227 protein-coding genes and 1 riboswitch are annotated in these 225,619 nt (G+C 58.3%); of the genes, 133 read left to right on the forward strand and 94 right to left on the reverse strand.

Going from position 1 to position 225,619, the window contains the following annotated elements:
- Nucleotides 1-60: 60 nt before the first annotated feature.
- Nucleotides 61-903, forward strand: a complete 843-nt coding sequence (locus Q0955_RS09145) for a GNAT family N-acetyltransferase (protein WP_299423399.1) — start codon at nt 61-63, stop codon at nt 901-903.
- 15 nt (nt 904-918) lie between these two features.
- On the opposite strand, the gene Q0955_RS09150 is transcribed toward Q0955_RS09145, so the two are convergent.
- Nucleotides 919-1,476: a TetR/AcrR family transcriptional regulator gene (locus Q0955_RS09150; protein WP_299423401.1), complete on the reverse strand. Its 558-nt coding sequence runs from the start codon at nt 1,474-1,476 to the stop codon at nt 919-921.
- A 126-nt stretch (nt 1,477-1,602) separates the two neighbouring features.
- Here Q0955_RS09150 and Q0955_RS09155 point away from each other — a divergent pair, with 126 nt between their 5' ends.
- The 13 genes from Q0955_RS09155 to Q0955_RS09215 all read left to right on the forward strand — a co-directional run bounded on the left by Q0955_RS09155 (nt 1,603) and on the right by Q0955_RS09215 (nt 12,815).
- Nucleotides 1,603-2,073: a YHS domain-containing (seleno)protein gene (locus Q0955_RS09155; protein ID WP_299423404.1), complete on the forward strand. Its 471-nt coding sequence runs from the start codon at nt 1,603-1,605 to the stop codon at nt 2,071-2,073.
- Between the two features lie 110 nt (nt 2,074-2,183).
- A riboswitch (TPP riboswitch) is annotated at nt 2,184-2,291 on the forward strand.
- Between the two features lie 49 nt (nt 2,292-2,340).
- Nucleotides 2,341-3,144 (forward strand): bifunctional hydroxymethylpyrimidine kinase/phosphomethylpyrimidine kinase, encoded by an 804-nt coding sequence (gene thiD, locus Q0955_RS09160; RefSeq protein WP_299423406.1) that lies wholly within the window; start codon nt 2,341-2,343, stop codon nt 3,142-3,144.
- Nucleotides 3,141-4,118: an FAD-dependent oxidoreductase gene (locus Q0955_RS09165; protein WP_299423409.1), complete on the forward strand. Its 978-nt coding sequence runs from the start codon at nt 3,141-3,143 to the stop codon at nt 4,116-4,118. The genes thiD and Q0955_RS09165 overlap by 4 nt, the downstream gene beginning before the upstream one ends.
- Nucleotides 4,102-4,296: a sulfur carrier protein ThiS gene (gene thiS / locus Q0955_RS09170; RefSeq protein ID WP_299423412.1), complete on the forward strand. Its 195-nt coding sequence runs from the start codon at nt 4,102-4,104 to the stop codon at nt 4,294-4,296. Before Q0955_RS09165 ends, thiS begins: the two co-directional genes overlap by 17 nt.
- A 3-nt stretch (nt 4,297-4,299) precedes the next feature.
- Nucleotides 4,300-5,073, forward strand: coding sequence for a thiazole synthase (locus tag Q0955_RS09175; RefSeq protein ID WP_299423414.1), 774 nt, complete (start codon nt 4,300-4,302; stop codon nt 5,071-5,073).
- Nucleotides 5,070-5,666, forward strand: a complete 597-nt coding sequence (locus Q0955_RS09180; protein ID WP_299423417.1) for a thiamine phosphate synthase — start codon at nt 5,070-5,072, stop codon at nt 5,664-5,666. The genes Q0955_RS09175 and Q0955_RS09180 overlap by 4 nt, the downstream gene beginning before the upstream one ends.
- The gene (locus tag Q0955_RS09185) at nt 5,663-6,628 is read left to right on the forward strand and encodes a HesA/MoeB/ThiF family protein (RefSeq protein WP_299423419.1); all 966 of its coding nucleotides are present in this window, start codon (nt 5,663-5,665) and stop codon (nt 6,626-6,628) included. The genes Q0955_RS09180 and Q0955_RS09185 overlap by 4 nt, the downstream gene beginning before the upstream one ends.
- A 16-nt stretch (nt 6,629-6,644) precedes the next feature.
- Nucleotides 6,645-7,592 (forward strand): ABC transporter substrate-binding protein, encoded by a 948-nt coding sequence (locus Q0955_RS09190; RefSeq protein WP_299423422.1) that lies wholly within the window; start codon nt 6,645-6,647, stop codon nt 7,590-7,592.
- A 35-nt stretch (nt 7,593-7,627) separates the two neighbouring features.
- Entirely contained in the window at nt 7,628-8,272 is a 645-nt protein-coding gene (gene tenA / locus Q0955_RS09195; protein ID WP_299424353.1) for a thiaminase II, read from the forward strand.
- Entirely contained in the window at nt 8,269-8,997 is a 729-nt protein-coding gene (locus Q0955_RS09200; RefSeq protein WP_299423425.1) for an ABC transporter ATP-binding protein, read from the forward strand. The genes tenA and Q0955_RS09200 overlap by 4 nt, the downstream gene beginning before the upstream one ends.
- Nucleotides 8,994-9,728, forward strand: a complete 735-nt coding sequence (locus tag Q0955_RS09205) for an ABC transporter permease (RefSeq protein WP_299423427.1) — start codon at nt 8,994-8,996, stop codon at nt 9,726-9,728. The genes Q0955_RS09200 and Q0955_RS09205 overlap by 4 nt, the downstream gene beginning before the upstream one ends.
- 178 nt (nt 9,729-9,906) lie before the next feature.
- Nucleotides 9,907-11,742 carry an ATP-binding protein gene (locus Q0955_RS09210; RefSeq protein ID WP_299423430.1) on the forward strand — a complete coding sequence of 612 codons (1,836 nt, stop codon included), beginning with the start codon at nt 9,907-9,909 and terminating at the stop codon, nt 11,740-11,742.
- Nucleotides 11,733-12,815, forward strand: a complete 1,083-nt coding sequence (locus Q0955_RS09215) for an extracellular solute-binding protein (protein ID WP_299423432.1) — start codon at nt 11,733-11,735, stop codon at nt 12,813-12,815. The genes Q0955_RS09210 and Q0955_RS09215 overlap by 10 nt, the downstream gene beginning before the upstream one ends.
- A 24-nt stretch (nt 12,816-12,839) precedes the next feature.
- Here the strand turns inward: Q0955_RS09215 and Q0955_RS09220 are convergent, their stop codons facing one another.
- The 7 genes from Q0955_RS09220 to Q0955_RS09250 all read right to left on the reverse strand — a co-directional run bounded on the left by Q0955_RS09220 (nt 12,840) and on the right by Q0955_RS09250 (nt 20,658).
- Nucleotides 12,840-13,628 (reverse strand): CpsD/CapB family tyrosine-protein kinase, encoded by a 789-nt coding sequence (locus tag Q0955_RS09220; protein ID WP_299423433.1) that lies wholly within the window; start codon nt 13,626-13,628, stop codon nt 12,840-12,842.
- A gap of 91 nt (nt 13,629-13,719) precedes the next feature.
- Complete coding sequence (locus Q0955_RS09225) at nt 13,720-14,247, reverse strand: hypothetical protein (RefSeq protein ID WP_299423436.1); 528 nt, start codon at nt 14,245-14,247, stop codon at nt 13,720-13,722.
- Between the two features lies 1 nt (nt 14,248).
- Nucleotides 14,249-16,369 carry an NAD-dependent epimerase/dehydratase family protein gene (locus Q0955_RS09230; protein ID WP_299423439.1) on the reverse strand — a complete coding sequence of 707 codons (2,121 nt, stop codon included), beginning with the start codon at nt 16,367-16,369 and terminating at the stop codon, nt 14,249-14,251.
- Nucleotides 16,366-17,334 carry a glycosyltransferase family A protein gene (locus Q0955_RS09235; RefSeq protein ID WP_299423441.1) on the reverse strand — a complete coding sequence of 323 codons (969 nt, stop codon included), beginning with the start codon at nt 17,332-17,334 and terminating at the stop codon, nt 16,366-16,368. The genes Q0955_RS09230 and Q0955_RS09235 overlap by 4 nt, the downstream gene beginning before the upstream one ends.
- The gene (locus Q0955_RS09240; RefSeq protein WP_299423443.1) at nt 17,331-18,554 is read right to left on the reverse strand and encodes a glycosyltransferase family 4 protein; all 1,224 of its coding nucleotides are present in this window, start codon (nt 18,552-18,554) and stop codon (nt 17,331-17,333) included. The genes Q0955_RS09235 and Q0955_RS09240 overlap by 4 nt, the downstream gene beginning before the upstream one ends.
- On the reverse strand, nt 18,551-19,528 hold the full coding sequence (locus tag Q0955_RS09245; RefSeq protein ID WP_299423445.1) for an NAD(P)-dependent oxidoreductase: 978 nt from the start codon (nt 19,526-19,528) through the stop codon (nt 18,551-18,553). The genes Q0955_RS09240 and Q0955_RS09245 overlap by 4 nt, the downstream gene beginning before the upstream one ends.
- The gene (locus tag Q0955_RS09250; RefSeq protein ID WP_299423448.1) at nt 19,525-20,658 is read right to left on the reverse strand and encodes a Gfo/Idh/MocA family oxidoreductase; all 1,134 of its coding nucleotides are present in this window, start codon (nt 20,656-20,658) and stop codon (nt 19,525-19,527) included. The genes Q0955_RS09245 and Q0955_RS09250 overlap by 4 nt, the downstream gene beginning before the upstream one ends.
- Before the next feature lie 190 nt (nt 20,659-20,848).
- Here Q0955_RS09250 and Q0955_RS09255 point away from each other — a divergent pair, with 190 nt between their 5' ends.
- Complete coding sequence (locus Q0955_RS09255) at nt 20,849-21,598, forward strand: WecB/TagA/CpsF family glycosyltransferase (RefSeq protein WP_299423450.1); 750 nt, start codon at nt 20,849-20,851, stop codon at nt 21,596-21,598.
- 166 nt (nt 21,599-21,764) lie between these two features.
- On the opposite strand, the gene Q0955_RS09260 is transcribed toward Q0955_RS09255, so the two are convergent.
- The 3 genes from Q0955_RS09260 to Q0955_RS09270 are packed head-to-tail and all read right to left on the reverse strand — an operon-like array spanning nt 21,765 to nt 26,123.
- The gene (locus Q0955_RS09260; protein ID WP_299423453.1) at nt 21,765-22,517 is read right to left on the reverse strand and encodes an SDR family oxidoreductase; all 753 of its coding nucleotides are present in this window, start codon (nt 22,515-22,517) and stop codon (nt 21,765-21,767) included.
- The gene (locus tag Q0955_RS09265) at nt 22,510-24,075 is read right to left on the reverse strand and encodes a GMC family oxidoreductase (protein ID WP_299423455.1); all 1,566 of its coding nucleotides are present in this window, start codon (nt 24,073-24,075) and stop codon (nt 22,510-22,512) included. Before Q0955_RS09265 ends, Q0955_RS09260 begins: the two co-directional genes overlap by 8 nt.
- The gene (locus Q0955_RS09270; RefSeq protein ID WP_299423457.1) at nt 24,072-26,123 is read right to left on the reverse strand and encodes an acyltransferase family protein; all 2,052 of its coding nucleotides are present in this window, start codon (nt 26,121-26,123) and stop codon (nt 24,072-24,074) included. The genes Q0955_RS09265 and Q0955_RS09270 overlap by 4 nt, the downstream gene beginning before the upstream one ends.
- A 168-nt stretch (nt 26,124-26,291) precedes the next feature.
- On the opposite strand from Q0955_RS09270, the gene Q0955_RS09275 reads away from it, so the two are divergent.
- Nucleotides 26,292-26,801, forward strand: coding sequence for a serine acetyltransferase (locus Q0955_RS09275; protein ID WP_299423458.1), 510 nt, complete (start codon nt 26,292-26,294; stop codon nt 26,799-26,801).
- A 1-nt stretch (nt 26,802) separates the two neighbouring features.
- Here the strand turns inward: Q0955_RS09275 and Q0955_RS09280 are convergent, their stop codons facing one another.
- The 10 genes from Q0955_RS09280 to Q0955_RS09325 all read right to left on the reverse strand — a co-directional run bounded on the left by Q0955_RS09280 (nt 26,803) and on the right by Q0955_RS09325 (nt 49,114).
- Complete coding sequence (locus Q0955_RS09280) at nt 26,803-28,386, reverse strand: hypothetical protein (protein ID WP_299423460.1); 1,584 nt, start codon at nt 28,384-28,386, stop codon at nt 26,803-26,805.
- A 62-nt stretch (nt 28,387-28,448) separates the two neighbouring features.
- Nucleotides 28,449-29,114, reverse strand: coding sequence for a sugar transferase (locus tag Q0955_RS09285; RefSeq protein WP_299423462.1), 666 nt, complete (start codon nt 29,112-29,114; stop codon nt 28,449-28,451).
- 483 nt (nt 29,115-29,597) lie between these two features.
- The gene (locus tag Q0955_RS09290; protein ID WP_299423465.1) at nt 29,598-30,869 is read right to left on the reverse strand and encodes a Wzz/FepE/Etk N-terminal domain-containing protein; all 1,272 of its coding nucleotides are present in this window, start codon (nt 30,867-30,869) and stop codon (nt 29,598-29,600) included.
- Nucleotides 30,870-30,942: 73 nt separating this feature from the next.
- Nucleotides 30,943-31,677 (reverse strand): 4'-phosphopantetheinyl transferase superfamily protein, encoded by a 735-nt coding sequence (locus Q0955_RS09295; protein ID WP_299423467.1) that lies wholly within the window; start codon nt 31,675-31,677, stop codon nt 30,943-30,945.
- On the reverse strand, nt 31,674-36,335 hold the full coding sequence (locus tag Q0955_RS09300; RefSeq protein ID WP_299423469.1) for a MupA/Atu3671 family FMN-dependent luciferase-like monooxygenase: 4,662 nt from the start codon (nt 36,333-36,335) through the stop codon (nt 31,674-31,676). The genes Q0955_RS09295 and Q0955_RS09300 overlap by 4 nt, the downstream gene beginning before the upstream one ends.
- Nucleotides 36,332-37,342, reverse strand: coding sequence for a glycosyltransferase family 2 protein (locus Q0955_RS09305; protein WP_299423472.1), 1,011 nt, complete (start codon nt 37,340-37,342; stop codon nt 36,332-36,334). Before Q0955_RS09305 ends, Q0955_RS09300 begins: the two co-directional genes overlap by 4 nt.
- Complete coding sequence (locus Q0955_RS09310; RefSeq protein WP_299423474.1) at nt 37,339-43,764, reverse strand: type I polyketide synthase; 6,426 nt, start codon at nt 43,762-43,764, stop codon at nt 37,339-37,341. The genes Q0955_RS09305 and Q0955_RS09310 overlap by 4 nt, the downstream gene beginning before the upstream one ends.
- A 107-nt stretch (nt 43,765-43,871) precedes the next feature.
- Nucleotides 43,872-45,239 (reverse strand): oligosaccharide flippase family protein, encoded by a 1,368-nt coding sequence (locus Q0955_RS09315; protein WP_299423477.1) that lies wholly within the window; start codon nt 45,237-45,239, stop codon nt 43,872-43,874.
- Nucleotides 45,236-46,060, reverse strand: coding sequence for a glycosyltransferase (locus tag Q0955_RS09320; protein WP_366140671.1), 825 nt, complete (start codon nt 46,058-46,060; stop codon nt 45,236-45,238). Before Q0955_RS09320 ends, Q0955_RS09315 begins: the two co-directional genes overlap by 4 nt.
- A gap of 93 nt (nt 46,061-46,153) precedes the next feature.
- Nucleotides 46,154-49,114, reverse strand: coding sequence for a calcium-binding protein (locus Q0955_RS09325; protein WP_299423480.1), 2,961 nt, complete (start codon nt 49,112-49,114; stop codon nt 46,154-46,156).
- Nucleotides 49,115-49,369: 255 nt separating this feature from the next.
- Here Q0955_RS09325 and Q0955_RS09330 point away from each other — a divergent pair, with 255 nt between their 5' ends.
- On the forward strand, nt 49,370-50,545 hold the full coding sequence (locus Q0955_RS09330) for a serine hydrolase domain-containing protein (RefSeq protein ID WP_299424357.1): 1,176 nt from the start codon (nt 49,370-49,372) through the stop codon (nt 50,543-50,545).
- An 85-nt stretch (nt 50,546-50,630) separates the two neighbouring features.
- Here Q0955_RS09330 and Q0955_RS09335 read toward each other — a convergent pair whose 3' ends face one another.
- From Q0955_RS09335 to Q0955_RS09345, 3 genes are read right to left on the reverse strand one after another with little or no spacing between them, the layout of a single operon-like run.
- Complete coding sequence (locus Q0955_RS09335) at nt 50,631-51,431, reverse strand: metal ABC transporter permease (protein ID WP_299424358.1); 801 nt, start codon at nt 51,429-51,431, stop codon at nt 50,631-50,633.
- Nucleotide 51,432: 1 nt separating this feature from the next.
- Entirely contained in the window at nt 51,433-52,191 is a 759-nt protein-coding gene (locus tag Q0955_RS09340) for a metal ABC transporter ATP-binding protein (RefSeq protein WP_299423482.1), read from the reverse strand.
- Nucleotides 52,188-52,670 (reverse strand): transcriptional repressor, encoded by a 483-nt coding sequence (locus tag Q0955_RS09345; RefSeq protein WP_299423485.1) that lies wholly within the window; start codon nt 52,668-52,670, stop codon nt 52,188-52,190. Before Q0955_RS09345 ends, Q0955_RS09340 begins: the two co-directional genes overlap by 4 nt.
- 89 nt (nt 52,671-52,759) lie before the next feature.
- On the opposite strand from Q0955_RS09345, the gene Q0955_RS09350 reads away from it, so the two are divergent.
- On the forward strand, nt 52,760-53,854 hold the full coding sequence (locus Q0955_RS09350) for a zinc ABC transporter substrate-binding protein (RefSeq protein ID WP_299423487.1): 1,095 nt from the start codon (nt 52,760-52,762) through the stop codon (nt 53,852-53,854).
- A gap of 4 nt (nt 53,855-53,858) precedes the next feature.
- Here Q0955_RS09350 and Q0955_RS09355 read toward each other — a convergent pair whose 3' ends face one another.
- The gene (locus Q0955_RS09355; protein ID WP_299423490.1) at nt 53,859-55,520 is read right to left on the reverse strand and encodes an ABC transporter substrate-binding protein; all 1,662 of its coding nucleotides are present in this window, start codon (nt 55,518-55,520) and stop codon (nt 53,859-53,861) included.
- Between the two features lie 222 nt (nt 55,521-55,742).
- On the opposite strand from Q0955_RS09355, the gene Q0955_RS09360 reads away from it, so the two are divergent.
- From Q0955_RS09360 to Q0955_RS09375, 4 genes are all read left to right on the forward strand, one after another.
- Entirely contained in the window at nt 55,743-56,771 is a 1,029-nt protein-coding gene (locus tag Q0955_RS09360) for a glycosyltransferase family 2 protein (protein ID WP_299423492.1), read from the forward strand.
- A gap of 41 nt (nt 56,772-56,812) precedes the next feature.
- Complete coding sequence (locus tag Q0955_RS09365) at nt 56,813-59,077, forward strand: glycosyltransferase family 2 protein (protein WP_299423495.1); 2,265 nt, start codon at nt 56,813-56,815, stop codon at nt 59,075-59,077.
- An 85-nt stretch (nt 59,078-59,162) separates the two neighbouring features.
- Nucleotides 59,163-60,170 carry a hypothetical protein gene (locus tag Q0955_RS09370; protein WP_299423498.1) on the forward strand — a complete coding sequence of 336 codons (1,008 nt, stop codon included), beginning with the start codon at nt 59,163-59,165 and terminating at the stop codon, nt 60,168-60,170.
- A 2-nt stretch (nt 60,171-60,172) separates the two neighbouring features.
- On the forward strand, nt 60,173-61,090 hold the full coding sequence (locus Q0955_RS09375; protein ID WP_299423500.1) for a phosphoadenosine phosphosulfate reductase: 918 nt from the start codon (nt 60,173-60,175) through the stop codon (nt 61,088-61,090).
- 6 nt (nt 61,091-61,096) lie between these two features.
- Here Q0955_RS09375 and Q0955_RS09380 read toward each other — a convergent pair whose 3' ends face one another.
- The 4 genes from Q0955_RS09380 to Q0955_RS09395 all read right to left on the reverse strand — a co-directional run bounded on the left by Q0955_RS09380 (nt 61,097) and on the right by Q0955_RS09395 (nt 64,848).
- Nucleotides 61,097-62,092, reverse strand: coding sequence for a LacI family DNA-binding transcriptional regulator (locus Q0955_RS09380; protein ID WP_299423503.1), 996 nt, complete (start codon nt 62,090-62,092; stop codon nt 61,097-61,099).
- Nucleotides 62,093-62,213: 121 nt separating this feature from the next.
- On the reverse strand, nt 62,214-63,767 hold the full coding sequence (locus Q0955_RS09385; protein ID WP_299423506.1) for a DUF427 domain-containing protein: 1,554 nt from the start codon (nt 63,765-63,767) through the stop codon (nt 62,214-62,216).
- Nucleotides 63,768-63,881: 114 nt separating this feature from the next.
- The gene (locus Q0955_RS09390) at nt 63,882-64,586 is read right to left on the reverse strand and encodes a hypothetical protein (RefSeq protein ID WP_299423509.1); all 705 of its coding nucleotides are present in this window, start codon (nt 64,584-64,586) and stop codon (nt 63,882-63,884) included.
- Complete coding sequence (locus Q0955_RS09395) at nt 64,558-64,848, reverse strand: hypothetical protein (RefSeq protein ID WP_299423512.1); 291 nt, start codon at nt 64,846-64,848, stop codon at nt 64,558-64,560. Before Q0955_RS09395 ends, Q0955_RS09390 begins: the two co-directional genes overlap by 29 nt.
- 180 nt (nt 64,849-65,028) lie before the next feature.
- Here Q0955_RS09395 and Q0955_RS09400 point away from each other — a divergent pair, with 180 nt between their 5' ends.
- From Q0955_RS09400 to Q0955_RS09415, 4 genes are all read left to right on the forward strand, one after another.
- On the forward strand, nt 65,029-65,487 hold the full coding sequence (locus Q0955_RS09400; RefSeq protein WP_299423515.1) for a hypothetical protein: 459 nt from the start codon (nt 65,029-65,031) through the stop codon (nt 65,485-65,487).
- Between the two features lie 121 nt (nt 65,488-65,608).
- On the forward strand, nt 65,609-66,244 hold the full coding sequence (locus Q0955_RS09405; protein WP_299423518.1) for a ribonuclease HII: 636 nt from the start codon (nt 65,609-65,611) through the stop codon (nt 66,242-66,244).
- A 100-nt stretch (nt 66,245-66,344) separates the two neighbouring features.
- Nucleotides 66,345-67,460, forward strand: a complete 1,116-nt coding sequence (locus Q0955_RS09410) for a site-specific DNA-methyltransferase (RefSeq protein WP_164644329.1) — start codon at nt 66,345-66,347, stop codon at nt 67,458-67,460.
- Between the two features lie 271 nt (nt 67,461-67,731).
- Nucleotides 67,732-69,126, forward strand: coding sequence for an adenylate/guanylate cyclase domain-containing protein (locus Q0955_RS09415; protein WP_299423523.1), 1,395 nt, complete (start codon nt 67,732-67,734; stop codon nt 69,124-69,126).
- A 3-nt stretch (nt 69,127-69,129) separates the two neighbouring features.
- Here the strand turns inward: Q0955_RS09415 and Q0955_RS09420 are convergent, their stop codons facing one another.
- Both Q0955_RS09420 and mutY read right to left on the reverse strand, forming a co-directional pair.
- Nucleotides 69,130-70,263 carry an alkane 1-monooxygenase gene (locus Q0955_RS09420; protein WP_299423525.1) on the reverse strand — a complete coding sequence of 378 codons (1,134 nt, stop codon included), beginning with the start codon at nt 70,261-70,263 and terminating at the stop codon, nt 69,130-69,132.
- A gap of 63 nt (nt 70,264-70,326) precedes the next feature.
- Nucleotides 70,327-71,379, reverse strand: a complete 1,053-nt coding sequence (mutY, locus tag Q0955_RS09425; protein WP_299423528.1) for an A/G-specific adenine glycosylase — start codon at nt 71,377-71,379, stop codon at nt 70,327-70,329.
- Nucleotides 71,380-71,465: 86 nt separating this feature from the next.
- Here mutY and Q0955_RS09430 point away from each other — a divergent pair, with 86 nt between their 5' ends.
- Entirely contained in the window at nt 71,466-71,984 is a 519-nt protein-coding gene (locus tag Q0955_RS09430; protein WP_299423530.1) for a DUF721 domain-containing protein, read from the forward strand.
- Nucleotides 71,981-72,667, forward strand: a complete 687-nt coding sequence (locus tag Q0955_RS09435; protein WP_299423533.1) for a DsbA family protein — start codon at nt 71,981-71,983, stop codon at nt 72,665-72,667. Before Q0955_RS09430 ends, Q0955_RS09435 begins: the two co-directional genes overlap by 4 nt.
- A gap of 21 nt (nt 72,668-72,688) precedes the next feature.
- On the opposite strand, the gene lpxK is transcribed toward Q0955_RS09435, so the two are convergent.
- From lpxK to Q0955_RS09450, 3 genes are read right to left on the reverse strand one after another with little or no spacing between them, the layout of a single operon-like run.
- Nucleotides 72,689-73,693, reverse strand: a complete 1,005-nt coding sequence (gene lpxK, locus Q0955_RS09440) for a tetraacyldisaccharide 4'-kinase (protein ID WP_299423535.1) — start codon at nt 73,691-73,693, stop codon at nt 72,689-72,691.
- Nucleotides 73,690-74,907, reverse strand: coding sequence for a glycosyltransferase N-terminal domain-containing protein (locus Q0955_RS09445; RefSeq protein ID WP_299423538.1), 1,218 nt, complete (start codon nt 74,905-74,907; stop codon nt 73,690-73,692). Before Q0955_RS09445 ends, lpxK begins: the two co-directional genes overlap by 4 nt.
- A 9-nt stretch (nt 74,908-74,916) precedes the next feature.
- A complete protein-coding gene (locus Q0955_RS09450; protein ID WP_299423540.1) occupies nt 74,917-75,159 on the reverse strand; it encodes a DUF4170 domain-containing protein in 243 nt (80 codons plus the stop codon).
- 163 nt (nt 75,160-75,322) lie between these two features.
- On the opposite strand from Q0955_RS09450, the gene Q0955_RS09455 reads away from it, so the two are divergent.
- A complete protein-coding gene (locus Q0955_RS09455; protein WP_299423543.1) occupies nt 75,323-76,063 on the forward strand; it encodes a glutamine amidotransferase in 741 nt (246 codons plus the stop codon).
- Here the strand turns inward: Q0955_RS09455 and Q0955_RS09460 are convergent.
- The 15 genes from Q0955_RS09460 to Q0955_RS09530 all read right to left on the reverse strand — a co-directional run bounded on the left by Q0955_RS09460 (nt 76,048) and on the right by Q0955_RS09530 (nt 90,094).
- On the reverse strand, nt 76,048-76,839 hold the full coding sequence (locus Q0955_RS09460) for a 3'(2'),5'-bisphosphate nucleotidase CysQ (protein WP_299423545.1): 792 nt from the start codon (nt 76,837-76,839) through the stop codon (nt 76,048-76,050). The genes Q0955_RS09455 and Q0955_RS09460 overlap by 16 nt on opposite strands.
- Complete coding sequence (locus Q0955_RS09465) at nt 76,826-78,172, reverse strand: TldD/PmbA family protein (RefSeq protein WP_299423547.1); 1,347 nt, start codon at nt 78,170-78,172, stop codon at nt 76,826-76,828. The genes Q0955_RS09460 and Q0955_RS09465 overlap by 14 nt, the downstream gene beginning before the upstream one ends.
- Nucleotides 78,173-78,240: 68 nt before the next feature.
- Nucleotides 78,241-79,002 (reverse strand): TIGR02186 family protein, encoded by a 762-nt coding sequence (locus tag Q0955_RS09470; protein WP_299423550.1) that lies wholly within the window; start codon nt 79,000-79,002, stop codon nt 78,241-78,243.
- A gap of 2 nt (nt 79,003-79,004) precedes the next feature.
- Nucleotides 79,005-79,922 carry a sulfite exporter TauE/SafE family protein gene (locus Q0955_RS09475; protein ID WP_299423552.1) on the reverse strand — a complete coding sequence of 306 codons (918 nt, stop codon included), beginning with the start codon at nt 79,920-79,922 and terminating at the stop codon, nt 79,005-79,007.
- A gap of 184 nt (nt 79,923-80,106) precedes the next feature.
- Nucleotides 80,107-81,117 carry an ABC transporter permease gene (locus Q0955_RS09480; RefSeq protein ID WP_299423555.1) on the reverse strand — a complete coding sequence of 337 codons (1,011 nt, stop codon included), beginning with the start codon at nt 81,115-81,117 and terminating at the stop codon, nt 80,107-80,109.
- Nucleotides 81,117-82,211 carry an ABC transporter permease gene (locus Q0955_RS09485; RefSeq protein ID WP_299423557.1) on the reverse strand — a complete coding sequence of 365 codons (1,095 nt, stop codon included), beginning with the start codon at nt 82,209-82,211 and terminating at the stop codon, nt 81,117-81,119. The genes Q0955_RS09480 and Q0955_RS09485 overlap by 1 nt, the downstream gene beginning before the upstream one ends.
- Entirely contained in the window at nt 82,204-83,790 is a 1,587-nt protein-coding gene (locus Q0955_RS09490) for an ABC transporter ATP-binding protein (RefSeq protein WP_299423560.1), read from the reverse strand. Before Q0955_RS09490 ends, Q0955_RS09485 begins: the two co-directional genes overlap by 8 nt.
- On the reverse strand, nt 83,787-84,143 hold the full coding sequence (locus Q0955_RS09495) for a molecular chaperone GroEL (RefSeq protein ID WP_299423563.1): 357 nt from the start codon (nt 84,141-84,143) through the stop codon (nt 83,787-83,789). Before Q0955_RS09495 ends, Q0955_RS09490 begins: the two co-directional genes overlap by 4 nt.
- Before the next feature lie 78 nt (nt 84,144-84,221).
- A complete protein-coding gene (locus Q0955_RS09500; RefSeq protein WP_299423566.1) occupies nt 84,222-85,211 on the reverse strand; it encodes a BMP family ABC transporter substrate-binding protein in 990 nt (329 codons plus the stop codon).
- A gap of 170 nt (nt 85,212-85,381) precedes the next feature.
- Nucleotides 85,382-85,795, reverse strand: a complete 414-nt coding sequence (locus Q0955_RS09505; protein WP_299423568.1) for a GNAT family N-acetyltransferase — start codon at nt 85,793-85,795, stop codon at nt 85,382-85,384.
- Nucleotides 85,792-86,382: a tRNA (adenosine(37)-N6)-threonylcarbamoyltransferase complex dimerization subunit type 1 TsaB gene (gene tsaB / locus Q0955_RS09510; RefSeq protein ID WP_299423571.1), complete on the reverse strand. Its 591-nt coding sequence runs from the start codon at nt 86,380-86,382 to the stop codon at nt 85,792-85,794. The genes Q0955_RS09505 and tsaB overlap by 4 nt, the downstream gene beginning before the upstream one ends.
- 9 nt (nt 86,383-86,391) lie before the next feature.
- Nucleotides 86,392-86,955, reverse strand: coding sequence for a NifU family protein (locus Q0955_RS09515; RefSeq protein ID WP_164644348.1), 564 nt, complete (start codon nt 86,953-86,955; stop codon nt 86,392-86,394).
- A 94-nt stretch (nt 86,956-87,049) separates the two neighbouring features.
- On the reverse strand, nt 87,050-87,505 hold the full coding sequence (locus Q0955_RS09520; RefSeq protein ID WP_299423575.1) for a universal stress protein: 456 nt from the start codon (nt 87,503-87,505) through the stop codon (nt 87,050-87,052).
- Nucleotides 87,506-87,571: 66 nt separating this feature from the next.
- Entirely contained in the window at nt 87,572-88,435 is an 864-nt protein-coding gene (locus tag Q0955_RS09525; RefSeq protein WP_299423578.1) for a branched-chain amino acid aminotransferase, read from the reverse strand.
- Between the two features lie 153 nt (nt 88,436-88,588).
- Complete coding sequence (locus Q0955_RS09530; RefSeq protein WP_299423580.1) at nt 88,589-90,094, reverse strand: DUF2125 domain-containing protein; 1,506 nt, start codon at nt 90,092-90,094, stop codon at nt 88,589-88,591.
- Nucleotides 90,095-90,316: 222 nt separating this feature from the next.
- Between Q0955_RS09530 and Q0955_RS09535 the strand changes: the two genes are divergently transcribed.
- Entirely contained in the window at nt 90,317-90,928 is a 612-nt protein-coding gene (locus Q0955_RS09535; RefSeq protein ID WP_299423582.1) for an enoyl-CoA hydratase/isomerase family protein, read from the forward strand.
- 154 nt (nt 90,929-91,082) lie between these two features.
- Nucleotides 91,083-92,765 (forward strand): D-lactate dehydrogenase, encoded by a 1,683-nt coding sequence (gene dld / locus Q0955_RS09540; protein WP_299423585.1) that lies wholly within the window; start codon nt 91,083-91,085, stop codon nt 92,763-92,765.
- A gap of 3 nt (nt 92,766-92,768) precedes the next feature.
- Here dld and Q0955_RS09545 read toward each other — a convergent pair whose 3' ends face one another.
- Nucleotides 92,769-93,086: an HNH endonuclease gene (locus Q0955_RS09545; RefSeq protein ID WP_299423587.1), complete on the reverse strand. Its 318-nt coding sequence runs from the start codon at nt 93,084-93,086 to the stop codon at nt 92,769-92,771.
- An 86-nt stretch (nt 93,087-93,172) separates the two neighbouring features.
- Here Q0955_RS09545 and Q0955_RS09550 point away from each other — a divergent pair, with 86 nt between their 5' ends.
- Together Q0955_RS09550 and Q0955_RS09555 are read left to right on the forward strand one after the other, a co-directional pair.
- Nucleotides 93,173-94,486 carry a mechanosensitive ion channel domain-containing protein gene (locus tag Q0955_RS09550; RefSeq protein ID WP_299423590.1) on the forward strand — a complete coding sequence of 438 codons (1,314 nt, stop codon included), beginning with the start codon at nt 93,173-93,175 and terminating at the stop codon, nt 94,484-94,486.
- Nucleotides 94,483-95,640, forward strand: a complete 1,158-nt coding sequence (locus Q0955_RS09555; protein ID WP_299423593.1) for a TIGR03862 family flavoprotein — start codon at nt 94,483-94,485, stop codon at nt 95,638-95,640. The genes Q0955_RS09550 and Q0955_RS09555 overlap by 4 nt, the downstream gene beginning before the upstream one ends.
- Nucleotides 95,641-95,700: 60 nt before the next feature.
- Here the strand turns inward: Q0955_RS09555 and Q0955_RS09560 are convergent, their stop codons facing one another.
- From Q0955_RS09560 to leuS, 4 genes are all read right to left on the reverse strand, one after another.
- Nucleotides 95,701-96,291 (reverse strand): glutathione S-transferase family protein, encoded by a 591-nt coding sequence (locus Q0955_RS09560; protein ID WP_299423596.1) that lies wholly within the window; start codon nt 96,289-96,291, stop codon nt 95,701-95,703.
- Between the two features lie 87 nt (nt 96,292-96,378).
- A complete protein-coding gene (gene holA / locus Q0955_RS09565; RefSeq protein ID WP_299423599.1) occupies nt 96,379-97,410 on the reverse strand; it encodes a DNA polymerase III subunit delta in 1,032 nt (343 codons plus the stop codon).
- Nucleotides 97,407-97,913 carry an LPS assembly lipoprotein LptE gene (gene lptE, locus Q0955_RS09570; RefSeq protein ID WP_299423601.1) on the reverse strand — a complete coding sequence of 169 codons (507 nt, stop codon included), beginning with the start codon at nt 97,911-97,913 and terminating at the stop codon, nt 97,407-97,409. Before lptE ends, holA begins: the two co-directional genes overlap by 4 nt.
- A complete protein-coding gene (leuS, locus tag Q0955_RS09575) occupies nt 97,900-100,476 on the reverse strand; it encodes a leucine--tRNA ligase (protein ID WP_299423604.1) in 2,577 nt (858 codons plus the stop codon). Before leuS ends, lptE begins: the two co-directional genes overlap by 14 nt.
- 188 nt (nt 100,477-100,664) lie before the next feature.
- On the opposite strand from leuS, the gene Q0955_RS09580 reads away from it, so the two are divergent.
- The gene (locus Q0955_RS09580) at nt 100,665-101,927 is read left to right on the forward strand and encodes a glycosyltransferase family 4 protein (RefSeq protein ID WP_299423606.1); all 1,263 of its coding nucleotides are present in this window, start codon (nt 100,665-100,667) and stop codon (nt 101,925-101,927) included.
- Nucleotides 101,928-101,983: 56 nt separating this feature from the next.
- Here Q0955_RS09580 and Q0955_RS09585 read toward each other — a convergent pair whose 3' ends face one another.
- Entirely contained in the window at nt 101,984-102,460 is a 477-nt protein-coding gene (locus Q0955_RS09585; RefSeq protein ID WP_299423608.1) for a DUF3576 domain-containing protein, read from the reverse strand.
- Nucleotides 102,461-102,771: 311 nt separating this feature from the next.
- Between Q0955_RS09585 and Q0955_RS09590 the strand changes: the two genes are divergently transcribed.
- Both Q0955_RS09590 and Q0955_RS09595 read left to right on the forward strand, forming a co-directional pair.
- On the forward strand, nt 102,772-103,692 hold the full coding sequence (locus Q0955_RS09590; RefSeq protein ID WP_299423611.1) for a porin: 921 nt from the start codon (nt 102,772-102,774) through the stop codon (nt 103,690-103,692).
- 107 nt (nt 103,693-103,799) lie between these two features.
- Nucleotides 103,800-104,450 carry a YggS family pyridoxal phosphate-dependent enzyme gene (locus Q0955_RS09595; protein ID WP_299423614.1) on the forward strand — a complete coding sequence of 217 codons (651 nt, stop codon included), beginning with the start codon at nt 103,800-103,802 and terminating at the stop codon, nt 104,448-104,450.
- Between the two features lie 62 nt (nt 104,451-104,512).
- Here the strand turns inward: Q0955_RS09595 and Q0955_RS09600 are convergent, their stop codons facing one another.
- Complete coding sequence (locus Q0955_RS09600) at nt 104,513-105,007, reverse strand: L,D-transpeptidase family protein (RefSeq protein WP_299423616.1); 495 nt, start codon at nt 105,005-105,007, stop codon at nt 104,513-104,515.
- Nucleotides 105,004-106,095, reverse strand: coding sequence for a GTP cyclohydrolase II (ribA, locus tag Q0955_RS09605; RefSeq protein WP_299423619.1), 1,092 nt, complete (start codon nt 106,093-106,095; stop codon nt 105,004-105,006). The genes Q0955_RS09600 and ribA overlap by 4 nt, the downstream gene beginning before the upstream one ends.
- Before the next feature lie 163 nt (nt 106,096-106,258).
- Between ribA and Q0955_RS09610 the strand changes: the two genes are divergently transcribed.
- Nucleotides 106,259-106,945: a response regulator transcription factor gene (locus Q0955_RS09610; RefSeq protein ID WP_299423623.1), complete on the forward strand. Its 687-nt coding sequence runs from the start codon at nt 106,259-106,261 to the stop codon at nt 106,943-106,945.
- 288 nt (nt 106,946-107,233) lie between these two features.
- The gene (locus Q0955_RS09615) at nt 107,234-108,022 is read left to right on the forward strand and encodes an exodeoxyribonuclease III (protein WP_299423625.1); all 789 of its coding nucleotides are present in this window, start codon (nt 107,234-107,236) and stop codon (nt 108,020-108,022) included.
- A 6-nt stretch (nt 108,023-108,028) separates the two neighbouring features.
- On the opposite strand, the gene Q0955_RS09620 is transcribed toward Q0955_RS09615, so the two are convergent.
- Nucleotides 108,029-108,547 carry a DUF6653 family protein gene (locus Q0955_RS09620; protein ID WP_299423628.1) on the reverse strand — a complete coding sequence of 173 codons (519 nt, stop codon included), beginning with the start codon at nt 108,545-108,547 and terminating at the stop codon, nt 108,029-108,031.
- Nucleotides 108,548-108,622: 75 nt separating this feature from the next.
- Between Q0955_RS09620 and Q0955_RS09625 the strand changes: the two genes are divergently transcribed.
- From Q0955_RS09625 to Q0955_RS09635, 3 genes are read left to right on the forward strand one after another with little or no spacing between them, the layout of a single operon-like run.
- On the forward strand, nt 108,623-109,549 hold the full coding sequence (locus Q0955_RS09625; RefSeq protein WP_299423631.1) for a co-chaperone YbbN: 927 nt from the start codon (nt 108,623-108,625) through the stop codon (nt 109,547-109,549).
- 40 nt (nt 109,550-109,589) lie between these two features.
- Nucleotides 109,590-110,234, forward strand: a complete 645-nt coding sequence (locus tag Q0955_RS09630; RefSeq protein ID WP_299423634.1) for an LON peptidase substrate-binding domain-containing protein — start codon at nt 109,590-109,592, stop codon at nt 110,232-110,234.
- Complete coding sequence (locus Q0955_RS09635) at nt 110,231-110,425, forward strand: Trm112 family protein (RefSeq protein ID WP_299423638.1); 195 nt, start codon at nt 110,231-110,233, stop codon at nt 110,423-110,425. Before Q0955_RS09630 ends, Q0955_RS09635 begins: the two co-directional genes overlap by 4 nt.
- Before the next feature lie 80 nt (nt 110,426-110,505).
- Here the strand turns inward: Q0955_RS09635 and Q0955_RS09640 are convergent, their stop codons facing one another.
- Entirely contained in the window at nt 110,506-111,720 is a 1,215-nt protein-coding gene (locus tag Q0955_RS09640; protein WP_299423641.1) for an FAD-dependent monooxygenase, read from the reverse strand.
- 84 nt (nt 111,721-111,804) lie between these two features.
- Here Q0955_RS09640 and Q0955_RS09645 point away from each other — a divergent pair, with 84 nt between their 5' ends.
- The 4 genes from Q0955_RS09645 (at nt 111,805) to Q0955_RS09660 (ending at nt 115,795) form a co-directional block, all read left to right on the forward strand.
- Nucleotides 111,805-113,139, forward strand: coding sequence for an amidase family protein (locus tag Q0955_RS09645; RefSeq protein ID WP_299423644.1), 1,335 nt, complete (start codon nt 111,805-111,807; stop codon nt 113,137-113,139).
- An 89-nt stretch (nt 113,140-113,228) separates the two neighbouring features.
- Nucleotides 113,229-114,344 (forward strand): class I SAM-dependent RNA methyltransferase, encoded by a 1,116-nt coding sequence (locus Q0955_RS09650; protein ID WP_299424360.1) that lies wholly within the window; start codon nt 113,229-113,231, stop codon nt 114,342-114,344.
- A 15-nt stretch (nt 114,345-114,359) separates the two neighbouring features.
- Nucleotides 114,360-115,085 carry a class I SAM-dependent methyltransferase gene (locus Q0955_RS09655; RefSeq protein ID WP_299423646.1) on the forward strand — a complete coding sequence of 242 codons (726 nt, stop codon included), beginning with the start codon at nt 114,360-114,362 and terminating at the stop codon, nt 115,083-115,085.
- Nucleotides 115,082-115,795: a phosphotransferase gene (locus tag Q0955_RS09660; protein ID WP_299423649.1), complete on the forward strand. Its 714-nt coding sequence runs from the start codon at nt 115,082-115,084 to the stop codon at nt 115,793-115,795. Before Q0955_RS09655 ends, Q0955_RS09660 begins: the two co-directional genes overlap by 4 nt.
- A 91-nt stretch (nt 115,796-115,886) precedes the next feature.
- Here the strand turns inward: Q0955_RS09660 and Q0955_RS09665 are convergent, their stop codons facing one another.
- Nucleotides 115,887-118,808 carry an error-prone DNA polymerase gene (locus Q0955_RS09665; RefSeq protein ID WP_299424361.1) on the reverse strand — a complete coding sequence of 974 codons (2,922 nt, stop codon included), beginning with the start codon at nt 118,806-118,808 and terminating at the stop codon, nt 115,887-115,889.
- Between the two features lie 144 nt (nt 118,809-118,952).
- Here Q0955_RS09665 and Q0955_RS09670 point away from each other — a divergent pair, with 144 nt between their 5' ends.
- From Q0955_RS09670 to rarD, 6 genes are all read left to right on the forward strand, one after another.
- Entirely contained in the window at nt 118,953-119,525 is a 573-nt protein-coding gene (locus tag Q0955_RS09670) for an XRE family transcriptional regulator (RefSeq protein ID WP_299424363.1), read from the forward strand.
- 10 nt (nt 119,526-119,535) lie between these two features.
- A complete protein-coding gene (locus tag Q0955_RS09675; RefSeq protein ID WP_299423652.1) occupies nt 119,536-119,907 on the forward strand; it encodes a GFA family protein in 372 nt (123 codons plus the stop codon).
- A 2-nt stretch (nt 119,908-119,909) separates the two neighbouring features.
- Nucleotides 119,910-120,533, forward strand: coding sequence for a LysE family translocator (locus Q0955_RS09680; protein WP_299423655.1), 624 nt, complete (start codon nt 119,910-119,912; stop codon nt 120,531-120,533).
- A gap of 11 nt (nt 120,534-120,544) precedes the next feature.
- Nucleotides 120,545-122,995, forward strand: a complete 2,451-nt coding sequence (locus tag Q0955_RS09685; protein ID WP_299423657.1) for an FAD-dependent oxidoreductase — start codon at nt 120,545-120,547, stop codon at nt 122,993-122,995.
- Nucleotides 122,996-123,102: 107 nt separating this feature from the next.
- Nucleotides 123,103-125,553 (forward strand): FAD-dependent oxidoreductase, encoded by a 2,451-nt coding sequence (locus Q0955_RS09690; RefSeq protein WP_299423660.1) that lies wholly within the window; start codon nt 123,103-123,105, stop codon nt 125,551-125,553.
- A gap of 127 nt (nt 125,554-125,680) precedes the next feature.
- Complete coding sequence (gene rarD, locus Q0955_RS09695; RefSeq protein WP_299423663.1) at nt 125,681-126,589, forward strand: EamA family transporter RarD; 909 nt, start codon at nt 125,681-125,683, stop codon at nt 126,587-126,589.
- On the opposite strand, the gene Q0955_RS09700 is transcribed toward rarD, so the two are convergent.
- Together Q0955_RS09700 and Q0955_RS09705 are read right to left on the reverse strand one after the other, a co-directional pair.
- A complete protein-coding gene (locus tag Q0955_RS09700) occupies nt 126,590-127,306 on the reverse strand; it encodes an SGNH/GDSL hydrolase family protein (protein ID WP_299423666.1) in 717 nt (238 codons plus the stop codon).
- A 6-nt stretch (nt 127,307-127,312) separates the two neighbouring features.
- Nucleotides 127,313-127,723: a nuclear transport factor 2 family protein gene (locus Q0955_RS09705; RefSeq protein WP_299423668.1), complete on the reverse strand. Its 411-nt coding sequence runs from the start codon at nt 127,721-127,723 to the stop codon at nt 127,313-127,315.
- Nucleotides 127,724-127,832: 109 nt separating this feature from the next.
- On the opposite strand from Q0955_RS09705, the gene Q0955_RS09710 reads away from it, so the two are divergent.
- A complete protein-coding gene (locus Q0955_RS09710) occupies nt 127,833-128,486 on the forward strand; it encodes an RluA family pseudouridine synthase (RefSeq protein ID WP_299423671.1) in 654 nt (217 codons plus the stop codon).
- Here Q0955_RS09710 and Q0955_RS09715 read toward each other — a convergent pair.
- The 3 genes from Q0955_RS09715 to sseA form a co-directional block, all read right to left on the reverse strand.
- Nucleotides 128,483-128,941: a GAF domain-containing protein gene (locus Q0955_RS09715; protein WP_299423674.1), complete on the reverse strand. Its 459-nt coding sequence runs from the start codon at nt 128,939-128,941 to the stop codon at nt 128,483-128,485. The two genes, Q0955_RS09710 and Q0955_RS09715, sit on opposite strands and share 4 nt — an antisense overlap.
- A gap of 63 nt (nt 128,942-129,004) precedes the next feature.
- A complete protein-coding gene (locus Q0955_RS09720) occupies nt 129,005-130,189 on the reverse strand; it encodes an amino acid aminotransferase (RefSeq protein ID WP_299423677.1) in 1,185 nt (394 codons plus the stop codon).
- Nucleotides 130,189-131,040 (reverse strand): 3-mercaptopyruvate sulfurtransferase, encoded by an 852-nt coding sequence (sseA, locus tag Q0955_RS09725; RefSeq protein WP_299423680.1) that lies wholly within the window; start codon nt 131,038-131,040, stop codon nt 130,189-130,191. The genes Q0955_RS09720 and sseA overlap by 1 nt, the downstream gene beginning before the upstream one ends.
- A 165-nt stretch (nt 131,041-131,205) precedes the next feature.
- Between sseA and Q0955_RS09730 the strand changes: the two genes are divergently transcribed.
- Complete coding sequence (locus tag Q0955_RS09730) at nt 131,206-131,919, forward strand: hypothetical protein (protein WP_299423682.1); 714 nt, start codon at nt 131,206-131,208, stop codon at nt 131,917-131,919.
- On the opposite strand, the gene smpB is transcribed toward Q0955_RS09730, so the two are convergent.
- Nucleotides 131,916-132,395: an SsrA-binding protein SmpB gene (gene smpB / locus Q0955_RS09735; RefSeq protein WP_299423685.1), complete on the reverse strand. Its 480-nt coding sequence runs from the start codon at nt 132,393-132,395 to the stop codon at nt 131,916-131,918. The genes Q0955_RS09730 and smpB overlap by 4 nt on opposite strands.
- Before the next feature lie 173 nt (nt 132,396-132,568).
- On the opposite strand from smpB, the gene Q0955_RS09740 reads away from it, so the two are divergent.
- From Q0955_RS09740 to Q0955_RS09750, 3 genes are all read left to right on the forward strand, one after another.
- Entirely contained in the window at nt 132,569-133,750 is a 1,182-nt protein-coding gene (locus Q0955_RS09740; protein WP_299423687.1) for an aminotransferase class I/II-fold pyridoxal phosphate-dependent enzyme, read from the forward strand.
- A gap of 18 nt (nt 133,751-133,768) precedes the next feature.
- Nucleotides 133,769-136,687 carry a DNA translocase FtsK gene (locus tag Q0955_RS09745; RefSeq protein WP_299423690.1) on the forward strand — a complete coding sequence of 973 codons (2,919 nt, stop codon included), beginning with the start codon at nt 133,769-133,771 and terminating at the stop codon, nt 136,685-136,687.
- 72 nt (nt 136,688-136,759) lie between these two features.
- Nucleotides 136,760-137,365 (forward strand): outer membrane lipoprotein carrier protein LolA, encoded by a 606-nt coding sequence (locus tag Q0955_RS09750; RefSeq protein WP_299423693.1) that lies wholly within the window; start codon nt 136,760-136,762, stop codon nt 137,363-137,365.
- A 9-nt stretch (nt 137,366-137,374) separates the two neighbouring features.
- On the opposite strand, the gene Q0955_RS09755 is transcribed toward Q0955_RS09750, so the two are convergent.
- The gene (locus Q0955_RS09755) at nt 137,375-137,599 is read right to left on the reverse strand and encodes a DUF465 domain-containing protein (protein WP_299423696.1); all 225 of its coding nucleotides are present in this window, start codon (nt 137,597-137,599) and stop codon (nt 137,375-137,377) included.
- A gap of 207 nt (nt 137,600-137,806) precedes the next feature.
- Between Q0955_RS09755 and Q0955_RS09760 the strand changes: the two genes are divergently transcribed.
- Nucleotides 137,807-138,217, forward strand: a complete 411-nt coding sequence (locus Q0955_RS09760) for an Hsp20 family protein (RefSeq protein ID WP_299423699.1) — start codon at nt 137,807-137,809, stop codon at nt 138,215-138,217.
- A 4-nt stretch (nt 138,218-138,221) separates the two neighbouring features.
- Nucleotides 138,222-138,449, forward strand: a complete 228-nt coding sequence (locus Q0955_RS09765) for a DUF1150 family protein (protein WP_299423701.1) — start codon at nt 138,222-138,224, stop codon at nt 138,447-138,449.
- A gap of 49 nt (nt 138,450-138,498) precedes the next feature.
- On the opposite strand, the gene Q0955_RS09770 is transcribed toward Q0955_RS09765, so the two are convergent.
- The 3 genes from Q0955_RS09770 to Q0955_RS09780 form a co-directional block, all read right to left on the reverse strand.
- Nucleotides 138,499-138,849: a hypothetical protein gene (locus Q0955_RS09770; protein ID WP_299423704.1), complete on the reverse strand. Its 351-nt coding sequence runs from the start codon at nt 138,847-138,849 to the stop codon at nt 138,499-138,501.
- Nucleotides 138,850-138,954: 105 nt separating this feature from the next.
- Nucleotides 138,955-140,292 (reverse strand): ammonium transporter, encoded by a 1,338-nt coding sequence (locus Q0955_RS09775; RefSeq protein WP_299423706.1) that lies wholly within the window; start codon nt 140,290-140,292, stop codon nt 138,955-138,957.
- Nucleotides 140,293-140,317: 25 nt separating this feature from the next.
- Nucleotides 140,318-140,656: a P-II family nitrogen regulator gene (locus tag Q0955_RS09780; protein ID WP_164644704.1), complete on the reverse strand. Its 339-nt coding sequence runs from the start codon at nt 140,654-140,656 to the stop codon at nt 140,318-140,320.
- A 259-nt stretch (nt 140,657-140,915) separates the two neighbouring features.
- On the opposite strand from Q0955_RS09780, the gene Q0955_RS09785 reads away from it, so the two are divergent.
- Nucleotides 140,916-143,093, forward strand: a complete 2,178-nt coding sequence (locus tag Q0955_RS09785) for a transglycosylase domain-containing protein (RefSeq protein WP_299423709.1) — start codon at nt 140,916-140,918, stop codon at nt 143,091-143,093.
- Between the two features lie 32 nt (nt 143,094-143,125).
- Here Q0955_RS09785 and Q0955_RS09790 read toward each other — a convergent pair whose 3' ends face one another.
- Nucleotides 143,126-143,734, reverse strand: coding sequence for a phospholipid-binding protein MlaC (locus Q0955_RS09790; RefSeq protein ID WP_299423712.1), 609 nt, complete (start codon nt 143,732-143,734; stop codon nt 143,126-143,128).
- Complete coding sequence (locus Q0955_RS09795) at nt 143,721-144,470, reverse strand: VacJ family lipoprotein (RefSeq protein WP_299423714.1); 750 nt, start codon at nt 144,468-144,470, stop codon at nt 143,721-143,723. The genes Q0955_RS09790 and Q0955_RS09795 overlap by 14 nt, the downstream gene beginning before the upstream one ends.
- A gap of 212 nt (nt 144,471-144,682) precedes the next feature.
- Here Q0955_RS09795 and Q0955_RS09800 point away from each other — a divergent pair, with 212 nt between their 5' ends.
- The 6 genes from Q0955_RS09800 to Q0955_RS09825 all read left to right on the forward strand — a co-directional run bounded on the left by Q0955_RS09800 (nt 144,683) and on the right by Q0955_RS09825 (nt 150,575).
- Entirely contained in the window at nt 144,683-146,416 is a 1,734-nt protein-coding gene (locus Q0955_RS09800) for a type I secretion system permease/ATPase (protein WP_299423717.1), read from the forward strand.
- Nucleotides 146,413-147,717, forward strand: coding sequence for an HlyD family type I secretion periplasmic adaptor subunit (locus Q0955_RS09805; RefSeq protein WP_299423720.1), 1,305 nt, complete (start codon nt 146,413-146,415; stop codon nt 147,715-147,717). The genes Q0955_RS09800 and Q0955_RS09805 overlap by 4 nt, the downstream gene beginning before the upstream one ends.
- A gap of 74 nt (nt 147,718-147,791) precedes the next feature.
- Complete coding sequence (locus Q0955_RS09810) at nt 147,792-148,253, forward strand: RidA family protein (protein ID WP_294225356.1); 462 nt, start codon at nt 147,792-147,794, stop codon at nt 148,251-148,253.
- Nucleotide 148,254: 1 nt separating this feature from the next.
- Entirely contained in the window at nt 148,255-149,013 is a 759-nt protein-coding gene (locus Q0955_RS09815; RefSeq protein WP_299423724.1) for a glycerophosphodiester phosphodiesterase family protein, read from the forward strand.
- A 75-nt stretch (nt 149,014-149,088) separates the two neighbouring features.
- Nucleotides 149,089-150,276: a GNAT family N-acetyltransferase gene (locus Q0955_RS09820; protein WP_299423727.1), complete on the forward strand. Its 1,188-nt coding sequence runs from the start codon at nt 149,089-149,091 to the stop codon at nt 150,274-150,276.
- Nucleotides 150,273-150,575: a 4a-hydroxytetrahydrobiopterin dehydratase gene (locus Q0955_RS09825; RefSeq protein WP_299423728.1), complete on the forward strand. Its 303-nt coding sequence runs from the start codon at nt 150,273-150,275 to the stop codon at nt 150,573-150,575. Before Q0955_RS09820 ends, Q0955_RS09825 begins: the two co-directional genes overlap by 4 nt.
- 38 nt (nt 150,576-150,613) lie before the next feature.
- On the opposite strand, the gene Q0955_RS09830 is transcribed toward Q0955_RS09825, so the two are convergent.
- Entirely contained in the window at nt 150,614-151,102 is a 489-nt protein-coding gene (locus tag Q0955_RS09830; RefSeq protein ID WP_299423731.1) for a peroxiredoxin, read from the reverse strand.
- A gap of 82 nt (nt 151,103-151,184) precedes the next feature.
- Here Q0955_RS09830 and Q0955_RS09835 point away from each other — a divergent pair, with 82 nt between their 5' ends.
- From Q0955_RS09835 to Q0955_RS09875, 9 genes are all read left to right on the forward strand, one after another.
- The gene (locus Q0955_RS09835) at nt 151,185-152,393 is read left to right on the forward strand and encodes an FAD-dependent oxidoreductase (protein ID WP_299423734.1); all 1,209 of its coding nucleotides are present in this window, start codon (nt 151,185-151,187) and stop codon (nt 152,391-152,393) included.
- A gap of 9 nt (nt 152,394-152,402) precedes the next feature.
- Nucleotides 152,403-152,975 carry a 16S rRNA (guanine(966)-N(2))-methyltransferase RsmD gene (gene rsmD, locus Q0955_RS09840; RefSeq protein ID WP_299423737.1) on the forward strand — a complete coding sequence of 191 codons (573 nt, stop codon included), beginning with the start codon at nt 152,403-152,405 and terminating at the stop codon, nt 152,973-152,975.
- 100 nt (nt 152,976-153,075) lie between these two features.
- The gene (locus tag Q0955_RS09845; protein ID WP_299423740.1) at nt 153,076-154,281 is read left to right on the forward strand and encodes a Hint domain-containing protein; all 1,206 of its coding nucleotides are present in this window, start codon (nt 153,076-153,078) and stop codon (nt 154,279-154,281) included.
- A gap of 127 nt (nt 154,282-154,408) precedes the next feature.
- On the forward strand, nt 154,409-155,644 hold the full coding sequence (locus Q0955_RS09850) for an ROK family transcriptional regulator (RefSeq protein ID WP_299423743.1): 1,236 nt from the start codon (nt 154,409-154,411) through the stop codon (nt 155,642-155,644).
- A complete protein-coding gene (locus Q0955_RS09855) occupies nt 155,641-156,900 on the forward strand; it encodes a M20/M25/M40 family metallo-hydrolase (RefSeq protein WP_299423746.1) in 1,260 nt (419 codons plus the stop codon). The genes Q0955_RS09850 and Q0955_RS09855 overlap by 4 nt, the downstream gene beginning before the upstream one ends.
- 24 nt (nt 156,901-156,924) lie before the next feature.
- Complete coding sequence (locus Q0955_RS09860; RefSeq protein WP_299423749.1) at nt 156,925-157,965, forward strand: substrate-binding domain-containing protein; 1,041 nt, start codon at nt 156,925-156,927, stop codon at nt 157,963-157,965.
- Nucleotides 157,966-158,169: 204 nt separating this feature from the next.
- Entirely contained in the window at nt 158,170-159,123 is a 954-nt protein-coding gene (locus tag Q0955_RS09865) for an ABC transporter permease (RefSeq protein ID WP_299423751.1), read from the forward strand.
- A gap of 13 nt (nt 159,124-159,136) precedes the next feature.
- Nucleotides 159,137-160,348, forward strand: a complete 1,212-nt coding sequence (locus Q0955_RS09870) for an alanine racemase (RefSeq protein WP_299423754.1) — start codon at nt 159,137-159,139, stop codon at nt 160,346-160,348.
- On the forward strand, nt 160,345-161,082 hold the full coding sequence (locus Q0955_RS09875) for an ATP-binding cassette domain-containing protein (RefSeq protein ID WP_299423757.1): 738 nt from the start codon (nt 160,345-160,347) through the stop codon (nt 161,080-161,082). Before Q0955_RS09870 ends, Q0955_RS09875 begins: the two co-directional genes overlap by 4 nt.
- 98 nt (nt 161,083-161,180) lie before the next feature.
- Here Q0955_RS09875 and map read toward each other — a convergent pair whose 3' ends face one another.
- Both map and sfsA read right to left on the reverse strand, forming a co-directional pair.
- The gene (gene map, locus Q0955_RS09880) at nt 161,181-162,047 is read right to left on the reverse strand and encodes a type I methionyl aminopeptidase (protein WP_299423759.1); all 867 of its coding nucleotides are present in this window, start codon (nt 162,045-162,047) and stop codon (nt 161,181-161,183) included.
- A gap of 83 nt (nt 162,048-162,130) precedes the next feature.
- Nucleotides 162,131-162,844, reverse strand: coding sequence for a DNA/RNA nuclease SfsA (gene sfsA / locus Q0955_RS09885; RefSeq protein WP_299423762.1), 714 nt, complete (start codon nt 162,842-162,844; stop codon nt 162,131-162,133).
- A 47-nt stretch (nt 162,845-162,891) separates the two neighbouring features.
- Here sfsA and Q0955_RS09890 point away from each other — a divergent pair, with 47 nt between their 5' ends.
- The 5 genes from Q0955_RS09890 to Q0955_RS09910 all read left to right on the forward strand — a co-directional run bounded on the left by Q0955_RS09890 (nt 162,892) and on the right by Q0955_RS09910 (nt 166,208).
- The gene (locus tag Q0955_RS09890) at nt 162,892-163,611 is read left to right on the forward strand and encodes a molybdopterin-binding protein (protein WP_299423763.1); all 720 of its coding nucleotides are present in this window, start codon (nt 162,892-162,894) and stop codon (nt 163,609-163,611) included.
- Nucleotides 163,608-164,339 carry a GNAT family N-acetyltransferase gene (locus tag Q0955_RS09895; protein ID WP_299423766.1) on the forward strand — a complete coding sequence of 244 codons (732 nt, stop codon included), beginning with the start codon at nt 163,608-163,610 and terminating at the stop codon, nt 164,337-164,339. Before Q0955_RS09890 ends, Q0955_RS09895 begins: the two co-directional genes overlap by 4 nt.
- Nucleotides 164,340-164,350: 11 nt before the next feature.
- Nucleotides 164,351-164,923, forward strand: coding sequence for a peroxidase-related enzyme (locus Q0955_RS09900; protein ID WP_299423767.1), 573 nt, complete (start codon nt 164,351-164,353; stop codon nt 164,921-164,923).
- Nucleotides 164,920-165,912: an OmpA family protein gene (locus tag Q0955_RS09905; protein WP_299423770.1), complete on the forward strand. Its 993-nt coding sequence runs from the start codon at nt 164,920-164,922 to the stop codon at nt 165,910-165,912. Before Q0955_RS09900 ends, Q0955_RS09905 begins: the two co-directional genes overlap by 4 nt.
- Before the next feature lie 68 nt (nt 165,913-165,980).
- Entirely contained in the window at nt 165,981-166,208 is a 228-nt protein-coding gene (locus Q0955_RS09910; RefSeq protein ID WP_164644418.1) for a WGR domain-containing protein, read from the forward strand.
- 14 nt (nt 166,209-166,222) lie between these two features.
- On the opposite strand, the gene Q0955_RS09915 is transcribed toward Q0955_RS09910, so the two are convergent.
- Nucleotides 166,223-166,912, reverse strand: a complete 690-nt coding sequence (locus Q0955_RS09915; RefSeq protein WP_299423773.1) for an aspartate/glutamate racemase family protein — start codon at nt 166,910-166,912, stop codon at nt 166,223-166,225.
- 223 nt (nt 166,913-167,135) lie between these two features.
- Nucleotides 167,136-167,312 (reverse strand): zinc-finger domain-containing protein, encoded by a 177-nt coding sequence (locus tag Q0955_RS09920; RefSeq protein WP_299423775.1) that lies wholly within the window; start codon nt 167,310-167,312, stop codon nt 167,136-167,138.
- Nucleotides 167,313-167,442: 130 nt separating this feature from the next.
- Here Q0955_RS09920 and Q0955_RS09925 point away from each other — a divergent pair, with 130 nt between their 5' ends.
- A complete protein-coding gene (locus Q0955_RS09925) occupies nt 167,443-168,375 on the forward strand; it encodes an ABC transporter ATP-binding protein (RefSeq protein WP_299423778.1) in 933 nt (310 codons plus the stop codon).
- Between the two features lie 35 nt (nt 168,376-168,410).
- Here Q0955_RS09925 and dnaE read toward each other — a convergent pair whose 3' ends face one another.
- Nucleotides 168,411-171,929, reverse strand: a complete 3,519-nt coding sequence (dnaE, locus tag Q0955_RS09930; protein WP_299423780.1) for a DNA polymerase III subunit alpha — start codon at nt 171,927-171,929, stop codon at nt 168,411-168,413.
- 136 nt (nt 171,930-172,065) lie between these two features.
- Complete coding sequence (locus tag Q0955_RS09935) at nt 172,066-172,260, reverse strand: SlyX family protein (protein WP_299423783.1); 195 nt, start codon at nt 172,258-172,260, stop codon at nt 172,066-172,068.
- 98 nt (nt 172,261-172,358) lie between these two features.
- On the opposite strand from Q0955_RS09935, the gene Q0955_RS09940 reads away from it, so the two are divergent.
- Both Q0955_RS09940 and Q0955_RS09945 read left to right on the forward strand, forming a co-directional pair.
- Nucleotides 172,359-173,162, forward strand: a complete 804-nt coding sequence (locus Q0955_RS09940; RefSeq protein WP_299423785.1) for a crotonase/enoyl-CoA hydratase family protein — start codon at nt 172,359-172,361, stop codon at nt 173,160-173,162.
- Nucleotides 173,163-173,401: 239 nt separating this feature from the next.
- Complete coding sequence (locus Q0955_RS09945; RefSeq protein WP_299423788.1) at nt 173,402-175,429, forward strand: NADPH-dependent 2,4-dienoyl-CoA reductase; 2,028 nt, start codon at nt 173,402-173,404, stop codon at nt 175,427-175,429.
- Nucleotides 175,430-175,555: 126 nt separating this feature from the next.
- Here Q0955_RS09945 and Q0955_RS09950 read toward each other — a convergent pair whose 3' ends face one another.
- Entirely contained in the window at nt 175,556-176,461 is a 906-nt protein-coding gene (locus Q0955_RS09950) for a LysR family transcriptional regulator (protein WP_299423790.1), read from the reverse strand.
- Nucleotides 176,462-176,613: 152 nt separating this feature from the next.
- Nucleotides 176,614-177,390: an IclR family transcriptional regulator gene (locus Q0955_RS09955; RefSeq protein WP_299423792.1), complete on the reverse strand. Its 777-nt coding sequence runs from the start codon at nt 177,388-177,390 to the stop codon at nt 176,614-176,616.
- A gap of 125 nt (nt 177,391-177,515) precedes the next feature.
- Between Q0955_RS09955 and hisD the strand changes: the two genes are divergently transcribed.
- Nucleotides 177,516-178,820, forward strand: coding sequence for a histidinol dehydrogenase (gene hisD, locus Q0955_RS09960; RefSeq protein ID WP_299423794.1), 1,305 nt, complete (start codon nt 177,516-177,518; stop codon nt 178,818-178,820).
- Between the two features lie 17 nt (nt 178,821-178,837).
- Here hisD and cls read toward each other — a convergent pair whose 3' ends face one another.
- Complete coding sequence (cls, locus tag Q0955_RS09965; protein ID WP_299423796.1) at nt 178,838-180,244, reverse strand: cardiolipin synthase; 1,407 nt, start codon at nt 180,242-180,244, stop codon at nt 178,838-178,840.
- A 320-nt stretch (nt 180,245-180,564) separates the two neighbouring features.
- On the opposite strand from cls, the gene rpsJ reads away from it, so the two are divergent.
- From rpsJ to rplP, 11 genes are all read left to right on the forward strand, one after another.
- On the forward strand, nt 180,565-180,873 hold the full coding sequence (gene rpsJ, locus Q0955_RS09970; RefSeq protein WP_044028221.1) for a 30S ribosomal protein S10: 309 nt from the start codon (nt 180,565-180,567) through the stop codon (nt 180,871-180,873).
- 12 nt (nt 180,874-180,885) lie between these two features.
- On the forward strand, nt 180,886-181,611 hold the full coding sequence (gene rplC / locus Q0955_RS09975; RefSeq protein WP_299423798.1) for a 50S ribosomal protein L3: 726 nt from the start codon (nt 180,886-180,888) through the stop codon (nt 181,609-181,611).
- Nucleotides 181,608-182,225 carry a 50S ribosomal protein L4 gene (rplD, locus tag Q0955_RS09980; RefSeq protein WP_299423801.1) on the forward strand — a complete coding sequence of 206 codons (618 nt, stop codon included), beginning with the start codon at nt 181,608-181,610 and terminating at the stop codon, nt 182,223-182,225. The genes rplC and rplD overlap by 4 nt, the downstream gene beginning before the upstream one ends.
- Nucleotides 182,222-182,518 (forward strand): 50S ribosomal protein L23, encoded by a 297-nt coding sequence (locus tag Q0955_RS09985; RefSeq protein WP_164644437.1) that lies wholly within the window; start codon nt 182,222-182,224, stop codon nt 182,516-182,518. Before rplD ends, Q0955_RS09985 begins: the two co-directional genes overlap by 4 nt.
- Before the next feature lie 128 nt (nt 182,519-182,646).
- Nucleotides 182,647-183,321 carry a sulfotransferase gene (locus tag Q0955_RS09990; protein WP_299423803.1) on the forward strand — a complete coding sequence of 225 codons (675 nt, stop codon included), beginning with the start codon at nt 182,647-182,649 and terminating at the stop codon, nt 183,319-183,321.
- Between the two features lie 164 nt (nt 183,322-183,485).
- Complete coding sequence (locus Q0955_RS09995) at nt 183,486-183,872, forward strand: nuclear transport factor 2 family protein (protein WP_299423806.1); 387 nt, start codon at nt 183,486-183,488, stop codon at nt 183,870-183,872.
- Between the two features lie 352 nt (nt 183,873-184,224).
- Nucleotides 184,225-185,067: a 50S ribosomal protein L2 gene (gene rplB, locus Q0955_RS10000; protein ID WP_299423809.1), complete on the forward strand. Its 843-nt coding sequence runs from the start codon at nt 184,225-184,227 to the stop codon at nt 185,065-185,067.
- 3 nt (nt 185,068-185,070) lie between these two features.
- A complete protein-coding gene (rpsS, locus tag Q0955_RS10005) occupies nt 185,071-185,349 on the forward strand; it encodes a 30S ribosomal protein S19 (protein WP_058238275.1) in 279 nt (92 codons plus the stop codon).
- A gap of 3 nt (nt 185,350-185,352) precedes the next feature.
- Entirely contained in the window at nt 185,353-185,733 is a 381-nt protein-coding gene (gene rplV / locus Q0955_RS10010) for a 50S ribosomal protein L22 (protein WP_164644442.1), read from the forward strand.
- A complete protein-coding gene (gene rpsC, locus Q0955_RS10015) occupies nt 185,733-186,440 on the forward strand; it encodes a 30S ribosomal protein S3 (RefSeq protein WP_283425766.1) in 708 nt (235 codons plus the stop codon). The genes rplV and rpsC overlap by 1 nt, the downstream gene beginning before the upstream one ends.
- 13 nt (nt 186,441-186,453) lie before the next feature.
- Nucleotides 186,454-186,867, forward strand: a complete 414-nt coding sequence (rplP, locus tag Q0955_RS10020; RefSeq protein ID WP_164644444.1) for a 50S ribosomal protein L16 — start codon at nt 186,454-186,456, stop codon at nt 186,865-186,867.
- Nucleotides 186,868-187,099: 232 nt separating this feature from the next.
- On the opposite strand, the gene Q0955_RS10025 is transcribed toward rplP, so the two are convergent.
- Entirely contained in the window at nt 187,100-189,265 is a 2,166-nt protein-coding gene (locus Q0955_RS10025) for a HAMP domain-containing methyl-accepting chemotaxis protein (protein ID WP_299423818.1), read from the reverse strand.
- 202 nt (nt 189,266-189,467) lie between these two features.
- Between Q0955_RS10025 and Q0955_RS10030 the strand changes: the two genes are divergently transcribed.
- From Q0955_RS10030 to Q0955_RS10045, 4 genes are all read left to right on the forward strand, one after another.
- Nucleotides 189,468-190,088, forward strand: coding sequence for a 2OG-Fe(II) oxygenase family protein (locus Q0955_RS10030; RefSeq protein ID WP_299423820.1), 621 nt, complete (start codon nt 189,468-189,470; stop codon nt 190,086-190,088).
- A gap of 297 nt (nt 190,089-190,385) precedes the next feature.
- A complete protein-coding gene (locus Q0955_RS10035; RefSeq protein WP_299423823.1) occupies nt 190,386-190,631 on the forward strand; it encodes a hypothetical protein in 246 nt (81 codons plus the stop codon).
- A gap of 269 nt (nt 190,632-190,900) precedes the next feature.
- Complete coding sequence (locus Q0955_RS10040; RefSeq protein ID WP_299423827.1) at nt 190,901-191,146, forward strand: hypothetical protein; 246 nt, start codon at nt 190,901-190,903, stop codon at nt 191,144-191,146.
- Between the two features lie 97 nt (nt 191,147-191,243).
- Nucleotides 191,244-192,242 carry an AraC family transcriptional regulator gene (locus Q0955_RS10045; protein ID WP_299423829.1) on the forward strand — a complete coding sequence of 333 codons (999 nt, stop codon included), beginning with the start codon at nt 191,244-191,246 and terminating at the stop codon, nt 192,240-192,242.
- Between the two features lie 5 nt (nt 192,243-192,247).
- Here the strand turns inward: Q0955_RS10045 and Q0955_RS10050 are convergent, their stop codons facing one another.
- Nucleotides 192,248-192,874, reverse strand: a complete 627-nt coding sequence (locus tag Q0955_RS10050) for a LysE family translocator (RefSeq protein WP_299423831.1) — start codon at nt 192,872-192,874, stop codon at nt 192,248-192,250.
- Between the two features lie 113 nt (nt 192,875-192,987).
- Nucleotides 192,988-193,605 (reverse strand): hypothetical protein, encoded by a 618-nt coding sequence (locus tag Q0955_RS10055; protein ID WP_299423834.1) that lies wholly within the window; start codon nt 193,603-193,605, stop codon nt 192,988-192,990.
- A 242-nt stretch (nt 193,606-193,847) separates the two neighbouring features.
- Between Q0955_RS10055 and rpmC the strand changes: the two genes are divergently transcribed.
- From rpmC to Q0955_RS10125, 14 genes are all read left to right on the forward strand, one after another.
- Nucleotides 193,848-194,048 (forward strand): 50S ribosomal protein L29, encoded by a 201-nt coding sequence (gene rpmC, locus Q0955_RS10060; RefSeq protein ID WP_299423837.1) that lies wholly within the window; start codon nt 193,848-193,850, stop codon nt 194,046-194,048.
- 14 nt (nt 194,049-194,062) lie between these two features.
- Nucleotides 194,063-194,293: a 30S ribosomal protein S17 gene (rpsQ, locus tag Q0955_RS10065; RefSeq protein ID WP_299423839.1), complete on the forward strand. Its 231-nt coding sequence runs from the start codon at nt 194,063-194,065 to the stop codon at nt 194,291-194,293.
- A 98-nt stretch (nt 194,294-194,391) separates the two neighbouring features.
- Complete coding sequence (gene rplN / locus Q0955_RS10070; RefSeq protein WP_294116156.1) at nt 194,392-194,760, forward strand: 50S ribosomal protein L14; 369 nt, start codon at nt 194,392-194,394, stop codon at nt 194,758-194,760.
- A 1-nt stretch (nt 194,761) separates the two neighbouring features.
- Nucleotides 194,762-195,073 (forward strand): 50S ribosomal protein L24, encoded by a 312-nt coding sequence (gene rplX, locus Q0955_RS10075; protein ID WP_283425774.1) that lies wholly within the window; start codon nt 194,762-194,764, stop codon nt 195,071-195,073.
- Nucleotides 195,066-195,626, forward strand: a complete 561-nt coding sequence (rplE, locus tag Q0955_RS10080) for a 50S ribosomal protein L5 (protein ID WP_299423842.1) — start codon at nt 195,066-195,068, stop codon at nt 195,624-195,626. Before rplX ends, rplE begins: the two co-directional genes overlap by 8 nt.
- An 18-nt stretch (nt 195,627-195,644) precedes the next feature.
- Nucleotides 195,645-195,950: a 30S ribosomal protein S14 gene (gene rpsN, locus Q0955_RS10085; RefSeq protein WP_093325866.1), complete on the forward strand. Its 306-nt coding sequence runs from the start codon at nt 195,645-195,647 to the stop codon at nt 195,948-195,950.
- Between the two features lie 12 nt (nt 195,951-195,962).
- The gene (gene rpsH, locus Q0955_RS10090; RefSeq protein ID WP_299423851.1) at nt 195,963-196,352 is read left to right on the forward strand and encodes a 30S ribosomal protein S8; all 390 of its coding nucleotides are present in this window, start codon (nt 195,963-195,965) and stop codon (nt 196,350-196,352) included.
- 10 nt (nt 196,353-196,362) lie between these two features.
- A complete protein-coding gene (rplF, locus tag Q0955_RS10095; protein WP_299423853.1) occupies nt 196,363-196,896 on the forward strand; it encodes a 50S ribosomal protein L6 in 534 nt (177 codons plus the stop codon).
- 11 nt (nt 196,897-196,907) lie between these two features.
- Nucleotides 196,908-197,270 (forward strand): 50S ribosomal protein L18, encoded by a 363-nt coding sequence (gene rplR / locus Q0955_RS10100; protein WP_299423856.1) that lies wholly within the window; start codon nt 196,908-196,910, stop codon nt 197,268-197,270.
- Between the two features lie 115 nt (nt 197,271-197,385).
- On the forward strand, nt 197,386-197,949 hold the full coding sequence (gene rpsE, locus Q0955_RS10105) for a 30S ribosomal protein S5 (RefSeq protein WP_093325872.1): 564 nt from the start codon (nt 197,386-197,388) through the stop codon (nt 197,947-197,949).
- 13 nt (nt 197,950-197,962) lie between these two features.
- On the forward strand, nt 197,963-198,151 hold the full coding sequence (gene rpmD, locus Q0955_RS10110) for a 50S ribosomal protein L30 (protein ID WP_209064855.1): 189 nt from the start codon (nt 197,963-197,965) through the stop codon (nt 198,149-198,151).
- Nucleotides 198,152-198,480: 329 nt separating this feature from the next.
- Nucleotides 198,481-198,696, forward strand: a complete 216-nt coding sequence (locus Q0955_RS10115) for a DUF1127 domain-containing protein (RefSeq protein WP_299423865.1) — start codon at nt 198,481-198,483, stop codon at nt 198,694-198,696.
- 234 nt (nt 198,697-198,930) lie between these two features.
- The gene (locus Q0955_RS10120; protein ID WP_299423868.1) at nt 198,931-199,146 is read left to right on the forward strand and encodes a DUF1127 domain-containing protein; all 216 of its coding nucleotides are present in this window, start codon (nt 198,931-198,933) and stop codon (nt 199,144-199,146) included.
- 211 nt (nt 199,147-199,357) lie between these two features.
- Nucleotides 199,358-199,570 carry a DUF1127 domain-containing protein gene (locus Q0955_RS10125; protein WP_299423871.1) on the forward strand — a complete coding sequence of 71 codons (213 nt, stop codon included), beginning with the start codon at nt 199,358-199,360 and terminating at the stop codon, nt 199,568-199,570.
- A gap of 58 nt (nt 199,571-199,628) precedes the next feature.
- On the opposite strand, the gene Q0955_RS10130 is transcribed toward Q0955_RS10125, so the two are convergent.
- The gene (locus Q0955_RS10130) at nt 199,629-200,102 is read right to left on the reverse strand and encodes an SRPBCC family protein (protein WP_299423873.1); all 474 of its coding nucleotides are present in this window, start codon (nt 200,100-200,102) and stop codon (nt 199,629-199,631) included.
- Nucleotides 200,103-200,200: 98 nt separating this feature from the next.
- Between Q0955_RS10130 and Q0955_RS10135 the strand changes: the two genes are divergently transcribed.
- The 5 genes from Q0955_RS10135 to Q0955_RS10155 all read left to right on the forward strand — a co-directional run bounded on the left by Q0955_RS10135 (nt 200,201) and on the right by Q0955_RS10155 (nt 204,834).
- Complete coding sequence (locus Q0955_RS10135) at nt 200,201-200,896, forward strand: YafY family protein (protein WP_299423876.1); 696 nt, start codon at nt 200,201-200,203, stop codon at nt 200,894-200,896.
- Between the two features lie 139 nt (nt 200,897-201,035).
- A complete protein-coding gene (locus tag Q0955_RS10140; RefSeq protein WP_299423877.1) occupies nt 201,036-202,160 on the forward strand; it encodes an amidohydrolase in 1,125 nt (374 codons plus the stop codon).
- A gap of 155 nt (nt 202,161-202,315) precedes the next feature.
- Nucleotides 202,316-202,789: a 50S ribosomal protein L15 gene (rplO, locus tag Q0955_RS10145; protein WP_299423879.1), complete on the forward strand. Its 474-nt coding sequence runs from the start codon at nt 202,316-202,318 to the stop codon at nt 202,787-202,789.
- A gap of 108 nt (nt 202,790-202,897) precedes the next feature.
- Nucleotides 202,898-204,262, forward strand: a complete 1,365-nt coding sequence (gene secY / locus Q0955_RS10150) for a preprotein translocase subunit SecY (RefSeq protein ID WP_164644469.1) — start codon at nt 202,898-202,900, stop codon at nt 204,260-204,262.
- The gene (locus Q0955_RS10155) at nt 204,259-204,834 is read left to right on the forward strand and encodes an adenylate kinase (RefSeq protein ID WP_299423885.1); all 576 of its coding nucleotides are present in this window, start codon (nt 204,259-204,261) and stop codon (nt 204,832-204,834) included. The genes secY and Q0955_RS10155 overlap by 4 nt, the downstream gene beginning before the upstream one ends.
- 60 nt (nt 204,835-204,894) lie before the next feature.
- Here Q0955_RS10155 and Q0955_RS10160 read toward each other — a convergent pair whose 3' ends face one another.
- A complete protein-coding gene (locus Q0955_RS10160) occupies nt 204,895-205,569 on the reverse strand; it encodes an outer membrane beta-barrel protein (protein WP_299423887.1) in 675 nt (224 codons plus the stop codon).
- 445 nt (nt 205,570-206,014) lie between these two features.
- Here Q0955_RS10160 and rpsM point away from each other — a divergent pair, with 445 nt between their 5' ends.
- The 16 genes from rpsM to Q0955_RS10240 all read left to right on the forward strand — a co-directional run bounded on the left by rpsM (nt 206,015) and on the right by Q0955_RS10240 (nt 221,181).
- The gene (rpsM, locus tag Q0955_RS10165) at nt 206,015-206,383 is read left to right on the forward strand and encodes a 30S ribosomal protein S13 (protein WP_164644472.1); all 369 of its coding nucleotides are present in this window, start codon (nt 206,015-206,017) and stop codon (nt 206,381-206,383) included.
- Between the two features lie 14 nt (nt 206,384-206,397).
- The gene (gene rpsK, locus Q0955_RS10170; protein ID WP_299423892.1) at nt 206,398-206,787 is read left to right on the forward strand and encodes a 30S ribosomal protein S11; all 390 of its coding nucleotides are present in this window, start codon (nt 206,398-206,400) and stop codon (nt 206,785-206,787) included.
- Nucleotides 206,788-206,901: 114 nt separating this feature from the next.
- The gene (locus tag Q0955_RS10175; protein ID WP_283425793.1) at nt 206,902-207,918 is read left to right on the forward strand and encodes a DNA-directed RNA polymerase subunit alpha; all 1,017 of its coding nucleotides are present in this window, start codon (nt 206,902-206,904) and stop codon (nt 207,916-207,918) included.
- 146 nt (nt 207,919-208,064) lie between these two features.
- On the forward strand, nt 208,065-208,484 hold the full coding sequence (rplQ, locus tag Q0955_RS10180; RefSeq protein ID WP_299423894.1) for a 50S ribosomal protein L17: 420 nt from the start codon (nt 208,065-208,067) through the stop codon (nt 208,482-208,484).
- 147 nt (nt 208,485-208,631) lie between these two features.
- Nucleotides 208,632-209,387, forward strand: a complete 756-nt coding sequence (locus tag Q0955_RS10185) for an alpha/beta hydrolase (protein ID WP_299423897.1) — start codon at nt 208,632-208,634, stop codon at nt 209,385-209,387.
- A gap of 47 nt (nt 209,388-209,434) precedes the next feature.
- On the forward strand, nt 209,435-210,607 hold the full coding sequence (locus Q0955_RS10190) for an FAD-dependent oxidoreductase (protein WP_299423898.1): 1,173 nt from the start codon (nt 209,435-209,437) through the stop codon (nt 210,605-210,607).
- Between the two features lie 73 nt (nt 210,608-210,680).
- A complete protein-coding gene (locus Q0955_RS10195; RefSeq protein ID WP_299423900.1) occupies nt 210,681-212,063 on the forward strand; it encodes a trypsin-like peptidase domain-containing protein in 1,383 nt (460 codons plus the stop codon).
- Nucleotides 212,064-212,080: 17 nt separating this feature from the next.
- Nucleotides 212,081-213,406, forward strand: a complete 1,326-nt coding sequence (locus Q0955_RS10200) for a replication-associated recombination protein A (RefSeq protein ID WP_299423902.1) — start codon at nt 212,081-212,083, stop codon at nt 213,404-213,406.
- Between the two features lie 103 nt (nt 213,407-213,509).
- Nucleotides 213,510-213,899 carry a CrcB family protein gene (locus Q0955_RS10205; RefSeq protein WP_299423905.1) on the forward strand — a complete coding sequence of 130 codons (390 nt, stop codon included), beginning with the start codon at nt 213,510-213,512 and terminating at the stop codon, nt 213,897-213,899.
- Complete coding sequence (locus Q0955_RS10210; protein ID WP_299423907.1) at nt 213,896-214,951, forward strand: RluA family pseudouridine synthase; 1,056 nt, start codon at nt 213,896-213,898, stop codon at nt 214,949-214,951. The genes Q0955_RS10205 and Q0955_RS10210 overlap by 4 nt, the downstream gene beginning before the upstream one ends.
- An 82-nt stretch (nt 214,952-215,033) precedes the next feature.
- Entirely contained in the window at nt 215,034-215,711 is a 678-nt protein-coding gene (locus Q0955_RS10215; RefSeq protein ID WP_299423910.1) for an HAD-IA family hydrolase, read from the forward strand.
- Nucleotides 215,708-216,418 carry an ATP12 family protein gene (locus Q0955_RS10220; RefSeq protein WP_299423912.1) on the forward strand — a complete coding sequence of 237 codons (711 nt, stop codon included), beginning with the start codon at nt 215,708-215,710 and terminating at the stop codon, nt 216,416-216,418. Before Q0955_RS10215 ends, Q0955_RS10220 begins: the two co-directional genes overlap by 4 nt.
- 200 nt (nt 216,419-216,618) lie before the next feature.
- Complete coding sequence (locus Q0955_RS10225) at nt 216,619-217,635, forward strand: amino acid ABC transporter substrate-binding protein (RefSeq protein ID WP_299423915.1); 1,017 nt, start codon at nt 216,619-216,621, stop codon at nt 217,633-217,635.
- Between the two features lie 122 nt (nt 217,636-217,757).
- Nucleotides 217,758-219,026, forward strand: a complete 1,269-nt coding sequence (locus Q0955_RS10230) for an ABC transporter permease subunit (protein WP_299423917.1) — start codon at nt 217,758-217,760, stop codon at nt 219,024-219,026.
- 1 nt (nt 219,027) lies between these two features.
- On the forward strand, nt 219,028-220,374 hold the full coding sequence (locus Q0955_RS10235) for an amino acid ABC transporter permease (protein ID WP_299423920.1): 1,347 nt from the start codon (nt 219,028-219,030) through the stop codon (nt 220,372-220,374).
- 15 nt (nt 220,375-220,389) lie between these two features.
- Nucleotides 220,390-221,181 (forward strand): amino acid ABC transporter ATP-binding protein, encoded by a 792-nt coding sequence (locus tag Q0955_RS10240; protein ID WP_299423922.1) that lies wholly within the window; start codon nt 220,390-220,392, stop codon nt 221,179-221,181.
- 51 nt (nt 221,182-221,232) lie between these two features.
- On the opposite strand, the gene Q0955_RS10245 is transcribed toward Q0955_RS10240, so the two are convergent.
- The 7 genes from Q0955_RS10245 to Q0955_RS10275 all read right to left on the reverse strand — a co-directional run bounded on the left by Q0955_RS10245 (nt 221,233) and on the right by Q0955_RS10275 (nt 225,562).
- Entirely contained in the window at nt 221,233-221,682 is a 450-nt protein-coding gene (locus Q0955_RS10245; RefSeq protein ID WP_299423925.1) for a DUF411 domain-containing protein, read from the reverse strand.
- Between the two features lie 75 nt (nt 221,683-221,757).
- Nucleotides 221,758-222,264, reverse strand: a complete 507-nt coding sequence (locus tag Q0955_RS10250; RefSeq protein ID WP_299423928.1) for a histidine phosphatase family protein — start codon at nt 222,262-222,264, stop codon at nt 221,758-221,760.
- On the reverse strand, nt 222,261-222,887 hold the full coding sequence (locus Q0955_RS10255; RefSeq protein ID WP_299423930.1) for a ferredoxin: 627 nt from the start codon (nt 222,885-222,887) through the stop codon (nt 222,261-222,263). Before Q0955_RS10255 ends, Q0955_RS10250 begins: the two co-directional genes overlap by 4 nt.
- Complete coding sequence (locus tag Q0955_RS10260; RefSeq protein WP_299423933.1) at nt 222,884-223,678, reverse strand: sterol desaturase family protein; 795 nt, start codon at nt 223,676-223,678, stop codon at nt 222,884-222,886. The genes Q0955_RS10255 and Q0955_RS10260 overlap by 4 nt, the downstream gene beginning before the upstream one ends.
- A 61-nt stretch (nt 223,679-223,739) precedes the next feature.
- Entirely contained in the window at nt 223,740-224,603 is an 864-nt protein-coding gene (gene argB, locus Q0955_RS10265; protein ID WP_299423935.1) for an acetylglutamate kinase, read from the reverse strand.
- A 179-nt stretch (nt 224,604-224,782) separates the two neighbouring features.
- Complete coding sequence (locus Q0955_RS10270) at nt 224,783-225,103, reverse strand: antibiotic biosynthesis monooxygenase (protein ID WP_299423938.1); 321 nt, start codon at nt 225,101-225,103, stop codon at nt 224,783-224,785.
- A 138-nt stretch (nt 225,104-225,241) separates the two neighbouring features.
- Nucleotides 225,242-225,562 carry an antibiotic biosynthesis monooxygenase family protein gene (locus tag Q0955_RS10275; protein ID WP_299423940.1) on the reverse strand — a complete coding sequence of 107 codons (321 nt, stop codon included), beginning with the start codon at nt 225,560-225,562 and terminating at the stop codon, nt 225,242-225,244.
- Nucleotides 225,563-225,619: the final 57 nt, after the last annotated feature.

Consider the following 225,619-nt stretch of genomic DNA (forward strand, 5'->3'; position numbering starts at 1 on the left):
ATCGATTCCCCAAAGGGGAGAATGTCGGTCGAGCGGAACAGGCTTGAGAGCGAAAACACAATGACACAATCAAACATTGTCGCGGCGACAGAGATTCCTCGTGAACACCTGCGGGAGGCCATGAACGTGGCCTTTTCGGATTACGCTGTGCCCATGCAATTGACGCAAGACGCTTTCGATAGGCTGTTGGCGCAGCGGGGGTTTGTTCCGGAGGTTTCGCGGGTTGCGATAGTCAATGGTGAGGTCGCCGCCTTTTGGCTGGTTGGGAGACGCGGTGACGCAGGCTACCTGATCTCCAGTGGTACATGCCCTGCGCACCGCGGCAAGGGTCTCTCCACGGAGATTGGGCTGGCGGTTTTGGCGTGTTTGCGTGGCGATGGGGCGACGTCGCTTCAGATGGAAGTGCTTGAAAACAACGTTGTTGCCCAAAGCCTGTACAAACGGTTGGGCCTGACACAGCACCGCCAATTGGGGTGTTGCCACATCATGCCGCCAAAGGATGTCCCGCCAAGCGTCTACAGCATTGTCACGCGTCCGTGGTCGGAAACAGCGGCCTTTGCGGAAAGCGCGCAGGATTGGGCACCATCCTGGCAGCACAGTTCGGAGTCGCTTGCGGCTTTAGGGGAGGACGTGATGTGCCTGTGTGCCGAGAAGGGTCAGCAGGTTATTGGCTGTGTGGCAGTGATCACGTCCACGCTCACAGTGGCGCAAATTGCGGTGGACCCGCGCTTTCGCAGGCAGGGCGTCGCCCGTGCCTTGCTGGCGGCGTGTGGTGAAGCGTTGGAGGCGGAGGAGCTGCGGCTGATCAATTTTGATGCGGGTGACGCAGGTTTTTCCAGCTTTGTGAGCACGTTGGACACGCGGCCAAGGGTTGGCCAGTATGAGTTACACATGCTGCTTTGAGACAACGGTTTGTTGTCAGCCTTCCCCCAACAATCGCCTGATCCGGCCTTCCCAGTCGTCCTGTGCGCGGCCGGATTTTCCCATGGCCTGAAAGCCAAAATAGAGGTGCAGGATCATCTCGGCCAGATCGGTGCGGTGGGCGGGGGATAGCCCGACATCGCGCACTTCCAGCACGCCGAGAATCCCCTGTTTCAGGCGGTCGGCCATCTCTTGCGTCTTTTGCGCAACCTTGGGGTTGTCCGGTGCCACCTCGACCATGGCGTTGCAGATAAAACAGCCGTGATCGGCGGCGTCTGAAAGTGTGAACATCGGCATCAGGCAGGTGGTGGCGTCAGGCGCGTCACAGGCTTTGAGCGCGGCCAGATTGGCGCTCACCACTTCTTCGTCATAGCGTTCCAGCGCGTGGTAGTAGACTGCGCCTTTGTCGCCAAACGCCTTATAAAAGCTGCCTCGGGTGAGTTTCATTGCGCACAAAAGATCCGGCAGGTTGGTGGCTTTGTAGCCCTGACGCCAGAACACACGCATCGCGCCGTCCAGCGCCTTGGCAATGTCAAATTCTCGGGGTCTGGCCAAGGGTTTCCAACCTCACGCTCGTGTCACGCTCAGTTGATTTGTACCATTTGGTTCCGAATTGTAAATAGAGGGTAGTTAGGAACTGATTGGTTTCTAATTTATCGAGTTAACAAAGGAACCTCCCCTATGACCCATTTTAAATCCCTGATCACCGGTGCCGCGCTGTCCGTGGCTGTTGCAACTTCGGCAATTGCGGCCGGCGTTGAATTGAACGCATCCTCCACCGGCCTGGCGCTGCAAGGCTATGACCCGGTGGCCTATTTCACAGAAGGTGCCCCAACAAAGGGCAGTTGGAAAATCACCTCTTCTTACAATGACGCGACCTATCGTTTTGCCACTGAAGAGCACAAAGCCGCGTTTGAAGCGGACCCGGAAGCCTACCTGCCTGAGTATGGCGGATACTGTGCCTTTGGCGCGGCGATGGGCTTCAAATTTGACGGTGATCCAAACCACTGGAAAATCGTCGACGGCGAGCTGTTCCTGAACATTTCCCAGGACGTGCAAGAGCGTTGGGTTGCGGACATTCCGGGCTTCATTGAGAAGGCCGATGCCAACTGGACTAACATCGCAGACAAAGACCCGGCCAGCCTGCAATAAGGCACCCTGCCACCACTCCGATGGCCGTTGGCCCTCACCGAGCGATCGGTGGGGGCTTTTTGCGTCTGGCGGGTGGTGATTGACGTGGCGGATGGCTTTGTCTAAGAGGCAATTAACCGTTGGGGTGTTCTGCATTGCAGGGCTGAGAATCGCTTAGGCGTAAACCCATCGAACCTGATCCGGGCAATACCGGCGGAGGGAACGGTGTCAAAGTAGATGACGTTTTTGCCGCGCGGAATCCCGTTTTGAAACTGGGAGACGTCATTTATGGCCGATATCGCTTTGACAATTGCAGGCTCCGACAGCGGCGGCGGTGCGGGTATTCAGGCAGATTTGAAGGCGTTTAGTGCTCTGGGCACCTTTGGCACCAGTGTGATCACGGCGGTGACGGCGCAGAACACACAGGCGGTGACAGCGGTGCATCCGATCCCGTTGGACGTGGTGCGCGCACAGATTGATGCGGTGCTGTCTGACATGGACGTGGGCGCGATTAAGATCGGCATGTTGGCGACACCGGAGATCATTCACACGGTCGCGGAAGCGATTAAAGACTTCACCGGTCCGGTGGTGCTCGACACGGTGATGGTGGCGAAATCCGGCGACAGCCTGTTGGCGGAAGAGGCTGTGATGACGTTGCGCGATGTGCTGGTGCCACGGGCCACGGTGATCACGCCAAACCTGCCGGAGGCGGCGGCGCTTTTGAAGGAAGAGTTCGCTTGCTGTGAAGAGCAGGTTGTGGCGCAGGGGCAGGCGTTGTGTGCGGTGGGCGCGCAAGCGGTGCTGATGAAGGGTGGTCACGCGGATGGCGACATCTGCCACGACTACCTGATGACCTATGAGGGCACGCAGCTGGAGCTGACCGCGCTGCGCAAGCAGACCAAGAACACCCATGGCACCGGTTGTACGTTGTCGTCCTCGATTGCTGCTGGTTTGGCAAAAGGTCTGGTGCTGCCAATCGCCGTCAAGGAGGCGCATGAGTACCTGCAAGGCGCGATTGCCGCCGCGGATGATTTGAACGTGGGGCATGGGCATGGTCCATTGCACCACTTCCACCGGGTTTGGAAAGCGTGACGCTCTATTCCGTCATAGGCGCTGGCGTGGCTGGTTTGGCCGTGGCCACGGAGCTTGCGGAGCGTGGGGCCGAGGTGCAGGTGTTTGATCCTGCCGGCCCACCCGGCCCACACGGCTGTAGCTGGTGGGCGGGCGGCATGTTGGCCCCGTGGTGTGAGTATGAGAACGCCGAGGAACCTGTGCTGCGCTTTGGGCAGGAGGCGATTGGCTGGTGGTCCAAACGGACCCGCGTGACCAAGGCGGGCACATTGGTTGTCGCCAACAAACGTGACCTGCCAGACATGCGCCGGTTTGCACGGCGCACCGAAGGCTTTGCCGAGGTTGGGCGCGAGAAAGTGGCCGCGTTAGAGCCTGATTTGCATGGCTTTGGGCAGGGGCTGTTCTTTGAAGACGAAGCCCATCTTGATCCGCGCAAAGCCTTGCAGGATTTGTATCGCGGGTTGGTCGACAAGGGCGTGACATTTCATAAGAAGATCGCGCCGAGCGGCTTGGAGAATGCAATTGATTGTCGGGGCCTGTCGGCGCGGGAATATCTGTATGATCTGCGCGGCGTGAAAGGCGAGATGCTGATCATTCGCGCGCCGGATGTCGAGATCACCCGCCCTGTGCGCCTGCTACATCCACGCATTCCGCTGTACATCGTGCCGCGCGGCGACGGGGTTTACATGCTGGGCGCGACCTCGATTGAGAGCGAAGACAGCAGCCGGATTACCGCGCGCTCGATGCTGGAGCTCTTGAGCGCGGCCTATGCGCTCAATCCGGCCTTTGGCGAGGCGGAAGTGCTGGAAATCGGCGTCGATCTGCGCCCCGCGTTTCCCGACAACCTGCCGCGCATTCGCCGGTTAGGACGTACGATCTACGCCAATGGTTTGTACCGCCATGGCTATTTGCTGGCCCCTGCGCTGGCCAAAGGCGTCGCGGATTTGGCGCTTCACAACATTCATTCGGAGATGGTCGATGAAGATCGTGCTTAACGGAGAGGCCCGCGACGTGGCGGCCACGGACTTGGCTGGGCTATTGACTGAGTGTGGGTTTTCGGGGCGGGTGGCGACCTCGCTCAACGAAGAGTTTGTGCCCGCCGGATTGCGCGCCGCGCAGACATTAACGGATGGCGACCGCGTTGAAGTGGTTGCGCCGATGCAGGGGGGCTGAGCGATGGGCAAGTCGTTTTATGGTGTCGAGCTGCCAAACCCGCTGATGCTCGGCACGGCGCAATATCCCAGCCCGGCGATTTTGGAAGAGGCGTTTCGGGCGTCCGGCGCAGGCGTGGCGACTGTGTCACTGCGCCGCGAGGGCGCTGGCGGCGCGGGGCAGACCTTCTGGCAGATGATCGCTGACCTTGATGTGCTGGTGCTGCCCAACACGGCGGGCTGTCACACGGTGAAAGAGGCGGTGACCACGGCGCATATGGCCCGCGAAGTGTTTGACACCAAGTGGATCAAGCTGGAGCTGATCGGCCACACCGACAGCTTGCAGCCGGATGTGTTTCAACTGGTTGAGGCCGCGCGCATCCTGTCTGAGGACGGTTTTGAGGTGTTTCCCTACACCACCGAAGACTTGATCGTGGGCGAGCGACTACTGGAAGCGGGTTGTGAGGTGTTGATGCCTTGGGGCGCGCCAATTGGCTCTGGTCGTGGGTTGAACAACACCTATGCGTTGCGGGCGATGCGCGCCGAATTCCCCGATGTGCCTTTGGTGGTGGACGCGGGCATTGGCCTGCCAAGCCATGCGGCGGCGGCGATGGAATTGGGTTTTGATGCGGTTTTGCTGAACACAGCGGTGGCGAAAGCCGGTGATCCGGTGGCCATGGCCAAGGGGATGATGGCCGCCGTGGAAGCAGGTCAGATGGGTTTTGAGGCCGATCCAATTGAGGCGCGCGACATGGCGGAAGCCTCCACCCCTGTCATTGGAAAGGCGTTCCTGTCATGAGCCTGCACAAGTTCTACCCGATCTTTGATGATGTGAGTTGGCTCAAGCACTTGTTGCCGCTTGGCATAAAGCTGGTGCAGTTGCGCATCAAAGACGCCTCTGAAGATCACGTCCGCGCACAGATTGCGGAAGGTCAGGCCTTGTGTCGCGAACACGGCTGTACGCTGGTCATCAATGATTATTGGCAGGCGGCGATTGATCTGGGCTGCGACTGGATTCACCTCGGTCAGGAAGATTTGGACGACGCCGATCTTAAAGCGATCCGCGCTGCGGGGCTGAAACTGGGCGTGTCGACCCATGATGACGACGAGCTGGAGCGCGTGCTGGCGATACAGCCGGACTATGTCGCGCTGGGGCCGGTCTATCCGACCATTCTGAAAAAGATGAAATGGCACCAACAGGGCCTGCCTCGTGTGACCGAGTGGAAAGCGCGTGTGGGTGAGGTGCCTTTGGTGGGCATCGGCGGCATGTCGGTGGAGCGCGCGCCGGGCGTGTTTGAGGCCGGGGCAGATATTGTCTCTGCGGTCACTGACATCACCCTGAACGACGATCCGGAAGATCGCGTGCGCCAGTGGTTGGAGGTCTGCAAGTGAGCCGCTACGCGCGCCAGATGATCCTGCCGGAAGTGGGTGCGCAGGGCCAAGCGGCCCTGACAGCTGCCCATGTGCTGGTCATTGGCGCGGGTGGGCTGGCGGCAAGTGCGCTGCCTTTACTGGCGGGCGCGGGTGTTGGACGCATCACGATTGTTGATGGGGACACTGTGGAGCTGTCCAACTTGCATCGTCAGACGATGTTTACGGAAGATGACCAAGGCAAGCCGAAGGCCGAGGTGGCGGCAGCACGATGCAGGGCGATCAACGGCGAGATTGGTGTCAAAGCCGTGGTTGCAAGGCTGACTCCCGCCAATGCGCCTGCGCTGCTGGAGGGTGTCACATTGGTGATGGACTGCGCCGACAGCTACGCGGTGAGCTACACGCTGAGCGATTTGTGTCTCGCGCAAAACATCCCGCTTATCACCGGCTCTGCCTTGGCATTGTCGGGCTATGCAGCCGGTGTTTGCGGCGGTGCGCCTTCTTTGAGAGCGTTGTTCCCGGAGGCCCCCGAAAGCGGCGCAAGCTGTGCAACTGCTGGCGTGATGGGGCCAGTGGTGGCCTTGATCGGCGCGATGCAGGCGCAGATGGCGCTGGCGACCTTGATGGGGCACCAACCCAGCCCATTGGGACAGATGGTGCAGTTTGATGCCAAAACCATGCGCAGTGCGCCGTTTCGTTTTGATGCTGCGCCGGAGCCGGAGACGGCCTTTGGATTTGTGTCGTCGGAGATGCTCAGCGAGGCCGACACGATTGTCGAGCTGCGCGGCCAAGAGGAAGCGCCAGAGCCCGCCCATCGAGACGCGCTCCGCATCCTGCCGGATCAGTTGAAAGATCATTTGCCAATCGCCGAGGGGCGGCTGGCCTTGTGCTGTGCCACGGGACTGCGGTCCTGGCGTGCGGCGGAAACCACCCAAGAGATTTGGCCCGGCGAGATTGTTCTTGTCGCGGCCTCCGCTTCTTAGAACGAGAGGAAACGTGATGAAGCACCTACTCGCAGCTGTGGCCCTGATGGCCGCAACCCCAGCCATGGCGGCTGATAAGATGACCCTTCTGCTGGATTGGTTCATCAACCCCGACCACGGGCCGATCATCGTGGCCGCGGAAAACGGCTATTTTGAAGAAGTTGGCCTGGACGTGGAAATTGTGGCTCCGGCTGACCCCTCCATGCCGCCGCGCCTTGTGGCCGCTGGTCAGGCTGATCTGGCGGTCTCTTACCAGCCGCAGCTGCACCTGCAAATCCACGAAGGTCTACCGCTGAAGCGTGTTGGCACGCTGGTCGCGACCCCGCTGAACTGCCTGCTGGTGCTGGAAGATGGCCCCATCAAATCTCCGGCGGACCTGAAAGGCAAGAAGGTTGGCTTCTCCGTGGCTGGCGTGGAAGAGGCTGTGCTGGGCGCGGTTCTGGGCAAATATGGTGTGACCACCGATGACATTGAGCTGGTCAATGTGAACTTCTCCCTGTCGCCATCTCTGATGTCCGGTCAAGTGGACGCGGTGATCGGGGCCTACCGGAACTTTGAGCTGAACCAGATGGACATCGAAGGTCACCCAGGCACGTGCTTCTACATCGAGGAAGAAGGCGTGCCGTCTTATGACGAGTTGATCTATGTGGCCAATCCAGAGACCATGGATGCCGACAAAATTGCGCGTTTCATGGCGGCGACTGAGAAAGCCACCCAGTACATTGTGAACAACCCGGTCAAAAGCTGGGAAATCTTCTCCGGCACCTCCGTGGAGCTGCAGGACGAATTGAACAAACGGGCATGGGTTGACACGCTGCCACGCTTTGCGCTGCGCCCAGCGGGCTATGATGCCGGTCGTTATGTGCGCTTTGAGCAGTTCCTGAAGGACAGCGGCATGATCCCGTCGATCAACCCGGTTGAGGCGATCACCATTGACGTCACCGCCCCGGCGATGAGCCAATAATGAGCGCGCAAAACTACGGTCGTGCCTTTGCGCTGATGCGTGAGGCGGCAGGCGAGGCATGGGGGGAGTATACCCGCCATGCCTTCGTCGAAGGGCTGCGCGATGGTTCGCTGTCACGGGAGGCGTTTCTGCACTACCTGCGGCAGGATTATGTGTTCCTGATCCACTTCTCCCGCGCCTGGGCGCTGGCGGTGGTGAAATCGGAAACTCACGCCGAAATGCTGGGAGCGGTTGCGACTGTGAACGCGCTGGTGGCTGAGGAAATGCAGCTGCATGTGGGCATCTGTGAGGCGGCAGGTATTCCGCAGGAGGAGCTGTTTGCGACGCCTGAGCGCGCGGAAAACTTGGCCTATACGCGCTATGTGCTGGAGGCGGGCTATTCTGGTGATCTGCTTGATTTGCTCGCCGCCTTGGCGCCTTGCGTGATGGGGTATGGCGAGATTGGCGCACGGTTGGGGGGTGAGAAAACCTCCGACACCTATGCTGATTGGATCAACACCTATGCCGGCGAAGGCTATCAAGACGACTGTGCCGCTGTGGGACAATTGCTCGACAGCGCGTTGGAGCGGCGTTTGGGCAAGGACTTTGAAAACAGCCCGCGCTTTGCGGCGCTGTGTGACAAGTTCCGTACAGCGACCGAGCTGGAAGTGAACTTCTGGCAGATGGGTCTGACCCCATGACACAAGCGCCCGGCATCACGTTAAAGGGACAGGCCTCGATTGAGGGGCGGCAGCTGTTTGCGCCGCTCACACTGTCCTTGGATGCCGGGCGCTGGACCTGCCTGCTAGGGGGCTCCGGCGTCGGCAAAACCACGGTTCTGCGGTTGATGGCGGATTTGCCAACGGGTGCGGATTTTGACGGAGAGATCCTGGCCACCGACAAGACGCCAGTGGCAGAGCGCATTGCCTATATGGCGCAGGATGACCTGTTGTTGCCTTGGGCGACGGTGGAGAAAAACATTGCGCTGGGCGCGCGTCTTCGCGGGCAAAAAATGGATGCGGTGCGCGTGGAGCGCTTGTTGGACCGTTGCGGCCTGCACGCCCATCGCGGCAAGAAGCCCAGTGAGCTGTCCGGCGGGCAACGTCAGCGGGTGGCGCTGGCGCGCACGCTGATGGAAGACAAGCCTATCATTTTGCTGGATGAGCCGTTTTCGGCTCTGGACGAGAAAACCCGGGCCGCGATGCAGGATCTGGCTGCGGACCTGCTCACCAACCGCACGGTTTTGGTGGTGACCCACGATCCGGGAGAGGCGGCACGGCTGGGCCATGCGATCTATGTGATGACAGCCGCTGGGCTCACCTCGGTTGCGCCGCCTGCGTCATCTGTGCCTCGGCCGGTTGATGCACCGGACACCATAACATGCCGCTCCGATCTATTGCGCTTGCTGATGGAGACGACGACATGAAGCTGTGGCCTCCGATTGCTGCGACCGTGTTTGCGCTGTGCGTATGGCAAGCCGTTGTCACCTTGACCGGGGTGCAGAAGTTCATCCTGCCCAGCCCGACGCTGGTGGCGGAGACGTGGTGGCTCAATCGCTGGCTTATTGCCGAGCACACCCTAATTACATTGAATGAAATTCTGATCGGGCTGGTCATTGGAATTTCGCTGGGTGTTGTCACCGCGTTGACGCTGGCCTCGTCCAAAACGGCACGCACGTTGCTGGCACCGATGTTGGTGTTCACGCAGGCCCTGCCGGTGTTTGCCTTGGCGCCTATTTTGACGCTGTGGCTGGGCTATGGGATTTGGTCCAAAGCGGCCATGGCGGTTCTCATCACCTATTTCCCGGTCACGTCAGCTTTCTTTGACGGGTTGATGCGCACACCATCGGGCTATCTTGATCTTGCCAAAACCATGCAGGCCAGCCCGCGGCGTGTTTTGTGGTATATTCGTGTGCCGGCGGCCTTGCCCAATCTGGGGGCGGGCGTGCGCTTGGCCGCGGTCTATGCCCCAATCGGCGCGGTGATTGGGGAGTGGGTCGGCTCCTCCAAAGGTCTTGGATATTTGATGCTTCTGGCCAATGGTCGGGCCAAGACCGACTTGATGTTTGCGGCCATGCTGACGTTGGGGGTGCTGTCGGTGCTGCTCTACGTTTTGATGGCCAAACTCACCCGACGATTGGGTGATCGGGAGACCTGAACGGGTCTAAGGTTTGCGTCACGCCCAAAGCGATTTGGCGCTATTTTGCAATAATGCCTATCAAATTTGGTCAATCTCGACAGAAATGCTCCGGAACCTGCGGTTCTTAAGACTACTTTAACCACCAGATGGCACAGATTTCAGGTGGATTTTTTTGAGTTTGTAGACTGACCGCTGAATGTCGAAATTACGTATTACACGACAATATCTCCGGTGGCGGAGCGGCATCGCGCTAAGCATTGTGCTTGCGGCAGCGATTACGGCGATGTGGGTGGCTTTTATTGGCCGCGACACGGTGGCAACGCGCAATCAGAATACCGCCTCTATGGACACGCTGCTGTTGTCGCTGTCGGAAATGTCGATGGCGTTTCAGGAATTGCGCATGTCGCCGGCGTCCCAACGCGGCAAAAATTCCAAAGCGCATGTGCGCCGCGCGTCGCACGCGGCGGTGGAAGCCGCGCAGCGCATCTCTTTGGAACGTACGTTGAAAACTTTCTCACCGGAGGGGCAGAGCATTCTGCGGCGGGATGCAATGAACCCGCTTCTGGAGCTGGAAGATGTTCTGTTTTTGGCAGAAGTGGCGGTGGACCCGCGCCAAAACATGACGGATGTGGCCCGTGCTGCCGGAATGGCAGGCGATTTGGCCATGCGGCTGTTGCCGATCTTTAACCGCATCAAACAGGCCGAGCTGGCCGCCGCACAAGAGGCGGCGGACACGCAGGTGACCTACGGGATTTTTGCTCTGGTGATCACCTTGCTGGGCGTTGGGCTTGCAGCGCGGTTTGTGCATCTGCCAATGGAACGCTACGTGATCCGGGCGCAGAATGAGATTGAGCGCAATCAGCGTAAGGCTGAGGCGGCGTCGGAAGCCAAATCCATGTTCCTGGCCACCATGAGCCACGAAATTCGCACGCCGCTGAATGGCGTTCTAGGGCTAGCAGATGTGTTGAAAGAAACACAACTGGGCACAGACCAGAAACGCATGGTCACAATGATCCAAAGCAGCGGTCAGGCGTTGTTGCAATTGATCAATGATGTGTTGGATCTTGCCAAGATTGAAGCCGGTAAAATCGACCTCAAGTATGAAGGCTTTGATGTTCAGGCGCTGTGTCAGGAAACCGCAGAGCTGTTTTCCGGTCAGGCGGCGCAAAAGGGTGTGACGCTTACCGTGCACACCGCGCCCTCGGAAGCCGGGTGGTTTGTGCACAGCGCGCCACAGGCGCTGCGGCAGGTGTTGGCCAATCTTGTTGGCAATGCGGTGAAGTTTACGGAGCAAGGGGCGATTGAGCTGCATCTGGAAGATGTTGCGCCATCGCACGGTGAAGAGCGGCGTTTGCGGATTGCCGTGACCGATGATGGCATTGGCATTGAGCCTGGTGCCCTGGAACGCATTTTTGGGCAATTCGAACAGGCGGATTCCAGCAACACCACCCAATTTGGTGGCACGGGTTTGGGGCTGTCGATTGTGCGGCGCATGAGCGAGGCGCTTGGCGGGCACGTGCGCGTGGAGAGTAGCTTGGGCGAAGGCTCGGAGTTTATTCTGGAACTGCCGGTGGGCATCGCCCAGCGGGACGTGGTTGCAACACCCCAGCGGGAGGTCGTGCATTTTGGCAAGCGCGTGTTGGTGGCGGATGACAATCGGGTCAACCAGGTAGTGGCGCGCAAGATTCTCGAAAATCTCGGCTGTGAGGTCAGCTTTGCTGGCAACGGCCTTGAAGCGGTGGATCGGGCGGCCAATTGGAATCCGGACCTGATTTTGATGGATGTGCGCATGCCAATGATGGACGGCTTACAAGCCACCCGCGCCATCCGGGCGGACACGCGCCACGCGGCAGCATCGGTGCCTATTGTGGGGTTGTCTGCCAACGCGCTCGCGGAACATCGTGAAGAGGCGGCGGAGGCCGGCATGTCGGGCTATGTGGAAAAGCCGGTGACACGGCTTGCCCTCAAGACAGAGCTTTTGCGGCACTGGCCTGCGACGGCACAGCAACAGGAGAATGGCACATGGGCTTAACGCGGATTGCACGTGTGGCTGCGGCGGTTTTGGGGCTGGCGGCATCGCCGCTGAAAGCCGGTGAGGACGCCGTTTGGTTTTATGCGTGGAACAACACCATTCCGCAGGCCGTGGTGCAGAGTTTTGGCGAGCGTCACGGCATCAATGTTGTGGTCGATACGTTTATGGTGGCTGACGAAGTGGAAGCCCGATTGGCTGCGGGCGGGACTGGGTATGACTTGGCCGTCGTGCCGGTTGAGATCATGCCGCGATTGGTGAGCATCGATGCGCTGCAGCCTTTTGATGTTCAGGAGCGCGCAAAGCTGAACGGCGGCCATCCACAGTTGATGGAGAAACTGTCCGAGGCGGTGCCGATGGCAGAGCAATATGCGGTGCCGTTTCTATGGGGCACCACTGGCTTGATGGTGGACATCGATGATGTGTTGGAGCGGGTACCAGAGAGCGCGTTACACACATGGGATCTGGTGTTCGATCCCAAATATGCGTCACAGCTTGCGGACTGCGGCATCACCATTGCCGACGCCGTGCAGGAAGTGGTTGCGATTGCCTTGAACTATTTGGGGCGCAATCCAAACTCGATGGCGGAGGAGGATCTGGACGCGGCGTTTGCGTTGTTGTCGGGGATCATGCCGTATGTGAATACGGTTGATGGCAGTCAGCAGGAACAGATTTTACAGAATGAAGCCTGTGTGGCGCTGACCTGGAGCAGCGATGCATTGGCGCCGCAGTCGCAACTGGGGCGGAATGAAGTGCGCTATTTTGTGCCCGAGGAAGGCACCGTTTTGTGGGCGGATGTGATGGTGTTTCCTAGCGACACCGGCCATCCGGAGCACAGCTACAAGCTGCTTCATTACATGAACGAACCGGAGGTGCTGGCCAAGGTTTCACAATTTTCGCTGGCTTTGACCGATATCCCGGTGTCACACGCCGCGTTGCAAGACATTGATCGTGAAATTTTGGAGCAGGTGGCGCCCAAAGACCGGCGCGACAAATTGTTTATGCTCACACCGCGCACCGGATCAGAGAAACGCCTTCTGGACCGGCGCTGGCGCCGGATGCAGTTGGGATTGTGAACTGAGAAATTGCGTTTGGGCGGGTCAGTAAGAGACCGGCCCATCCGCTTTGTTGAGCATCACGCCCAGGATCGGTTTCACCTCTGACAGGATTTGTTCGACCTTGGTGATGTCCTCGGCGGTGGAAATGCCGCCGCCTGCGACGACAAGCACGGCGTCGACATTGGGCAGGAAACCCAGCACGTCGTCAAACTCCAGCGCCGGTGGCATGTCAAACAGCATCAGGTCGGGGCAGAGTGCCTCTTCCAGCTCCTCGAGCACCTCGGCCGCGATGTCGTTTTGGAACAGTTCCGCCGAATTCTCGCTGGCGCTGTCGTTTAAGGCCACGGCGAGGTTGGGCTGCACCCGTTGCAGAAAATTCTCCGGCGCGATCACGCCGCTCAGGTAATCCGCCATGCTGTCTTTTGCGGAGAGCCCCAGAGTCTCAGCCAGACTTGGGGAGCGCAAATCCATGTCGAGCAACACGGTGCGCACGGAGTCAAGCCGCGAAAACGCCATGGCCAAATTGGTGGTGACAAAGCTGCTACCACAGCCTCGGGTCGGCGCGGTCACGGCGACGCGGCTCCAGCCATGTTCGTTGAGCGCCTGCAATAGCCGGGTGCGCAGCATGTCAAAGGCCGCATGGGCCGGATGGCTGCGGGTTGCGCTGACAATGAAGTTTTTCTCCAGATCCGCATCCTTGAGCGCGGCCACGGTCAACCCTTCCCAGAACACATCCGGGTCATGCACCATAGGCAGCCGCGCCTCTTCATGAGATGCGTCGGGTGCCTCCTCTTCGGGGAGGTCGGTCTCGTGGGTCTGATCTGTACTCATGGCGCGTGAATCCGCTCTGTTTGAGGCAAAACTATCAGGGCAATGCGGACAAAAGAAAGGCACCATTGCGGAGATAGGGGGACGTGTGGAGTTAGGCTGCGGTCCAGTGAGCGATGGTGGCGGCGATTTCAGCGGCCACTTGTGCGCGCGCTGGGTGGTCTGCATCGGCGTAGAAGGTGTGGGCGGCGCTGGGCAACAGGGTGGCGGCGCTGGGCACGGTTGTCAGCCAGTCCTTGGAAGGGCATCCGGGGTCGCCGTCACCAAAATAGACCTGCGTCGGGATCGACAGAGCGGTCTCGTCCCGCAGCCGCGTGGAAGAGACGCAGATCAATCCGGACAGCGGCATGCCTGCGTGCACGGCCTTCCACAGAGCTGTACCGCCGGCGCTGTAACCGAGGCCAATGAGAGGTCGCTGGTCAGCCATCATGTCGCAAAGTTTGCGCACGGCCCGCGCCATGCCATCTTCTTGGAACAGATGATGATGCAGTGCCTCGCCGCTGAGGGTCGGTTGACCACAAAGCGCGGCCAAGGACAGGCGTTCGACGCCCGACAAACCTGCGCTCAGACACAGCTCTTCATCGGGCGCCCCGTGGATGTCAGTGACAACGAGTAGCCGCACCTCAGAAGCCAAGCAGGTTGGCCTCATCAATGGCTTTGGTCAGGAACACATCACGCCGCCGCTCCGGCTCCCAGCCAAGCACCTTTTTGGGCAGACTGTTGTCAAACGGCGAGAAATGCGCGCGGCTTTTCCAATCGGCCAAGGACGGGTTGGACAGCCCACCGCGCCGCAGCACCTGTTTCTTCAGGACATATTTCACCGAGGCAGAGGCGTAAAACGCGGCTAGGTTGCCGGGTTTCACTTTGATCCGCGCACCCAACCGCGCGTGGATCGCGTCAAAATAGTCGGTGGCGGAGAACATCGGTTCTCCCACCAGATTGAAGCTCTGCCCCAAAGCGTCGTCATTTTCCGCCATCAGGATCAGCCCTTCGGCGATGTCCTCATTGAGCACAAACGGCAGGATATGCTTGCCCTTGCCCCAGATGCGCACCGCGCCCGCGCCATGCCAGCGGCCAATGCCCCAGTGCTGCAATGGCCCGCCTTTGCCCAGCACTATGCCGGGGCGGGCAATCACCAGCGGCAGGCCGTGTTTGCGATGCATCTCAAGCAGCCGCGCCTCACATTCCGCTTTGGATCGCGCGTAGATATTGCGGTCGCTCATGTCATCGCCAAAGCCCAGACTTTCGCGGATGGTCACGTTTGGATCGGACATGTCGTAGCTGGCGATGGTGCCGGTGTAGATAAACCGTTTCACTCCTGCCGCCTTCGCCGCTTGAGCGATGGTTTCGGTGACGGCAACGTCGTTTTTCAGCGCCGCCTCCCAGGTGGCGTCCATGGATTTGCCGAGGTGATAGACTATCTCGATGCCGTCCATGGCCTCGGCCAGCTGATCCGGGTCGCGCAGGTTGGCGCCAAACAGCTCGACATGATCGGCGATGTCATCAAACGGCCCGGAGGTGCCGCGCGACAGCACACGTACATCGCGGCCTTTGGCGACCCAGGCGCGGGTCAGGTCACGGCCAATAAAGCCGGTGCCGCCGATCACCAGAACAGACGGCTTCGGCTTGGCGCGGCTTGCCGGTTTCGGTTTCTTCGCAGGCTTCGGCATGAGCGCGATGGCATCGTCAATCGCGTGCATCACCAGCGTGGCGTTATCACCGTGGAAACGTGCATCCAAGTCACGACCCGAGCGGATCGCGCTGTAAAACGCCGCTGTGAGTCCGGCAAAAGACAGTCCGTAGGGCGATTTGCGGTTCAGAGACACCAACTGCCGCGCGCCATTCACCAGACCTTCGCGCAGATGCTGGCCTGCCAGGCCCATCTGGCGCAGGAACGGGTTGGCGACGATGTCCGCGGCGTTTTCCGCGTCCACGGTCAGCACGTCGTGGGCGTAGTCGTACCGCGCGGTGGCGGTAGAGCCATGCAGGATCACGGAGCGGTCGTCCATGGTCTCTACCAGCGACAGGTTCAGCGTGATCGACACATCCCCAGCCGAGGCCAGAATACGCCAGCCTTGCGGACGCGTGGTGTCGCCTGGGATCTCGACCGGTTTGGACAGGCTGAGATGCTCAATGGTTAGCGGGCCAAACAGGTCTACCGCAAAGGCAAACAAATGCGGGCCCAGCTCCAGCAGCATGTTTTTGGGTTCGCGCAGGAGCCACAAGCCATATGGCCCGGAACGCAGCGGCATCATCGGGAAGTTCCAGTTGATCTCCGCGCTGGCGACGCGGCCAATCTCGCCCGCCTCAAGCCGGGTTTTGAGGCGCTGATAGCCCGGCGTGCCCATGAAATTGTGCCCGGCGGCAAAAACACGGCCTGCGTCAGAAGCGATCTGCTGGATTTCGGCGGTCTCCGCACCGGAGAGCGCCACCGGTTTTTCCACCAACACGTGATGCCCCGCGGTCAGGCAGGTTTCGGCCAGCGTCCGGTGGGTGCCCGGCGGTGTGACGATGTGGATGGCGTCGGCCACTTTGGCGGAGAGCAGCTTGTCCAGATCAGTATAGGCCGCGATGCCATAGGTCTGCGCCAGCGCATCGGCGGCGGCGCGGGATTGGTCACAGACCGCGACCAGCTCCACCCCCGGCGTGGCCAGAATGGCGGCGGCGTGCCAGTCGGCGATGTAACCTGCCCCCAAAAGGGCGGCGCGGATCGGGCGGTCGTCAGAAAACGTGTTCATGCTCATTTATACTCGATGATGCGCATGGCGCGGCCACGGATGCGGCGCCAATGAAACAGGATCATGCCCATCACATTGGGCAGTTTGGACAAGGTCAGAAGGCGGGCGTGACGCCAGGCTTCCCAATAGGGCAGCCCTTCGCGGACAAGGCCGTTTTTGGTGCGGATGTAGTTGGCGACATAGACTGCAAGCACCAGCAGGAACAACAACGCGCTGTCCACCAGGCCCCAGAGTGCCAGCAAGGGCAGGAGCAAGCCATAGATCACGCCGCGCAGCTGTTCTTTGCGGAAATACGGCGGGTGCATCCAGCCCACTTGGGCAAAGCCATGGCCGGTGCGCACGGCGCGCTGCCACCATTGCCCGAAGCGCAGCATGGCGGCGTCATGGCGTGTCATTTCCTGCGGCAGGCGGCGTAGTTTCCAGCCTTCCTTGGCAAGCCGGACGCAGAATTCGTCGTCTTCGGCAGCAATCACCATGGCGTTAAAGCCACCAGCTTCGACGAAGGCTTTGGAGCGCACCATCATATCGCCGCCACAGGCAACAATCTCACCCGCCGGCCGGTGCCATTCAAAATCACACAGCGCGTTGTAGACACTGCGTTCAGGATAGAGCTCCGCCCGCCAGCCGGTGATCAGGCCAAGGCTGTCATCTTCGCGCAAGGCCTTTTCTCCGGCCGCGATCCAACCGTCGACCACAATGCAATCGCCATCCACAAACTGCACAAACTCTGGCAGGTCGCCGGTTTGCGCCAGCGCGTCAAATCCTGCTTGCCGGGCACGGGCGGCGGTGAAGGGCAGGCCATTGTCCAGCTCGACCACCAGTGCACCTACTTTACGGGCCTCCGCCACGGAGTTGTCCCAACTGCCACTGTCGACATAGACCATCTCCACGCCCTGCGCCTGTAGCGAAGCGACGCAGGCGATCAGACGTTTGCCTTCGTTGCGGCCAATGATGATGGCGGTGGTGCTCATGTTTGCCCCCCGTCCAGCAGAGCCCCCAGACGTGCGGCTTCTTTGTTGATGTCAAAGGCCTTTTCCACCATGGCGCGGCCTGCGATGCCCATCGCCGTGGCGCGCGCGGGGTTGGCGAGGATTTTGCCGATGGCGTCTGCCAGCGCATGTGGGTTGCCGGGTGGCACCAACAGGCCAGAGGCGCCATCGGTCACCAATTCTGGAATGCCCGCGATGTGGGTGGTTACAACCGGGCGTCGCGCCGCCATGGCTTCCATCAGCACCACAGGCACGCCTTCGGCAAAGCTCGGCAGGACAAAGAGATCAGAGGCAGCCAGCGCCTCGGCCACTTCGGATTGCGATTTGTAACCGACAAAAGACACGTTGTCTGACAGCCCCGCCGCTTCGGTCTGATGTTCCAGCGCCTTACGGCCCGGCCCATCGCCAATCACGGTGAGGTGGATTTTGGGAAACTCGGCTTTCAACGGCTCCAAGGCGCGCAGCAGGATTGGCAGACCTTTGACCGGCGCGAGGCGTCCGACAAACAGCAGATTGGTCTCCACCGGATCTTCGCCTGCGTCATAACGCGCCGGTTCCACGCCACAGTGGATGATGTGCAACTTGGCCCAGTGTTTTGGGTCAGAAAACGCCATCGCCTGAGAGCGGCAGAAGTGGCTGATACAGGCGACAAATTTGGCCCGTTTGATTTTCTCGTCCAGCCGCCAGTGATCCGGCGCAAAGAAGATGTCCGGCCCGTGCAGGGTGAAGCTGTAGGGAATGCCTGATAGTTCGCTCATCAGCATGGCCACTGTGCAGGAGGACTTGGCGATGTGGTTGTGCAGATGCCGTACGCCCTTTTTGCGCAGATGCGCGGCCAATACCGCGGCTTCGGCAAAGTAGAACAGCTGAAAGATCAGATTGCGGAACCCGGGTGGCGCGGTTTTCACGGCCAGCGCCAGCGCTTTGAAAAAACGCGCAGGGTTGCGCAGTAGTGCGCCAAAGACCGCGCTCAACAGGGTCACCGGGGATTTTGCGGCAGCAAGAATATAGAAGGTGGCTTTGGCCTCGGCCTTCTGCTCGTCTCCCACCAAATGTTCCACACCGGTGCGGCGCACCGAGCAGGTTTCCACCGGTTGGCCTTGCGCGCGCAACGCCGCAACCTCGCGCTGGATAAAGGTATCGGTGGCGCGGGGGTATTCGCCGGTCAAATAGGCGATGGGGGGCTTTTCTGTGTCGCTCACGACGGCGGGGCCTGCTGCTCTTGCTGTTCAATCGCCGCCTGCATCGCAGCCGCAAAGGGCAGCATTGTGACAGGGCCAAGGCGATTGTGCATCATGGTGTTGGAAAAGGTGACGGGACGGTGGCGGGCTTCCAAAACTGCGCGGCGCAGAAGGCCGGGCATGGTGGGCTTGTCTGGTGTTATGAACGCCGCCATGCGCCAGAGCCAAAGTGGGGTTGGCAACACCTGCTTGGGCCAGCCACAGGCGCGAAAAGCGGTCAGGAAATCCGTACGGTTGGGGCGGTCATCATCCAGTATGTTGAGGGTCCCCACACCGGTGTGTTCATGGGCCGCTTTGATCAATGCTTGCGCAGCCAGTTCGACATGGCACGAAGGTACTTCGCCGCCGCCGTCAATTTTTAGAAGCGTGCTGCCAACCGCTGGGCCAATATGGGCATTAAACAGGTGATCCGGTCCCCAAACCGCCCCAAGCCGCAGGATTGACAGCGCGTAGCCATAGAGCGCCGCGCCATCCTTAAACAGGGTCTCTTGCGTGAGCTTGGCCTGTGCGTAGGTGTCTCGCCCGTTGGTGTTCACCGGTGTGGTCTCGTCCACCGTGCCGCCTTTGGGCACGCCAGTCACGTCATAGACCGACAGCGATCCCGCCAGCACCACATGCGGCACCTGTGCGGCAATCACCGCGTCGATCACCGCCACAGAGGCGGCCACGGTGTCGCGCTCCTGATCGCCGGAAAGCGTGGCGGCGCAGTGGATCAGGGTTCGGATGCCTTCCAAAGCTTGCGCCAACCCGTCGCCGGAACCGGTCAGGTCCATGACGATGATTTCAACGGTTTTGTCTGCTTGCCATGCGGCGGGCACCTTCGCCATATCGCGCACAAACAGACGCAGCGCGGTGCCCTCGGCGCGGGCACGCTCTACGCAGTGGCGCCCGATAAAGCCCGTGGCTCCGGTTATGGCCAGCGTGGGCGCGCTCATATGGCCCAAGGCATCGGCGCCATTGGCTCACAGCGTGTGGTCATGTCCTGCGCACAGCCATCGGCCCCGGCGTTTTGAATGGCGAGCGTGACCTCGTTGAGGTGCAGCGCAAAATCCGGTGACAGCCGGCATGGGCGCACTTCGGCCAAGGCGTCGAGCATTTCGGCAGGACCAAGCGCAAAGTTCATCGCCGCCGCGCCCCAACGCTCCACCTTTGGGTGCGTGTCACCTTTGATTTTTTGGCGTGTGCCAATCGGATGTTCGAGCAGTCGTCGGCGCAGGGTAAAGCGCCGGTGGAATTTGACCGGTGCGTCATTGTCCCAAGCCTGTTTCACCTGCAGAACACCTTTGTCGCCAAATACACGGATCTTGTGATCGTGGCTCGCCACAATCGAGCAAGTCAGCCGTACGGTGATGCCGTTTTCAAAAAACAGCGTGGCGGTGGAGAAATCCGGGGTGCCCATTGCCTCTTTGCCCGGCAGGCATTCGGCAGAGGCGGCGACCACGCGGCGTACGGTGCCAAACATGCCAATCAGCCATGTCAGGTAATAGCCCGCATGTTCCAGCGTGCAGCCGACGGCAAACTCGTCCTCGGCAGGCCAAGGCGCGCCACTTTCGCTTTTCCAATCGGCATAGGGCGCTTGCGGGATAAAGCCGTCATCCAGCTCCGCGTAGATCAGGCGCACAGGGCCAGCGACATCGTCGCGAATGGCTTTGCCCAGTGTCTGCGCCGCCTCACCCAGCACCGAGCAGGGCGCGGAGGACAGCAGCAGGTCTTTCTGTGCGGCCAGCTCATGCAGGGCAATGGCGTCTGCCATGTCTGTGGCCAAGGGCTTTTCGGAATAGACGTGATGCCCCGCGTCCAGACAGGCGCGGGAGACCTCGTAGTGCGCACCGGGATTTGTCAGGTTCAACACCAGAGAGCCTTGCGGCAGGTTGCCCAGTAACCGCTCCAAACTGTCCGCGATGTGCAGGTTCCAATGCTCGGCAAAGGCTTTTAAGCGGTTGGGATCATGGTCAAACACCTGTGTCACTGCAATGTCGGGGTGGGCCGCAAAGGACCGCATATAGAGATCAGCGACAAAGCCGCAACCAATGATCGACACACTGCGGGTTTGGGCAGCTGACATGGCGGGAATCCTTTTGAACCATTACCAAGTGACTATAGGTATTTTGGTGTGAAATACCACCAAGGCGGGCGGCTCAGTCAGGGGAATTGTGGCGCTTTTGAACCACTTGAGGGAAATTGCAGCGCAATTTCTGACGCCGGGGGAGGGAGTTGGTAAGGTATTGTGCAAATGAGCCAGAAGGACCGCCTGCGTGCAGTTTTCCACCATTAAAGGACCGGTTACGGTCAATGTTGCCGATCACGCCGCACTGGAGCGTGCAGTGCGGGCGCGGTTTGTCGCTCATGAGGGCTTTGCCTTGGCGACCATCAATCTCGATCATTTGGTGAAGCTGGCCAAAGATGAGGCTTTTGCTGCAGCTTATCTGGCGCAGGATTTTGTGGTGGCGGATGGCAATCCCATTGTGTGGTTGTCTCGCAAAGCCGAGAAGCCGGTGGATCTGCTACCGGGCGCGGATTTGGTGCTGCCCTTGGCGCAGTGGGCGGTTGAAGAAGGTACACCGGTGGCGTTGATTGGCAGCACGGAGGAGGCTTTGGCAGCTGCGGCAGAGGCTTTGAAGGTAAAAGCACCGGGGTTGGCGGTGGCGGCTTGTATTGCACCGCCCATGGGGTTTGATCCGGAAAGTGCGGCAGCCGAGGCTGTGTTGAAACAAGCGGCCGAAGCTGGCGCGCGGATGGCGTTTCTGGCGCTGGGCGCGCCGAAGCAAGAGCGGCTGGCCGCGCGCGGGCGGCAGGTTGTTCCGCAGATGGGCTTTGCCAGCATTGGCGCAGGGTTGGATTTCCTCGCAGGCACGCAAAACCGCGCTCCGGCTTGGGTGCGCAAATTGGCGCTGGAATGGCTCTGGCGCGCGCTGAGCAATCCGGCGCGACTGGCAGGGCGCTATCTGCGCTGTATCGGGATTCTGCCGCGCCTGATGAAAGAGGTACGCGCGCAGCGGGACTAAGTTGGGCAGCGCCCGTCCGCGGGTGGGCGCGCTTTCATCATTGAGCACGTTCCAAAAGGTCCCCTTGCCCCGACAGTTCTTAGGTTTTGGGACGGTGCAGAAGCGCCCGCCCATGGGGGCGGTCGGGCGCTGCCCGGCGGCGTGCAGAAGCACGCCACTTTTCGGGCTAAATCGGGATCACCCGAGGCTTGCGGCGCTTCAACCGCACCGCGTCTTTCAAGCGACCCTTTAGACCGCGCGGCGGCAAAATTTCCCGGTCCATCTCAAACACCGCGCCATTCAGCGACGGATCCTCCCAAAGCGCCAGCCCTGCGCCCCATTTGGCCGCGACAGCCGGATCAAGCCCTTCGGCCAAACCCATCTCTGTGTTGAGCATACCGGGCATCCATGTGCTGATCACAATCTTGGGCAAACGATCTCCCAGATCGGCCACCAAAGCGCGGGAGAAAGTGGTCACCGCGCCTTTGGACACGGAATAGGCCGCGCTGCAGGGCAGGGGATGCATATCCGCAAAGCTCGACACATTGAGGATACGGCCGCGCCCCGCCTCGGTCATGTCCTTGAGCGCTTCGGAGGTGCAAGCCACCGAGCCGCCAAGGTTGATGGCGACGGTCTGCATGAAGCTTTCCGGCGTCTCATCCAAAAAGTCATGGTGCGGATAGACACCGGCGTTGTTGATCAGGATCGAGACCGGCGCGATGGTTCGGATGGTCTCAAAAGCAGCACGCACCTGATTGGGATCAGAGACATCTGCCACCACGGGGGTGAACCTGTCACCCGCCATGGCCGCTGTCTCTTGCAGCGCGTCTTCACGGCGTCCCAAGCCCGCGACTTGAAGGCCCCGTCCGCAGAGTTCCATAACCAAGGCCCGCCCCAATCCGGAGCCCGCGCCGGTGACGACGGCCAGTTGCTTAGCCATTTTGGGCCTCCTTCAGGTTTGCCGCGACAACTTTACCAACCCTCAAGGCATTGGCGGCGATGGTCAGCGACGGGTTCACCCCCATGGAGGTGGGCATAAAGCTCGCATCCGCCACCCAGAGGTTTTCCGTGCCGTGCAATTTGCAATTCCGATCCAGCACCGAGATTTTTGGATCGTCGCCAAACCGCAACGTGCCGCAGGGGTGGCCGAAGTTGAGTTCCGGACCCGTGCCAGTAAAGGCCATTTTGATGCCTTTGAGGCGTTGTTTCAGTGCCTTGCGAAAGGCCTTGCGACGAGACAGCAGCTCCGGTGTCATGTCATAGCTGATCGCCAATCGGCGCGGATCAGCGGGATCGTAGTGCACACGGTTCTCGGCATACGGCAGGTCTTCCAATATGCCGACAAAGATCTTGGCGCTGCCAAACAGCTTCACCGCCACGGCCGCAGGCAGGCGGGTGAACTGGCGCAGCCAGCGCAGATTGCGCAGTGGCGAGCGGTCAAACGTCACATTGAGGTAATGCACAATCTCGCCATAGCGCGCCTCGACACCCAAGGCCTGCACCATGCCAAAGCGCTGCCCATCCTGATGATAGAGGTCGCGAAAAGCGAGAGATTTGGATGCCCCCGCGCTGTGTTTGCCTTTGGGCGGCCACAGGGCAAACATCTCGTTTAGGTGGAACATGAGGTTGCGGCCGATGAGGTCATTTCCATTGCCAAGATTGCTGGAGGCCATCAGTAGGCGCGGAGAATGCAGCGCTCCGGCGGCCAGCACATAGCTGCGCGCGGTGAGCGTGGCGGCTACGCCTTTGCGCGCCACTTTGATACCCGTTACCGTGCCGTCCTTGAACAGAATTTCCTGCACTTCGCACAAGTCCAACAAGGCCGCGTTGCCAGTCTCCAAAGCAGGCTCCACGCCCGCCGAGCGCCCATCCATTTTGCAATCGTTGGGACATTTGCGACCCAAATACTGCTCAAACCCATCGTCTTCACGCACCGCCATATGGCCCTGATATGGGGTGAGACCAATTTCGTTCATGGCAGACATCAAGCCTTGATCTGCCGCGCTCATTACCGTTGGCGGGAAGAGATTTCCGTCCGGTTGTAACGGATCAGGCGTGCCGCGCACGTGATAGAGCGTTTCGGCGCAGTCAAAGTAGGGTGCCATCTCGTCATAGCTGACGGGCCATCCGCCGGTGGGATGTGGTCGAGCCTCGCTGTGGTCCAGATCATGTGGGGCGGGACGCTCCAAGGTGGCGGCGTAAAACACCGAGCTGCCGCCCACACCCGCCCCCAATGGCGCGTTGAAGGTGGTGGTCACCCCGTTCACTGTCGCTTCCAGAGGTTCGGGCCAATAGCCCCGCACCAGCCGCGCTTCGCGGTCCCAGATGTTGGGGTTGAGTTCCTGCTCTTCCGCCCGCACACCGGTTGGCCCACGTTCAACAAACAACACCGACAGGTCTTGTTCCGCCAAATAGCGTCCAATGGTGCCGCCGCCCATGCCAGTGCCAATGACTATCACGTCCCAAGAGGTGCTACTGGCGTCGGCAAGTTTGGTCATTGCGTGGCCCGGGCCATGACCGGGTAAAACACCGAGCGCATCCGCCGGGCCGCCGCGTTGGTCACGTGGTTGTTGTCGAAATACTGGCCCACGCCGCCCTGTACCGCGTCACACAGGAATTGGTCACAGAACCAACCCCAGCTGTCCAGGATGGTTGCACCACTTTTGGCCAGTGCCGCCGCCGCGCCGCGTTCGCGGGTTTGGGCATCGGTCACGGTGATCTGACCGATCCGCCGGGCCAGTTGCTCCGATAGGCGGCCATGCACCAGCGCGCGGGCGACTCTGGGGGCGTGGTAATTCTGAATTTCCGGCGGTTGGCGCAGGATGTAGACCTGTCGGTCCAGATCGCCGATGTCCGCAACCGTGGCGGCCAAAGCCGTCCCCAAAAGCGCGTCCTGTGTCATGTTGCCATAAACGTCGCTGCGCAGGCCGATGGTGTTGTGCGCGTCACTGCCGCTGCCTTTGCCGGAGGCATAGTAGGACCAGCGCCCGATCAGGATGACATCCTGTAGGTGGCGCATGTCGTGCAGCGCTTGGCGGATTTGTGCATTGGCCTCCGCACAGGCGGCATCCTGCGCCGGGGTGGCCGCGCTTTCACGTTTCTCCAGATCAAAGGCCGGGGCACAGCCCGCACGCCAGATCACTAGGGCGCTGCGGTCGGCCTCACGTGCGGCCTGCTTCAGACCTTCGTAATAGGCGCGTACATGGCTGTCGCCCCAGATGATCAGGCTGGGTGAGCTTTCCTTTGGGCCAATGGGGCAAATCTCGATGCCCTCAAACGGTCCTTCGTCGGGCACGTAACAATCTGAGAAGTCCTGCAAGAAGTCGCCCGTGGCAGCAATGTGCACCTGCGCCTGTGGGCCAAATCGTTGTGGCATGCCGTTCGCTTTGAACACCATAAACGACAGGCCCAAAACGCTGACCGAGGCCAGAGCAGCGGTGAACAACAAACCCCAGGTTGGCAGGGTCTTGGCTTTGCGCACCGGCTGCTCCACCAGCCGCCAGGACAACACGGCAAGCACAAAGGAAATGGCAATCCACAACGCCACTTCGCCCGGGCCGCGGTATTGGCCTTGCAGGTATTTGGTGAAGGTGAAGACCGGCCAATGCCAGAGGTAGAGCGAATAGGAGATCAACCCAATCAGCACGGGAATGCGCATCGACAGGCCTCGGTTGACCCAGTTGTCATCCTGTCCATTGCCAATCAACAGCACGGTGCCGAGCACTGGGAAGATCACCTGCCAACCGGGGAACCCTTCGCCCGGTACCACCAGCACAACCGAGGCCAGCACAAGGCCAAGGCCGCCCCAGCTAAAGGCCTGATGTTTGCGCCAAAGTTCAGGACGCTCGATGGTCAATACGGCCAATCCCACACCTGCCAAAAGCTCCCAGGCGCGGAAGGGGAACAGGAAGAAGGCCGCCGGATGAGATAGCGGTGTGGTCGCCAGATTACTGACAAAAGATAGGCCAAACACCGCGCCCAAAGCCCAGAGCATCACGGTTTTGCTGCGGGCAAACAGCAGGAACAGCAGCGGCAGGAAGATGTAGAACTGCTCCTCCACCGACAGAGACCAGGTGTGCAGCATGATCTTGTCTTCAGCCGCCCCATCAAAATAGCCGGATTGCCGGAAGAACAGCACGTTGGAGAGATAGACCGTGGCGGCAATCACGCCTTTGGCGGTTTCGCGAAAGTCATTGGGCAACAGGATCAGCGCGCCAATGATGAGCACCACAAAGGCCATGACAAAATAGGCAGGCGCCAGGCGTTTGATGCGGCGGATGTAGAATTGGCCCAAGGCGAGCCGTCCGGTTTCCTGTTGTTCGCGCCAGAGAATGCCGCCAATCAGAAAGCCGGAGATCACAAAAAAGATGTCGACGCCAATGAAGCCGCCGCCAAATCCCGGCACGCCAAAGTGGTAAAACACCACCGCCAGCACGGCGATGGCGCGCAGCCCGTCGATCTCTGCGCGGTGGCCTTTGGCGGCATTCAAATCAGCGGCAAGTTTGGGCGCGGAGGTTTCTACCTCAGGCGACTCTGGGGTGCTCATGCGCGGGCGCATCCTTGGGTTGCTTTGTGCTTTTGTCCAAAAAACATAACTCCCCCCTTGGCTGCAAGCGCCACAGCACAGCAGAGTTAAGTTGCTTTAACACAGAGGTTTTGCGACAACGCTTTGAAAGCGCCCGCTTTTGCGGGTTTTGGCGCGGAGGCAAACACTGTGCAGACTGACCAAAATGTGTCCGCCACAGAGCCGGATTGGTCGCGGGAGGTGCCGCGTGGCTTCTGGGACCCTGGTCCAAAATTGTTGCGCGCGCTGCGCCGGTATCAGGCGGCCAAGGCGCGGGGCGGGCTGTTTGGCAAGTTGGCTTGCAAGCGCTGGGTGCTGTCACATCGGTTTTGGTCTGTGGTGACGCAATCAGAACTGCACTTGAACATGCGGATCGACGGCGGTTTGCGCCTGCCGCATCCCACGGGCATCATTGTGCATCCCAATGCCACCATAGGCCCCAACTGTCAGTTGATGCATCAGGTGACACTATCCGGCGCAGTGGTTCTGGAAGGCCACGTCGACATCGGCGCAGGGGCCAAGGTGATTGGTCCGCTGACCATCGGCGCGGATGCCGAAGTGGGGGCAAATGCGGTGGTCACAAATGATGTGCCGGCCGGCGCTGTGGTCGGCGGTGTGCCCGCGAAGGTTTTGAAAATGAAGCCGGGGTACGGCGGTTAGGTCACAGGATGGTGCGGCGTTTGGGCGGTTTAGGTTGCTGGCTGACCACGGCCTGCGGTTCCTCTTCGCCTTCTTCTCCGCGGCTCATCGGACTGCGCCGCAAGGCAGTTTCGGTCCCTTTCCGCAACTGCGCCAGCCGTTCTGCATGACCAAATAATGTACCTGCAATGAGCCAGGTGGTTGGGGTGAGCGTGGCATTGGGCAGCATGTCGATCATGTTGAACCCCAGCATCAGGGCCAGGGGGCCAAGATAGGGGGACAGCCCGCGATCTTCGCGAGGGCCAGCCTGTTTGCGATCGATGAGGGAAAAGGACGTCTCGTGCTGGAAGCTGTCACGGTCAGCAACCCTGATCCGGCCCAATTCGCGGTGCACAAGGAAAATCGGCAGCGCCATCAGCCCAAATTGTGCGACATACCCGGCCCAGCCCCAGACGCCGAGCACAATGATCCAGTAGCCATCGGTGACCGAGGTGATCAGCCCCGTGGTTGGGTCATGTAAGTGGTTGCGCCCCCAAATGCCCCAGCCGAAAAGCGGTTTCCGCATGGCGCGCTCTAGCAGGATATCCTCATTTTCGATGCGGAAGCTCAGCGAGTGCGCCCGCTCGGCACTGACCTTTTCGGCTTGTGCGATGATGGCGTCACTTGGCACCAACCCGGTGGTCTTGAGCACGGGGTAGGCCAGCATCATCAACGCCAGCAGGGCGGCCACTTTTACCTGCGCGCGGGTGGTGAGGAAGACTATCAGCAGCCCCGCTGCCCCGGCGTAGACCAATGTTGCCAGTGTTTTGCAAAGCACCAGCACAGCGGTGAGATAGAAGGCGGCAATCAAATATTTGGCGCGGGTGCGGCTGGTGTCCGCTTTCCACAACGTCAGCGCGGCCAACAGCGCCGTGAGCACAAAATAGGCCAGCCAGATGCCGTGATATAGAAACACCATCGGGCGGTAGCCATTGCCGCGAATGGTCTGGCTGAACAGGTGTTGGTAATAGCCGTAAACCCAATTGTTGAGCTGTGGGCTAAGCCGCACTTCGATCAGGATCGGCAGGGAATAGGCCAATCCGGCTATCGCCAAGGCCAGCAGCAGGTCGCGCTGATCTTCGCGGGTGCGCAGCAGGGCGCGGGCCATCAGGAAGCCAATGATGCCAATGAATTGGTTGATCGGCTGGGCAATGGCGTCCTGAAAATAGAGGCCGCGCACGTAGTTTTCTGTAAAAATCAGCGGCTCGCCATTGGTGAAGACAGTGAGCACCGGGCTGAAGATCATGATCCCCAAAAGCCAGCGGGCCAATATGCTGTCCGGAAGCAGCTTCGGCCGCTGCGGCAGCACAAAGAACACCACAATCAGGATCGCCAGATTGGGCAGGCTACTTTTGTCGAGCGCGGGCATCAGCGGGAAGTCGAACTCTGCAGGTGGCGGAGGCAGCAGCAGGTAGGCCCCCAGCAAGGACCAGATCAACGCCCGACCCGGTGACAGGCTGACAAATAGCCGCCAAATGACCACCGGCCAAAGCATCAGCATCAACGTGGCGAGCAGGTTGGGCATTGGCGTCAGGTCTTCCTTTGTCAGCGGCGTGGTCCGGGCCACACAAACGCAAAACGCGCGCCATGACTATAGCGCGCGTGTCTCAAACTGTCAGGGTGTGGCGTTCACACGCCGGTGCCCGCCATGACGACAGCAACCGTACGCCAGACAACCGAGACATCAGTGCGCAGGCTCAGAGCGCGGTCATAGTGGCTGTCGTGAATGGCACGCTCAGCAAAGGAACACTCGTTGCGCTCGGAAATCTGCCAGAAACCGGTGATGCCTGGGCGCATACGGTAATAGGCGGTGCCTGGGTACAGCGCGGTTTGTTCCGGCATCATCGGGCGCGGGCCAACCACGGACATGTCCCCAATCAGTACGTTCAGGAACTGAGGCAACTCGTCCAGCGAGGTCTTGCGGATGATGCGGCCAATCGGCGTGATGCGCGGATCGTGTGCCAGCTTCTGCTTTTCGTCCCATTCCAGGCGAGCGGCCGGATTGGCGCGCAGATAGGCTTCCAGCTTGCGGTCCGCATTGGGCACCATGGAGCGCAGTTTGAGCATGCTGAAACGCTTGCCGTTTTTGCCCACACGCTCCTGACGGTAGAACGGCGACGCGCCATCAAATGAAATAAACAGGGCCAACAACAGAACCACCAGCGTCACCGGAACGGCGATGGTCAGGACAAACAGGATGTCAAACGCACGTTTGAAAACGCTGCGGTACACGCTGTAGCGTGCCGGCGCGACCTCAAAGGCCTGTTCAAAATCTTCCCGCGAAAAAATCGCCATCGGTGTCATCCCCGTAACCCAACCAGAAGGGCATCAATTAAGACCGCAACATCCCATCGCCAGACCAGTCATGGCCCGAACGTGTGTTTCACGTACCTAGTTTGAAAAAGCACCCCGGCAGCAGGGGCTGATCACATAGGTCCTTGTGACGTCGTTGTTTTTGATGCTCCTCATCAGAAGCGCCCACCCAGGACCTACATTAGTCACAAATTTACAGAAATCCACCTCAACTTTTGGGTGGTTTGGATTAAGTGATTGAAAAATATTGATTTTACACATTCTGCTTTTGATATTTTTTTCAAGTATGGTTAAAATTTGCGGCAAGCTTGCCATTGTGTGGGGCTCAACTGGAAACGGTGGATGCTCTCAATTTTTGATTGTTTCTCGAATCGAAAAATTGACGCGAGGTCAGGGTGCAATTTGGGGGAGACGATTCGGCGAAATGCCGCTCGCAGGGGTTGAATTGCGACACAATTGTGGCCGCTACTTGCCCAATTTCAGAATCATTGCCGCCAATCCACTAGACACCGCTAACAGGCCAAACACTTTGGCTAAGCGCCGCAGCTTGCGTTTTCGACGCTGACGCGGGGTCTCCAAAACCGGAATGGCCGCCACCGCCCGCAGGCGCAGCTGGCGCTCCAATTGACCGCGAGTCCAAATCACCGGGCTGCGCATTTCCAACACAAACACCAAGCTTAACGCGACCATGACAGACAGCACACCACCCATAGCGAGGATACGTTTGCGCGATGGCGCAATGGGCCAATCCGGCGGCAGCGCCTTTTCCAGCACGGTGAAGCTGTCGGAGTGTTGGCTGGCCTCCAGCATCTGTTGCATCTCAGCTTCGGCTTTGCCCGCGGTGATCGCTTGATACTGTTCCTCGAGCTTGGTCAGCTGCCGCTCCAGACGGTTGTATTGCTGTTCGATGCGCGGCGTGTCTTTGAGCGCGGTTTCGATCTCTGCGATCTCAATCTGATAGAGTTCGCTCTCTTCTTGCAGGCGGCGCAGGCGCTGGGCGCGCACAGAATTGCCGCTGCTGGAGATGCCGACGTTCTCCAAAAGCTGACGCTGTACTTCCAACTCGATCTGTTGCAAGTCGGTCAGGCGTGTGCGCAGTGCCTCGACACCTCCGGGCAACAGCACCGCGTTTTCCTGTTTATAGTCCGCAATTTGTTGTTCGAGATTTGTGATTGCGGCGCCAATGCGGCGTTCTTCACTGTCAAAGAACGATAAGGTCTCTGTCACTTGCTCAGTGCGGCGCTCTTGTTCTTGCTCCAGCACGTTGGTCACCAGCTCGTTGGCGACATTTGCCGCCAGAACCGGATCGGTCATCCGTACGGAGACTAATAAAGCAGAGGGGCTGATGTCCTGCCGCCAGCGGAAATCCGGATTGGTGATATGCATCACCCGTGCTGCCTTACGCAGCAGCTCGACCTTCTGCAATTCGCTCAAGGGCGCGTCATTGTAGAGGCCAAACTTGTCGATGATGGTCAGCAGGTTGTCGCGCGCCATCACACGCTGCTCCACAATCTGTAGTTTTTGCAGCATGTCAGCGTTTAACGCACCAGGCGAGGTTGCGCCGGTTTTGATCGAGGGTTGTTCGATCTGAATGGTGGCATAGGTCTCATATTCGCGCGGCAGGCCCAGCACGTAGGCCAGCGAGATCAACCCGCCGACGACAATGATGCTGGCCCACAGGAAAAATCTCCTGCGCAGCATGCTCAGCACCTCGCCAAATGATTGGAACTTGTCCATGCCCGTCCTCAAATTCGGTGTGGCGCGACTCGGATTCGCGCTCTTGAAGACAATTTATGACAATCGAATGTGGTTATCCCGTGGCGCAAACCGGAAAATCTGCGTTCTCCATGCCCGCCTGTGCGCCCAGCGTGACCATCGCCAGCACATGCCCGCCCCCGGAGCCACATTGCCCAGACAGCACCGTGCCTTCCGGCACTTCGCCAACGGTGTGCATAAACCGTGCGGTGAAACCTGTGCCGCGCACGTTGAGCGTGACCTGAATGGCGTCAAAGCCAAACAGCGTTTGGGTCAGGGGATATTGCGCCTTGTAAACGGCCTCTTTGGCGCAGAACAGACGACGCGCCATCAATGCGCGGCGCGTGGCAGGCACCTCCATCAACCAGGCGCGTTCCTGTGGCAGGCAGATCTCTGCGGTCAGGTCGTCATGTAACGGCGCATCGGGTTCTACATCGACACCCAGCGCGCGGAAATGGCCAGCGGCACCAACGATGGCGACACAGCTGGTGGCATCATGGCTGATGGAACCGGTCAGGCCGTTGGGCCACTGCGGCGCGCGGTCAGGGCGTGTGGGCACCGCCTGTTCCGGCATGCCCAAGGCCGTCATCGCTAGCCGCGCGGCTTGACGGCCGGCGGCAAACTCGCGCCGCCGTTTAGGCACGGCTCGAGCGATGGCCGGAGCTTCCTGCGGCCAGACAACGGCGACGCCCCTGGAAGGGTCGGTCACGGCAATGGCGGTTTGTGGCGGGGCAATACGCTCCGCCAGAGATTTGAGGGCCACAAGATGCTGGTTGGGTGACAGGGTCACGTGCGAGTCCTCCGGCGCGCGCGCATGGCACGGCGTTTGCTCATGGTTTCAGACCGGCTTTGGGCCTGTTCTGCGACCTCTTCGCTGTCCTTAGCCGCAGGCGCATCCGCCGGTTTTGCTGTGCCGGTCAATTCCTGCACGCGGCCTGCCAGCGCATTCAGCGTTGGGAAGCGGAACACATCGGTGATCGACAGTTTTGCGGCCCCCGCACGCGCCCTGATTTCTCGGTGGGCCTGTACGGCGAGCAGGCTGTGGCCTCCGAGATCAAAGAAGTTGTCGGTGGCCACCACTTCGCGCACGCCGAGCACCTCGGCCCAGACATCCGCCACCAGTTTGGCAATGTCCCCGCCTGCCTCAACTGGCGCGGCGACAGCAGAGGTGTCCACCTTCGGCGTGGTGATCTTGCGGGTTTCTTCTGGACGCGGCAGCGCCTTGCGATCGACCTTTTTGTTAGGGGTCAGCGGGAAGTCCTTGAGCGTCACATAGTGCTGCGGCCGCATAAACGCGGGCAGGTGCTCGCGCAGCTGTGTCCGGACGTCAGCTTCCGCAGGCACATCGCCGCGCAGATAGGCCACCAACCGCACGTCGCCTTCGGTGTCTTCGCGCGCCATGACCACCGCCTGCGCCACGCCGGACACTTCTTCCAGCCGGGTTTCAATTTCGCCCAGCTCAATGCGATAGCCGCGCAGTTTCACCTGATGATCAACACGCCCCAGGAAGTCGAGCTTGCCGTCCGCACGCCAACGCACAAGGTCGCCGGTGCGATAAAGGCGCCCTTCACCAAACGGATTGGCGATGTACCGCTCTGAAGTGAGTTCCTCGCGCCGCCAATAGCCACGGGTCACCCCCGCGCCGCCAATCAGCAATTCACCGGCCACGCCCACCGGCACCGGCGCACCTGCGTCGTCCACAACGTAGACCTGCGTGTTGGCAATGGGATCACCGATGTTGGCCACGCCCTCGGACGCATCCGCCATCGACGTGGTTGACCAGATGGTGGTTTCGGTTGGCCCATACATGTTCTGAACCTTGGCTGCGCTCGCCGCGTTCAAATCTGCCACCAGACTGCCAGACAGCGCCTCGCCGCCGACCATCATCTGCTGCACGCCAGACAGCGCAAACCGCGCCTCTTCGTTGTCCGCCAGCAAGCGCGCCATCGACGGGGTGCACTGCAGGTGGCTCACCTCATGGCGGATCATCTGCGCCGCAATCGACACATCGTCAGGGTCCAACTCGCCGCCTTCGTTGGCACGTTTCAGCACTTCGGCCAGCGGCTTGAGCCCTTCCAACACGGTGGTACTGTCGATGCCATAATCGATCAGACAGGCAATCTCGGTCACGCCAATGCGCTTGACCTGCTCGACGCGATCCAAGGCATCTTCCACCGTGCCAAATAGCCCGCTGTCCTCAAAATAACGCAGGAAGGCAAAGTCGAGGATTTCCTCCAACTCGTCTTCGCTCAGAATACCAAGGTCCAGCTCAAAAGCGTTGTTCACACCTTCGGGTTTCTTGAACGCCGGGAAGGCCCAGGCGTAGCTTTTGATCAGACCCGCCGCCGCGCGCAGGTAGTCTTTCATTGGTTCGCGTGCAATCTCGCGCGCCTTTTCCCGGTCTTCGGCCAGGAAGCTGTGCAGCATCAACGTAACAGTGAAATCATCCGGATTGTGCCCCGCCTCGCGCAGCGCATCGTGGTAGAGCGCGATCTTGGCGCCCACTTCTTCCACGCTTTGCCCCAGCAGGTGGGTCAGCACGTTACAGCCATTGCGCCCCGCGTCCTTCCACGTCTCCGGGTTGCCCGCCGTGGTCACCCATAGGGGCAACTCCTTGGACACTGGCCGCGGTTGCGTCATCACCGGGTGCATCGAACCGTCTTTTTTCGGGAACTCCACTTCCTCACCACGCCAAAGTTTGCGCAGGTCGTCCATCTGCTCAAACATCACATCGCGGTTGCGCGGCGGGGTGTTTTCCGGCCGCAATACAAAATCATCCGGCTGCCACCCGCTGGCAATCGCAAGACCCGCACGCCCGTTAGTGAGGTTGTCGATCACCGCCCATTCTTCCGCGATGCGCGCGGTATGATGCAGCGGCGAAACGCAAGATCCAGCGCGCACGCCGATCTGTTTGGTGACGGCTGCGACCGCCGCGCCGGTCACCGACGGGTTGGGGTAGGGGCCGCCAAAGGCGTGGAAATGCCGCTCCGGCGTCCAGACCGCGCAGAACCCATGGGCATCTGCAAACTTCGCGCCTTCCAGCAGCAACTCGTATTTCTTGGAGCCCTGACCATCGTCATTGCCCCAGTAATAGATCGAGAAATCCATGCCGCCCGCTGTGGCCGGCAAACGACCTCCGGAAATCTGTGTTGTGGTTTCGTCGCCAGACAGCACCAGCTTAAAGCCGCGCGAGAGGGTCCAGAACAGTTCCAGCACCGAAATGTCAAACGACAGCGAGGTGACCGCCATCCAACTGTCGCCCGACTCGTAGGGCACCCGCGCATCCATCCCGGCAAAGAAGTTGGCGACATTGCCATGTTCAACCATCACACCTTTGGGCGTACCGGTGGAGCCGGAGGTGTAGATCAGATAGGCGAGGTCATCGCCGGACACGATGGCCTCTGGGTTGTCCGCTGACGCCGCCGAGAGTCGCGCGTCCGTGTCCATCTCCAGCACCTGCGCGCTGTGGTCTGGCAACTCGCGGGTCAGCGCGGCTTGCGTCACAATCACATTTGCGCCGCTGTCGCTGATGTAGTGTGCCAGACGGTCAGCGGGGTAGGCCGGGTCCATCGGCACATAAGCCCCTCCGGCTTTCAGGATCGCCAGCGCCGCGACCACCAGATCTGGCGAGCGGCGCAAACACAGCCCCACAAGCGCGCCACGGGTCACCCCCATGTCGCGCAAAACGTGCGCGGCGCGGTTGGCGCGGGCGTTCAGATCGGCATAGCTGAGCACCTCATGCTCAAACACCAGCGCGGGGGCACCCGGCGTCTTGGCGACCTGCGCCTCAAACTGTGCCGCCATGGTGAAGTCCGGATCAAACTGCGCCTCGGTGGCGTTCCATCCGGTCAACACCTCGGCGCGTTCCGCTTCGGGCAGCACGTCCAGATCACTCACATTGGCCGCCGTGCCAATCTGCCCACAAATCAGTTCCAGCCGCGCCACCAAACGTGCGGCGTGTTCTGGGGAAACCCGGGCCGCATCAAAATGCAGCACTGCGCCAGCTGCACCAATCGCAACGGTCATCGCCGCGCCCTCGATGGGACCCGCCAAGCCGCCGGTTGTCACCGCCAAGTCTGGCATCGTCGTCGCGGACTGCGCCGGATCGCGCGCAATTAGGTCGCTGGCAAAGCCGCCTTTGGCATCGGCCTGAGCTACGCGCTCGGCCATTGCCGTATTGGCCTCGGCCACGGTGTCATGAAGCAGTTCCGCCCCCACGCGCAGTGGCACCCATGGGGAAATCAGCCCCGCGGCTTGCGGATGCTCCGCGCCGCGATAGGCCACGTCACAGACCTCCGGAAGGCCTGACCGCAGCGCCCAAATGGCGACCGCGGTCAGGATACTCTTGGAGGGAGTCTCAGAAATCTCAAGCGGCAGCTGCCCCATATCGGCCAGATCACCTGCGCCGCGCACAAGCGGCAAGGTGGCGGGCACAAATTCGGCCAGGCGCGCGCGCCAGAAGGGCTCGGCTTTGGCAATCGGGGTCATGGTGGCGGTCAGCGCATCGCTGGCGGCTTTGTCCAACAGTGGCAGGCGCTCGCCTGCGCGGATCATGTGGTTCGCGGTCTCTGTCTGACCGGTGACATCCGTCAATCCGCCCAACACAACAGCGCCCCGGCCACAGGCCACGGTTACATTGTCTTCGCTGACGGCCAACACCGCGCCCGGCTCGCCACGGCCTGCGCTTTCGGCGACTTCGGCAGATGTCACCAGCAGCACCCGTCCGGCGGCGACCATCTTCGGCGCCCACAGCGGGTTGAAGTAATCGCCATGATCCAGCGCACGGACCAGCGCCACAACGTCCTGTGCATCGCGGCGGAAATCAATCCGCCCGGCGGCCTCTGGCCGTTTGGCGCGGCCAAAATAGCTGCGCTGGCTCAGGTCTTGCGACCGCACATTGGCGAGGTCTTCGCCCAAGGCGCGCATCACATCCGGGAAGCTTTCAATGGCGGCGGCGTAACATTTGGTATTCAGTGTCAGCGCGGTGTCGGCCTGCCCAATGTCAAACATGCGCTGGGCGACAATCTCGCCAGTGTCCGCGCCCACTTCCATCTTGTGCCAGGTGATGCCGTGGCGCGGCTCCTGCGCCATGCGCGCCCAGACTGGCGCGTTCAAACCGGCATAGCGCGGCAGCGGCCCATCATGGAAGTTCACCGCACCTTTGGCGGGCAGCTTCAGCACGGTGTCTGACAACATGTCCAAATTGGCAACACTCAAGAGCCAATCAAACCGCTCCCCCAGCAGTTCACCAGCAATATCGCTGTCGGATGAAATCACCCGCAAACCAGCCTCAGAGGCCCAGTCACGGATTTCCGGCGCGCGCGTGACCACAGCGGTCAGCGTGTTGCCAGTGTCGAGCCACAACGTGGCACATTGGATCAGCAGGCTTTCGTTGCCAATCATCACGGCTGACATCGGCGCGGCGTTGGTGAAACTATCAAGGCTCATGAGGAGGCCTCCTTGCGAACAGACAAAGTGGGGATTTTGGACGGTTCGCGCTGCGTCCGAGTGAAGAGAGATTTTATGTAGTGGGTGATCAGGTCCCGCAGGAAATGATCTGGGTCCCGTTTGGGTTTGCCGCCGATCACACGGCGCAGTTTCCACAGGCAGGCACCCACAACATGTGCCAAAGTGGCGGCAAAGGCGTAAGCCCCGCCATGGTTTTTGCGGAAATAATGCAGGCGGCTGTCAAACCAGTATTGCGGCATGCGCTGCCAGGTTTTCATGCCGGTAGACACGGACCCGATATGGGTCACCGAGCTGGAGCGCACATAATCCGTATGCCATCCCGCGCGTTGGGCACGCAGGCAGAGGTCGGTTTCCTCAAAGTAGAGAAAGAAGGTCTCGTCAAACAGGCCAATCTCTTCCAGAACCTCGCGCCGCATCAACATGGACGCGCCCGCCAGCCAATCCACCCGCGTGGTTTCCGCTGGGATGGGCAAAGGCACGATATGTGAGTGCAACGCACGGCTGATCACGCCGATACGTGCCGCGCCTTCGAGTTCACTGCCAATGGAATGGAAGCGAAACGCGGTCAGGTGCGATTCGTTATCTTCGCCGTGAATATAGCTGCCCGCGAAGCCGCAGGTGGGCATCTGCGCCATATGATCCAGCAACGCGGTGATGCTGCCCGCGTCGGGGAATGCATCAGAGTTCAGAATGTAGACAAAATCAAATTCCCGCTGGGCCAGCCCATGGCGGATGCCAAAGTTGTTGCCCGCCCCAAAGCCGCCATTGCGGCCCGACTGCACCACCTCCACGCGGCTTTCAGCCCACTCTGCTGTGGCAACGCTTGTGGCCATAGCCTCAAACGAGCCATCGCCGCTGTCATTGTCGACAATCACGATCTGGCCGTCGATGCCCGCCATCTCCCGCGCCGCCGCCTTGGCCGCCTTTAGCGTCATCTCCGGCGTGCGCCAGTTCAGGATCACGGTCAAAAGGGATGGGCCACTCATTCTGCCGCCCTCCGCGCCGCGCGTTTGGGCAAGTCTTTCTCCGCCGCCGCAATCACCTTTTTCATACGGGTTGCCAGCACCCGCACGTTGGGTTCCAGCACCATGCTGTCATGATCGCCCGGCACCTCAAACACCTGCACATCGGGCACCCATTGGCTCCAATCGTTGTCGTGGAACACGTAGGCGCGATCCGCGTCCACCAGGCGCCCGTCACCCATGTCCCATTTGCCGACCAATGGCGGGCGGAACAGCACCAGATTGCCGCCCCAAGCATGCATCGGATACTGTGCCACAGCCCTTAGGAAAGCCGCTTCGATCTCGGCATCATGGAATTGCTGCCCCTGTGCCTCGGCTTCGGATTCCTCACTCGGGCGGCGCTTCTCGATCTCCCAGGCAATCCGGTTTTTGGCCCAGATCAGCGGATAGGCCGCGCCTTTGGATTTGAGCTCTTGCATCTGGATGCGCATCCGGTCCTGACGGGACAACGGACGGCGCACCGGCAGGGGCGTGTCGAGCATCGCCACAAGTGCGACCTCTTCGCCCTGCACTTCTAACTGACGCGCAACCTCATAGGCAGTGATGCCACCGCCAGAGAAACCGCCCAGCAGGTACGGGCCTTCCGGCTGCACCTGTTTCATCTCCGCAATATAATCCGTGGCCGCCTCGACCAGATCATCATGCGGCGCTGCATCGCCAAACAACCCGCGCGCTTGCAGGCCATAGAATGGCCGGTCCGCGCCGATCAGATGTGCCAGATGGCGCAGGTTCAGCACATTGCCAAACATGCCCGCCACCAGGAAGAACGGCGTGCGATGCCCGCCTTCGCCCTGATGCATCGGCACCAGATGCGTGAAGCGGCTTTGTGGGCGCGCTTCCGCTTCCGCAGGAGCGTCCCCAGTCGCATCGTCCCCCAGCGCTGTGTCCTCCACCCGCTCCGCAATCATCGCGGCGCAGGTTTCAATGGTGGGCGCCTCAAACAGCACCGAAATCGGGAACTCAATCGCCCAAGCCTTTTTGACCATGGCAAACAGGCGCACTGCGATCAGGCTGTGCCCGCCGAGGTCAAAGAAACTGTCGCGGATGCCCACCTGCTCCACGCCCAGCAAGTCTTGCCAGAACCCCGCCAATGTGCGCTGAATATCCGTTTCCGGCGCGACATAATCGGTTTCCAACTCAGGCCGCTCAAAGCTCTGACTTGGCCCGCTGTCCTCATCCGTCCCCGCCTCGGCCTGTGCAATCAACGCTGCCAGATCAAGCGAGGAGATCACCACCTGCGACCGGTCCCCGCGCAGCGCGGCTTCAAACAGATCGGCCCCCATCTCCGGCGGAATGCCTTGAGACAGGTTGTGCGCCAGTCGCTCTTCGGCGGCAGAAAGCGGTGCTTGCGCCTGGGCGTCTTCATCAAAGGTCACTTCCGCTTTGTTCAACGGTTGCGCCTTGGCAAAGCCCGCAGCGGTTTCCACTTGCCGCAGCGACAGGCCTTTGACCTCAATGCTCACCGCGCCATTACCGTCGGACAGCACCACGTCAAACCGGGCGGAGCCAGCATCGCTGTCGCCTTCCACTAAAGTCACGTGGCTCATCACCTCGGCAGGCAGCGCCCCGTGGCGCAGCAGCCGGTCATAGCCCACTGGCACCCACAAATGCCCCTGCGCATAGCCGGGGATCAGATCCATGGCCCAGCCGGTGGCGATGTCCAAAAGACCCGGGTGCAGCTGCAGCCCGTCGCCGTCAAATTGCGCATCGAGGCTCAGGCGCGCGAGGCCCTGTTGCGCCCCAAGCGCCGTTTCGCGCAGCACTTTCCAGCGCGGGCCAAAGCGCATGTGCGCTTCCTGTGGGGCGCTCAACGCGGCACCAAAGCCGTTTTGCTGCACCGGACAGTCCGCCTTGAGCACATCCAAATCCAGCGCTGCCGGGGCACCGGACCGCACCGGGGCCAGCCGCGCCTCGGCGTGGGTTTGCCAGCCGGGGCGGCCGTCAAAACTCACCGCTGTTTGCACTTCAAACCGATACCCCTCATCCGAGCGGATCAGGCGCAGGCGCATCTCTGTACCGCTGTCATTCACCCGCATCGGGCGCAGGAACAGCAGGTCATGTAGCGCAAAGGGCGCGGTCTCGCCCTGTGCTTTCAAGGCCTCATAGGCCAGTGAAATATACCCGGTGCCAGGCATGACCGCATCGCCATCCTGCGTGCGGTGTTCGTCCAAAATCCAGTCTTTGGCGGAGAGGATTGCGCTAAAAATCCGATTGCCCTGTGCGTCAAACCCGGCGCCTTGTAGCAGCGGGTTGTCGATCGCTTCGGTCGGCACATCGACCACATGGCCCTGTCGTGCCGCAACCGCTTCAGCAGCCATGCCGACTTCGGACCAAAGTCCCCAGTTGATCGCCCGCACGCGGGTTTTGTCGTTTTGACGCGATTGGGCGTAGGCGTTCAGATAAGCGTTGGCGGCGACATAGTCGATCTGCCCCGCAGGCGCGGTGGCGGTTGACGACGAGGCAAACAGCACCAGCCAATCCAGGCTGCCATCCGGGAAAATCTGTTCCAACACCTGCGTACCGTGCAGCTTGGGCGCGAGCACGTCGTCGATGCCCGCCGAGGTTTTGGCGAGCAGTGGACCGTCGTCGATCACACCAGCGGCATGGATCACGCCGTTGATCGGGCCAAAGGCCGCACGTGCGGCCTCAATGGCCTCTGACATTTCATCGACATTGCAAACATCCGCCGCCAGCGGCAGCACTCTGCCACCCAGGCTTTCCAACCGCTCCACCGCGCGGATGCGCTGCGCCACGCGATCATGCGGTGCATGGCCGCGTAGGTAATCGGCCCAGCTTTCCCGCGCTGGGAGGCCGTCCCGTGCCAAAAGCACAACATTGGCTTGGGCGTCTTTGATCATGCGCTCCGCCAGCGTCAGACCAATCCCGCCAAAGCCCCCGGTGATCAGATAGGTGCCGCCGTCTTTGAAAACCGGCATCTCCGCGCCGTCCATCGCCACTTTGCGATAGCTTCGCTCAAACCGTTTCTCACCGCGCCAGGCCGCGATCTGTCCCCGTGGGGTGGCCAGAATGTCTTCGAGCAGTTTGCCAACCAACCCGTCGCGCTCTTTCTTCGCGGGTGGCTCTACATCCAGCAGCGCACAAGTCACGCCGGGCAACTCGCGGCCCATCACTTGCACTGCACCCAGCACTGTGGATTTCTCCGGATAGGGGAGCGCCTCTTTGCGCACTTGCACTGCGCCGGAACTCACCGCGGTGAAGTGCAACGGTGTGGGCAGGTTTTCATCACTCACCGCTTGGGCGAGGAAAAACAGGCTCATCAGACCCTGTTCCTGATTGCGGTGGAAAAAGCTCGATCCCGGACGGTGGCTTTCGTCCTCGGTCAGCAGCCACATATGCACAATGCGGTCCGGCACACGGCCCTTGCTCATCAAGCTGTGGATTAGCGCGTCATAGCCATCACGCCCGCGCTCCGGCGCGAGTGCGTAGCTGTCCGGCCCGGTCTCGGCAAAGGCGTCGCCGGTGGTCACAGTCACCACATCCTGACCCGCGTCGCGCAACCGTTTGGCCAGCGCCGCGCCGGTGCCGCCTTGGTCTGCAAAGATCAGCCAGCTGTGCTTTTCGGCGTCGCTCAACTCGTTGTCGACGTCGATCTCGCACTCCGCCAGCCGTGGTGTCCAAACCGGCGCAAAGCTCCAATCGGCCGTCTCCTCGAGCCGCATCAACAGCTCGTCTTTGGCCTCGTTCTGACCCTGGCCCGGCTCAATGAAATAGCGGCTGCGTTGGAAGGCATAAGACGGCAGCACCACCTTTTGGCGCGGCACATCCCCCCAGTATTGGTCAAAGTCCACATCGACACCGCAGGCCCAAAGCTGGCCCAAAACGGTGAGAAAATAGGCATCATCGCCAATATCATCTTCGGGATGGCGTAGCGAAGACAGCACTTTGTCCGCCTTCACCTGCCCATGCATTTTCACCAGCGAAGACAGCGCCTTGCCCGGGCCAACCTCCAGATACACCCGCCCATTTTCCTGCGCGAGGGTGGTGATGTCATCGGCAAAGAACACGGTGTTGCGCAGGTGGCCCACCCAATAATCGGGATCGTTCGCTTCGCTGTCCAGCAACGTGGCGCCCGTGCGGTTCGAAATGATCGGCAGGCTCGGCGCGTTCAAGGGGATCGAGCGCAGATAGTCGCCAAACCGGCTCAAAATCGGCTCCAACATACGCGAATGGGCCGCAATATTGATCGGCACCCGTTGGGTCTCAATCTCCTGATCTGCCAACGTAGCTGCCAAAGCATCCAGCGCCGCATCCGGCCCGGATACCACGGTCAACGCAGGGGCATTAACCGAGGCGATATCGATCTCGTCTCTCAGGTGGGTTTCCACCTCCGCCAATGGCAGCGGGATAGACAACATCCCGCCCGCAGGCACCGTGTCAAACAGCTGCCCGCGCAGTTGCACCAGCCCCAGACAATCCTCAAACGACATCACACCTGCTAGGCAGGCAGCGGTGTTTTCGCCCATGGAATGGCCCACCAGCGCGGCGGGTGTCACACCCCAGCTCATCCAAAGCTGCGCCAGCGCGTATTCTACCATCATGATCAGCGGCAATTGCAGGCTTGGCTGTTTCAGCCGCTCTTCCGCTTCGTCAACTGCATCCCCTTCGGCCAGCCACAGCGCGCGCAGTTCCTCGCCGCCTTTGCCCGCCAGATGGGTAAAGCCGCGCTCCATCCACTCTTCAAACACCGGCTCGGTCTCAAACAGATCGCGCCCCATGCCAACATACTGCGCCCCGCCGCCGGGGAACATGAACACAACTTCGGGCGTCGACGCCTCGGCTGTATGGGTAAACACCCGTCGCAGGTTGCCGCTTTCCAGATAGTCCGCCGCTTGCTCGTGGCTCTCCGCCACAACTACACGCCGTTTCTCAAATGCCCGCCGCCCGTTCAAAAGCGTATGCGCCACATCGGCCAGCGGTTGCTCCGGATTGGCCCGCAGGTGCGCCGCGAGATTGGCCGCATTGGCGTCCAGCGCCTTGGTTGAGCGGCCCGACACCGCAATCAGCTGAAATGGCCAGTCGCTCTCCAAACTCTCCGCCCGCGCAGGGGCTTCTTCGACCACCACATGCGCATTGGTACCGCCTACACCGAGGCTGTTCACCCCAGCCCGACGGGGGCCTTTGTGGCTCTCCCAAACCCGCAGGCTGGCGTTCACCGCAAACGGGCTGCTCTCAAAATCAATCGCCGGATTGGGCTTCTCAAATCCAAGACTCGGCGGCATCTTTTTGTGGTGCAGCGCCAAAGACGTTTTGATCAGGCTCGCCGCGCCCGCAGCGGTATCCAAATGGCCAATGTTGGTTTTCACCGAGCCAATGCGACAGAAGCTGGTCTCTTCGGTGGTCTCCCGGAACGCTTCGGTCAGCGCGGCCACCTCAATTGGATCGCCCAGATAGGTCCCGGTGCCGTGGCACTCGATGTAATCCACCGTGTCTGCGGGCACATCGGCAATCGCCAAAGCATCGGCCACTGCGGCCGCCTGTCCGCCCACGGAGGGCGCCAGATAGCCCGCTTTGTCAGAGCCATCATTGTTGACCGCAGAGCCTTTGATGACGGCCCAGATGTGATCGCCCTCGGCAATCGCATCCTCCAGCCGCCGCAGTACAACCACGCCTGCGCCGGAGCCAAACACCGTGCCCTGTGCGCGGTGGTCAAAGGCGTGGCACTCGCCGTCTGGTGACAGGATTTCGCCGTCCTCAAACACATAGCCGCGTCCATGCGGCAACTCGAGGGTCACGCCGCCTGCCAGCGCCATGTCACATTCGCCGTTCAGGATCGACTGCGCCGCATAATGCACCGCCACCAGTGAAGTCGAGCACGCTGTCTGCAACCCAAGACTTGGGCCGTTCAGGTCCAAAATATGGCTCAACCGCGTGGTCATGAAGTCTTTGTCATTGCCGGTATGGCGCAACAAGAACATGCCGGTGCTGTCCACCAGATCGCGGTTCGAGCAGATGTTGAAATAGAAATAGCTGCCCATACCGCAGCCGCCAAACACCCCAATTGGCCCGCCGAAGTTTTCCGGCATATGGCCCGCGTTTTCGAGCGCTTCCCAGCTCACCTCCAGAAACTGGCGGTGTTGCGGGTCCATGATAGCGGCTTCTTTTGGTGATAGCCCAAAAAACTCCGCATCAAAATCGGCAAAGCCGTCAACCGTGGCAGCGGCAGGCACATAGTTGCGATGCGCCATCTTCGCCCGACTTTCACCGTTGGCCAAAAGCTCGTCTTCGGAGAGTTTGCGGATCGAACGGATGCCGTTGCGCAGGTTGTGCCAATACTGATCAATCCCACCCGCGCCGGGCAGGTGGGCCGCCATGCCCACAATTGCAATATCCGTCTCTGCGACCGGTTGGTCCGTCGGGCTTGTCACCACATCCACCTGCTATTCCATTACGCCTTCGTCGGTCCCCTTCTGATAGGGGGACTCTTACACTTGCCTTAAAGATAGAATCCCATCGGACCAGTAGGAAGGTGAAATCAGGGCAAATTGAGGGCAGAAAGCTTAACAATCGCGCTCTGATGTAGCCAAAAGGCGAGGCCACCTATGCCAATGCCCATGGCCCAAAACACCGCATCATGGCGCGCGTCCCAGGCGCCATGTTTTCGCGCCAAAAGAACCACTGCCGGATAGGCCAGCATCATTGCTAATCCCTGTCCAAGCAGCGCCCCGGTGAGGCCATATTGGCTCGCTCCGATCATCAGGCCAGCCATCATCAGGGCAGCCCGTGTTGCGGCCAGCAGGAAGAACCCGCGGCTGTCCCCGGCGGCCAAGGCGGCCTGATCGTAGGTTAGGGTAATCACCTGCGGGATTTGCATCACCGCCAGTAGCACCACCACCCCCCCGGCCAGCGCATAGCGCGGATCATAGAGCGCGGCGATCAGCCAGACGCCGATCAGGGCAAACAGCGTCAATAGCCCCAACAACCCGCCGCTTAAAAGCATGCGCATCTTGTGCAATTTGGCGCGGTTTTCGGGGCTCTCACTGGGGGGCTTTTCGCGGTAGATCGGGATCATAATTCGCCGCATCAGCATCCCCCCCAGCAGCAGGGGGAAGGACGCCAGGAAGTAGCCGATGTTGTAGACCCCAAGAGCGCCAAGGCTGAGGTGTTTGCCCAGCACAATTTTGTCGCCTTGGGACAGCAGGAAGCCGGCGGCGGTAGAGAGGAAAATCCACTTGCCAAAGTGGATCAATTCTCCGGCGGCGGGCTTGTCCCAGCGCGGTTTGTTGATCGCGCCTGGTAGGAAAATATAATAGAAAATCAATTGCATGACCGTGGTGGTCACCGCATTGGCGACCAAGGCCCAAACCGATCCCGTGGCCCAGGCAATGGCCACACCGACCACCAATCCAATCACCTGTGCTGACAGGTCGATCATTGTGATCCGCCCCAGCGCAAGGTGCCGGTTGGCACTGTCCTTTTTGGTGGGGAACAGCCCCATGATCAGCAGGGTCAGGCCGACCACCGGCAGGATTTCGGCCAGCTCCGGCGCGTCATAAAACGCGGCCGCTGGCATCGCCAAGGCCCAGGTCAGGATCAGCAGGAACACCCCGCGCAACACCTGGATGGTCCAGGCGGTGTCTAGGAAGGCGCGGTCTTCGCCGCGTTTGCTTTGCAGGATCGACTGGGTCACGCCCATGTCCGACAGGTTGGACAGCCCCTGCAAGAAGACCCAAACAAGGCTCATCAGGCCAAAAGCTTCCGGGAACAACAGTCGGGTGAGGATCAAGTTGGAGGCCAGTCGCAGCGCTTGGGACCCGCCATATCCAAGGATGGTCCAACCGCCACTGCGAATGGCGCGGGCGGCAAGAGAATTGCCCTGCGTGAGGCTTTTGAGACGGCTCATCTTCCGCGTTCCCAGGAACTAGATTTTTGCGGAGAAAGCTTCACCACAATCGAGACCGCCGCATAGACTGCGAACCCCAACGGATCGCGCAACATTATGGTTAGTTTTGTGCCCAGGCTGAGCGTGAATTTGTCGTCGTTTTTGAGCAGGTCCGGAAACCGTGCCTTAATTTCGTCAACACCGGCGTTCTGCCGCCGCCGCACTTTGACCAGCGCGGCGAATCCCTCGACCAATGGCCAATCATAGCCCGCTGCGGTGCCGATGCGCTCCTCTGGCGTGAAGTTCAGGCGCACAAAAGTATCGTCTGAAATGATGCCGGGGAAGTCTTTCCAGCGCGCGCGACCGGCGGCGTTCACCGCAAACAATCCTGCGCCGGGAACACCATGGGTGATGAAGGGCACTTTGCTGTAGGTGCGCGCATAGGCCCGCGTGGCCCAGGTCTTTGCGCGCGAGAGCCGCAACGTGCCGCTGGCATATCGGGGCGCATCTGTGTTCAGCGCCTCAGTGATCTGTCCCATCAACGCAGGGTCCACGAGAACATCGGCATCCAGATAAGCGAGGGTACCATAGCTGGCGGCCGCGTCGGCGGCGTTGAGCGCGCCCATTTTGCCCAAGGCGGGCAGGTCCAGAACTGTGAGGGTCCAGCCTTTGTTCTCAGCTTGCGTGCGGAAGCCCTCGGCAATCTGCACCGTGTCGTCATCACAGCCATTGGCCGCCACCACAATCTGCGCCACTTCAAGCCCGTCAGAGGCCAAAACAGCTTCCAAACAAGGGCCGATATGGGCGGCCTCATTGTTGGCCGGAATGAGAATACTCAGCACGGAAATGGCTCGCCTCTGACGTCACGTTTGGAGCAACCTATCAGATCCGCGCAGGTCGGGGCAGGGGGATTTCCCTTTCACATCAACCCTGTGTCACAAAAGCCCGCTCAGTGGCAGCACCAGCGCAGGGGCGTCTTCAAAGGCCACAGCCTCCACCTCGGTCAGTAGATAGCTGCGACCGTCCGCCACGGCCCGCACCTGCGCCCCCTCACGGCTGAATTCATACTCGCTCTGTGTCCCCGGCAAAATCGCCCGATCCGTACCTGGCCCGCCGTGCAGCAGATCGCCCGGTCCCCGCGCCACCAGCACATCATTGCCGCCCATGCCCAATAGTACATCGCGCTTGCCTGTACCCTCCAGCCGGTTGGCCGCGCCATCACCAAGGTAGATCCCGCCGTGTAGGAAGGTGTTCTCAGCGCGGTCTTCGCTCCAATGCGGGCCGGTCAGGTTGTAGTCCATCAGCACATCATGGCGGGGCGTCTTGTCGCCCAGATACCGCAGATGCCCCCAGCTGCCCCATTTGCTTGGCTTGCCGACATCGGTAAACGCATTGAAGCTCTGCCCGCCCAGACCGCGCCAGGTGGCCAGAAGCTCTTCATACATCGTCGCCACCTCAGCGCTGGTGCTGAACTCGGTGAAAAATGCCGTCAGCGCGTCGTCATTGGCCTCAATCCCCACGCCCACCGCATGGTTGCCACCTTCATACATCACCAGTTTCAGACCGTTCTTGCGCGCCACATCGCGGTGATACGGCAGCAGCTTCCCGGTCAGTTCTTTCAACTCACCCTTGCGCAACCAGTCCGCCGCCTGCGCCGCGACGCCATCATGCGCGTGCTCCTCCACATAGGCCGTCAGTGCCGCCCGCTTCAGCCCCTCAGCAGACCCCGCCGCTTCCGCCTGTTTGCGGGCCGTATCAAGCCAACCGCGTAGTTCCTGTGAACCTTCATCCTCTAGCCCCAAAGTCACGCCAAAATAGCCGGTCACCCCGTAGGCCTCAAATAAGCTTACCGGTGCCGGGTTGCCCTCCGCCTGCCACAGCGGCGCTTGCAACAACCCCTTTTCAAAACCGGGCCAGCCGGTGTGTGTGGAAATCACCCGCGTCAGCCGCCCCTCGGCCGTGTCGCCGTAAACCTCGCCCCAAATGCGCGCCATCTCCGCCGCCCGCATTCCGGCAAACTGCATCTGCACGTCTTGGCCCTTGCCCCAGCGTGCCTCACCTTCGCGCAAGGCCCATTGCGCCTGCTCAAAGCCCCAGTTCCACATCTCGTTGGAATATTCGACATGGGCGTTGAGCGTACCATCCAGATGGTCGTGCACATAGCTGGCAAAAGCGGTCAGATAGCCCTCATCCGCCAGATGCGGTATGGTGAACCACGGGTCCGCGGCAATCTCATTGGCGAGCCGCACCATCAGCTCCACCGGCACCCCGCGCCAGCCATAGGTGAAGTCACTCTCCAAAGGCCGCCCGTCCCAGCTGGACTGGGTGGAGCCATTGGTCTTCATCCAATCCATAAACCGCACCATACGCAGGTCGTCGACCACGTTGAGCCAGGCCGGGTTGAACACCGCCCCGGCCTCCGCGAGCATTATGTAGGGCTGCGCCATCACCTGAATGTCGCGCACATAATCGCCGGTCATATCCGGGTCCGGCCGGCGGATCTTGATGCCCACCGGACCTTCGCCCGGCGTGAAGTCAAACCAGATTTCACCCGGTGCTTTGGAGGTCACCCGCGCCCGCCCGGTGAGTTCAATCTCCCCCGCGCCTTGCCACGTCACACGATACCGCCCGGAGTAGCCATTGGCCTCCTCCGGCAGGTCCGTCAGGATCAGCGCCTCAATCGACTCTATGTCCTCCGGCACGCCCCAAACCCAGCCTTCCTCGTCCAGCAAGCCGCGCGCATCCAGCTCTTCAAAGCTCACGCCGCCCCATTGGCCAGGCAAATGCCCCACCCACGGCCGCGCGGTTTTCATCACGTTGATAAACGGCTGCTGCGTGGACCAATCGCTGATCCCGCTCAACCCCATGGCCAGTGCCGGATCGGCCAGCCCAAGTCCCGCTAGCTGCGGCGCATCTCCGTCAGGCGTGCGAAAGGGCACATTGGACGGCACCTCCCGGGCCGCCGCTTGTTTCATTGGCTTCAACACCAGCCGGTGAATTTCATCGCGCACCGCTTCCCAATAGGTGCGCACATCCGCATGGATGCTCTCCGGAATATCCAGGTCCAAAGGCAACTCTGCCTTATAGAGGCTCACATAAGTGATTGCGGCAGCCAGGAAATAGGTCGTTGGCGTGCCATGTGGCGCGTCGTCGGTGTAAAACACCTCCGCGTTCAATCCATCCAACACGCCCCCCTCAATCAGCTCCGCCAAGGTGCTCGCCACCGGGATCAGGTCAATCTCCGCATCTGGCCGGGCCTCGCGCAGCGCGTCGACATAGTCCTCAAACCACTCATGGTAATCGCCGCTGTTGAAACGCTGATACTTGCGCATTTGCCGCGCGCTGGGCGGGAAGTTTTTAACCTGACCGCCCATATCGGCCCAGCCTTCATAGATCGCAATCCGCACCGGCCCCACGGCATTCTGCATATTGTCGATCACGTCAAGCGTGGCCGAGAGAGGCGAGGCATTGTCTGGGTTGTCACCATGAAAGGCTTTGTCGGCGTCTTGATACTGAATGAAGTTCGCTGGGGTGATCACAACGCTGTCCCAGTCCACATCGGCAAAGTTGCGATAATCCCGCGTCCAGCCACGGGTCACATCGTTGAACCGCCATCCGGCGCTGGGCGTCTCGCTCTTGGCAAAATCGCGCAGAAAGCCCCATTGCCCGTCCAGTTTTAGCTCCGTGCCAGTCGCCATTGCCATTTGGGTTAACCAATGTGGCACAGTGGTTTCATCGGTGCCGGTCAGGTGATGCACGAGACTGTTGCCGAACACATAAACCGTCTGTGGGGCAGGGGGCTCTGTGGTTTGGGCGGTTAGGGTCTGTGCAGTTACCAAAAGGGATAGCGTGGTTAAAGCTGCCCCTAGTTTCTGTTGTAAGGTCTTTGTGAACACGCGCCGCGTCCTCCTTGCCTGTGGTTGTGCCCAATATGGGCGATTCCCAAGACTGTTCAAAGAGCGTAGGTGACGAAGCTGCCCCTAGGGTTAAGGCTTTCAAAAACTACGTAGTCTTACCACCTTGTCCGCAGGTGCGCCCAAAAGGCACTCTAGGTTGTAGTTTGGGCAGTTTCGGAGGCATCCATGATCGGCACAGCTCTACCGCAGGATCGGGGGTTTGACACCAACCGCTTGGCGCAGCTGTCGGGCTGGATGGATCAACTTGTCGTTGACCGGAAATATACCGGCTGCGGGGCTTTGATCGCACGCGACGGCGACGTGGTGTTTGACCACGCCACTGGTTTGCGCAGCATCGCCTCCGGTGCGCCGTTTGAGCGGGACACCGTGGCGCGGATCTACTCGATGACCAAACCGGTCACCACGGTTGCGCTGATGATGTTGGTGGAACGTGGCCTTGTTCATCTGGATGCGCCGGTGTCCAATTTCATTCCGGCGTTCAAAAACTGTCACGCGCTGGTGCCCGGTGCCTCGACGATGGATCAGGTGGAACCCTGCGCCACGCCCACTTTGCATCAGTTGGCGACCCACACCAGCGGTCTGAGCTACCCGTTTAATCCCGGACTTCTGGCGGCGGAAATGGACAAGCACGACCTGATGTTTAAAGCCAACCAAGGCGCGCTGGCCGATATGGCGGATCAGGTGGCTACCCTGCCTTTGGCGTTTCAACCCGGCACGCGCTGGGAGTATTCCGTCAGCATCGACATTCTGGGCCGTGTGATCGAAGTCATCACCGGGCAGAGTCTCGCCGAGTTTCTGGAAAACGAAATTCTCGATCCGCTGGGCATGTCGGAAACTGGGTTCTCGGTCATTCCTGGCACCGAGGATCGGTTTGCTGATCTCTATACCCCGCTGGAAGGCGACGCGATGGCGCTCAATCAGGCGAAGATTGGCGCGGATACTTTGCGCCTCGTGGACACAACCGACGGTTCGCCTTTCCTGAATGCCTCTATGCACTCCGGTGGTGGCGGTCTTGTTGGCACGATGGACGATTACCTGCGCTTTGCCGAAATGCTGCGCCGGGGCGGCGCGCTGGGCGATATGCGGCTGTTGTCGCCGCGCACTGTGCGCTTCATGACCTCCAATCACCTTCCCGGCGACATTGCCTCCATGGGGCCGATGAGCTTTGCCGAGCAGCCGATGGATGGCATGGGCTTTGGTCTCGGCGGCGCGGTCGTGCTCGACCCGGCCCGCGCCCGATGCGCCGGTAGTGTTGGGGACTTCAGCTGGGGCGGCATGGCCTCCACGTTCTTCTGGATCGATCCGGTGGAAAAACTGTCGGTGGTCTTCTTCACACAGCTCTCCCCGTCGAGCTCTTACCCAACCCGGCCACAACTCAAAGCTTTGGTGCACGCCGCGTTGACGGAGTAAACGTTAACGGGGGAAGGGCGCAAAATTGCGCACCTCCGCAAAACAGCCGCAATACAGACGCAATACCGACGTGGATTTTGGCAGGTTAACGGGCGCTTTTCAGAACCACCCGCGCCACCAGATTGAGCGCCAGAAACAGCAGCGCCGCCGCGCAGACAATCGACGGTCCGGCAGGGGTGTCCATCTGATAAGACAGGCCCAATCCACCCACCGCTGCCAGCGCCCCAATGCCCGCCGCGCCAAAGGCCATGGCCTCCGGTGACCGCGCCACCGCGCGGGCTGCGGCCGCTGGAATAATCAGCATGGCCACAATCAACAATGCGCCGACAACCTTGATCGCGACAGCCACCACAATGGCCAGTCCAAGGGTCATAAGTTGTTGTTCTCGCTTGGGATTGATCCCGCTGGCATAGGCCAGTCCACGGTTCACGGTGGAGGTCAAAAGCGCCTGCCAGCGCCAGATCATTAGCCCGATCACAATTGCTGCGCCGATCCAGATCACCACCAGATCACTTTTGCTGACCGCCAGAATATCGCCAAACAGATAGGAATTCAGGTCCAACCGTACGCCTTGCAAAAACGACACCGCCACAAGGCCAAAGGCCAAGGCCGAGTGGGCCAAAACGCCCAGGATGGTATCCACGCCATAGCCACGCTCAGACAGGTTGGACACGGTCACAGCCATCGCCAATGCCACGCCCAATGCACCCAGGAAAATTGACACCCCAAACCCCAAAGACAACGCCACCCCAAGGATCGCGGCATGCGCCGTGGCGTCGCCAAAATAGGCCATGCGGCGCCACACGACAAAGCAGCCCAAAGGGGCTGCCGCCAAGGCCACGCCCACGCCGGCAAACAGCGCGCGGATCAGGAAGTCGTCAAACATATCAATGGGATCCGTGGTCGTGGCCGCAATCATGTGTGTCGTCATGATCGTGGTGATGGTGGTGGTCATGTTCGTGGCGATAGAGCGCCAGTGCGCCATGGGTGCCGGTGCCAAACAGCGCGCGATATTCCGGCGCTGAGGCGACAATCTCCGGCGTGCCGTGACAGCACACATGACCGTTGAGGCAGACCACACGGTCTGACGCACTCATCACAACATGCAATTCGTGGCTGACCATCAGCACAGCCGCACCGGTGTCCCTGCGCACTTGTTCGATTTGGGTGTAGAGGTCGGCAGAGCCGGGTTGGTCCAAGCCGGTGGTCGGCTCGTCCAGAATGAGCAGGTCTGGCTTGTCCATCAACGCCCGCGCCAACAGCACACGCTGAAACTGCCCACCGGACAGACCGGCCATAGGGCGATTCTGTAGCCCATCCGCGCCAACTTGCTGCAATGCTTCTTGGATATGGGACGCGCTGCGCCGTTTGGGCAAAGACAAAAAGCGCGCTGCCGTGAGCGGCATGGTGGCATCAATCGCCAGTTTCTGAGGCACATAGCCAATGCGCATACCGGCCGCTTTTAGGATTGTGCCGCTGTCCGGTGCCATCGCGCCAATGATACAGCGCAGCAGTGTGGATTTTCCGCTGCCATTGGGGCCAACAATGGTGACAATCTCACCCTTGTCGATAGTCAGCGCAACATTGGTCAAAGCCTGATGCGTGCCGTGCTTCACCGATAGGCCGTTGATGGTGACCAGCCTCATGCGGTGTTCTCCGTGTTCTGGCATGTTGGGCACATGCCCTCTGCCTCGACGATTGTGGTCTCGATCTTAAACCCAATTTTGTCCGCCACTTCGCCCAGCGTGGATTGCAAAGGCGCGGCGGTTTCCGCCACGGTTTCACATCCCCGGCAAATCAAGAAAACAGGCGTGTGAGAATCTCCAGGGTGGGCGCAGGCAATATAGGCGTTGAGCTTTTGGATCTTGTGGGCAAAGCCGTTAGCAACAAGAAAATCCAGCGCGCGGTAGACAACAGGGGGTTGCGAGGCAAACCCCTCGTCGGACAATAGCCCCAAAATGTCGTAGGCCCCCATGGCCCGGTGCTCTTGCAGCAGAATTTCCAGCACCCGTCGCCGCCCCTTAGTGAGACGCAAGCCTTGCGCGGCGCAGGCGTCTTCGGCGGCTTTCATACCACCGCCCATGCAGGCTGAATGATCGTGCTGTCCAAAGCCCACGGTTTGCATGATGTCTCTCCACTCCCAAAAGGACGCCTTGATATAGTATAACATTTCGCATAGAGCCAGCGCAAATCTTCAAATCAGAGGACACCCTCATGCGAATCACCTGCGCGGCCATTGCGGCCTCTCTTGTAGCACTTTCTGCACAGGCCGAAGTGCCAAAGGTCGTGACAGATATCGCGCCGATTCAAGCGCTTGTGGCGAAAGTCATGGATGGTGTTGGCAGCTCAAAACAGCTTCTGCCGGCCAATGTGTCCCCGCATGATTACGCCATGCGCCCGTCCGAGGCCCGTGCATTGCAAAATGCTGATCTGGTGGTCTGGGTGGGGGCTGAGTTGACCCCGATGCTGGAGGACTCAATTAAGTCTCTGGCGGGAGCGGCAGCCACGCTGGAGCTCTTGCACCTGAACGGCACCCGAGAGCTCGAATTCCGCGAGAGCGAGACCTTTCTGGAAATGTCATTGGGTGGCAAAGATCATCACGATCACGGTGATGACCATCACGATGCACACGCGGACCATGATGACCACGAAGCGCATGACAACCATGCCGATAAGGATGATGATCACGCGGATCATGATGCGCATGGCGACGAAGATCATGCGGACCACAAAGACAGCCACGACGACCATCATGGCGATGAGGGAGAGCACGGCTCCCATGACGGCCACAGCCATGAAGGTGTAGACCCCCACGCATGGCTCGACCCTGAAAACGCACGCTTCTGGGCAAATGCCATTGCGTTGAAACTGTCGGAAATCGACCCGGACAACGCGGCGGCCTACCGCGCCAATGCGGCGGATTTGGATGCGGAACTGGCTGCGCTAACTTTGTCAATTTCCGAGCAATTGACGCCACTTCAGGGGCGCGGATTTGTGGTGTTCCACGACGCTTACCAGTATTTTGAAACCCGCTTTGACTTGGCCGCTTCCGGGGCTTTCCTCAACGGGGATGGGGCGTCCCCAAGTGCTGCGCGTTTGAAAGGCGTTCAGGAGGTTTTGACCGCCAATAACATCACCTGTGTCTTCACCGAACCGCAGTTTAACGACGATATTGTGACCGCAATCAGCGATGGGTTGGATCTGCACTTCGAAGAGCTGGACCCAACCGGTGCCAAACAGGATACGCCAAATTACGTGAGTCTGATTCAGACGTTGGCAAACCAGTTTGAGGCCTGCCTGTCCCACTAAAGCATCAGGTCCAATGTAACTCTGCGGGGCGGATCTCAAAGGAGATGTGATGCGCCCCGCCTTCCAATCCGTCCACGGTGTGGTTTGCCAAGGCGCGCCAATAGGGCTGAACGGTGACCGCGTCGTCTTGCAGAATTTTCTCGCCCTGCGCGACCAAAGCACGGCGTTTCTCTATATCCAGCGTGCCAAGAGCCTCATCCAAAATCGCATCAAATTCCGGATTGGCATAGCCAAACTCGTTCCACGCTTCGCCACTACGATAGGCCAAGGCCCAGATTTGCACCCCAAGTGGGCGGTGGTTCCAATCGGTTGCGCTGAATGGAAATGTGTTCCAGTTCTCCCAGTAAATATTGCCCGGAACAATCCGCGTTTTGGCTTTGAAGCCAGCATCACGCAGTTGCGCCACCACCGCGTCCGTGGTGTTTTTCCGCCAGGCATCGTCGATGGTGTGAATCTCCATCTCAAAATCTTCCGCACCAACCTCTTTTAGCAACGCTCTTGCGCCAGCCGGATCATGCCCCGGGAGACCGATGTCAGAGTACTCCGGATGCGCTGGACCGATGTGGTGGTTTTGTGCGACTTCCCCACGGCCATTGTTGCCGAGTTCCAAAAGGATCGCGTTGTCGACCGCTTTCATGACCGCCTGACGCACCCGTAGGTCCGCATAGGGCTTGATGCCACCCACTTCGGCCAACTGGTTGGGGCGCACAACTACGGTGGCCATTGAGATCACGTTATGTTTGGTCCAGCCATCAAAGCTGGCGATCAGGTCTGCGTACTCGCCATCCACCGAATACGTCATGTCAATCATCCCGTCTCGTGCGGCGCGTGCCCAGGCCGCCGGGTCGGTGCCAAAATCGAGGAATTCGATCCGGTCTAGCCAGGCGCCATTGCCTTCATTCCACCAGCTATGGTTGGCATTGCGTACAAGCACGCCTTTTTCTCCGGGGATCAAACTCTCGGGCAAGTAAGGTCCTGTGCCCACAGGGTTTTCCAACATCTTCGCCGCATCAAATCCGTCCGGCACAATGGCGGCGGGGTAATCCGCCATGCCGGGGATCAGGGATATATCAGGTTTGGGCAGGTTGAGACGAACCGTATGAGAATCCAGCACTTCAATCGCGCCTGCCATCGCTTGATTGGTGTCTGGATCAATCAGCGTGGCAAAACGTCCGGCCATGGAATTGCCAGTCATGTCCCGGTCACACCAGCCGCGAATATTGCGGGCCACGTCCTCTGCGGTGAAGGCGGTGCCATTGTTCCAAGTGACATCCTTGCGCACAAAAAGGGTGTAGGTTTTGGCGTCCTCGGAAATCTCCCAGCTTTCAAGCAAAGCAGGTTTAAACGTGCCGTCGGTTTCATAGGTGACAAGGGTTTCCAGCCAACCTCGGGTGAAGTTGGCGATCTGCGGCCAGTCAAACAAACGGGGATCTTTGAGCGCGCGCACCTCTTGCTGAATGCGCACCGTGCCGCCGTGTTTTGGTGTTGTTTGGGCGGCGGCTGGATTGGACAGTCCCAACATTCCATATGCCGCGGCGGAGCTTGCCCCAAACGCGCTGGCCAAAGCCAGGAACTCCCTCCGGTCCACGGTGCCTTGTCGCACCCCATTTGCGTGATGGTGCAGGCTGGAGGGCAATGGGCGTCCGGTGTGTTTGGTAAAGGTCATGGCGTCCTCTTTGGCGGTCTGAGATCGCAGGGGGCTCAGGTCATTCTTCACTGGCTTCAGCGCGGGGGCAAGACATAAGCCTGTGATCTGACAGGTGTTTCCGGCAAGACTCATCCTAAGATGTTTTTCCTAAGATCGGTTTAGCCCCGCCTGCGCGCTGTGGTATGCACAGTTCAAACAAAGTTTGAGGCCAGTTCGTTGCGCATACTCAGCGTCACATCGGTGCGAAATGAAGCACCCTATCTATTGGAGTGGCTTGCCCACCACCGCGCTGCCGGGGTGACGGATTTCCTGATCTATTCCAACGATTGTGACGATGGCAGCGATCAAATGTTGTCTTTGCTCGCGGAGGCCGGCGAGGTGGTGCATGTCCCGCATGTGCCGGAGCCGGACAAAAGCATTCAGTGGCAAGCGCTGCGGCAGGCGTGGAAACATCCGCTGCGCAAAGCGGCTGACTGGATCATGGTTACGGATGTCGACGAGTTTGTGAACATCCACGTGCCGGGGCATCAGATGTTGGATTTGATTGCCAAAGTTTCCTCCGAGACGGACGCAATTGTGCTGCCCTGGCGGCTCTTTGGCAATAATGACCACGTCGCCATTGAGGATGCGCCGGTAACCGAGCAGTTCACCCGCTGTATTCCGGCGGATGCACAGTATCCTGTGGCGGCCAGCCTGTTCAAAACCCTGTTCCGCGCCAAGGGGCCATTTAATCAACTGGGTGTGCATCGCCCCAAACAGAAAGGTCCGGACAAGGCAGGGCTGCCAAACTTCGTTGATGGCTCTGGCCAACCGGTGCATCCATTCTTGGCCCAGAACCCACAGCGTCTGTCGCTCTACGATTTTGGGGTGGCGCGCGATCTGGTGGAATTGAACCACTACGCCGTACGTTCGGCGGGCGCATTTGTGGTGAAGCGGGAGAGAGGCTTGCCCAACCGGGCCACCAAAAAGGTGGATCTGGCCTATTGGGTGGAGCGTAATTTCAACACCGAAAACAACACAAGCATCGCCAAAATGCGTCCCGCAACCGATCGGGAGACGCAGCGGTTGCTGGCAATTAAGGGTGTGGCCGAGGCCCATAAACAGGCGGTGTGTTGGCACCAGAAGCGGTTTGACCTGCTGATCGAGCAGCCTGAGGTGCAGGAGTTGATGTCGCAAATCTTATGTGCCGGTAGCAGCCAGGTGCCCTCTCGCGATTTGCAGCGTCAGCTGGTTAAGTGGTATCAACAGGCCAACTATAAGAATTCCTGACACAAACGTGCGGGCAGGCAGTGTAAAACAAGGGCCAGAGTATGGGCAAAGCGGCGTTTCACCATCGGGAACTGACACCAACAGACGTGCCAGCTGGCATGGTGCTGAGCTGTGTGGCGTTAGAAGCGTCTGATACCTTTGAGAGCCTCGCTTTTTTTAAGACCGGGCTTGGCAAAGACGACGTGAAAGCAGGCCGTGGCACCAAAATCCTTGAGCGCCGGAGCGTGGGCAATGGCCTCATATTGCAGCTGTCTCATTCAGAGGATGCGCCAGTCATTCTGGTTGATGGTGCGGAGCAATCCATTCCTGTGCAACCGCAAGAATTGGACGTGTTTGCGACGCTCAACGTGATGTTGGCGGTCCGCAATGGCGAGACAGTGCGATCCACTCTGGACTGGTTGGCCTATCACGCGCAGACCCATAATTTGCAAGGCGCGGTGATCCTGGATCGGGCCAAGCCGGGGACAAACGCGACCTATTTGGCGGAGCTCGAAGCTGGGGTCGCGTCGATCAAGGGGCTGAAACAGGTCATGGTGCTGCGTGTTGATGCGCCTTTGGGGGCGCCGGATTTGCCGGCAGAATCCCACCCTTACAACGCGCCTGACGCGCCGGGCAAAGACCGCATGGACATTCCGGAGCCGTCACCGTGGGACTCTCCGTTTGCCGAACTGCAACTGATCGAGATGATCCGCTACCGCTGGCTTAATACCGCGCGCGCTGTGGCGTTGCTCGATATCTCCGATCTGGTCACACAGACCAAAGGCAAAGCCACCAAAGGCCGGACAATTTTTGACATGGCGGTGAAGTCCTCAGCTGGCGTGGTGACGCTGGTGGGCCAGCATTGCTACCCGTGGCGGGTGCGCAATGACGATGCGGTCAGCCACGGCGACCATATCTGTGTGCAGTTTGATGCGACGAAAATGCGCCGTCGCTGGGTTGTGGCGCCGCAAAGAACCGGCCCAGACGTGGTTTGGCGCTTGATCCGAGTGGTGGCGGCCCGTCCTGAGCCGGATGAATGGGTGAAATTTTACCGCTGTATGGGCTTGCGCCATCCCACCGACTCCGCTGGTCAAATTGTGCCGAAAACCTCGCTCATTGAGGAGACCGATTTGATCAAGCTCTCCAAGAAGAAGTTTGATCACAAGCCAATCCGCATGCCGGAAATTGCGGCCCCAAAGGTGAACCCGGCTGACAACGATGTTGCGATCATCACCTGCATGAAAAACGAAGGTCCGTTTATTCTCGAATGGCTGGCGTACCACCGCGCCATTGGCGTTAAAGATGTGCTGGTCTACACCAATGATTGCATCGACGGTACGGATACCTTCTTGGATTTGTTGCAAGAAAAGGGCTTCGTGCAGCATCGTGACAATCCGTTCAAAGGCACCAATCTGAAGCCGCAACACGCCGCGTTGCAGGCCGGTGAGAAAGAAGAAATCATTCAGAACGCCGATTGGGTGATTTCCATGGATGTGGATGAGTTCATCAACGTGAAAGTAGGTGACGGCACGCTGCCCGCGTTGTTTGAGGCCGTTGGCGACGCCAATTTGATTTCCTGCACGTGGCGGCTGTTTGGCAATTCGGACGTGCATGAATATGCGGACGCGCCTTTGATGGCGCAATTCACCCGCTGTGCCCGCGAAATGACGCGAAAGCCACACCAGGCCTGGGGCTTCAAAACGCTCTATCGCAACATTGGCCTGTTCAAGAAGCTGGGCGTACACCGGCCCAAAGGGCTCAATCCGCAGCTTTGGTCTCATATCAATTGGGTCAATGGATCGGGGCAAAACTTGCCAAAAGACATGTTCCGCAACGCCTGGCGCTCGACGACCGATACCATCGGCTACGATCTCGTGCAGCTCAACCACTATGCGGTGCGCTCCGCCGAGAGCTTTTTGGTGAAGCGGGAACGCGGCCGTGTGAACCACGTCGATCGCGATCAAGGCATGGCCTATTGGTTCCGAATGAACAACAACACCGAAGAAGAGACGTCGATCCAGCGCATGATCCCCGCCATGCAGGCCGAGATGGAAAAGTTACTCTCGGACCCGGAAATTGCCGAGGCACATGCCTTTTCTGTGGATCGACACCGCGCCAAAATCGACGCGCTGAAAGAAACCCCCAACTACAGTCAGTTCTACGAGGATTTGACCAGTGCGCGGCAGGAACGGCTGGCGCGCCTGCATCCGCATTTTGGGGCCAACGTCTTTCTGGCAGGGCCTGAAGTGATCCCTGATTGGGTGGTTGAGCGCGACTTGCCGGAAGATTTCTTCTTCACGGTCGAGAAGCAAGACACGGCGCACTAACGACAAATTGTCGTCGAATTTCCGAAGACAGCCCAATGGTTTCTGCGTAAACTGTTTCCAAAGTAAGAACAAAGGTTGAGGTATTATGGCCAAACTTCCCGAAATCGCGTCTCTATGGATTGGCGGGCAGCTTTCCTGGTTGGAGCAGCTCTGTCTGAAATCCTTTGCGGATGCGGGCCATCACACCACACTCTATAGTTACGAAGAGATCCCAAATGTGCCTGAAGGGGTGCATGCGGCGGATGCGGCGGAGATTTTCCCTGGCGAGCCGATGCATCGCCATGCGCGTACCGGCAGCCCTGCGATTCATGCCGATCTGTGGCGTCTGAATATGCTCAAAAAGACCGACAAAATTTGGGTCGATGCAGACGTCTATTGTTACCGCCCATTCAATTACACCCGCAAATCGGTGTTTGGCTGGGAAAAAGACGGTCTGGTCTGCAACGCTGTGTTGGGCCTGCCCAAAACATCCAAGGCGCTCGATGCGATGTTGACGTTTTTTGAGGACGAATATGCCATTGGCCCATGGTTGAAGCCCTGGCAGCAGAAAGAGCTGCAGGCGGAGAAAGACGCCGGTCGCCCGGTACATATGACTGAACAGAACTGGGGCTTCACCGGCCCGGCGGCGGTGACCTACTTCCTGCAGCAGTCCGGTGAAATCAAATATGCGGAGCCTGAGGCGGCGTTTTATCCGGTGTCGTTCAAGGACCGGAACAAGATGATCCGGAGCCGGTTTGACATCGAGAAAGATTGGCTGACGGAGGACACCAAAGGGGTGCATTTCTGGGCGCGGCGCATGAAACCTCGTCTGGAAGAGAAAGAGAACAACCGCCCACGGCGTGGTTCGTTTATGCATAAGGTGATGCAGAAACATGGTATTGATCCGGATGCCGCTCTTATTGCCCCCAAGAAGAAATCCGCCAAAGCAGAGATCACTGACCCGGAATTTCAGGCCAAGGTGGCTATTGAATCACTGAAAGGCGAGGCCTCGGTTGAAAAGCTGTCGCGCGATTTTCTGGTGGAAACTGGGCAAATCAAACAATGGCGCACTCAGTTGATCGAGGGCGCGCCCAGCCTTTTTCGGGAGGGCTGAGCGTGGCGGACGGTGATACAAAACCCGACGCGCCCAGCCAAACCGACTGGCAGAGCAATCTGAAAGAGATAGGTGCAGAGCGCGGTTTTTTTGAGGAGTTGGGCGAAGAGCATTCCGCGCTTTACATCAAACAGGGCAAAACCCTGATTGTGACCTTTGAGAATCTCGACCATGTTTATGAGGACAGCGCCGAACGCATGCCGTGGGGGCACAACTTTGTCACCGCGCGGGGCTGGTCGATGCTGGGCATGATGGCACATGGCTGGTCGTGGTATCGCGACGAAGCGGTGTTTGATTTCTTTGACCGCCTGCGTGATGAAGGTTTCTTTGAGCAGTTTGACAAAGTGGTGTTTTACGGCGCGTCCATGGGCGCTTATGCGGCGTCTGTGTTCTCCGCGGCCGCTCCGGGCGCGACGGTCATCTGTATTTCCCCACAGGCGACGCTGGACCGCGAGATTGCCAGTTGGGAAACCCGCTACCGCAAGGCTTGGCACCGGGACTTCAGTGGCCGCTATGCCTATGCACCGGACATGATTGCCGAGGCCGGCGAAGTGAACATCTTCTACGATCCGCGCATGGGGCTGGACGCCATGCATGCCGCACTGTTCCGGGGCGATAACGTGCGCAAATACCGCTGCCGCTATATGGGGCACCGGATTGCGTCTTTGTGGATCATGTTGGGCTTGCTGAAACCGGTCATTGAAAGCTGTGTCGCAGGCGATATGGCCGCGTCAAAATTCTACGGCATGATGCGGGCACGACGCGAAGTTGGTCGGTATCAGAAAGAAATGTTGCGCACCGTCCTTGCGGATGGGCGCCCTTGGTTGATCGCCAACTACTGTTCGGCTGTGCTGTCGCGACGCGGCGGGCCCAACTTCCGCAAGGCCCTGCGCGCCGCGCGCGCCAAACTGGACGGCTAAGACGGGCTACACGTCGCGCAGCGTGTCACCAAAGCTGATGGTTGGCGCAAGAGTGACCTGCCCGTCTTTTTCAACATCATTCACGCGGGCGGCAATGATTTCTGCCGCCTTGGTACCAATTTCGCGACGGCAGGCGTCCATAGTGGCCAGTTGGCGTGGCAGGCCTTGCAGCAGTTCCACACCGTTGAAACCAGCCAAGCCAATCTGCCCCGGCACGTCGATGCCTTTCTCCAAAAGGTAGAGCAGACCACCTGCGCCAATCATGTCGTTGCTGTAGTAGATGAAATCCACATCCGGGCTGCGCTCCAGCACCGCTTCGGTCATCTCACGGCCTTTGGCCAACGCGGACCCGCCGGAATAGAACTCCCGGTCCACCACTTCGACGCCGGATTTTGCCAGAACTTCGGTGAAGCCTTCAAAGCGTTTTCTTGCACGGTGATCGAGCGGCATCTTGGTGCCAAGGAAGGCAATTTTCTTATAGCCCGCTTTTAGGATCGCGGCGGCCATTTCACGGCCCGCACGACGGTGCGAAATCCCCACCATGGCGTCTACGGGATCGCCGTCGGTGTCCATAATCTCGACCACGGGAATGCCGCTGGCTTGCAGCATAGCACGCGAGGCTTCCGTGTGCTCCAGCCCGGCAATGATCACACCCGAAGGCCGCCAGGACAGCATCTCATAAAGAACTTTTTCTTCTTTTTCAGGAAGGTAATCGGTCACGCCGACCACCGGCTGCAACTCGGTGTCTTCCAGCACCTGGCTGATGCCGCCTAGCACTTCGGGGAATACCATGTTGGACAGCGACGGGATGATCACTGCCACCAGATTCACCCGCTGGCTGGCCAGTGCACCGGCAATCTTGTTGGGCACATATCCCAACTCTTTTGCCGCAGTCAGTACCTTGTCGCGTGTGGCTGCGGACACATCCCCGCGGTTGCGTAAAACGCGGCTGACCGTCATCTCGGACACCCCCGAAGCTTCTGAAACGTCACGAAGGGTCAAGGAACGGTTTTTCTGAGTCACTGATATACTTCCCGATAAGACTATCGGAATGTTACCGCGATCAGTTGTGCCTATTCAAGCATTGGCTGCCCGCGCAAATGCGCACAGTTAACGGGGGCGTTTACATGTCTGCTGAAATGGCAAAACTCTCCACTGGTTCTTTCACGTTGTGTAGGGAGACGGGCCCAAGCGGTTTGCTGTCAGGCGCATGTTGCGCCACGCGGCCCGAGGCAACAATGCGATGGCCTACGGTTTTGCCATAGTCACCCAGCCGCGCCGCGATGTTGGCAGGGCGGCCAATGACCGTGAAATCCAACCGCTCTTGAGAGCCAACATTGCCATAGGTGACTTGCCCGTAGCAAATGCCAATGGAGCATTCACAACATCGGTTTGAGTCTTCCTCGCGCAATTCGGCCAGCCTGGCGACAATTTCCCGCGCGGCCTGCAGGGCTTCAGCGCCAGCATCCGTGCCATCATCGGTGTCCGGAAACACCGCCAGCACCGCGTCGCCAATAAACTTCAGCACTTCGCCGCCATGGGCGTGCACAATCGAAGAGGCGGTATCAAAGAACGTGTTGAGCAGATCGATATAGTCCTTACGTCCAAGCTCTTCTTCCAGCCGCGTGGACCCGCGCAGGTCACAGAACATAATCGCCGCATCAATATCGTCGCCATCGCCACGGCGGATTTCACCGCCCAAAACCCGCGCACCTGTGCGACGTCCGACATAGGTTTCCAGCAAGGATTGCGCGTTTTCCTTTTGCGTAAACACCTCAAAGAACCGGCTGATCACAGTCGAGACTTCAAAAATCAATCCAAGATTGGCGGTGGTGAAGCCTTCAGGGTGATCGCTGGTCAAGGTCAGCACGTTGATCTGGCCATCGCTGAAAAACAGCGGCATGGCCACGTAGTCGGTTGCGCCTTCTTCTTTGAGCTCTTCCATCACCGGAAACTGCATCTCGGATTTGGTACAGGTCAGCTTTTGGCGCACGCCCCCCAGACCTTTTGACACATAGCTCAACGGGCTGTTTTGGAAAGCCGGGTGGTCATAGAGCTCATAAGAGGGCGCAAAAGTGGTGATCTCTTCCTCGTCGCGCTTCCAGATATAGTTTTTACCGGCGATCAGCGGATGCAGCGACCAGATCATCGCGCTCATCCGGGCCACGGCAATGCCGTGCTCGACCATCTTCTTCCCCAACGCGCCAATGAAATCTTCGGGCGTGGTTTCAAACGCCGCCCCGCGCATCAACCAGTCCACCAACGGGCCAGTGATGTTGCCATCGGTCACTGGGTCTAATTCCACGCTGCCCAGATCATAATCCACCTGTGCGCCCGGCATAAAGCCAATATGACCGTTGATTGCGCGGCTCTCCGGCATGGCGTCATCATAACACCAGACGCCATTGTAGATTGTCTCGCCGTCGAGCAGCAGATCATGATACCGCGCTGTGCCCTTGAAAGGGCAGAAGGTTTGCAGTTCGGTCTCATCAGACAGCGGCGCCAGAATGTCTTCTCTTGGGATGTAGATCTGCGGCGCCAGCCGGGTCTCATACATCACCTTGGCATTTGTACTTTCGGCCAGAACCTGCCCGTTTCGCAGAACACGCACGGTGGAGGCGATGGGTTTGATCTCAATCCCGTAGCCCGCGTTGGCGCCAAAACGTGAACCTTCCATGCCCTGATCCTTCCCTGATCGTCACCCCTGTCACGCAGTCTCCCCTATGTGGGGTGTGAACAAAAGGCAAACAAGAGGACGTGCGGTACATCAAGCAATTGTGTGCCGCCCCCGTCAGAGCACTTCTATCACATCCTTGTCGATTGAGAGCACATAGCCTTTGCGGGCGATGTTTTTGACCAAAAGCTGGCTCACCATCTGATTGCCCAGCGAGTCACGCAGGCGTTTGATGCGCGTTGCTCCTGCGGCCTCTTCACAATCGGTGGCGGGTTTGCCGGAGATCATGCTTTCCAGCTCAATGCCAGACAGCACATCGTCATCCATGCGCGCCTCGGCCAGAACCGAGAGTGTCTCCATCGCCGCGTCGGTCAGTTTGAAGCCCATCTCGTTGAGGTACACTGTCTTTTCTTCGCGGCTGACAATCAGGGAGGTCACCTGAATGCCCGCGCGTTCGATCTGCGCCATGCGCCGGTTCATGGTGATCAGCCCAACAAGAAACACCAGCGCGGCAATCATCATGCCGGTGGCAAACACCAACAGCACCAATATCACCATACGGTAGCTGGCGAGCGTGTCGGCAAAGGCGGTGCCGGATTGCGCAAGAATTTCCAGAAGTTTGATTTCTGCCTGACCGGTCAGGTCATCGTTGGCCAGAAACAAGGCCTCGACACGGGCGTTAAACGCATTGGCATCCGGTAAAGTCAGCAGCAACAGCGCCGCACAGGCCAAAAGGATCAGGACAATTGTCCCAATCCCCAGTGTCACGATCCGCCCACCGCTGCGCCGCGTTTCAATAACGGAGGTAGAATTGTCCTGCACTGTCTTCCTTTCCGGAGAGTTCTGAGGCGTCAAACACCGAGAGCACGTTTAACAAGGTCCATCCGTCTTTCCCAATACGGGCGGCAACTTCTTGCTTTGCGGATCCGGCATCACAGCCGTTTTTAAGATCAATCACACCGTAGTGCAGGCGCAACGGCGCGTCTTTCTTGGCTTTGTAATCGGCATAGCAGTCGGCGGCGAGCACAGCACTAGGAGATGCGAGGGCCGCGACAAGAGCGCCAATACGAAGGCTGTATGTCATGAGCTGTTTCATGAGCCGACAATGGCGCACATACCGCCTGTTATTCAATAACCAAGTTGGTTCGCACCCCTGATATCACATAACAAGGTGCTGATATTGTGAGATTTTTGGAGTTGCGGCGAAAACGAATGGGCAAACCGGCGCACAGCCCGGGCAACATTCAAAAAACAGGACTTCGCCATGACTTCCAAATCGTTTATCGCCTCCGTACTGAGTATCGCCATCATACTGACCGGCGCGACAGCACCGCGCGCCAACGCCATGGATGAGGACGCCATCGCCGCGCTGCTGTTTGGTGTGACCGCTTTGGCTGTGATTGGCGCAGCTGTGGCAGATCATAAGAAATCCGACCCGGCACCAGTGGTGTCCAAGCCGGTGACAAAACCGAAACCCAAAAAGAGTCACAAACCTAAGAAGAAGCACAAAGCCTGGTTGCCAAGCCACTGTGCCAAGCGGTTTGAAGCCAAGAATGGTCGCATCATTCAGGGCTACAGCCAACGCTGCCTGTTCCGCGCGCAATACCCGGCCTACCGTCTGCCGGAGAAGTGCTACTTCAAACGCAAAGGCGTGAATGGCCGCATCGCTGGCTACCGCAGCCAGTGTCTGAGCAACAACGGCTACAAAGTGGTTTGGCGCTGATCTGATCCCCACCATCGAGCGGTGTGCAAGCCGACAGTAAGATCGGCAACTGGCCGGGCAGACGAGGGGCTGCCCGGCTTTTTTCTTGCGCATGGGGCTCTGAGGTGGTTCTCAAGGTGGTATGACAAAAGAGAAAACAGCCCCCGACTTTTCCCTGGAAGAAGCAGCCTTTTCCCGTGGCCTGAGCCTTGTGGCTGGAGTTGATGAAGTGGGCCGTGGGCCTTTGGCCGGGCCTGTGACGGCTGCGGCGGTTGTGCTGGACCCCAACAACATTCCTGACGGTCTCAACGACTCCAAGAAATTGACCGCCAAGCGGCGCGAGGCGCTGACCGAAGAAATCCTGAAAGTAGCCGATGTCTGCATCGCTCATTGCACGGTCGAAGAAATCGACGAACACAACATCCTGCGCGCCAGTCACATCGCCATGGAACGGGCTGTCGCGGGGCTGACTTCGGTGCCGGATCACCTGCTGATCGACGGCAATCTAATCCCGCCTGGATTGCAAATTTCATCCGAAGCAATCGTAAAGGGGGATGCGAGGTCACTCTCGATTTCCGCCGCATCTATCGTTGCCAAAACTGCGCGCGACACCATCATGATGGATTTGGCGCAACAGTTCCCTGGTTACGGATGGGAAACAAACGCTGGATACCCGTCCAAAAAGCACAGAGAGGCATTGGAGCAACTGGGCGTGACCCCACATCATAGGCGTTCGTTTAAGCCTGTGCACAATATCTTGTATCAAGCGAAAAACTAACTCGCTGATTCAAAAAAGAAATTGACGCCGAATCGTGTTTGACTCAAACTTATCCACATAACGAGCGCACTAAAAAAACCGCGCCGTAATGAGGCAGAGAATGAAAACGATGACCAAAGCGAAGGGCGCATCCGCGCTCCCGATCAATAGTATATTGTCCGGCGACTGTATCGAAGTGATGAACAGTCTGCCTGAAAACTCCATCGACCTGATCTTCGCAGACCCGCCCTATAACCTTCAGTTAAAAGGCGATCTGCACCGTCCAGACAATTCCAAAGTGGACGCGGTTGATGACGAGTGGGACCAGTTTTCGAGTTTCGCCGCGTATGACAAGTTCACACGCGAATGGCTGAAGGCGGCGCGCCGTCTTCTCAAACCTAACGGGGCGATCTGGGTGATCGGCTCCTACCACAATGTGTTCCGCATGGGTGCGGAACTGCAGAACCAGGGCTTCTGGATTCTCAACGATGTGGTGTGGCGCAAATCCAACCCAATGCCAAACTTCCGTGGCAAACGCTTCACCAACGCGCATGAAACCATGATTTGGGCGTCCAAATCCGAGGGCGCCAAATACACCTTCAACTACGAAGCGCTCAAATCGCTCAACGAAGGTATTCAGATGCGCTCTGATTGGGTGTTGCCAATTTGCACCGGCCACGAGCGTCTGAAAGACGACAACGGTGACAAGGCGCATCCCACACAGAAACCAGAAAGCCTGTTGCATCGCGTGCTGGTTGGCTCGACCAACCCCGGTGACGTGATACTCGATCCGTTCTTTGGCACCGGCACCACTGGCGCTGTCGCCAAAATGCTGGGTCGTGAGTACATCGGCATTGAGCGTGAAGCGGCCTATCGCAAAGTGGCTGAAAAGCGTCTCAAGCGGGTGCGCAAGTTTGACCGCGAAGCGCTGACCGTGACCGCCTCCAAACGTGCCGAACCGCGCGTGCCTTTTGGCCAGTTGGTTGAGCGCGGCATGTTGCGTCCGGGTGAAGAGCTGTATTCTCTGAATGGCCGTCACAAAGCCAAGGTCCGTGCTGACGGCACGTTGATTGGAGACGACATCAAAGGCTCCATCCACCAGGTTGGTGCGCATCTGGAAGGTGCGCCAAGCTGTAACGGCTGGACCTACTGGTCTTACAAACACGAAGGCAAGAAGGTGCCAATTGACCTTCTCCGTCAGCAAATTCGTGCAGAAATGGCGGCGCGTCCCAACTAAACCACTTTGCGGTACCCCAAGACCCGGGTCGCTTGTCGCTATTGTCCAAATGACAGAGCTGCACACAGGCGATCCGGACCAACCGCAAAGTGCCATGGGGCACGCCAACTACCATACCACAGATAACTATACCGCCGGATGCCTGTAGCCGAACTGACTACGCAGGTATCCAGACTTCCCCGCCGCAACCCGGCGGGGTTTTTTTGTCGCGGCAGGGGTGTAAGCTTGCGCACAACACCTATCTCAGCCCGAGACAACGGAGAGCCAGTTTATGGTCGAGCAGACGGAAACCAAATCGACCGCCTATCTGGATCGGTTTGAAGAGGGCGAAGAGCGCAGCGACAGCTATACGGAAGCTGTGCTGGAGCGCCACAAGCGCGAAGGGCTGGATCTGGCGGTCAAGGCCCGCTGGATCGCCATGTCCATCATTGGTGTGTTTCTCCTGTTCACCGTGCATTGGCCGGAAGTGTTCTATTACGAACTCATTCTGTTTTTGCTCTGCGTCAACGGCTGGCTCATTCGCCGTGCGGGGCGCGTCGGCCGCTCCAAAATGGAGCTGTTCCTGATCTTTGTGGATCTCTTGCTGATGGTTGTTGGCATCATTGGACCAAATCCCATTGGCCTGGATGACTGGCCGCAGGCGATGCAGTACCGCTTTGGCAATTTCCAGTATCTGTTCCTCATCCTTGCCATGGGCACTTTGGCGTATTCCTGGCGCACCGTGATTGCGATTGGCACCTGGACCGCCGGAATGTGGGCCGCAGCTTTGGGGCTCTCGATATGGCTCACTGATCCCGTTCCCGTTATGAGTGATGCGATCAAATATGCGTTGCCCGGTTGGCCGGACCTCGCGCATATTCTGGATCCCAACAACTTCAATGTCAGGCTGCGCTTTCAGGAAATCGTGGTTTTCTTATTGGTGGCGATCACGCTTGGCATCTCGATGCGGCGCTTTAACGGGCTGCTGCGATCAAACGCGGCGCTGGAGCGAGAGCGCACCAACCTATCACGGTATTTCTCGCCCAATGTGGTCGAAGAGTTGAGCCAAAACGACGAACCTCTTAAGCAAATTCGCTCTCACGATATTGCCGTACTTTTTGTGGATATCGTTGGGTTCACGGAGTTTGCCGCCGCCCGCAAACCGGAAGAAGTGATTGAGACCCTACGTGACTTCCACGGACTTATGGAACGCGCAGTGTTTGCCCACGAAGGCACGCTGGATAAATATCTCGGCGATGGCCTGATGGCGACGTTTGGCACGCCCAGCCCATCTGATCACGATGCGCAAAATGCGCTACGTTGTGTGCGCCAGATGATGGCGGATGTGGATGTGTGGAATGATGCCCGGATCGCCAGCGGCCAGCCACCATTGCGGGTTGGGTTTGGGGCGCACTACGGCCCGGCGGTTTTGGCGGATATTGGCGCAAACCGCTTGGAGTTTGCGGTTGTGGGCAACACTGTAAATGTCGCCTCACGTCTGGAAAGCATGACCCGAGGCCTTAATGCCCGACTGGTGATCAGCGACGGCATGCGCAGCGAGGTCCTCAAGGAAGGTGGTGACGCATGTCTCGATGGGCTGCAAAAATTCACTGACCAAGACATTCGTGGCGTGGCGGAAAAGCTGACGGTTTGGGCCTTTGAACGGCCTGACGATCACGGGGTTTGACCGTCACCGCGGCATCGGGTTCTTGGCCTTATTGTAGGGATGCCAGTTGGTGATTTCAGGATAGTACATGTCCCGCCATTTGCGCACGCGCGGGTTCATCACCCGCTTCCATACGGGGGGGATCATCGCCGCGATCGTCATGATGGGATAGCCAAAGGGCAACTGCGGCGCCTCTGCATCTGTGTAGTTCTGCAACAGCGGGAAGCGGCGATCCGGCTTATAGTGGTGGTCTGAGTGGCGCTGTAAGTTGATCAACAGCCAATTGGAGGCTTTGTGGGCCGCATTCCAGCTGTGATGCGGTTTCACGTGTTCATATTTGCCTTCACCCAAGTGTTTGCGGGTCAGCCCGTAGTGCTCGACGTAGTTCACCAGCTCTAGTTGCCAAATGGCAATCCAAGCCTGCCATATGAACAGCGCCACACCCAGCCAACCGCCAATAATGAGTGCCAGCAACAGCATCCCCCCCTGCAGCGCCCAGTAACGGAAAAACGGGTTGGACAGGTCGGTCCATGGCAAGTCTTTGCGTGCCAACATGTCTTTTTCGGCTTTGAAAGAAGACTTAAGCGAACCGATCAGAACACGCGGGAAAAACCGATGGAAACCTTCGTTGTACCGCGCCGTCACAGGGTCTCGTGGTGTGCCAACGTAGCGGTGATGCACCAGGAGATGTTCGCTGCGGAAATGTGAATACAGCACCATCGACAGCAAAATGTCGCCCAGCCACCGCTCGGATTTGGCTTTCTGATGCATCAGCTCGTGGCTGTAGTTGATGCCAATGGTGCCGCTGATCACGCCCACACCAAAGAACACACCAATGAGCGCGCCGGTGCTCAAGTGATCTGCCCGTGTGGCGTAGAAAAGCAGCCCGAAGATGGTGACAAATTGCAGCGCTGGCCAGATGAGTGTGACCATCCGGTACCATTTTAGTTGCTCATCCGTGGTGTCCAGATCGGCGTTCTCAAGGTTCAGGCCGGTGACCGCGTCCAATGCCGCAAACAGATACCACGTGGTGAACGGCACCAGCAGCACCCACCAGCTGCCCAACCCGGCGGTGATCCAGACCAATGGGATCAGCAGCAGGGAGCACCAGAAGGGTAAGGCATTGGCAAACTTGGCAACTTGGGAGGAGGCAATCATAACCACAGTCCTTTGAACGCGTTGCGCAAACTATGCGGCGAACTGTGGATCAGTGCAATGAGATCAAGTGCCGCGATAGAGATCAAACGCTTTGCGCATAGCAGTTGGAAGGTCCCCTGATTCGTAGTCGTCTTCGGGCACAAACGCGCCAGCAGAGGGCTTGCGGTCCATCGGCACCAACGCGGTTTTAACGGTCAGACGCAGATGAAAATGCGTGAAGGTGTGTTTTACTTCAGCATTCAGTGTTTTCCACTCCGCCCTGATTGGGGCGTCATGTTTGGGCGCTTGTCCTTCGGTCCAATCTGATCCGGGCCACCCCAACATACCGCCCAGCAACCCGCTGTCTGGGCGGGTTTCCAGCAGAAAGGCCCCGTCCACTCGTTTGGCGATATAGACCACGCCATGGCGGATGGGCTTGGGTTTCTTTGGGGTCTTCTTTGGCAGTTCAGCGGCTGTGCCCGCCGCCTGGGCCTGGCAGTTCGAGCGCCAAGGGCACAGCCCACAGGCCGGGTTGCGTGGTGTGCAAATGGTTGCGCCAAGGTCCATCACGGCTTGCGCGTAATCCCCGGGACGCTCTTGCGGGGTCATTGCCGCCGCTTTCTCTGTCAATTCCGGCTTGGCAGCGGGCAAAGGCGTATGAATGTCAAACACCCGCGCCATGACCCGCTCCACATTGCCGTCCACCACCGTCGCAGGGTGGTCAAACGCAATCGAGGCAACCGCACCGGCTGTATAAGGGCCGACACCGGGCAAAGTCAGAAGCGCCTCTACGGTGTCCGGAAATACGCCATCATGCTCCGCAACCACATAACGCGCACATTTCAGCAAATTGCGGGCGCGGGCGTAATATCCTAGCCCGGCCCACTCTGCCATGACGTCCGAATCTTCTGCTGCCGCCAGGTCGCTTACGGTTGGCCAGCGTGCTGTGAACCGCTCAAAGTAGTCTTTGACAGCGGCCACAGTGGTTTGTTGCAGCATAATCTCTGACATCCACACCCGATATGGGTCTGGTCGCACGCCGCGCGCGCGCTCTTTTGGCCCGACACGCCACGGCATTTTGCGGGCATTGTGGTCGTAGAACGTCAACAGGTCGGCGCTGTCTGGCCAATCACGCAAGTTTTATCCTCACTCCGGTTGGGTTTCACTGGCGCCCTCGCGCCGAGCCACTAAAATAGCGACCGATCAAAGGATGCAAGACCAACATGCGCCGCGCCACCACCAAAGGGTTCTCCCGCACCTCTTCGCTTTTGCAAGAGCGCATCCGCAAAGCCAGCGAAAGCCGTGGTTTTGCGGAGTCCCGGGTATTGACCCATTGGGCCGAGATAGTCGGTGAAGACACGGCCCGCATCTGTCAGCCGGTGGATGTGAAATACAGCCGCCAGGGGTTTGGCGCCACGTTGACGGTGTTGACCACCGGCGCACAGGCCCCGATGCTGGAAATGCAGAAAGAAACGCTGCGCACCCGTATCAACACGGCTTATGGCTACAATGCCATCACCCATATGCGCATCACCCAGACCGCGCCCACCGGCTTTGCCGAAGGGCAGGCGGTCTTTGGCGCGGCACCCAAGGCTGAAAAGCCCAAGCCCGATGCCGCCACCTGTGCGGAGGCTGCCGAAGTGGCCGCGCCGGTGGGCGACGATGATCTGCGGCAAGCACTTGAACGGCTTGCGCAAAATGTGATCTCAAAGAACAAAAACGCAAAGAGAGGCTCTGAATGAACCGTTTTATCCCTGCAATCGCCGCTGCGGTTGTCGCCGTCGCTGGTGGGGCTTACTGGCTGACCAACATGCAACCGTCCGCAACCACGACGGCGTTCAGTCTTCCGGAAATCACCAACATTCAAACGGTGTCTTCTGAAGGCGTAGCCAACGAGCACGGCATTGTCGAAATGGTCATGGGCTCTGAAGACGCGCCAATCACCATTATCGAGTACGCGTCCTTCACCTGTCCGCATTGTGCCAGCTTTCACGAAAACGTGCTTGAGCCGCTGAAAGCGGACTATGTCGACACCGGCAAAGTGAAGTTTGTCTTCCGTGACGTGTATTTTGACCGTTATGGCCTGTGGGCCTCCATGGTGGCGCGCTGTGGCGGTCAGGAGAAATTCTTCGGTATGACCGACATTCTGATGAAGACTCAGAAAGACTGGACCCGCGCTGGTGATCCCGTGGCAATTTCCGACAGCCTGCGCAAAACCGGCCGTCTGGCAGGTTTGGAAGATGACCAACTGCAAGCCTGTTTGCAGGACGAAGACAAAGCCAAAGCACTTGTGGCCTGGTTCCAGGAAAACGCCGCTGCAGACGATGTGAACTCCACACCAACTTTGCTGATTGACGGTGAGAAGCACTCCAACATGAGCTACAACGATCTGAAAGAGATCCTTGACGGCAAGCTCGGCGGTTAAGCCAAAACACGACCGGGCGGCTTAAGTCTGCCCGGTCACCCCGATGCGCGTCAGAAGCGCATCAATAGGTCCCCAATCCTGCAATTCCAAACGCACCGGTAGGGTCAGCACCTGCGGCCGCACTTCCAATGGCAGGCGCACGGCGTCTTTCTCAGTTGTCACCAATTGCGCGCCCATTTTTTGGGATTCTGCGTAAAGCCGTGAGAGCATGGCGGGCGGCAGCGCTTGATGATCGGCCAGTGCTTCGGTATGCACCAAAGTGGCCCCAAGGCTGCGCAGCGTTTCAAAGAATTTTTCCGGATGGCCAATGCCCGCAAAGGCAAAAAACGGGGTTTCCGTCCAATCCATGCCGGTTTGCAGCGGCACCAAGGTGCCTTGGGCATGTGGCAACGTCACTTGGACGCCCCATGTGTCTGCAAATCTGCCCTGCGCCGCATTATTGCCTATCGACAGAACCACGTCGCCGCGCGCCATGCCCGCCGCCACTGGTTCGCGCAATGGCCCCGCTGGAATGCAGCGCCCGTTACCAAACCCACGATGTGCGTCCACGACAATGATTGAGGCATCCTTATGGACGGAAGGGTTTTGAAACCCGTCGTCCAGCAGGATCACATCTGCGCCTGCGGCCTCTGCTGCCCGCACGCCCTCGGCGCGGTCTTTGGCAACCCAGGTTGGAGCAAAGGCTGCCAGCAGAAGCGGCTCGTCTCCGGTTTCTTCCGCTTTGTGTGTGCGCTCGTTGACCTGCACCGGGCCTTCAAGCGTGCCGCCATAACCGCGAGACACCACATGCGGGGTTTTCCCCATGCCAATCAGCCGTTGCGCCAAAGCGATGGTCGTGGGCGTCTTGCCAGTCCCGCCCGCATTGATATTGCCGACACAGATCACCGGCACAGAGGCTTTGTAGCCGTCCGTCTTGCTGACGCGCGATCGGGTGGCTTTGGCGTAAATCCCGCCCAAGGGCGCCAAAAGCCGCGCTTGCCAGCCGGGGCGGGTGGGTTTGTTGGACCAGAACAGAGGTTCCTTCATGCGGGTTCCTCCTGCACATCCATTAGCGTATGGGCATGCTCGAGCACCTTGTCCGACACCGCCGCGCTGTCAGACACAACCTGCCATCCGGCATGCGCCATGGCGGCCACCTGATCCGGGGCGGAGAGGAACATCAGCGCAGCGGTCAAACTGTCGGCATCTTTCACAATTCTTGCCGCCCCCACATTGGCCAGCCGCGTATAGCTGCCCAGATAGCGCCGCACCGACGGACCGTACAAAATGGCACTGCCCAACGCCGCAGGTTCCAAGGGATCGCGCCCGCCGGCACCGGCAAACAAGGAACTGCCAACAAAGCTGATCGGAGCGATGCGATACCACAGGCCCAACTCATCCGGCGTTTCGGCAAACAAGACCTGAGTGTCGTTCCCAGGAAAATCACCATTGTCCCAATCGGCCACGCGCCAACCCTCTTGCTCGATGGTCTCGCGCATGGCCTGCGCCGAGGTTGGATTGTCTGGCACCACAACCAGCAACATCCGAAACGACAGCCGCAAAACCGCGCGATAGGCATTGAGCACCGTCTCGAGCTCTTCCGGCTGCAACCGCGCTGCCAGCCACACTGGGCGTCCGGCCAGACAGCCACGCAACTCCTCAAGGTCACTGTCGCGCACAGGAAGAGCAGGGGCCTCCTCCATCAAGGTCCCGCTGACCTCTACTTTGGAGCTGTCTCCCAGCAGTTTGCGCAGCCGTATTGCGGTGGCGCGGTCCTGCGCAAAAACGGTGTTGAAACAGGCCAGAGTGCCGCGAATGGGTTCTGGCCCCCAGCGCCGCTTCTGGTCCAGCTTGGGACGATGCACTTCGAGCATCATTGACGGAATGTCTCGTGTGCGCACAGCATCAATCAAAGCCGGGCGGATGCTGGATCCCAGCCAGATCATGATCTCTGGCTGCCAATGCGCCAGGAACACTGCAATGTCCGCCGGGCTTTCCGAAGGGCAGGGCTGCCAGATCACGCCGTCTGGTAAGGTCTGGGTCAGGGGCACATTGTTTGGGGTGGTCAAAAGCACATGTGCGGTGTCACGTTGTGCTGCTAGCCGCAATCCGAGTTTGGCCAAGGTGCGCGCACGCGTCGGATCGGTGCTGTGGAGCCAGATGACCGCGCCTTTAGGGCGCGGACAGTCGATGTCTGTCAGCCGGGGTGGCTGGCGGCGCGCAAATGCGAGATACGCCGCAAGGCCAAGCGAGCGCGCCATCTGAAGTTCTTATCCGAGCTCTTCGGTGGAGGAGGCCGCTGCCTGCTCATCCCGCAGACGGTGCAGGTGCGCGATGAAGTAGCGCATATGAGCGTTGTCCACTGTGCGCTGCGCTTCGGCCTTCCACGCATTATAGGCGCTGTCATAATCCGGGAAGATGCCAACAACATGGATGTCATCCACGTCTTTGAAGGCGGTTTTGGTTGGGTCGATCAGTTCGCCACCAAAGACGAGGTGCAGTCGTTGTGCCATTTGTGGGCCACTCCTGTGAGGTGCTGAATTGGCCGCAACCTACGGCGCTTGGGCCAAAGCCTCAAGGGCAGGATCACGCAGCGGGACGCAAGTTTGGCTGGATTTGCCTCAACTTTCTCATGTCGTATGGTCTTGTGGTGCGGTTTTTGCTACTGCGCGCGGCATGAAACCCTTTTTGATCCTGCAATTGCGCCCTGAATCCGTTGCCTCTGATGCAGAGTTCCAAGCGTTCCTTGAGAAAGGTCGGTTGACGGCAGGCGACGTACACCGCGTGTCTTTTGATCAGGAAACCCTGCCCGCAGACATCAACCTGAACCGCTACTCTGGCGTGATTGTTGGCGGCGGTCCCGGCTGTGTCAGCGATTGCCCTACCTCACGCAATCCGCTTGAGGCGAAGATGGAAGCGCAGGTGATGGCCCTCATGCCGCATATAACAAGTGAGGACATTCCGTTTCTCGGTTGCTGCCTTGGCATTGGCGTGCTTGGCCATCATTTGGCGCAAGCTGTTTCCAAAGACCGCTATGGCGAAGAAGCCGGGCTTGCCCGTTGCAACCTTACGGCGGATGGGCAAAACGATCCGCTGCTGGAAGATGTGCCGCAGGAATTTGACGCTTTTGTGGGCCACAAAGAAGCGTTGCAATATCTGCCGGAAGGCTGCACCCATCTGGTGCAATCACCATTCTGCCCGTTTCAGATGATCCGCTATCGGAAAAACGTCTATGCCACGCAATTCCACCCGGAGGCGGATGGCGCGGAGTTTGCCAACCGTCTCAATATGTATCGGGACAAAGGCTACTTTCCACCGGAAGAAGTCGATCGCTTGATGGCGCTTTGCCGCGCGGCTGATGCCTCTGCGCCGCCAAAGATCGTCGCCAATTTTGTGGCCCGTTATCGCGCCGCGTGAGCCGGAGCCAGAGCCGCACAAATCTGATCTTTGAGCGCCTGTGGCGCTGCAATCACCCCGGCCAGACGTGGGTCAGGGTTGTTGAACCGCAGCGGCGCGCCGTGGCGGTCTGCCGTTGCGGCCCCTGCTTCGCGAATAATCAGATCACCAGCGGCCACATCCCACTCCCATGTCGGACGCAACGTGACCATGGCATCAAACCGTCCTTCGGCCACCAATGCTGTGCGATAGGCCAATGACGGGCGGTAGCCGCGGTCAAACGTCGGTGGTGTGCCCTGCCAATGGGACGCATCCATCACCGGGCGGGCGACCAGCACTTTCGCGCCCGTCATGTCTTCCCGTGTGCCGGAAGCAATCGAAGCACCGTTCAAAAACGCGCCTTGCCCCTGCGCTGCGCTGTAGAGCTTGTCTCGGCGCGGCAGAAACACCACCGCTGCGGTCACAACCCCACGCTCCGCAATGGCCAGCGCATGTGCCCAAGTGTCGGAGCCTTCAATAAAGCTGCGCGTGCCATCGATCGGATCAATGATGAAGGTCTTCTCCGCATGCACCCGGTCGCCTTCATCCAGCGATTCTTCGCTGAGCCAGCCATAGTCCGGGCGCGCCGAGCGGAGCGTATCTTCCAGCATCTCATTGACGGCAAGGTCGGCTTCCGTAACCGGCCCTGCGCCCTCGGGTTTGTGCCAAGCTTTGGCATCCGGCCCATTGTAGCGCGTGGCGATGTCGCCCGCCCGTTGCGCCGCCGCAATCAGCAGATCAAGATCAGTTTCCGGCAAGAGTCATCCCCGGGATCAACAGCGATGGCACAACGCGGGAAAGGTAGGTCCGCGCATCATTGGCGGGCACAATCGACATCATCATGTCATGCAGGTTGCCCGCGATGGTGCATTCGTTCACCGGATAGGCAATCTCGCCATTCTCAATCCAGAACCCTGCCGCGCCACGGGAGTAATCGCCTGTGGTCGGGCTGATGGTAGAGCCAATCATTGAGGTGACCAAAAGCCCGGTGCCCATGTCCTTGAGCAGCTCGGCGCGACTCTTTTCCCCTTGCGTCAGCGACACATTCCAACTGCTTGGCGAGGGCGGCGAAGAGATCCCGCGTGCGGCATTCCCAGTGGAGGCCATGCCCAGCTTGCGGGCGGTTGCCAAATCCAATGTCCAGCCGGTCAACACACCATTGTCGATAATCGCGCGTCGCGTGGTGGGCAGGCCTTCCGCATCAAACGGACGGGACCCAGACACCCGTGCCCGCTTTGGATCTTCGATCAGCGACAGCCCATCCGGAAGCACCTGTTGACCTAGCTTGTCCCGCAGCCAGGACGAGCCCCGCGCCACCATGCCACCGTTGGCGGCTGCCAGCACATGACCAATCAGCGACGACGAAATCCGCTCATCAAACAACACTGGGAAGCTGCCGGTCTCCGGCTTACGCGCATTCAGACGCTCCACCGCACGTTGACCAGCGGAGGTGCCAATCTCGGCAGCGTCGCGCAGGTCACTCTGAAAAATCCGAGAGTCGCCGTCATAGTCACGCTCCATTGCGTCACCTTCGCCGGCAATCGCGGTGGCGTAGATACCGCGGCTGCTGCGGGCATATCCAGCGGCAAACCCATTGCTGGCTGCCAAAAACACTTCGCTGCTGCTGTATCCACCGGTGGCCGATTGCACTTGGCTCACACCATCTACAGCTTTGGCGGCCGCTTCGGCGATCATCGCGTCTTCTTGCAAGCTGGCTGCGGCAGGTTCTTCGGTTGGGTCATTCAGCTCAAGCGCTGCAATATCCAAATCCTGCGCCAACTGGTCTTCACCCGCCAAGCCAACATAGGGATCTTCCGGCGCTTCTTTGGCCATTGCTACAGCACGTTCCGCCATTACCGCGATGCTTTCCGCGCGGGTATCGGAGATCGATACATTGGCTTGCCGTTGACCAATCAGAACCCGCAGCCCAAGGTCCACACCTTCAGAGCGCTCCGCCTGTTCCAACTTGCCTTCACGTACATCAATCGACACCGAGGTGCCGCGCATCACCATCGCATCTGCCGCCTCGGCGCCAGCCACCTTGGCCGCGTCCAACATGATCTCTGCAAGCTGCTCAAGAGTCTGCGCCATAAAATGCCTCGTGTTTGGTTTTGTGACAGGTAGTCGCCCAACGCCAAAGGCGCAAGTCTGCGGACAGGTTAGCGCCGCTGCAACACCTGGAATGCGGCGGAGGCCAACCAGCCAGCGGCAATGGCAATGGCCAGCGACATCAACCCATACATCAGCGGCTGATTGCGCGACATGTCAAATAGCCAACGCTCCAGCCCAACCTTGTTTACATTGATTACGGTTTCGTAATTGGAGATCACTTTGCCGCCACGTGTCAGGAAAATTCGCGTGGGATAGTCGCCCTCGGTCAGGTTGGCGGGCATTTTGATGGAGGTGCGGAACAAGGTCTGTTCATCCACCGATACCGTGTTTTCCAACACCTGATAGGCGCCCTCATCCGTGCGAATTCGGATCACCGCTTCGCTAAAGCTCTGCGCATCTTCAATACCCATTGGCGCGCCAACGGATCGGATCGCACGCGGGATCGACACGCTGTGGCGTTGATCTTCCACGTTAGACATCGCTTGGTTGAAAGGCGCAGAGGTGGCGACGGCATAAAAACTTGGCGCCTGGTCGATCTCCACTGCGTCGGTGTTGACCCAAATGCCAAACTTGCGCTCCTTGCGGCGCACGGTCAGCGGGCCACTTGGACCGGACACAGCGATCACAACTTCCAATGGCGGGTCTTGCAGGATGGGACTTTCGCGTTTCACCGCGCCAAACAGTAAGATTTCAGAGCCGTCAAAGTCAGCGGTGATCGCCACTTGATCTTGGCTTAATCCCAACACGACCTCTTCAGCCACAACTGGCATCGCAATCATCAGCAACAGAGACAGGAGCAGACGTTTCATGGTCAATGCCCTCCCGCTGCGCCAATGGAGAACAACTCACTTGGCTCCAACAACAGGTCCAGCGCCAGTTTGGCACAAACCAAAATCACCAAAAGTGCCAGCAAAATGCGCAGTTGCTCGGCCTTTAGGTAGGTCCCCAACCGTGTGCCAATCTGCGCGCCAATCACGCCACCAACTAGCAGCAGCACGGCCAGCGCGATGTCCACCGTGTAGTTGGTTGTTGCATGCAGCAATGTGGTGAAGCCGGTCACAAAGATAATCTGGAACAGCGAGGTGCCGACAACCACTTTGGTTGGCATGCCCAGCAGGTAGATCATCGCAGGCACCATGATGAAGCCGCCGCCAACCCCCATGATGGCCGAGAGGATACCCACCAGAACCCCCACCATCAGCGGTGGGATCACGGAGATATAAAGCCCCGAAACACGGAAGCGCATTTTTAGGGGCAGGCCGTGAATCCAGTTGTGTTTTTTACGTGTGGGCGGTCCGGCGTTTTTGCGCGATTTGCGGATCGCATTCAGGCTCTCGACGAACATCAAAGAGCCAATCACACCCAAGAAAACCACGTAGCAAAGCCGCACCAACAGATCGACTTGGCCTTGCGATTTCAAATAGTTGAAGACCACAACCCCAAGCGCGGCCCCCACCAGACCACCGGTTAGAAGAACCGTGCCCATCCTGAGGTCCACGGTTTTACGCCTGAAATGCGCCAACACGCCGCTAAAAGAGGAGGCCACAATCTGATTGGCTTCGGTGGCGACGGCCACGGCTGGCGGGATGCCGATGAAAAACAACAACGGCGTCATCAAAAAACCGCCGCCAACCCCAAACATGCCGGACAAGATCCCGACCATGCCGCCCAAACCGAGCAGCAAAAAGGCATTTACGGAGACTTCGGCGATGGGGAGGTAGATCTGCATATTTTTTGATAGCGCCAGACGGCACGCAAAAGCAACCTGTCTGGATGGCTAAATCACTGACAGGCCAGATCAATGCCTCCAAACTGGACTTATTCAGGTCTGGGTTGTGGAAGTAAGGGGCTGCCAAAAGAAAACCCCGCCAACATCACTGCCGGCGGGGTTTTGGTTTCACGTCGGAAGCGACTTAGCGTTCCTTGATATAGGGTTCCGCGCTGGCTTTTGGCGGGATCGCTTTGCCGACAAAACCCGCGAGGATCACCACGGTCAGAATGTAAGGCAGGGCGCCCAACAGCTGGACCTGAACCTTCAGACCAGACACGTTCTCAATGATGTCAGGACGCAGTTCCAATGCTTGGAACAGCCCAAACAACAAGCATGCCCACAGCGCATAGACCGGACGCCACTTGGCAAAGATCAATGCGGCCAGCGCGATAAATCCACGCCCAGCGGTCATGTCTTTCACAAAGCCTGCCTGCAGCGCGGAGGACAGGTAAGCGCCCGCAACACCACACAACACGCCACAGATCAGCACCGCCGCATAGCGCAGCCAGACAACGGACACACCTGCGGTATCCACCGCTGCGGGGTTTTCCCCCACCGCGCGCAGGCGCAGACCAAAGCGGGTGCGGAACAACAGCCACCATGTGAATGGCACGGTCAGCAGCGCCAGATACACCAGAGAGGAATGGCCAGAGATCAGCTCGGAATAGAATTGTTGCAACGGACCCGCCTCAGCAATCAGCTGGCTCAGAGGCCTGTCAGCTGCGGCTGCATCTGAGGGGCCAATCGCAAATGGCAGTTCAATTGGGTTGAAACGCGCGTCCCCTTCCAGTGGTGGCGTACGGCCACCTTGACGGAACCAGCTTTGCGCCACCAACACGGTCATACCTGCCGCGAGGAAGTTGATCGCGACACCGGAGATCAGCTGGTTGCCGCGGAAGGTCACCGACGCCAATCCGTGGATCACGGCCAAGGCAACAGAGGCGCCCACACCGGCGAGCAAGCCAACCCAGGCATTGCCCGAGTAGAAGGCCACGGCGGCCGAGAAAAACGCCGCTGCCAGCATTTTGCCCTCAAGGCCAATGTCGACCACACCGGAGCGTTCGGAATAGAGGCCAGCCAGACAGGCCAGAAGGAGTGGGGTTGCCAGACGCACGGATGTGTCCAGCACTTGAAGTAGTGTCAGAAAGTCCATCAGGCGTTCCTCCGGCGCATCGCAATGAAGAGTTTTTCAAGCGGCTCGCGCACCATATTGTCCAATGCCCCGGTGAACAGGATCACCAGTGCCTGAATAACCACGATCAGCTCGCGAGGAATACTGGTCCACAGCGCCAATTCTGCACCCCCCTGATAAAGGAAGCCAAACAGGATCGCCGCCAGCAACACGCCAAACGGGTGGTTGCGGCCCATCAGCGCCACGGCGATGCCGATAAAGCCCGCGCCTTCGGTGCTGTTCAGGATCAGGCGTTCGCTCTCGCCCATGGTAGTGTTGACCGACATCATGCCCGCCAGCGCCCCGGAGATCAGCATGGCAATCACGGTGATGCGCACCGGGCTGATGCCCGCATAAAGCGCACCGGATTCGGAATGCCCAAAGGCCCGGATCTGATAGCCAAGCTTGGTGCGCCACATCAGCAGCCAAACAAACACACTGGCCGCCAGTGCGAGGAAGAAGGTCACGTTGGCTGGTGCGCCACGGAACATCTTGTTGCCCTCAGTGGAGAACATGTCCTGGAACGACGGCAGATGCGTTGCATCCGGGAACTTCGCGGAGGCTGGGTCCATTGCGCCAACGGGGCGCAGCAGTTCCACCAACACATAGTTCAAAATCGCCGCGGCGATGAAGTTGAACATGATGGTGGTGATCACGATGTGGCTGCCGCGTTTGGCCTGCAGATACGCCGGGATCAAAGCCCAAAGCGCGCCGAACAGGGCCGCGCCAACAGAGGCGCCCAAAATGGCGAGCGACCAATGGGGCCAAGGCACGTAAAGACAGCACAGGGCCACGCCCAGACCACCCAACATCGCCTGACCTTCGCCACCAATGTTGAAAAGACGTGCGTGGAAAGCGACCGAGACTGCAAGACCGGTGAAGATGAAGTTGGTGGCGTAATAAAGCGTGTAGCCCCAACCGGACGACCGCATCAGCGCGCCGTCAACCATCAGTTTCAGTGCTTCAATTGGATTTTCGCCAATCGCCAAAATCACAAGTGCAGAGAAAAACGCCGCCAAGAGCAGCGAAATCAAGGGGATCAGGACGATGTCGGCCCATTTAGGCATCTTATCCATCGGCGGGAACCTCCTGTGTGGAGTTGTCGTTGCCGCCGTTGCCATTGGCCACAGCGGAGGTGTCGGTGATCCCGGCCATCAACAGGCCCAGCTCTTTTTCGTTGGTCTGTGCGGCGTCGCGTTCGCCGGTGATATGGCCGTCAAACATCACAACCACCCGGTCCGCCAAAGACAGGATTTCCTCCAATTCCACGGACACAAGCAAAATCGCTTTGCCCTGATCGCGCAGGTTCACAACCTGCTGGTGGATGAATTCAATCGCGCCAATATCCACGCCGCGTGTCGGTTGCCCGATCAACAGCAGGTCCGGGTTGCGTTCGATTTCCCGTGCCAGAACAATCTTCTGCTGGTTTCCGCCAGAGAAGTTTTTCGCAGCCAGTTTGGGATCCGGGGGGCGCACATCAAAGCGCTGCATCTTGGCCTCAGCCTCGGTGTAGATGCCTTTGTTGTCCATCAGCAGGCCGTTCTGGATTTCCGGCGAATGGTGATAGCCAAACACCGTGTTCTCCCAGGCGGCAAACTCCATGATCAGACCTTCACGCTGCCGGTCTTCCGGCACGTGGCTGATGCCTGCGGCACGGCGCGCTTGCCCGTCTGCGCCATGGCCGCTCAGCGGAATGGCTTCGCCGTTCATGGTAATGGTGCCGGTGCCATCAGCAAAACCGCCAAGCACTTCGAGCAGTTCGGACTGGCCGTTGCCTGCCACACCCGCGATGCCAACAATCTCGCCGGCGCGCACGGTGAGGTCGATACCTTTCACACGTTCTACGCCAGCCTCATCCACAACCCGCAGGCCTTTGATGTCCAGCACAGTGGCTCCCGGCTCCGCAGGCTTTTTGTCGACGCGCAGCAGAACCTTGCGGCCCACCATCAGTTCCGCCAGATGTTCCGGCGAGGTCTCGGCGGTTTTCACCGTTGCGGTCATCTCACCGCGGCGCATCACGGATACGGTGTCGGTGTATTCCATGATCTCCCGCAGCTTGTGCGTGATCAGGATGATGGTTTTGCCCTCTTCGCGCAGACGGTCCAGAATGCGGAACAGCTGATCTGCCTCCGCTGGGGTCAACACGCCGGTGGGCTCGTCCAGAATGAGGATTTCCGCCTTGCGATACAGCGCCTTGAGGATTTCCACCCGTTGCTGGTGCCCCACAGAGAGGTTCTCAATCACCTCATCCGGGTCCACGTTCAGCCCGTATTCCTCGGCCAGATGCTTAAGCTCCTTGCGGGCATTGCCCAGAGAGCTGTTCAGCATCGCGCCTTCTTCGGCTCCCAGAATGATGTTCTCCAGCACGGTGAAGTTTTCCACCAGTTTGAAGTGCTGAAACACCATGCCGATGCCTGCGCGGATCGCGGCTTGGCTGTCCGGTATTAAGGTTTTTTGCCCCTTGATGAAAATCTCCCCAGCGTCAGCTTTGTAAAAGCCATACAAGATCGACATTAGCGTGGATTTGCCCGCGCCGTTTTCGCCGATGATGCCGTGGATGGTGCCTGGTTGCACCGAAATCGAAATGTCCTTGTTTGCCTGGACAGGGCCAAAGGCTTTGGAAATACCTTTGAGTTCAATGGCAGGCGCCGTCATTCAGGCTCTCCCAGTCCTGCGAAGCCAACCAGCCGCTGTGCGCGGCCTTCGGCATCTGGTTCGATGAAATACTGTCCAAGCTGCTCTTTTCCATCCGCCATGCGAAACGCAACGGTGGCGCGGTACACACCCGCTGTGTTGCTCAGGTTGACCACCGCAGCGGTCGCCCCGGGGGCATACTGAGTATACATCTCCACATAGCCAACCAGTGCGTCAAAATCGGATACCGGTTTCTCTGTGCGGGGATCAAGGTAGGAAAAGTCAGGAGAGACAGCCGCACGCAAAGCATTTTTGCGTGTGTTTGCGTCGGTCTCGCCCCATGCGGCGAAAAAGGATTCGATCGCGTGTGACATAAGGGACCTCTTTTAAGTGGAAGGGCCGCGCCGGCACGGCACGGCCCTGTCTCTAGCTCCGGGGCGACCCAGGTGTGCTTATTCTACTGGGCAGGTGTTGTCGCTCATGTAGTCGTGCACGGCCAGTTCGCCGGAAGCGATCTTGTCTTTGGCACCGTCAACCGCTGCTTTCATGTCTGCGGACACGAGGGAGGCGTTGTGCTCGTCCATGGCGTAGTCGATGCCGCCGTTGGCCACACCCATCACGTTGAAGCCGGTTTCCAGATCAACGCCAGCCTTCATGGCTTCGTAAACAGCGTTGTCTACGCGCTTCATCATGGAGGTCAGAACTTTGCCGGAATGCAGGTGGTTCTGGTTGCTGTCCACACCCACAGACAGGATGCCTTCATCCGCTGCGGTCTGCAGCACACCAACGCCAGTGCCGCCAGCCGCTGCGTATACAACGTCCGCGCCCTGTGCGATCTGCGCTTTGGTCAGCTCAGAGCCTTTTACCGGGTCGTTCCAGGCTGCCGGGGTGGTGCCGGTCATGTTCTGGATCACGGTGGCCTCAGGGTTCACAGCTTTCACGCCCTGAACGTAGCCACAAGCAAACTTACGGATCAGCGGGATGTCCATGCCGCCGATGAAGCCTACGGTGCCGGACTTGGACGCTTGCGCGGCCATCATGCCAACCAGGTAAGAGCCTTCGTGCTCGTTGAACACAACGGAGCGTACGTTTGGCGCGTCCACAACCATGTCGATGATCGCAAACTTGGTGTCAGGATAATCAGGTGCCACTTCGCTCAGCACGTTGCCAAAGGCAAAGCCGGTCATCACGATTGGGTTGGCGCCCGCTTCAGCAAAACGACGCAGAGCCTGCTCACGCTGAGCTTCGGACTGCAGTTCGATTTCGCGGAATGTGCCGCCGGTTTCATCCGCCCAACGGGTCGCGCCACCAAAGGCTGCTTCGTTGAAGGATTTGTCAAATTTGCCGCCGAGGTCAAAGATCAGCGCTGGCTCTGCCAGGGCTGCACCTGCGGAAAGAGCTGCTGCCGCGGCTGCGCCGAGGAATTTGTGCATGAGGCTCATAAATGTCTCCCATATATTGAGCGGGTCGGTCGTTGTTTTGGCGAGCTGCCGTCCCGTCTGTTGTTTAGATCCCGCCGGATCATCGTGTTACTAAGGCGATTGAGACCGTTAGCGTCAACGATTTTTTGACCGTTTGGGCAAAAATGACCGATCTCGAATCACACCTACGACTACCTTAACGCCTTTTTCATAAGGCTGGCAGTGATTTGCTCTCCGTCCGGTCTGCTGTAGTAGCCAGGCCGCTCACCGCAGATTTCGTAGCCCGCTCGCAGGTAGAGCGCAAGCGCAGCCGCATTGTCCTGCGCGACCTCCAAGATTGCCCAACACGCTCCGCGTGTTTTTGATTCGGCCTCGAATTGATTCAACAAAATAAGGCCCAGACCCTTGCGCTGGTGGTTCGGGTCCACCGCTATGGTCAGCAACTCCGCCTCATCCGCGATCACCCGGCCCAAAGCGAACCCCACGTCACCTCCAATGGCAAAGGTCAGGCGCGAGGCCAACATGTCTGAAATTTCAGCAGCACTCCAAGCGCGGCTATGGGGGAAAGCGGCTGCATAGATCTCCGCCATCGCCTCTGGCGTCATGGTAAGATCACCGGTGCCGGATCTTTGGGCGGGGCTGCGTCCGCTGGTTTGATGTACAGTGGGGCAGGGCGCGCCGGGTTGTCTTGGTACCGTTGCGCCGCCAATCTCGCGATCTGTTCCACAAGGTTGTCGGCCTTGGGAGTCGCAAGGACAACATCTTGCATGATGTCCAAAAGCTCTTCTTCAGAAGCCAGATAAGGCACTCCATCTTTGGGAGATAGATACCCTTGTCCGCGTGGCCCTGGCACCACTGGCACTGCAGGATAGTCCAATCCGGCTTCGATCGCATCAAAGCTATTCACGCCCACGGCTGGAATACCCAAGCCAAGCGCCAACCCTCGGGCTGCTGAGACAGAAATCCGAATGCCGGTAAAGTTGCCCGGCCCAACGCCAACACCAATTGCATCCAGATCGGCAAAAGTTTTTCCGCCCTCCGCAAGCACCTCTTCCAACATTGGCATCAGCCGTTCGGCTTGTCCGCGCTTCATCTCTTCAACCTTGAAGCCGATGATGTGCTCTCCAGACAGCAAAGCGGCCGCAACATGCGCGGCCGATGTGTCAAAACTCAGAACCAATGGTGTGGTCATGCTGTTGGCTTACACCGCTACAGGGCGCACTTCGGTCACTTCAGGGATGTAGTGACGCAGCAGGTTCTCGATGCCCATTTTCAGGGTCAGTGTGGAGGATGGGCAGCCCGCACAGGCGCCTTGCATGTGCAAGTACACAACGCCACGATCAAACCCGTGGAAAGTGATGTCACCACCGTCTTGCGCCACAGCTGGGCGCACGCGGGTATCCAGAAGCTCTTTGATCTGGCCAACAATCTCACCATCTTCACCGGTGTGCTCTGCGTGGCCCGAAGGCGCTGCCGCATCGCCTGCCAGAACCGGCTGACCGGATTGGAAGTGTTCCATGATCGCGCCGAGAATGGAGGGTTTGATGTGATCCCACTCAATGCCGTCGGCCTTGGTCACGGTGACAAAGTCATTGCCAAAGAACACGCCAGCCACACCGTTCACCGCAAAGATACGGGTCGCCAAAGGAGAGGCCGATGCGCCGTCCGCTGTCGGGAAATCGGCGGTGCCCATTTCCAGCACGGTCTGGCCGGGCAGGAATTTCAACGTGGCGGGGTTTGGTGTGGATTCTGTTTGAATGAACATTGGCAGACCTTTCCTATCGGGAATTGATATGCGCCTGCGATGGGCATTAGTCAAGGTTTAGATTCATTCTAAACTGAGGTATGAAAATGGTGGCTTAAGTCACAGCCTCAAGCTGTTCTTTGGTCAAGTCACCGGGCACCACCGTGATCGGCACGGGCAAGCTGCCAGAACTGCGCGAGAGTTGAGATACCAAGGGACCTGGCCCCTTGCGATCATTGCCCGCCCCCAGCACCAGAACGCCAATTTCAGCGTCCTCTTTGATCTCCGCGAGGATTTCGTTGACCGCTTCGCCTTCGCGGATCTTCAACTCAGGATCGACACCCTGACGGTCCCGCATCCACTTGGCAAACACCTCATAATGCACCTCGATCCGCTCCCGCGTTTCTTCGCGCATCAAGTCGCTGACGCCAATCCAATGATTGAACTCTTCCGGCGGGATGATCGACAGGATTTTCACGCCGCCACCAGTGCGCGCGGCGCGCATCGCTGCAAACCGCATCGCATTCAGACATTCCCGGCTGTCATCCAGCACCACGAGAAACTTGCGCATATTGCCCCTCCGTTTCCGCGATCATGCCGCCTAGCGCCTTGGGGTGCAATGTTTCTTTCTGCCGCGTCACGCGGTGGTCGCAGCCCAGTCCCAATACATCTCGCGCACGCGGCGGGTGAGGGGGCCAATTTGGTACTGCTGATCCTCAAAGGCTTTGACCGGGGTGACCTTGCTCATGTTGCCGGACAAAAAGATCTCATCCGCCTCCGCAAAATCGCCATAACCCAGAATGGTCTCATGTACGGTCACGCCATCTGCGCGCAGGTTTTCAATGTGCCGTGCGCGGGTGATGCCTGCCAAGAAGGTGCCGTTTGGAATGGGGGTGAACACCTCACCATCACGTACCATAAACACGTTTGAAGTGGCGGTTTCGGCCACGTTGCCCATGGCATCACAGGTCAGCGTGTTGTTGAACCCTTTCAGGCGTGCTTCTCGCAACATGCGCGCGTTGTTTGGATACAGGCAACCTGCCTTGGCATTCACAACGGAACTCTCCAAAACCGGTCGGCGGAATTGCGTTTTGCACAGTGATACTGCCGCATCCGGCGCCGCCATCGGAATTTCCTCAAGGCACACGGCAAATCCCGTTGTGTCCGCACTCGGCACAATCGCCGTCGCATCACCATCCAGCCCCCAATACATCGGGCGAATATAGACTGCCGCTCCCGGTGTGTAAGCTTTCAGTCCTTCTTGCACGATGGCCACCATGTCCTCGGTTGAGACGGTAGGGGTGAGCATTAAAGCCTCAGCCGAGCGGTTGGTGCGCGCGCAGTGCTTGTCCAGATCCGGTGTCAGCCCATTCACCAGTCGCGCGCCGTCAAATACGGTGGAGCCCAGCCATGCACCGTGATCCGCGGCACGAATGATGGAAATGTCGCCGTCATGCCAAGTGCCGTTGTAATAGGTGCGGATGTTTGTGCCGGTCGCCATGACGCAGGTCCTCTTGCTGATTTGAACGGGAGACTAGGCCGCGCTTGCCGCAACGTCCAGTAGGGGATTGAGGCATTGAACGCGACGTCTTGACGCCAACAAAAAAGGCCGCGGAAAAGTCCCGCGGCCTTGATGTTTTAGATGGCAAAACGCTTACTTCAAGCGCTGCCCGTTGGCCAGAACCTGACCTTTGTCGTTCACTTCGATCTTGGAGACCAGTGTGTCGTCGCCTTCACCTGGCTGGGTGAACATGCCCATCATCATGCGCGCGCCCATCGCCTGTTCTTCTGGCAGCAGACCCATCGAGATCAGCTTGTCCATCAGCCCGTTGATGCCGGCAATCTTGACGTCCAGGCTGCCTTCGGGACGTGGGAAGCCGTCAAAGCTCTCCATGTCGGTGTTGTCAAAGGTGAAGCTGCCCGCACCTTCCACAGCAGCGCCAGCGAGGTTCAGCTGGATGTCGTTGATGTTCAGCGCATTCAGCTCGCCTGGGATTTCAGGGCTGTCGTCGTCCAACGTCAGGATATCAATTGCAACTGTTGCCAGACCACTCACGTCCACCAGCAAGTTGGCTGGGTCACGCGGCAGCACCTGACCGGGGTCAAACATGCCCCACAGCATTTCAGACACACTCAGATCCAGCATTTTTACGGTCAGACCAAATTCCTGCTGCTCGTCAGAGGCGGCCAGAGGCACGGCAAAGGCATAGCCCATTTCGCCAAAGCTGACGTCAATTGGCAGCGGGAATTCAGGGCTGGCGACATTCATCGCAACATTGGTCACGGTGCCGTCGTAAGCCATACCTTCGCTGTCCATATCAACCCCAACAACGGCCGGGCCGCTGGTGTAGGCCAGAGAGCCTGGGGTGCCGTCTTCCATGAAGTTCACATTCATGGTGGAGGATTGCAGCGAATAGCTGCCTTCAATCGCAAACCCGTCGGCAAAGAACGCCGCGACATCTTCGCTATAGTCACCGGTTGGCACGCTGGCTGCGCCGTCAACTTCCAGGCCAGCGCCGGTCACGGAGACGTCAAAGTTCTCGCCGGAGTCTGGGTCAACGCCTTTTGCAATCAGGGACACACTGCCAATGCTGCCTTTTTGTACGCTGCTGATTACATCGCCAAATGTGGTCTGGGACCGGCCCGCAAAATCTGCAAAGGTCAGCGCAATGTCCATGTCCGGCACGGTTTCACCGTCTACAACAATGCTGTCCACAACCAGGTCCAGCTTGCTCGCGGCATAGTCATACACCATGGCTTCCGCTGTGCCGGAAACGACGTTTTTCATGTCCGAGGAAGACATGGTCAACGCAATTTCGACCGTCTCTGTGTCGTCCAGAAGTTTCACAAGGATCGGCGCGTTTTCCGGCACAACTACCCGCACACTGCCATCGCCGACATTTTCAAAGGCGATGGTGCCCAGATCGATCGCCACGGAGGCATCTTCTTCCGGAATGTCCATCGACATCGCCAGACCATTCACGGTCAGGACATCGCCTTCGGTGCTTTCGGTGGCCGAAATCTCGTAACCAAAACCGGTCATCGAATCGCGCCAATTGCTCCAAACTTCATTGGCGGTGACGTCTGCCCAAGCGGCTTGGGCGCAAAAAACCGTGGCCAAAGCCGTGGTTGTGAAAATGCGGGGTGCTGAAATCTGCATCAACTTATCTACCTTTTCAAAGCCTTCCCCCTAAGACTGGGTCTTCGATGGGGCAGGGTCAAGGGTCAAACCAGCGGGTTTTTTAGCTTGGGGTAGACGCCTTGCCAGGTTCACCTTACTTCAAGGGAAATCAAATATTCCAAGAGGTTGCTTTCTGACGCGCGTCGGCAAAAAACAGCCTTTGGCCGGAAAATCCGGCCTTTCGCGCAAAGTGAGACCGACATGATTGAGTTGACCAAAGACAACAGCGGCCTGTGGCTGGTGACCATAAATCGCCCGGAAAAAGCCAATTCTCTGACTGAAGCCATGCTCACAGAACTTGCCGAAATCGCCGAGTCGGCTCATGAAGCCCGCGCTCTGATCTTCACCGGCGCCGGCAAGGTTTTCTCCGCTGGTGCCGACCTGGACGAGGCCCGCGCGGGCCTGGCCATCAGCCCCGTCTGGGAGCGTTTGTCCGGTGCTGTTGCCGCGCTTCCTGGCCTGACCATTGCGGCCCTAAACGGCACTTTGGCGGGCGGCGCCAACGGCATGGCTTTGGCCTGTGACATCCGCATCGCCGCGCCACATGCCAAGTTTTTCTATCCGGTGATGAAACTTGGCTACCTGCCGCAGCCCTCTGATCCGGCCCGCCTTGCTGCTTTGGTCGGTCCTGCCCGCGCCAAACTCATGTTGATGGGTGGTCAGAAACTCACAGCTGAGGAAGCGCTCACCTATGGTCTGATCGAGCGTATCGTGCCCGCAGAGGACGTTGTCGCCGTGGCACAAGAAATTGCGGCGGACACGCTTGCGGCCAAACCGGAGATCGCGTCGGGCATCAAGCAGATGTGTCTGTGATACCCAAAACCCCTGATATATCAATTTGGTCACATTTTTAGACCAATTGCCTCACGCGCTTGACCCAACGGCACAGCTGTCGCAAACCGCACCCGCCGGTGCCATAGGCATACGTCATCCACACCGGCAGATGTATCTACGGTGTGAGGGTCTCATGAGCCAAGATCAGTTGATCGCGCAGCTGTGCAACATTGTTGGCAAACGTCACGTCCTGACCGGCGCACGCCGCACGCAGCGTTTCCGCAAAGGCTTCCGCTCTGGCGAAGGCGACGCCCTCGCTGTGGTGCAGCCAGCAACGCTTCTGGAGCAATGGCAGGTGCTGCAAGCCTGTGTGGCGGCCGACAAAATTGTCATCATGCAGGCCGCCAATACCGGCCTGACCGAAGGCTCCACCCCCAAAGGCACCTATGACCGTGAGGTTGTGCTGATCAACACCCGCCGCATGGACGACATCCAGCTGATCAAAGACGGGAAGCAGGTGATTTCCTTCCCCGGCTCGACATTGTTCAAGCTGGAAAAGCTGCTCGCACCTATTGGCCGTCAACCACATTCGGTGATTGGCTCCTCCTGCATTGGCGCGTCTGTGGTGGGCGGTGTCTGCAACAACTCCGGCGGCTCGCTTGTCGAACGTGGGCCCAGTTACACCGAGCTTTCCGTCTATGCCCAGATCACCGAGAAGGGCGAGTTACAATTGGTCAACCATCTCGGCATTGACCTCGGCGCCACGCCGGAAGAGATCTTGACCAATCTTCAATCCGGCACTTTCACGGCGCAAGACATCCACGATGACAACCGCCGCGCCTCTGATACCGACTACGCCCGCCGCGTTCGGGATGTGGAGGCCGACAGCCCGGCACGGTTCAACGCCGACAAATCCCGCCTCTACGAGGCCGCAGGCTGTGCCGGGAAACTCGCCGTCTTTGCCGTGCGTCTGGACACCTATGCCAAGAATGACGCGGAAAAGACCTTCTACGTGGCCGCATCCGACACTGCCGCGCTGGGCACCCTGCGGCGGCGCATTCTGAAAGACTTCAAAACCCTGCCGGTTAGCGCCGAATACCTGCACGAAGACGTGTTTGACCTCTCCGATGTCTACGGCAAAGACACGATGGTGATGATCGACAAGCTCGGCACCGACCGCTTGCCGACGTTCTTTGCCCTCAAAGGCACGGTTGATGCCCGCTTACAAAACGTGCCGGGTCTGACGCATTTCACCGACAAGTTTATGCAATTTGCCGCCCGCCTCTGGCCCAATGTGGTGCCCAAACGCATGCGCGCCTTTCGCAAGACTTACCCGCACCACTTGATCCTGAAAATGCGGGACGGCGGCATTGATGAAGCCCGCGCGCTCCTGAGTGAAATGACCTCAAACGGCGCGCTCGACTTCTTTGAGTGTGACGACCGCGAAGCCAAAATGGCCGGTCTCCTGCGTTTTGCTGCCGCAGGGGCGGCCGTACGCTACATGAATGTGCACAGTGCAGAGGTCGAAGATATCATTGCGCTCGACATTGCCCTGCGCCGCAATGATGAGGATTGGTTCGAATCCCTGCCCAAGGAAATCGACGATCAATTGGTCAGCAAGCTCTACTACGGTCACTTCATGTGCCACGTGCTGCATCAGGACTATATCGTTAAAAAAGGTTGCGATCCCAAGGCGCTCAAAGCGGCGATGCTGGAAATCCTCGATCAACGCGGCGCTGAATATCCCGCTGAACACAACGTGGGCCACCTCTACGCCGCGAAGCCAGACCTCGCGGCCTTCTACAAATCCGTGGACCCAACCAACAGCCTGAACCCCGGCATCGGGAAAATGTCGCGCAACAAGCATTACAGCTAAGGATTAGCGTTTGCGCCGCCCTCCCGGCGTTTTGGAATGAAACACCGGCGGGCGCTTACTGACCCAGGTGATAAACTTGGCTAGCCTGGGATGTCTTTGCAGCATCTCAATAGAGTTGTAGACCTGAGCCAGCTCAGTTTCTGTCAATGTGGCGTGGATTTCATTGTGGCAAATCTGGTGGAGCAACACGGTTGGCCCACCTTTTCCTCCGCGCAATCGCGGGATCAGGTGGTGCTTGGATTGGCGCGCCTCGGGTGGAATAGGACGACCACAGAGCGGACAAATCGGGTCGCGTGCCGTCTCTGATGCCGCATCTGTCACGTTTTTCCCCCCGTTTTTGATTGAGTTACCCAAGCCCGCAAGGCAAGAGGATACTCAAAGCGCCCATTTCAGCAAGTGGACCTCTCATGGACGGCACAGCCTTACTCAACTCAGCTCTCGAACAGGTCGAACGCTTGTGGGGTATCGCCCAAGGCTGGCTGCTCAGCCCCGCCGCCTGGTCGCAATTTGGCCTGCTGCTGGTGGCCTACCTTGCTGCGCTTTATGCCAGCCGCAAGCTGCACCCGCTGCTGAACCGCTGGCTCACCCCGCCAGAGGGGCAAGACAGCTACATCGCCCGCGCCCGCCGCTTTGTGTCGATGTTCTTGCCGCTACTTCTGCCGCTTCTGGCCTATGTCTTCATCGGCATTGGCGAAAACGTGACCCGCTCACTGTTCGGCTCCGGCGCGGTAATCGCTTTTGGCAAACGGGTATTCCTGTTCCTCGCCGTGCGCATTCTGGTCAAAGAAATCATCGCTGATCCGGTGATGAAAGTCCTGGGGCGCTACCTGCTTGTACCCATCGCCGGTCTCTACGCGCTGGGCATTCTGGATGAGGTCATGGCCTATCTGGACGCCACGGTTGTTCCACTGGGCAACCTCTCCTTCTCGGTGCTGTTTGCCATCCGCTTTGTTGTGGTGGCGAGCGCGATCTTCTGGCTTGGCCGCTGGTCCAACGAGCAATCCAGCCAGTTCATCAAGAAACAGGACGAGATGCGCCCTGCGATGCGCGAGCTCATCGCCAAAACCCTGGAAATCGGCATCTTCGGCGTCGCCTTCCTGCTGGTGATGAACATCATGGGCATCAACCTCACCTCGCTGGCGGTGCTCACCGGTGTGATTGGTGTGGGGCTTGGTTTTGGCCTGCAAAAGATTGCCTCCAACTTCATCTCCGGCGTGATCCTGTTGCTCGAAGGCCAGGCCACTGTTGGGGATTATGTGGAGCTGGACGGCGGCGAGGCCGGCACCATCATCAAAATGACCGCCCGTGCCACCATTCTGGAAACCTACGATGGGCGCTGGATTGTGGTGCCCAACGAGGATTTCATCACCACCCGTGTGGTGAATTACTCCGACAGCGGCTCCGCCAACCGCTACGAGGCGCCCTTCTCCGTCAGCTACGACACCGACATCAACAAAGTGCCCGACATCATCGAGGCGGCGGTGGCCAAACACCCCGGCGTGTTGAACGACCCGTTCCCGCCTGATTGCGAGCTGCGGGGCTTTGGCGACAACGGTGTGGATTTCGCCGTAGAGTTCTGGGTCGAAGGCATTGATGACGGTCGTAACAAGTTCACCTCTGACGTGCTCTTCCTGATCTGGAACGCGCTCAAGGACGAAGGTATCACCATTCCGTATCCACAGCGTGTGGTGGAACTCAAAACGCCATTGCCAACCGCGTGACCTATGCGCTGATCATAGGCGCTGGCCCTGCTGGCCTCATGGCGGCTGACGTGATCTCTGCGGCGGGCCATTCCGTTGTGGTGGCCGAGGCCAAGCCTTCGGTGGCGCGCAAATTCCTGATGGCGGGCAAGTCCGGCCTCAACCTGACCAAGGATGAGCCGTTTGAGGCCTTCCTGAGCCAGTATCACGAGGCTTCTCCTACCCTGCGTCCTATGCTGGAGGCCTTTGGCCCCAAGGATGTCACCACCTGGGCAGAAGACCTGGGGCAGGAAATGTTCACGGGGTCATCTGGTCGTGTCTTTCCCAAAGTCATGAAAGCCTCGCCGCTCCTGCGGACCTGGCTCTCACGGTTATCAGAGCAGGGCGTTGAGATCCGCACCCGCTGGCGCTGGACGGGCGGCAGCTACCGTTTTGACACTCCGACCGGCCCGCAAGAGATCGACCCCAAGGTCTGCGTTCTGGCCTGCGGCGGTGCCAGCTGGGCGCGTCTAGGCTCTGACGGCACATGGGCGGATTGGCTAAAAGCACCGCTCGCGCCCTTCAAACCGGCCAACATGGGCTTTGAAGTCGACTGGTCCCCACACATGGCGCGCCACTTCGGGATGCCGATCAAAAACGTGACACTCACCGCGGGCGATGCCTCTCTACGCGCTGAATTTGTCATTTCCGAACGCGGTCTGGAAGGCGGCGGCATCTACGCCGTCTCCCGCCCCATGCGCGACGGCGCGGCGCTCACGCTGGACCTTTTGCCGGACATGAGCTTGGACGACATCCGCGCGCGCCTGTCGCGCCCCAAAGGCAAAATGAGCCGCGCCAACTTCCTGCGCAAAGCGCTCAAGCTTTCTCCGGAAAAGCAGGCCTTGCTGATGGAGTTTGGCCAGCCGCTGCCAGAGGACTTGGCCCCACTCATTAAGTCTTTGCCGGTAACCCACACAGGCCCGCGTCCAATGGATGAAGCAATTAGCACCGCAGGCGGCCTGCGCTTCGATGCTGTAGATGCATCCCTCATGCTCAAGGATCACCCAGGCACGTTTGCCGCAGGTGAGATGCTGGATTGGGAGGCCCCCACCGGCGGCTACCTCCTCACCGCCTGCCTCGCCACAGGGCGCTGGGCCGGTTTAGGTGCCGCCAACTGGCTGAAACGCGCACCCTAACTTTCTCATTCCTCAGATATCCCGGGGTGAATTGGCCACAGGCCAAGAGGGGCTGGCCCCTCACTTTTTCTTCGGCAACAAACGCTGAAACGCCTCACGCCCCCGCGTGACCTTGATGTAGCCAAGCAGTTCCTCATTGTCGGTTGGGAACCCTTCAAATTTCGCCCAAGTCGCGCAATGGGTCAGGATGATATCCGGCACGGTCATCTCGTCGCCCATCAGATAGGTCCCCTGACGGCGGCGCAGCACGTTCTTCAAGCCCCGGCTGTATTCCCACATTAGGGTCTCTTTCACCGCAGGTACCTTCCGCTCGTCTGGCAGGATGAAGTTGTGACGGCTTGCGGTCCACAGTCCAGCTTCCACTTCATCCAGGATTTGATGTGTGAAACTGTCCTGATGCGCCCGCTCGATGGTGCCAGCCGGGTAGGTCAGCGCACCATGTTTGTCCGCCAGATAGGTCAGGATCGCGGTGCTGTCGATGATCGCCGCGTCGCCATCTTTCAGGATCGGAATTTTACCAGACGGATTGAGCGCGCTCACAACCTCGGAATGCGGCTTTTCCGGCGACAATTTGTAAGGCTGACCCAGCTCTTCCAACATCCAAACCACCCGGAACGCGCGGCTGGTGGGGCTTCCGATCACTTCATACATGGCATCCTCCCTGCTCTTTGAGGGGAGACTGCCCGTCGATCTCTCATGAAACAAGCGTCTCCTGCCGTCGTGACGCCTCGTCGCGCGTTACCGCCCGCGCTGGCCCAGCATCGCCAATCGCAAGAACAGCCGTTCCACGAGCGCCATCTCCGGCGCGCGCTGTCCGGCGGAGCGCAGCTGCAAGTCGGTGTCGGTCAGGCCGGTCAGCGCCTGCTCCAGCTTGGGCGCACCCCAGCTCGACGCCTGTCGCACCATACGATCGCGCCGCGGCCCAAAAATCGGCGGACGCATCCGGGCAATACCCGCCGCCGCCCCGCCGGGGTCCGCCGCGGCGCCATAAAGCGCCCGGAAATGCCGGGTGGCCGAGATGATCAGCAACACTGGGTTCACACCCTGCGCTTCCAACTTGCGCAGCACCGGGCCAATCTCCCGCGCACGCCCTTCGGCCACGATGTTCAGAATGTCATCCAACGCCGCCTCGGTGGACACCGGAGCACAAGCCGCCACATCCTCGGAAGTCACCGGCAGGTCGTCCTTGAACTTATAAAGCGCCAGCTTTTCACAGGTCTGCCGGAAATCGCCGGGGTCCAGCTCGCGTGCCAGATTGAACAGGTCGGTCATCGCCTCGTGTTCAACATTGCCAAGACCGGCGGCCTTCAAATCCGCCTCAATCTCCTCCCGGCTGGGCGGATCGTTGTAAATCCCCACCGCATAGGCATTGCGGTGGGTCTCAAACGCTTTGCGCATCTTGGAGCTGGCTTTAAGTTGACCAGCGGTCACCACAATCTGCGCATCACCTTCGGCCCAATCCTCCAGCGCGCTCAGAATCGCCGGAGCACCCGCATCGGTGGCCCCTTCGACAAACACCACGCGTGGTCCCGGGAAGAAGCTCACTTCCTTGATGGCATCCAAAACGGCGGCTTTGTCTTTGCGCAAATCCGCGCCGGGAATGCGGGTCAGCCGCATTTCCTCCTCGCCCTGCGGTCCAATGAGCGCCGCAACTACTTCCTGGCGTTTCAGCGCCACGCGCATCGCATCCGGCCCGAAAATCAACAGGCCCGTGCGATCCGGTTCCGGCTTGGAAAAGTAGCGATTGGCGTCCCGCGCAGAAAGCTTCATGCCGCCTCAGACACCGCATAGGCCTGCAGATCGACCACAATCCGATCCGCCAGAATCACCATTAGCCGCTCATAGGCGTCGTCTTTCGCAGCCAATTCGGACACGGTGCTGCCGCTCGCGGAATAGCTGGTGAAGCTCGACACCTTGCCGGAGGTCAGCACCTCTTTGTCGTCCATGCCGCGCAGCGCATAGGTCACAGAGCCCACCACGTCATAGCGGTTGGTCACCTGTGCCGAGGTCCGGCCCACGCCTTGCTCATCCAGGTTCATCGCCAGAGACAAGCCAAACTGCGGCGCGCCACCTGGCTGGCCCAAACGGTTCTCAAGCTCACGCACCAACAGGTAGCTTTCACTGGCCTTGGGCTCATCCACCAACACATTGTTGAGCAGCATCGAGGCCGCCCCGTCCGTGCCATAGACAGGCTCAAATCCACAGCCGCTGAGAGAGGTTCCCCCCAATGCGGCTGCAGACAACATAAAGAAGCGGCGGTTAAACGACGACATTCACAATCCGACCGGGGACAACTATCATCTTCTTGGGCTGGGCCCCATCCAGCGCTCGAACAACAGCTTCATGCGCCAGCGCCAGCTTTTCAACCTCTTCTTTTGGCATGTCCTTCGCCACGGTGATTTCCCCGCGCCGCTTGCCGTTGATCTGGATCGGCAGCGTCACGTTGGCCTCGACCAGCATCGCCTCATCGGCTTTGGGCCAGGCCGCATTCACAACCAGACCTTCGCCGCCCTGATGCGCCCAGATGTCTTCCGCGAGGTGCGGTGTCATCGGCGACATCAGCTGTGCCAAAGTCATGATCGCTTCACGCTTGGCGGCTTTGCCCGCCTTGGATTTGGCGATGGTGTTGGTGAAAGCGTACAGTTTCGCGATGGATGCGTTGAAGCCAAAGCTCTCCACACCCAACGTCACATCGCGGATCGCCTTGTGGGTCTCGCGCAGCAACTCGTCGTCACCCTGACCTTTGGCACCGTCGTCCATCTCGCCAATCTTGTCACAGAGGTTCCAAACGCGGGTCAGGTGTTTGTATGCCGCTTCCGCACCAGAAGCGGTCCACTCCACATCGCGCTCGGGCGGGCTGTCAGACAGCACAAACCAACGCGCGGTATCGGCGCCAAAGGCGGTGATGATGTCGACCGGGTCGACGACGTTGTTTTTGGACTTGGACATCTTGGCGGACGGAATAACCTCTACCTTCTCGCCAGTCTCTTTCACAAAAGTGCCACCGTCACGTTCTTCCACTTCTGCAGGGTAGTGATGGATCGCGCGGCCGTTGTCGTCGGTACGCTCGGCGTTCTTATAGATTGCATGCGTCACCATGCCTTGTGTGAACAGTGCGTCAAACGGCTCTTTTGCGCTTTCCGGCAGGTGGCCACAGATGTTCATCGCCCGCGCAAAGAAACGCGAATAGAGCAGGTGCAAAATCGCGTGCTCAATGCCGCCGATATACTGATCGACGTTCATCCAATAGGCCGCATCTTCCGCCACGGTAGGCGTGTCCGCTTTCGGCGCGGTAAAGCGCGCAAAGTACCAGGAGCTGTCCACAAAGGTGTCCATGGTGTCGGTTTCACGCTTCGCCGGTGCACCACAGTTCGGGCAGGTGCAATCGCGCCAGCTTGGATGACGGTCGAGCGGGTTGCCCGGCACCGAGAAATCAATCGCTTTGCCGTCTTCATCGTAAGGCAGTGCAATGGGCAGGTTCTCTTTCTTTTCCGGCACCACACCGCAGGCATCACAATGCACCACCGGAATCGGGCAACCCCAATAACGCTGGCGGCTCAGACCCCAATCACGCAGGCGGAAGTTGGTCACGCCTTTGCCCCAACCGGCCTTTTCGGCAAAATCGATGGTGACATCGATGGCTTCCTGACCAGTGGCCTCATCCAGACCAGAAAAATGGTTCACCCATTTCACCTTTTCATCCTTGCCTGGCACAAAGGCGGTGTTCTCCACCGGTGACTCATCGCCAATGGCAAAGAAGGTGTCCACGACGGGCAGGTCATATTTGCGGCAGAAGTCCAAATCCCGCTGGTCATGCGCAGGGCAGGCAAAAATCGCGCCGGTGCCGTAGTCCATCAAAATGAAGTTCGCGATCCAAACCGGCAGCTCCCAGTCGGGGTTCAGCGGATGTTTCACACGAAGGCCAGTGTCATAGCCCAGTTTTTCACCGGTCTCGATCGCCTCTTCAGTCGTGCCTCCTTTGCGGCACTCCGCCACAAACGCCGCCACATCAGGATTGGACGCTTCAAGTTCTTTCGCAATCGGATGATCCGGCGAAATCCCCACAAAAGACGCGCCCATCAGCGTGTCGGGGCGTGTCGTATAAACGGTGATATCCTCACCGCCATCCGTGCGCTCAAAGCCAAATTCCAGACCACGCGATTTGCCAATCCAGTTTTCCTGCATCAGCCGCACTTTTGCGGGCCAGTTGTCCAACCCGTCCAGCGCGGTCAACAGCTCATCAGAATAGTCGGAAATCTTGAAGAACCACTGCGTCAGCTCGCGCCGCTCCACCAGTGCGCCGGAACGCCAGCCACGACCGTTCTCAACCTGCTCGTTGGCAAGCACGGTCATGTCGACCGGGTCCCAGTTCACCACGGCGTTTTTGCGATAGACGAGACCTTTTTCGAGGAAATCAAGGAACAGCGCCTGCTGCTGCCCGTAATAATCCTCGTCACAGGTGGCAAACATGCGCGACCAGTCCAGCGACAGGCCCAGCGGCTTCATCTGTTCAACCATCGTGTCGATGTTGGAATAGGTCCAATCCTTCGGGTGGCCGCCAGACGCCATCGCCGCGTTTTCCGCAGGCATACCAAAGGCGTCAAACCCCATCGGGTGCAGCACGTTGTGACCCGTGGAGATTTTGTAGCGCGCGATTACGTCGCCCATGGTGTAGTTGCGCACGTGGCCCATGTGCAGCTTGCCGGACGGGTAGGGGAACATCTCCAGCACATAATACTTGGGTTTGCTCTCATCCCGAACGGCTTTGAAGGTCTCGGTTTTGGCCCAGGCCTCTTGCCAGCGGGCTTCAATCTCTGCGGGGCTATAGCGCGACATGCGGTGGCACCTTTTCAGTTATTCGTGTCAGCCACCTCAAAAGCGTGGCGCGGGTTGCGCAAGGTGATAGGACGCCCGCGCGCCTTGGTCCAGTCACAAGAGCCGCAATTTGACCTATCACATGGCTTACCGTGGCCTATTTTCGGGCTATACACCTCTAACAAGAATATTTGAGACAGGTCGTTGGCGTGAAAATCCTCTTCATTCACCAGAATTTCCCGGGACAGTTCAAACATCTGGCACCGGAATTGGTTGCGCGCGGTCATGACGTGCGTTCTATCACTCTGCGCGCCAAACAACGCGGCAAATGGCAGGGGGTGGAACTCTACCCCTATCAGATCAAACGCAAACCGGCCCAAGGTCTGCATCCGTGGATGGTGGATTTTGAAACCAAAGTGCTGCGGGCGGAAGCCTGCTACGCCGCCGCGCGTAATCTACGGAACGAGGAAGGCTACACACCCGATGTGATTGTCGCCCATCCGGGCTGGGGCGAGTCGATGTTTCTGCGTGATCTCTGGCCCACCGCGCGTATTGGTCTCTATTGCGAGCTTTATTATGCGCTCCATGACACGGATACGCATTTTGATCCGGAGTTCCCGAAGCGTAGTGCTGACACTGATTCCATCCGCCTGCGTCTGAAGAACCTCAACAATATGATGCACCATCAGTCTGCTGACTTGGGCATCAGTCCAACCCAGTTTCAGGCCAATACCTTCCCGCCGGAATACAAAGACATCATCAGTGTGATTCACGATGGTATCGACACCGACGTGGTGAAGCCACACCCTGATGCTTCGCTGACTTTAGGAGACGGAACAGTTTTGACCCGCGAGGACGAGGTCATCACCTTTGTGAACCGCAACCTCGAACCCTACCGCGGCTATCACGTCTTTATGCGCGCGCTGCCGGAGCTGCTCAAACAGCGCCCGAATGCCCGTGTTCTCATCGTGGGCGGCGATGAGGTGAGCTACGGCGCGGCCCCGCCGAAAGGCCAAACCTGGAAGCAAATCTATATCGACGAAGTGCGCGGAAAAATTCCAACCCCCAACTGGGAGCGCGTGCATTTCCTGGGCAAAGTACCCTACGACCAATTCCTCTCCATGCTGCAAATCAGCAAGGCGCATGTCTATCTGACTTATCCCTTTGTGCTCAGCTGGTCCTTGATGGAGGCCATGGCCATTGGCGCGCCAATTGTCGCCAGCGACACCGCACCTGTGACCGAGGTCATCACCCATGGTGAAACCGGCCGCCTGTTCCCCTTCTTTGAAGGCGAACGCATGGTCGCGGAAATCTGTTCCGTGCTGGATGATCCCGACATGTGTGCTGACATGGCCAAAGCCTCCCGCGCCTACGCGGTGAAAAACTATGATCTGCAAAGCTGCTGTCTGCCCAAACAGCTGGAATGGATTCAGAAACTGCACGATATGCCCGCCGGCGCGCTGCGCAGTTGAATCAAAAAAGCCGCAGTTCTAGGTCTGCGGCTTTTCGAAAGTTGATAGATGTCAGATCAGATCTTGCGATCGGCAATCCGGATTTGCCGCGCCCGCGTGAGAATCGCGTCCTCAACCGCGCGCGCCGTGCTTTCGGGCACTGCCCGTCCGCCACTGGATTGCAACGCCACATTCAAAGACCGCGCGTCTAGCGAAGAATCACGGATATATATTGTGGCCCGGTAAGAGCGCCCGCCGCCGGGCGGGGTGCCATAGCCGGTCGAGATCACACCACTAAAAGGATCCACTGTCTGAATCGGCAGGAAGTCCAAAACTTCCATCGACGCCGCCCAGAGGTATTTGTTCACCCGAACGGTCTCATCTGAATTGTCCGGACCAAAGACATCCCAGATGGTTTCACGCTCCTGGCTGTATTCGGTGGTCCGGCCGTCTCCTAAGAGGCCTGTCGGGTTTTTGTCCCTATTGCCACATGCGCTGACACTCAACACAGCAACAAGCGCGGCCAGAAGGGCGGGGCGACGGTATAGTTCCATAAAACTGCCTCAAGACGTGGTTTGTACCCGTCCTAGCCAACCCCCACGCATTGGGCAAGAGTCTTGCGCCTTATATACGGGAGGCCACATGGCGCAGTGAATTCACCCAACCCTGCGTATTGGTTAATCTATCGGCGGTTTTTTGCTTGGGAAAACCAACTGTGGCATGTCTGCACCACGTCTGGTCATCTTCTCTTAAAGCTTCTCGCCGTGCTTGCCAAAACACCCCCAAAAGAGCGAGAGACTACGGCATACCCAATCAGGGATTCTCCAGGTTGGGCGCATGAATTGGAAATCCGAGGGAAAAAATCATGAAAAAGATTCTCTTCGCATCGACTGCACTCGTTGCTACCGCTGGCGTTGCTGCCGCTGAACTGACCTGGTCCGGCTCCGGCCGCTTGGGTGTTGTATACACCGAGAACGCGTCTCAGGACACCGTTCTGGATCACCGCTTCCGTCTGACCGTAAACGGCGTAACCGAAACAGACGGTGGCGTTAAGTTCGAAGGCCGTATTCGTTGGCAGGCTGACGACGGCATCTCCGGCGGCAACGTAAACGGCGGCGGCGCAACCGGCGGCGCAGGCGCAGCTGGCTTCGCAGTATCCACCGGCGGTTTCCGCGTTGACGTTGGTCACGTTTCCGACGTGTTCGACTCCGGTGACGTTGTAACTTGGGGCGGCCACGGCGTTGGCTACACTGGTTTCTTGGACCAGGCAGCGAACTTCTCCGGCTTCCAGAAAGTTGGCTTCGGTAACGGTCAAGCGGCGTCACAGACTATTAAAGCTCTGTACTCCATCAGCGACTTCACTGTGAACGCATCCTACACACTGAACGACACCACCATTGCTGGTGCTGACGAAAACTGGCAGATCGGTGCTGGCTACAACTTCGGTGCACACCGCATCGGTGCCATGTACGGCGACGACAAAATGGCTGGTAAGCAGTGGGCGATCGGTGCTGACGGTTCCTTCGGTGACTTCTCCTACGCTGCTCTGGTTGGTGACAACGACACCGTTAACGACACTATGTTCGGTCTGTCCGGCGCATACGCTGTTTCCGCAGCTGGCTCCATCACTGGCTTCGTTTCCAGCGGTGGCGGTTCCGGCCTCGACACCTCCTACGGCATTGGCTACAGCCACTCCCTGGGCGGCGGTGTATCTCTGGCAGCTGGCGTTGGTTCCAACTCCGCTGGCAACACCCAGGCAGACGCCGGTGTGACCTTCAGCTTCTAATAGCTGAAAGACACCAAGTCTTTTGGGGCGGGCTCGCAAGAGCCTGCCCCTTTCTTTTTGTGCAAAACCATGATTTTTGCAGGGCAGCACCAACAAGAGGCCTGTCCATGTCGCTCTCCGAAATTCAAAGCCGCATCGCCAAAGCAGAAACCGCCGCCGGACGTCCCTCTGGCGAAACCAAATTGATCGCGGTCAGCAAGCGTCAACCCAATGATGTGGTGGAAGCGGTCCTGAAACAGGGCCACCGTTTGTTCGGGGAAAATCAGGTGCAGGAAGCGGCTGGCAAATGGCCCGCCTTCCGCGAGACCTACCCGGATGCCAAAGTTCACCTGCTTGGCCCACTGCAAACCAACAAAGCCCGACAGGCGCTTGGCCTGTTTGATGCCATCCATTCGCTTGACCGTCCCAAACTTGCCAACACCCTGGCCCGTCTTGCGCAGGAAGAGGGCACATGCCCTGATTTGTTCATTCAGGTGAATACCGGTGAAGAAGAACAGAAATCCGGCGTGCTTTTGGCGGATGTGGATGGTTTTGTGGCTGAGTGTCGCGCGCTGGAATTGCCGGTAGTGGGTTTGATGTGCATTCCTCCAGCAACCGAAGAGCCTTCGTTGCACTTTGCTTTGCTGGCCAAATTGGCATCCCGCAACGGGCTTGCCGGCCTGTCCATGGGTATGAGTGGCGATTATGAGCGTGCCGTTGCCTTGGGCGCGACCCATGTACGGGTTGGCTCCGCCATTTTTGGCGCGCGCGACTCCTAAACCTTCGCGCTCGTTTCTACGCTGGGAAGCCTCCGGCGGGGATATTTAGGGCAAGAAGAACCCTAAGGCACGATGATCCGCGTGCCGGGGGGGGCATGGTTGGCGATCCAGTGCATATGCGGGCGCGCAAAAGCAATGCAGCCCTCGGTTGGGTATCCCGGCCGACGCCATTGGTGCAGAAAAATTGCCGACCCGCGACCATCCTGCGCCAACGGCCAATTCCAATCGGTGAGCAGGATCACATCATACAGCGGATCCGCCCGCCGCAGCTTTTCATGGCTAGGCGCGTAAGGCGCGCGCACCATCTGGTTGTAATCCGGATCGTTGCTGGCATCTGACCATAGATCATCTTTGCCAATGGCCGTCGCCCAAGGCGCAGGCATCACAACCCGGTCCGCGCGATAAAGCAGGCCGGTTATCTGATGCACGCCAGCGGGCGTTGCGCCATCTCCCTCCTGTTTGTTGTGTCGGATGCCACCTTTGCCAATGCTGCACGGGAAATGGCGGCCCAAAAAACGTACGCCACGCGGGGTGAGAACCAGATCTTGGGGGCTCACAGCATATGTCCTGACTTCTGCGCTTTGGTCGCCAAATACGCCTGATTATGCGCATTCTCGCCCACTTTCAGCGCCACCCGCTCCGCAACCGCCACGCCGGCGTTTTCCATCATCGTAATCTTGCGCGGGTTGTTGGTCAGCAGCCGCACAGAAGAGAACCCCATCTCCTGCAGGATTTTGGCGCCAATACGAAAATCGCGCTCATCATCCTCAAAACCCAGACGGTGGTTGGCCTCAACCGTGTCAAACCCTTGATCTTGCAGTGAATAGGCTCGCATTTTGTTGGCCAGGCCAATGCCGCGGCCTTCCTGGTTGAGGTAGAGTAGTACACCGTTGCCCTCGGACCCCATATGCCCAAGCGCTGCGTGCAACTGCGGACCACAGTCGCATTTCAGGCTGCCTAACACATCGCCGGTAAAACAGGCCGAATGCAGCCGCGCCAGCACGGGCGCACCCCGATCCGGACGGCCAATTTCGATTGCGTAGTGCTCCGCTCCACCGTCTTCTGGTCGGAAGATGTGCAGTCGTCCTGCTTCCGCCGCCTCCATCGGCAAGCGCGCGTGCACCACCGGATGCAGCGGGCTCGTCGCCGCCAGATGTGGCGCGGCCAAAGCTGATGGGATCACCGTCAACCCATGCTCCAGCGCGAAGTTGCCCGCTTCTACCAGCTCCAAAGTCAATGCGGCGGGCAACAGCTGCGCGGACTTCACAAGCTTCACTGCGGCGCGGTGTAACGCCGCCTCTCCCGTGCGGGCGGTCGCCAGCGGCCCTTTCATCGGCGTGTTCAAATCATCTTCGGGGCTCACAATGCCTTTGATCCAGCGCAGATCAGCCCCGCCCGGCAGCGCCACACGGGCAATATCGCCATCATAAGCCCGTGCCTTTAGCGTTTCTGCCCGCCGTGCGGTCAGAGTCAGGTCGGGCGCGGCACCAAGTGTTCGTACATCCGCCAACCGCTCTGCAGTCAGTGTTTCTGCGGCCAACACCAGCAACGGCGTGCCGGCGCCGGTCAGCACAATGGGCACCCCCATGCGCAAATCGGCACGCGCGCGGGCCAGTCGCTCAATAATGTCGGGGGCAAAACTCATTGGAACCTCTGTCTTCAGCCAATCCCATGTAGCCTCTTCTGCAGCAATATGAAACATTTGGTGGTGTTGAAACACGAGGCCGTGAGCAGATTGCAGCAATTCTTGTTCTGCCCGCACGGCCACCTCACATGGCTACCAAGCAACGCATTACGGAGAGACGCACATGGCACAGTTGAAAAAGATCCTGCTGGTAGATGACGACGAAGATCTGCGCGAGGCGCTTTCTGAGCAGCTTGTGATGACCGAGGATTTTGATGTCTTTGAAGCAGGCAATGGGGTCGAGGCCATGGGCCGGGTGAAAGAAGGCCTCTATGACATCATCATTCTTGATGTGGGTTTGCCAGACACTGACGGGCGTGAGCTCTGCCGCCTGATGCGCAAACAGGGCGTGAAAAGTCCAATCCTGATGCTAACCGGCCATGACAGCGATGCAGACACGATTCTCGGCCTTGATTCGGGCGCCAACGATTACGTGACCAAGCCCTTTAAGTTTCCCGTCTTGCTTGCGCGGATTCGTGCGCAACTGAGGCAGCACGAGCAATCTGAGGATGCGGTTTTCCAGCTTGGGCCATACACGTTCAAGCCCTCCATGAAGCTCCTGATGCGCGAGGATGAGAGCAAAGTGCGCCTGACGGAAAAAGAGACAAACATCCTGAAGTTTCTCTACCGCGCCACCGAAGGTGTTGTGGCACGGGATGTATTGCTCCACGAGGTCTGGGGGTACAACGCCGGTGTCACCACCCACACGCTGGAGACCCACATCTATCGCCTGCGCCAGAAGATCGAGCCTGATCCCTCCAACGCCCGCCTGCTGATCACAGAGTCCGGCGGCTACCGCCTGGTGGCATAATCTTGCCGATTTCACCGCGCTGGCCTTTGGAATCGGCGCGGAGATACTAAATATGTTACGTTGATGTGGATCAAAGCAATATCTGAGACACATCATTTACAAGTGACCTAAGAGTTCCCGCCCATGTCCGGGTAATGACATGAACCTCCCTGTTGGACTGGCCCGAGCTCCGGCTCGGGCGCTTTTTTCTTCCGCTTCCCACATTCCCCCAAATGCGCAGGATTTCGCATTGGCACTCTGCGCCCACATGGCTAGGGTCGCCAGGAGAACAAAACGGGAGCGCGCCATATGTCTTTCACCCTTGCCACCTGGAACATCAACTCGGTGCGCTTGCGCGAGCCGATTGTGCTCAAGCTGATGCAGGAAGAAGCGCCGGACGTGCTGTGTCTTCAAGAATGCAAAAGTCCGGTGGAGCTCATTCCAACCGAAGCCTTTGCCGAACTGGGCTACACCCACATGGTTGCGCGCGGCCAAAAGGGCTACAACGGCGTGGCGATCTTCTCCAAAATCCCAATGGTCGAAGCGGGCAGCGAAGACTTTGCTGACTTGGGCCACGCCCGCCACATCGCAGGCACGCTGGAAAACGGCGTGACCGTACACAACTTCTATGTGCCCGCAGGTGGGGATGTGCCGGACCGCGAAAAGAACGAGAAGTTTGGCCAGAAGCTCGATTACTTGGCGGAGATGCGGGATTGGTTCCGCAAGGAGAAGGTTAAAAAATCCATTCTTGTAGGCGACCTCAACATTGCCCCTCGGGAAGATGACGTTTGGGATCATAAAAAGCTGCTAAAGGTGGTTAGCCACACCCCTATCGAAGTCGAGAAACTGGCCGAAACCCAAGAGGCTGGCGGCTGGGTTGACATCACCCGTCAGGATATCCCCGAGGGCAATCTCTACAGCTGGTGGTCCTATCGCGCGCGGGATTGGGACGCGGCGGACAAAGGCCGCCGCCTGGACCATGTCTGGGCCACAGGGGACATCTCCAACGCAGGCCATTCCAGCCGCGTGGTCCGCGACGCCCGTGGTTGGGAAAAACCTTCTGATCACGCGCCGGTGTTTGCGACGTTTGATCTCTAATCAATTTTATCGCGCCCACGCTGTGTAATCGGGGTGGGCGTCTTTCATGTCTTGGTAGAGCCAGACCATCCGGTCGACAAACCACAGTTTGCCACCAATCATCAGGCTCAGGCCAAATAGCGTCATACCAAGATCAATCTGCCACAATCCCCAGAGCCACGGCATCAGCCCCACGCCAGACACCACACCAAGAGCAACCGCCCACCGCGTGTGATGCTTGGGGATCGGAACCGCTTTTCGGTTGAGAAACACCCGTTCGCCAAAGGTGCCGTGCGCGGCCCAACTGTTGGTAGACTTTGGCGGCGCAAAGGCGCGGGGGTTCCACCACGTCCACAATATCACCAGGCCAATCGGCACCAGCGCCCCCCAGCCAAGCCAGATCCGCGAAAACACCGCCAGCGTCATCAACGGCAAAATCGACATACGCGAATAAACACTGAGCGGGTTTGAATGCCGTGCCCAGGCCGCCTCATCCATGGCCATCATGCGCTCTGAAAGGGCAAATATGTCCCATTTTGCTGCCATGTCTGGACAACTCCTCTCTTGGTTTCTGTCTCGCTCCCCTCCATATAGGGGGCAAGTTCCAGACGGAGAACAAAGATGATGGATATTCTTGGCGGAGGCGCCGCAACTGCGCCCGCAGCAGGCGATTTGATCAAGGACGTGTCAGAGGCCACTTTTATGGCCGAGGTTGTGGATGCCTCTATGACCGTGCCGGTGATTGTGGATTTCTGGGCGCCATGGTGTGGCCCGTGCAAAACTCTTGGCCCGGCCCTTGAAGCGGCCGTGACCGCCGCTGGTGGCGCAGTGAAAATGGCCAAGATCAACGTTGACGAAAACCAGGGTATTGCTGGCCAGATGCGTGTGCAGTCGATCCCGACAGTCTATGCTTTCTGGCAAGGCCAGCCGGTTGACGGGTTCCAGGGCGCATTGCCGGGCAGCGAGATTGACGCTTTTGTGGCCCGTGTTGTCGAGGCGGCTGGAGGTCAGGTGCCGGATGGCGGTTTGGCGGATGCTTTGGTCGCGGCCGAAGAGATGTTGACCGAAGGGGATGCGGCCTCTGCAGCGGAAACCTTTGCGGCGATTGCGGATCAAGATCCTGAAAATGCAGAAGCTTTTGCCGGTTTGGCGCGGTCTTACCTGGCCTTGGCGCAGGTGGATGAGGCTGAAGCTGTGATCAACGGCGTGCCAGAAGTCATTTCTGCAGCTCCGGAAATCGAAGCGGTTCGGGCGCAAATTGAACTCGCCCGTCAGGCCGAAAATGCCGGTCCCGTGGCCGAACTGCGCGCCGCTGTGGACGCCGATCCGGACAATCATCAGGCCCGTTTGGATCTGGCGCAGGCGCTGCACGGCGCCGATCAGGTCGAGGAAGCCGTGGATGAGCTTCTGGAACTCTTCCGCCGCGATCGCGAATGGAACGACGGCGCGGCCAAAGCGCAGCTCTTCACCATCTTTGAGGCGCTCAAGCCCAATGATCCGGTGGTGCTGAATGGCCGTCGCAAGCTCAGCTCGATGATCTTCGCCTGATCCGCTTTGCGGATTGGGCAAACCGGAGTAGGCTTTTGGCATGATTAAAGCCGCTGACTTACCGGACACATTGTCTGTGTTTCCCTTGCCCGGGGCGCTGTTGTTGCCCCGGTCTCGCTTGCCGCTGCATATCTTTGAACCGCGCTATTTGGCGATGCTGGACGACGCGCTCAAGACCAGTGAGCGGCTGATAGGCATGGTGCAACCCAACGAAGTGCCGGGCCGCGATGCCAATGGATTGCACACCATTGGCTGTGTTGGCCGCATCACCCAGTTTTCCGAAACCGGCGACAACCGCTATCTGATCACTTTGACCGGAGTGTCCCGGTTCCGGATTCAGCAAGAGGTGGAGGGGTTCACACCCTATCGCCGGTGTCAGGTCAATTGGGACGGCTTTGCCCATGACCTAGGTCCCACCGAACAGGACGCCGGCTTTCAACGTCCGGCTTTTATGGACCTGCTGAAGCGGTATTTTGAGCACTTGGATCTGTCGACCGATTGGGACACGCTCAAAGACGCAGACGACGAGTTGTTGATCAATTCGCTGTCGATGTTGTTGGAATTCTCGGCAGAAGACAAACAGGCCTTGCTGGAGGCACCGTCTTTGTCCACACGTCGGGAAACCCTTGTCACGCTACTGGAATTTGCGCTGCGTGGCGGCGCTGGAGAGGACTTTATGCAATGAATGCCCACACCACACCCGGACCAAATTTTGACCGTCGGATGCTGGAAGCACTGATCTGCCCGCAGACACGCACCCGTTTGGAGTATGATGCGGCGCGTCAGGAGTTGGTGTCCAAGGCCGCCAATCTGGCGTTCCCAATTCGCGAAGGCATTCCGGTGATGCTGATCGACGAAGCCCGCGTGCTGGACTGATCCCTAACAGGGAGGGGCCAGCCCCCTCTTGGCTGCGCCAAGTCACCCCCAGGATATTTTTGGCCAAATGAAGTTGTGGGTTAGCGCATCAGCTTGGGCAATTCGCCATTTAATCCCGCGGCCTCTCGCATAAACGTCCGGCGCAGGCCAGGCACGGCGCCGACAAGCCCCATGCCCACATCTCGTGCGGCGCGCAGGAGTGGATTGTCGTTGGAAAACAGTTTGTTGGTCAGATCGGTGGCCGCCACCAATGTGGCCGTGTCAAACCGCCGCCACTCTTGATATCGTGCCAGCACCAGCTCTGAGGCAAAGTCTTCGCCCCGGTGTTGGGCCTCGGTCAGTACCTGTGCCAATGCCGCCACATCCCGCAGCCCCGCATTGAGACCTTGACCGGCAATTGGGTGCATCCCATGCGCCGCATCGCCCACCAGCGCGATACGCTCTGCGATGAAGTCGTTGGCCACGGACAGGCTCAGCGGGTAGGTAAAGCGGTTGCCGGTGAGGGTAATTTCCCCCAGAAAGTCGCCAAACCGCGGGCGCAGCACCGCCATGTAGTCTTCGTCGGAAAGCGCATGGATCGCCGCGGCATTCTCATCGGTTTCGGACCAGACAATCGAACACATGTTGCCCGGCAGCGGCAGGATCGCCAGCGGACCCGGCGGCATGAAAAACTGATGCGCCACGCCATTGTGCGGCATTTCGTGCTTGATGGCGCAGACCAAGGCCGTTTGGCCATAGCCCCAGCCGGTGCGTTTGATGCCCGCGCGTTTGCCCACGCCGGTTTGCCGCCCGTCACAGCCGACCAGCAGCCTGGCGCGGTGTGTGCAACCGTCACTAAAGGTCGCAGTGACGCCTGAGGTGTCCACAGCCTGATCGGTGACTGAGGTGCCGGAGATCAAGGTGATGCGTGGCTCTGCCTCCATCGCCTCCAGAAAGGCGCGGTAGAGGAAGCGATCCTCAAGCATAAAGCCCATCGGGCCTTCTTCGATCTCGGTGTGGTCAAAATGCAGAAAAAACGGCGCTGGCCCTTCGCCGGCGCGGCCATCGGACACTTTGATGTCGCGCATCGGCTCGGAGTGCTCTGCCACCCTGCCCCAGACACCAATCGCCGCCAGCAGCCGTTTTGAGGCCAGCGCCAGCGCATAGCCGCGCCCGTCAAAGTTGCTGCCTGCGCGTTCGGGTGCGGGACGGGCGTCCACCACGGTCACGTCAAAGCCGGCCTGCGCCAGCGCCAAAGCCAAGGCCGGGCCGTTGAGACCGCCACCGGCAATCAGGATATCGCTATCAAATGTCATGGGGCCAATATGGGCGTCGCTTCGGGATTGTCCATGCGCGATTGCGCCGCTACCGTCGCCAACGAAGAGAAAGTGGAGGGCAGAATGTTGGATTGGCTGGAGAAAAGCGCCGCAGACCTGGGGCGGGGCATTGAAAGCGGGGCGATTGACCCTGTGGCGCTGACCCAAGCCTTCTTGGGGGCGATTGATGGCCATGATGCGCGGGATCGGATTTATGCGAAGGTGACCGCCGAACGCGCCTTGGCCGAAGCCGAAGCCGCCGCCGAACGCGCCCGCGCGGGTCAACGTCTGTCGCCCTTGGACGGTGTGCCAGTGAGCTGGAAAGACCTGTTTGACACAGCTGGCATCGCCACAGAGGCCGGCTCGGCTTTGCTCAAGGGCCGTGTGCCGACACGCGACGCCGAAGTGCTGCGCAACGCCACGGCTGCGGGCCTGATCTGTCTGGGAAAAACGCATATGAGCGAGTTGGCGTTTTCTGGCATTGGCCTCAACCCGATCACCGCAACGCCGCCTTGCGTGAACGATCCCGGCGCAGTGCCCGGCGGGTCCTCCTCCGGTGCGGCGGCCTCGGTGGCCTTTGGGCTGGCGGCTGCGGGCATTGGCTCTGACACCGGCGGTTCGGTGCGCATTCCGGCGGCGTGGAACGATCTGGTGGGCCTCAAAACCACCGCTGGCCGGGTGTCCTGCGAAGGCACCGTGCCGCTGTGTCGCAAGTTTGACACGGTTGGTCCGCTGACGCGTACCGTGGAAGATGCCGCGCTGCTCTTGGGTATTTTGGAAGGCAAACCTGTGCCGGACCTGCGCGGTGCGTCGCTCGCAGGCACCCGCATGGCTGTGCTGGAAACCGTGGCGCTGGATCAAGTGCGTGAGGCGCCGCTCGCCGGGTTTGAACGCACGCTGCACCGGTTGCGCGAAGCGGGTGCTGAGCTGGAGTTCCTCAAGGCTGAGGAGGTGGCGGAGGCCATGGCGCTCTCCGCGCCGCTGTTTACCGCAGAAGCCTATGGTGAGTGGAAAGAGGTGATTGAGGCGGCACCGGAAAAGATGTTTGAGCAAATTCTGGAACGCTTCCGCTCTGGCGCTTCCTTTAGCGGGCCGGACTATGTCGCCGCCTGGCACAAGCTTGATGCGCATCGGGCGACGTGGAACGCGCGGATTTCCGGGTATGATGCCGTACTGCTGCCCACTGCGCCGATCTTGCCGCCAAACATCGAGCGGTTGATGCACGATCAGGAGTACTATGTGACCGAAAACCTGCTGGCCTTACGCAACACACGCATTGGCAACCTGATGGGCTCTGCCGCAATCACCTTGCCAACCGGCGTGCCAAGCTGTGGCCTGATGATGCTGGGACAGGGCGGGTCCGAGGAGCGGCTGTTGCGGTTGGCGGCGGCAGCTGAGCCGTTGTTCGGAACACCCTAAGAGGGGCCAGCCCCTCACTTGCGCCTTGCGCAAGTTCACCCCGGGGTATTTAGGGACTGTGAAACCTGAGGCGGCACATCGCTTTGGTGATGGAGAGCGATATGCGCAAGTTTGAGATTTTTGTTGTCACCGCACCGGGGTTGGAAAAACCTTTGGCGGCTGAGATCACCGAAGCTGGATTCAAAAAGCCCAAGATGATGCCCGGTGGCGTGCGTTTTCGCGGCAATTGGCAGGATGTCTGGCGCGCCAACCTGTGTCTGCGTGGCGCGGTGCGGGTGCTGGCGCGGATTGGCAATTTCCAATGTATGCATCTCAATCTGCTGGAGCGGCAAATTGGCGAGATGTCGTGGACGCCGTATCTGCGGCCTGATGTGCCTGTGAAGGTGGAGGTGGTGACGCAGAAGTCCAAGATCTACCATGCAGGGGCGGCCAAGGAGCGTATTGAGAAAGGTCTCGTTGCCGCCGTGGGCGTGCCGATTTCCGATGAAGCTGACGTGGTGCTCAAGGTGCGCATCGACAACAACATGCTGACCTTCTCGCTCGATACGTCGGGCGAAAGCCTGCACAAACGCGGCCATAAACCTGCCGTGGCCAAAGCGCCGATGCGGGAAAACATGGCGGCGCTGTTCCTGCGCCAGATGGGCTTTGATGGCAGCCAAACGGTCTATGACCCGATGTGTGGCTCCGGCACCTTTGTGATTGAAGCGGCCGAGATGGCGGCAGGCCTTCTGCCGGGGCGCAGCCGTCGGTTTGCTTTTGAGCAACTGGCCAGTTTTGACGCGGGGGCCTATGCGGAGCTGCGACAATCCGGCGAGGCCCATAGCTCCAAGGCTCGTTTTTATGGCTCAGACAAAGATGCGGGCGCCATTCGGATGTCCTTTGAAAACGCGGATCGCGCTGGCGTAGCGGATTTCTGCAGCTTTGAACAAAAAAGCGCGGGTGAGATCACGCCCCCGAACGACTCGCCCGGCATTGTGATTGTGAACCCGCCTTATGGTGCGCGCCTTGGCGACAAAAAGGGGCTGTTTGCTTTGCATGCCAGCTTGGGCAAGGCCCTTTCTGCGCACTTCTCCGGTTGGAAGGTTGGCATAATCACCACAGACGCTGGGTTGGCCAAAGCCACCCACTTGCCGCTTGAGGCCCCATTTGCAACGGTGGCCCATGGTGGTTTGAAAGTGCAGCTCTTTACCTGTGAGGTGCCGTAACACAGAGGGTGTGTCATGAGTGACGGTGTGTTTGATGCTGAGGTGGCCGCAACCTATGACGCCAACCATGTTGGCACTGATCCCGCGCTTGTCACGCGCTGTGTTGATCGTCTGGTTGATCTGGCCAATGGCGGTGCGGCGCTGGAATTTGCCATTGGAACCGGGCGCATTGCCCTGCCTCTCGTGGCGCGGGGCGTGCCAGTCAGTGGCAACGAGCTGTCCGCGGCGATGTTGGCCCAGATGCGTAAGAAACCCGGCGGGGCTGATATCCCAGTGGTGGTTGGGGATATGACCCAGGTGCGGGTCGACGGTGATTTTTCACTGGTCTATCTGGTGTATAACACCATTGATAATCTCACCACGCAGGGCGCACAGGTTGCTTGCTTTGAAAATGCGTCCCGGCATTTGCGCCCCGGGGGCTGCTTTGTAGTTGAAACTCTGGTGCCGCCATTGCAGCGCTTGCCGTTTGGGGAAACACACGTGCCTTTTGCCCATGACCCCGATCATTGGGGTGTCGATGAGATCGATGTGGTCACGCAATCCTACAGCTCGCATCACCTTTGGATCAAAGACGGGCAGGCCGAACATCTTTCGGCGCCGTTCCGCTATGCTTGGCCAGCTGAGCTGGACCTTATGGCGCGGATCGCGGGCATGACGTTGGAACATCGTTGGCAAGATTGGACCCGTGCGCCCTTTACCAACATGAGCAAAACCCATGTGTCGGTGTGGCGGAAGGTGTGAGTTTACCGCCTATAAACCTGTGGCGTGTGTCAGCACCTTTGGAACCGTTCTCTGGTGGCCATCGCAACCAAGTCTGGCGCACCCGTGGTTTGTCGCAGGATTTGGTGTTCAAATCCACCACCCGCAGCGAAGCGGCGCTTGATTGGCTTGCGCCGGTGCAGGATGTGGCGCGGCGCTGTGGGTTTGTGGTGCCACAGATGATACGCAGCACAAACGGTTGGTTGTCTGAGACGGGCTGGACCTGTGAAGCCTTTGTTGCGGGGGAGACTGTCTCACGTGACGGTTTCGCCGAGGTTGCGGCTCCGCTTGCCGACTTCCATGCGCAGACCGCAGGTTGGGACCAGCGTCCTGGGTTCCTGTCCTCAGTCGTGTTGCTCTCACAAGATTGCGGCGGTGATGTGGACCTCACACAAATGCCACCCGATGTGGTCGCGCTGTGTCGCGCGGCTTGGCGGGCTCTGCCTGACACACCCGCCTGCGTCGTGCATGGCGACCTGGCACCGGGCAATGTGCTGCAGCTTTCGGACGGCCGCTTTGCATTGCTTGATTGGGACGAGTGTCGCGTGGATTTGCCGCTGTTTGACACCGCACCACATGCACCAAAATCCCGCGCCGAAACCCGTGCGCATTTGGCGTGGGAAGTGGCGTGCAGTTGGGCGCGGGAACCGGCTTATGCGCGCGATATGGCCGAGCGGTTGCGCAACACATAAGCGCGGTGCGTTTACCCAAATCGGCGCAAAACGCATCTCCGCAAAACAGTCGTGATACCGACAATATACCGACGTGGTTTTGAGGCCAGTTTTAGTCCGTTAATGCCTGGTTCGGCTCCCCGGGCGTCAGGATATGCCGTAAGAGCGCCATGGGGTGGTTGCGCAGGGTCAGACGCATCGCCACATAGTCCTCCACCACCTGCTCGCCCATCGACATTTCCGGCAGGATCGCCGCAGGCTCCAGAATGCCTTCGCCGTCCATATCTCCTGCAAACAAAGGCAAGGGTTTGTCCGATTTGATGGCCTTGGCCTCCCACAACGCATCCCGCCGCTTGAGGCCCAAGGAGGCAAAGGCATCCGCCTCTGCCAGTCGGGTCAACACATGCGGATCAATGCCTGCGCGGCGCCAGACATCCTCTACGGTTTGATAGCCATTGCCCCGCGCTGCCGTGATCCAGCTCGCGTCTTCTTCGCGCAGCCGCCGCACCTGCCGGAACCCCAGTCTGAGCGCCAATCCGCCCCGCCCATCCGGCTCCATCACATTGTCCCAAAAACTCTCGTTGATATCCACCGGGCGGACCTCCACCCCATGCTCCCGCGCGTCCCTAACGATTTGAGCAGGCGCATAAAATCCCATTGGCTGGCTGTTTAGGAGCGCACAGGCAAAGATGCCCGGATGGTGGCATTTAATCCAGGCTGAGGCATAGACCAACAGCGCAAAAGAGGCTGCGTGGCTCTCTGGAAACCCATAAGAGCCAAAGCCCTCAATTTGGGAAAAACAGCGTGCGGCGAAGTCCTCCTCATAGCCGTTTTTTTTCATCCCGCGCATGAAACGCTCGCGGAATTCGCTGACATTGCCGTGCTTCTTGAAGGTCGCCAAAGAGCGCCGGAGCCGGTCTGCTTCTTCCGGCGTGAACCCCGCGCCAATGATGGCAATCTGCATTGCCTGTTCCTGAAACAGCGGCACACCCAGGGTCTTGCCCAGCACCTCGCCGAGTTCATCTGAGGGGAAGGTCACCTGCTCCTCGCCATTGCGGCGCCGGATGTAGGGATGCACCATATCGCCTTGGATCGGGCCGGGGCGGATGATGGCCACTTCGATCACCAGATCATAAAAATTGCGCGGTTTCATACGCGGTAGAAAGTTCATCTGCGCCCGGCTTTCGACCTGAAACACCCCGATGCTGTCGGCTTTGCACAACATGTCGTAAACCGCTGAATCTTCTGGCGGAATCGTCGACAGGGTCAGGTCCATACCATGGTGGCGCCTGAGCATATCAAAGCCTTTGCGGATGCAGGTCAGCATGCCGAGGCTCAGCACATCCACCTTCAAAATCCCAAGGCTCTCAATGTCATCTTTGTCCCAGCAAATGACGGTGCGGTCCTCCATGCTGGCGTTCTCAATAGGCACCAATTCATCGAGCCGCCCCTCGGTCATGATGAAGCCACCCACGTGTTGCGACAGGTGGCGCGGGAAGCCGATGATCTCTTGTACAAGCGCCATGGTCTGCGCCAGACGCCGGTCATTGGGATCAAGGCCAATCTCGCGCATGCGCGCATCCTGCACCGCATCGGTGGAGAAGAACCCCCAAAGCTGCGAGGACAGCGCCGAGATGGTGTCCTCAGTAAGCCCCATGGCGCGCCCGACCTCCCGGATCGCGCGTTTGCCGCGGTAGTGCACCACGGTGGCGCACAGCCCCGCGCGGTGGCGTCCGTAGCGTTCGTAGATGTGCTGGATCACCTCTTCGCGGCGCTCATGTTCAAAATCGACGTCAATGTCTGGCGGCTCATCCCGTGCTTCACTCACAAAGCGCTCAAACACCATAGTGCCAATTTCCGGGGACACAGACGTCACGCCCAGACAGAAGCAAGCCACTGAATTTGCAGCGCTTCCACGCCCTTGGCAGAGGATCTCACGCGAACGGGCAAAATGCACCACATCGCGCACGGTCAGGAAGTAGGGCTCATATTTGAGCTTGCCGATCAGCGCGAGCTCATGTTCCAGCATGCCACGCACCTTCTCTGGTGCGCCATGTGGATAACGCCAGCGCAGCCCCTCATAGGCCAGCCGATGCAGCCGATCTGTGGGCGTTTCGCCTTGGGCCAGCTCGCTGGGATATTCATAGCGCAGCTCATCCAGCGAAAACGTGCAACGCTGCATCAGCCAGTCTGTGCGGTCCAAGGCGGATTCATGCCCCGCAAACAGGCGCCGCATTTCATCAGCACTGCGCAGCCGTCGTTCCCCGTTGGTCTGCGCCTCCGCGCCGAGGCTATCCACGCGACAGCCCTGCCGGACGGCGGTCACCACATCGGCCAAGCGCCGACGTCCACCGTGATGCATCACCGGTAGGGTGGTGGCCACCAGCGGCAGGCCCAGCTGTGCAGCGTGCTGGGCGCGGGTGGCAAAGCGGGTGGCATCCTCGCCGTCATATCCCGGCGCTAATGCCAGTTGCAGCCGCCCGGCAAAGCGGCGCGTCAACTGTGGCATCAGTTTGGCCCAATCACACGCGCCGTGCGGCTTGCGGTGCGTGTGCGGATAGGGATGCAGGATCAGCTGCAACCCCGCGCCAAACTCCAACAGATCGCCCAGATGCAGGATACAGCTGCCCTTTTCGGCCCGCAGCCGCCCTTTGGACAGCAGACGACACAGGCTCGCCCAGCCCTGACGGTTTTCCGGTAGCGCCGTGATGGGCGGCGCATCGCTGAACTCCAGACGGGCGGCAGGCATCAGGCGTGGGGTGGCATAGATCGGCGCGCTGGGCGGGGGGGCAATGTGCTCGGGGCAGGGGGGACCAATCAGCCCTGTTGCATGATCAAAGTTGCGCCGTTCGCGCACTTTACGGGCAATTTCACGCGCTTCGGTATGACTGCGTACAATGCCCGCCACACTGTTCACATCGGCAATGGCAATGGCGTCCAATCCCGCCATGGCGGCACGCCGCATATACTCCTCCGGGTGGGATGCTCCGGTGAGAAATGTGAAGTTCGACGTGATGCAAAGCTCGGCAACCATGAGAATCATCATTATATTCACGTTTTGTTCTTTTGGGGAGTCTGCGAAAAGCACCTGCAAGCGTGAAAAAACGTTTTGAAATTTCACAAAACTGATGCAGCGTGAAATTCGATGGGAAAATTTCACGACTGGGATTCGCGCCACATGCTGCATAACCTGCCACAAGATGTGCAAACGCTGGGGGCGGATCTGCGCGCCCTGCGCAAGGCGCGCGGCCTAACGCTGACCGAGATGGCAGAGGCGCTGGACCGCTCTGTGGGCTGGCTAAGCCAGGTGGAACGCGACAAATCCGAACCCACCATTTCCGACCTGCGCCAGATTGCCAAAGTGCTTGGCGTCCCAATGTCGATGCTGTTTGGTCAGTCCTCCGCTCCGGCCCATGAGCAGGGCTATGTTGTGCGTTCCGGTGCCCGCCGTCCCATGGGGGGCAGCGAGGAAGGTCTGATCGAAGAGCTGCTCTCCCCCGATCTGACGGACGATTTTGAAATGGTGCACTCCACCTTTGCCCCGCGCTCTTCCATGCAAGAGCCGACCATGCGCCCGACGCAGGAGGTTGGCTATGTCATCTCCGGTCGATTGGAGTTGCGTATTGGGGAACAGAGTTTCTCTGTTGGGCCGGGCGATAGCTTCCGCATTCGCGGGGAGGAATACCACTGGGCCAATCCCCATGACGAAGCTTGCGTGGCGATCTGGGTGATCGCGCCACCTGTGTACTAAGGACGATACAATGCTGAAGGGATCTTGCCTCTGTGGCGACATCACATTCGAAACCGACGCGGACCCGCAGGGCGCTTCCATGTGCCATTGCAGCCAATGCCGCAAGCAGTCCGGCGGCATCTGGTCGTCGGCCTATGTCGCAGAGACTGATCTCACTATCACCGGAGATGTGCTTTGGTACGGGGCCAGCGAAAGCGCCAAGCGCGGCAGCTGCCCGCGCTGTGGATCATTCCTGTTCTGGAAAGCCCACGACGAAGACACCATCAGCTTTGCCCTTGGCGCTGTGGATGGCCCAACCGGTCTGGAACTGACCAAGCACATCTTTGTCCGTGACAAAGGCGACTACTACGAACTCGCGGACGGAGTGCCGCAAAAGGACTGACCATGCTGGAAACTTTCGCAAATATGGACAGTGTCACGCTGTGGGCCTTTATGGCGGCGTCGCTGGTTATGTATCTCACCCCGGGCGCCGACATGATGTTCACCATCGCCAGCGGGATCTCTGGTGGCCCCAAGGCCGGGCTGGCCGCCACCGTTGGGGTGACGCTTGGGCTTGTGGTGCACATCACTCTGGCCGCCGCCGGGCTGGCTGTGTTGATTGCGGCGTCCCCCACTGCGCTGCTTGCCATCCGCTACGCAGGCGCGGCCTATCTGGTTGTTTTGGCATATCAGTCGTGGACAGCCAAACCGGTTGAGGATGATGTTGAGGGACGCGCCAGTGTCTTGCGCGCGGTGCGGCGAGGGTTTTTGACCAACATTCTCAACCCCAAAATCATTCTCTTCATCCTCGCCTTCCTGCCACAGTTCACCACACCTGCTGCAGGTCCAATCTGGCAACAGATTGTAATCCTCGGTGTGATGTTTGCCTCCGGTGGCTTTGTGGTGGTGTCGATGATTGGCCTGTCGGCTGGCCTTGTGGGGGCAAAACTCAAACAAGCCACGGGCATTCTGAACAAAATCGCCGCCGTCATCTTTGGCGGCTTGGCAGCAAAACTAGTCTTTGACTGAGGGAGATGGTCATGTCTGATTTTCCAAGCAAGGCCCGTGTGGTCATCATCGGCGGTGGTGTGGTGGGCACCTCCAGTCTGTATCATCTGGCAAAGAAAGGTTGGACCGATTGTGTCTTGCTGGAAAAGAACGAACTGACCGCTGGGTCCACCTGGCATGCGGCCGGAAATGTGCCGACCTTCTCCAACAGCTGGGCGATAATGAACATGCAGCGCTACTCCACCGAGCTATATGCGCGGTTGGGGGAAGAGGTTGATTACCCAATGGGATACCACCAATCGGGTTCGATCCGGCTGGCACACACCAGAGAGCGGGTGCAGGAATTTGAGCGCGCCATGTCCATGGCCAAATACCAAGGCATTCCGATGGAAATGTGGACCCCGGAAGAGGCCAAGGAACGTTATCCGTTTCTTGAAACCCATGACCTTGAAGGCGTGCTCTATGACCCAACTGACGGTGACATAGATCCGGCACAACTGACGCAAGCGCTGGCCAAAGGCGCGCGCGACATGGGGCAGAAAATCCTGCGCTTCTGTCCGGCGACCGGCGTGACGCAGCAAGAAGACAAGAGCTGGATCGTCCATACGGAAAAAGGCGACATCGCCTGTGATTATGTGGTCAATGCGGCTGGGTATTATGCGCAGCGTGTGGGTGAATGGTTCAAACCCTATGGCGGGCGTTCAGTGCCGATGATGGTGATGAGCCACCAGTATCTGCTGACGGAAGAAATCCCCGAAGTCGAAGAGTGGTCCAAAGCCAACGGTGGCAAAAAACTGCCGCTGCTGCGTGACGTGGACGTGTCCTACTACCTGCGGCAGGAGAAACACGGCTACAATCTTGGCCCCTACGAGCCGAACTGTAAGGCCCATTGGGACACGGATGCCGACCCGATGCCGGATGACTTCTCCTTCCAGCTCTGGTCTGACGATCTCGATCGGATTGAAGACATTGTCACAGACGCCATGGAGCGGGTACCGCTGATGCAAACTTCCGGCGTGAGCCGTGTGATCAATGGCCCAATCCCCTATGCGCCCGACGGCTTGCCGTTAATTGGTCCCATGCCCGGTGTGGAAAACGCCTTTGAAAACTGCGTGTTCACCTTTGGCATCGCCCAAGGGGGCGGTGCCGGCAAAGTGCTCGCCGAATGGATCGTGGATGGCCACACGGAGTGGGACATGTGGGCCGTCGATCCGCGCCGCTACACTGATTACACAGATCACGATTACTGCGTGAAGAAAGGCATGGAGGTTTACGGAAACGAATACGCCATGCATTTCCCGCATCACGAATGGCCCGCCGCCCGGGACAAGAAGCTCTCCCCCGTCCATGACCGGGTTGTCGCATCTGGCGGTGTTATGGGGGCCTATAACGGATGGGAGCGAGCGAACTGGTTTGCCAAAGAAGGTGATGACACGTCGCTCGCTGCCACCCACACCTGGGGCCGCTCCGGTCCTTGGGAGCAACGTGTAAAAGAAGAATGTGAATCCGTGCGCGACCACTGCGGCGTGCTTGATCTGCCTGGCTTCTCCCGCTTTATGGTCACAGGCGAAGGTGCTGCAGAAACCCTACGCGGTCTGGTCACTGGCGGCTTGCCAAAAGTAGGCCGTATGAACCTCGTCTACATCTCCGACGATCGGGGGCGCATCCTGACAGAAATGTCCTGTATTCGCATGGGTGAAGACCAGTTCCTCATGATCACCGCCGCCACAGCACAGTGGCATGACCGAGACATCCTGATGCGTGCAATGCCCGCAAGCGTGACGGTCGAAGACGTCACCACTACCCGAGACACGCTGATTGTGACTGGGCCAAAGTCACGCGACATCCTTGCAGGCCTGACTGATGCGGACCTTCAAAGCGGCTGGCTCACCCACCAGAGCGCTACCGTGGCTGGGCAACCCGCCTATTTGATCCGTGTGTCCTTTGCTGGAGAGTTGGGCTGGGAGGTGCATGCGCTCAACGAACATATGCCGGCAATTTACGATGCAGTCCGCGACGCCGGTGCGACGCCATTTGGCATGTATGCCCTGAACTCGCTGCGTTTGGAGAAAGGCTATCGTGCCTGGAAAGGCGACCTGTCCACAGATTACTCTCTGCTCGAAGGCGGGTTGGAAAGGTTTGTGAAACTGGACAAACCACAGGGTTTCCCAGGCAAAGCCGCGATCCAGAACGAGAAACAGCAAGGCGTGCAAAAGTCCTTTGTCACTTTGAAGGTCGACGCCGGCGACGCAGACGCGCCTTACATGTCCTGTATCTACCACGGGGATCAGATCGTTGGCGAAACCACGTCCGGCGGTTGGGGTTATCGCGTGAACGCGTCAATCGCGCTGGGCATGGTGAAGGCCGAACTAGCAGCGCCGGGTACTGAACTTACGGTCGAGATTTACGGGCAGAAATGCCGCGCGGTGGTGCAGGAAGATCAACCGATGTGGGACCCAGAAAACGAACGGCTGCGGGCATAATGTGCCCCGGTCTTCTCTTAGCCTGAAATATTCCGGGGGTCTGGGGGCAGCGCCCCCTGCCGGTCGCCTGGCGCAAGCCATGTGAAACACCGAAAAGGACGTAGCTTATGGTTGATCTTCCAAGCAAAGCCCGTGTGGTTATCATCGGCGGCGGTGTGATTGGCTGCTCTGTTGCCTACCACCTTGCCAAACTGGGCTGGAAAGATGTCGTTTTGCTGGAGCGTAAACAGCTCACCTCCGGCACCACATGGCATGCCGCAGGCTTGATCGCGCAATTGCGCGCGACCGCCAATATGACAAAGCTCGCGAAGTATTCTCAAGAGCTCTACGGCAATCTCGAAGCCGAGACAGGCGTCGCCACAGGCTTCAAACGCTGCGGGTCCATAACCGTTGCCCTGACCGAAGAGCGCAAGGAAGAAATCTTCCGCCAGGCCGCCATGGCCCGCGCCTTTGGGGTGGAGGTTGAGGAGGTCTCTCCAACCGAAGTCAAAGCCCGTTATGAGCATCTCAACATCGACGATGTCACCGCTGGTGTATACCTGCCGCTCGACGGTCAAGGCGATCCAGCCAATATCGCTCTGGCGCTGGCCAAAGGTGCCCGCCAAATGGGGGCAACGGTCAAGGAGCGTGTGAAAGTCACCAGTATCTCCAAGTCGGGCCGCAAGGTGACGGGCGTGGACTGGGTGTCGGACGACGGCAAGGAGCAAGGCCAGATCGCTTGCGACATGGTGGTGAACTGTGCAGGCATGTGGGGACATGAAGTTGGCCGCATGGCAGGCGTGAATGTGCCTCTGCACGCCTGTGAGCATTTCTATATCGTCACTGAAAACATCCCACAGCTCACCCAAATGCCGGTCCTGCGCGTGCCGGATGAATGCGCCTACTACAAGGAAGACGCAGGGAAAATCCTGCTGGGCGCCTTTGAGCCAAACGCCAAACCTTGGGCCATGAACGGTATCCCAGACAGCTTTGAATTTGACCAGCTGCCGGAGGATTTCGACCACTTTGAACCTATTCTCGAAGCGGCGGTGAACCGTATGCCGATGTTGGCGGAAGCAGGCATTCACACCTTCTTCAACGGCCCGGAGAGCTTCACACCGGATGACGCCTACCACCTTGGCCTCGCGCCAGAGATGGACAACGTCTGGGTCGCCGCCGGTTTCAACTCGATCGGCATCCAATCGGCGGGCGGCGCGGGCATGGCGCTGGCGCAGTGGATGGACGACGGCGAAAAGCCGTTTGATCTCGGCGATGTGGACATCTCCCGCATGCAGCCGTTTCAAGGCAACAAAACCTACCTATTTGAGCGCTCCAAGGAAACTTTGGGCCTGCTCTATGCGGATCACTTCCCTTATCGTCAGAAGGCCACCGCACGTGGTGTGCGCCGCACGCCATTCCACCATCATCTGAAAGAACAGGGTGCGGTTTTTGGAGAACTCGCGGGGTGGGAGCGCGCCAACTGGTTTGCAAATGAAGGCCAGGAACGGGAATACCAATACACGTGGAAACGCCAGAACTGGTTTGAGAACTCTGCCGCCGAGCACCGCGCCATTCGCGAAAATGTTGGCATGTACGACATGTCGTCCTTTGGCAAAATCCGGGTCGAGGGCCCAGACGCCGAAGCCTTTATGAACTACGTGGGCGGCGGCGACTACTCGGTGCCCAACGGCAAGATTGTTTACACTCAGTTCCTAAACCGTCGCGGTGGGATTGAGGCTGACGTGACTGTGACGCGCCTGACCGAAACCTGCTATCTGGTGGTGACTCCAGCGGCGACGCGCCTCGCGGACCAAACCTGGATGGAACGTCACAAGGGCGACTTCAACGTGGTGATCACCGACGTGACACCGGGCGAAGGTGTGCTGGCGATCATGGGGCCCAACTCCCGAAAACTGCTGGAAAAAGTCTCCCCTGCCAATTTCTCCAATGCTACCAACCCCTTTGGTACCGCACAGGAAATCGAGCTGGGCATGGGGCTCGCCCGGGCGCACCGCGTGACATACGTGGGGGAATTGGGCTGGGAGATCTACGTGTCCTCCGACATGGCAGGTCACGCCTTTGAAACCCTCTGGGAGGCGGGGCAAGACATGGGGCTGAAGCTTTGCGGCATGCATATGATGGACAGTTGCCGCATCGAAAAAGGCTTCCGCCACTTTGGTCATGACATCACCTGCGAGGATCATGTGATTGACGCGGGGCTCGGGTTTGCCGTGAAAGCCGACAAGCCAGACTTCATCGGCCGCGAGGCTGTGATTACCCGCAAGGAAAGCGGCCCGCAAAACCGGATGCTGCAGTTCAAACTGACCGATCCGGAGCCACTCCTCTTCCACAACGAGCCAATCCTGCGGGACGGTGAATATGTGGGCTACCTGACATCCGGCAACTACGGCCACACTTTGGGCGGCGCCATGGGCCTTGGCTATGTGCCATGTGCTGGTGAGAAAGTCGCCGAGGTGCTCGCCTCGACCTATGAGATCGACGTTATGGGCACCAAAGTGCAAGCCGAAGCCTCGCTGAAGCCGATGTACGATCCCAAATCAGAACGCGTCAAAGTCTAAGCTGCCTCCGCATCGCTGACCTTAGAAAGGGCCATCACATTTTGTGATGGCCTGTCGCACGAAAAGTGGCATTTCCTTCTGTCCCTCACAGCGCTACCAAAGTGCGTCGCGGCAGGAGGAACCGATCATGGCCACACGTGCAGAACAGCCGGAAAACGTCGATACGCCACAGGGGTTGGCCTATGCGATGACGGCCTATCTTCTCTGGGGGTTCCTGCCGCTCTACATGAAGCTTGTGGCCCATATGCCCGCGCTCGAAGTGGTGGCACATCGGGTGATTTGGTCCGTGCCCATCGCAGGGCTTGTGCTCATTGTTCTACGCCGCACCTCGGATCTTGTCGCGGCTCTGCGCAACCTGCGCACCTTGGCGATGGGGTGCCTCACCGCTGCGCTGATCACGGTGAACTGGGGCGTTTATGTCTGGTCCATCGCCAATGACCGCGCGCTGGACGCGGCGTTGGGCTACTACATCAACCCGCTGTTCAGCATTGCTCTGGCCTCTATGTTGTTGGGTGAAAAGCTGACACGTCTGCAGTGGGTTGCTGTCGCTTTGGCCGCCGCTGCTGTGGGTGTGCTCTGGGTTGATGCGGGCACCTTGCCATGGGCAGCGCTTGCCCTCACCGTGTCTTGGGGCTTTTACGCCTTTTTCAAAAAATCGCTTCCTGTTGGCCCCAATCAAGGCTTCCTGCTGGAAGTGATCATTCTCACTATTCCGGCAATTGGATATCTGTTGTGGTTGACGTCACAAGGGCAGGGGCATTTTGCCGGCACCACTCGGGACACAGTCCTGCTGATGGGCTGCGGTGTGGTCACAGCGGTGCCACTTCTGTTTTATGCAAACGGTGCCAAGCTCCTGCGGCTCTCCACCATCGGGATCATGCAATATGTCGCGCCGACGATGATCTTCTTGATGGCCGTCTTTGTGTTCAACGAACCATTTGGCCAAGCGCGCATGATTGCTTTCCCAATGATCTGGACCGCACTTGTGGTGTACTCGATCCCAATGATCCGCGACTTGCGCAACGCCCGTCGGTAATCAGCCTTTGAAATGTCTGCGTATGTGGGCGGCAATCAACTGCCCCCACAGCGTGTAGGCTGCTTCCGAAGGATGGTAGCCGTCTTCCGCCAGAAACCGGGGTTCAAACGGCACATCTATAGGCAGGTGTGTCATCACGGAATGGCCCTCACAAACGTCGGCCAACGCGTGGTCCAACCTTTGCGCCTGCTGCCCGATCACCCAGCGTAACGGCTGAGGCAATTCTGGATAGGCGCCCATAGGCGGCAGTCCCGAGGCAACAATCAGTTTTGCGCCAAACCTTTTTGTCAGAGTTTTTGCCAGTTGCCGTTGTTGTTTTTGCCAAAGTCCGCGTCTGTTTCCACGTGTCACATCATTGACGCCAAGGGCGGACACAACCACATCAAAAGGGGTGGTTTCTACAGCCGCCAATCGCTTCAGTATCACCCCTGTTGTGGCGCTGGTCTCGCCAATCAACCGCCATCTCACGGCAAAATCAGGGGAGAGCGCTGCGACCAACTGGCCTGACAGCGCCGCTTCCTGGCTGCCTGCGCCAACACCTGCAGCAGAGCTGTCTCCAAGGATTAACAGCCGCAGCGATGTGCCGGATCCGGCACAGCCCTCTCGGGCTCCAAGCGGCTCCGTCAAGATATTGGCCCGCCGCCGCACGCCCATTGCCTGAGCGACAAGCAGGGGGGCCAGCGGGAGGCGAACAACCTGATCCAGTGCAACGCGCATTTTGGTTTAACTCATCGCATCCTTGAATTTGAGAAATCGGGCGTCGGTCATGACGCGTTTGTTCATGGCTTCGCGCAAGGCACCAATGGTTTTGTACGGCCGCATGACCACTTCAAAATGCTGGATGTCGCCCGCCTCATTTAACGTGATCAAATCGACGCCGACGCAATCCAACTCGCCAACCTTGCACTGGAATTCCAGCGCCCAGTCGTTGCCATCCCCCATCACGCGGCGATAACGGAACTCGCTGAACACCTGGCCAACATGGCCCAAAACGGCGGCAACCGCGTCGCGTCCTGTCCAGGTCGCCCAGTAGGTTGGCGGCTGAAATGTCGCGTCTTCTGCCAGCAGCCCCTTAATGTCCTCTTCGTTGCCTTTGGCGACCACTTCCTGCATGCGCAAAATCGTTGGATGCATATTCGGCCCTTCCCTCAATTCCCGTTTTAGACAGCCTGCCGATCCCTGCGTGTAACTCAAGGTTGACGTTGGGTTGCCGTGCGCTCGTCAAAGCCCTATGTCGGGCGCCATGACCGAGATCACGCCCTATGACCCGCCGATGGACCCGCTTGTTGTCTTGCATGAGGACAGCGACATTGTTGTGGTTGATAAACCTTCCGGCCTGTTGTCCGTACCTGGGCGCGGGGAGCATCTCGCCGATTGTCTGCTGGCTCGGGTTCAGGTGGCGTTTCCAACGGCACTGCTGGTGCACCGCTTGGATCGGGACACCTCAGGTGTGATGGTTTTTGCGCTGACGCCACATGCGCAGCGGCATCTGTCCAAACAGTTTGAAGAGCGCAAAACCAAAAAGACCTATGTTGCCCGTGTTTGGGGGCAGGTGGCGGAGAAAACTGGCACCGTGGATCTGCCATTGATCGTGGATTGGCCAAATCGCCCGTTGCAGAAGGTGGACCATGAGAATGGCAAACCCGCGCACACAGACTGGCGGGTGCTGAAAGTGAAAGACAATGAGACGCGCATGCGTCTGACGCCTAAGACCGGGCGCAGCCACCAGTTGCGCGTGCACATGCTTGCGCTGGGGCATGTGATCTTGGGGGACCCGCTCTATGCCAAAGGCGATGCACGGGCATTTGACCGCCTGATGTTGCATTCTGAGGAACTGCGAGTCAGCCACCCAGAAAGCGGTAAAGGCATGTCGTTCCGCGCCAAAGCGCCGTTTTAAGCGGCGTCTTTGAAGGCTGCGGCTAGGATGGCCGACATCTGATCGGCATCTTCCTGGGTGAAAGCGTCTGGCTGATCGCTGTCGATGTCAAACACGCCAAGCAGCTCTCCCGCGCCATTCCAAACCGGCAACACCAATTCCGAGCGTGTTGAGGATGCACAGGCAATATGCCCTGGAAACGCATCAACATCTGGCACCAGCTGCACTTCGCCAGTCCGCGCGGCCGCGCCACAGACGCCGCGGGCAAAGGGGATCACCAAACAGCCATGCCCGCCCTGGTAGGGGCCAATTTTGAGCAGTTCCGGTGCAACCACGCGATAAAACCCGGTCCAATCAAACCGATCATCAGCGTGATGCACTTCGCAGGCCACCGTGGCCATAAGTGCGACTGTATCCGCCTCACCTTCGGTCAAAGATACAATGGTTTTGGACAGGGTGTCGTAGTTGATGGACATGTCAGACCCTCAAAAGGAAATCGCGCGCAAGGAGGCCAAGCGCGCGATCAAAATGTTTAGCGGTTAAACGCCTGCGTCGACGATGGCTTTGGCCAGAACCGGTACGGTCTGGGCGTTCAGGCCTGCGATGTTCATGCGGCTGTCGCCGACCATGTAAATCGCGTTGTCGACGCGGATTTTCTCCACCAAATCCGGCGTGGTGCCAAGACGGGAGAACATGCCCCGGTGCTGCGCCAGGAAACCAAACCGGTCAGAGTTGCTCAGACGCTTGAGTTCTGCTGCCAACTGCTCGCGCAACGCCAGCATGCCGAGACGGGTCTCTTCCAGCTCTGCCATCCAATCTGCCTTCAGCTCAGGATCGGTCAGGATGGTGGTCACCACGCGTGCGCCGTGGTCAGGCGGGAAGGAGAAGTTCTGACGGTTCAGGTGGTTCAGATTGCCCTGTGTCACCGCGGTGTTGTCCGCTTTTTCGCTCATCGCAATCAGCAGTCCAGTACGTTCGCGATAGATGCCGAAGTTCTTGGAGCAAGACGCCGCGATCAGCAGCTCTGGCACAGACTTCGCCACCAAACGGGTTGCTGCCGCATCTTCTTCCAGACCATCGCCAAAGCCCTGATAGGCAATGTCGATCATCGGAGTGCAGCCTTTGTCGTTGATCAGATCGATCACGTTCTGCCACTGCGGCAGAGTCAGGTTGGCGCCTGTTGGGTTGTGGCAGCAGCCGTGCAGCAGCACAACGTCGTCGCTGGTCACATCTGCCAGATCTTCCATCATGCCGTCAAAGTTAACAGCACGGGTCTCGTCGTCAAAATAGCGATACTTCACCATTTCGATGCCCAGGTATCCCAGAATGCTGATGTGGTTCGGCCAAGTCGGATCGGACACAAACACGCGTGCTTTTGGGTTGGCCATTTTAATCAGCTCAAACGCCTGACGGATTGCGCCGGTGCCACCTGGGGTCGCCACTGCGGCCAGTCGGTCGCGCTCAACGGCACCCGCCAAAAGCATATCGATCATTGCATCGGCATAGGCTGGATCGCCCGCCAGACCGGTGTAGGCCTTGGAGGTTTGTTCTTCGACAATCTTACGCTCAGCGGCCTTTACGGCACGCATCACCGGGGTCACCCCTTCAGCGTTTTTGTACACACCTACGCCCAGGTCCACCTTGGTGGGACGTGGGTCGTCGCGGTACATGGCCATCAGGCCGAGGATTTTGTCTTTGGGCTGCTCTTTGAGGTTGGTGAGCATCACGCTTCTCCGGTTGCTACGGGCAGGGTGGGGAAAGCCCCCCATTCGGCCCATGATCCATCATATAGGGAATGGTCGGTCTTGCCGAACCGCTCCATCGCAAGGCACAGGATCGCGGCGGTGACACCGGATCCACAGCTGGTGATGGCGGGTTTGGTCAAATCAATATCGGCAGCTTCAAACACCGCGCGCAGCTCTTCTGAGGACTTCATAACCCCATTGTCGATCAGGGTGGCGTAATGCACGTTCTTGCTGCCCGGGATATGCCCGGCGCGCAGACCGGCGCGCGGCTCCGGCTCAGCGCCTGCAAAACGTGATGGCCCACGGGCGTCGATGATTTCATGGTCGGCCAGCTTCGCTGCATGCGATACTTGGGTCACGTCCCGCACCATGTGGTTCTGGCGACGCACAGTCATATGGCGGTCACGGATCACCGGCGGAAGATCATCCGTTGGGCGTCCTTCGGCGATCCACTTCGGCAGGCCACCGTCCAACACAGCCACGTCTTTTTGCCCCATCAGCTTGAACAGCCACCACACGCGGGCCGCAGAAAATATCCCTGACCCGTCGTAGACCACAATCTGGTGACCATCGCCCACGCCCATGGCGCGCAGCCGGGACATAAATTTTTCAACTGGGGGCACCATATGTGGCAGGTCGCTGCGGCCGTCGGAAATATCGTCGATGTCAAAGAAACGCGCACCGGGAATATGCACATCAGCAAATTCTTCACGGCCGTTGCGCCCCATGTCCGGCAAATACCAGGAGGCGTCTAAAAGCCGCAAATCGGGGTCTTTGAGATGAGCGGCCAGCCACTCTGTCGAAACAAGCGTTTTGGGATCGTCAGACATGTTATCCCTCTTCTGTCACGTCTGTGCCATTGCCTACATCTGGCGTGCCCCATAGGCAAGAGCGGCCTCGCAACACACGACAAAGTAATGCGGTCCCCTGCGCAATTTTCTTGAACTGGCGGGCTGTATTGTTCGTACTGAGAGGAGGCGAAGAGGGAAATCTCAATGCAAGATGTGGTGGTGATTTTGGGCAGTGGCCCCAACGCAACCGAGGCACAAAGCTGGTCTCGCGACATGTTTGACCACTTGGTGGCGCTCAATAATGCGTGGCGGGTGCGCGACGACTGGAGCCACTTTATCCATCCAGAAGACTTCCCCGAAGAACGATATCCGCCCTCTCAGTCTTCCGCGCAGAATGAGGTGACCTACCAAGACTATGTTCCGCAAAACAACGCTTTTGGTGGCGTGCTTTTTGCCGGTGGGACCATGGCCTTTACAGCAGCCTATTGGGCATTGGGGGCGTTTAAGCCCAAAGTGTTGGCGTTTATTGGCTGCGACATGGTCTATCCCACTGTCGGCCATACACATTTTTATGGCACTGGCGCTGCTGATCCCCTGCGCGAAGATGTGTCGTTGCAGAGTTTGGAGGCAAAGGCCGCCCGGCTGGGGCTTATAGCTGCTGCCCATGGCTGCACCTGTGTCAACCTTTCCCGCTTAGAAAGCGTGCTGCCTTATGAGCGGTATCATGCATCTCAGCTGCGTGATCTATCTGCGCCAGTGGTGCGGCCCGTGTTTGCAGTCAACAGAATTCAAAGGGCCGAGGCCGCGTTGGGGTATGAAGCACCAAGTGGTCGATATTGGGACATACTGGATCAGATAGACCCAGAAAAAATCACGCAGATTGATCAGATGTGGCTACAGGCCTACGAAGAAACCTAGTCGCCGTGCCGCAATAGCCGCTGTTTTTGACGGCCCCAATCCCGTTTGGCGTCTGAGGCACGTTTGTCGTGGTTTTTCTTACCCTTGCCGATGCCGACCTTCATTTTCACAAAGCCTTTGTGATTGAAGTACATCACGATGGGGACAATTGTCATGCCCTTGCGCTGTGTTGCATTCCACAAGTTGGACAGTTGTTTTTTACTGACCAGAAGCTTGCGCTTGCGGCGTTCCATGTGCGGGAACATGGCCCGCTCATACGGTGCAATGTATGAGTTCACCAACCACAACTCACCATCTTCCACAGCGGCATAGCTTTCCGCGATGTTGCCAGATTTTTCGCGCAGCGCCTTGACCTCAGACCCTGACAAAACAATGCCCACCTCGATGTCATCCTCGATGGCATAATCAAACCGTGCCCGCCGGTTTTCGGCGATCACTTTGTAATTCGGGTCAGAGTTCTTTTGTGTCTTGGCCATAATGAGAGTGGCATAGCGCGCTCGTGCAGCAGTGTCCATGGCCGCCAACCGCTAGGGTGGCGCAGACGACACAAGCCCAAAATTGGGCGGCATTTTAGTGGACGCACCTCAGACCTTTGGGTAACTTGGAAAAAAACGGGACGCAATGATCCCGATATTGAGGCAGTACGAATATGACTTTCCCCGAGCGGTTTTCGAACCTACCGGCTTATGCGTTTCCGCGTCTGCGGGCGCTGCTTGACCATTTGGAACCCGGCGGCCCTGTGGTGCATATGACCATTGGTGAGCCGAAACATGCGTTCCCTGCGTGGGTGACGGATGAAATTGTGGCCCATGCAGAAGGCTTTAACCGCTATCCTCCCAACGATGGCACGCCGGAGTTGCAATCCGCCATCGCAGGCTGGATTGACCGCCGCTATGGCGTGAAAGTGGATGCCGCGACGCAGGTTATGGCCCTCAATGGCACCCGCGAAGGGCTGTACAACGCTGCCATGGCGTTGTGCCCGGAACAGAAAAATGGCCACCAGCCGCTGATCTTGACGCCCAACCCGTTTTATCAGGTCTATGCCGTTGCCGCCCAATCGGTTGGGGCGGAGGCGCGCTTTGTGCCGGCCACCGAGGCCAGTGGCCATTTGCCGGATATTGCTTCGCTGCCTGAAGCAGACCTCGATCGGGTTGCGATTGCGTACGTCTGTTCTCCGGCCAACCCACAGGGCGCTGTGGCGGATCGTGACTATTGGAAAGCGCTGATCGCCTTGGCTGAGAAGCACGATTTCCAGATTTTTGCCGATGAGTGCTATTCCGAGATCTACCGTGACACGCCGCCTCCCGGTGCGCTCGAAGTCGCCAAAGAGGTTGGCGCTGATCCAGAACGCGTGTTGATTTTTCATTCTCTGAGCAAACGCAGCAATCTACCGGGTTTGCGATCAGGATTTGTCGCGGGTGGCCCGGAAAGCCTGCGCCGCATCAAACAACTGCGTGCCTATTCTGGTGCGCCGTTGCCACTCCCGCTGCAAAAAGCAGCTGAAAAGGTTTGGAACGACGAGGCTCACGTGATCGAAAACCGCCGCCTGTATGCGGCGAAATTTGATCTGGCGGACAAAATCTTCGCTGATGTGCCGGGCTACAAAAGCCCCGAAGCGGGCTTCTTTCTCTGGATTCCTGTGGAAGACGGTGAGGCGGCCGCGATCAAGGCGTGGACAGAGACCGGCATTCGGGTCCTTCCCGGTGCTTACCTGAGCCGCGACGTAAACGGGGTAAACCCCGGTAAGACATATATCCGGGTCGCTCTTATAGCGCCCCAAAACGAAGTGGCAGACGCGCTGACCAAGCTGCGCAACTGTCTCTACGGATAAGAAGAGACGAGGTGGATCATGGCATATCAAGCGCGCGGACGCGGACCCTTGTTGGATAGCGCAACCCAGGCCGCTGTGGAAAAACGCGGCAAAGAGCTGATCGGCATTGCATTGATTGTGGTGGCGGTTTTGCTGGCGGCCACAATTCTCTCCTATTCGCCAACAGATCCAAGCTGGATCTCAGTGACCGACGCCCCGGTGGAAAACCTGCTGGGACGTTTGGGGGCGTCCATCGCGGCACCACTGTTTATCATCGTCGGCTGGGGCAGTTTTGGCTTGCCGCTGATCCTTGGTGTTTGGGGTGTGCGATTTGCCTTCCACTTTGGCGAAGAACGGGCGCAGAGCCGAATTATCTTCGCGCCAATTATGTTGGCCTTGGCGGCAATCTATGCCTCCACACTGGCCCCCGGTGCGGAGTGGATTCACGCCTTTGGACTTGGTGGCTTGTTTGGTGACACGGTTATGGGGGCCTTGCTCACCATCCTGCCAATCAGCGCGCAATCCGGCGTGAAACTCATGTCCATGCTGGCGGGCGTAGTGTTTGTGCTCTCCAGCACCTTTGTGTTGGGCTTCACGCGCATTGAATTGGGCAATTTTGCCCGCCGCTTTATGATTGGCCTCGTGCTGACCTATGATGCCATCATGCGGCTGCTCGGGCGCAGTGCCACGGGTGCGGTGCAAGCAGCCAAAACCGCACAAGCCCGCCGTGTTGAACGCCGCGAAGAGGCGCAGGCCAACTACGAAGCAGAACAGGCCGCGTGGGAAGACACTGTGGTCGAGGATGTGGCAGAGCCGTATGTGCCCGTTGAGGCAGAGCGTCCAAAACCTCGTTTGCGCATGCCTGCGCTGATCAAACGCGCTGAACCCGCGCCAGACCCCATGCCCGAACCAGAACTGGTCGAAAACGTCTTTGCGGATGATTGGGACGTGAAGCCCGAGGAAGAGCGCATCAGCGCCAAGATCGCGGATGTGATGCGCACCCGTGCGCGTGCGGGCGCTCCAGTTGCTCCTCCTGAACTGCATCGTGACAAGCCGCTGACCAAGGGCCGCGGCCGTGGTCCCGATCCTTTGGTGTTGGAGGATGACACCCCAGAGCATCACGTGCCTTTGCAGGCAGAGCCACCTTTGACAGCAACGCCAACACTAACACGCGCCGAGCCACCGCTTTCCGCGCCCGTCACGGCTGCTGTTGCCGCTCATGTGGCTGCACCACAAGTGTTGGAACGTGCGCCGGCAGAAGAACCCACCCAATTTGAGGCGGCTCCAATTGTCGAGCCGATGCCATCGCAGCCACGCATGGCGCCCATTCCCACAGCGGAACCCAAAAAGGTTGTGCAGCCGCGTGTCATCAAATCCGTGCAGCCGTCAACACGGGCCAAAGAGGAGGCGCAGCCTTCGCTGGCGTTTGAGGAAAGCCAATCTGAGTATGAGCTGCCTCCGCTGGGTCTCTTGGAGAGCCCAATGGAAATTCAGCGCCATCATCTCTCTGACGATGCGCTAGAAGAAAACGCCCGCATGCTGGAATCCGTTTTGGATGATTACGGCGTGAAAGGTGAGATCGTCTCGGTCCGCCCGGGTCCGGTTGTGACCATGTATGAGCTTGAGCCGGCGCCGGGCCTTAAGGCCAGCCGCGTGATCGGTCTGGCTGATGACATCGCCCGCTCCATGTCGGCGTTGTCTGCCCGTGTGTCTACCGTGCCGGGTCGCTCTGTGATTGGCATCGAATTGCCAAACGAAAACCGCGAGAAAGTGGTGCTGCGCGAAATCCTTGCCGCCCGTGACTTTGGCGACAGCAACATGAAGCTGCCTTTGGCGCTGGGCAAAGACATTGGTGGCGATCCCGTAGTGGCCAACCTCGCCAAAATGCCTCACTTGCTAATCGCAGGGACCACCGGGTCTGGTAAATCCGTGGCAATCAACACCATGATCCTGTCGCTGCTCTACCGTCTGACACCAGACGAGTGCCGCATGATTATGATCGACCCCAAAATGCTGGAACTGTCGGTCTATGATGGCATTCCGCACCTGCTTTCCCCGGTTGTGACCGACCCGAAGAAGGCGGTTGTGGCGCTGAAGTGGGTCGTTGGCGAAATGGAAGAGCGTTATCGCAAAATGTCCAAAATGGGCGTGCGCAACATCGACGGCTACAATAGTCGCGTTGCGGATGCGCTGGCCAAAGGCGAGACCTTCTCACGCACGGTGCAAACCGGTTTTGATGACGACACGGGTGAGCCGGTGTTTGAAACCGAAGAGATTGTGCCTGAGAAAATGCCCTATATCGTCGTGATCGTCGACGAGATGGCTGACCTGATGATGGTGGCGGGCAAAGAAATCGAAGCCTGCATCCAACGTCTGGCGCAGATGGCGCGTGCCTCTGGTATCCACCTGATCATGGCCACGCAGCGTCCGTCGGTGGATGTGATCACCGGCACCATCAAAGCCAACTTCCCGACCCGAATTTCTTTCCAGGTGACCTCAAAAATCGACAGCCGGACGATCCTGGGTGAAATGGGCGCAGAACAGCTGCTCGGCATGGGCGACATGCTGTACATGGCCGGTGGCGCCAAGATCACGCGTTGCCATGGCCCGTTTGTGAGCGACGAGGAAGTCGAAGAGATTGTGAATCACCTCAAGAGCTTCGGCCCGCCGAGCTATATTGGCGGCGTGATTGATGGCCCTGCTGACGACAAAGCGGACAATATCGACGCGGTTCTTGGCCTGAACACAGGCGGCAACACCAATGGCGAAGATGCGCTCTATGATTCTGCAGTGGCCATTGTCATTCAGGACCGTAAGTGCTCGACCTCTTACATCCAGCGTAAGCTGGCCATCGGCTACAACAAGGCCGCACGCCTGGTGGAACAGATGGAAGACGAAGGTCTTGTCAGCCCGGCCAACCATGTTGGCAAACGCGAAATTCTGGTGCCTGAGCAGTGATGCTCAGGCCTGATCACATTTTTTTGTAACGCGTATCAGGGTAAGCGGGCAAAGCGCCCCTATATTGGACCTATGACCAAACTTAAAACCTTTGCCACCGCTGCTATTATCTCTCTAGCCACTGCCATGCCTGCCGTGGCGGAAAAGCTGTCGCTCAATCAGATCAGCGCCTATTTCAATACGCTCAAAACCGCGAAGTCCGACTTCATGCAAATCTCGGATGATGGTTCAGTGCAGACCGGCACGCTGTTTATTCAGCGCCCCGGCAAGATGCGCTTTGAGTATGATCCGCCGCAAAAGGCGTTGGTGCTTGCCTCCAACAATGCCGTGGCGATTTTTGACAACCGCGCCAAAGGAGAACCGGAAACCTATCCTTTGAAGCGCACACCATTGTCGATCATTCTGGCACGCAAAGTGAACTTACAATCCGCCAATGCGGTGGTGGGGCATAGCTATGACGGCAAGCACACCATTGTCACGGCACAGGACCCCAAGAATCCGGACATTGGGCGCATTCAGATGAAGTTTTCGGGCTCTCCGGTCACGCTGGACGAGTGGGTGATCCAGGACGCACATGGTGGTCGCACAACCATTCGTTTGGGCGACACCGAAACCGGGATGACCTATCCACGTGCATTGTTTGACATTGATACAGAACGTAGCAAGCGTCGTCGTTGAGGCGCTTGTTTAGGCAATGATGTCCGGTGTGAGCCGGTCTTCAATACGCGAAATGATGTCTTTGAGGCGCAGCTTCTGCTTCTTTAGGCGCTGAATCGTCAGCTGATCCCCCGTGCCACGATGCACCAAAGCATTGATCGCTTCGTCCAGATCGCGGTGCTCTTGTTTGAAGACCTCCAGCTCGACACGCAAAACGTCGTCGGTTTTCATCGCAAGGTCGGTGGTGGCATTCATGTCTGGGTCCTTAGCCTAAACGGACTCCTAAGATAGGGCTTTCCTGACCCGCTGAAAAGAAGGCGATTTGTCCATTTTTTGATAACCTGTTTAGCATTCCCCATCGCGACCCTTGCAGCACAGGACATGCTGTCCCATATTCATAGAGCGCGAGGTTGCCAGAAAGGGGTCTCGGCGCAGACTGTCGCTTTGCACAAGGACGGGTCAATGACCAAACTTTCTTTGGGGTCGCATCCCCACATGCTGGGTTTTGAACAGCTCGAACGCCTCCTCGAACGGACCGCCAAATCCGCTGAGGGTTATCCCCCGTTTAACATCGAACAAACCGCAGACTATGCCTATCGCATTACGCTGGCTGTCGCAGGTTTTCGCGAAGAGGATCTGAGCATCACGGTGGAAGATCGCCAATTGGTTGTTCGTGGCCGCTCCTCTGAGGATGCAAGCGAGCGGGTGTTTCTGCACCGGGGCATCGCCTCTCGCCAGTTCCAGCGCAGCTTTGTGCTCGCGGATGGTGTTGAGGTAGGAGAGGCAACAATGGAAAACGGCCTCCTACACATCGATTTGTCCCACGCGCGGCCAGAGACTGTTGTTCAAACCATCCAAATCAAAAAAGGATAGACCCATGCACAATGATGAAACACAGAGCGAAGTTGCCGAAGATCGCACCGTCTATGTGCGTGAAGTTATGGTCTCTGACCTGCCAGAAGAGATGCAAGAGGAGGCTGATGGTGCTGAAACCCTGTTTGCAGTGCATGCCACCGATGGTGAGCGTCTGGCGCTGGTGAAAGACCGTGGATTGGCCTTTGACTTGGCCCGCCAGAATAACTTTTGGCCAGTGACCGTGCACTAGGAACGCTGAGACATTCCAATACCGAAGAAGGCGCCATCTGGCGCCTTCGTTATTTCAGAGGCACTTCAACGGTCTCTTCTCCCCAGCCATCTTGGTTGCATTTGGCACGCACATAGATCGTCGTGATTTCCGGCGGAATCCAAACGCGGGACAGGCTGCGCGTGAACGGCTGCTCGTTCACATGCGGATGCGCCAGAATACGGGTGCCCATAACCTGGCCATCTTCGGTTTCTAAACGCCAGCCATCTGCATAGTGATCCCAGCCTGTGTCCGGATGTTCAAGGGTGACATCAAACCGCCAGCCAGCATCACTTTGGGTGGCTTTCACATCGGTGATCTGGGCAGGATCGGCCAACGCCGTCTGGGCGGCAAACATTATCGGTAGAACAAAGTATCGCATGTCGTGAGGGTAGCAGTCCGGATTCCCCCTGTCGCGTTTTCAATCGGTAAAAAGAAACCCGGGCCGCGATGGCCCGGGTCAAATTTTCGTGTCTCTTGGGGCTGTTTAGCCTTTGGAGAACTCTGGGTAGGCTTCCATGCCCAGTTCTGCCATGTCCAGACCGTTGATCTCGGTCTCTTCGTCAACCCGCAGACCCATGGTGGCTTTCAGGATGAACCAGACGATTGCAGAGACAACCACGGTGAAGAGCCCGACCACAATGATGGCGTAGAGCTGGGTGCCGAGGGAGGCGTCACCGTTGGTGAACACAACCGCGATGGTGCCCCAGATACCAGCGATCAGGTGAACCGGAATGGCACCAACCACGTCGTCGATTTTCAGCTTGTCTAGGAATGGAACCGCGAAGACCACGATCACACCACCAACTGCACCGATCAGAGTTGCTGCGCCCAGGGATGGGGTCAGCGGCTCTGCAGTGATGGACACGAGGCCCGCCAGTGCGCCGTTCAGAACCATAGTCAGGTCCGGCTTTTTATACAGGATTTGGGTCAGGATCAGAGCTGCGATCGCTCCGCCTGCTGCCGCAGTGTTGGTATTGGCAAAGATGCGGGATACGTCTGCTACGTCACCCACGGTGCCCATCGCCAGCTGCGAGCCGCCGTTAAAGCCGAACCAGCCGAGCCACAGGATGAATGTACCCAGAGTGGCAAGTGTCAGGTTGGAACCTGGGATTGGAACCACACGGCCTTCTTTGTTGTACTTGCCGATACGTGGGCCAAGGATGATGGCGCCGGTCAAAGCGGCCCAGCCACCAACGGAGTGCACAACGGTCGAACCTGCGAAGTCCAGGAAGCCAGCCGCATCCAAGAAGCCACCGCCCCATTTCCAGGAGGCCTGCAGTGGGTAGATCACGGCGGTCAGTACGATCGTGAAGATCAGGAATGGCCACAATTTGATACGCTCCGCCAGAGTACCGGACACGATGGATGCGGTGGTGGCACAGAACATCAGCTGGAAGAAGAAGTCAGAACCGGTGGAGGCATAGGAGTAGTCATCCGCCGCATCAGAGGTGACACCAACCGCTTCCAGAACGCCAGGGCCCCAGACGCCGGACAGGATGCCGTCCACAGACCAAGTCCCGAGCGGGTACATCAGATTGTAGCCGATCAAGTAGTAGAAGATCGCCGCGAGCGAGAACAAAGAGATGTTCTTGATCAGCTGCATGGTCACGTTTTTGGAACGTACGAGGCCCGCTTCCAGCATGGCGAAACCTGCCGCCATCCAGAACACGAGGAAGCCACCCACAAGGAACAGCAGCGAGTTGAGAATAAAGACGGTGTCGGTGGAGGCGTTCACGCCCGGCACCGGACCTTCTTCGGCCAAGCCAAGACTCGGCAGCGCGATCAGCGCGGCGGGCAGGGCCAGTTTTGCGAGGGTAGTCATCAGTGTATTCCTTCCTTGCGGCGCCTTAGATGGCGTCTGCATCCGTTTCGCCGGTGCGCACGCGAATGGCTTGCTGCACATCCAGCACGAAGATTTTGCCATCGCCGATCTTGCCGGTCTGAGCGGTGTTGGTGATGGTTTCGACCACCTGGTCGGCCATGTTGGCAGCAACTACGAGTTCGAGTTTGACCTTGGGCACAAAGTTCACCGCGTATTCGGCACCGCGATAGATTTCTGTGTGGCCGGATTGGGAGCCGAAGCCCTTAATTTCAGTGACCATCATGCCGCGCACGCCGATCTCGGTCAGCGCCTCGCGAACCTCCTCCAGCTTGAACGGTTTGATCGTTGCGATAATTAGTTTCACCTTGTTCCCCTTTTGGCGGTGCGGGGAGTGCCCCGCGAATTTTGCACCTGCAGCAAAGCGCAGCAGCTGCCAAAAAACGAAGGTCCGGGGCGGATTTTTGAGCAAAAATTTAGTTTGAGAGGTGAAAAAATGGGCAAATTGAACGGTTTGCAAGAAAAATAGGCGGCGAAAGAATGGTTTTGCCCCATTCGGTGGGTCTACATCGGACCCCACACGCGCTAAAATGCTTGAAAAGAACATCCCGGGCAGTGGGCAGAGCATGAGTGATTCAAGACGTCGGAAACCACCTTTGGTGGCGGACAAGCGCTACACGCGTAAAGCCAGTAAGCCTGCGCGCAAGCCGACCAAATCCAAAGCCAAGCCTGCCCCTAAGCGTCCTGTGCGCCGCAAGACAACGCCCAAACGTCCCCGCAAACAGTCACGCAATCCTATTGTTCGGTTCTTCAGCAATATCATCCGCTGGATCCTGCGCCTGATCTGGACCATTGTCTGGCGCACGTCCGTAGTAATCGGCATCATGGTCGGCTTGGCTGTGACCTACGTCTACGCAACCCTGCCTGATGTGGACGAACTGCTGGATGGCCGCGCGCGTGGGTCGGTCACCTTGCTGGATCGTGACGACAAGGTCTTTGCTTGGCGCGGCGATCAGTTTGGCGGTGTGGTCACGGCGGACACCGTGTCCAAACACCTGAAAAACGCGGTCATCGCCACCGAGGACAAGCGCTTCTACCGCCACTTTGGCGTCAGCCCACGGGGGGTTGCGAGCGCAGTGCGCATCAACCTCAGCGAAGGTCGAGGGCCGTTGTCCGGTCACGGTGGCTCCACGCTGACCCAACAGACCGCGAAACTTCTGTGTCTCGGCGTGGAATATGACGCTAGCGCTTGGGAGAGCGAAGCGGATTACGTGCGTGACTGTCGGCGCGGCTCTTTGGGGCGGAAGGTGAAAGAGGCCGTCTACGCCATGGCGATGGAGGTCAAATACACCAAGGATGAAATCCTCTCCGTCTACCTCAACCGCGCCTATATGGGCGGCGGCGCTTATGGCGCGGAGGCCGCGTCTCAGCGCTACTTTGGCAAACCTGCCGCAAACCTGACCCCAGCAGAAGGCGCGATGATCGCCGGTCTTTTGACCGCGCCGTCCTCATTGGCACCGACGGCCAACTTGAAACGGTCTCAGGATCGCGCTGCCACAATTCTGCGTTTGATGAACGAGCAGGATTATCTGTCTGACAAAGACACTAAATATTATCAGGCCAACCCGGCAACCCTGTCTGCTGCGGCCAAAGCCAAGGCCGGTGGCTATTTTGCCGACTGGGTGATGTCCTCAGGACCAGAGTTCTTCACCCGCAACACCACCGAAGATGTGATCCTGAAAACCACCATGGATCCACGCATTCAAAAAGCGGCGGAGGATGGTCTCAAATGGGTATTTGAAAACAAGGTCCGCGAAGGCTCCAAAGCGCAGGCGGCGATTGTGGTCATGTCTGCTGACGGGGCGGTGCGTGCCATGGTGGGGGGGCGTCAGACCAAAGTGTCCGGTGCCTTCAACCGCGCCACGCAGGCCAAACGCCAAACCGGCAGTGCCTTTAAACCCTTTGTCTATGCCACTGCGCTGGAACGCGGTGGACATTATGATGACAAGGTGTTGGACGAACCGTACTGCCTCAACATCGCGGGCTCTGGGCAATGGTGTCCCAAGAACTACACCGGCAAACACTACGGCGAGGTCTCCCTGACTTTTGCCCTGATGAACTCTCTCAATATTCCAGCTGTGAAAGTCTCTGAGCGCGCTGGCCGTGAAAATGTGCGCACTGTGGCAAGCATGTTTGGCATCGAGAACGACCTCGCCGCAGGCCCGGCTTTGGCCCTTGGCGCCTCAGAAAGCAGCCTGTTGGAAATGACCGGCGCCTATGCTGGCATCCTGAACGGCGGCTCCTCGGTGACGCCCTATGGTTTGGTCGAGCTGCGCCTCTTAGGCGAAGACGATGCGCTTATGGGCACCGGTGGCGGCATTGGCGAGCGTGTGATCTCTGACGCGGCCGCACGTGAGCTAGTCTGGATGATGGAGAAAGTGGTCAGCGAAGGCACCGGTGGGCGCGCAAAAATGGACGGCTGGCAGGTGGCGGGCAAAACCGGCACCACCCAAGCGGCGCGCGATGCGTGGTTCATTGGCTTTACCAATGAATATGTCGCTGGTGTTTGGATGGGCTATGACGACAATACGCCGCTGACGGGCGTAACAGGTGGTGGGTTGCCTGCCGAAATTTGGCGCGAAGCCATGGTGCGTGTGCATGAGGGCATGGCCCCCACACCGCTGCCCGCGTTTACCCCCAAGCCGCAAAAAGCCCCCAAACAGCCCGCGCGACCGCGTAAAAATCAAGGGATTGATGGGGTTGTGAACGGTATCCTGCGCGACATCTTTGGCGGCCGGAATTGATCCGGCCTGCCGATTTGTGTCGTTGAGAGGGCTTAGCCCGCCTTTTTGAGGTCCTGGATCAGCCCGTTGATGTCGCCTTTGCGGCGATCTAGCATTGCACCAATTTCGGCTTTTTCAGACAGGCGCAGGCTGATGCCTTCGATGATCAGGTCAAAGAATTTGTTCTTGCCGGATTTGTCAGACACCAGAAAGGCCACTTTGAAAGGCTTCTGACCGCGCAGGGTCACTTTGGCGTTGACCTCATAGAAGCTTTTCACCGGACGTCCGCCGGTCACTTCAACCTTGCCGCCAACAAATTCATTGAAACGCTTGCCGTATTTGCGGGAGATATACCCCTGAAACGCCTTGGTGTAGCTGTTCAGCTGGCTTTTGCTCAAGCCGCGCGCATCGGGGCCAAGCGCAGAGCGCGCAATGATGCTCACGTCTCCGTATTTCACAAAGATCTTCTCAAAATCCTTGATCATCCGGTCCAGCGATTTGCCGGAAGAAATCACTTTGTTGATGTCAGCAACCGCTTTGTCGATCAGCGCTTTGGCCTGCGCATCGTTCAATGCAAAGACGGAAGAGGGCAGGGCCGCCACTGCGCCTGCAGCGGCAGATAGGGTGACGAAATTGCGTCGTGTGAGCTTAGAAATCAGCATAGGGATCCTCATACGGGTCGAACTCTGGGTCGACATAAGTCTCCTCGCCTTGGTTTCCAAGGCGGAACCGGCGGTTTTGCAGATAGAGAATGCGGGCTTGCGCATAACTATCCGCGCTGTCGTACAGGATCGAATCCACCGTAGCGTCATAGTCGTACCGGTCGCCCATCTTGTTCACGACATAGGCCACACCGCCAATGTAGCGTGTGGGTTCGCGCACAACGACAAAGAACGGATCAAGTATGACGTCCACGGCAAAGCCATAGGCGTCGCGTGTGGTTGATGGACCAAAGAACGGCATCTCCGTATAGGCACCTTCTCCTGCGCCCCATACATGCAACGTTTCGCCAAAATCGGTGTCATGGCGCTCCATTCCCGCCGCCGAGGCCGGATCAAACAGGCCGGCCACGCCAAAAGTGGAGTTCAGCACAAAGCGGAATAGCGACGAGCCGGCTTCCGGTAGCTTGCCTTGTAAGGTGTTGTTGATCACATCATTGGGCAGCGACAAATGGTCGGCAAAGTTGGACACGCCAGTGCGCACGGGCCTTGGAATGATGGTGCCGTAGCCGTTGGACGCAGGCGACAACAGGATCGTATCGACGCGCTTATTGAACTCATGGATGCGTCGATTGGCAGCTTCATTTGGGTCGTGAATGCCGGAGGGCGGGAGGTTGGATTTTGCGCATGCCGTCAGGGTTGTGCTGACACAGAGGGTCAGTACAATGGACCGCAACATTTTCTTAGGAACAAGTTTCAAAAGGCTACCATACGTCTTTCAATTCGCCACAACACTCCACCATTTAGATTAATCGATTGCTTACCCCAATGTCATAGTGATGTTCGTCACATGATGTGGCAGTTTGGGAACATAAGCCTGACAGCTCAACAGGCACAAGAACGCCGGACATCACATGTTTGTGGACAGGTCCGACATACAGGGACCGTTTGATGACCACACAAGCCAAAGAACGCGGGTTGCAGGAACTCCGCTCCGTCCGGGCGCAAAGTCGTGTCCTTTACTGGACAGTTGCCGTGTTCAGTTTCTTCGTGAACCTGCTGATGCTGACCGGACCGCTCTATATGTTGCAGGTCTATGACCGGGTGCTTGGAAGTGGCTCTCGCGAAACACTTTTTGCGCTGTCGTTGCTGGTCGTGTTTCTCTATGGGCTCATGGGATTGATTGATTTTGCGCGTGGCCGGATCATGGCGCGTGTCGGAGCCCGGTTTCAGGATGCTTTGGATCAACGGGTCTTTGATGCCTCTCTACGCCGCTCATCCGTGGGCAAATCAACGGGCTCGGAAACGGCGCTTCAGGATTTGGAATCGGTGCAACGTCTACTGACCTCGCCAGTCTTGACCTCGGTCTTTGACATGCCATGGGCGCCGCTGTTCTTCTTTGGCATCGCCCTGTTCCATCCTTGGTTGGGTCTTTTGGCGATTGTGGGCGGCGGCGCCTTGATTCTCGCAGCGGTCTTCAACCAATTTGCCACACGGCGCCACAACGAGCGAATGCTGGCCGCCACGCATAATGCCAATCGCATGTCGGCACAAATGCAGTCTGAAGCCGAGCTGGTGTCCGCGCTGGGCATGCGCAAAGCCGCCTTCGAGCGCTGGAAAACTGTGCGACGCATGTCGCTGCAAGAGACCATGAACACGGCAGATGTCGGCGGTGGCTTCACCACCTCCATCAAGACGTTCCGCCTGTTTTTGCAATCCGCGATGCTTGGGCTTGGTGCGTATCTGGTGCTGGAAGGAGAGATCACGCCGGGCGCTATGATTGCCGGCTCGATTTTGCTCGGTCGCGCACTTGCCCCCATTGAATTGGCTGTGAACCAATGGGCCGTGGTGCAACGCGCACGGAAAGGCTGGCATAGCCTTGCGGAACTCTTGGGGGCGGTGCCGCCAGTGCAGCCGCGCACGGAATTGCCCGCGCCTGCGGCCAAGCTACAGCTTCAGCAAGTCACCATCGTGCCTCCAGGCGAATCGCAGGCCACCCTTCGGATGATTGCGTTTGATGTGGTGCCTGGAGAAGCCATCGGCGTGATTGGTTCGTCAGGCGCCGGAAAATCGACTTTGGCCAAGGCCATCACCGGCGTTTGGCGCCCCGCAGGTGGCAAAATCCGTCTCGATGGGGCCTCTCTGGAGCAATACGATCCCGCAGCACTGGGCCGGTACATTGGCTATCTGCCGCAGCGTGTCGAATTGTTTGATGGGACAATCGCCGAAAACATCGCCCGTTTGGAAAAAGATGCACCGGCTGAGAAAATCATCGCGGCCGCGCAAAAGGCAGACGCGCATGAAATGATCCTGAAACTGCCGGATGGGTATGAAACCCAAGTGTCGGCGCACGGTGGCCGCCTGTCAGGTGGTCAGTTGCAGCGCATTGGTCTGGCGCGTGCCATGTATTCTGATCCGGTGATCTTGGTGCTGGATGAACCCAACTCAAATTTGGACAACGAAGGATCCATGGCGCTCAACACCGCGATCCGCAGCATGAAGCAAGCGGGCAAAAGCGTGTTGATCATGGCGCACCGTCCGGCTGCGATTCAGGAATGTGACAAGCTGCTTGTGATCGAGCAGGGACAAAGGCGCAGTTTTGGCCCCAAAGATGAAGTGCTCAAGGAAGTGCTGCGCAACCACAACGAGGTGCGCAACTCTATCGGGCCGGGAGGTGTGCAATGAGCGCGGACAAAACATGGAGCGCCCGCAAGCCACTTTGGATTGGCGGCGTAGCGTTGGCCACACTGGTGATTGGCTTTGGTGCCTGGGCGGTTGGAACAGAGATCGCTGGCGCGATTGTGACCTCCGGACGAGTGGAGGTGGATCGCAACCGTCAGATTGTCCAACACATTGACGGCGGGGTGGTGACCGAGATCAAGGTGGAGGAAGGTGACCGGGTTGAACCGGGTCAAATCCTCATGCAGCTTGATGAAGCCGAATTGACCTTGGAACTCACCGTGGCTGAAGGCCAACTTTGGGAGCTGATGGCGCGGCGCGGTCGCCTTGAGGCGGAACGGGACGAAGTCCAAGAGATTGTTTTTGATCCCGCATTGGTGGCGATCGCGGACAGTTCGCAAGAGGCCGCAGGCTTGATGAGCGGTCAAAGCCGTTTGTTCGCGGCGCGTGCTGACACGCTTAACAAAAATCTCGACCAGCTTGGCAAACGCAAGGCGCAGATCCAAAGCCAGATCGTTGGCATCGACGCGCAAAACATCGCGCTCACGCAACAACTGGATCTGATCAAAGCGGAACTGGCGGATCAACAGGCGCTGCTCGACAAGGGCTTGGCGCAGGCTACGCGCGTTCTCGCCCTGCGCCGTGAAGAGGCTTCACTGGCGGGGCGTGTCGGAGAGCTGCATGCCAGCCGCGCCCAGGCAGAAGGGCGCGTCACTGAAATTGAAATTGAAGCCCTGGCGCTTGCCAGCACCCGTCGGGAAGAAGCCATCACCACGCTGCGCGACTTGCGATACCGGGAGCTGGAGTTGTCTGAGCGCCGCCGCCATCTGATGACAAAAATCGAAAGCCTGGACATCCGCGCACCGGTTGCAGGTTTGGTCTACGGATTGCAGGTCTTTGCGTCTCAGTCGGTGATCCAACCTGCTGAACCGTTGTTGTATATCGTCCCGCAGGACCGTCCATTGATCGCCGCCGTTCAGGTGCCAACTATTCACGTGGATCAGGTGTATCCCGGTCAAACCGTTACGCTTAAATTCTCCGCCTTCGATCAACGCACCACGCCAGACTTGGAAGGCAGTGTGGTCCACATCTCAGCGGATGCTTTTCAGGACGACCAAACCGGTGGCTCCTTCTACAAGGCGGAAATCGAGTTGTTGGAAGGCGAGGTGGAAAAACTGCCTGCCGAAGCTTCGCTTGTACCGGGCATGCCGGTGGATGCTTTCTTCAGAACGCGAGACCGCACCCCTTGGGAGTATCTGACCAAACCTCTGACCGATTATTTTGTGCGGGCCTTCCGCGAAAGCTGACATGCATTTCGCGCTTTTCAAATGCGATTTTGCGGACTAGCGTCGCCGCAAACATCGCATATGGAGAGCACGTGATGAGCGCGATTGAAGCACGCCTGAAAGAACTGGGAATTACATTGCCGGATATGGCCGCCCCTGCGGCCAACTACGTCCCTTATGTGGTTGTGGGCGATATGGTCTATGTCTCCGGTCAGATCTCGATGACAGAGGCCGGCTTCACCACCGGCAAAGTCGGCGCGGACCTGACCACCGAAGAAGGTGTGGCCGCTGCTCAAACCTGTGCAGTAGGCCTTCTGGCAGCCCTCAAAGCCGCCTGTGGCGGTGACATCGACCGTCTGGTGCAAGTGGTCAAGTTGGTTGGCTTTGTGAACTCCACACCAGAGTTCACCGATCAGCCCAAAGTCATCAACGGCGCGTCTGATTTCATGGTTGAAGCGCTGGGTGATAAGGGCCGCCACGCTCGTTCTGCGGTTTCTGCTGGTTCACTACCATTTGGCGTGGCTGTGGAAATCGAAGGCATCTTCCAGATTTCCTAATATGCTCGACAAACGGTTCTTTGATGCGCCCATTGCGCATCGGGCCCTGCATGACGTCAACGATGGCCGCCCGGAAAACAGCCGGGCGGCCATTGAAGCGGCTATTGCGCAAGGCTTTGGCATTGAAATTGACCTGCAACTGTCCTCAGACGGGGTGGCCATGGCGTTCCATGACTACCAATTGCAACGCTTGGCCGAAGCCAAAGGCGCAGTGCGTCAGCACACAGCTGCGGCGCTTGGGGCCATACGCCTGATCGGTGGCGACGAAGGCATTCCCTCCTTTGCTGAAGTGCTGGATTTGGTTGCAGGCCGCGTGCCACTTCTGATCGAATTCAAAGATCAGGACGGCATCATGGGTCCCAACGTCGGTGACCTCGAAGCATCAGCGGTGCAAGCTGTGCAAGGCTATGACGGCCCGCTGGCCTTCATGGCGTTTAACCCCCACAGCGTGGCGTCTCTGCGTGATCTCGCCCCTGATGTGCCACGTGGGTTGACCACCGATCCGTTCCACGCCGAGGGTTGGCCGCTACTGGCCGAAGCGGTCCGCACCCGCCTGCGCGCGATCCCGGATTATGACGACGTTGGCGCTTGTTTCATCAGTCACAGCGTCGATGATCTGCACTCGCCGGTGGTTGCGCGGCTCAAAGCGCGCGGTGCCAATATCCTGTGCTGGACTGTGACGTCGGCCAAGCAGGAGCAAGAGGCGCGCCAAATCGTCGATAACGTCACTTTTGAAGGCTACTTGCCAGAGGGCAGCTAAGTTTGGCTGCCCAAAAAGTGATTTGTCTCGCGCCCACCATCGTAGCAGGTACACTACTGACAAGGAGGCGTGCGCATGGACGGCGATCCCATCGAAATCACACTGCACCAGTCGCTGGACAGCATTCCGGCGACTGACTGGGACGCCTGCGCTGATCCCTCACCCAGCGAAACTGGTCGCGCTGAAAACCCCTTTGTCACCCACCGGTTCCTCCGTGCGCTGGAGGAAAGCGGAAGTGTTGGTTCTGGCACTGGCTGGCTACCCCGTCACCTGACTGCCAAAGCTGGTGGTGAAGTCATCGCGGTCGCGCCGATGTACATCAAACAGCACAGTCAGGGCGAATACGTCTTTGACCACAACTGGGCCCACGCCTACGAACAAGCGGGTGGGCGCTATTACCCCAAACTGCAAACCGCCGTGCCGTTTTCACCGGTCACAGGTCGTCGCCTGCTGACCCGACCCGGCTGGGAGGCCACTGGCCAATCCGCGCTTGTGCAGGGCATGGTGCAGGTTGGCACAGACAATGGCCTCAGCGGCGCGCACATCACCTTCTGCACGGAAGAAGAGGCGCAAAACGGCCAAGAGATGGGCCTGCTCTATCGCACTGGACAGCAGTTCCACTGGCTCAACGACACCTACGCCAACTTTGACGCCTTCCTCGACGCCCTGTCCTCCCGCAAACGCAAAAACATCCACAAAGAACGTGCCCAAGCCCAAGCCTTTGGCGGCAGCATCACCTGTTTGACCGGTGCCGACATACAGCCCCACCACTGGGACGCCCTGTGGCGGTTCTACCAAGACACCGGCGCGCGCAAATGGGGCGCGCCGTATCTGACCCGTGCCTTCTTTGACATCCTCCATCAAACCATGCGCGACGACACGCTCCTGATCTTTGCCGAGCGCGACGGCGCGCCCGTTGCGGGTGCCATGAACATGATTGGCAGTGACACGCTTTTCGGCCGTTACTGGGGCTGCGTCGAGCATCACCCGGCATTGCACTTTGAATTGTGCTATTATCAGGCGATGGACTGGGCAATTGCGCAGGGGCTGTCTTCGGTGGAAGCGGGCGCACAAGGCGAGCACAAACTGGCACGGGGCTATCTGCCGGTGACAACCCATTCGCTGCACTGGATCCAAGACCCGGGCTTTCGCGACGCCATCGACCGCTACCTGCAAGAGGAGCGCGCGGCCATCAGTCAGGACGTCGAAGTGCTTACCAGTTACGGCCCGTTCAAACGCGGCAACGAGGAGGACCACGAATGACCGAAAAGCTCAGCCAAGCCGCCCGCGACGCGGTGCTGGACCCGTTGTTGCAAGGCGGCTGGACCTATTGCGACGACCGCGACGCGATCCGCAAGTCGTTTGTGTTTGAGAATTTTGTAGAGGCCTTTGGCTGGATGACCAAAGCGGCCATCTGGGCGGAAAAATGGAACCACCACCCGGAATGGTCTAACGTCTACAAAACGGTGGACGTCACCCTGACCACCCACGATGTGGGCGGCATTTCTGCCTTGGACGCCAAACTCGCACGTAAAATGGATGTTCTCTTCGGAGAGGCCTGACACGCTCGCGCAGCCCGTCAGGCCAGTCGTGCTCCAACTTAAAGCGCGGCAACCATGGTTTCTCCAGCGCTGATCTCGCAGGTGCCCGGCGCCTCTTCGACGTTCAGGATCTTGAACTCACCGTCTTCGATCATTGCCGCATAACGCTTGGAACGGTTCACAAACCCAATTGCAGGCACGCTGAAATCCAGCCCCATCGCTGTGGTGAGATCGCCGGTTGGGTCCGCCAACAGTGTCACACCGGCGTCCGCAGCGTTGTTGGCCTTGTCCCAGGCATCCATCACAAACGGGTCGTTCACCGATACGCAGATCACCTCATCCACGCCTTTGTCTTTCAATGCATCAACATTACGCATGAAGCTTGGTAAATGCGCGCTGCTACAAGTGGATGTAAATGCACCCGGCAAGCCAAACAAAACTACCTTGCGGTCTTTGGTCAGACTCTCAACTGAAACCGGCTCTGGGCCTTCAGCGCCGACCTTCATCAGCGTGCCTTCGGGGATTTTGTCTCCGATAGAAATACTCATCTGTGATACTCTCATTGCGTTTCCCTGACCCTGCGATATAGGCTCGCCACCGGCTTAGGCAATGGGTTTGAGGGAGAGTGACGTGACGCACGTTGTTGTGATTGGGGCAGGACAGGCGGGTGCCGCCTGTGTGGCCAAACTGCGCGCCAAGGGATTTGAAGGCGACATCACCTTGATTGGAGCCGAAACCGCACCACCATACCAACGCCCGCCTCTCTCCAAGAAGTACCTGCTGGGCGAAATGGACCTCGAACGTCTCTACCTGCGCCCAGAGAGCTATTACGCGGATCAGAACATCTCTCTGCGCCTCGGCACGACCGTCGGCGCTATCGACACAGCGGCGCAAACGGTCTCCCTAGCCGAGGAAACTCTCTCCTATGATCACCTCGTTCTGACCACCGGTGCGAGCCCCATTCGCCTGCCTGCCGCCATCGGCGGTGACCTTGACGGCGTTTACACCGTGCGCAATCTCGCCGACGTGGACGCCATGGCCCCCGAGTTTGTCAAAGACCGCCACGTTCTGATCGTCGGAGGGGGCTACATCGGCCTCGAAGCTGCTGCCGTCGCTGCCGCCAAGGGGGTGAAAGTCACGCTGGTGGAAATGTCGGATCGCATCCTGCAACGTGTTGCTGCCAAGGAAACCAGCGACTATTTCCGCGCGCTGCACAGCTCCCATGGTGTGGAGATCCTCGAAGGCACTGCTCTAGAAGACCTCGCTGGCGATGGTCGCGTGACCACGGCCAATCTCTCTGGCGACCGCGAACTGGCCGTGGATTTTGTCATTGTCGGCGTAGGCATCCGCCCTGGTACTCCTCTGGCCGAGGCCGCAGGCCTCTTGCTCGACAACGGCATCGCCACGGATGATCAAGGCCGCACCAGCGCGCCCAACGTCTGGTCCGCGGGCGACTGCGCCTCCTTCCCCTACAAAGGCACCCGCATCCGTCTGGAAAGCGTGCCCAACGCCATCGATCAGGCCGAAGTGGTCGCCGAAAACATCTTGGGTGCGGAGAAAACCTACGTCGCCAAGCCTTGGTTCTGGTCCGATCAATATGACGTCAAACTGCAAATCGCCGGGTTGAACACCGGCTTTGACACCATCGTCACCCGCGACAGCGGCACTGGCGCCACGTCATTCTGGTATTACCAAGGCGACACCCTTCTGGCCGTCGACGCCATGAACGCACCACGCGACTACATGGTGGGCAAGCGCCTGATCGAAGGCGGAAAATCCCCGGCGCGTGACATGGTCGCCGACATGACCAACGACATCAAAGACCTGATGCGTCTCTAAGGAGCCTACATGCGGATCATTGGCGGAGAATGGCGCGGCATCGCGCTTGCGGCAGTAGGCAAAGGCGATCAGGGCAAACACCTGCGCCCGACCACAGACCGCGTGCGCGAAAGCCTGTTCAACGTGTTGCAGGGCGGCAAGCTGGGCGATCCCATCACAGATGCCCGCGTGTTGGACCTCTTTGCTGGCACCGGCGCCCTGGGGCTGGAGGCAGTGTCGCGTGGGGCCACAACCGTGACCTTTGTAGATGACGGCCGCGTGGCCGGAGGGTTGATCCGCGACAACATCCGCAAAACCTGCGGCTCCGAACGCGCAAAACTGATCAAAGCCGACGCCACCCGCTTGCCGCAAAACCCGGATGCGCCCTATGACCTGATCTTTCTGGATCCGCCTTACGGCAAATCCATGGGGCAGAAGGCTTTGTCTCTGGCGTCTCAAAACGGGTGGATTGATCCAGATGCGTTGCTCGTTTGGGAGGAGAACACGCCACAGGTGGCGCCTGACAGATTCACTCAGCTGGATCAGCGCAAATATGGCGACACATGGATGACCTTTCTCGAGGTCGCAGAGCCCGCTCCGTAACGGCCAAGCTCCTTTGCCGTTGCGTCACATTTTGTTTTAGAGGTAAATTAATTCCTCTACCGCATACAGCTCCTCTCGAATTCTGCGCGCAGGGGGCAATATGCCACTTTCATTGGATGGGGTCATTTTTGACCAGATCATGCCGGACAACTCTGGCGGTGCTGTCTTGGATGCGGACAAGGACGGCACGGCAACTCAAGAAGACGAGTTTGTGTCCTTTCAAAACACCACAAATGCGGACATCGATATCTCCGGTTGGCAGATTTGGTCAGTGTCTGATGGCTACGGTGCACCCGACCAAGCCAAAACCGGCCTCGTGCATGAATTTGAACCTGGTACCGTCTTGGAGGGGGGCGAAACGCTTTGGGTGCTGAGCGAGATTACCGGTGACCTTCACTGGGCGGAAGAGGCCAGCGAAGGCGGCGTCGAAGCTGTCGGTGGCGGCTCCAACTTGATGACGGAAGGGATGGCGGACTCCACGTCAGAGTCGGTTGCTTTGGTTAACCCGGATACGGGGAAGTTTATCGTCTTCAATATGTCGCCCACTCCTGCGGACTACAGCGAGCTGGCCAGTATTGGGTTTCCTGGAACCATCGAATTAGGTCAGATTGACGGTGACAGCGTTCAGGATGATCCTGGCGGCGGTTTCTCCTATCAGTATGACCCTTCCACAGACAGCTACATCTACAAAGCCGCTTGGGTCCCATGTTTTGTGGCGGGCAGCTTGATTGACACGCCAAACGGTCCGCGACCGGTCGAAGACATCAAAGCCGGGGACCTTGTGTCAACAATTGATGGCGGACCTCAGGTCGTCTTATGGACGCGATGTCGCGACGTCGATTTGACCAACCTTGAAAACAAAGTGCACGCCCCTGTTGAATTTAAACCGGGCAGCTTGGGTCCTTGTCTTCCTGAGACGCCATTTGCGGTCTCGCCACAGCATCGCCTGTTGATGGTCAATCAAGAGGGGAACGAGGTGCTGGTGCCCGCAATCGGATTGCTCAGTCGCTCACATGTGCGTCGGAAAGCGGGGATGAAGTCCGTCCGCTATCATCACTTGTTGCTCGATCATCATGCCATTTTGTCGGTGCATGGCGTGGCGGCGGAAAGCCTTCTTGCGACCGAAAATCTGCTGCGGGAAGTGACCGGGGCAGATCGAAAAACGCTCCTGCACCATTTTCCCGAGCGTGCGCCTTTGCCATCGCCTGCACGACCCATTCTGAGCGTGAAAGAGACCAAAGTTGCTCGCGAATGGCAGTTGCGCCCGGCTGGATTTGTGCAGAAACAGCGCCAAATGGCGGGCTAGGTCGCAGAAAGTGGAGTGAAAAGTATCATTTAAAAACAGCCTTCTAGGCCTGCGTTTTGTGTTCTTGTGACGCTTCGCCACTTAAAAATTGTTGACAGAAATCATGCCACCCTAAATAGTTCGTCCAGTGACCGAACTAAAGGAAAGCCGCGTGTCTTTTTCAGGAAATGTCTCCCGACAGCTGTCGATGAGCACCATTGTGCAAGCGATCACCAGCTACGCGCCGATCTCTCGGGCGTCGCTTGCAAAGATGACCGGTTTGTCCAAGCAAACGGTCTCCGAAATCATGGCGCAGCTGGAAGAAGATGGGCTGGTGCAAACCGTTGGGCAGACCGAAGGCCACGTCGGACGACGCGCGGTTGTGTATGAAATCAACCCCCGTGCGGCTCTGGTTGCCACGGTGGACCTCGGCGGCACCAAAGTGCGCGTCGCCATCTGTAATCTGGTGGGCGAAGTGGTGGCCGAAACCGTTGCCCCAACGGTCAAGGACGGCGGCGTTGCGGTCACAACCCAAATTGCCGACCTGATCCGCGACCTGGCCAAAACCCATGCCATCGACCCACAGACCATCCGCACCGTGGTGGTTGGTGTGCCTGGTGTGCCCCAGCCCGACGGCACCATTGCCTTTGCCCCCAACGTGCCCGGCGTGGACAAGATCCACTTTGCCGACACGCTGTCTGACTCCGTGGGCGTGGAAGTCATTGTTGAAAACGACGTGAACCTCGCAGCCCTGGGCGAGCATTGGATGACCAAGCGAGGCGATACGGACGATCTGGTCTATGTCTCCATCGGCACCGGCATCGGTGCGGGTTTGGTGATTGGTGGTAACCTTGTGCGCGGGGCATCCGGCGCAGCGGGTGAAGTCGGCTATCTGCCGTTTGGCGCGGATCCATTTGATCCCGAAAGCCTGCGCGTGGGCGCGCTGGAACGTGTGTCCGCAACCCAGGCTTTGATCGCACACTACCAAGAACTCACCGGTACCACGGTGAGCGTGCCACAGATCTTTGATGCCGCTCTGGCTGGCGAAGAGGCGGCTCAAGCGTGTTTGCAACGTGCGGCAAAAAACATCGCCTTGGCAATTGGCGCCATTGCCGCCGTGCTGGATCCGTCATGTGTTGTGATCGGTGGCTCTATTGGTGCGCGCAAAGAATTGACCGCGCTGATTGAGCCTGCACTTCGTCAGTGTTTCCCCGGTTCAGTCCCGATTGAAAACACCCTTCTTGGCAACCACGCCGCATTGGCTGGCGCCACGTCTATCGCCTTGTCACGCTTGCATGTGGCCCTGTTTACCGGGGGGCTTAAAGGCGCGGAAATTCAAGTGCCGCCACCGGCCTTGCAAACCTTTCAGGAGGTAGGCTTATGACCGATCCGCTGGTGAAAAAACTCCGGGATTGTCAGGACCGTGATGCAGATATCGCGCTGCTGCAATCCGCGTTGCGGCATGAAAGTGTGACGGGCAACGAGGCCAATTTTGTCTCGTTCCTGCAATCGCAAATGGTAGACCTGGACCTCGCGCCGCGCTCTGCGGACTTCCTGCCCGGTCGTCCTAATATCTGGGGCGTGCGCAAAGGTCCCCAAGCTGAGCCGCGGCGCAACCTCATGTTCACAGGGCATACGGACACGGTGCATGTGCGCGGCTGGGCGGACCACTGGGAAGATGATCCACGCAACGACCCTTTTGGCGGCGCGATTGTAAACGGGCACGTATGGGGCCGAGGTGCCTGTGATTTGAAAGGCGGCATATGCGCCTCCCTGGGTGCGCTGCGTCTTCTGGATCGCGCGGGCATAACCTTGGCCAATGATCTCAGCTTTGCCTTCATCGGCGATGAGGAAAGTGGCGAAACCGGCACCGGGGTCAGCGCTGGTGCCAAGGACCTGACACACCGCATCCTGTCCGGCACCGTGCCCAAGCCCGATTTTGCCGTCTATGTCGAGCCCACCAAGCTCGACGTCTACACCGCACAAATTGGCTTCTTCATCGCGGACGTAAAAATCACAGGCAAATCTGCCTATTTTGGCACCCCGGACGAGGGCGTCGACGCGCTCAAGGCCACCCATGAAATCCTGTCTGCCGTCTGGGCGCACAGCGACGAACTGCGCAGCCAGCCGCATCACGACCTGGTTGGCCCGTCGGATGTGCTTGTGACGCACCTCTCCGGCGGGGGCTATATCGCGGTGCCCGGCGAGTGCAGTTTCTCGGTGATCCGCAAACTGCGCCCGGGTGAAGATCTGTCCGAAGCGGTGGCTGCCTTTGAAAACGTAGTGCGCGGGGCCAACATCGACCCGTCCATCGAAATCACTTTTAACTACCCGGCGGGACGGGATCACGCCAAAGGCGGCTCACCCGTCGAGATCGACCGCAACCACCCCGCCGCTGCGATGCTGCAAGCCAGCCTGAAAGACACCGGCGCCACCGGAGGAGAGATCGGCGGCGCGCCTTATTGGTCAGAGTCCCCTTTCTGGGTCAATCAACTGGACTGTCCAACTGTTTACTGCGCGCCGGGCAACATCGCGGTCGCGCACACCTTTGAGGAACGCATCTCCATTGATGCCTACCTCGATGCCGTGAGGGCTTACGCCCTCTTCATGATCCGCTTCTGTGGCGTGGTCGAAACCTAGTTATGTTTTTTGTGGGAGGAAAACATGAAATACTTCAACATCGTAGCGGCTGCGTGCCTGTCGGTGGCTTCGGCTGCCGGCGCAGAGACGGTTGGACCAAACGGCGAAGCGGCCACCGCGTCGACCGCCGTTCAGGTCAGTGATGCACATATCGCAGCCCTGAAAGCCGGCAACCACAGCGCCGCGCTTTTGTGGCATGACCAATCCGATTTTGTGAACGCCGTCACCGCGGGTGCCAGCGATGAATTTGAACGCCTTGGCATCAAAGTTGTCGCCACCGCCTCAGCCGGTTTTGACGCCGCCAAACAGCGCAGCGACATTGAAACTGCAATGGCCAAACAGCCTAGCATCATCCTGTCGCTGCCATTGGATCCGGTGACCTCCGCAGCCGCTTTTGAAGAGGCCAAGGAAAACGGCGTGGCGCTCAGCTTCCTGTCCAACGTGCCTGCGGGTTATTCGCATCCGGCAGATTATGCTGCCATCGTGACTGACGATCTGTTCCAGATGGGCAAGCAGGCCGCAGATGCGCTGGCGGCTTCGATGGGCGGTTCCGGCACCGTCGGCTGGATCTATCACGACGCGGATTACTACGTGACCAACCAGCGTGACAACGCGTTCAAAACCACCATTGAGTCCGACTACCCCAATATCGAGATTGTGGCTGAGCAAGGCATCAGTGACCCAGCCCGAGCTGAGGAAATTGCCAACGCCATGCTGCTGCGCAATCCTGATCTGGGCGGCATCTTTGTCACTTGGGCTGGCCCTGCCGAGGGTGTTCTTGCTGCCCTGCGGGCCAATGGTAATGACAACACCAAAATTGTGACCCTGGACCTGTCAGAGCCCATCGCGCTGGACATGGTCAAAGGCGGCAATGTGGTCGCGATTGTGGCGGACGAAGCCTATGAGCTTGGCCGTGCCATGGCCGCCTCTGCCGCGTTGGATCTGATTGGCGAAGAGGTCCCAGCCTTTGTTGTGGCGCCGGCCATCACCGTGACCGCGGACAACGTGCAGGACGGCTGGCAGAAGTCCCTGCGCGTGGACGCACCGGCCAGCCTGAGCAAGTAATCTCCTCTCTGTCGCCAGGCCGCATGTGATCCCGTATTGCGCTGGCCTGGCGACAAGTCTCGCTTATCTCGTGGCCCCTGTGTGCCTTCGCGTGCATCGGCCATCCCTGACGTTCTCCGCCGGCGCGCACGACGGTCTTGCTTTTGGGCAGGATATCGCACGCTACGCGCCCGGTGTGGCAGCTCTTCTATCTGAAAGATCGACATGACCCGCGTCTCTTCTCGACTGCAAGGATTGGATTTCCAACAAGCGGTTGTCTACTTTGGCTTCCTTGCCATCTTCCTGTTTTTTGCAGTGACCCTTTATGACGATGGGTTTCTGACCCAGCGCAACTTGACCAATATCGTGCTGCAAACCGCACCTGCCACCATCATGGCCGTGGGTCTGGTCTTTGCGCTCTCTGCTGGCGAAATTGACCTGAGTTTTGGCTCAATTGTCGCGGTCTCCGCGCTCTCCTGTGCGGTGGCTTTGCAAAGCTTCCCCATGCCGGTTGGTGTCTTGGTTGGTTTGGGCGTTGGCGTTGCTATCGGCGCGTTCAACGGTGTGCTTGTGGCCTACCTCAAGCTGCCATCGTTCCTGGTGACGCTCGCCACCATGGGGCTGTTTGCTGGCATTGCCCGCTCCATGACCAACCTGCGCTCCGTGCCGGTGATGAACGACACGTTCACCGGCCTGTTTGGCTCCGGCAAACTGTTCACTGTGCCATCTTTGGTGATCTGGACCTGCCTTGGCGTGGGCATCGGCCATCTGATCTACCGTCACACCCGTTTCGGTGCCCATGTGCTGGCCACGGGAGACAACCCACGTGCCGCACAGGTGTCCGGCATCAAAGTGGCCCGTGTGCGCCTTTATGTTTTGATGATCTGCGGTGGCTGTGCTGGTCTCGCTGGTCTGCTCTACGCCGGACGTCTTCAGGCCGCCAAATACACGCTTGGGGAAAGTGACCTGATGACCGTGATTGCGGCCGTGATTGTAGGCGGCACCGCGCTCAACGGCGGCAAAGGCTCGGTTGTGGGCGCGCTGCTGGGATCGCTCTTGATGGGCATGCTCAACAACGGGCTGATCCTGATGAACCTAAAAGTCTCCGACCAAATGATTGTGCGTGGCCTGATCATCTTGATCGCAGTTGCCGTCTCGCTCCGCGACACCTCGCGCTAAGAAAGGACACCTCATGTTCCTGAAAACACTGATTGACCGAAACCCGCGCTTTATCGAGGCCGCCATGGCCTTGCACCAAGCGGGAGAGATCCCGCCCAACTCCTATGTGATCGATCTCGACCAAGTCGAAGCCAACGCGCGGCTTTTTTCCGAAGAAGCCGCCAAATATAGCCTCAAAACCTTCGCCATGACCAAACAGGTCAGCCGGCACTCCGGCTTCTGCGCCGCTGTGATGCGCGGCGGCATCGATCGCTCTGTTGCGGTCGACATGGACTGCGCCATCGCCTGTCATCGTGCGGGCTTACAAACCGGTCACCTGGGCCATCTGGTGCAAGTGCCCCAACGGGATGCGGGTTATGCCGCCGCCTACTTGAAGCCCGATTACTGGACCGTCTTCACCATGGATAAGGCCCGCGAAGCCGCCAAGGCGGCAGCAGAGGCAGGCCGCGTGCAAAATATTCTCGCGCGTATCCAGACCGGAGGCGACACGTTTTATCGCGGGCACGAAGGCGGCTTTGTGGCCGAAGACATTGTGCAGATTGCCGATGAAATTGACGCGCTGGATGGCGCGCGCTTTGCTGGCATCACCACCTTCCCGGCCTTGTTGTTTGATCTCGACAGCAACTCGGTGAAACCCACGCAAAACCTCGCCACGCTGACCAAAGCGCTGCAAGCGTTGGCGGATGCAGGCCGCTCCGATATCGAGGTCAACGCACCCGGCACCAACTCCATGGCGCTCTTGCCTGCCTTGGCCGAAGCTGGCGCCACCCAGGTCGAACCCGGCAACGCCTTGCATGGCACAACGCCTCTTCATGCTGTGCAAGATTTGCCCGAAGGGCCCGCTGTACTGTACCTGAGCGAAGTGTCGCATCAGCACCAAGACGAAGCTTACTGCTTTGGTGGCGGGCTCTACATCGACCCTGTCTTCCCAGGCTACGACGTGCGGGCGCTGGTCTCCGGATCACCAACCTCTGCACCGGAGGATCTCTATCAGGTCGACATCCCGGACTACAAAGCCATCGACTACTACGGCATGATCAATACCAAAGACCGCCCCACGCCGAATACTGGCGACACTGTGGTGTTTGGCTTCCGGGGGCAAAGCTTTGTCACCCGCGCCAACACCGTCGGCATCTCCGGTGTTGCGTCCGGCACCCCCAATGTCAGCAGCATTGAAAACATCTTCGGCCAGCCCGTCGACCGCCACGAGGGGTACTCCAAATGAGTGACCACGACGTTCTCTCTCTAACCAACATCCACAAAGCCTTTGGTGGCGTGGTTGCCATCGAGGATTTTTCCCTGAACCTGAAAGCGGGTGAGGTTGTGGCCCTTGTTGGGGACAACGGCGCCGGGAAATCCACCCTGATTAAAATCATCTCAGGTGTCTATTCGCCCACCTCCGGCGACATCCTACTGGACGGGCAAAAGACCGATTTTCGCGATGCTTCCGCCGCCCGCGCCAATGGTGTTGAAGTGGTGTACCAAGATCTCGCTTTGGCGGATCAGCAGCCGGTCTACATGAACATGTTTCTGGGGCGTGAGCTGACCAAAGGCCCACTGAAGTTGCTGGATAAAGCCCGCATGCGGCAGGAAACACAGGAGCTTGTGGATGAGCTTGACGTGCGCATCCCCTCAGCCAGCTCCACCATCAGCGATCTCTCCGGTGGTCAGCGCCAAGGCATCGCCATTGCCCGCGCCACCCATTGGGCAAGCAAACTGGTTTTGTTGGATGAACCCACAGCGGCGCTTGGCGTGGCGGAAACCGCGCGTGTCGAAGCGTTGATTGAACAGCTCAAAGCCAAAGATCTCGCCATCCTGATCATCAGCCACAGCTTGGATCAGGTGTTCCGCCTGTCCGACCGCATCTGCGTGTTGCGCCGTGGCAAACAGATTGGCGTGCGCGACACCAAATCCACCGACAAAAACGAGATTGTCTCAATGATCACGGGTGTCGCGTAAATCGGCAAAGCCACCACTCATTTCCCAACCAGGGCGCTCCCGTGCCCTGGCACCTGTCCTCGGCCTTAGCAGGCTGAGGACTTTGTTTTTTCGGAAAGTTACTTCCAGGTTGGGTGATACAACCCAGCTTTGGACAGGGTGAAAATATCCACGCCATCGGCGGTCACACCTACGGAATGCTCAAACTGAGCTGACAGAGATTTGTCCCGTGTCACCGCCGTCCAATCATCGGCCAGCACTTTGGTTTCTGGACGGCCCATGTTCAGCATCGGCTCGATAGTGAAGAACATGCCTTCTTCGAGCACCGGCCCGCTGCCCGCGCGGCCATAGTGCAGCACGTTGGGGGGCGAGTGAAACACCCGGCCCAGGCCGTGACCACAGAAGTCGCGCACAACCGACATGCGCTGACGCTCCGCGTAGGTCTGGATCGCATTGCCAATGTCGCCAAAGGTGTTGCCCGGCTTTACCGCATCGATGCCAAACATCAGCGCGTCATGTGTCACTTGAATGAGCTTCTTGGCAAAGCCCTTTGGCTTGCCTGCCACATACATCCGGCTTGTGTCGCCATACCAGCCGTCCACCACCACAGTCACATCGATGTTCAGAATGTCACCGTCGCGCAGCTTGTCATCGTCGCGCATGGGGTCTTCTTTGCGCGCACTGGTTTCTTTGTTCCATTTTGGGATCGGGCTGCCCGGAATGCCGTGACACACCACGTGGTTCACGCTGATACAGCTTGCATGCTGATAACCGCGATAACCAATGGTGGCGGAGGTTGCGCCTGCTGCATTGACCTGCGCTTCGATCCGACGATCCAACTCTTCAGTGGTCTGGCCTGGAAACACGTGCTCTGCGATGTCGTCCAGAATCTGCGACGCCAAGGCACCAGCCTTGTGCATGCCTGCGTGGTCGTCTGGCGAGTAGAGGTCGATGCTATCGCGAGTCTTGCGGCGTTTGCCGATCATGTGAAGTGCTCCATCACGTGTGGTTTGCGGCTATGTAAGCGTAAATTCCATAAACTGCTAGAGCTTAGGGACGCCACATTGTGTCAACGGCTTTCATAGGCAAAGGGCAGGGGGGCGCCAATCTGGATCTGGCTTGGAGAAATGTCGCAGCCATAAGCCAGCACCTGTACCCCTGCAGACCGCGCGCGCTGAAACGTCTCGGCATACGCTGGATCAATATCCGGAGCGAGGGTGACCCGTTCTGCATCGGTGCGCTGCACCAAATAGAGCATCATCGCCTCATGTCCTTGGTCAATCATGGCCATAAGTTCCTCAAGGTGCTTGGTCCCCCGCGCGGTCACACTGTCAGGAAACTCCGCCACACCGTCTTCGCGGCTCAAGGTCACAGACTTCACCTCCAGATACAGGTCTTTGCGCCCTTCACCGGACAACAGGAAATCAATCCGGCTGTTGCTGCCGTATTTCACCTCTGGCCGCACAGTCTCATAGGTGGCCAACTCCGGTATCTCATGCGCCAACAATGCGGCCTTCAATGCGCGGTTGGGCACAGAGGTATCTACCCCTGTGAAATGCCCATTCTCATGGTCCACCAAACGCCAGCCAAACTTCAGCTTCTTTTTGGGATCATCGTTGGGTTCCAGCCAGATTTTGATGCCCTCATCTTTCAATCCCATCATCGAGCCGGGATTGGCACAATGGGCTGTCACTTCCCGCCCATCTTCTAGGCGAACATCTGCAAGGAACCGTTTGTAGCGGCGAAGTAGCACGGCGGGAACGAGAGGGGTTTGAAAGCGCATGTCACAGGCCTATACCTGCGGTGACGCACTGACAAGGACATGAGATCATGGCAAATCCAACCGCAGCCATGCTGGTGATTGGCGACGAAATCCTCTCTGGCCGCACCCGCGACGCCAATATGTATTTTCTTGCCGGAGAACTGACCAAACACGGCATCGATCTGGCTGAAGTGCGCGTGGTTTCCGACAATGCGCCTGCCATCGTGACCGCCGTGAAACAGCTGTCTGCGGCCAACGAGCATGTCTTCACCTCTGGCGGCATTGGCCCCACCCATGATGACATCACCGCCGACTGCATTGCCGAAGCCTTTGGCAAACATATCGATGTGCGCGCCGACGCCGCCGCGCTGTTGCAGGCGCATTACGACAACGCTGGTCAGGAGTTTAACGATGCCCGCAAACGCATGGCCCGCATCCCGGATGACGCTACGCTGATTGACAACCCGGTTTCTGTCGCGCCGGGTTTCCGGCTGGAAAATGTCTACGTCATGGCAGGGGTGCCTTCGGTGTTTCAAGCCATGGTGGCCAGCGTCCTGCCAACCTTGACCGGCGGCGCACCTCTGCTGAGCCAAACCCTGCGCATTGAGCGCGGCGAAGGCGATATTGCGGGGCCTCTAGCTGGCTTGGCGGAGGAGTTCTCCGACCTCTCCATTGGATCCTATCCGTATCAGCGCAACGGTGCTTACGGCTCCAACATTGTCATTCGCGGCACCGACGGTGCTCGGATCGATGCGGCGATCACCAAACTCTCTGGCCTCTTCACATGACCTCTAACATCACGGCGCGCACCCTCTATGATGTGATCGACGGCACGTGGCCTGCCGCCGCGACCCATAATTGCGGATGTTTCACCCTGCGCGACGGGCAGAGGGGCGGCAAACGGGTCTCTGCCGCCACGTTAAACGGCGACCTTGTGCTGGATGACATCGCGGCGGCTAAAGCGGGCATGCAAGCCCTGAGCCAACAACCGCTCTTTCAAATCCGCGAAGGTGACGCTGATCTGGACGCTGCTCTGGAGGCGCGTGGGTATGAGATTGTCGATCCAGTGACCATGTATGCCATTCCAGCAAAAGACCTCGCGACAGAACGCCCCCCACGCACCGCTGCCATCCCGGCATGGGAGCCGCTTCAGATCATGAAGGAAATTTGGGCACAGGGCGGCATGGACCTCGTGCGTTTGAACGTCATGGACCGTGCGCCCATGCCCAAAACCGGCTTTGTGTCCCGCTGGCAGGACAAACCCGCCGGCGCATCCTTCCTTGGCCTGCACAACGGCATCGGCATGGTGCACGCGCTCGAGATCCTGCCGTTCCAACGCCGTCAGGGCGTCGCCCGCTTCCTGATGCAACGCGCCGCTTTCTGGACGCTGGCGAACGGCGGCACCCACTTGTCGGTCATTTGTGTCACTTCGAACGCAGCGGCAAATCGGCTGTACTCTTCCCTCGGTATGACCGTTGTGGGAGAGTACCATTACCGGTGCAAACCCACCGCATAAGGGAGGCCAACGTGGCAGAAACAAGCAAACCAACCGCGCTTAACATTCCGATGATGGATCCGCTTCCACCGGAAACACAGCGCTACTTCGACATCTGCCAGGAAAAGCTTGGCATGGTGCCCAATGTGCTCAAGGCTTACGCCATCCATGCCGACAAACTCAACGCCTTCACCGCGCTCTACAACGACCTCATGCTGGGTGACAGCGGCCTCTCCAAACTGGAACGCGAGATGATCGCCGTGGTGGTCAGCGCGATCAACAAATGTTTCTACTGCCTTGTGGCTCATGGCGCCGCCGTGCGTCAGCTCTCCGGTGATCCAGCGCTGGGCGAGATGATGGTGATGAACTGGCGCGTGGCTGATCTCGATGCCCGCCAATACGCCATGCTGGCCTTCGCCGAGAAAATGACCATCGCCTCCGCCACCATCGAAGAGACCGACCGCCAAGGCCTGCGCGATGTCGGCTTTACCGATCAAGACATCTGGGACATCGCCAATGTGGCGGGCTTCTACAACATGTCCAACCGCGTCGCCTCCGCCACCGCCATGCAGCCCAACGCAGAGTATCACGCACTCGCAAGATGAAATCCGGCACGCTCATAACCTGGCTCCTCCTGTGCCCAGCTGCCAGCTGGGCCTTTGAGCCGCGTTTTGAAACGCCGGGGCAGCTCTTGGGCGAGGACATTCAGCCGCAAAGCGTGCTGTCCCTCGCTCTCTCACCAGCAACAGGCGGCACCGTGGCCACCATTCCCGTGGCCGGCACCCTGCGCAAACGCAGCTGGCGGTTTTCCAGCGGCTTCCCCGGTACAGGCAGTGTCAATGCCGAGATCGCCGCCCAACTGCTGGACGACGGATACGAGCTGATCCTGTCCTGTGACGCCGCAGGCTGTGGTGGGTTCGACTTCCGCTTTGGCATCGACGTGCTCCTGCCGCCGCAGATGTTTGTCGACCTGTCTGACTACTTCTACCTCTCAGCCCGCCGCGAAACCGACCAAGGCCCCGAAGCCGTCGCCGCCCTTGTGAGCCGCACGGCCCAAGCCGGGATGGTGCAGATCTACGACATCCGGCCAGACAGCGTAGCGGCACCGGCCCCCACAGAACCCAGCGCGCCAATCGACCCGCCTAAAGTCGCGGACCAGCCGCAGCCCGCCGCCGCGCCGGAGGTGACCACACCTGTCACCCCTCCAGAAACCGCCACCGACATCGCCAAAACCCTCGCCCAATCCGGCCATGTGGTGCTTAGCGATCTGTCATTTGAAACCGGCGCCTCCAAGCTCTCCAAAGGCCCCTTTGCTTCGCTTGAAGCCCTCGCGACCTTTCTCAAAGACGACCCCAACCGCCGCATCGCTCTTGTTGGCCACACCGACAGCAAAGGCTCGCTGGCGGCCAACACCAGCCTCTCGCAAAAACGCGCCGCCGCCGTGCGCAATCACCTGATCAACGCCCACGGCGTGCCCAAGTCACAGGTCGAAGCCCAAGGCGCAGGCTACCTTGCCCCAATCGCCACTAACCTCACCGAAGAAGGCCGCATGTTAAACCGCCGGGTTGAGGCGGTGCTGCTGTCCGGCAGTTAACAGCTGACGCAGAGTCGCTCGCCAACAAGACCATTGCACCCGATTCGCGGCTGATCTAGGCTCATCCCATGGCCATCTGCATCCTGTACAAACCTGCCAAACGCACCCGTCCCCGCTTCTACCGCGTGGAAATTGCCATGAACCTGTTTGAAGAGGTCTCCGTCCTGCGCGAATGGGGCGTCGCCGGTGGCAAGGGCCGCAGCATGGTGCGCATCTTCAGCAACCTGCGCGATGCGTCTTTGGCGGCAGATCAGTACCGAGACGGCGCCCAAAAACGCGGTTATGCGCGGGGGTAGAAGGCCTTCCTTTTCTACGCTAGCGCTTTCTCCAGCGCGGCTTTGCAGTGGATCAACGTGGTGTCAAACACAGGCACGTCGACATTGTTTGCGTTGAGCAACATGCCAACTTCGGTACAGCCTAAGATCAGGCAGTCTGCGCCCGCGTCGACCAGCCGACCCGCAATGCGCCGGTAGGTGTCTTCGCTTTCCTGCGTGGTCACATCTTTGCACAGTTCTTCGTAAATGATCCTGTGGGTATCCGCACGGTCTCTGTCGTCTGGAATGACCGGAGTTAAGCCCGCCGCAACCAGCCTGTCTGTGTAAAAACTCTGCTCCATGGTGAACGCGGTCGCCATAAGTCCGGGGGACGTCAGCCTCGCCTCTGTGATGGCATTGGCGGTGGCATCTGCGATGTGAAGCAACGGAATATCAACGCCTTGCATCATTTGATCCGCCAGCTTGTGCATGGTGTTTGTCGCCAGGATGATGAAATCGGCCCCGCCTTGTTGCAGCGCTTTGGCCTCTGAATTGAGAATGGCCCCCGCAGCGTCCCAATCCCCCTTCATCTGCAGGGTTTCGATCTGGGCAAAATCAAGTGAGCGGATCAATAGCTCGGGTGAGTGCAAACCGCCGAGCCTTTCGCGGGTGAGGTCACAAAGCTCGCGATAGTAGGTTTGCGTTGAGGCTGCGGACATGCCGCCAAGTATTCCAATAGTCTTCACGAGTTACCTCATTACGTTGGCCAAATAGGGTCGTAGCGGTACGCAGAACACGCGCTTCGTGAGGAGAGGTGTAACAACCATAAGGAGTATGGCAAATCAAAAACCGTCACGGATGTCGTTCTGGTTTTTGGCCCAGGGCGTGTATTCCGGCGATGGCATAACTCCAACCAAAAAAGACCGCCCCACCGGACGGTCTTCCCTATCTCCCAATACCTAATGGCCCTCAGGCCACCTTGTCTTTGAAATCCTCGTGGACGAACTTGCAGTCGCAATAGGGGCATTCCACCCAGCCGTGCTCGTTGGGGATTTGCAGATAAACGCGCGGGTGGCCGCCCTCACCGCCGTCACAAGACACACGGTAGCTGTCCACAATCTTGGTTTCTGGGGCGTCAATTGTCATCTGCGATGTCCTTTTTGGCTTCGGAGAGTGCCCTCCGATGGCGGTGTTTTCTGGCGGCTGCGGTTGAGCTTCACATCCGCATTGGTTAGGGCGAATAATAGGCATTGCGCAGCGGGGAGCAAGAGTGGCCATGACCAACAACGCGATTGAAATCCGTGGGTTGCAAAAGACCTACAAAGGCAGTCGCGGCGCGCCCGCGAAACACGCCCTCAAGGGCATCGATCTGACTGTGCCTGCGGGCAAGATTTTTGGCCTGCTTGGCCCCAATGGCGCGGGCAAATCCACCATGATCAACATCATGGCCGGTCTGGTGACCAAATCCTCCGGCACGGTGAAAATCTGGGGGTTTGATCAGGACGATAACCCACGCCAATCCCGCGCGGCCATTGGCGTGATGCCCCAAGAGCTGAACCTTGATCCCTTCTTCACGCCCCGCGCTGCGCTGGAAGTGCAGGCGGGTCTTTACGGTGTGCCCAAACATCAGCGTCAAAGCGACGAGATCCTGCGCATGGTGGGCCTGTCTGACAAAGCCGAGGCCTATGCCCGCACGCTTTCTGGCGGGATGCGCCGCCGTCTGTTGCTTGGCAAAGCGCTGGTGCACCACCCGCAGGTGCTGGTGCTGGATGAACCCACTGCAGGCGTCGACATCGAGCTGCGCCAGATGCTGTGGTCCAACATTCGCCGCCTGAATGAGGAGCGCGGCCTGACCGTAATCCTGACCACCCACTACCTCGAAGAGGCCGAGGAGATGTGTGACGAAATCGCCATCATCAACCACGGCGAAGTGGTTGCGCGCGACAGCACCTCAAACCTGCTGGGGCAGGTGGACAGCAAATGTATGGTGATTGATCCGGTGGCCCCGGTTGAGACTCTGCCATCTGCACCCGGCATCGACGTTACTCGGCGCGGCGACGGTCGCATTGCATTGACCTATCAGGCACGCGAGACTTCTGCCGAAGATGTGCTTGGTGCGGTGCGTGCTGCTGGCATTGCTATTGCCGATGTGAAAACCGAACAGGCGGATTTGGAAGACGTCTTTTTGCAGCTGACCAAATCGGCCTAAGCCAAACGGACAGCGCGGCCTACACCGCCCCGTCCTTAGATTTCTTCCACCGCCATCACGCCCTCAACCGACTTGAGCGCGCTTTTGATTTGCGGATTCACCGGGAAGCCCGCGCCTGCATCAATCTCCACCTCGCCGGGCAGCTCCATATTGGTCAGGCAGAACCAGATCGGCCCTTTGGGCATATTCTTCATGGTCTCCTTGGCGCCTTCAAGGATGTTGGCCACCGGCCCCACCGCGCTGGCGTCATCGAGGTAAATTTTCAGCCCCGAGTTGCCCGCATCCGCGACAATGGTTTCTACAGGCGTCATGGACTGCGCCAACAGCTTAAGTTGATCGCTCTCCATCTCCGCCTTCACGGTCACCACCACTTTGGAGCCGGTTTCCAGATGCTCGCGGCATTTTTCCAACGTGTCCGAGAAAATAGTGACCTCATAAGCCCCGGTCGGATCACTGAGCTGCGCAAAGGCAAAGCGGTTGCCCCGCGCCGATTTCCGCTCCTGCCGCCCGGACACCCGCCCGGCCAGCTTGGCAATACAAGGCCCGCCCCGCGCTTTGTCGGTCAACTCGTCCAGCGTCATCACGTTCTTACGCTTCAGCGGCGCCATGAAATCCTCAAGCGGGTGGCCAGACAGGAAGAACCCAATCGCCTTGGCTTCCTCATCCAACCGCTCCGCCTGCAACCAATCTCCGGCTGGTGACAATCGCGGCTCCGGCAAATCGTCGCCCGCCTCGCCAAACAGCGACACCTGATTAGAGCTCTTTTGCTCATGGATCGCAGCGGAGTAGTTCACCAGCCCATCCAGGCTTTCCATCACCCGCCGCCGGTTGTTGTCGAGCTGATCAAACGCCCCCGACCGCGCCAGCATCTCCAAAGGCCGTTTGCCAACCTTCTTCAAATCCACCCTACGGGCAAAATCAAACAACGTCGCAAATGGCTTGTCCACGCCATCCACCTTACGCCCCTCGGTCACCAGCTTCATCGCCTCCAGGCCCACGTTTTTCAACGCCCCCAGCGCATAGACCAGCGCGCCATCGACCACCTTAAACGTCGCATCTGAGCGGTTCACACAGGGCGGCACATAAGGCAGCTTCAGCGCCTTCTTCACCTCTTCAAAGTAGACTGCCAGCTTGTCCGTCAGGTGAATATCGCAGTTCATCACCCCGGCCATGAACTCCACCGGGTGGTTCGCTTTCAGCCACGCGGTCTGGTAACTCACCACCGCATAGGCCGCCGCGTGCGATTTGTTAAAGCCGTAGTTGGCAAACTTCTCCAGAAGGTCAAATACCTCAGACGCCTTCTTCGCCGGAACCCCGTTCTCGGCGGCACCTTTCTCAAACTTCGGACGCTCAGCGTCCATCGCTTCCTTGATCTTCTTACCCATCGCCCGGCGCAACAGGTCCGCGCCGCCAAGCGAGTAGCCCGCCATGACCTGCGCAATCTGCATCACCTGTTCCTGATAAACGATGATGCCCTGGGTCTCTTCGAGAATGTGATCAATCAACGGATGCACGGATTCAATCTCGCGCTGCCCGTTTTTGACCTCACAGTAGGTTGGGATGTTCTCCATCGGACCCGGACGATAGAGCGCCACAAGCGCAACAATATCCTCGATGCAGTTGGGCTTCATGCGCTTCAGCGCGTCCATCATGCCGGTGGATTCCACCTGGAACACCGCAACAGTCTTAGCCGCCGAATAGAGCTTGTAAGTGGGTTCATCATCCAATGGGATGGCGTTGATTTGGTTCTCCGCCCCTTCCGCGGGCTCATAAAGCTGCGTGCCATCGGCGGCCACATGCAGCGGCCGGTTGGAACTGTGTATTTGCTCAATTGCGTTCTGAATGACGGTCAAGGTTTTCAGGCCCAAGAAGTCAAACTTCACCAGACCCGCCTGTTCCACCCATTTCATGTTGAACTGGGTCGCGGGCATGTCGGAGCGCGGATCCTGATACAGAGGCACCAGCGCGTCCAATGGCCGGTCACCAATCACAACCCCCGCCGCGTGGGTCGAGGCGTTCCGCAACAGCCCCTCAACCTGCTGCCCATAGGTCAGCAACCGGTCCACCACCTCTTCGTTTTTGGCCTCTTCCCGCAGTCGTGGCTCTTCTTTCAAAGAGTCCGCAATCGACATCGGCTTCACGCCTTCCACCGGGATCAGCTTGGACAGCCGGTCCACCTGGCCGTAAGGCATCTGCAAGACACGCCCAATGTCGCGCACCGCCGCCTTAGAGAGCAGCGCACCAAAGGTGATGATCTGCCCCACCTTGTCGCGGCCATACTTCTCCTGCACATATTTGATCACCTCTTCGCGGCGATCCATGCAGAAGTCGATGTCGAAGTCCGGCATCGAAACCCGTTCCGGGTTCAAGAAGCGTTCAAACAGCAAAGAGTAGCGCAGCGGATCAAGGTCGGTGATGGTCAGCGCATAAGCCACCAGCGAGCCCGCACCAGAGCCCCGTCCGGGTCCCACCGGAATGTCATGGTCTTTGCCCCATTGGATAAAGTCCGCAACGATCAAAAAGTAGCCGGGGAACCCCATGCCCTCGATGATGCCCAGCTCAAAATCCAGCCGTTCCTGGTACTCTTCCACCGAGCAGGCGTGCGGGATCACGGCAAGGCGCGCCTGCAGGCCTTCGTTGGCAATCCGGCGCAGTTCCGCAACCTCGTCGTCAGCAAACTTTGGCAGGATAGGATCACGCAGGTAAGTGGCAAAGGCACAGCGTTTGGCAATCTCCACCGTGTTCTCAATCGCCTCCGGCAGATCCGCAAACAGCGTGATCATCTCTTCCTGCGACTTGAAGTAATGCTGCGGCGTCAGGCGTCGCCGCCCGTCCTGCTGATCCACATAAGCACCCTCGGAAATACAGATCAGCGCATCATGCGCCTCATACATATCCGTGGTTGGGAAGTAGACGTCATTGGTCGCCACCAGCGGCAGATCCATGGCATAGGCCATTTCGATAAACCCGCGCTCGGTAAGCCGCTCCGCCTCCGGCGCACCATTTTCGCCGGGATGCCGTTGCAACTCCACATACAGCCGGTCGCCAAATATTTCCTTGAGCCGCGTCATCATCGCCTTGGCCGCGTCGTGTTGACCGTCGCGCATCATGCGGCCCATTGGTCCGTCCGGGCCACCGGTCAGACAGATCAGCCCCGCAGAGCGCTCCGCCAGTTCTTCCATCGTGACCTGCGGCAACTGCCCGTCATTGTCCACGTAGAGACAGGACGACAGCTTCATCAGGTTTTCATAACCCTCTTCGCGCTGCGACAGTAGCACGATGGGTGCCGGCTTTGGCGGTGCGGTCCGTCCTGACGGATCATCATGCGGCATGTGCATGTCGACCTGACAGCCGACAATCGGCTGAATGCCAGCACCCTGCGCCGTGACGGAGAACTCCAACGCGGCAAAAAGACTGTTGGTGTCGGTGATCGCCACCGCAGGCATGCCCATATCGGCACACATGCCGGGCAGCTTTTTACAGCGCACCGCCCCTTCGAGCAGAGAGTATTCGGTATGGGTGCGGAGGTGGATGAATCGAGGCGCGTTTGTCATCCCGACAAGCTATCTCAGCCGCTATGGGGAGGGAACTGCTCTCGGCTTCATTTGGCCAAAAATATCCCGGGGTGGGCACATCGCAGATGTGGCAGGGGCAGCACCCCTCTCACGTGGCCCCGCGCGCCACCTTGCGTCAATAATGTGGTGGTCGTTCGTCGCCCATCACAACGCCGCCGCCGCCGTCTTTTTCCCGGCCTGCTTCGCGCTCCATCAACATCTGCACGCGCCGGGTTAAAAGCGCGATTTCAGTGTCCTGGCGGGCCACAACGTCACTCAACTCATCGACGGTGCGAGTCAGGTGGGCGATTTTTTCTTCTAGCTGTTCCATAGGGGCGGCATAGGCTGTTGGGGCTAGCTGGGTCAAGCGACGCGGCGTTTTTCTTGCGTGTTTCCGCTCTGCGGAGAGAATAAGGGCGGAGGTACCCTATGACGGTTCTGGTTCAGACAAGAGGGCGGGTGCGCATCGTGAGCATCAATCGGCCCGAGGTGCGCAATGCGGTGGATCCTGCAACCGCAAATGCGTTGTTTGAGGCTTTCCTGTCATTTGAGAGTGATGATGGAGTCGACGTCGCAATCCTGACCGGCGGGCAAACCGCTTTTTGTGCCGGGTTTGACCTGAAAGCCGCCGCCGGCGATCTCGGCGACGATTGGCAAAGCTCTGTGGCGATCCCGGACAGCTGGCAAGACGCGCAGGCCGAGCCCATCCCTGGCCCGATGGGGCCGTCTCGCCTGATGTTGTCCAAGCCCGTCATCGCGGCGGTCGAAGGCCATGCCGTGGCAGGCGGGCTAGAGCTGGCCGCCTGGTGTGACATGCGTGTGGCGTCGAGGGCTGCGGTGTTTGGGGTGTTCTGTCGGCGCTGGGGCGTGCCCCTGATTGACGGTGGCACTGTGCGTCTGCCGCGCATCCTTGGCCAAGGTCGTGCAAACGATCTGATTTTGACGGGACGTCCAGTGTCCGGCGAAGAGGCCCATTACATCGGCTTGGTGGATCGCCTCTGTCCTGAAGGTCATGCAATGGAAGAGGCCTTGCTTCTGGCGGAAAGTCTGACGCGCTTCCCGCAATCTTGTATGCGTGCTGATTTCCTGTCGGCCCGTCCGAGTGGCGTGGACCTCGCAACCGCCCTGCGTCGCGAATGGGCGTCGTTTGAGACTTTTGCCGCTGAAGGTCAAAAAGGCGCGGCCCGCTTTGCAGCAGGCAAAGGTCGTGGCGGCGGTTTCTCCGATATTTGACGCAGGCGCAACAGCAGCGGACCTTGTGGTAAGTAGTTGGTGCGCCACATGTACCCGCACCACCGCGAAACAGTCGCGATACCGACGTTATACCGACGTCAAAAAAAGAAGGTTAACTGGCCAAAACCGACGCAACGGCACGTGAGTGTTCAGGGTGGTTTGACGCCGCGTCGGGCGTGACAAAAGCGTGGCTTTACGTTTTGGTCAACCCAACTGAGGAGGCACCTTTGGAGGCACCTATGACCCAATATCCGCACATGCTCGCCCCGCTTGATCTGGGCTTTACCACCTTGAAAAACCGCGTCCTTATGGGCTCCATGCACACCGGGCTTGAGGAAACCAAAGACTGGAACCGCGTGGCTGAATTCTACGGCGAACGCGCCCGGGGTGGTGTTGGATTGATCGTCACCGGCGGCATGGCCCCTTCCCGCGAAGGCGGCGTGTTCCCCGGCGCAGCCGGTCTCTTTACAGAAGAAGACATCGCCAACCACAAAATCGTCACCGACCGTGTCCACGACGGCGGCGGCAAGATCGCGATGCAGATCCTGCACGCCGGCCGCTACGCCTATGGACCAGAGTGTGTGTCCTCTTCTGCCATCAAATCTCCGATCTCTCCTTTTCCGCCAAAGGAGCTGAATGAAGAGGGAATTGAGAAACAAATTCAAGACTTTGTCACCGCTACGGTCCGCGCCCGCGAGGCCGGATATGATGGTGTCGAGATCATGGGCTCGGAAGGCTACTTCCTCAATCAGTTCATCGTCACCCACGTGAACAAGCGCACGGACCGCTGGGGTGGCTCTTACGAAAATCGCATCCGCCTGCCCATCGAAGTGGTGCGCCGTTGCCGTGAGGCCGTGGGCGAGGACTTCATCATCATCTATCGCCTGTCGATGATTGATCTGGTGCCAAACGGTTCCACCCATGATGAGGTGGTGCAGCTCGCGCAAGAGATAGAAAAAGCGGGCGCCACGATAATCAACACCGGAATCGGCTGGCACGAAGCCCGCATCCCGACCATCGCCACCTCGGTCCCGCGCCGGGCCTTTGCCTGGGTGACCAAAAAGCTGATGGGCAAAGTGGGCATCCCGGTGATCACCTCCAACCGCATCAATACGCCCGACGTGGCCGAAGAGGTTCTGGTCGAAGGCTGCGCCGATATGGTGTCCATGGCGCGCCCCTTCTTGGCTGACGCCGACTTCGTGAACAAAGCCGCAGAAGGCAAAGCCAAACAGATCGCACCATGTATTGGCTGCAATCAGGCCTGCCTTGATCACACCTTTGGCGGAAAACTCACGTCTTGCTTGGTGAACCCGCGTGCCTGTCATGAAACCGAATTGGCCATCCCAACAGCTGAAAACGCCAAGAAAATTGCAGTTGTTGGTGCAGGACCAGCAGGTCTTTCCGCCGCCATGACCGCAGCGCAGCGCGGCCACAAGGTCACCTTGATTGATCGCGCCAACAAGCTTGGCGGTCAGCTTAATGTCGCCAAGCAGATTCCGGGCAAAGAAGAATTCTGGGGCTTGGTTGACTGGTACGAAGCCATGGTGGCGGACCTCGACATTGAGGTCCAACTCAACACCGAGGCGACGGTCAATACCCTTGCGGGCTACGACGACGTCATCATTGCCACCGGTATCGTGCCGCGCGATCCCGGTATCCCGGGGCAGGATCGCCCCGAGGTGCTGTCTTATCTCGACGTGTTGCGCGACAAGAAGCCCGTTGGCGAGAAAGTTGCCGTAATTGGTGCAGGCGGCATTGGCTTTGATGTGTCCGAATTCCTTGTGCATGAAGGCGAAAGCCTGACCGAAAACCTGCCGGAGTGGATGGCAGAGTGGGGCGTCACCGATCCGGCTGAACACCGCGGCGGCCTTGCACCAGAAGGCCCGCAGCCGCATCCGGCTGCGCGTCAGGTCACACTGATGCAGCGGAAAGCCAAAGCGCTGGGCAAAGGCCTGGGCAAAACCACTGGCTGGATCCACCGTGCGGCCTTGAAAATGAAAAACGTCGAGATGCTGGGCGGTGTGAACTACGAGAAAATCGACGATGATGGTCTGCACATCTCCTTTGGTGAAGCGCGAGAAAATCCACGGGTGCTGGATGTGGATAATGTGGTGGTCTGCGCTGGCCAGATCAGCGACCGCTCCCTGGCGGACGCGCTGGAAGCTGAAGGCGTGACCTGCCACGTGATTGGTGGCGCGGACGTGGCGGCAGAGCTGGACGCCAAACGCGCGATCAACCAAGGCACACGCCTCGCGGCCACGCTGTAAGTTTGACTTGATAAAAAACACAAAGGGCGCCGTCGGCGCCCTTTTTCGTATCCGCAAAAAAGAAGGCCCGGACAAAATTGCCGGGCCAAGGTGCTTTCTCTTAGAAAGCCAGGGGAAAATTCGCAATCACCAATCGGTGGGGCCTTTTTCAGCAAAGGCGTGCACCAGGAAGTCAATGAACGCACGGACTTTTGGTTGGGTGAAACGTCCGGGCGGGTAGACGGCATAGATGCCTTGTGTCTCCACCGGCAGGTCCGGAATGGCTTCTTCTACCAAACCCTGTTCCAGCGCGTCGGCATAAAGGAAACTCGGCAAGTAAGCGATGCCAAGCCCCGCCTGCGCTGCGTTCAGCAAAGATTGTCCGTCATTGACCGACAGCCAGCCAGCGGTGCGCACTTGGCGCTTCTCACCGGATGGGGCGGTGAGCTTCCACACAGCGCCATTGGACTGGCTCGAGTAGTGCAGCAGCTTGTGGTGGTTCAGGTCGTCAATCTTCTCCGGACGGCCGTATTTCTCAAAGTAGGCTGGAGAGGCGATCATGCGTTTGGTGGTCTCGGTCAGCTTGCGGGCCCGCAGCGTGCTGTCTTCCAGCTCCCCTATGCGAATGGCCATATCAAAGCCTTCGGAAATCAGCTCCACATAGCGATTGTTGAGAACCATGTTGACGGTGATGTCCGGGAACTCGCTCAAGAAATCGCCCAAAACCGGCGAGAGGTGGTTCACGCCAAAATCCGTGGCCACAGAGATGCGCAGCAACCCGGATGGGGCTGATTGCATGGATGTGACCAGCGCGTCTGCCTCTCCTGCGTCATTGAGAACGCGGCGGGCACGGTCATAATAGGCGAGGCCAATTTCCGTTGGAGACACGCGGCGTGTCGTGCGATTAAGCAAACGTGCGCCCAGGCGCGCCTCTAGCGAGGACACATGTTTGGAAACGGCAGATTTGGAGATGCCCATCTTGCGTGCGGCATCTGTAAATCCACCCTGATCCACCACAGTGGCGAATGCTTCCATTTCGGTCAGGCGATCCATGTTTTGATCCTCTAATGTCTTCCTTGGAGACAAGATATGCCGGTGAAATCGGGCAGGAAGAGGGCAGAGGCCGGACAATGTTGGGGTTTTGCTGGGATCGTTTTTGTACTGGAAACGGGGAAACGAAGTGTTTCTAAGTGCTGCGGCCCGTTCTAGCAGGGGACGTTTGCGTCAAACAATGCGTCGCCAAGCCGCCGGGCGGACTCTTTTAGGAACCCGACTTGTGCGATGGAATCGGTTATGGTCATGCGTGGTGTTGGTCCATGATAAGCCAGAGCCGCTATAAACCGGCCGCGCCGGTCGGTCACGGGCACAGCAATGGCAACCATGCCTGTCATAAACTCTTCGCGGTCCAGGGCAAAGCCGTCGCGTGCAATCAGCGCCAGCTCGTCTAGCAGCCCCTTGGTCGTGACATGGCTGGTTTCCGTCCTCGCCTCCAAGATCAGCGATGATACCATCCTTTTGCGAGCTGTTGGGCCAAGGCTGGCCAAGAAACACTTCCCGCTTGCGGAGCAGTGAAACGGGACCCGGGTTCCAACAGGCAGTTGAATGCGAAACGCCCAGTCGGTTTCCACGCGGTCCAAGTATCGCATGCCTGTCTCTTCTGGCACCACGTAATTTACGCTCTCGCCTACAGTTTGAGATACCGTTTCCAAAATTTGATGTCGAAAGATGTGGTCCCTTGAGTTGTACAGAAGGCCTGCGCCCATCTCACGCAATCGCCGGGCCACCTGAAATTTACGCGACGTTCCGCGCCGTACTAGAAAGCCATTCTCCTCCAATGTTGCACACAGCCGGTGCACGGTCTGTTTTGGCAATTGTAAGGTTTCATTGATTTCTGTGGCTGTCATCGCGCGATCACTTTTCCCGAGGATCTCAAGGATCAGCAGGGTTCGCAGGTTTGTCGGGATCCGTTCGGAGTCGGTCATGGGTTTTGTTCGAAAATTTGTTTTGGTGTTGGCTCGGATACACTGTATCGTCAATTTTTGCGAAAAACAGGACATAAAGTCTCATTTTTTGATATTTTCGATATTTGCCCATGCGAGGTCAGCACATGCGGTCATACTTGAAGAAGGCGTTGCTGAAGCCGGAAGAAAACACAGCGAACGTTCAAGAAACAGTGTCGTTCATCCTGGCCGATATTGAGCGCGGCGGAGACGTGGAGGCGCAGTCGTATGCTTCCAAATTTGACGGATATGACGGGCCCACTTTGGTGACGGAGGACGCGATTGAACGCGCTTCTGAGGCCCTGCCGCAGACGCTCAAGGACGATATTCATTTTGCGCATGACAATGTGCGCCGGTTTGCAGAATTGCAAAAGGCCACGGTGCGGGATTTTGAGGCCGAGCTCCTGCCTGGGTTTGTAACCGGACAAAAGTCCATCCCTGTGGGCGCCGCTGGCTGCTATATTCCGGGTGGCCGATACAGCCATATTTCCAGTGCTATCATGACGGTTACCACCGCCAAAGTTGCCGGCTGCAAACACATCACAGCCTGTTCTCCGCCGCATCCCCAGAATGGTATACCGGCTGCAATCCTTTATGCGGCACAGGTCTGTGGTGCGGACCAGATCCTTGCGATGGGGGGTGTTCAGGCCATCGCTGCGATGACCTTTGGATTGTTTGGATTGCCCAAAGCCAACATATTGGTCGGACCGGGAAATCAATATGTTGCTGAGGCCAAACGCCAGCTCTTTGGCCGTGTGGGCATAGATATGGTTGCTGGCCCTACCGATAGTCTGATTTTAGCAGATGCAACCGCCGATCCCTTTATTGTCGCGACAGATTTGGTGAGCCAAGCGGAACATGGGTACAATTCCCCGGTTTGGCTGGTCACGAACTGTCGGACCTTGGCGCGAAACGTGCTTACTGCAGTGCCAGAATTGATTGCAGAACTGCCTGAACTGAACCGGAAGAATGCCGAAGCGGCATGGCGTGATTATGCCGAGGTAATTTTGTGTGACCATCGAGAACAAATGGCCGCCACTTCAGATGAATATGCGCCAGAGCATCTCACCGTTCAGGCCGCCGACCCAGACTGGTGGTTGTCGCGCCTGACAGCCTACGGCTCTCTTTTCTTGGGGGAGGAAACCACCGTGGCTTATGGGGACAAGGCCGCGGGAACCAATCACGTACTGCCTACATCTCGCGCCGCGCGTTACACCGGTGGTCTTTCCGTACATAAGTATATGAAAGTTGTCACGTGGCAGCGCGCCACCCGAGAAGGGTCAAAAACCGTTGCGCAGGCCACAGCCCGAATTTCTCGATTGGAGGGAATGGAAGGACATGCGCGCTCGGCGGATGCACGGTTGGCCAAGTATTTCCCCGCAGAACGCTTTGATCTGTCTACAGGTGACTGACACCAGTGCAAATGACTTCACAGCAACGGAGAAAAAAGGCGTGTGACTGGCGCGCCTATTCGGATGCCCAGAGGCTGTTCCGATAGAGGTTTGTCCAAACGGAAAGACCGAGCGAAGTCGGTTTTGAACATGTCTTCGAGATCGTCTGCTGCGCGTGTGTCAAACACAACGGCCATGGTTTCGAAGTTCAGAATGAAGGATCGCGTGTCCATATTTGTCGTGCCGACAGCGGCGAGGCAGTCATCCACCAAAACAGCTTTCTGATGCATGAAGCCGTCGGTGTAACGCCAAACTTGTGCGCCTGCCTCGCGGACCTCGTCAAAATACGCAAACGCAGCCAACCAAACAACTTTGTGGTCGATATTGTCGGGCACAAGGATCCGAACGTCTACCCCTTTGAGCGCCGCATGCTTTATTGCTGTGAGGATGTCCATATCTGGCACAAAGTACGGAGATGCGATCCATACACGTTGTTTTGCGTTGGCCAATGCGGAGAAAAAGAACATGGCGCCAGATTCCTGTGTGTCACCCGGCCCGGTTGGCACGATGAGCCCTGACATATTTTCTTTTGCCATTCCGCTTTGCCAGTTGAGGGAAGGAAGCAGATTCTCTTCGGTGGTCCAATGCCAGTCTTCGGCAAAGATCAATTGCAGTTGGCTAACCACTGGTCCCTTGAGGCGGACATGTGTGTCCCGCCAGGCACCAAACCTTGGGCTGCGCCCCAAGTATTCGTCCCCGACATTGAGCCCGCCGGTGAAAGCTGTCGTTCCGTCAACAACGACGGTCTTACGGTGGTTGCGAAAGTTGAGTTGAAATCGGTTTTTGGGCACGCGCATTTGGGAGGGTTCGACAATCTCAATGCCCGCATCACGTAAAGTTTGCCGATAGTCATGACGCAATCTATGGCTGCCAACCGGATCGTAGAGCACCCGTACCGTCACACCGCGCTGGGCTGCGGCTATCAAGTGTCGTTGCAACCCCCTACCCAGACCGTCGTCGTGAATGATATAAAATTGCACCAGGACGTATGTTTCTGCCGCATCAATGGCGGCAAAGATCGCGTCAAATGTCTCTTCTCCGTCGATGAGCAGCTCCATAGCGTTGCCCCTTGTAACAGGCAGTCCAGAGATGGCTTCTAGGGCCATTGTTGGGAAAGTTGGGACAGTTTCTGGCCGTAGGGCTTCGCGGACCTCTTGTATGCGCTCAATGACGTCTTCGCTGTCGCGCCGGCCGGTGACATAGTGGGCAAACTTGTGGTGGCCAAGAAACGCATAAGCGGGCACCGAAATGTAAGGTGCGGCGATCAAGAAGATCGCCCAGCCAACAGCGCCTTGGGACGTACGCGAGTGTTGAATGGCACGCCAAGCCATGATCACGGCAGTTACCTCGAGCAGGACAAAGAAGATTGCCAGAAATGTGGCCATTGCGGTCTCCTTAGCAGGCGGGTCACTAATCAAGTTGAGTAATGTGAAAACCCTAGCCCACGCCGAAGGCTCGTGCCAACACAGATCCCGTTCAGGCATTGAAGAGGACATGCTTGATACGTTCCGGCGAGCGGGCAAGGCAGGGCCAAAATGCGGTTAAGTTGCCAAAACGCTTGCCAGCCTAAAAAAACGACTGTAAAGGGCGCTGGTTCCTTACTGGAATCTTGAGGCGGGGTGATTCCCGCCTTTTGGGTTCGATGAGGGTTTGCGGTGGTCGCGGATCCTCCTCTCAACTCCAACGCCTATACAAGGCTGACGAAATGCAAAGTCAAAACATTCGCATTCGGCTGAAGGCTTTTGATTACCGTGTACTGGATGCCAGCACACAGGAAATCGTGAACACTGCAAAGCGCACCGGCGCGCAGGTTCGTGGCCCGATCCCACTTCCCAACAAGATTGAGAAGTTCACCGTTCTGCGTGGTCCACACGTAGATAAGAAATCCCGCGATCAGTTCGAGATCCGTACGCACAAGCGTCTTCTCGACATCGTAGATCCGACCCCGCAGACCGTAGACGCGCTGATGAAGCTCGATCTGGCGGCCGGCGTGGACGTACAGATCTCTGTTTAAGGAGAGTATCTGATGCGTTCCGGTATTATCGCGAAAAAAGTGGGCATGACCCGCTTGTTCATGGAAGACGGCAAACAGATTCCTGTAACCGTTCTTTCCCTCGACGGCCTTCAGGTTGTTGCTCAGCGCACCGAAGAGAAAGACGGCTACACAGCTGTTCAACTCGGCGCTGGTACAGCCAAGGCCAAACGCACCTCCAAAGCCATGCGTGGCCACTTCGCAGCTGCGAAAGTGGAACCAAAGCGCAAGCTGGTTGAGTTCCGCGTTCCATCCGAAGGCCTGATCGAAGTGGGCGCGGAAATCTCCGCAGAGCACTTCCTTGAAGGTCAGAAAGTGGACGTTGCGGGTACTTCGATCGGTAAAGGTTTTGCCGGTGCCATGAAGCGCCACAACTTCGGCGGTCTGCGCGCGACACACGGTGTCTCGATCAGCCACCGTTCCCACGGCTCGACTGGTCAATGTCAGGATCCCGGTAAGGTTTTCAAAGGAAAGAAAATGGCCGGCCACATGGGTGCCGTACGTGTGACCACGCAGAACCTGGAAGTTGTCAAAACTGACGCCGACCGTGGTCTTCTGTTCATCAAAGGTGCTGTACCTGGCTCCAAAGGTGGTTGGGTCTCCGTTAAGGACGCCGTGAAGAAGAAAGCTCCTGAAGGTCTGCCTTTCCCGGCAGCCGTAAAAGCAGCAGCGACCGAAGCTCCGGCTGAAGAAGCACCTGCGGAAGGTGGTGAAGCATGAAACTTGACGTGATCAAACTCGACGGCTCCAAAGCCGGTTCGGTTGAACTGTCCGAAGATCTGTTCGGTCAGGAGCCACGTGCGGACATCCTGCACCGTGTGGTCCGTTGGCAGCGTAACAACGCACAGGCCGGCACCCACAAGGTAAAGACTCGCTCCGAGACTTCTTACTCCACCAAAAAGATCTATCGCCAAAAAGGCACCGGCGGCGCACGCCACGGTGACCGTAACGCGCCGATCTTCCGCGGTGGTGGTATCTACAAAGGTCCAGTTGTCCGTTCGCACGGCCACGACCTGCCAAAGAAGTTCCGCAAGCTGGGTCTGAAGCACGCGCTGTCCGCGAAAGCGAAAGCAGGTGAGCTGGTTGTGATCGAAGACGCCGCATCCGAAGGCAAGACCGCCGCTCTGGCCAAACAGGTTAAGAACCTGGGCTGGAAACGTGCTCTGGTCATCGACGGCGCATCCGTGAACGAAGACTTCCTGAAAGCATCGCGCAACATCGAAGGTCTGGATATCCTGCCAACGATGGGTGCGAACGTTTATGACATCCTCAAGCGTGACACTCTGGTGATCACCAAAGCGGGGATCGAAGCACTGGAGGCTCGCCTGAAATGAGCGCTAAAGCAGAACACTACGATGTGATCCGCGCGCCGGTTATCACCGAGAAATCCACCATGGCGTCTGAGAACGGCGCAGTGGTTTTCGAAGTGGCGATCGACAGCAACAAACCACAGATCAAAGAAGCTGTTGAAGCGCTCTTTGGTGTGAAGGTCAAAGCGGTCAACACCACCATCACCAAGGGTAAAGTCAAACGTTTCCGCGGCCAGCTTGGCAAGCGTAAAGACGTGAAAAAGGCTTACGTGACCTTGGAAGAAGGCAACACGATCGACGTGTCCACCGGGCTCTAAGATCCGCCTAAAAATTAGGGGCCGTCCGAGAAATCGGGCGGCCCTTTTTCATTTTGTGTTGTGATTTTCGCTCAGCCGCTTAGGTGTGAGGTGGTGCAGGTCATATTTTAAACCTTCAGGACTTTACCGTGTATTCTCACACACTCTCTTTTCGCGATACCGAAACATCGCGCACCAGCGCGCAGCGCACGTTTTTGATTTTTGGCGTCAACCGGGGCGGAACCACAGCCACCGCAGGCGCGATCCGCCGATTGGGTATGTTTCTTGGGGACGATCTCGGCGGCAACCTCGAAGACCGTCTGTTCCGCAAACGCCTTGGAATGGATACCATTCGCGAGACCGTCGCTGCGCGGGATGCAGATCACGATGTGTGGGGATGGAAGCACCCGCATCCGCATCAATACATTGATGAGCTTTTGCCAGACCTGCGCAACCTGCGGCTTATTCTTGTGACACGTGATTTGGCGGCCAACAGTTTGGGCACATCGTCCTGGGACCGCGAGGACATCGATAAGGCCATCTCCATGTATCTGGCGCAGACACGCAAAAACGTGGACCTCATGCGCCGTGTGGACTGCCCGGCCTTGGTAGTGAGCTACGAGAAACTCCTTGTGAAACCGGAAGCGGTTGTGGGCGACATGGCACATTTTTGCGGTCTGAAACCCAGCGCATCCGAGTTGGCCCATGCCGTCGACTTTATTAAGCCGGGGGCGTACCAGCCCGGCGAGGCACAAGACCTCTCTGTCGCGGAAAAGCTGCGCCATCGTGGCAGCCGGATCAAACGTGCGCTCCTCCGGCGCTAGGGGGGGCGCAGTGTTCCGCAGGGATTTCTGCACGCGATGATTTCCATCAGGGTCTTTGAATAATTCTCTAGCAGTTATGACCGCCGCCACATCTCTTCATTGGGCAGGCTGGCCCCGCCTCTCTATGTCTGTCGCCAGGAAACGTGACGAGAAAGGACAGAGAGATGAACGCACAGGCGGAGTTGTTTGAGGCTGTACAGACCTACTTTGATGGACTGTTTTATTGCGACAAAGAAAAGCTCGATGCGGTGTTTCACCCGGCGGCGAGTCTGTTTGATGTTGAGAAGGGCGGGATCTTCGCGGAACCAATTGCGAGTTTTAACGCAGACGTGGGTGGCAACGCGGCCAACTCCCCGCATGCGCTTGGACAGCAGATGGATGCGGAGATTTTGATGGTGGATTACCTGACACCCAAAAGCGCCCTGGTCAAAATCCGCTTCCGCGCCCGGCGCAATGTATATCAGGACCACCTGTCGATGCTGAAGGGCGAAAACGGCTGGAAGATCGTGGCAAAGGTTTGGATGCTGGAGAAGGTGGTGGCGGAGATTTGAGGGGGGCAGTTTGGCAAGCTTCAAGTTGCTCACCCGCGGAATAGTAGTAGCGAGCGGTGCTTGCTGTAGATGGGGCTTCTCGCATGGTTGCCGCTTGCTGTTGCTTTGCGCCGGTCAATCGAACCGCATAAAAACAAGCCCTCCTATAGACACCGCCCCCCATCCCCGTTATATCGCGCAAGTCGTGTGGCCTCAGATTCGTTCTGGGGCTGCTCACATTTGAGAGTCGGGCACCTACGGGGGCCTATAACCTTGGCACCTTAGTAGTTGGGTTTGCGTTCAAAACCAGCGAGCAGGGGCCTTCATCTACGCAGAGAGCACGCTCTTTGCATGCACACGGAAGACAGAAAGCATGGCACTTAAGTCGTATAAGCCGACGACGCCGGGCCAACGTGGGTTGGTGCTGATCGACCGTTCGGAACTTTGGAAAGGACGCCCTGTCAAAGCCCTCACTGAGGGTCTGACAAAGTCGGGCGGCCGGAACAACACCGGACGGATCACATCGCGTCGCCGCGGTGGTGGGGCAAAACGCCTCTACCGGATCGTTGATTTCAAACGCAACAAATTTGATGTCGCAGCAACCGTTGAACGGATCGAATATGACCCGAACCGGACCGCGTTCATCGCACTCGTAAAATATGAAGACGGCGAGCAGGCCTACATCCTAGCCCCACAGCGTTTGGCTGTTGGCGATCAGGTTGTGGCGTCCGCGAAAGCTGACATCAAGCCGGGCAACGCAATGCCGTTCTCTGGCATGCCAATTGGTACGATCATTCACAACATCGAGCTGAAACCAGGCAAAGGCGGCCAGATCGCCCGTGCAGCTGGTACCTACGCTCAGTTTGTTGGTCGTGACGGTGGCTACGCTCAGATCCGCCTGTCCTCTGGCGAACTGCGCCTCGTGCGTCAGGAATGCATGGCCACCGTTGGTGCCGTGTCCAACCCTGACAACTCCAACCAGAACTTCGGTAAAGCCGGCCGTATGCGCCACAAAGGCAAGCGTCCGTCTGTTCGTGGTGTGGTCATGAACCCGATCGATCACCCGCACGGTGGTGGTGAAGGTCGTACCTCCGGTGGTCGTCACCCAGTGACACCATGGGGTAAGCCGACCAAAGGTGCACGTACCCGCAACAAAAACAAAGCGTCGCAAAAGCTTATCATCCGCTCGCGTCACGCCAAGAAGAAGGGACGTTAATCTATGTCTCGCTCTGTATGGAAAGGTCCTTTCGTCGATGCTTATGTGCTTAAAAAAGCCGAAGCAGTACGCGAATCCGGCCGCAATGAAGTGATCAAAATCTGGTCCCGTCGTTCCACCATCCTGCCCCAGTTCGTGGGTCTGACTTTTGGTGTGTACAACGGCAAGAAACACATCCCTGTCAACGTCACTGAAGACATGATTGGTCAGAAGTTTGGTGAATATTCGCCAACTCGCACCTATTACGGTCACGCAGCTGACAAAAAAGCGAAACGGAAGTAAGTCATGGGCAAGGTAAAGAACCCCCGCCGCGTGGCTGAAAACGAAGCAATGGCGAAAACTCGCATGCTTCGCACCAGCCCGCAGAAATTGAACCTGGTAGCCGGCATGATCCGCGGCAAGAAAGTTGAGAAGGCTCTGACCGACCTGACTTTCTCCAACAAGCGGATCGCTCAGGACGTGAAGAAATGCCTTCAGTCCGCAATTGCCAACGCTGAGAACAACCACAATCTTGACGTCGACAGCCTGGTTGTTGCCGAAGCCTATGTGGGTAAGAACCTGACGCTGAAACGCGGTCGCCCTCGCGCCCGTGGTCGTTTCGGCAAGATCATCAAGCCGTTCTCGGAACTCACTATCAAGGTGCGTCAGATTGAGGAGCAAGCCTAATGGGTAACAAAGTCAATCCAATTGGCATGCGCCTTCAGGTGAACCGCACCTGGGACAGCCGCTGGTACGCGGACACCAAAGATTTTGGCGATCTTCTGCTGGAAGACATCAAAATCCGTGAGTTCATCAAAACCGAGTGCAAACAAGCCGGTATCGCACGTGTGATCATCGAGCGTCCTCACAAGAAGTGCCGTGTGACTGTTCACACTGCGCGTCCGGGCGTGATCATCGGCAAAAAAGGCGCGGACATCGAGACCCTTCGCAAGAAGATCGCCGAGATGACCGACTCCGAGCTGCACCTCAACATCGTTGAAGTGCGCAAGCCGGAACTCGACGCAACGCTGGTTGGCGAGTCTATCGCTCAGCAGCTGGAGCGCCGTGTGTCTTTCCGTCGCGCAATGAAGCGTGCCGTTCAGAACGCAATGCGTATGGGCGCCCTGGGTATCCGGGTGAACGTTGCAGGTCGTCTGGGTGGTGCAGAGATCGCACGGACCGAATGGTATCGTGAAGGTCGCGTGCCATTGCACACACTGCGTGCCGACATCGATTACGCACACGTGGAAGCCACGACCGCTTACGGGATCATTGGTATCAAAACCTGGATCTTCAAAGGCGAGATCATGGAACATGATCCACAAGCACGTGATCGTCGCGCTCAAGAAGTCCAGGATGGCCCAGCACCTCGCGGTGCAGGCGGTCGTCGCTAAGGGAGACTGATCAATGCTTCAGCCAAAGCGTACTAAATTCCGCAAGATGCACAAAGGCCGCATCAAGGGTCTGGCGAAGGGTGGTTCCACCCTGAACTTCGGCTCCTTCGGCCTGAAGGCAACCACACCAGAGCGTGTGACTGCTCGCCAGATCGAGGCAGCACGTCGCGCAATGACCCGTCACATGAAACGTCAAGGTCGTGTTTGGATCCGTATCTTCCCAGACACTCCTGTGACCTCGAAGCCAACCGAAGTCCGTATGGGTAAAGGTAAAGGCTCCGTGGACTACTGGGCGTGTAAAGTGAAGCCAGGTCGTGTGATGTTCGAAATCGACGGTGTTGACGAAGACATCGCTCGTGAGGCTCTGCGCCTTGCCGCGATGAAACTTCCGGTCAAAACCCGCGTCGTCGTTCGCGAAGACTGGTAAAGGTTAGAGGGGCTTGCTCCTCAGTCCTGACAAATTTGACCCTCCGCCGGGAAGCTGGCGGAGGGTTCTTTGTTTGCGCAGTGCTGAGAAGCCTATTGAGCCTAGATTACTTCATTGGCTTGGCCGGAATTCAGGTGAGCTTACTTTGAGAGGCTCCGTCAGGGTGCGTAAGCACAAAAAAGGCCCTGCCGAAATCGGCAGGGCCTTTTTTTGGTGGGTTGAAGTGAAGGGCCTAAGCGGCGTCCCACTCGTCGTCTAGGTCGTCTTCGGTAGTGCGAGAGGACGTTTCGCCTTTGAGCGTGAAGCCATCCACAGCACGGACCAGGTTCTCGGCTTCGCCTCGCAAAACTTGGCCAGATGCAGCGGTCTCTTCCAGCATGGCCGCGCTCTTCTGGCTGTCGCTGTCGAGGTTTTCGACCGCCGCACTGACCTCTTTTAGGCCGGTAGATTGGTCCACGGCATTCTCCGCAATTTCACGGACTTTGCCCACAACTTGCTCAACCGCTTGCATAATCTCACCCAGCGAGTTGCCGGTTTCGTCCATCAAGTCCACGCCGTTGGCAACTTCGGTTTGCGAGCTGGAAATCAACGTGTTGATTTCATGGGCCGCCTCGGAAGACCGTTGTGCAAGTGCTCGCACTTCGGAGGCCACGACCGCGAAGCCTCGGCCTGCGTCCCCGGCGCGCGCTGCTTCCACACCGGCGTTGAGGGCCAGCAAGTTGGTCTGGAAGGCGACGTCTTCGATCAGACCACTGATCTGGGAAATCGCGTCGGAACTTTCTTTGATCTTTTGAATCGCTGCCACGGTCTGATCGGCAACTTCCCGGGTCGACTCCGCCTTTTTCTGAGCATTGTTAACGTGGGTGCGGGCTTCTTGCGCACTTTGCGCCGTATGGTTGACGGTCTGCGCAACAGTCTGCAGCGAAGAAGAGGTCTCTTCCAATGAGGCCGCTGAGATTTCCCCACGCCGAGACGCGTCATCCACGGAGGAAGAGATTTCCTGAGACGTATGGTTCAAAACCTGGCTGGATGCGGACAGCTGGCGTACCATGCCGTCCAAGCTATCGGTCAGGTGAGTAATGGTGTCGGAAATGTCTTTGAAGACACCTTTCTGACCCTGTGGCATTTCATGGGTCAAGTCGCCGGTCGCGAGGGTTTCGAGAGCCTCTTGAACGTCTCCCAGACCTTTCTGTGCCACCTCACCAATGGTGTTCACGCCCTGGCCAAGGTCTTTGAACACACCTTCGGAGCCAGTTGTGTCGATCCGGCGAGAGAAGTCGCCCTCGCCACAGGCCTCAATCACCTTGCTAATTTCACGGGTCATGTGAACCTTGGTCTCTTCCTGCTTACGGAAGTCGCCCACAGCTTCAGAGATTGCAGACAGTTCGCGGATGCCTGACTTTGGCATTTCTTTGGAGAAGTCTTCGTTCATCATGTCTTTCAGAACGGCATCGATCCGCTTGAGTGGGCGGGAGATACCTCGAGCCAAGAAGAAGGCAAAGATTGCGAACAGCCCCGCGCCGACGATCGCAGCCCATTGTGAGCTTTGCTGCGCTTTTTGACTCACGGTTTCGCTTTCGAGGAGTACCGCATCGAGAGATGCGGTCACGTCCGCCAAAATCGTATCCATGTAAGGAGAGGCGTCTGCATAGCTTTTCGACATATCTTTGCGGAAGCCACGCTCTGTCAGAGTTTCTGCCACAAGAGATTCAAAAACCGTTTTGTATGCAGCCATTACCGGTAGGATCGCTTCACGCTGCTCAGCGCTGTCGTAGAAGAAAACAGGGAACCCCTCGAATTCCTTAATTCGAGCATTTACCTCGTCCAGCCATTTCGTGTCGGTAGAGATCAGGAAGTCTTTCTCATGCTGCCGCATGGTCAAGACATTGACCTTTAGGACAGGAATAGCAACGTCTTTAAGGCTTTCATTTACAGTGTTTGCAGCCTCTTCCAACTGTCCCCGAAGACCTTCAGAGTTGGTCAAACCCAAGCGGTTGTTGCTTGCCACAACGTCTTTGAAGCGGGCTTCATACTCGTGAGCGAACTCGTTCAGGGGGCCAAGGTTGGCAGATGTTTCTGCCAAATCGGGTACTTTGGCTAGGATTTCTTCCATGACGGCAATATGAGCCCACATCTTCTCCATAATGCCTGAATGGCGGTCGGAGTATTTGGTGTCGAGGCGTAGGAGAAAGTCTTTTTCTGCTCGACGTGCCATCAAAAATTCGATTTTTAGGTTTTCAATCGCGATGGCAGCTTCTTCGATGACTTTTACACGATACTGCATGTCATCGCGCATTTTGTGAGAATAAAGCGAGATCCCAGCCAAACTGCCCATGACGCCAATGGCCATGACGATGATTGAGACGATCGCGAATGATACTGTAATCTTACGTTTCATGGTTTTCCTGCTCCTGGACAGGCGGATTGCGAGTGTGACAATGAGATGTAGCAAGCAGGTGTTAATAGAGTGTGGCCTTAAAAAACGGGGGTTTAGCCCAAAAATTAGGCGAATCTTTTTGCCAATGTTTCAAGGGGATTAAGCGAAGGTTTCTACCGACGCGTGTCTCGAGGAAAAAAACTAGCTACGACAAGGAACTGATATGTCGACCATCGAATCTCTCTTTGTGACCCGCCTTTATCGAGCGCGTCTGTCTGAATTTGGCACGTCTGTTGATCCCGAGGAGCTGGAGGCGTCCTGTTTTTCGATTGCCGAAGATGATGAGGCGGGACAGGAGTGGTGTGAGGCCAATGCCTATCCCGGCTATACGTCTTATGCCTCTCTGACGGATTTGCCGTGGCGCTTCCCGATTTTTGCGGACGTGGTGGCATCTTTGGACCAACATGTGGCGGATTTTGCCAAAGATTTGGAATTTGACTTGGATGGTAAGTCGCTGAAACTCGAGGACTTATGGATCAATATCCTTCCTGAGGGGGGGATGCATGCCAGCCATATCCATCCGCATTCGGTGATCAGTGGAACAACCTATGTGTCGATGCCGGATGGGGCGAGCGCGTTAAAGCTGGAAGATCCCCGCTCTGGACGGATGATGGCGTCGCCGGTGCGAAAAAAGGGCTCCCGGCGGGATTTGCAGCCGTTTATCTATATGAAACCGGAGGTTGGTGACGTGCTGTTGTGGGAGAGCTGGCTGCGCCATGAGGTGCCAATGAACATGTCAGAAGATGAGCGGGTGAGCGTCAGTTTCAACTATATTTGGGAATAGGTGCTGCGCCGTTAACTGGTCATAATCCATGTCGATATCGTGTCGGTAACACGACTGTATCGCGGAGGTGCGGGTATTGACGGGCCCCACCACGTTAAGCCAACGTGCGCAGCCGTTGCGAAATACATTCAGAAAGCCGCCCCGGTTTGGGCGGCTTTTGCTTTTGGCGGGAGAACTTCTCGGATGTCCCAAATTCAAATGTCACATTCCCAAATTCCAATGCTGCTGCGCAAGATGGCCCCCATATCCCTTTCATCAAAGGAACACAGAAAACCCCAACTGAAAGGAAACACCCCCATGTTCACCAAATTCGCTTCCGCCGCCGTTGTTGTTGCTCTCACCACGCCTTTGGCCTTTGCTTACCCCGTGACCTCGGCCCCTGGTCCAACCGAGCCGGTGATGACAGAGAGCTATGAGGTTGCCGGCACCATCGGGATGGACCGCCGCCAGGATCGTCGGGGTGATCGTCAGGACTGCCGTCAGTCTGAAGGGATTGTGGGGGCTGACAAGCGGGACTGCAAACAAGACAGCCGCAACGGCTAACGTCCACCCTTAGGAATTGCGCATGAGCCTCGACCTCAAAAGGTCGGGGCTTTTGGTGTTGAAGTCAGTCGGGGGCAGATTTTGTGCGGACGGGAAGTGACTTGCCCGATGGATCTTGGGTCAGGGGAGGGATTTCCAAATGGTCAATAGTGGAGCTGTCTCAAATTCAAATGTCACCTTCCCAAATTCCAATGCTGTTGCGCAAGATGGCCCCCATATCCCTTTCATCAAAGGAACACAGAAAACCCCAACTGAAAGGAAACACCCCCATGTTCACCAAATTTGCTTCCGCCGCCGTTGTTGTTGCACTCACCGCGCCTCTGGCTTTTGCCTACCCTGTGACTTCAGCGCCTGGCCCAACTGAGCCAGTGATGACCGAGAGCTATGATGTTGCCGGCACCGTTGGTATGGACAATCGGGAAGATCGCCGCGACACGCGCCAAGACTGCCGTCAGGGCGAAGGTGTTGTCGGTGACGACAAGCGCGACTGCAAACAGGACAGCCGCAACGGGTAATTCCTGTCTGCCGCACAATGAAAGCGCCTCGACCTTAAAGGTCGGGGCTTTTGCCATTAGGGCTTTCCCAACACCGCGCGCACGCTAGAGTGGTTTTATGAAGCAAGTGCGCAGTGTGAGATTTGGCTACGTCAGTGAGACGTTACAGCGCAAGCTGGGCGTTCAGGTTGGTGAGCGGTTGCTGCGCAAGGTGGGGCGCTATCCGGGCACGAAACAGCTGGCCACAGTGAAGCAGGAGGCGGCGTTGATCCGGGCGGCCTGTTTGGAGATGCACGAGCCGACGCTGGCAGCGCAGATGGGGATTGGCTATCGCGATGCGCCAACGCTGTCGTCGTATATTGCGGCCAGGTCCAAGACCCTGCGGGCGGCGGTGGAGAATGCCGCCAAGTTTTACAGTCTGGCAGACCCGACAACGCGGTTTGAGTTGCGCGAGATTGCGGAGGGCGAGGCGCTGGAGGTTGTGTCGTTGGACGCTGGGTTGCAGGCCAATGAAAGGTTTCAGGAGTTTCTGGTGATTGGCATGTTGGCGCGCATTCAGAGCATCACGCGGCAGGACACGCGACCGACGCGGGTGGTGTTCAAACATGCGGTGCTTGGGGACGTGCGGGCTTATGAACGGATTGCGGGTTGCCCGGTGCAGTTTGGCGGCGGGTTTAATGGGCTGCGGTTTGCGCAGGGCGTGCCGGATGTGCCGCTGGGGGAGCATGACCCGGATTTGGTGGGCCATCTGACGCGGCTGGCAGAGGCGCAGCTGCGTGAAGTGGATGTTGACGACGGACGTCTGTGGGACAGGGTGGAGCGTATGCTGGTGCAGGCCTTGCCGGAGCGGTTTTTGACGGCGGATGAGGTGGCAGAGCAGCTGGGCATCACGCGGCGCACGTTGACACGGCGGCTTGGCGCAGAAGGCGGGAGCTATCGTGATTTGTGCAATGGGCTGCGCTACCGGCTGGCCAAGGCACATCTGCGGGATGGGCGGTCGGTCACGGAGACCACATTTTTGCTGGCCTACAAAGATCAGGCCAGCTTTTCGACCGCGTTTAAAGGCTGGAGTGGCGCGGCGCCCAGTGCCTTTGTGGCTGCGCTGGACGCCTCTTAGAGGGCTTAGCGCTCGGCGGTGACCAGTTTCATGGCCAAGGCGATGAACACGACACCAGCGAGGCGATTGAGCCAGATTTGCGCGGTGGGTGAGTTTTTCAGCCAATCACCCAGCCAACCTGCCGCCAGTGCGACGGAGCCGAACACCAGCAGCGTGGCGATGATCATCAGGAAGCCAAGTTGGTAAAACTGCAGCACCAGGGGGCCGTTGGCCGAGTTCACAAACTGTGGCAGGAAGGCGAGGAAGAAGATCGTCACCTTGGGGTTGGCGATGTTCATGATCAGGCCGCGTGTGTATTGCTTGGCTGACGTCTCGGGTGCTGGGGCGTCCCCGTCCAGATTGGATTTGGCAGCGGTAAACGACTTATACGCCAGATACGCCAGATAGGCCGCGCCGATGTATTTCAGGATGGCAAACGCCACTTGTGAGGTTTGAAAGATCACCGCGACACCCAGCGCCACGGCGGTGGTGTGAAAGATCAAGCCGCTTGCGAGACCGAGTGTCACCGTGAGGCCCGCGACACGGCCATGCAGGGCGGATTGGGTCAGCACAAAGATGTTGTCCGGCCCCGGCACCAAGGCCAGGGCAATGGCCGCGCCCATAAACAGGATCGCTACGTCAACAGGTATCATGATTACTCCTCCCAAAGTGTGCGCTTTGGCAGTGAGGCTGAGCGCGGTGGTTGAGAAGGTGTAGGGGAGATGGGGGCGGGAGGGAAGAGTGCGTGGTGACGTGTCACACACAGTCACTCCTCTTTGGCCTCTGTTTCTTGCGCAGCATTCTTGCCAATCAACTCCAGAGCGGCTGGAGAAGGAGTCTCCAACCGGATGGCTGCCAGTGTTGTAAAGCCATTCACAACTTCGGCATTGTGGTTTAGCGCGAGTTGCAGCACGCCACCATCCTCCAACTCCAATACTAGAAAGGCGCCTGCGCGATGGGTGGAGCCGGAGGACTCCTCCAATTCAGTTGGACCTAAAAATGTGCCATCTAGGGATTGTCGCCAAGCGGGGTAGGCCTCCTTTAACGCGGTTAAATCGGAGTTGAAGCTAAACAAGAAACAGAAGTCATGAACACTTTCATAAGTCTGAATGGCAAATTCAGAAGAGCGCGTCTCCCATAGTACTGTGTCTTCGCGCGCATTGTTGGCTTTGATGAATTGCTGGGTGATGCCGTCGTTGATCTTTCGGACACCGTCGTATTCAGGAGCGGTTTGCGTGTTCAGCAACGGAAGGCAGAATCCATTGAAGTCTTCCAGTGCAAGAGAAGGGTCTGCCCGTAGGCCGTTTGCCAGTAGAGGGGTGGCGAGGCACGCTGATGTGGCCAGCACCAGAACGGATTTTGGGTGGAAAGTGGTAAAAAACATGCAGGTTTCACGAAAGCGATTTGGTCGGGGCTATAGAGCCGGCACGCTAACCGCGAGTTGGCTGGCCGTCTAGTTGCGAATTCCCCAGCTTTCGCTTGCCATCCCTGCGACTCCCCCGTATAGAGCGCCATCTCATGGATTCCGTGTATGCGGGATTCGTGTGTTTTGTATTTGTCCATCAGGCAAAAGGGTCACCCCGCACATACTCGGGCGCCTTCTGATGTATGAGAAAGGAAAAGGCGATGAACGCCAACGAACTGCGTGATAAAACGCCGGATCAGCTCCGTGAGGAACTGGCCAATCTTAAGAAAGAATCGTTCAACCTTCGTTTCCAAGCGGCCACCGGCCAACTGGAAAACGCGGCCAAGATCCGTGAAGCGCGTCGCAACGCTGCACGTGTGAAGACCATCCTGAACGAAAAAGCCAAAGCGGCAGCAGAGTAAGAGGAGCCTTAAAGATGCCCAAACGTATCCTGACTGGCACCGTTACTTCGGACGCCAACGCCCAAACAGTCACCGTGTCCGTAGAGCGTCGCTTTACACACCCGGTTCTGAAGAAAACCATCCGTAAGTCCAAAAAGTACCGGGCTCACGATGAAAAGAACGCTTTCAAGGTCGGCGATCAAGTACGCATCATCGAATGCGCGCCGAAATCGAAAACGAAACGCTGGGAAGTTCTGGAAGCCTAAGAGTCTCGTAAGAGACTCCTGGCGACTAGACTTAACAGTCAGTCGAAACCCTGGGGGATACACCACGCATCGGTGCCCCATAGGTCGGGAGAAACCACATGATCCAGATGCAAACCAACCTGGATGTTGCTGACAACTCCGGCGCTCGCCGAGTTCAGTGCATCAAGGTTCTGGGTGGTTCCAAGCGTAAATACGCATCCGTAGGCGACATCATTGTTGTCTCGGTTAAGGAAGCCATTCCACGCGGTCGCGTTAAGAAAGGGGACGTCCGTAAGGCCGTCGTCGTACGCACCGCTAAAGAAGTCCGTCGTGAAGATGGCACTGCAATCCGCTTTGACCGGAACGCAGCTGTAATCCTGAACAACTCCAACGAGCCAGTGGGTACACGTATCTTTGGCCCAGTTGTTCGTGAGCTTCGCGCAAAAGGCATGATGAAAATCGTCTCGCTCGCGCCGGAGGTGCTGTAAGATGGCTGCTAAGCTGAAAAAAGGCGACAAGGTCGTCGTTCTGGCCGGTAAGGACAAAGGCAAAGAGGGCACGATCTCCTCTGTTGACCCCAAAGCCGGTAAAGCTGTTGTGGACGGCATCAACATTGCCATCCGTCACACCAAGCAAAGCCAAACCGCACAGGGCGGTCGCATCCCTCAGGCGATGCCGATCGAACTGTCTAACCTGGCATTCCTGGACAAAAACGGCAAAGCAACCCGCGTTGGCTTCCGCATGGAAGGCGACAAAAAGGTTCGCTTCGCAAAGACCACAGGGGACGTGATTGATGCTTGATAATGCAGATTACACACCACGTCTGAAGTCGCTCTATGCGGATTCCATCCGCGCCGCTCTGAAAGAAGAGTTCGGTTACAAGAACGACATGCAGATCCCTAAGCTGGAAAAGATCGTGCTGAACATCGGCTGTGGCCGTGCAGCCGTGAAAGACAGCAAGAAAGCCAAGTCGGCACAGGCTGATCTGACCGCGATTGCGGGCCAGAAGGCGCTGACCACCGTGGCGAAGAACTCCATTGCTGGCTTCCGCGTTCGCGAAGGCATGCCAATGGGTGCCAAGGTGACCCTGCGTGGCGACCGTATGTACGAATTCCTCGATCGTCTGATCACCGTTGCGATGCCACGCATCCGCGACTTCCGTGGTGTGAAGCCGAGCTTTGACGGCCGTGGCAACTTCGCCACCGGTTTGAAAGAGCACATCGTGTTCCCAGAAATCGACTTTGATAAAGTGGATGAGAACTGGGGCATGGATATCGTCATCGCCACCGATGCTGAAACCGACGCCGAAGCGCAGAGCCTGTTGAAGCATTTCAACATGCCCTTCACCGCGTAAGGCTGAGAGGATTACGACATGGCTAAAAAAGCAATGATCGAACGCGAAAAGAAGCGGGAACGTCTGGTAGCGAAATACGCTGCTAAGCGCGCCGAGCTGAAAGAAATCGCAGCCGATGAGTCCAAGCCAATGGAAGAGCGTTTCAAAGCGCGTCTGAAACTGGCGAAACTGCCGCGCAACAGCTCGGCAACCCGTCTTCACAACCGGTGCCAGCTCACCGGCCGTCCACACGCTTACTACCGTAAGCTGAAGGTCAGCCGTATTGCGCTGCGCGAGCTGGGTTCTGCTGGTCAGATCCCTGGCATGGTCAAATCTAGCTGGTAAGGAGAGAGAATTATGAACGATCCTATCGGTGATATGCTGACCCGTATCCGTAACGGCCAAATGCGTGGCAAGTCCGTGGTTTCTACCCCGGCGTCCAAGCTGCGTGGTTGGGTTCTGGATGTTCTGGCCGACGAAGGCTACATCCGCGGTTACGAAGCGTCTGAAGAGAACGGCCACGCGGCCTTCGAAATCAGCCTGAAGTACTACGAAGGCACTCCTGTTATTCGCGAACTGAAGCGGGTCTCCAAACCTGGTCGTCGCGTGTACATGGGCGCTGAAGACATCCCAACCGTCCGTCAGGGCCTGGGTGTGTCGATTGTCTCCACCTCTAAAGGTGTGATGTCGGATGCAAGTGCACGCTCCAACAAAGTTGGCGGCGAAGTACTCTGCACGGTCTTCTAAGGAGAGCTTGATGTCTCGTATTGGTAAAAAACCGGTCGAGCTGCCCAGCGGCGTTAGCGCTTCTGTCTCCGGCCAGACCATCGAAATCAAAGGCCCGAAGGACACTCAGTCCTTCACCGCTACTGACGACGTAAACCTTGCAGTTGAAGAGAACAAAGTTGTTGTTACTCCTCGCGGCAAGTCCAAGCGCGCCCGTCAGCAGTGGGGCATGTCCCGCACCATCGTTGCCAACATGGTAACCGGTGTGACTGCAGGCTTCAAAAAAGAACTCGAGATCAACGGTGTTGGTTATCGTGCGCAGATGCAGGGTACTACTCTGAAACTGTCGCTCGGTCTCTCTCACGAAGTGAACTTCGAAGTGCCAGCGGGTATCACCGTGACCACACCGAAGAACACCCAGATCATCGTGGAAGGTACTGACAGCCAACTGGTTGGCCAGGTTGCGGCAAACATCCGCGAATGGCGCAAACCAGAGCCTTATAAAGGCAAGGGTATCAAGTACGTGGACGAATATATCTTCCGTAAGGAAGGTAAGAAGAAGTAAGGACCAGTTAGATGGCAAACAGCAAACGGGATCTGTTCCTCAAGCGCCGCCTGCGCGTCCGGAACAAACTTCGCAAGGTCAATGGCGATCGCAAGATGCGCCTGTCCGTGCACCGCAGCAACAAGAACATCAGCGTTCAGCTGATCGACGATCGCAACGGTGTCACAGTGGCGTCCGCTTCCACTCTGGAAAAAGACTTGGGCCTGATCGGCAAAAACAACGTCGAAGCAGCCACCAAAGTGGGTGCGGCGATTGCCGAACGTGCGAACAAAGCAGGCGTGACCGAAGCATACTTCGACCGCGGCGGCTTCCTCTTCCACGGCAAAGTGAAGGCTCTGGCCGAAGCTGCGCGTGAAGGTGGCTTGAAAGTCTAAGACTTGTGGGGGACGTCCGCGTCCCCCCGATGATCCGGGAGGTCCGGCCTATGGTCGGGCTTCACTGGGATTGAGTATATCAGGCGCCAAGCGCCAGTAGATAAAGGAATGCCAAATGGCAGAACGTGAAAACCGCCGGGGCCGTGGTCGCAACCGCGAAGAAGAAACCCCGGAATTCGCTGATCGTCTCGTTGCGATCAACCGTGTTTCCAAGACCACCAAAGGTGGTAAGAACTTTGGCTTCGCAGCTCTGGTTGTTGTTGGTGACCAAAAAGGCCGTGTAGGCTTCGGTAAAGGTAAAGCGAAAGAGGTCCCTGAGGCCATCCGCAAAGCCACCGAGCAAGCCAAGCGTCAGATGATCCGCGTGCCTCTGCGCGAAGGTCGTACCCTGCACCACGACATGGAAGGCCGTCACGGCGCCGGTAAAGTGGTTATGCGCACCGCGCCAGAAGGTACCGGGATCATCGCCGGTGGTCCAATGCGTGCCGTTTTCGAAATGCTCGGCGTCAAAGACGTTGTTTCGAAATCCATCGGTTCGCAGAACCCCTACAACATGATCCGCGCCACCATCGACGGGCTGAAGAAAGAAGCCAGCCCACGTCAGGTTGCGGCTCGCCGTGGCAAGAAAGTTGCTGACATCCTGCGCAAGGATGAAGCACCTGCCGAAGCTGCAGAGTAAGGAGTAACGACCAATGGCAAAAACCATCGTTGTAAAACAGGTCGGTTCGCCGATCCGTCGCCCACAAGACCAGCGTGCCACGCTGATCGGTCTGGGTCTGAACAAAATGAACCGGACCCGTGAGCTGGAGGACACTCCTTCGGTACGCGGCATGATTCGCAAGGTTTCCCACATGGTGGAGATCATCGAAGAGCGCGACTAAGCCTTTTTGATCGACAAAATTGAAAACGCCCTCGGACTTTCCGGGGGCGTTTTTGTTTGCATTGTCCGGAACTTCTTAAGGCTTTGGTAACTGGGCGATAGAGCCTGCACGGCGCCAGGCTAAATCTAGGGGCAGGAGAGGGATTTGGCCCCAAGTATATCATTCCAGAATGGAATGATTAACATCGCTTTCATCGATATTCGCAAAGTGCATATCTGGGATGCTTTCTTGGGCCTACCACGCTGCAAACTTGGGCACTAAATGGACCGCATGAACAGATAATGCGCGTCAAGCCGAAGTGGCGCATCGGCACTTGAAGGATTTAACTCATGCAACATGCTCCAACTCTGCACATCGAAGCCGTAGACATCGTAGGCCGTTTCACCCGTTTGGTTGAGAACTGGCTGCTGACACGCAAGCGCGACGCGTCTTTTGCCAAAACTGTTAAAGAGCTGAATAAGCTCACCAACCGTGAACTGGCAGACATTGGCCTGAACCGCGGCGACATCGAAGATGTTGCGCGCAAAGGCGCTCTGGCCCTGTAATCAGCAGGATTACCAGACACTCCCCTGAAAGGCCTCGGAGATCGCTCCGGGGCCTTTTTGCGTGTGGCGGGAATTCGCAAAACCTTGTCCGGAATGCATAGGAGATAGTCACTTGCTTTCGTTGAAAGCGACGGCGTGAAGACTTTTATCTGTGGGGTAACACAGACCCACATATGACTGACACAAAACAGCGCTATCCGAAGGTGGATTGGCGCCCCAAGGAGGACTTGTCTGATGGCCTATTTGAACACACCACCCTCGCGCAGCATTGGTATGGGCGCACGCATCTATGATGCCTGGTCCACCTACCGTGGTGAACAGCGGCAAAACGCTTTGTACCGTGAAACAACCCGCCAGCTGGGTGGGTTGAGTGACCGGCAATTGGAGGACATTGGCGTGTCTCGCCATGACATCGAACAGCTGGCGAGAGACCACACCATGCGGCGGTGAGAGACGTTACAAACCGACTTACCAAGCCTCGGCGCATGCCGGGGCTTTTTGGTTTCTGAGAGGTAAAGAGCCATGACAAAGATGCATATCGGGCAGATCAATCTGGCAATTGTTGGCGCTAACGGGTGTGCCTATGTTGAGGGCACCAGAAGGTAAAACAGAAAAACGCCGAAAAATGCGTTTCGGCACAGAAAGATAAGGAGCCACCTCCATGGCATTTGTTCAAACCGCCCAGTCCGCCCGCATCGACCTTTTTGCATCCCTGCGCGCGTCGATTGAAGACTTCAAAGCAGCCCGTGCGCTGCGTCAGAAATATAACACCACTGTTCGGGAATTGGCTCGCATGAGTGATCGCGAGTTGAACGATATTGGTGTTGATCGCTACGACATCCACAGCATTGCATCCCAGCATGTTTATGGCTGAGTGATCTCACAAGATAAATGAAACGCCCCTGCCTGATCCGCAGGGGCGTTTTTGTTTGTCAGAACGGCTGCGGTATGGCTGAGGCATGACCCGTAACGTGGTCGTTGAGCCCCCGGAGGTTGCCGTTTAGCACCTTGCGCAATTGCGGCTTCATCAGGATAGCGCCCATGAGCCAGCCAAGCGGGCCGAACTTCGGCTGATAGTCGATGCTCCAATGGACGTTGGTTTTTCCGGCGCTTGTTGGGGTTAAGCGAATCTCGGCTTGTGCGGTCTTGAATGGAATTTTGCCCATCTCAAGCATGGCAGCGCGGTAGCCAAGCCCCTCGTTCCAGGTGATGGCCTCTTCGACCAGGGAGGTGCCGTTTGGGAAGTGGCAGCGGCGTTTGGCGCCAAGACCGGTGGTGTTTTCTGAGAGAACGTCCACTTTCACAACCTCCGGCGCAATGACATCTATCGCCATATAATCTGCCAAGGCCGCCCAGACAGTGGCTGGTGCAGCGGAGATGGTTCGGGTGCTTTGGACGTGCAACATTTGGTAGGTCTCTTTCAGAATAAGTAAATGTGTCGAGATTGGTCTAAGGTTGCCCTGCTGACAGCGTTATGTCAGCAGTGTGGCAGCAGGGGTGAAAAATGCGTCGCACGGAACGGCTATTCCAGATTATCCAAGTTTTGCGCGCGGCCCGTGGACCGGTGACAGGGCGGGAGCTGGCTGACGAATTGGAAGTCTCCCTGCGCACGCTCTATCGCGATATGGCGGAGTTGATTGCGCAGCGGGTGCCCATCACTGGCGAGGCCGGGATGGGGTATGTTCTGGATGAGGGCTATGACATGCCACCCCTGATGTTGAAGGCGGATGAGTTGGAAGCAGCCGTGTTGGGCGCGGGTCTGGTGGCGGGGCAGGCGGATCCAACCTTGGCGCGGGCGGCACGAGATTTGGTAGTCAAGCTGACCGAGGCGATCCCCGAAGAGCTACGGCCGGTGGTGCTGGATGCCAGTTCGCGGGCGATTGTTGCCAAAGGTCCAAAGGCGGAACGGTTTGACGGGGCGCGGCTGCGAGTTGCCATTCGAGAACGGTTCAAGCTGCGGGTTGTTTATCGGGATGGCGGAGGACGTGAGAGCAGTCGCGTAATCTGGCCCCTGTTGATCGCCTATTTCGTCGGCGATCGGTTTATTGTGGCCTGGTGTGAGACGCGGCAGGACTATCGCCATTTCCGCACAGATCGGGTTGCCGCGTTGGACGTGTTGAATGAGGTTTACTCGGGACGGCGTGCAGAGTTGATCAAGGGCTGGGAGGAGCTGATGGCGAAGCGGAAAGGGGCGCCTTGAGGCTTTTCCTTTTTGGCTATCGATCCTCGCGACAGCTGCTCACAATATCCAGAAATTCGGGCAAAATGATCGCAAAGCTTTGTTATGCCTTTGTGTGGGGCGCGTCGCCTCGACAAGACCTTCATAAGGAGCGCTTTTGATGCTGGATCTCACATCGTTTCGCCGCGACATACATAGCCACCCTGAGGCGGGATTTGATCTGGAGCGCACGCCGCGCCTGATCGGAGACTTATTAGAAGGCGCAGGTCTTGAAGTTGTGCAAGGCGTCGGGCGCTGCGGTGTTGTGGCCACCCTGAAGCGGGGGCCGGATGAAACGGCAATTGGCTTGCGGGCTGATATGGACGCGCTCCCGATCCAGGAAGCTAATGGCTTCTCTTACCGGTCAAAGCAGGATGGGCTTTTCCATGGATGTGGGCATGACGGGCACAGCACCATGTTGCTCGGAGCGGCGCTCAAGTTGGCGGAGGATTCGACGCTAAAGCGAACCGTGCACTTTATCTTTCAGCCGGATGAGGAAAACGGTAACGGCGCTGCCGCGATGATTGCGGACGGTTTGTTTGAGCGGTTTCCCATGGCGGCGATTTATGGACTGCACAACATGCCGGGCATGGCGCTTGGGCATTTTGCCACGCAATCCGGACCGTTTTGTGCGTTTGAAGATAATTTTGAGATCACAATTGAGGGCCAGGGCGGACATGCTTCAATGCCCGAGAAAGGGGTTGATCCGATTGTGGCTGGCTCAGCCATCGTGATGCAGTTGCAGTCCATCATCTCGCGCAATGTGCCGCCGCGCGATCATGCGGTTGTTTCCGTTACAGAGTTTGTGACCGATGGGGGCCGCAATATTCTGCCCAGCAATGTGACCTTGCGCGGCGATTGCCGGGGGTTTTCGCAGGAGGTTTCCCAAACCATTAAGAGCCGCATGCGTGCAATCGTGGAAGGGGTTTGTACTGCTCAGGGAGCAAAGGGGCAGGTTTCTTATTCGACCTCTTTCCGGCCCTTGGTGAATGACGGGCGTGCCACTGAAAGTATTGCTGCGGCGGCGCGTAGCGTCGGGACGGTTGATGCAACTTACGGACGGGTTGGGTTTTCTGAGGACTTTGCGGAGTTCCTGTCTCATAGACCAGGGGCCTTCATTTTGATGGGCAATGGGCTCGGCGGGAACAATGCCATGCCGCTGCACAATCCGTCGTATGATTTTAATGATGACGCCATTGCGCATGGTGTGAACTATTGGGTTCGGCTGGCGCATCAAGGGCTATAGTTGCCACCCAAAACTACACATCTTCCACATTGCAAACCCTCCCCCAAGGGTCTATACGCCCCCGGTGGCGCTTTGCGTCATGAGAATCAAAACCAAGAAAAGCCGTGTTTGGCCCGAAGACGCTTCGTGGGTCAGTTCCGGCAAGGAGAAGCGATATGAAACTGCACGAACTGAGCGACAATCCTGGCGCAACCAAAAAACGCATGCGCGTTGGCCGTGGCCCTGGCTCCGGCAAGGGTAAAATGGGTGGCCGTGGTATCAAAGGTCAAAAGTCCCGTTCGGGTGTGGCGATCAACGGCTACGAAGGTGGCCAGATGCCATTGTACCAGCGTCTGCCAAAGCGTGGCTTCAACAAGCCAAACCGCAAGGCATTTGCTGTGATCAACCTGGGCCTGATCCAAAAATTTGTTGATGAGAAAAAACTGGACGCCTCTGCTGCGATCACCGAAGACGCGCTGATCGCGTCCGGTCTGGTGCGTCGCAAAAAAGACGGCATCCGTGTTCTGGCAAAAGGCGAAGTTTCCGCCAAGCTGAACATCGAAGTGACTGGCGCTTCCAAAGCTGCTGTTGAAGCAGTTGAAAAAGCGGGTGGCTCTCTGACAGTCAAATCCGCGCCAGCGGCTGAATAAGAGGTTGTGAGCGGGCGGATGTCCGCTTACATATCCTTCCAAGTTTTCCTAACGCCGCCAAACCGGAAAACGGTTCTGGCGGCGTTTTTAGTCTAAGAGAGATCCTAAATGGTATCTGCAGCAGAGCAAATGGCGGCCAACACCAGCTGGTCCGCACTTGGAAAAGCCACCGATCTGCGCAATCGCATCCTGTTCACATTAGGTTTGTTGATTGTGTATCGCCTTGGCACATGGATTCCGGTTCCGGGCATCGACGGTGTTGCCCTCCGTGAGTTTATGGAAGAGGCCGGCGCAGGCATTGGCGGCATCCTGTCCATGTTCACCGGCGGTGCGCTGGGACGGATGGGCATCTTCGCTCTGGGCATCATGCCGTATATCTCTGCGAGCATTATTGTTCAGCTCTTGGGCTCTATGGTTCCGGCACTGGAACAGCTTAAGAAAGAAGGCGAACAAGGCCGCAAAAAGATGAACCAATACACCCGCTATGGCACGGTGGCATTGGCAACGCTGCAGGCCTATGGCCTTGCCGTCAGCTTGGAGGCCGGTGAGCTGGTCACCGATCCGGGCCTGTTCTTCCGCTTCAGCTGTCTTGTGACGCTGGTGGGCGGCACCATGTTCCTGATGTGGCTGGGTGAACAGATCACCGCACGCGGCATCGGCAACGGCATCTCCCTGATCATCTTCGTTGGCATCGTGGCCGAACTTCCCGCCGCGCTGGCACAGTTCTTTGTTTCCGGTCGCACCGGTGCGATCAGCGAAGCGGTGATTGTTGCGGTGATTGTGATGGTGATTGCTACCATCGCCTTTGTGGTCTTCATGGAGCGGGCGCTGCGTAAGATCCACATCCAATACCCGCGTCGCCAAGTTGGTATGAAAGTATATGACGGCGGCTCCTCTCACCTGCCGGTGAAAGTGAACCCAGCGGGCGTGATCCCGGCGATTTTCGCAAGTTCCCTGCTGCTGCTGCCAACCACCATCGCGACCTTCTCCGGTAGCCAAACCGGCCCAATCATGTCGACCCTGCTGGCCTACTTCGGTCCGGGACAGCCGCTGTACCTGCTGTTCTTCGTGTCCATGATTGTGTTCTTTGCCTACTTCTACACCTTCAACGTCAGCTTCAAACCTGACGATGTGGCCGACAACCTTAAGAACCAGAACGGCTTTGTGCCAGGCATCCGCCCGGGCAAGCGCACCGCAGAATACCTTGAATATGTGGTCAACCGTATCCTGGTTCTGGGTTCTGCATATCTTGCGGCAGTTTGTCTCCTTCCGGAGATCCTGCGTGGACAGTTTGCGATCCCGTTCTACTTTGGCGGCACCTCGGTTCTGATTGTGGTCTCCGTGACCATGGACACCATCCAGCAAGTTCAGAACCATCTGCTGGCGCACCAGTACGAAGGGCTTATTGAAAAGTCCCAGCTGTCTGGTAAAGGCCGGAACAAACGCAAACGCAAAGGACCTGCTCGTCGATGAACATTATTCTGCTTGGCCCGCCCGGTGCCGGTAAAGGAACCCAGGCTGGCCGTCTCGTAGAGAAGCGCGACATGATCCAGCTTTCTACGGGCGACATGCTGCGCGCCGCCAAAACCTCCGGTACGGAGATGGGCAAGAAGGTTGCCGAGGTCATGGACCGTGGTGAGCTGGTCACCGATGAGATCGTGATTGGCCTGATCCGCGAGCAGCTGGAAGGCGACAAAAAGGGCGGTTTCATCTTTGACGGCTTCCCGCGCACCTTGGCGCAAGCAGATGCATTGGCAGAGCTTTTGGCAGACTGTGGCGAAAAGCTCGACGCCGTGATTGAGATGCAGGTGAACGATGAGGTTCTGGTGGAACGCATCGTGGGCCGCGCCAAAGAGGCAGTCGCCAACGGTGGCGAGGCCCGTGCGGATGACAATGCAGAAAGCCTGAAAGTTCGCCTGATGGCGTATTACAAGCAGACCGCGCCACTCATTGGTTACTACCATGCCAAAGGCAACCTGACCTCGATTGATGGTCTGGCCTCGATGGATGAGGTTGAGGCCTCTGTGGCAGGCGTTTTGGGTTAAGCCGAGCTTTTGAGAATTTGAGAACGGAGCGCCTTTGGGCGCTCCGTTTTGTTTTGGGACTTAGAACGAGACACGTACGCCGTAGCTGATTCGGTCGATGTCCAGACTGTTGGCATTCACCCGACCGGTACCACCGGCGACTTCGGGCAGGCCGTTGAAATTTACGTCTGTGACCTTGGTGTAATCGGCAAAGAGAGACACGCGGTCATTCACGGCATACAGCGCACCAAGGCCAAGAGAGACCCCACCTTCGGTAAAACCGGCATCGCGCGTGGGCGGCGCGAAGGTGTAGGAATTGTGCACGTCAAAATCCAGCTGGGTGTAGCCGACGTGGCCGTAAAGGCTGAACTTTTGGGTCACATTCACGCCGCCAATGAGGCGGGCGCCGTAGCTTGAGTTCAGATTGATGTCTGTGCCCAAGACTCCGACAATGTTACGCGTGCTGGCGTTTTCATGGTTATAGAATGCCTCGCCACCAACAAAGTAATTGTTGTTGGTGAAGTTGTGGTGATAGCCCACGGCCAGACCGATGCTGGCGTCATCGGATTGCACGTGTGAAATGCCTGCGGAGTCCGGCACGGGCAATCCGGCGGTGGCCTCGTTACGTTCCAGCGTGTGGCCAAGTGAAGTCAGGCCGATATTGCCGCTGACATAGAAACCTTCGGCCATAACAGGTGCCGAGGCAAAGGCGGTAAGGGCGGTGGCGGCGGCCACCACAGCGGGGATGTGTTTCATGTTTGTCTCCAGAAGTGTCTGTGCGGGGACAACTTCCGCGAGGGTGCTAGAAATGGAAAATCAACTGCAATCACAGCGGCGCGGAGAAACGTGTGTGACTTGACAGGTATTTGAGTTGCGACACCCGCGTTTTGACATTGATGTGAGGGTTCAGGTGGTGCGAGAATTTTCTGCACTCGACACGTATGGAACGCGTTGTTAGACCGCCGCAGTGATTTGAAGCGCTGTAGTGCGCGCGAGGGCTTGGATTGAAGTCCCTTGACACCCCCTGCAATCCCCCCTATTTCACCCCATCTCTTAACGGAGAATCAATTCTTTGCGCGTGGGTCGCACCCATGTTGCAAGACCACCTGATCAGCTGAGGCCCGGCCGCACATCGCGTCGGGCTTACGTTGTGAAAAAAGGTTCCGGAGCTACGGAACCGCAACGAAAAGGAAAGTGACACGTGGCACGTATTGCCGGCGTAAACATCCCGACCCACAAACGGGTCCCGATCGCCCTGACTTACATCACTGGTATTGGCCCAGCATCCGCAAAAGAAATCTGCGAAAGCGTGAAGATCGACGAAACCCGTCGCATCAACGAGCTGTCTGACGCAGAAGTTCTGGCCATCCGTGAGCACATCGATGCGACCTACACCGTTGAAGGTGACTTGCGTCGTGAAGTGCAGATGAACATCAAGCGTCTGATGGACCTTGGCTGCTACCGTGGCCTGCGCCACCGTCGCAACCTGCCGGTTCGCGGTCAGCGTACCCACACCAACGCTCGCACACGCAAAGGCCCTGCGAAGGCCATTGCTGGTAAGAAGAAATAAGGGGGTCCTGATCGATGGCACGCGAAAAGACTCGTACGAAGAAAAAAGAGCGTAAGAATATCGCCACTGGCGTTGCGCACGTGAACTCTTCGTTCAACAACACAAAAATCCTGATCTCCGACGTTCAGGGCAACGCAATTTCCTGGTCCTCTGCTGGCACCATGGGTTTCAAGGGCTCCCGTAAGTCCACCCCATATGCTGCTCAGATGGCTGCGGAAGATGCAGGCAAAAAAGCTCAGGACCACGGTGTTAAAACACTGGAAGTGGAAGTTCAGGGTCCGGGTTCCGGCCGTGAATCTGCACTGCGCGCTCTGGCTGCAATTGGTTTCAACATCACCTCCATCCGTGACGTGACACCAATCGCCCACAACGGCTGCCGCCCACCAAAGCGCCGCCGCGTCTAAGCGACATTTCTACTACCTGGGGCCGCGTGATCCGCACGGCCCCAGTTCGTCATTTTGAAACCTCGGGCGTCTGGTTCTTTTGGACATGGGAACGAGACAAGAATGGAGGGACGCATGATCCACAAGAATTGGGCAGAATTGATCAAGCCTACACAGCTTGAAGTGAAGCCGGGCAATGACCCTGCGCGCCAAGCCACCGTTGTGGCCGAGCCGCTGGAGCGTGGTTTTGGTCTCACTCTGGGCAACGCGCTGCGCCGCGTTCTGATGAGCTCGCTGCAAGGCGCGGCCATCACCAGCGTACAGATCGACAACGTATTGCACGAGTTCTCCAGCGTTGCTGGTGTACGCGAAGACGTGACCGACATTATCCTGAACCTGAAGGGCGTGTCCCTGCGCATGGAAGTGGAAGGCCCTAAGCGTCTTTCGATCAATGCCAAAGGTCCAGGTGCTGTGACTGCCGGTGACATCTCCGACAGCGCGGGCATCGAGGTTCTGAACAAAGATCACGTGATCTGCCACCTTGACGATGGCGCCGACCTTTATGTCGAGCTGACCGTCAACACCGGCAAAGGCTACGTGTCTGCGGACAAGAACAAGCCAGAAGATGCGCCAATTGGTCTTATTCCAATCGATGCGATCTACTCTCCGGTGAAGCGCGTGTCTTATGACGTGCAGCCTACCCGCGAAGGTCAGGTTCTGGACTATGACAAGCTGACCATGAAAATCGACACCGATGGCTCCATCACGCCGGAAGACGCCGTGGCTTATGCTGCGCGTATTCTGCAGGACCAGCTGTCGATCTTCGTGAACTTCGACGAGCCGGAAGCGGCAGGTCGTCAGGAAGAAGACGATGGTCTCGAGTTCAACCCACTTCTGCTGAAGAAAGTGGACGAGCTGGAACTGTCTGTACGTTCTGCAAACTGCCTGAAAAACGACAACATCGTTTACATCGGCGATCTGATCCAGAAGACCGAAGCAGAGATGCTGCGTACGCCAAACTTCGGCCGCAAGTCTTTGAACGAGATCAAAGAAGTGCTGTCCGGCATGGGCCTGCACCTCGGCATGGACGTCGAGGACTGGCCACCAGACAACATCGAAGATCTGGCCAAGAAGTTCGAAGACAACTTTTAAGTCTTGATGATTTTGAGCGGGTCGCATAATGACCCGCTCATTCAATGCCCGGACCTACCGGGGACGATCAGGGCACATGCCCCAAGGAGAGTGGCTGACACGCATCGGCTACCAGACAAAGCAAAAACGCACTTAGGAGAAATACAATGCGTCACGCACGTGGTTACCGCCGCCTGAACCGTACTCATGAGCACCGCAAAGCCCTGTTTTCCAACATGGCCGGCTCGCTGATTGAGCACGAACAAATCAAAACCACCCTGCCAAAGGCCAAAGAACTGCGCCCGATCATCGAAAAGATGATCACGCTGGCCAAACGTGGTGACCTGCACGCGCGCCGTCAGGCCGCTGCACGTCTGAAAGAAGACCAGTACGTTTCCAAACTGTTTGACGTTCTGGGCCCTCGCTACAAAGACCGTCAGGGTGGCTACGTCCGCATCATGAAAGCCGGTTTCCGTTATGGCGACATGGCACCGATGGCGATCATCGAATTTGTGGATCGCGACGTCGATGCAAAAGGCGCAGCCGACAAGGCTCGCGTGGCAGCTGAAGAAGCCGCCGAAGAATAAATCTCCATCTGGATCAACCAGATGCCTGGACCCCTGCCAGAATGGCGGGGGTCTTTTTGTTTGTCGTGTCGCCTGAGACATTCCGCCGCCTTTTGGATCCAATTGTCCGGTACTACCTCTTGAAAGAACTCAAAAGGTAGCGCGAACATGACCTCATCCCAAACTCCCATCTTCTTTTGCCATGGCGTACCCGGTGGGCCTGACGATGCAACGCTATTGCAAACAGATGACCTGCCAGTTGCCGCGCAAAACCTGTTTGATTTTTCCACCGGGGACCCGTTGCAACACTTGTTCTGGCAGTATGACGCCGCCTGTGCCGAAACAGAGGGGGGGCAGATGCATGTGGTTGGATTTTCCATCGGGGCGATGGCGGCGCTTCGTTTGGCGGCCGCTCGACCAGATGCCGTGGCCCGTGTGACGGTGATTTCGCCTGCTGCGCCGTTGCAGCTTGGAGATTTTCTGCCGGGGATGGCGGGTGCGCCTGTGTTTAAACTGGCGAGGCAGCGACCCGGAGTGTTGCGCGTATTGACCGCCGTGCAGGGGCTGCTCGCGCGTGTCGCGCCAGGTTTATTGATCAACCAGTTGTTCGCGAAATGCGGGGCTCAGGAGCAGGCCATGTTGTCGGATCCGAAATTTAGGGCTGCTCTGATTTCCGGGATGCGCAGCAGTTTTGTAGACCATCGCCAAGGGTATCTGGATTATCTGTCGGCGTATGTGGCGGATTGGTCTGCGGAATTGAGCCAGGTGCGGGCACCGGTGCAGATTTGGCATGGAGATGGAGACACGTGGTCACCATTGGCGATGTCGGCGGCGATTAAAAAGTTGGTGCCAGCGGGCTGTGAATTGCATGTTGTTCCGGGGGGGGAACATTACTCAACCTTAAGGGCTGCGCGGTTGGGCTAGTACTCAAGGGGGCTGCACGTCATGGTCCCTCCAAGGGAAAAGGGGAAATGATGGGTTTTGACGTGGTTGTGGTTGGGGCCGGGCTTTGGGGCAGCGCCTGCGCGCGGCATCTGGCAGAGATGGGCGCGAAAGTTGCGTTGGTGGGACCTTCCGAGCCGGAACATGCGGCGTCGCATGATGGCGTGTTTGCCAGTCACTACGATCAAGCACGGATTACGCGACGGTTGGCGAGCGACGCGGATTGGTCTCGGGCCGCTGCGGCTTCAATGGATCGATACGCCAGCATCGAGGCACAAGGTGGTGTGCCGTTCTTTCATCAAGTTGGTGCTTTGATGGCTGGGCCGGAGCAAGGCGCGGGAAGTGATTACATTCTCAATACAAAAATTGTGGCTGAGGATGCGGGTACAGACCATGATGCGCTACGAGGCGCAGCTTTGCGGGCGCGGTTTCCGTACTTTGAATTTCCTGAAGGCATCCTTGGTCTGTTTGAGGCAGGTGGCGGTTGGATCAATCCGCGTGCCCATGTGATGGCGGAGATCACTGCGGCACAGGCCAACGGTGTGACGTTGGTGCGCGACGAGGTTGTTGATGTTCAGGAAAGTTCCGATGGGGTGACCGCGCGCTGCGCTGGTGGCAAAGTGCTACAGGCAGAGCGAGTGGTTGTGGCCTGTGGGGCGTTTTCCAAGGCTTCTGGGTTGTTGCCAGAGCCCGTGCCGCTCAAGGTTTATGCGCGCACGATTGCTTTTGTGGAGATTGATGACAGCGAAGCGGAGCGGCTCAAGGACATGCCGTCGGTGGTGTATTTCTTTCCAAATGGAGCAGGGGATTGCTACCTCCTACCGCCGGTGCGCTACCCGAATGGCAAAACCTATCTGAAAATCGGTGGGGATCCGGACGATGTCGAACTGGCTACCGTGGCGGAAATGAAAGAGTGGTTCCGGGGCGGTGGCGATCCTGAGGCAGGCAGCTATATGGCGGAGCAGTTGTTTAATCTGATGCCCAGCTTGGCGTCTCAGGGTGTGACGTTTGGCAGCTGTGCCACAAGCTTCACGCCGCGTGGCAATCCTTTGATTTACGGTCAAACTGAGCGGGTGTTTGCCTTGACCGGTGGCAACGGCGCCGGTGCGAAGTGCGCCGATGAGATTGGGAGACTGGGGGCGCTCAGGGTGATGGGCAAGTCTTTGCCGGAAAACATCTATCAGACGAACTTTCTGCCATAGCCGCCTTAAGCACTGGCTTGCATTACGCTGGGCCGCTGCGCATATGCTTGCACTGAACAATTGAGGATGACGCATGATCCGCGCTGTATTGATTTCCCTCACGCTGGGCCTGGCCACCACGGTGTCGGCAGAGACCAAGGTCCCACAATCGCAAGCCGAGATTTCGATGGGCTTTGCCCCCTTGGTGAAAGAGGCAGCGCCGGCGGTGGTGAACATCTTTGCCAAGCAGATTGTGCAGGCGCGTCAGAGCCCGTTCACGGGGGATCCGTTTTTTGACCAGCTGTTGCGCGGCTTTGGCACGCCCCAGCCGCGTGTGGAAAACTCGCTGGGGTCGGGGGTGATCCTGTCTGAGGACGGCATTGTTGTCTCCAACTACCATGTTGTGGGCATGTCAACGGACATCCGGGTGCAACTGAACGATCGCAGCGAATACACGGCTGAGGTGCTGTTGGCTGACGAAGGAAGCGATTTGGCGATCCTGCAGCTGAAAGACGCGGAGGGGCTGCCCTTCTTGGAATTCCGAGACAGCGATCATGTGGATGTAGGTGAGTTGGTGATGGCAATTGGCAACCCGTTTGGTGTCGGACAAACCGTGACCAGCGGGATCGTGTCTGGGCTGGCGCGCTCTGGCGTGGCGACGGGAAATGCGCGCGGCTATTTCATTCAGACCGATGCGGCGATCAACCCGGGCAACTCCGGTGGGGCGTTGATTGACATCAACGGCGATTTGATTGGCATCAACACCTCGATCCTGACGCGTTCCGGTGGCTCCAACGGCATTGGCTTTGCCATCCCGGCCAATCTGGTGGCGCAGTTTGTCGATCAGGCGCGAGAAGGCTTTGACGATTTCCAGCGTCCGTGGGCGGGCATGTTTGGCCAGCCGGTGGATGCGGATATGGCGGAAGGCCTGGGGCTGGACCGTGCGGGTGGCATTGTGGTGTCCGAATTGCATGACATGAGCCCATTCCTGGCGGCAGGTGTCGAGGCGGGGGACGTGATTGTTGCGCTTGACGGGCAGCCGGTGAACACACCAGCCGAGATGATTTTCCGCATGTCTGTGGCCGGGCTTGGCAGCGATGTTGCGGTTGAGACTTTGCGGGATGGAGATGTGGTGACGCGCTCCGTGAAAATGGATGTGGCACCGGATGTGCCGAGCCGCGACACCATTGAGACCGGACGCAAGTCGGCAATCCCCGGAATGGTGATCTCCAATATCAATCCAGCGGTGTTGGGCGAGTACGGTCTGCCGTTGAGCCTGGAGGGTGTGATGGTGGAAAATCCCGGTGAAATCGGGGCACGTTTGGGTATTGGCCCAGGGGATGTGTTGCGCGTGATCGACGACACGGAAATCCTCAACACAAAAGACGCGGACAAGGCTTTGCGGGATGCGCGCAAGCGGCTTACGTTGGAGGTCCAGCGCGGCACCCAGAGGGTGGTGATGCGCTTTAGACTGTAAGGATTTTCTAGCAGACCATGGCCGATCTTTTTGACAGCACGCCTGCGGACATTCCCGCAGTGACACCTGCGGGTGAGGCACCGCGGCCTTTGGCGGATCGGCTACGGCCGAAATCCCTGCCTGAGGTGATCGGGCAGGAGCAGGTGCTGGGTGCGGAGGCACCTTTGGGGGTGATGCTGTCGTCAGGGTCTTTATCTTCCCTGATCTTCTGGGGACCGCCCGGTGTTGGCAAGACCACCATTGCGCGCCTGTTGGCGGATGAGACCGAGCTGCATTTTGTGCAGATCAGCGCGATTTTCACCGGCGTGCCGGAGCTGCGCAAAGTGTTTGAAGCCGCCAAGGTGCGGCGGGCGAATGGCAAAGGCACGTTGTTGTTTGTGGACGAGATCCATCGCTTCAACAAAGCGCAGCAGGATGGGTTTCTGCCGTACATGGAAGACGGCACCATCCTCCTGGTGGGCGCGACCACAGAGAACCCGTCGTTTGAACTCAATGCTGCGGTGTTGTCACGGTCGCAAGTCTTGGTGTTGGAGCGGTTGGCGCTGGCGGATCTGGAGCGTTTGGCGCAGCGGGCTGAGAAAGAGCTGGACAAGCCTTTGCCCTTGGATGGGCCGGCGCGGGAAGCGCTGTTGGAAATGGCGGATGGTGACGGGCGGGCATTGCTCAACCTGATTGAACAGGTCATGGCCTGGAAAGTGGACAGCAAGCTCGACACGGATGCGCTTTCCACACGGCTGATGCGGCGTGCGGCGAAATACGACAAGTCAGGCGATGAGCATTACAATCTGATTTCTGCGCTGCACAAATCGGTACGCGGGTCTGATCCGGAAGCGGCGCTCTATTGGTATGCGCGGATGCTGGAAGGCGGGGAAGATCCGCGGTTTCTGGCACGGCGGCTGACGCGGATGGCTTGTGAGGACATTGCCTTGGCGGATCCGCAGGCGCAGAGCGTGTGCCTCAGTGCCTGGGAGACCTATGAGCGGTTGGGCAGTCCCGAAGGCGAATTGGCGCTGGCGCAGGCGGTGATCTATCTCGCGCTCGCGCCAAAGACCAATGCGGGTTATGCGGCCTATAAAGCCGCGCGGGCTTTGGCGAAGAAAACCGGTTCCGAGCCGCCGCCCAAACATATCCTGAACGCGCCAACCTCGCTGATGTCAGAGCAAGGCTATGGTGATGGCTATCAGTATGACCATGATGCTGAAGATGGGTTTTCCGGGCAGAACTATTTCCCCGAAGGCATCAAGCGGCCGGTGATCTATACGCCGGTAGAGCGGGGGTACGAGCGTGAGCTCAAGCGCCGCATGGAGTATTTTGCCAAGCTGCGCACCAAGCGCAACGGGTGAGGGGGCCAGCCCCCGTCGTCTGTTGGCGACTCCCCCGGGATATTTACAGCAAGAAGAAGCTGAGTTTCTTGACTTTGCGGCTCAAAGCGCAGAGAGACGCGTGATGGTTTTGAACGTGGCATATGTGGCTATGGGCGGCGCGGTTGGCGCGGCTCTGCGCTATCTGTTGGGCATCGGTGTGGTGCGGCTGGTGGGGCAGGGTTTTGCAAGTGGCTTTCCCGTGGCGATCATCACAGTCAATGTGATTGGCTCGTTTCTGATGGGCGCTTTTGTTGTGCTGGCGGCACAGCGTGGGCTGACCCATTTGTCGCCACTGGTGATGACAGGCCTGCTTGGAGGGTTTACGACGTTTTCGGCGTTTTCGCTTGAGACCGTGAACCTGATGGAGCGCGGGGCCTTTGGCGCGGCGGCGTTTTATGTGGCTGTTTCGGTGGTTGGCGCGGTGGGCGCGCTGATGCTGGGCATGGCCGTGACAAAAGGATTACTGGCATGAGCCGGGTACAGACAGTGACCGTTGCAGACGGTGAAGGTGATCAGCGGCTGGACCGGTGGTTCAAGCGCAAGTTTCCCCATGTGGCCCAAGGACAGATCGAGAAGATGTGTCGCAAAGGTGAGATCCGCGTTGAAGGTGGCCGTGTCAAAGCCAACACGCGTGTGGAAGAGGGGCAGAGCATTCGTGTGCCGCCTTTGCCGGAGCCACATGAAGTGGCGCAACGCGAACAGTCTCGCGCGGCAGCCAAGGTCAGCAAGGCAGATGCCAAGCTGATGCTGGACAGCGTGATCTACAAAGATGACGAGATCATTGCGATCAACAAACCGGCGGGTCTGCCCACGCAGGGCGGCAGTAAGCAGACCCGGCATGTGGACGGCCTGTCTGTGGCGTTGCAGTTTGACATGGAAGAAAAGCCTCGTCTGGTGCACCGCTTGGACAAAGACACCTCCGGTGTGTTGCTGCTGGCGCGGACCCGTATGGCGGCCAAAGCGCTGACCGAAGCGATGCGGCACAAGCAGACGCGCAAGATTTACTGGGCTGTGGTGGCCGGTGTGCCAACGCCATATCTGGGCGAAATCAAATACGGGTTGGTGAAAGCGGGCGGCCATGGGGCGCGTGGCGAAGGCGAGAAGATGATTGCGGTGCATCCGCGTGAAGTGGATAGCACGCCGGGCGCAAAGCGTGCGATCACGCAATACGCGACTCTCTATCGTGTGGCAGGACGGGCCTCCTGGGTCGCGATGGAGCCGATCACAGGCCGCACGCACCAGCTGCGGGCGCATATGGCAGAAATCGGACACCCGATCATTGGTGACGGTAAATATGGTGGCACCGGTCAGGAAAACCTTGGCGATGGCTGGGGCGCAAAGCTGGGTGGGATGATTTCCAACAAGCTGCACCTGCACGCGCGGTCCATGACCTTTATGCACCCAACCAAAGGCAAGCCAATCACCGTGACGGCGGAATTGCCAGAGCATATGGCGCATACGTGGGAGACCTTTGGTTGGTCTGAAGATCTGGCAGCAGACGATCCGTTTGAGAGCCTGCGATAAAGCCCTTTGGAATTGTTGAGGCCGGACGGCCGCTGCGGGTCTTTCTGTGGTGTCTCATACACATTGGAAACAAGGGGGCCTTATGCGGCTCAAACTGGTGATTTTTGACGTGGATGGCACGTTGGTGGACAGTCAGGGGCTGATTGTTGAGGCGATGAACCTTGCCTTTGACGGGGAGGGACTTGCGGCGCCAAGCCGGGCAGACACCTTGTCGATTGTTGGCCTGTCGCTGGATGTGGCGATGTTCAAGCTGATGCCGGAGGCGGATGCGGAGCTGCGGGCGCGCTTGGTTGAAGGCTATAAACAGGGCTACATGCAACGGCGCGCAGAGACCGGTGTGGCGCAGTCTTCGCCGTTTTTTACAGGCGCACGGGATGTATTGCAGCGACTGCACGGACACGATGATGTGCTATTGGGCGTCGCAACAGGGAAATCTCGGCGCGGGCTCGATAAACTGATTGAGGGTCATGGGCTGGATGGTCTGTTTGTGACCACGCAGGTTGCGGATGATCACCCATCAAAGCCACATCCTTCGATGATCACGACGGCCTTGGCCGAAACCGGCGTTGAGGCGCGGGATGCGGTGATGATTGGTGACACCAGTTACGACATGGAAATGGCAGCGTCGGCCGGCGTGGCTGGGATTGGTGTTGGGTGGGGGTATCACGAGACCTCAGCCCTTAGCGCGGCACGCCATGTTGTTGAGGATTTTGAGGCGCTGGAAGGCGCTTTGGCACAAGTTTTGGAGACTGCATCATGAGCGGATGGGCCAAAAAACGGTTTTGGAAAGAGACAACATTTGAAGCCACTGAGGGCGGGTTCAAAGTGCTGTTGGATGGACGCGGTGTAAAAACACCGGCAAAGGCGCCTTTGGTGGTGCCCACCGAAGCCATGGCGAAAGCCGTGGTGGCGGAATGGGATGCGCAAGAGGGTGAGATAGACCCAACCGGCATGCCAGTGACGCGCTCTGTGAATGCGGCCATTGACAAAGTGGCGGTCCAACATGCGGAGGTGGCCGACATGTTGGCGGAGTATGGAGGCAGTGATTTGCTCTGCTATCGTGCCACCACTCCCGAAGAATTGATCGTGCGCCAGGCCGAAGCGTGGGATCCGCTTTTGGACTGGGCAGCAGAGACGTTTACGGCGCGCCTCAAGCCGGTTTCTGGGGTGATGTTTGAAGCGCAAGACGCGGATGCGCTGAGCAAGTTAAGCGCGAGCGTACACAGCTTTGACAACTTCGAGTTGGCTGCGTTTCACGATCTGGTTGGCATCTCCGGTTCCTTGATCATTGGATTCGCGGCAACCCGTGATTTGCACCCGATCGAAACGCTCTGGAACCTGTCCCGAATCGACGAGCAATGGCAGGAAGATCAATGGGGGCGTGATGACGAAGCTGCGGAAGAGGCAGAGAAGAAAAAGCAAGCCTTTTTCCATGCTTACACTTTCTTCAACCTGTGCAAGGGGTGAGCGCTTCGCATGTAAAACAAGGGTGAGAGGCTGTTAACGCAAGCATTGATAGTATTGCGTGATGGACCTCTTGACGTTTGGCGATGAATGCGACCAAACTGAACCTCGATGTGAGGGGGGTGTAATCTCTGAACATCTACTTTCGGTCTAACATGGCCAAAAACCACCCGGGATAGGGTGGACAACAGGAAGAGGTAAAAATGAAAAAATCCGTAGTTTTCGGTGCACTGACAGTTGCTGGTCTCGCGGCCGGCGCAGCTGCTGCTGGCACGCTTGACGATGTTAAAGCGCGCGGCAAGCTGAACTGTGGTGTGACCACTGGTCTGGTTGGCTTTGCCGCACCAGACGCAAACGGCGAATGGATGGGGTTCGACGTTGGCGTTTGCCGTGCAGTTGCAGCAGCCGTACTGGGCGACCCGAAAGCGGTTGAGTTTGTTCCGACCACCGGTAAGACCCGCTTCACTGCGCTGGCTTCCGGCGAGATCGACATGCTGGCACGTAACACCACATGGACATTCTCCCGTGACGTAGACCTGAAGTTCACCTTTGTTGGCGTGAACTACTATGACGGTCAGGGCTTCATGGTTCCAAAAGAACTGGGCGTGTCCTCCGCGAAAGAACTGGACGGCGCAACCGTTTGTATTCAGACCGGTACAACCACCGAACTGAACCTGGCGGACTTCTTCCGTTCCAACAACATCAGCTACGAGCCGGTGCCAATCGAAACCAATGCTGAAGCACAGCAGCAGTACCTTGCCGGTGCGTGCGATGTGTACACCACAGACGCATCTGGTCTGGCCGCGACACGTGCGACCTTTGAAGATCCTTCTGCGCACGTTCTGCTGCCAGAAATCATCTCCAAAGAGCCACTCGGCCCACTGGTACGTCACGGTGATGACGCTTGGGGTGACGTAGTTCGCTGGTCCCTGAACGCTCTGATCACAGCAGAAGAGCTGGGCGTGACTTCCGCAAACATCGGTGAGATGGCTGCAGGCACAAACAACCCAGAAATCAACCGTCTGCTCGGCACCGAAGGCAACCTGGGCGAGATGCTCGGCCTGAGCGCTGACTGGGGCAAAAACGCTGTAATGGCGGGCGGCAACTACGGTGAGCTGTTTGAAGGTAACATCGGTGAATCCACTCCGATCGGTCTGGCCCGTGGCCTGAACGCTCAGTGGACCGACGGCGGCCTGATCTACTCCCCGCCTTTCCGCTAAACACATCACGGAAGGGGCGCGGAACACTCCGCGCCCTTTTCGCTTTTACGACCCACAACAATAATCGGCCACGGCGCAACGACGCCATAGTTTAACCGGCCGAGTAACGGGGAAGATCCCATATGACCACTTTGACCGACCCTCCCAAGGCGTCGTTCCGGCTGTCTATGCTGATCTACGACACACGGTATCGCTCTCTCACGATCCAAGCTGTCGCAATGATCGGTTTTATGCTTCTGGCTGCCTGGTTGATCAACAACACGATGACCAACCTGGAAACCCTTGGAAAAACGCCGCAGTTTGGCTTCTTGTTGGAGCCCGCTGGCTACGACATCAACCAACGTCTGCTTGATTATAACAGCCAGGACACCCACATGCGGGCGTCTTTGCTTGGACTTTTGAACACGCTGCTTGTTGCGGTGATGGGCTGTATCACAGCGACCGTCATCGGTGTGCTTGTTGGTGTTCTGCGCCTGTCCAAAAACTGGATCGTCGCCAAAATCATGACGGTCTATGTGGAAATGTTCCGCAACGTGCCGGTGCTGCTCTGGATTGTATTGGCGATGGCCATCCTGATTGAGAGTCTACCTGCACCGCGTGCCTTCCGTGGAGAAAATCCGGAAGCCACGATGAACCTGTTTGATACAGTCGCGGTGACAAACCGGGGTATCTACGTACCGGAACCCCTGTTTTCCAACAGCTTGGGAAATATTCACCTTTTGGGTCAGTCGTCTCTACGGTTTGATGTGTCGGTGGATCTGATTGCAATCCTGATTGTGTTCGGCTTGAGCATATTTGGCATCACAAAGGTCAATGCCCGTGCCAAACGCATCCAGGAAGCGACCGGTGATCGTCCCAACACACTGTGGACCAACCTGGGTTTGTTCTTTGTACCAACTGGCATTCTGCTGGCTGCACTAGGGTTCCATCTGGGTTACCCGGAGTTGAAAGGCTTCAACTTCAAAGGCGGGACGCATATGCGAAACTCGCTGATTGCTTTGTGGTTGGCACTGAGCCTCTACACCGCAGCCTTTATTGCTGAAATCGTGCGCGGCGGTATTTTGGCGGTGAGCCACGGCCAAACGGAAGCCGCAAATGCGTTGGGCATGCGTCCGGGCCGCACCATGCGTCTCGTTATTCTGCCGCAAGCACTGCGGGTGATTATTCCACCAATGATCTCCAACTACCTGAACCTGACCAAAAACTCCTCGCTCGCCATTGCGGTGGGCTACATGGATATCACGGGCACTTTGGGTGGTATCACCATGAACCAGACCGGCCGGGAGCTTGAGACAGTTCTGATGCTGATGCTGTGTTACCTGACGATCTCTCTGAGCATCTCGATGGTGATGAACTGGTACAACAACCGCGTCAAATTGGTGGAGAGATAAAATGAGCGACGTTTCTTTTGTCCGCACCGAAATGCTGCCTGAGAAGGAGCCGCCCGGTTCCTCCGTGGGCGTCATCGGCTGGATGCGAGCCAATCTGTTTGATGGGGTGATCAACTCGATCCTCACCATCTTGAGCCTGATCTTCTGCTACTTTGTGTTGGAAGGCCTGTTGTCCTGGACGTTCCAATCTGTCTGGAACGCAAGTTCCTTGACCGAATGCCGCGAAGTGATGGTGGCCACCTGGGGCAAGACTCATGGGCACGCCTGCTGGGCAGTGATCAATGATCGTTGGTTGCAGTTGCTGTATGGTTTCTACCCACCTTACCCAGCTGAAGCTGGCGTGAACTTTGGTGAAGGAACCGGATCTTGGCCTGCCTATTTCCGTCCAAACCTCTCGTTTGTGCTGTTGCTGATTGCTGTTGCTCCGGTGCTGTTTGACAAGTTGCCACGGAAACTGCTGATCGTGACCGCAGTCTACCCATTCCTGATGCCTTGGCTGATGTGGGGCGGCTCACTTTGGGGCCCGCTGATGGTTGCCGCGGGCTTTGGTATTGGCCTTCTGGCCTATCGCCTTCTGACGCCTGTCATAGGTGGCCTGGGCGGCATTATTGTCGCTATCGCGCTCCCTGTGATCTGGTGGTTGTTCCTTGTTGGGTCCGTGGCCGCTGGCCTGGAATCGGTTGTTTCGATTTCCATTCCAGAAGTGGAAAGCCGGAAGTTTGGTGGTTTCATGCTGTCTATTCTGATTGGTGTTGTGGCCATTGGCTGCTCGCTGCCAATCGGGATTGTTCTGGCCCTTGGCCGTCAGTCTGACCTGATGATCGTGAAAACACTTTGTGTGGGCTTTATCGAGTTCATCCGGGGTGTGCCGCTGATCACACTGTTGTTTGTGGCGTCGGTTCTGCTGAACATCTTCCTGCCGCCAGGCACGGAATTTGACATCATCTTGCGGGTTCTGATCATGGTAACGCTGTTTGCCTCTGCCTATATGGCGGAAGTTGTACGCGGCGGTCTCGCTGCGCTGCCAAAAGGCCAATATGAGGGTGCTGACTCTCTCGGGCTGAACTACTGGCAGTCACAGCGTTTGATCATCATGCCTCAGGCACTGAAGATCTCCATTCCCGGGATCGTGTCGACCTTTATCGGGGTGTTCAAAGACACCACGCTTGTGTCGATCATTGGCCTTCTCGACCCGCTGGGTCTGTCCAATGCGATCCGTGCGGATGCGGCCTGGAACGGCATCTATTGGGAGCTGTTTGCTTTCATCGCCTTCCTGTTCTTCGTCTTCTGCTTCGGCATGTCCCGCTATTCCATGTACCTGGAGCGCAAGCTCCACAAAGGTCACTAATAAGGAGTTCATCAAATGTCTGAACTGATGACCGACCGCCAAATCGACCGATCGAAGATGCAAGTCTCCGATCAGGTTGCAATTGAAATCCGCAACATGAACAAGTGGTACGGTTCGTTCCACGTGCTGCGCGATATCAACCTCACCGTCAACGAAGGCGAACGCATCGTGATTGCGGGGCCTTCGGGCTCCGGCAAATCGACGCTGATCCGCTGTATCAACCGTCTGGAAGAGCACCAGTCCGGTGACATCATCGTCGACGGCACTGAGCTGTCCAGCGATCTCAAGAACATCGATAAGATCCGCTCCGAAGTTGGCATGTGCTTTCAGCACTTCAACCTCTTCCCGCATCTGACGATCCTTGAGAACTGTACGCTTGCGCCGATCTGGGTGCGTAAGACACCTCGTAAAGAGGCCGAAGAGACCGCGATGCACTTCCTTGAGAAAGTGAAGATCCCGGATCAGGCTCTGAAGTATCCGGGCCAGCTCTCCGGTGGTCAGCAACAGCGTGTGGCGATTGCCCGCTCGCTTTGCATGAAGCCACGCATCATGCTGTTTGACGAACCTACGTCTGCGCTTGACCCAGAGATGATCAAAGAGGTGCTCGACACCATGATCGAACTGGCGGAAGAGGGCATGACCATGTTGTGCGTGACCCACGAGATGGGCTTTGCCCGTCAGGTGGCAAACCGCGTGATCTTCATGGACCAAGGTCAGATTGTGGAGCAAAACGAGCCGGAAGAGTTCTTCAACAACCCGAAGAGCGAGCGGACCAAGTTGTTCCTAAGCCAAATCCTGGGACACTGATCCCAAACACAGATCAAAAAGAAGGCCGGGCATCTGCCCGGCCTTTTGCGTTTAGCTATGGCTTTCAAACACTTCCGTCCGGCCATCCGGGTGGATCAGCAGGGTGTCATAAGGCTCCACCTCGCCGCCCATTTCCATGCCGGGAGAGCCCATTGGCATGCCGGGAACGGTGATGCCGCGTGCAGGGGGGCGCTCGGCCAATAGGCGGCGGATGTCGGATGCTGGCACGTGGCCTTCTACCAAATAGCCGTCGATCAGCCCGGTGTGGCAGGAGGAGGTTTCATCCGTCAGGCCTAGGCGGGCTTTCATATCCCAAAGCTGTTCATCCGGAATGGCGTGGCTTTCGACAGCGAAACCTTCCTCGCGCAGATGCTCTTCCCAGGCACCGCAGCAGCCACAGGTGGGCGATTTCACAACTTTGATGGTGGAGGTGTCGGCCAGAGCAGGAAGAGTGACCATGGGTAGGCTGACGGTCGCCAGAAGGAAGGCGCGGCGGTGCATGAGAGGCTCCTTGAATGCTGTTGGTGGACAGATAGGCAGCGGCAAGCGGAGCTGCAATGCGCTGGATCAAGTGGCCTACGGTTGCGTTGCGATGACTTCGCGGGGGATGGCAAAATCCACAATGGTCCCTTGGGAGAATTGAACATCTGCCCAATTTGCAGCGTCAAAGCGGATCACAGTTGTGGCGCAGGTTGGGTAGTCGGAGAAGCGTGGGTGGTTGGCTGGTTTTTCTGCTAGCATTTCAGCGAAGTAGGCAGTGCCCGGGTTGTGGCCCAGCATCAGGATGGTGTTAGCCTGTGCGGTTTGCAGAATACGCAGCATGATGTCCGCACCGGCGTGATAGAGGGCATCTTCATAGCGGGTTTTAGCGGCGGTGATGCCGAGTCGGGCATAGGTCTCGCGGGTGCGCTCTGCGGTGGAGCAGAGCAGCTCGTCGGGCAGGTAGTTGTTGTTTTTGAGCCACTTGCCCATCGCAGCGGCGGAGGTGCGGCCGCGCGCGTTGAGGGGGCGGGCGTGGTCCGGTTGCATAAAGTCGTTCCAGCTTGATTTGGCGTGGCGCATCAGGATCAGGGTGCTGCTCATGGATGAAAGGACCTCATATGCAATGCGGATTGCGCGTCGGCGCGCTCGGCTTTGCTTGAGTGTGGACAGGCGCGGCGGGCAATGCAACCGCGGGACATGCAGTCGGAGCCATCCCTAGTGTCTAGGAATGTGTGGCAGTCGGCAACGCTGTATCCGGATTCTGCACTGAGGGCGTCCACCGGACAGGCCGTGGTGCATAGTGCGTCACAGGTGAGGCAGGGAGATTGCGTATCCTGTTGAGGCATTGGGATTTCTGTCGGCAAGATCAGCGCGCCACGTAGGGAGATCATCAGGCCCACTTCGGGGTGCACCATCATGCCTACGGGGCTTTGGAAGAACTGTCCGCTGTCCAAGGCCCAACGTATGAACGGTGGATAGGGCGGACCGTCGGAGGGGAATTGGCATGTGCCGTCAAAGGTTTGGGCGAGATATCCGACGATGCGTTTGGACCACCGATCGACGGGGTGTTTCTCGCCATCCAGAAATTCCGGCGACGTGCTAAATGCGGCCCAAAAAGCCGGGCCGGTGCCAAAGAGCACTATGGTTTTGCCGTCCTCATTCAGCGCGCCCATTGTCTGTAGGCCCGCGTTTGCGGCCGCGGCTTGAATGTCGTCCAGCGTCATTTTGCGCGGAACGGGAGGCGCAGGCTCCAGGAAAATTTGGTGGGGCGGGTGTCCTGCCACTCTAGTCCGATGGTCATCTTATCATGTCCTGCACGAGGTTGCGCGATATAGGTTCCCAGCGCACGGTCCCAGATCGACAAGGCAAAGCCATAGTTGCTGTCGTGCTCGTCCCGATGCACCGAATGATGCACACGATGCATGTCCGGCGTGACCAAAACAAGCCGGATCAGACGGTCGAGTTTGGCGGGCAGGCGGATGTTGGCATGGTTGAACAGCGCGGTGCCATTGAGCAGGATTTCAAACACCAGAACGGCAATGGCGGCGGGGCCAAGCAGGTAAATCAGGGCAATTTTCAAGCCCATCGACAGGGCGATTTCCACCGGATGGAAGCGGATGGCCGTGGTGACGTCAAAGTCGGGGTCAGCATGGTGGACCCGGTGCAGCCGCCACAGGAGTGGGATCTTGTGGGTGATAAGGTGTTGCAACCAAATGGCAAAATCGAGGGCCAGGATTGCCAGGATGAATTCGATTGCGACGGGCAATTCCAGAATGTTGAACAGGCCCCAGCCGTTGGATTGCGCATCGGAGGCGGCGCCCACGGCAAGCAAGGGCAAAGCGACAGCCAGCGCGCGCAGGGTCAGCGTGTTGAGGAAAGACAGCCCCCAGTTGGTCAGCCAGCGTCTGGATTTGGACCAGTTGAGTGGGCGGCGCGGGGCCAAAGTTTCAATCCCGGCAAGCACGATGAAGAGACCGAAAAAAATGCCGAGACGGATCAGAAACTCGTATTGCATTGAGAGAGCATCCTTGCTGATGGCCTCTCAATGTATTTATTTTTCAGAATATGAAAAGGGGTTAGTCTGCCCGGATCAGCGACCCTGCACCGTGTTCCGTGAACAGCTCCAGCAGGCAGGCGTTGGGCGCGCGACCGTCCAGAATGACTACAGCGCGGACACCGTTTTCGATGGCGGCGAGCGCGGTTTCTGTCTTGGGAATCATCCCGCCCGCAATCACGCCCTCTTCGGTAAGGTCTCGGATTTGTTGGGCTTTTAGCTCTGTCAGAACTTCGCCTTCACCGTTCTTCACACCGGCTACGTCGGTCAACAGAAGCAGACGATCCGCTTCCAAGGCTCCGGCGATTGCGCCGGCGGCGGTGTCGCCGTTGATGTTGAAGGTTTCGCCATTGCGGCCAGCACCCAAGGGCGCGATCACAGGGATTGTGTCGTTGGCAAAGAGTTCGTGCAGAATCGCCGGGTTCATGTCGGCAGGGGAGCCGACAAATCCGAGGTCGGGGTTGGTCTGATCACAAACAATCAGGTTGGCGTCTTTGCCGGACAGGCCAACCGCTTTGCCGCCCTGACGGTTGATCGCCTGCACAATGCGCTTGTTCACGACGCCGGACAAAACCATCTCCACCACTTCGACCGTGGCGGCGTCAGTGACGCGTTTGCCGTTTACAAAATCCGATTTGATTTCAAGACGTTCCAACATCGCGTTGATCATCGGGCCGCCGCCATGCACGATCACCGGATTGATGCCAACCTGGCGCATCAGAACAACGTCACGGGCAAAATCATCCATGGCTTCGTCGCTGCCCATGGCGTGTCCGCCAAGTTTAATGACCACGGTCGCACCAGTGTAGCGCTGCAGGTAGGGCAGGGCTTGGGACAGGGTACGGGCGGTGGCGATCCAATCGCGATTCATTTCTTGTGTCTTCATGTTGCTGGCCTCTTTGTCAGAGCGTGTTAACCGCTCTTTAGAGGAGTGCCAAGACGTAGTGGAGGAATGAAGCGCCGAATTGGTAAAAAAGGTCAAAATTATCCCGATATGGAACATCGGTATTGCATCGGTATCACGGCTGTTTTGCGGAGGTGGGGCAGTTTGTTAACAGCGATGTGTTAACGGGCGTGCACAGAGGGCGCGGCGGCGGGGACAAAATGCGGAGTCAGCTCTTTGATCACCAGATCGGTGACACCGTCCGCAAACAGATCTTGAAAGGCGTGTAGTGCATCGCTGTTGAGGAAGAGTTGCCAGTCGCGGCGGTTCTCCCAGCGGTGAAAAAGGATGAACTGTCCGGGATCGTCGGCTCCGGTGTGGATGTCAAAGCGCAGGCAGTTTTGCTCGTTGAGCACCCTTTGGGCAAGTTGCAACAAGCCCTCACGCACGCGGGTGCGGTTGGGGGAGTCGAGATAAAAAGACGCCATAATGGTGACTGTCATCTGAAAGCCTTTGCCGTTTCCTTGCAGTCAGCGGTAATAGGCAAAGCCTGCGCTGCAAAAGTTTACTTAACAGTGAAAGAATTTTGCAGTTTGAGGTTTTATGCAGCGAAAATACTGGGTGCCGTGTCAGTCGGCGTCTCAGCCGGCCAATGCGAGGCAGGTGGGGCGGCGGGGCCGCAGCGGGGCTTGTTTGGCAACCGTCAGCTCCGACAGCATACCAAACACAGAGGTTTGAAACTCAAAATGGGCGTCCGAGTTGAGGTAAGCCCGCCATGTTGAGGCATTTTCCCATTTTTGCCGGATGTGAAATTCTGACGGGGAGTCCTCAAGTGTTGTGGCGGCGTAGCTGATGCAACCGCGCATGTTGGAGGCGCGCGCGGCCAGCGTTTTTAGGGCGCTGGCGACGTGATCTGCGTCACGCTCGTCTGTTGAGAAGGAGACCACCACTGTCTCTCTCATTGATCCACTCCATACCAATAAAAAAACGGTTTCACCCCGAAACACATTCCATGGGGT

The organism is uncultured Shimia sp. (assembly GCF_947493595.1).
Lineage (GTDB): Bacteria > Pseudomonadota > Alphaproteobacteria > Rhodobacterales > Rhodobacteraceae > Shimia.

Coding starts and splice junctions, on each gene's coding strand:
- Q0955_RS09145 (WP_299423399.1), top strand. CDS start 61: ATGACACAATCAAACATTGTCGCGGCGACAGAGATTCCTCGTGAACAC.
- Q0955_RS09155 (WP_299423404.1), top strand. CDS start 1,603: ATGACCCATTTTAAATCCCTGATCACCGGTGCCGCGCTGTCCGTGGCT.
- thiD (WP_299423406.1), top strand. CDS start 2,341: ATGGCCGATATCGCTTTGACAATTGCAGGCTCCGACAGCGGCGGCGGT.
- thiS (WP_299423412.1), top strand. CDS start 4,102: ATGAAGATCGTGCTTAACGGAGAGGCCCGCGACGTGGCGGCCACGGAC.
- Q0955_RS09175 (WP_299423414.1), top strand. CDS start 4,300: ATGGGCAAGTCGTTTTATGGTGTCGAGCTGCCAAACCCGCTGATGCTC.
- Q0955_RS09180 (WP_299423417.1), top strand. CDS start 5,070: ATGAGCCTGCACAAGTTCTACCCGATCTTTGATGATGTGAGTTGGCTC.
- Q0955_RS09190 (WP_299423422.1), top strand. CDS start 6,645: ATGAAGCACCTACTCGCAGCTGTGGCCCTGATGGCCGCAACCCCAGCC.
- tenA (WP_299424353.1), top strand. CDS start 7,628: ATGCGTGAGGCGGCAGGCGAGGCATGGGGGGAGTATACCCGCCATGCC.
- Q0955_RS09200 (WP_299423425.1), top strand. CDS start 8,269: ATGACACAAGCGCCCGGCATCACGTTAAAGGGACAGGCCTCGATTGAG.
- Q0955_RS09205 (WP_299423427.1), top strand. CDS start 8,994: ATGAAGCTGTGGCCTCCGATTGCTGCGACCGTGTTTGCGCTGTGCGTA.
- Q0955_RS09210 (WP_299423430.1), top strand. CDS start 9,907: ATGTCGAAATTACGTATTACACGACAATATCTCCGGTGGCGGAGCGGC.
- Q0955_RS09215 (WP_299423432.1), top strand. CDS start 11,733: ATGGGCTTAACGCGGATTGCACGTGTGGCTGCGGCGGTTTTGGGGCTG.
- Q0955_RS09220 (WP_299423433.1), bottom strand. CDS start 13,628: ATGAGTACAGATCAGACCCACGAGACCGACCTCCCCGAAGAGGAGGCA.
- Q0955_RS09230 (WP_299423439.1), bottom strand. CDS start 16,369: ATGAGCATGAACACGTTTTCTGACGACCGCCCGATCCGCGCCGCCCTT.
- Q0955_RS09235 (WP_299423441.1), bottom strand. CDS start 17,334: ATGAGCACCACCGCCATCATCATTGGCCGCAACGAAGGCAAACGTCTG.
- Q0955_RS09245 (WP_299423445.1), bottom strand. CDS start 19,528: ATGAGCGCGCCCACGCTGGCCATAACCGGAGCCACGGGCTTTATCGGG.
- Q0955_RS09250 (WP_299423448.1), bottom strand. CDS start 20,658: ATGTCAGCTGCCCAAACCCGCAGTGTGTCGATCATTGGTTGCGGCTTT.
- Q0955_RS09260 (WP_299423453.1), bottom strand. CDS start 22,517: ATGGCTAAGCAACTGGCCGTCGTCACCGGCGCGGGCTCCGGATTGGGG.
- Q0955_RS09265 (WP_299423455.1), bottom strand. CDS start 24,075: ATGACCAAACTTGCCGACGCCAGTAGCACCTCTTGGGACGTGATAGTC.
- Q0955_RS09270 (WP_299423457.1), bottom strand. CDS start 26,123: ATGAGCACCCCAGAGTCGCCTGAGGTAGAAACCTCCGCGCCCAAACTT.
- Q0955_RS09285 (WP_299423462.1), bottom strand. CDS start 29,114: ATGGCGATTTTTTCGCGGGAAGATTTTGAACAGGCCTTTGAGGTCGCG.
- Q0955_RS09290 (WP_299423465.1), bottom strand. CDS start 30,869: ATGGACAAGTTCCAATCATTTGGCGAGGTGCTGAGCATGCTGCGCAGG.
- Q0955_RS09300 (WP_299423469.1), bottom strand. CDS start 36,335: ATGAGCCTTGATAGTTTCACCAACGCCGCGCCGATGTCAGCCGTGATG.
- Q0955_RS09305 (WP_299423472.1), bottom strand. CDS start 37,342: ATGAGTGGCCCATCCCTTTTGACCGTGATCCTGAACTGGCGCACGCCG.
- Q0955_RS09315 (WP_299423477.1), bottom strand. CDS start 45,239: ATGAGCCGTCTCAAAAGCCTCACGCAGGGCAATTCTCTTGCCGCCCGC.
- Q0955_RS09330 (WP_299424357.1), top strand. CDS start 49,370: ATGGATCAACTTGTCGTTGACCGGAAATATACCGGCTGCGGGGCTTTG.
- Q0955_RS09335 (WP_299424358.1), bottom strand. CDS start 51,431: ATGTTTGACGACTTCCTGATCCGCGCGCTGTTTGCCGGCGTGGGCGTG.
- Q0955_RS09340 (WP_299423482.1), bottom strand. CDS start 52,191: ATGAGGCTGGTCACCATCAACGGCCTATCGGTGAAGCACGGCACGCAT.
- Q0955_RS09345 (WP_299423485.1), bottom strand. CDS start 52,670: ATGCAAACCGTGGGCTTTGGACAGCACGATCATTCAGCCTGCATGGGC.
- Q0955_RS09350 (WP_299423487.1), top strand. CDS start 52,760: ATGCGAATCACCTGCGCGGCCATTGCGGCCTCTCTTGTAGCACTTTCT.
- Q0955_RS09355 (WP_299423490.1), bottom strand. CDS start 55,520: ATGACCTTTACCAAACACACCGGACGCCCATTGCCCTCCAGCCTGCAC.
- Q0955_RS09365 (WP_299423495.1), top strand. CDS start 56,813: ATGGGCAAAGCGGCGTTTCACCATCGGGAACTGACACCAACAGACGTG.
- Q0955_RS09370 (WP_299423498.1), top strand. CDS start 59,163: ATGGCCAAACTTCCCGAAATCGCGTCTCTATGGATTGGCGGGCAGCTT.
- Q0955_RS09385 (WP_299423506.1), bottom strand. CDS start 63,767: ATGGAAGGTTCACGTTTTGGCGCCAACGCGGGCTACGGGATTGAGATC.
- Q0955_RS09395 (WP_299423512.1), bottom strand. CDS start 64,848: ATGACATACAGCCTTCGTATTGGCGCTCTTGTCGCGGCCCTCGCATCT.
- Q0955_RS09400 (WP_299423515.1), top strand. CDS start 65,029: ATGACTTCCAAATCGTTTATCGCCTCCGTACTGAGTATCGCCATCATA.
- Q0955_RS09405 (WP_299423518.1), top strand. CDS start 65,609: ATGACAAAAGAGAAAACAGCCCCCGACTTTTCCCTGGAAGAAGCAGCC.
- Q0955_RS09410 (WP_164644329.1), top strand. CDS start 66,345: ATGAAAACGATGACCAAAGCGAAGGGCGCATCCGCGCTCCCGATCAAT.
- Q0955_RS09415 (WP_299423523.1), top strand. CDS start 67,732: ATGGTCGAGCAGACGGAAACCAAATCGACCGCCTATCTGGATCGGTTT.
- Q0955_RS09420 (WP_299423525.1), bottom strand. CDS start 70,263: ATGATTGCCTCCTCCCAAGTTGCCAAGTTTGCCAATGCCTTACCCTTC.
- Q0955_RS09430 (WP_299423530.1), top strand. CDS start 71,466: ATGCGCCGCGCCACCACCAAAGGGTTCTCCCGCACCTCTTCGCTTTTG.
- Q0955_RS09435 (WP_299423533.1), top strand. CDS start 71,981: ATGAACCGTTTTATCCCTGCAATCGCCGCTGCGGTTGTCGCCGTCGCT.
- lpxK (WP_299423535.1), bottom strand. CDS start 73,693: ATGAAGGAACCTCTGTTCTGGTCCAACAAACCCACCCGCCCCGGCTGG.
- Q0955_RS09445 (WP_299423538.1), bottom strand. CDS start 74,907: ATGGCGCGCTCGCTTGGCCTTGCGGCGTATCTCGCATTTGCGCGCCGC.
- Q0955_RS09450 (WP_299423540.1), bottom strand. CDS start 75,159: ATGGCACAACGACTGCACCTCGTCTTTGGTGGCGAACTGATCGACCCA.
- Q0955_RS09455 (WP_299423543.1), top strand. CDS start 75,323: ATGAAACCCTTTTTGATCCTGCAATTGCGCCCTGAATCCGTTGCCTCT.
- Q0955_RS09465 (WP_299423547.1), bottom strand. CDS start 78,172: ATGGCGCAGACTCTTGAGCAGCTTGCAGAGATCATGTTGGACGCGGCC.
- Q0955_RS09470 (WP_299423550.1), bottom strand. CDS start 79,002: ATGAAACGTCTGCTCCTGTCTCTGTTGCTGATGATTGCGATGCCAGTT.
- Q0955_RS09475 (WP_299423552.1), bottom strand. CDS start 79,922: ATGCAGATCTACCTCCCCATCGCCGAAGTCTCCGTAAATGCCTTTTTG.
- Q0955_RS09480 (WP_299423555.1), bottom strand. CDS start 81,117: ATGGACTTTCTGACACTACTTCAAGTGCTGGACACATCCGTGCGTCTG.
- Q0955_RS09485 (WP_299423557.1), bottom strand. CDS start 82,211: ATGGATAAGATGCCTAAATGGGCCGACATCGTCCTGATCCCCTTGATT.
- Q0955_RS09490 (WP_299423560.1), bottom strand. CDS start 83,790: ATGACGGCGCCTGCCATTGAACTCAAAGGTATTTCCAAAGCCTTTGGC.
- Q0955_RS09495 (WP_299423563.1), bottom strand. CDS start 84,143: ATGTCACACGCGATCGAATCCTTTTTCGCCGCATGGGGCGAGACCGAC.
- Q0955_RS09500 (WP_299423566.1), bottom strand. CDS start 85,211: ATGAGCCTCATGCACAAATTCCTCGGCGCAGCCGCGGCAGCAGCTCTT.
- Q0955_RS09505 (WP_299423568.1), bottom strand. CDS start 85,795: ATGACGCCAGAGGCGATGGCGGAGATCTATGCAGCCGCTTTCCCCCAT.
- tsaB (WP_299423571.1), bottom strand. CDS start 86,382: ATGACCACACCATTGGTTCTGAGTTTTGACACATCGGCCGCGCATGTT.
- Q0955_RS09515 (WP_164644348.1), bottom strand. CDS start 86,955: ATGTTCATTCAAACAGAATCCACACCAAACCCCGCCACGTTGAAATTC.
- Q0955_RS09520 (WP_299423575.1), bottom strand. CDS start 87,505: ATGCGCAAGTTTCTCGTGGTGCTGGATGACAGCCGGGAATGTCTGAAT.
- Q0955_RS09525 (WP_299423578.1), bottom strand. CDS start 88,435: ATGGCGACCGGCACAAACATCCGCACCTATTACAACGGCACTTGGCAT.
- Q0955_RS09530 (WP_299423580.1), bottom strand. CDS start 90,094: ATGCAGATTTCAGCACCCCGCATTTTCACAACCACGGCTTTGGCCACG.
- Q0955_RS09535 (WP_299423582.1), top strand. CDS start 90,317: ATGATTGAGTTGACCAAAGACAACAGCGGCCTGTGGCTGGTGACCATA.
- dld (WP_299423585.1), top strand. CDS start 91,083: ATGAGCCAAGATCAGTTGATCGCGCAGCTGTGCAACATTGTTGGCAAA.
- Q0955_RS09550 (WP_299423590.1), top strand. CDS start 93,173: ATGGACGGCACAGCCTTACTCAACTCAGCTCTCGAACAGGTCGAACGC.
- Q0955_RS09560 (WP_299423596.1), bottom strand. CDS start 96,291: ATGTATGAAGTGATCGGAAGCCCCACCAGCCGCGCGTTCCGGGTGGTT.
- holA (WP_299423599.1), bottom strand. CDS start 97,410: ATGAAGCTTTCTGCGCGGGACGCCAATCGCTACTTTTCCAAGCCGGAA.
- lptE (WP_299423601.1), bottom strand. CDS start 97,913: ATGTCGTCGTTTAACCGCCGCTTCTTTATGTTGTCTGCAGCCGCATTG.
- leuS (WP_299423604.1), bottom strand. CDS start 100,476: ATGTCGCGCTATAGCCCCGCAGAGATTGAAGCCCGCTGGCAAGAGGCC.
- Q0955_RS09585 (WP_299423608.1), bottom strand. CDS start 102,460: ATGGAACTATACCGTCGCCCCGCCCTTCTGGCCGCGCTTGTTGCTGTG.
- Q0955_RS09590 (WP_299423611.1), top strand. CDS start 102,772: ATGAAAAAGATTCTCTTCGCATCGACTGCACTCGTTGCTACCGCTGGC.
- Q0955_RS09595 (WP_299423614.1), top strand. CDS start 103,800: ATGTCGCTCTCCGAAATTCAAAGCCGCATCGCCAAAGCAGAAACCGCC.
- ribA (WP_299423619.1), bottom strand. CDS start 106,095: ATGAGTTTTGCCCCCGACATTATTGAGCGACTGGCCCGCGCGCGTGCC.
- Q0955_RS09610 (WP_299423623.1), top strand. CDS start 106,259: ATGGCACAGTTGAAAAAGATCCTGCTGGTAGATGACGACGAAGATCTG.
- Q0955_RS09615 (WP_299423625.1), top strand. CDS start 107,234: ATGTCTTTCACCCTTGCCACCTGGAACATCAACTCGGTGCGCTTGCGC.
- Q0955_RS09620 (WP_299423628.1), bottom strand. CDS start 108,547: ATGGCAGCAAAATGGGACATATTTGCCCTTTCAGAGCGCATGATGGCC.
- Q0955_RS09625 (WP_299423631.1), top strand. CDS start 108,623: ATGATGGATATTCTTGGCGGAGGCGCCGCAACTGCGCCCGCAGCAGGC.
- Q0955_RS09630 (WP_299423634.1), top strand. CDS start 109,590: ATGATTAAAGCCGCTGACTTACCGGACACATTGTCTGTGTTTCCCTTG.
- Q0955_RS09635 (WP_299423638.1), top strand. CDS start 110,231: ATGAATGCCCACACCACACCCGGACCAAATTTTGACCGTCGGATGCTG.
- Q0955_RS09640 (WP_299423641.1), bottom strand. CDS start 111,720: ATGACATTTGATAGCGATATCCTGATTGCCGGTGGCGGTCTCAACGGC.
- Q0955_RS09645 (WP_299423644.1), top strand. CDS start 111,805: ATGTTGGATTGGCTGGAGAAAAGCGCCGCAGACCTGGGGCGGGGCATT.
- Q0955_RS09650 (WP_299424360.1), top strand. CDS start 113,229: ATGGAGAGCGATATGCGCAAGTTTGAGATTTTTGTTGTCACCGCACCG.
- Q0955_RS09655 (WP_299423646.1), top strand. CDS start 114,360: ATGAGTGACGGTGTGTTTGATGCTGAGGTGGCCGCAACCTATGACGCC.
- Q0955_RS09665 (WP_299424361.1), bottom strand. CDS start 118,808: ATGGTTGCCGAGCTTTGCATCACGTCGAACTTCACATTTCTCACCGGA.
- Q0955_RS09670 (WP_299424363.1), top strand. CDS start 118,953: ATGCTGCATAACCTGCCACAAGATGTGCAAACGCTGGGGGCGGATCTG.
- Q0955_RS09675 (WP_299423652.1), top strand. CDS start 119,536: ATGCTGAAGGGATCTTGCCTCTGTGGCGACATCACATTCGAAACCGAC.
- Q0955_RS09680 (WP_299423655.1), top strand. CDS start 119,910: ATGCTGGAAACTTTCGCAAATATGGACAGTGTCACGCTGTGGGCCTTT.
- Q0955_RS09685 (WP_299423657.1), top strand. CDS start 120,545: ATGTCTGATTTTCCAAGCAAGGCCCGTGTGGTCATCATCGGCGGTGGT.
- Q0955_RS09690 (WP_299423660.1), top strand. CDS start 123,103: ATGGTTGATCTTCCAAGCAAAGCCCGTGTGGTTATCATCGGCGGCGGT.
- rarD (WP_299423663.1), top strand. CDS start 125,681: ATGGCCACACGTGCAGAACAGCCGGAAAACGTCGATACGCCACAGGGG.
- Q0955_RS09700 (WP_299423666.1), bottom strand. CDS start 127,306: ATGCGCGTTGCACTGGATCAGGTTGTTCGCCTCCCGCTGGCCCCCCTG.
- Q0955_RS09705 (WP_299423668.1), bottom strand. CDS start 127,723: ATGCATCCAACGATTTTGCGCATGCAGGAAGTGGTCGCCAAAGGCAAC.
- Q0955_RS09710 (WP_299423671.1), top strand. CDS start 127,833: ATGACCGAGATCACGCCCTATGACCCGCCGATGGACCCGCTTGTTGTC.
- Q0955_RS09715 (WP_299423674.1), bottom strand. CDS start 128,941: ATGTCCATCAACTACGACACCCTGTCCAAAACCATTGTATCTTTGACC.
- Q0955_RS09720 (WP_299423677.1), bottom strand. CDS start 130,189: ATGCTCACCAACCTCAAAGAGCAGCCCAAAGACAAAATCCTCGGCCTG.
- sseA (WP_299423680.1), bottom strand. CDS start 131,040: ATGTCTGACGATCCCAAAACGCTTGTTTCGACAGAGTGGCTGGCCGCT.
- Q0955_RS09730 (WP_299423682.1), top strand. CDS start 131,206: ATGCAAGATGTGGTGGTGATTTTGGGCAGTGGCCCCAACGCAACCGAG.
- smpB (WP_299423685.1), bottom strand. CDS start 132,395: ATGGCCAAGACACAAAAGAACTCTGACCCGAATTACAAAGTGATCGCC.
- Q0955_RS09740 (WP_299423687.1), top strand. CDS start 132,569: ATGACTTTCCCCGAGCGGTTTTCGAACCTACCGGCTTATGCGTTTCCG.
- Q0955_RS09745 (WP_299423690.1), top strand. CDS start 133,769: ATGGCATATCAAGCGCGCGGACGCGGACCCTTGTTGGATAGCGCAACC.
- Q0955_RS09750 (WP_299423693.1), top strand. CDS start 136,760: ATGACCAAACTTAAAACCTTTGCCACCGCTGCTATTATCTCTCTAGCC.
- Q0955_RS09755 (WP_299423696.1), bottom strand. CDS start 137,599: ATGAATGCCACCACCGACCTTGCGATGAAAACCGACGACGTTTTGCGT.
- Q0955_RS09760 (WP_299423699.1), top strand. CDS start 137,807: ATGACCAAACTTTCTTTGGGGTCGCATCCCCACATGCTGGGTTTTGAA.
- Q0955_RS09765 (WP_299423701.1), top strand. CDS start 138,222: ATGCACAATGATGAAACACAGAGCGAAGTTGCCGAAGATCGCACCGTC.
- Q0955_RS09770 (WP_299423704.1), bottom strand. CDS start 138,849: ATGCGATACTTTGTTCTACCGATAATGTTTGCCGCCCAGACGGCGTTG.
- Q0955_RS09775 (WP_299423706.1), bottom strand. CDS start 140,292: ATGACTACCCTCGCAAAACTGGCCCTGCCCGCCGCGCTGATCGCGCTG.
- Q0955_RS09785 (WP_299423709.1), top strand. CDS start 140,916: ATGAGTGATTCAAGACGTCGGAAACCACCTTTGGTGGCGGACAAGCGC.
- Q0955_RS09790 (WP_299423712.1), bottom strand. CDS start 143,734: ATGCTGATTTCTAAGCTCACACGACGCAATTTCGTCACCCTATCTGCC.
- Q0955_RS09795 (WP_299423714.1), bottom strand. CDS start 144,470: ATGTTGCGGTCCATTGTACTGACCCTCTGTGTCAGCACAACCCTGACG.
- Q0955_RS09800 (WP_299423717.1), top strand. CDS start 144,683: ATGACCACACAAGCCAAAGAACGCGGGTTGCAGGAACTCCGCTCCGTC.
- Q0955_RS09805 (WP_299423720.1), top strand. CDS start 146,413: ATGAGCGCGGACAAAACATGGAGCGCCCGCAAGCCACTTTGGATTGGC.
- Q0955_RS09810 (WP_294225356.1), top strand. CDS start 147,792: ATGAGCGCGATTGAAGCACGCCTGAAAGAACTGGGAATTACATTGCCG.
- Q0955_RS09815 (WP_299423724.1), top strand. CDS start 148,255: ATGCTCGACAAACGGTTCTTTGATGCGCCCATTGCGCATCGGGCCCTG.
- Q0955_RS09820 (WP_299423727.1), top strand. CDS start 149,089: ATGGACGGCGATCCCATCGAAATCACACTGCACCAGTCGCTGGACAGC.
- Q0955_RS09825 (WP_299423728.1), top strand. CDS start 150,273: ATGACCGAAAAGCTCAGCCAAGCCGCCCGCGACGCGGTGCTGGACCCG.
- Q0955_RS09830 (WP_299423731.1), bottom strand. CDS start 151,102: ATGAGTATTTCTATCGGAGACAAAATCCCCGAAGGCACGCTGATGAAG.
- rsmD (WP_299423737.1), top strand. CDS start 152,403: ATGCGGATCATTGGCGGAGAATGGCGCGGCATCGCGCTTGCGGCAGTA.
- Q0955_RS09845 (WP_299423740.1), top strand. CDS start 153,076: ATGCCACTTTCATTGGATGGGGTCATTTTTGACCAGATCATGCCGGAC.
- Q0955_RS09855 (WP_299423746.1), top strand. CDS start 155,641: ATGACCGATCCGCTGGTGAAAAAACTCCGGGATTGTCAGGACCGTGAT.
- Q0955_RS09860 (WP_299423749.1), top strand. CDS start 156,925: ATGAAATACTTCAACATCGTAGCGGCTGCGTGCCTGTCGGTGGCTTCG.
- Q0955_RS09865 (WP_299423751.1), top strand. CDS start 158,170: ATGACCCGCGTCTCTTCTCGACTGCAAGGATTGGATTTCCAACAAGCG.
- Q0955_RS09870 (WP_299423754.1), top strand. CDS start 159,137: ATGTTCCTGAAAACACTGATTGACCGAAACCCGCGCTTTATCGAGGCC.
- Q0955_RS09875 (WP_299423757.1), top strand. CDS start 160,345: ATGAGTGACCACGACGTTCTCTCTCTAACCAACATCCACAAAGCCTTT.
- map (WP_299423759.1), bottom strand. CDS start 162,047: ATGATCGGCAAACGCCGCAAGACTCGCGATAGCATCGACCTCTACTCG.
- sfsA (WP_299423762.1), bottom strand. CDS start 162,844: ATGCGCTTTCAAACCCCTCTCGTTCCCGCCGTGCTACTTCGCCGCTAC.
- Q0955_RS09890 (WP_299423763.1), top strand. CDS start 162,892: ATGGCAAATCCAACCGCAGCCATGCTGGTGATTGGCGACGAAATCCTC.
- Q0955_RS09895 (WP_299423766.1), top strand. CDS start 163,608: ATGACCTCTAACATCACGGCGCGCACCCTCTATGATGTGATCGACGGC.
- Q0955_RS09905 (WP_299423770.1), top strand. CDS start 164,920: ATGAAATCCGGCACGCTCATAACCTGGCTCCTCCTGTGCCCAGCTGCC.
- Q0955_RS09910 (WP_164644418.1), top strand. CDS start 165,981: ATGGCCATCTGCATCCTGTACAAACCTGCCAAACGCACCCGTCCCCGC.
- Q0955_RS09920 (WP_299423775.1), bottom strand. CDS start 167,312: ATGACAATTGACGCCCCAGAAACCAAGATTGTGGACAGCTACCGTGTG.
- Q0955_RS09925 (WP_299423778.1), top strand. CDS start 167,443: ATGACCAACAACGCGATTGAAATCCGTGGGTTGCAAAAGACCTACAAA.
- dnaE (WP_299423780.1), bottom strand. CDS start 171,929: ATGACAAACGCGCCTCGATTCATCCACCTCCGCACCCATACCGAATAC.
- Q0955_RS09935 (WP_299423783.1), bottom strand. CDS start 172,260: ATGGAACAGCTAGAAGAAAAAATCGCCCACCTGACTCGCACCGTCGAT.
- Q0955_RS09940 (WP_299423785.1), top strand. CDS start 172,359: ATGACGGTTCTGGTTCAGACAAGAGGGCGGGTGCGCATCGTGAGCATC.
- Q0955_RS09945 (WP_299423788.1), top strand. CDS start 173,402: ATGACCCAATATCCGCACATGCTCGCCCCGCTTGATCTGGGCTTTACC.
- Q0955_RS09950 (WP_299423790.1), bottom strand. CDS start 176,461: ATGGATCGCCTGACCGAAATGGAAGCATTCGCCACTGTGGTGGATCAG.
- Q0955_RS09955 (WP_299423792.1), bottom strand. CDS start 177,390: ATGACCGACTCCGAACGGATCCCGACAAACCTGCGAACCCTGCTGATC.
- hisD (WP_299423794.1), top strand. CDS start 177,516: ATGCGGTCATACTTGAAGAAGGCGTTGCTGAAGCCGGAAGAAAACACA.
- cls (WP_299423796.1), bottom strand. CDS start 180,244: ATGGCCACATTTCTGGCAATCTTCTTTGTCCTGCTCGAGGTAACTGCC.
- rpsJ (WP_044028221.1), top strand. CDS start 180,565: ATGCAAAGTCAAAACATTCGCATTCGGCTGAAGGCTTTTGATTACCGT.
- rplC (WP_299423798.1), top strand. CDS start 180,886: ATGCGTTCCGGTATTATCGCGAAAAAAGTGGGCATGACCCGCTTGTTC.
- rplD (WP_299423801.1), top strand. CDS start 181,608: ATGAAACTTGACGTGATCAAACTCGACGGCTCCAAAGCCGGTTCGGTT.
- Q0955_RS09985 (WP_164644437.1), top strand. CDS start 182,222: ATGAGCGCTAAAGCAGAACACTACGATGTGATCCGCGCGCCGGTTATC.
- Q0955_RS09995 (WP_299423806.1), top strand. CDS start 183,486: ATGAACGCACAGGCGGAGTTGTTTGAGGCTGTACAGACCTACTTTGAT.
- rplB (WP_299423809.1), top strand. CDS start 184,225: ATGGCACTTAAGTCGTATAAGCCGACGACGCCGGGCCAACGTGGGTTG.
- rpsS (WP_058238275.1), top strand. CDS start 185,071: ATGTCTCGCTCTGTATGGAAAGGTCCTTTCGTCGATGCTTATGTGCTT.
- rplV (WP_164644442.1), top strand. CDS start 185,353: ATGGGCAAGGTAAAGAACCCCCGCCGCGTGGCTGAAAACGAAGCAATG.
- rpsC (WP_283425766.1), top strand. CDS start 185,733: ATGGGTAACAAAGTCAATCCAATTGGCATGCGCCTTCAGGTGAACCGC.
- rplP (WP_164644444.1), top strand. CDS start 186,454: ATGCTTCAGCCAAAGCGTACTAAATTCCGCAAGATGCACAAAGGCCGC.
- Q0955_RS10025 (WP_299423818.1), bottom strand. CDS start 189,265: ATGAAACGTAAGATTACAGTATCATTCGCGATCGTCTCAATCATCGTC.
- Q0955_RS10030 (WP_299423820.1), top strand. CDS start 189,468: ATGTCGACCATCGAATCTCTCTTTGTGACCCGCCTTTATCGAGCGCGT.
- Q0955_RS10035 (WP_299423823.1), top strand. CDS start 190,386: ATGTTCACCAAATTCGCTTCCGCCGCCGTTGTTGTTGCTCTCACCACG.
- Q0955_RS10040 (WP_299423827.1), top strand. CDS start 190,901: ATGTTCACCAAATTTGCTTCCGCCGCCGTTGTTGTTGCACTCACCGCG.
- Q0955_RS10045 (WP_299423829.1), top strand. CDS start 191,244: ATGAAGCAAGTGCGCAGTGTGAGATTTGGCTACGTCAGTGAGACGTTA.
- Q0955_RS10050 (WP_299423831.1), bottom strand. CDS start 192,874: ATGATACCTGTTGACGTAGCGATCCTGTTTATGGGCGCGGCCATTGCC.
- Q0955_RS10055 (WP_299423834.1), bottom strand. CDS start 193,605: ATGTTTTTTACCACTTTCCACCCAAAATCCGTTCTGGTGCTGGCCACA.
- rpmC (WP_299423837.1), top strand. CDS start 193,848: ATGAACGCCAACGAACTGCGTGATAAAACGCCGGATCAGCTCCGTGAG.
- rpsQ (WP_299423839.1), top strand. CDS start 194,063: ATGCCCAAACGTATCCTGACTGGCACCGTTACTTCGGACGCCAACGCC.
- rplN (WP_294116156.1), top strand. CDS start 194,392: ATGATCCAGATGCAAACCAACCTGGATGTTGCTGACAACTCCGGCGCT.
- rplX (WP_283425774.1), top strand. CDS start 194,762: ATGGCTGCTAAGCTGAAAAAAGGCGACAAGGTCGTCGTTCTGGCCGGT.
- rplE (WP_299423842.1), top strand. CDS start 195,066: ATGCTTGATAATGCAGATTACACACCACGTCTGAAGTCGCTCTATGCG.
- rpsN (WP_093325866.1), top strand. CDS start 195,645: ATGGCTAAAAAAGCAATGATCGAACGCGAAAAGAAGCGGGAACGTCTG.
- rpsH (WP_299423851.1), top strand. CDS start 195,963: ATGAACGATCCTATCGGTGATATGCTGACCCGTATCCGTAACGGCCAA.
- rplF (WP_299423853.1), top strand. CDS start 196,363: ATGTCTCGTATTGGTAAAAAACCGGTCGAGCTGCCCAGCGGCGTTAGC.
- rplR (WP_299423856.1), top strand. CDS start 196,908: ATGGCAAACAGCAAACGGGATCTGTTCCTCAAGCGCCGCCTGCGCGTC.
- rpsE (WP_093325872.1), top strand. CDS start 197,386: ATGGCAGAACGTGAAAACCGCCGGGGCCGTGGTCGCAACCGCGAAGAA.
- rpmD (WP_209064855.1), top strand. CDS start 197,963: ATGGCAAAAACCATCGTTGTAAAACAGGTCGGTTCGCCGATCCGTCGC.
- Q0955_RS10115 (WP_299423865.1), top strand. CDS start 198,481: ATGCAACATGCTCCAACTCTGCACATCGAAGCCGTAGACATCGTAGGC.
- Q0955_RS10120 (WP_299423868.1), top strand. CDS start 198,931: ATGGCCTATTTGAACACACCACCCTCGCGCAGCATTGGTATGGGCGCA.
- Q0955_RS10125 (WP_299423871.1), top strand. CDS start 199,358: ATGGCATTTGTTCAAACCGCCCAGTCCGCCCGCATCGACCTTTTTGCA.
- Q0955_RS10130 (WP_299423873.1), bottom strand. CDS start 200,102: ATGTTGCACGTCCAAAGCACCCGAACCATCTCCGCTGCACCAGCCACT.
- Q0955_RS10135 (WP_299423876.1), top strand. CDS start 200,201: ATGCGTCGCACGGAACGGCTATTCCAGATTATCCAAGTTTTGCGCGCG.
- Q0955_RS10140 (WP_299423877.1), top strand. CDS start 201,036: ATGCTGGATCTCACATCGTTTCGCCGCGACATACATAGCCACCCTGAG.
- rplO (WP_299423879.1), top strand. CDS start 202,316: ATGAAACTGCACGAACTGAGCGACAATCCTGGCGCAACCAAAAAACGC.
- secY (WP_164644469.1), top strand. CDS start 202,898: ATGGTATCTGCAGCAGAGCAAATGGCGGCCAACACCAGCTGGTCCGCA.
- Q0955_RS10155 (WP_299423885.1), top strand. CDS start 204,259: ATGAACATTATTCTGCTTGGCCCGCCCGGTGCCGGTAAAGGAACCCAG.
- Q0955_RS10160 (WP_299423887.1), bottom strand. CDS start 205,569: ATGAAACACATCCCCGCTGTGGTGGCCGCCGCCACCGCCCTTACCGCC.
- rpsK (WP_299423892.1), top strand. CDS start 206,398: ATGGCACGCGAAAAGACTCGTACGAAGAAAAAAGAGCGTAAGAATATC.
- Q0955_RS10175 (WP_283425793.1), top strand. CDS start 206,902: ATGATCCACAAGAATTGGGCAGAATTGATCAAGCCTACACAGCTTGAA.
- rplQ (WP_299423894.1), top strand. CDS start 208,065: ATGCGTCACGCACGTGGTTACCGCCGCCTGAACCGTACTCATGAGCAC.
- Q0955_RS10185 (WP_299423897.1), top strand. CDS start 208,632: ATGACCTCATCCCAAACTCCCATCTTCTTTTGCCATGGCGTACCCGGT.
- Q0955_RS10190 (WP_299423898.1), top strand. CDS start 209,435: ATGATGGGTTTTGACGTGGTTGTGGTTGGGGCCGGGCTTTGGGGCAGC.
- Q0955_RS10195 (WP_299423900.1), top strand. CDS start 210,681: ATGATCCGCGCTGTATTGATTTCCCTCACGCTGGGCCTGGCCACCACG.
- Q0955_RS10200 (WP_299423902.1), top strand. CDS start 212,081: ATGGCCGATCTTTTTGACAGCACGCCTGCGGACATTCCCGCAGTGACA.
- Q0955_RS10205 (WP_299423905.1), top strand. CDS start 213,510: ATGGTTTTGAACGTGGCATATGTGGCTATGGGCGGCGCGGTTGGCGCG.
- Q0955_RS10210 (WP_299423907.1), top strand. CDS start 213,896: ATGAGCCGGGTACAGACAGTGACCGTTGCAGACGGTGAAGGTGATCAG.
- Q0955_RS10215 (WP_299423910.1), top strand. CDS start 215,034: ATGCGGCTCAAACTGGTGATTTTTGACGTGGATGGCACGTTGGTGGAC.
- Q0955_RS10220 (WP_299423912.1), top strand. CDS start 215,708: ATGAGCGGATGGGCCAAAAAACGGTTTTGGAAAGAGACAACATTTGAA.
- Q0955_RS10225 (WP_299423915.1), top strand. CDS start 216,619: ATGAAAAAATCCGTAGTTTTCGGTGCACTGACAGTTGCTGGTCTCGCG.
- Q0955_RS10230 (WP_299423917.1), top strand. CDS start 217,758: ATGACCACTTTGACCGACCCTCCCAAGGCGTCGTTCCGGCTGTCTATG.
- Q0955_RS10235 (WP_299423920.1), top strand. CDS start 219,028: ATGAGCGACGTTTCTTTTGTCCGCACCGAAATGCTGCCTGAGAAGGAG.
- Q0955_RS10240 (WP_299423922.1), top strand. CDS start 220,390: ATGTCTGAACTGATGACCGACCGCCAAATCGACCGATCGAAGATGCAA.
- Q0955_RS10245 (WP_299423925.1), bottom strand. CDS start 221,682: ATGCACCGCCGCGCCTTCCTTCTGGCGACCGTCAGCCTACCCATGGTC.
- Q0955_RS10250 (WP_299423928.1), bottom strand. CDS start 222,264: ATGAGCAGCACCCTGATCCTGATGCGCCACGCCAAATCAAGCTGGAAC.
- Q0955_RS10255 (WP_299423930.1), bottom strand. CDS start 222,887: ATGACGCTGGACGACATTCAAGCCGCGGCCGCAAACGCGGGCCTACAG.
- Q0955_RS10260 (WP_299423933.1), bottom strand. CDS start 223,678: ATGCAATACGAGTTTCTGATCCGTCTCGGCATTTTTTTCGGTCTCTTC.
- argB (WP_299423935.1), bottom strand. CDS start 224,603: ATGAAGACACAAGAAATGAATCGCGATTGGATCGCCACCGCCCGTACC.
- Q0955_RS10270 (WP_299423938.1), bottom strand. CDS start 225,103: ATGACAGTCACCATTATGGCGTCTTTTTATCTCGACTCCCCCAACCGC.
- Q0955_RS10275 (WP_299423940.1), bottom strand. CDS start 225,562: ATGAGAGAGACAGTGGTGGTCTCCTTCTCAACAGACGAGCGTGACGCA.